At 72.6% G+C, this 225,067-nt stretch carries 215 protein-coding genes and 2 riboswitches (1 of these 217 running past the window's edge); of the genes, 149 read left to right on the top strand and 66 right to left on the bottom strand.

Annotated elements, in window-relative coordinates; genetic code table 11:
• The 7 genes from ACIP5K_RS03370 to tuf all read left to right on the top strand — a co-directional run.
• On the top strand, positions 1-841 hold the 3' portion of the coding sequence (locus ACIP5K_RS03370) for a hypothetical protein (RefSeq protein WP_401404420.1). The gene continues 149 nt to the left of window position 1, outside the view; 841 of the gene's 990 nt are visible here — the last part of the coding sequence; the start codon falls outside the window, past its left edge; the stop codon is at positions 839-841.
• Between the two features lie 67 nt (positions 842-908).
• Complete coding sequence (locus tag ACIP5K_RS03365) at positions 909-1,142, top strand: hypothetical protein (RefSeq protein ID WP_401404419.1); 234 nt, start codon at positions 909-911, stop codon at positions 1,140-1,142.
• 110 nt (positions 1,143-1,252) lie between these two features.
• On the top strand, positions 1,253-1,798 hold the full coding sequence (locus tag ACIP5K_RS03360) for a DUF1707 and DUF4190 domain-containing protein (protein ID WP_401404417.1): 546 nt from the start codon (positions 1,253-1,255) through the stop codon (positions 1,796-1,798).
• Between the two features lie 367 nt (positions 1,799-2,165).
• Entirely contained in the window at positions 2,166-2,537 is a 372-nt protein-coding gene (rpsL, locus tag ACIP5K_RS03355; protein WP_003948652.1) for a 30S ribosomal protein S12, read from the top strand.
• A 2-nt stretch (positions 2,538-2,539) separates the two neighbouring features.
• On the top strand, positions 2,540-3,010 hold the full coding sequence (gene rpsG, locus ACIP5K_RS03350) for a 30S ribosomal protein S7 (RefSeq protein ID WP_111663838.1): 471 nt from the start codon (positions 2,540-2,542) through the stop codon (positions 3,008-3,010).
• A 39-nt stretch (positions 3,011-3,049) separates the two neighbouring features.
• Entirely contained in the window at positions 3,050-5,176 is a 2,127-nt protein-coding gene (gene fusA, locus ACIP5K_RS03345) for an elongation factor G (RefSeq protein ID WP_401404415.1), read from the top strand.
• Positions 5,177-5,329: 153 nt separating this feature from the next.
• Positions 5,330-6,523, top strand: coding sequence for an elongation factor Tu (tuf, locus tag ACIP5K_RS03340; RefSeq protein WP_401404413.1), 1,194 nt, complete (start codon positions 5,330-5,332; stop codon positions 6,521-6,523).
• Positions 6,524-6,638: 115 nt separating this feature from the next.
• On the opposite strand, the gene ACIP5K_RS03335 is transcribed toward tuf, so the two are convergent.
• The 3 genes from ACIP5K_RS03335 to ACIP5K_RS03325 form a co-directional block, all read right to left on the bottom strand.
• Positions 6,639-6,953, bottom strand: a complete 315-nt coding sequence (locus ACIP5K_RS03335; RefSeq protein WP_401404411.1) for a hypothetical protein — start codon at positions 6,951-6,953, stop codon at positions 6,639-6,641.
• A 32-nt stretch (positions 6,954-6,985) separates the two neighbouring features.
• Positions 6,986-8,959 (bottom strand): PIG-L family deacetylase, encoded by a 1,974-nt coding sequence (locus ACIP5K_RS03330; RefSeq protein ID WP_401404409.1) that lies wholly within the window; start codon positions 8,957-8,959, stop codon positions 6,986-6,988.
• 261 nt (positions 8,960-9,220) lie between these two features.
• A complete protein-coding gene (locus ACIP5K_RS03325) occupies positions 9,221-10,720 on the bottom strand; it encodes an MFS transporter (protein ID WP_401404407.1) in 1,500 nt (499 codons plus the stop codon).
• A 150-nt stretch (positions 10,721-10,870) separates the two neighbouring features.
• Here ACIP5K_RS03325 and ACIP5K_RS03320 point away from each other — a divergent pair, with 150 nt between their 5' ends.
• The 35 genes from ACIP5K_RS03320 to ACIP5K_RS03150 all read left to right on the top strand — a co-directional run bounded on the left by ACIP5K_RS03320 (position 10,871) and on the right by ACIP5K_RS03150 (position 33,479).
• The gene (locus ACIP5K_RS03320) at positions 10,871-11,323 is read left to right on the top strand and encodes a MarR family winged helix-turn-helix transcriptional regulator (protein WP_401404405.1); all 453 of its coding nucleotides are present in this window, start codon (positions 10,871-10,873) and stop codon (positions 11,321-11,323) included.
• Between the two features lie 418 nt (positions 11,324-11,741).
• Positions 11,742-12,050, top strand: a complete 309-nt coding sequence (gene rpsJ, locus ACIP5K_RS03315; protein ID WP_003948644.1) for a 30S ribosomal protein S10 — start codon at positions 11,742-11,744, stop codon at positions 12,048-12,050.
• Between the two features lie 18 nt (positions 12,051-12,068).
• The gene (rplC, locus tag ACIP5K_RS03310) at positions 12,069-12,713 is read left to right on the top strand and encodes a 50S ribosomal protein L3 (protein ID WP_401404403.1); all 645 of its coding nucleotides are present in this window, start codon (positions 12,069-12,071) and stop codon (positions 12,711-12,713) included.
• 8 nt (positions 12,714-12,721) lie between these two features.
• Positions 12,722-13,375, top strand: a complete 654-nt coding sequence (gene rplD, locus ACIP5K_RS03305; RefSeq protein WP_401404402.1) for a 50S ribosomal protein L4 — start codon at positions 12,722-12,724, stop codon at positions 13,373-13,375.
• Entirely contained in the window at positions 13,375-13,794 is a 420-nt protein-coding gene (rplW, locus tag ACIP5K_RS03300; RefSeq protein WP_266713072.1) for a 50S ribosomal protein L23, read from the top strand. The genes rplD and rplW overlap by 1 nt, the downstream gene beginning before the upstream one ends.
• A 38-nt stretch (positions 13,795-13,832) precedes the next feature.
• Positions 13,833-14,669, top strand: a complete 837-nt coding sequence (rplB, locus tag ACIP5K_RS03295; RefSeq protein WP_401404399.1) for a 50S ribosomal protein L2 — start codon at positions 13,833-13,835, stop codon at positions 14,667-14,669.
• 12 nt (positions 14,670-14,681) lie between these two features.
• Complete coding sequence (gene rpsS / locus ACIP5K_RS03290) at positions 14,682-14,963, top strand: 30S ribosomal protein S19 (RefSeq protein WP_111663848.1); 282 nt, start codon at positions 14,682-14,684, stop codon at positions 14,961-14,963.
• Positions 14,964-15,005: 42 nt separating this feature from the next.
• Positions 15,006-15,353, top strand: coding sequence for a 50S ribosomal protein L22 (gene rplV, locus ACIP5K_RS03285; RefSeq protein ID WP_401405262.1), 348 nt, complete (start codon positions 15,006-15,008; stop codon positions 15,351-15,353).
• Positions 15,353-16,195: a 30S ribosomal protein S3 gene (gene rpsC, locus ACIP5K_RS03280; protein ID WP_018528355.1), complete on the top strand. Its 843-nt coding sequence runs from the start codon at positions 15,353-15,355 to the stop codon at positions 16,193-16,195. Before rplV ends, rpsC begins: the two co-directional genes overlap by 1 nt.
• Positions 16,196-16,200: 5 nt before the next feature.
• The gene (gene rplP / locus ACIP5K_RS03275) at positions 16,201-16,620 is read left to right on the top strand and encodes a 50S ribosomal protein L16 (protein WP_018528356.1); all 420 of its coding nucleotides are present in this window, start codon (positions 16,201-16,203) and stop codon (positions 16,618-16,620) included.
• Positions 16,620-16,844: a 50S ribosomal protein L29 gene (gene rpmC / locus ACIP5K_RS03270; RefSeq protein ID WP_018528357.1), complete on the top strand. Its 225-nt coding sequence runs from the start codon at positions 16,620-16,622 to the stop codon at positions 16,842-16,844. Before rplP ends, rpmC begins: the two co-directional genes overlap by 1 nt.
• On the top strand, positions 16,844-17,128 hold the full coding sequence (gene rpsQ / locus ACIP5K_RS03265) for a 30S ribosomal protein S17 (RefSeq protein ID WP_401404397.1): 285 nt from the start codon (positions 16,844-16,846) through the stop codon (positions 17,126-17,128). Before rpmC ends, rpsQ begins: the two co-directional genes overlap by 1 nt.
• A gap of 97 nt (positions 17,129-17,225) precedes the next feature.
• Entirely contained in the window at positions 17,226-17,594 is a 369-nt protein-coding gene (gene rplN / locus ACIP5K_RS03260) for a 50S ribosomal protein L14 (protein WP_003974257.1), read from the top strand.
• A 2-nt stretch (positions 17,595-17,596) separates the two neighbouring features.
• Positions 17,597-17,920 carry a 50S ribosomal protein L24 gene (gene rplX / locus ACIP5K_RS03255; protein ID WP_016645174.1) on the top strand — a complete coding sequence of 108 codons (324 nt, stop codon included), beginning with the start codon at positions 17,597-17,599 and terminating at the stop codon, positions 17,918-17,920.
• The gene (gene rplE / locus ACIP5K_RS03250) at positions 17,920-18,480 is read left to right on the top strand and encodes a 50S ribosomal protein L5 (protein WP_401404394.1); all 561 of its coding nucleotides are present in this window, start codon (positions 17,920-17,922) and stop codon (positions 18,478-18,480) included. The genes rplX and rplE overlap by 1 nt, the downstream gene beginning before the upstream one ends.
• Before the next feature lie 5 nt (positions 18,481-18,485).
• The gene (locus ACIP5K_RS03245; protein ID WP_003956452.1) at positions 18,486-18,671 is read left to right on the top strand and encodes a type Z 30S ribosomal protein S14; all 186 of its coding nucleotides are present in this window, start codon (positions 18,486-18,488) and stop codon (positions 18,669-18,671) included.
• Between the two features lie 237 nt (positions 18,672-18,908).
• A complete protein-coding gene (gene rpsH, locus ACIP5K_RS03240) occupies positions 18,909-19,307 on the top strand; it encodes a 30S ribosomal protein S8 (RefSeq protein ID WP_018528360.1) in 399 nt (132 codons plus the stop codon).
• 25 nt (positions 19,308-19,332) lie between these two features.
• Positions 19,333-19,872, top strand: a complete 540-nt coding sequence (gene rplF, locus ACIP5K_RS03235; protein WP_351458220.1) for a 50S ribosomal protein L6 — start codon at positions 19,333-19,335, stop codon at positions 19,870-19,872.
• Positions 19,873-19,875: 3 nt separating this feature from the next.
• A complete protein-coding gene (rplR, locus tag ACIP5K_RS03230; RefSeq protein WP_018528362.1) occupies positions 19,876-20,259 on the top strand; it encodes a 50S ribosomal protein L18 in 384 nt (127 codons plus the stop codon).
• 41 nt (positions 20,260-20,300) lie between these two features.
• Positions 20,301-20,906, top strand: a complete 606-nt coding sequence (gene rpsE, locus ACIP5K_RS03225; protein ID WP_016645168.1) for a 30S ribosomal protein S5 — start codon at positions 20,301-20,303, stop codon at positions 20,904-20,906.
• Positions 20,906-21,085: a 50S ribosomal protein L30 gene (rpmD, locus tag ACIP5K_RS03220; RefSeq protein WP_052580766.1), complete on the top strand. Its 180-nt coding sequence runs from the start codon at positions 20,906-20,908 to the stop codon at positions 21,083-21,085. Before rpsE ends, rpmD begins: the two co-directional genes overlap by 1 nt.
• Before the next feature lie 2 nt (positions 21,086-21,087).
• Complete coding sequence (gene rplO, locus ACIP5K_RS03215; protein WP_111663854.1) at positions 21,088-21,543, top strand: 50S ribosomal protein L15; 456 nt, start codon at positions 21,088-21,090, stop codon at positions 21,541-21,543.
• 234 nt (positions 21,544-21,777) lie between these two features.
• On the top strand, positions 21,778-23,091 hold the full coding sequence (secY, locus tag ACIP5K_RS03210; RefSeq protein WP_401404390.1) for a preprotein translocase subunit SecY: 1,314 nt from the start codon (positions 21,778-21,780) through the stop codon (positions 23,089-23,091).
• The gene (locus ACIP5K_RS03205) at positions 23,091-23,738 is read left to right on the top strand and encodes an adenylate kinase (RefSeq protein WP_401404388.1); all 648 of its coding nucleotides are present in this window, start codon (positions 23,091-23,093) and stop codon (positions 23,736-23,738) included. The genes secY and ACIP5K_RS03205 overlap by 1 nt, the downstream gene beginning before the upstream one ends.
• A 113-nt stretch (positions 23,739-23,851) precedes the next feature.
• Positions 23,852-24,688 carry a type I methionyl aminopeptidase gene (gene map, locus ACIP5K_RS03200; protein WP_401404386.1) on the top strand — a complete coding sequence of 279 codons (837 nt, stop codon included), beginning with the start codon at positions 23,852-23,854 and terminating at the stop codon, positions 24,686-24,688.
• A 169-nt stretch (positions 24,689-24,857) separates the two neighbouring features.
• Positions 24,858-25,079 (top strand): translation initiation factor IF-1, encoded by a 222-nt coding sequence (infA, locus tag ACIP5K_RS03195; RefSeq protein WP_003948620.1) that lies wholly within the window; start codon positions 24,858-24,860, stop codon positions 25,077-25,079.
• Between the two features lie 59 nt (positions 25,080-25,138).
• A complete protein-coding gene (gene rpmJ / locus ACIP5K_RS03190) occupies positions 25,139-25,252 on the top strand; it encodes a 50S ribosomal protein L36 (RefSeq protein ID WP_003974245.1) in 114 nt (37 codons plus the stop codon).
• Between the two features lie 197 nt (positions 25,253-25,449).
• Complete coding sequence (rpsM, locus tag ACIP5K_RS03185) at positions 25,450-25,830, top strand: 30S ribosomal protein S13 (protein ID WP_401404384.1); 381 nt, start codon at positions 25,450-25,452, stop codon at positions 25,828-25,830.
• Between the two features lie 64 nt (positions 25,831-25,894).
• A complete protein-coding gene (gene rpsK / locus ACIP5K_RS03180; RefSeq protein ID WP_003948617.1) occupies positions 25,895-26,299 on the top strand; it encodes a 30S ribosomal protein S11 in 405 nt (134 codons plus the stop codon).
• A gap of 150 nt (positions 26,300-26,449) precedes the next feature.
• Entirely contained in the window at positions 26,450-27,472 is a 1,023-nt protein-coding gene (locus tag ACIP5K_RS03175; RefSeq protein ID WP_003966937.1) for a DNA-directed RNA polymerase subunit alpha, read from the top strand.
• A gap of 164 nt (positions 27,473-27,636) precedes the next feature.
• Positions 27,637-28,143, top strand: a complete 507-nt coding sequence (rplQ, locus tag ACIP5K_RS03170; protein WP_111663859.1) for a 50S ribosomal protein L17 — start codon at positions 27,637-27,639, stop codon at positions 28,141-28,143.
• A gap of 80 nt (positions 28,144-28,223) precedes the next feature.
• Positions 28,224-29,078 (top strand): tRNA pseudouridine(38-40) synthase TruA, encoded by an 855-nt coding sequence (gene truA / locus ACIP5K_RS03165; protein WP_401404381.1) that lies wholly within the window; start codon positions 28,224-28,226, stop codon positions 29,076-29,078.
• A 287-nt stretch (positions 29,079-29,365) separates the two neighbouring features.
• Positions 29,366-30,781: a glycosyltransferase family 2 protein gene (locus ACIP5K_RS03160; protein WP_401405260.1), complete on the top strand. Its 1,416-nt coding sequence runs from the start codon at positions 29,366-29,368 to the stop codon at positions 30,779-30,781.
• The gene (locus tag ACIP5K_RS03155) at positions 30,778-31,821 is read left to right on the top strand and encodes a glycoside hydrolase family 26 protein (RefSeq protein ID WP_401404380.1); all 1,044 of its coding nucleotides are present in this window, start codon (positions 30,778-30,780) and stop codon (positions 31,819-31,821) included. The genes ACIP5K_RS03160 and ACIP5K_RS03155 overlap by 4 nt, the downstream gene beginning before the upstream one ends.
• 35 nt (positions 31,822-31,856) lie before the next feature.
• Positions 31,857-33,479, top strand: a complete 1,623-nt coding sequence (locus ACIP5K_RS03150; protein WP_401404378.1) for a glycosyltransferase family 39 protein — start codon at positions 31,857-31,859, stop codon at positions 33,477-33,479.
• A gap of 12 nt (positions 33,480-33,491) precedes the next feature.
• Here the strand turns inward: ACIP5K_RS03150 and ACIP5K_RS03145 are convergent, their stop codons facing one another.
• The gene (locus ACIP5K_RS03145) at positions 33,492-34,337 is read right to left on the bottom strand and encodes a hypothetical protein (RefSeq protein ID WP_401404376.1); all 846 of its coding nucleotides are present in this window, start codon (positions 34,335-34,337) and stop codon (positions 33,492-33,494) included.
• 283 nt (positions 34,338-34,620) lie between these two features.
• On the opposite strand from ACIP5K_RS03145, the gene rplM reads away from it, so the two are divergent.
• From rplM to glmM, 3 genes are all read left to right on the top strand, one after another.
• Positions 34,621-35,064, top strand: coding sequence for a 50S ribosomal protein L13 (gene rplM, locus ACIP5K_RS03140; RefSeq protein ID WP_401404374.1), 444 nt, complete (start codon positions 34,621-34,623; stop codon positions 35,062-35,064).
• 44 nt (positions 35,065-35,108) lie between these two features.
• Positions 35,109-35,630, top strand: a complete 522-nt coding sequence (gene rpsI, locus ACIP5K_RS03135) for a 30S ribosomal protein S9 (protein WP_399056889.1) — start codon at positions 35,109-35,111, stop codon at positions 35,628-35,630.
• A gap of 104 nt (positions 35,631-35,734) precedes the next feature.
• On the top strand, positions 35,735-37,093 hold the full coding sequence (glmM, locus tag ACIP5K_RS03130) for a phosphoglucosamine mutase (RefSeq protein ID WP_401404372.1): 1,359 nt from the start codon (positions 35,735-35,737) through the stop codon (positions 37,091-37,093).
• Between the two features lie 64 nt (positions 37,094-37,157).
• On the opposite strand, the gene ACIP5K_RS03125 is transcribed toward glmM, so the two are convergent.
• Positions 37,158-38,081, bottom strand: a complete 924-nt coding sequence (locus ACIP5K_RS03125; RefSeq protein WP_401404370.1) for a DUF389 domain-containing protein — start codon at positions 38,079-38,081, stop codon at positions 37,158-37,160.
• A gap of 41 nt (positions 38,082-38,122) precedes the next feature.
• Positions 38,123-39,121, bottom strand: a complete 999-nt coding sequence (gene coaA, locus ACIP5K_RS03120; protein WP_401404368.1) for a type I pantothenate kinase — start codon at positions 39,119-39,121, stop codon at positions 38,123-38,125.
• A gap of 175 nt (positions 39,122-39,296) precedes the next feature.
• Here coaA and ACIP5K_RS03115 point away from each other — a divergent pair, with 175 nt between their 5' ends.
• From ACIP5K_RS03115 to ACIP5K_RS03105, 3 genes are read left to right on the top strand one after another with little or no spacing between them, the layout of a single operon-like run.
• Positions 39,297-39,536, top strand: a complete 240-nt coding sequence (locus ACIP5K_RS03115) for a hypothetical protein (protein ID WP_401404366.1) — start codon at positions 39,297-39,299, stop codon at positions 39,534-39,536.
• Between the two features lie 31 nt (positions 39,537-39,567).
• Positions 39,568-41,409: a glutamine--fructose-6-phosphate transaminase (isomerizing) gene (glmS, locus tag ACIP5K_RS03110; RefSeq protein WP_401404364.1), complete on the top strand. Its 1,842-nt coding sequence runs from the start codon at positions 39,568-39,570 to the stop codon at positions 41,407-41,409.
• A 24-nt stretch (positions 41,410-41,433) separates the two neighbouring features.
• A complete protein-coding gene (locus ACIP5K_RS03105) occupies positions 41,434-41,805 on the top strand; it encodes a holo-ACP synthase (protein ID WP_401404363.1) in 372 nt (123 codons plus the stop codon).
• Positions 41,806-42,323: 518 nt separating this feature from the next.
• Here the strand turns inward: ACIP5K_RS03105 and ACIP5K_RS03100 are convergent.
• Positions 42,324-43,754 (bottom strand): NAD(P)H-hydrate dehydratase, encoded by a 1,431-nt coding sequence (locus ACIP5K_RS03100; protein ID WP_401404361.1) that lies wholly within the window; start codon positions 43,752-43,754, stop codon positions 42,324-42,326.
• A 1-nt stretch (position 43,755) separates the two neighbouring features.
• A complete protein-coding gene (locus ACIP5K_RS03095) occupies positions 43,756-44,337 on the bottom strand; it encodes a TetR-like C-terminal domain-containing protein (protein WP_401405258.1) in 582 nt (193 codons plus the stop codon).
• 152 nt (positions 44,338-44,489) lie between these two features.
• On the opposite strand from ACIP5K_RS03095, the gene ACIP5K_RS03090 reads away from it, so the two are divergent.
• From ACIP5K_RS03090 to ACIP5K_RS03070, 5 genes are all read left to right on the top strand, one after another.
• On the top strand, positions 44,490-45,437 hold the full coding sequence (locus tag ACIP5K_RS03090; RefSeq protein ID WP_401404359.1) for a L,D-transpeptidase family protein: 948 nt from the start codon (positions 44,490-44,492) through the stop codon (positions 45,435-45,437).
• A 44-nt stretch (positions 45,438-45,481) separates the two neighbouring features.
• Positions 45,482-46,675 (top strand): alanine racemase, encoded by a 1,194-nt coding sequence (alr, locus tag ACIP5K_RS03085; RefSeq protein ID WP_401404357.1) that lies wholly within the window; start codon positions 45,482-45,484, stop codon positions 46,673-46,675.
• An 82-nt stretch (positions 46,676-46,757) separates the two neighbouring features.
• A complete protein-coding gene (locus ACIP5K_RS03080; protein WP_401404355.1) occupies positions 46,758-48,002 on the top strand; it encodes an alpha/beta fold hydrolase in 1,245 nt (414 codons plus the stop codon).
• Entirely contained in the window at positions 47,965-48,528 is a 564-nt protein-coding gene (tsaE, locus tag ACIP5K_RS03075; protein ID WP_401404353.1) for a tRNA (adenosine(37)-N6)-threonylcarbamoyltransferase complex ATPase subunit type 1 TsaE, read from the top strand. The genes ACIP5K_RS03080 and tsaE overlap by 38 nt, the downstream gene beginning before the upstream one ends.
• Positions 48,529-48,672: 144 nt before the next feature.
• Positions 48,673-48,885 carry a hypothetical protein gene (locus tag ACIP5K_RS03070; RefSeq protein ID WP_401404351.1) on the top strand — a complete coding sequence of 71 codons (213 nt, stop codon included), beginning with the start codon at positions 48,673-48,675 and terminating at the stop codon, positions 48,883-48,885.
• Here ACIP5K_RS03070 and ACIP5K_RS03065 read toward each other — a convergent pair.
• Positions 48,866-49,423, bottom strand: coding sequence for a hypothetical protein (locus ACIP5K_RS03065; RefSeq protein WP_401404349.1), 558 nt, complete (start codon positions 49,421-49,423; stop codon positions 48,866-48,868). The genes ACIP5K_RS03070 and ACIP5K_RS03065 overlap by 20 nt on opposite strands.
• Before the next feature lie 119 nt (positions 49,424-49,542).
• Here ACIP5K_RS03065 and tsaB point away from each other — a divergent pair, with 119 nt between their 5' ends.
• The 7 genes from tsaB (at position 49,543) to ACIP5K_RS03030 (ending at position 55,072) form a co-directional block, all read left to right on the top strand.
• Complete coding sequence (gene tsaB / locus ACIP5K_RS03060) at positions 49,543-50,196, top strand: tRNA (adenosine(37)-N6)-threonylcarbamoyltransferase complex dimerization subunit type 1 TsaB (protein WP_401404347.1); 654 nt, start codon at positions 49,543-49,545, stop codon at positions 50,194-50,196.
• A 17-nt stretch (positions 50,197-50,213) separates the two neighbouring features.
• Positions 50,214-50,681, top strand: coding sequence for a ribosomal protein S18-alanine N-acetyltransferase (rimI, locus tag ACIP5K_RS03055; protein WP_401405256.1), 468 nt, complete (start codon positions 50,214-50,216; stop codon positions 50,679-50,681).
• The gene (gene tsaD / locus ACIP5K_RS03050) at positions 50,674-51,771 is read left to right on the top strand and encodes a tRNA (adenosine(37)-N6)-threonylcarbamoyltransferase complex transferase subunit TsaD (RefSeq protein ID WP_401404345.1); all 1,098 of its coding nucleotides are present in this window, start codon (positions 50,674-50,676) and stop codon (positions 51,769-51,771) included. Before rimI ends, tsaD begins: the two co-directional genes overlap by 8 nt.
• Entirely contained in the window at positions 51,768-52,022 is a 255-nt protein-coding gene (locus ACIP5K_RS03045; protein WP_401404343.1) for a hypothetical protein, read from the top strand. The genes tsaD and ACIP5K_RS03045 overlap by 4 nt, the downstream gene beginning before the upstream one ends.
• Before the next feature lie 128 nt (positions 52,023-52,150).
• On the top strand, positions 52,151-53,185 hold the full coding sequence (locus ACIP5K_RS03040; RefSeq protein WP_401404341.1) for an LCP family protein: 1,035 nt from the start codon (positions 52,151-52,153) through the stop codon (positions 53,183-53,185).
• A gap of 165 nt (positions 53,186-53,350) precedes the next feature.
• Positions 53,351-53,707, top strand: a complete 357-nt coding sequence (locus tag ACIP5K_RS03035; protein ID WP_401404339.1) for a YciI family protein — start codon at positions 53,351-53,353, stop codon at positions 53,705-53,707.
• 129 nt (positions 53,708-53,836) lie between these two features.
• Positions 53,837-55,072 (top strand): RNA polymerase sigma factor, encoded by a 1,236-nt coding sequence (locus tag ACIP5K_RS03030; RefSeq protein WP_401405254.1) that lies wholly within the window; start codon positions 53,837-53,839, stop codon positions 55,070-55,072.
• Here ACIP5K_RS03030 and ACIP5K_RS03025 read toward each other — a convergent pair.
• The gene (locus ACIP5K_RS03025) at positions 55,052-56,254 is read right to left on the bottom strand and encodes a methyltransferase domain-containing protein (RefSeq protein ID WP_401404337.1); all 1,203 of its coding nucleotides are present in this window, start codon (positions 56,252-56,254) and stop codon (positions 55,052-55,054) included. The two genes, ACIP5K_RS03030 and ACIP5K_RS03025, sit on opposite strands and share 21 nt — an antisense overlap.
• Before the next feature lie 82 nt (positions 56,255-56,336).
• Between ACIP5K_RS03025 and ACIP5K_RS03020 the strand changes: the two genes are divergently transcribed.
• Both ACIP5K_RS03020 and ACIP5K_RS03015 read left to right on the top strand, forming a co-directional pair.
• Complete coding sequence (locus ACIP5K_RS03020; RefSeq protein ID WP_401404336.1) at positions 56,337-57,266, top strand: polysaccharide deacetylase family protein; 930 nt, start codon at positions 56,337-56,339, stop codon at positions 57,264-57,266.
• Complete coding sequence (locus ACIP5K_RS03015) at positions 57,263-58,156, top strand: polysaccharide deacetylase family protein (protein WP_401404334.1); 894 nt, start codon at positions 57,263-57,265, stop codon at positions 58,154-58,156. Before ACIP5K_RS03020 ends, ACIP5K_RS03015 begins: the two co-directional genes overlap by 4 nt.
• Here ACIP5K_RS03015 and ACIP5K_RS03010 read toward each other — a convergent pair.
• Positions 58,147-58,446 (bottom strand): hypothetical protein, encoded by a 300-nt coding sequence (locus ACIP5K_RS03010; RefSeq protein ID WP_401404332.1) that lies wholly within the window; start codon positions 58,444-58,446, stop codon positions 58,147-58,149. The two genes, ACIP5K_RS03015 and ACIP5K_RS03010, sit on opposite strands and share 10 nt — an antisense overlap.
• Positions 58,447-58,807: 361 nt before the next feature.
• Between ACIP5K_RS03010 and groES the strand changes: the two genes are divergently transcribed.
• From groES to ACIP5K_RS02990, 4 genes are all read left to right on the top strand, one after another.
• Positions 58,808-59,116, top strand: a complete 309-nt coding sequence (gene groES / locus ACIP5K_RS03005) for a co-chaperone GroES (protein WP_039652762.1) — start codon at positions 58,808-58,810, stop codon at positions 59,114-59,116.
• A 153-nt stretch (positions 59,117-59,269) separates the two neighbouring features.
• The gene (gene groL / locus ACIP5K_RS03000; RefSeq protein ID WP_401404330.1) at positions 59,270-60,898 is read left to right on the top strand and encodes a chaperonin GroEL; all 1,629 of its coding nucleotides are present in this window, start codon (positions 59,270-59,272) and stop codon (positions 60,896-60,898) included.
• Positions 60,899-61,078: 180 nt separating this feature from the next.
• Positions 61,079-62,821, top strand: coding sequence for a DUF262 domain-containing protein (locus ACIP5K_RS02995; RefSeq protein ID WP_401404328.1), 1,743 nt, complete (start codon positions 61,079-61,081; stop codon positions 62,819-62,821).
• A 44-nt stretch (positions 62,822-62,865) separates the two neighbouring features.
• Complete coding sequence (locus ACIP5K_RS02990; protein WP_401404326.1) at positions 62,866-64,143, top strand: type II toxin-antitoxin system HipA family toxin; 1,278 nt, start codon at positions 62,866-62,868, stop codon at positions 64,141-64,143.
• 103 nt (positions 64,144-64,246) lie between these two features.
• Here ACIP5K_RS02990 and ACIP5K_RS02985 read toward each other — a convergent pair whose 3' ends face one another.
• Both ACIP5K_RS02985 and ACIP5K_RS02980 read right to left on the bottom strand, forming a co-directional pair.
• Complete coding sequence (locus tag ACIP5K_RS02985) at positions 64,247-65,020, bottom strand: SDR family NAD(P)-dependent oxidoreductase (protein ID WP_401404324.1); 774 nt, start codon at positions 65,018-65,020, stop codon at positions 64,247-64,249.
• Between the two features lie 48 nt (positions 65,021-65,068).
• Positions 65,069-65,737 carry an MOSC domain-containing protein gene (locus ACIP5K_RS02980; protein ID WP_401404322.1) on the bottom strand — a complete coding sequence of 223 codons (669 nt, stop codon included), beginning with the start codon at positions 65,735-65,737 and terminating at the stop codon, positions 65,069-65,071.
• Positions 65,738-65,817: 80 nt separating this feature from the next.
• Between ACIP5K_RS02980 and ACIP5K_RS02975 the strand changes: the two genes are divergently transcribed.
• Positions 65,818-66,726, top strand: coding sequence for a LysR family transcriptional regulator (locus ACIP5K_RS02975; RefSeq protein ID WP_401404321.1), 909 nt, complete (start codon positions 65,818-65,820; stop codon positions 66,724-66,726).
• 48 nt (positions 66,727-66,774) lie between these two features.
• On the opposite strand, the gene ACIP5K_RS02970 is transcribed toward ACIP5K_RS02975, so the two are convergent.
• Positions 66,775-67,116 (bottom strand): WhiB family transcriptional regulator, encoded by a 342-nt coding sequence (locus ACIP5K_RS02970; RefSeq protein ID WP_401404319.1) that lies wholly within the window; start codon positions 67,114-67,116, stop codon positions 66,775-66,777.
• Positions 67,117-67,516: 400 nt separating this feature from the next.
• Between ACIP5K_RS02970 and ACIP5K_RS02965 the strand changes: the two genes are divergently transcribed.
• The 4 genes from ACIP5K_RS02965 (at position 67,517) to ACIP5K_RS02950 (ending at position 71,917) form a co-directional block, all read left to right on the top strand.
• Positions 67,517-68,128, top strand: a complete 612-nt coding sequence (locus ACIP5K_RS02965; RefSeq protein ID WP_003948568.1) for a response regulator transcription factor — start codon at positions 67,517-67,519, stop codon at positions 68,126-68,128.
• A gap of 340 nt (positions 68,129-68,468) precedes the next feature.
• A complete protein-coding gene (locus ACIP5K_RS02960) occupies positions 68,469-69,056 on the top strand; it encodes a sigma-70 family RNA polymerase sigma factor (RefSeq protein WP_351452910.1) in 588 nt (195 codons plus the stop codon).
• 128 nt (positions 69,057-69,184) lie between these two features.
• Complete coding sequence (gene guaB / locus ACIP5K_RS02955) at positions 69,185-70,687, top strand: IMP dehydrogenase (protein ID WP_401404317.1); 1,503 nt, start codon at positions 69,185-69,187, stop codon at positions 70,685-70,687.
• Between the two features lie 105 nt (positions 70,688-70,792).
• Positions 70,793-71,917, top strand: coding sequence for a GuaB3 family IMP dehydrogenase-related protein (locus ACIP5K_RS02950; RefSeq protein ID WP_401404315.1), 1,125 nt, complete (start codon positions 70,793-70,795; stop codon positions 71,915-71,917).
• Between the two features lie 85 nt (positions 71,918-72,002).
• Here ACIP5K_RS02950 and ACIP5K_RS02945 read toward each other — a convergent pair whose 3' ends face one another.
• Positions 72,003-72,605, bottom strand: a complete 603-nt coding sequence (locus ACIP5K_RS02945) for a hypothetical protein (RefSeq protein WP_401404313.1) — start codon at positions 72,603-72,605, stop codon at positions 72,003-72,005.
• A 61-nt stretch (positions 72,606-72,666) separates the two neighbouring features.
• Positions 72,667-73,920, bottom strand: a complete 1,254-nt coding sequence (locus tag ACIP5K_RS02940; protein ID WP_401404311.1) for a nucleotide sugar dehydrogenase — start codon at positions 73,918-73,920, stop codon at positions 72,667-72,669.
• A gap of 300 nt (positions 73,921-74,220) precedes the next feature.
• Between ACIP5K_RS02940 and ACIP5K_RS02935 the strand changes: the two genes are divergently transcribed.
• From ACIP5K_RS02935 to ACIP5K_RS02895, 9 genes are all read left to right on the top strand, one after another.
• Complete coding sequence (locus ACIP5K_RS02935; protein ID WP_401404309.1) at positions 74,221-75,930, top strand: glycerol-3-phosphate dehydrogenase/oxidase; 1,710 nt, start codon at positions 74,221-74,223, stop codon at positions 75,928-75,930.
• 346 nt (positions 75,931-76,276) lie between these two features.
• Positions 76,277-78,265 (top strand): serine/threonine-protein kinase, encoded by a 1,989-nt coding sequence (locus tag ACIP5K_RS02930; RefSeq protein WP_401404307.1) that lies wholly within the window; start codon positions 76,277-76,279, stop codon positions 78,263-78,265.
• Between the two features lie 154 nt (positions 78,266-78,419).
• Positions 78,420-80,879 carry a protein kinase gene (locus ACIP5K_RS02925; protein WP_401404305.1) on the top strand — a complete coding sequence of 820 codons (2,460 nt, stop codon included), beginning with the start codon at positions 78,420-78,422 and terminating at the stop codon, positions 80,877-80,879.
• Positions 80,880-81,037: 158 nt separating this feature from the next.
• Positions 81,038-82,696 carry a serine/threonine-protein kinase gene (locus tag ACIP5K_RS02920; RefSeq protein ID WP_401404303.1) on the top strand — a complete coding sequence of 553 codons (1,659 nt, stop codon included), beginning with the start codon at positions 81,038-81,040 and terminating at the stop codon, positions 82,694-82,696.
• 64 nt (positions 82,697-82,760) lie between these two features.
• Entirely contained in the window at positions 82,761-84,377 is a 1,617-nt protein-coding gene (locus tag ACIP5K_RS02915) for a serine/threonine-protein kinase (RefSeq protein ID WP_401404302.1), read from the top strand.
• 78 nt (positions 84,378-84,455) lie between these two features.
• Positions 84,456-86,126: a serine/threonine-protein kinase gene (locus tag ACIP5K_RS02910; RefSeq protein WP_401404300.1), complete on the top strand. Its 1,671-nt coding sequence runs from the start codon at positions 84,456-84,458 to the stop codon at positions 86,124-86,126.
• 1 nt (position 86,127) lies between these two features.
• Complete coding sequence (locus tag ACIP5K_RS02905; protein ID WP_401404298.1) at positions 86,128-87,828, top strand: serine/threonine-protein kinase; 1,701 nt, start codon at positions 86,128-86,130, stop codon at positions 87,826-87,828.
• Positions 87,829-87,964: 136 nt separating this feature from the next.
• Positions 87,965-89,599, top strand: a complete 1,635-nt coding sequence (locus tag ACIP5K_RS02900; protein ID WP_401404296.1) for a succinic semialdehyde dehydrogenase — start codon at positions 87,965-87,967, stop codon at positions 89,597-89,599.
• Between the two features lie 46 nt (positions 89,600-89,645).
• On the top strand, positions 89,646-91,424 hold the full coding sequence (locus tag ACIP5K_RS02895; protein WP_401404294.1) for a GMC oxidoreductase: 1,779 nt from the start codon (positions 89,646-89,648) through the stop codon (positions 91,422-91,424).
• 72 nt (positions 91,425-91,496) lie between these two features.
• On the opposite strand, the gene ACIP5K_RS02890 is transcribed toward ACIP5K_RS02895, so the two are convergent.
• The gene (locus ACIP5K_RS02890; RefSeq protein ID WP_401404293.1) at positions 91,497-92,519 is read right to left on the bottom strand and encodes a peptidase; all 1,023 of its coding nucleotides are present in this window, start codon (positions 92,517-92,519) and stop codon (positions 91,497-91,499) included.
• Positions 92,520-93,105: 586 nt separating this feature from the next.
• Entirely contained in the window at positions 93,106-93,438 is a 333-nt protein-coding gene (locus tag ACIP5K_RS02885; RefSeq protein ID WP_401405253.1) for a chorismate mutase, read from the bottom strand.
• A gap of 227 nt (positions 93,439-93,665) precedes the next feature.
• Between ACIP5K_RS02885 and guaA the strand changes: the two genes are divergently transcribed.
• Positions 93,666-95,246 carry a glutamine-hydrolyzing GMP synthase gene (gene guaA / locus ACIP5K_RS02880; RefSeq protein WP_401404291.1) on the top strand — a complete coding sequence of 527 codons (1,581 nt, stop codon included), beginning with the start codon at positions 93,666-93,668 and terminating at the stop codon, positions 95,244-95,246.
• Between the two features lie 77 nt (positions 95,247-95,323).
• On the opposite strand, the gene ACIP5K_RS02875 is transcribed toward guaA, so the two are convergent.
• Positions 95,324-95,803 carry a pyridoxamine 5'-phosphate oxidase family protein gene (locus ACIP5K_RS02875; RefSeq protein ID WP_401404289.1) on the bottom strand — a complete coding sequence of 160 codons (480 nt, stop codon included), beginning with the start codon at positions 95,801-95,803 and terminating at the stop codon, positions 95,324-95,326.
• Between the two features lie 117 nt (positions 95,804-95,920).
• Here ACIP5K_RS02875 and ACIP5K_RS02870 point away from each other — a divergent pair, with 117 nt between their 5' ends.
• Positions 95,921-96,742 (top strand): class II aldolase/adducin family protein, encoded by an 822-nt coding sequence (locus ACIP5K_RS02870; protein ID WP_401404287.1) that lies wholly within the window; start codon positions 95,921-95,923, stop codon positions 96,740-96,742.
• A 517-nt stretch (positions 96,743-97,259) separates the two neighbouring features.
• Here ACIP5K_RS02870 and ACIP5K_RS02865 read toward each other — a convergent pair.
• Positions 97,260-98,144, bottom strand: a complete 885-nt coding sequence (locus ACIP5K_RS02865) for a DUF4429 domain-containing protein (protein WP_401404286.1) — start codon at positions 98,142-98,144, stop codon at positions 97,260-97,262.
• Positions 98,145-98,318: 174 nt separating this feature from the next.
• On the opposite strand from ACIP5K_RS02865, the gene ACIP5K_RS02860 reads away from it, so the two are divergent.
• Together ACIP5K_RS02860 and ACIP5K_RS02855 are read left to right on the top strand one after the other, a co-directional pair.
• Entirely contained in the window at positions 98,319-99,590 is a 1,272-nt protein-coding gene (locus tag ACIP5K_RS02860) for a hypothetical protein (protein WP_401404284.1), read from the top strand.
• Positions 99,591-99,665: 75 nt separating this feature from the next.
• On the top strand, positions 99,666-100,193 hold the full coding sequence (locus ACIP5K_RS02855) for a DoxX family protein (RefSeq protein ID WP_401404282.1): 528 nt from the start codon (positions 99,666-99,668) through the stop codon (positions 100,191-100,193).
• Positions 100,194-100,547: 354 nt separating this feature from the next.
• On the opposite strand, the gene ACIP5K_RS02850 is transcribed toward ACIP5K_RS02855, so the two are convergent.
• Positions 100,548-101,870, bottom strand: a complete 1,323-nt coding sequence (locus ACIP5K_RS02850) for a PspC domain-containing protein (protein ID WP_401404281.1) — start codon at positions 101,868-101,870, stop codon at positions 100,548-100,550.
• 164 nt (positions 101,871-102,034) lie between these two features.
• On the opposite strand from ACIP5K_RS02850, the gene ACIP5K_RS02845 reads away from it, so the two are divergent.
• From ACIP5K_RS02845 to ACIP5K_RS02830, 4 genes are all read left to right on the top strand, one after another.
• Positions 102,035-103,342 carry a PspC domain-containing protein gene (locus ACIP5K_RS02845; RefSeq protein WP_401404279.1) on the top strand — a complete coding sequence of 436 codons (1,308 nt, stop codon included), beginning with the start codon at positions 102,035-102,037 and terminating at the stop codon, positions 103,340-103,342.
• Entirely contained in the window at positions 103,339-104,031 is a 693-nt protein-coding gene (locus tag ACIP5K_RS02840; protein ID WP_401404277.1) for a LuxR C-terminal-related transcriptional regulator, read from the top strand. The genes ACIP5K_RS02845 and ACIP5K_RS02840 overlap by 4 nt, the downstream gene beginning before the upstream one ends.
• Before the next feature lie 67 nt (positions 104,032-104,098).
• On the top strand, positions 104,099-104,740 hold the full coding sequence (locus ACIP5K_RS02835; RefSeq protein WP_401404276.1) for a LysE family translocator: 642 nt from the start codon (positions 104,099-104,101) through the stop codon (positions 104,738-104,740).
• Positions 104,741-104,956: 216 nt separating this feature from the next.
• Entirely contained in the window at positions 104,957-106,432 is a 1,476-nt protein-coding gene (locus ACIP5K_RS02830) for an FG-GAP-like repeat-containing protein (RefSeq protein WP_401404274.1), read from the top strand.
• A 13-nt stretch (positions 106,433-106,445) separates the two neighbouring features.
• On the opposite strand, the gene ACIP5K_RS02825 is transcribed toward ACIP5K_RS02830, so the two are convergent.
• Positions 106,446-107,489 (bottom strand): NlpC/P60 family protein, encoded by a 1,044-nt coding sequence (locus ACIP5K_RS02825; RefSeq protein ID WP_401404272.1) that lies wholly within the window; start codon positions 107,487-107,489, stop codon positions 106,446-106,448.
• A gap of 311 nt (positions 107,490-107,800) precedes the next feature.
• Between ACIP5K_RS02825 and ACIP5K_RS02820 the strand changes: the two genes are divergently transcribed.
• The 3 genes from ACIP5K_RS02820 to ACIP5K_RS02810 all read left to right on the top strand — a co-directional run bounded on the left by ACIP5K_RS02820 (position 107,801) and on the right by ACIP5K_RS02810 (position 109,405).
• Positions 107,801-108,154 carry a hypothetical protein gene (locus ACIP5K_RS02820; protein ID WP_401404270.1) on the top strand — a complete coding sequence of 118 codons (354 nt, stop codon included), beginning with the start codon at positions 107,801-107,803 and terminating at the stop codon, positions 108,152-108,154.
• A gap of 173 nt (positions 108,155-108,327) precedes the next feature.
• Positions 108,328-108,561: a hypothetical protein gene (locus ACIP5K_RS02815; protein WP_401404268.1), complete on the top strand. Its 234-nt coding sequence runs from the start codon at positions 108,328-108,330 to the stop codon at positions 108,559-108,561.
• Positions 108,561-109,405 (top strand): IS5 family transposase gene (locus tag ACIP5K_RS02810; RefSeq protein WP_401405251.1). Its coding sequence is split into 2 segments (ribosomal slippage): positions 108,561-108,918 and positions 108,918-109,405, totalling 846 coding nucleotides; the frame shifts between segments, so codons are not numbered across the junction. The genes ACIP5K_RS02815 and ACIP5K_RS02810 overlap by 1 nt, the downstream gene beginning before the upstream one ends.
• On the opposite strand, the gene ACIP5K_RS02805 is transcribed toward ACIP5K_RS02810, so the two are convergent.
• Positions 109,402-109,746 (bottom strand): DUF2750 domain-containing protein, encoded by a 345-nt coding sequence (locus ACIP5K_RS02805; protein WP_401404266.1) that lies wholly within the window; start codon positions 109,744-109,746, stop codon positions 109,402-109,404. The genes ACIP5K_RS02810 and ACIP5K_RS02805 overlap by 4 nt on opposite strands.
• 260 nt (positions 109,747-110,006) lie before the next feature.
• Positions 110,007-111,461 (bottom strand): ATP-dependent nuclease, encoded by a 1,455-nt coding sequence (locus ACIP5K_RS02800; protein WP_401404264.1) that lies wholly within the window; start codon positions 111,459-111,461, stop codon positions 110,007-110,009.
• 464 nt (positions 111,462-111,925) lie between these two features.
• Here ACIP5K_RS02800 and ACIP5K_RS02795 point away from each other — a divergent pair, with 464 nt between their 5' ends.
• Positions 111,926-112,153, top strand: coding sequence for a hypothetical protein (locus ACIP5K_RS02795; protein WP_401404262.1), 228 nt, complete (start codon positions 111,926-111,928; stop codon positions 112,151-112,153).
• Between the two features lie 53 nt (positions 112,154-112,206).
• Here ACIP5K_RS02795 and ACIP5K_RS02790 read toward each other — a convergent pair whose 3' ends face one another.
• On the bottom strand, positions 112,207-112,341 hold the full coding sequence (locus ACIP5K_RS02790; RefSeq protein ID WP_401404261.1) for a hypothetical protein: 135 nt from the start codon (positions 112,339-112,341) through the stop codon (positions 112,207-112,209).
• Positions 112,342-112,948: 607 nt separating this feature from the next.
• Positions 112,949-114,151 (bottom strand): NlpC/P60 family protein, encoded by a 1,203-nt coding sequence (locus ACIP5K_RS02785; RefSeq protein ID WP_401404259.1) that lies wholly within the window; start codon positions 114,149-114,151, stop codon positions 112,949-112,951.
• Between the two features lie 7 nt (positions 114,152-114,158).
• Positions 114,159-114,328, bottom strand: a riboswitch (cyclic di-AMP (ydaO/yuaA leader).
• Between the two features lie 262 nt (positions 114,329-114,590).
• Here ACIP5K_RS02785 and ACIP5K_RS02780 point away from each other — a divergent pair.
• Complete coding sequence (locus ACIP5K_RS02780) at positions 114,591-117,140, top strand: ATP-dependent DNA helicase (protein ID WP_401404257.1); 2,550 nt, start codon at positions 114,591-114,593, stop codon at positions 117,138-117,140.
• A 70-nt stretch (positions 117,141-117,210) separates the two neighbouring features.
• Here ACIP5K_RS02780 and ACIP5K_RS02775 read toward each other — a convergent pair whose 3' ends face one another.
• Both ACIP5K_RS02775 and ACIP5K_RS02770 read right to left on the bottom strand, forming a co-directional pair.
• Positions 117,211-118,932 carry a M23 family metallopeptidase gene (locus ACIP5K_RS02775; RefSeq protein ID WP_401404256.1) on the bottom strand — a complete coding sequence of 574 codons (1,722 nt, stop codon included), beginning with the start codon at positions 118,930-118,932 and terminating at the stop codon, positions 117,211-117,213.
• Between the two features lie 183 nt (positions 118,933-119,115).
• Positions 119,116-120,048 carry an esterase/lipase family protein gene (locus ACIP5K_RS02770; RefSeq protein WP_401404254.1) on the bottom strand — a complete coding sequence of 311 codons (933 nt, stop codon included), beginning with the start codon at positions 120,046-120,048 and terminating at the stop codon, positions 119,116-119,118.
• Positions 120,049-120,417: 369 nt separating this feature from the next.
• Between ACIP5K_RS02770 and ACIP5K_RS02765 the strand changes: the two genes are divergently transcribed.
• The gene (locus ACIP5K_RS02765; protein ID WP_401404252.1) at positions 120,418-120,828 is read left to right on the top strand and encodes a cobalamin B12-binding domain-containing protein; all 411 of its coding nucleotides are present in this window, start codon (positions 120,418-120,420) and stop codon (positions 120,826-120,828) included.
• Positions 120,829-121,196: 368 nt separating this feature from the next.
• On the opposite strand, the gene ACIP5K_RS02760 is transcribed toward ACIP5K_RS02765, so the two are convergent.
• Positions 121,197-122,801: a DUF5691 domain-containing protein gene (locus ACIP5K_RS02760; RefSeq protein WP_401404250.1), complete on the bottom strand. Its 1,605-nt coding sequence runs from the start codon at positions 122,799-122,801 to the stop codon at positions 121,197-121,199.
• Between the two features lie 206 nt (positions 122,802-123,007).
• On the bottom strand, positions 123,008-124,378 hold the full coding sequence (locus ACIP5K_RS02755) for an SWIM zinc finger family protein (protein ID WP_401404248.1): 1,371 nt from the start codon (positions 124,376-124,378) through the stop codon (positions 123,008-123,010).
• A 211-nt stretch (positions 124,379-124,589) separates the two neighbouring features.
• Between ACIP5K_RS02755 and ACIP5K_RS02750 the strand changes: the two genes are divergently transcribed.
• The 5 genes from ACIP5K_RS02750 (at position 124,590) to sucD (ending at position 132,091) form a co-directional block, all read left to right on the top strand.
• Positions 124,590-125,711 (top strand): AAA family ATPase, encoded by a 1,122-nt coding sequence (locus ACIP5K_RS02750; protein ID WP_401404247.1) that lies wholly within the window; start codon positions 124,590-124,592, stop codon positions 125,709-125,711.
• The gene (locus tag ACIP5K_RS02745; RefSeq protein WP_401404245.1) at positions 125,708-128,209 is read left to right on the top strand and encodes a DUF5682 family protein; all 2,502 of its coding nucleotides are present in this window, start codon (positions 125,708-125,710) and stop codon (positions 128,207-128,209) included. Before ACIP5K_RS02750 ends, ACIP5K_RS02745 begins: the two co-directional genes overlap by 4 nt.
• Positions 128,206-129,393: a vWA domain-containing protein gene (locus tag ACIP5K_RS02740; RefSeq protein ID WP_401404243.1), complete on the top strand. Its 1,188-nt coding sequence runs from the start codon at positions 128,206-128,208 to the stop codon at positions 129,391-129,393. The genes ACIP5K_RS02745 and ACIP5K_RS02740 overlap by 4 nt, the downstream gene beginning before the upstream one ends.
• Positions 129,394-130,009: 616 nt before the next feature.
• Positions 130,010-131,188 (top strand): ADP-forming succinate--CoA ligase subunit beta, encoded by a 1,179-nt coding sequence (sucC, locus tag ACIP5K_RS02735; protein ID WP_401404242.1) that lies wholly within the window; start codon positions 130,010-130,012, stop codon positions 131,186-131,188.
• A gap of 21 nt (positions 131,189-131,209) precedes the next feature.
• Positions 131,210-132,091: a succinate--CoA ligase subunit alpha gene (sucD, locus tag ACIP5K_RS02730; protein WP_401404240.1), complete on the top strand. Its 882-nt coding sequence runs from the start codon at positions 131,210-131,212 to the stop codon at positions 132,089-132,091.
• Between the two features lie 109 nt (positions 132,092-132,200).
• On the opposite strand, the gene ACIP5K_RS02725 is transcribed toward sucD, so the two are convergent.
• A complete protein-coding gene (locus tag ACIP5K_RS02725; protein WP_401404239.1) occupies positions 132,201-133,472 on the bottom strand; it encodes a helix-turn-helix domain-containing protein in 1,272 nt (423 codons plus the stop codon).
• Between the two features lie 122 nt (positions 133,473-133,594).
• Here ACIP5K_RS02725 and ACIP5K_RS02720 point away from each other — a divergent pair, with 122 nt between their 5' ends.
• Positions 133,595-135,142 carry a DUF6350 family protein gene (locus ACIP5K_RS02720; RefSeq protein ID WP_401405249.1) on the top strand — a complete coding sequence of 516 codons (1,548 nt, stop codon included), beginning with the start codon at positions 133,595-133,597 and terminating at the stop codon, positions 135,140-135,142.
• A gap of 38 nt (positions 135,143-135,180) precedes the next feature.
• Here ACIP5K_RS02720 and ACIP5K_RS02715 read toward each other — a convergent pair whose 3' ends face one another.
• The gene (locus ACIP5K_RS02715) at positions 135,181-135,930 is read right to left on the bottom strand and encodes a hypothetical protein (protein ID WP_401404237.1); all 750 of its coding nucleotides are present in this window, start codon (positions 135,928-135,930) and stop codon (positions 135,181-135,183) included.
• 325 nt (positions 135,931-136,255) lie between these two features.
• Between ACIP5K_RS02715 and purN the strand changes: the two genes are divergently transcribed.
• On the top strand, positions 136,256-136,876 hold the full coding sequence (gene purN / locus ACIP5K_RS02710) for a phosphoribosylglycinamide formyltransferase (RefSeq protein WP_401404235.1): 621 nt from the start codon (positions 136,256-136,258) through the stop codon (positions 136,874-136,876).
• Entirely contained in the window at positions 136,873-138,435 is a 1,563-nt protein-coding gene (purH, locus tag ACIP5K_RS02705; RefSeq protein WP_401404233.1) for a bifunctional phosphoribosylaminoimidazolecarboxamide formyltransferase/IMP cyclohydrolase, read from the top strand. Before purN ends, purH begins: the two co-directional genes overlap by 4 nt.
• Before the next feature lie 61 nt (positions 138,436-138,496).
• On the opposite strand, the gene ACIP5K_RS02700 is transcribed toward purH, so the two are convergent.
• Positions 138,497-139,216 (bottom strand): RDD family protein, encoded by a 720-nt coding sequence (locus tag ACIP5K_RS02700; protein ID WP_401404232.1) that lies wholly within the window; start codon positions 139,214-139,216, stop codon positions 138,497-138,499.
• A 216-nt stretch (positions 139,217-139,432) separates the two neighbouring features.
• Here ACIP5K_RS02700 and ACIP5K_RS02695 point away from each other — a divergent pair, with 216 nt between their 5' ends.
• The 13 genes from ACIP5K_RS02695 (at position 139,433) to ACIP5K_RS02635 (ending at position 154,301) form a co-directional block, all read left to right on the top strand.
• Positions 139,433-140,296: a bifunctional methylenetetrahydrofolate dehydrogenase/methenyltetrahydrofolate cyclohydrolase gene (locus ACIP5K_RS02695; protein ID WP_401404230.1), complete on the top strand. Its 864-nt coding sequence runs from the start codon at positions 139,433-139,435 to the stop codon at positions 140,294-140,296.
• The gene (locus ACIP5K_RS02690; protein ID WP_401404228.1) at positions 140,286-140,810 is read left to right on the top strand and encodes a DUF3017 domain-containing protein; all 525 of its coding nucleotides are present in this window, start codon (positions 140,286-140,288) and stop codon (positions 140,808-140,810) included. The genes ACIP5K_RS02695 and ACIP5K_RS02690 overlap by 11 nt, the downstream gene beginning before the upstream one ends.
• A gap of 210 nt (positions 140,811-141,020) precedes the next feature.
• Complete coding sequence (locus tag ACIP5K_RS02685; protein ID WP_401404226.1) at positions 141,021-142,019, top strand: XRE family transcriptional regulator; 999 nt, start codon at positions 141,021-141,023, stop codon at positions 142,017-142,019.
• A gap of 308 nt (positions 142,020-142,327) precedes the next feature.
• A complete protein-coding gene (locus tag ACIP5K_RS02680; protein ID WP_401404225.1) occupies positions 142,328-143,320 on the top strand; it encodes a malate dehydrogenase in 993 nt (330 codons plus the stop codon).
• Positions 143,321-143,540: 220 nt separating this feature from the next.
• A complete protein-coding gene (locus ACIP5K_RS02675) occupies positions 143,541-145,295 on the top strand; it encodes a hypothetical protein (protein WP_401404223.1) in 1,755 nt (584 codons plus the stop codon).
• On the top strand, positions 145,282-145,644 hold the full coding sequence (locus ACIP5K_RS02670; protein WP_401404221.1) for a hypothetical protein: 363 nt from the start codon (positions 145,282-145,284) through the stop codon (positions 145,642-145,644). Before ACIP5K_RS02675 ends, ACIP5K_RS02670 begins: the two co-directional genes overlap by 14 nt.
• Positions 145,641-146,489: a hypothetical protein gene (locus ACIP5K_RS02665; protein ID WP_401404219.1), complete on the top strand. Its 849-nt coding sequence runs from the start codon at positions 145,641-145,643 to the stop codon at positions 146,487-146,489. The genes ACIP5K_RS02670 and ACIP5K_RS02665 overlap by 4 nt, the downstream gene beginning before the upstream one ends.
• A 62-nt stretch (positions 146,490-146,551) precedes the next feature.
• Positions 146,552-146,872: a hypothetical protein gene (locus ACIP5K_RS02660; RefSeq protein WP_401404218.1), complete on the top strand. Its 321-nt coding sequence runs from the start codon at positions 146,552-146,554 to the stop codon at positions 146,870-146,872.
• Positions 146,873-147,054: 182 nt separating this feature from the next.
• Positions 147,055-148,557: an aldehyde dehydrogenase family protein gene (locus ACIP5K_RS02655; RefSeq protein ID WP_401404216.1), complete on the top strand. Its 1,503-nt coding sequence runs from the start codon at positions 147,055-147,057 to the stop codon at positions 148,555-148,557.
• 176 nt (positions 148,558-148,733) lie between these two features.
• Entirely contained in the window at positions 148,734-150,287 is a 1,554-nt protein-coding gene (locus tag ACIP5K_RS02650) for a GMC family oxidoreductase (RefSeq protein ID WP_401404214.1), read from the top strand.
• Positions 150,284-151,360 carry a glycine betaine/L-proline ABC transporter ATP-binding protein gene (locus tag ACIP5K_RS02645; RefSeq protein ID WP_401404213.1) on the top strand — a complete coding sequence of 359 codons (1,077 nt, stop codon included), beginning with the start codon at positions 150,284-150,286 and terminating at the stop codon, positions 151,358-151,360. Before ACIP5K_RS02650 ends, ACIP5K_RS02645 begins: the two co-directional genes overlap by 4 nt.
• Positions 151,361-153,331 carry an ABC transporter permease gene (locus ACIP5K_RS02640; protein WP_401404211.1) on the top strand — a complete coding sequence of 657 codons (1,971 nt, stop codon included), beginning with the start codon at positions 151,361-151,363 and terminating at the stop codon, positions 153,329-153,331.
• A gap of 1 nt (position 153,332) precedes the next feature.
• Positions 153,333-154,301, top strand: coding sequence for an ABC transporter substrate-binding protein (locus tag ACIP5K_RS02635; protein ID WP_401404209.1), 969 nt, complete (start codon positions 153,333-153,335; stop codon positions 154,299-154,301).
• A gap of 46 nt (positions 154,302-154,347) precedes the next feature.
• Here the strand turns inward: ACIP5K_RS02635 and ACIP5K_RS02630 are convergent, their stop codons facing one another.
• Together ACIP5K_RS02630 and ACIP5K_RS02625 are read right to left on the bottom strand one after the other, a co-directional pair.
• Positions 154,348-154,593 carry a DUF397 domain-containing protein gene (locus ACIP5K_RS02630; RefSeq protein WP_401404208.1) on the bottom strand — a complete coding sequence of 82 codons (246 nt, stop codon included), beginning with the start codon at positions 154,591-154,593 and terminating at the stop codon, positions 154,348-154,350.
• On the bottom strand, positions 154,590-155,396 hold the full coding sequence (locus tag ACIP5K_RS02625) for a helix-turn-helix domain-containing protein (RefSeq protein WP_401405247.1): 807 nt from the start codon (positions 155,394-155,396) through the stop codon (positions 154,590-154,592). Before ACIP5K_RS02625 ends, ACIP5K_RS02630 begins: the two co-directional genes overlap by 4 nt.
• A 99-nt stretch (positions 155,397-155,495) precedes the next feature.
• Between ACIP5K_RS02625 and ACIP5K_RS02620 the strand changes: the two genes are divergently transcribed.
• Positions 155,496-155,978, top strand: a complete 483-nt coding sequence (locus tag ACIP5K_RS02620) for an ATP-binding protein (RefSeq protein ID WP_401404207.1) — start codon at positions 155,496-155,498, stop codon at positions 155,976-155,978.
• Between the two features lie 203 nt (positions 155,979-156,181).
• Here the strand turns inward: ACIP5K_RS02620 and ACIP5K_RS02615 are convergent, their stop codons facing one another.
• Genes ACIP5K_RS02615 through ACIP5K_RS02605 form a run of 3 tightly spaced genes read right to left on the bottom strand, consistent with a single transcriptional unit; the run spans position 156,182 to position 157,934 of the window.
• Complete coding sequence (locus ACIP5K_RS02615; RefSeq protein ID WP_401404205.1) at positions 156,182-156,934, bottom strand: isocitrate lyase/phosphoenolpyruvate mutase family protein; 753 nt, start codon at positions 156,932-156,934, stop codon at positions 156,182-156,184.
• Positions 156,928-157,377, bottom strand: a complete 450-nt coding sequence (locus tag ACIP5K_RS02610) for a carboxymuconolactone decarboxylase family protein (protein ID WP_401404204.1) — start codon at positions 157,375-157,377, stop codon at positions 156,928-156,930. The genes ACIP5K_RS02615 and ACIP5K_RS02610 overlap by 7 nt, the downstream gene beginning before the upstream one ends.
• Positions 157,374-157,934, bottom strand: a complete 561-nt coding sequence (locus tag ACIP5K_RS02605) for a carboxymuconolactone decarboxylase family protein (RefSeq protein ID WP_401404202.1) — start codon at positions 157,932-157,934, stop codon at positions 157,374-157,376. The genes ACIP5K_RS02610 and ACIP5K_RS02605 overlap by 4 nt, the downstream gene beginning before the upstream one ends.
• Positions 157,935-157,980: 46 nt before the next feature.
• On the opposite strand from ACIP5K_RS02605, the gene ACIP5K_RS02600 reads away from it, so the two are divergent.
• Positions 157,981-159,390 carry a PLP-dependent aminotransferase family protein gene (locus ACIP5K_RS02600; RefSeq protein WP_401404200.1) on the top strand — a complete coding sequence of 470 codons (1,410 nt, stop codon included), beginning with the start codon at positions 157,981-157,983 and terminating at the stop codon, positions 159,388-159,390.
• Between the two features lie 578 nt (positions 159,391-159,968).
• Here ACIP5K_RS02600 and ACIP5K_RS02595 read toward each other — a convergent pair.
• Entirely contained in the window at positions 159,969-160,805 is an 837-nt protein-coding gene (locus ACIP5K_RS02595; protein WP_401405245.1) for a hypothetical protein, read from the bottom strand.
• A gap of 119 nt (positions 160,806-160,924) precedes the next feature.
• Here ACIP5K_RS02595 and ACIP5K_RS02590 point away from each other — a divergent pair, with 119 nt between their 5' ends.
• Together ACIP5K_RS02590 and ACIP5K_RS02585 are read left to right on the top strand one after the other, a co-directional pair.
• The gene (locus ACIP5K_RS02590; protein WP_401404198.1) at positions 160,925-161,257 is read left to right on the top strand and encodes a hypothetical protein; all 333 of its coding nucleotides are present in this window, start codon (positions 160,925-160,927) and stop codon (positions 161,255-161,257) included.
• Between the two features lie 7 nt (positions 161,258-161,264).
• On the top strand, positions 161,265-162,455 hold the full coding sequence (locus tag ACIP5K_RS02585) for a glutathionylspermidine synthase family protein (RefSeq protein WP_401404196.1): 1,191 nt from the start codon (positions 161,265-161,267) through the stop codon (positions 162,453-162,455).
• Between the two features lie 25 nt (positions 162,456-162,480).
• Here ACIP5K_RS02585 and rocD read toward each other — a convergent pair whose 3' ends face one another.
• Positions 162,481-163,695: an ornithine--oxo-acid transaminase gene (gene rocD, locus ACIP5K_RS02580; protein WP_401405243.1), complete on the bottom strand. Its 1,215-nt coding sequence runs from the start codon at positions 163,693-163,695 to the stop codon at positions 162,481-162,483.
• A 127-nt stretch (positions 163,696-163,822) separates the two neighbouring features.
• Positions 163,823-163,909, top strand: a riboswitch (ZMP/ZTP riboswitch).
• Positions 163,910-163,939: 30 nt separating this feature from the next.
• Between rocD and ACIP5K_RS02575 the strand changes: the two genes are divergently transcribed.
• Positions 163,940-165,388 carry a glycine hydroxymethyltransferase gene (locus ACIP5K_RS02575; RefSeq protein ID WP_401404195.1) on the top strand — a complete coding sequence of 483 codons (1,449 nt, stop codon included), beginning with the start codon at positions 163,940-163,942 and terminating at the stop codon, positions 165,386-165,388.
• Positions 165,389-165,396: 8 nt separating this feature from the next.
• Here the strand turns inward: ACIP5K_RS02575 and ACIP5K_RS02570 are convergent, their stop codons facing one another.
• Positions 165,397-166,062 carry a hypothetical protein gene (locus ACIP5K_RS02570; RefSeq protein ID WP_401404194.1) on the bottom strand — a complete coding sequence of 222 codons (666 nt, stop codon included), beginning with the start codon at positions 166,060-166,062 and terminating at the stop codon, positions 165,397-165,399.
• A gap of 123 nt (positions 166,063-166,185) precedes the next feature.
• Here ACIP5K_RS02570 and trpS point away from each other — a divergent pair, with 123 nt between their 5' ends.
• Together trpS and ACIP5K_RS02560 are read left to right on the top strand one after the other, a co-directional pair.
• A complete protein-coding gene (trpS, locus tag ACIP5K_RS02565) occupies positions 166,186-167,199 on the top strand; it encodes a tryptophan--tRNA ligase (RefSeq protein ID WP_401404192.1) in 1,014 nt (337 codons plus the stop codon).
• 65 nt (positions 167,200-167,264) lie between these two features.
• Positions 167,265-167,858, top strand: coding sequence for a 2'-5' RNA ligase family protein (locus ACIP5K_RS02560; protein WP_401404190.1), 594 nt, complete (start codon positions 167,265-167,267; stop codon positions 167,856-167,858).
• Positions 167,859-167,945: 87 nt separating this feature from the next.
• Here ACIP5K_RS02560 and ACIP5K_RS02555 read toward each other — a convergent pair whose 3' ends face one another.
• Positions 167,946-168,302 (bottom strand): winged helix-turn-helix transcriptional regulator, encoded by a 357-nt coding sequence (locus ACIP5K_RS02555; protein WP_401404188.1) that lies wholly within the window; start codon positions 168,300-168,302, stop codon positions 167,946-167,948.
• Between the two features lie 96 nt (positions 168,303-168,398).
• Between ACIP5K_RS02555 and ACIP5K_RS02550 the strand changes: the two genes are divergently transcribed.
• Positions 168,399-169,280: an NAD(P)-dependent oxidoreductase gene (locus ACIP5K_RS02550; RefSeq protein WP_401404187.1), complete on the top strand. Its 882-nt coding sequence runs from the start codon at positions 168,399-168,401 to the stop codon at positions 169,278-169,280.
• Between the two features lie 21 nt (positions 169,281-169,301).
• On the opposite strand, the gene ACIP5K_RS02545 is transcribed toward ACIP5K_RS02550, so the two are convergent.
• Both ACIP5K_RS02545 and ACIP5K_RS02540 read right to left on the bottom strand, forming a co-directional pair.
• Positions 169,302-170,057, bottom strand: a complete 756-nt coding sequence (locus ACIP5K_RS02545; protein ID WP_401404185.1) for a decaprenylphospho-beta-D-erythro-pentofuranosid-2-ulose 2-reductase — start codon at positions 170,055-170,057, stop codon at positions 169,302-169,304.
• Between the two features lie 31 nt (positions 170,058-170,088).
• Positions 170,089-171,501 (bottom strand): FAD-binding protein, encoded by a 1,413-nt coding sequence (locus tag ACIP5K_RS02540; protein ID WP_401404183.1) that lies wholly within the window; start codon positions 171,499-171,501, stop codon positions 170,089-170,091.
• A gap of 132 nt (positions 171,502-171,633) precedes the next feature.
• Between ACIP5K_RS02540 and ACIP5K_RS02535 the strand changes: the two genes are divergently transcribed.
• Genes ACIP5K_RS02535 through ACIP5K_RS02520 form a run of 4 tightly spaced genes read left to right on the top strand, consistent with a single transcriptional unit; the run spans position 171,634 to position 174,486 of the window.
• Positions 171,634-172,155: a phosphatase PAP2 family protein gene (locus tag ACIP5K_RS02535; protein ID WP_401404181.1), complete on the top strand. Its 522-nt coding sequence runs from the start codon at positions 171,634-171,636 to the stop codon at positions 172,153-172,155.
• The gene (locus ACIP5K_RS02530; RefSeq protein WP_401404179.1) at positions 172,152-173,105 is read left to right on the top strand and encodes a decaprenyl-phosphate phosphoribosyltransferase; all 954 of its coding nucleotides are present in this window, start codon (positions 172,152-172,154) and stop codon (positions 173,103-173,105) included. Before ACIP5K_RS02535 ends, ACIP5K_RS02530 begins: the two co-directional genes overlap by 4 nt.
• The gene (locus ACIP5K_RS02525) at positions 173,102-173,578 is read left to right on the top strand and encodes a GtrA family protein (protein ID WP_401404177.1); all 477 of its coding nucleotides are present in this window, start codon (positions 173,102-173,104) and stop codon (positions 173,576-173,578) included. The genes ACIP5K_RS02530 and ACIP5K_RS02525 overlap by 4 nt, the downstream gene beginning before the upstream one ends.
• Positions 173,566-174,486: a YihY/virulence factor BrkB family protein gene (locus tag ACIP5K_RS02520; RefSeq protein WP_401404175.1), complete on the top strand. Its 921-nt coding sequence runs from the start codon at positions 173,566-173,568 to the stop codon at positions 174,484-174,486. Before ACIP5K_RS02525 ends, ACIP5K_RS02520 begins: the two co-directional genes overlap by 13 nt.
• On the opposite strand, the gene ACIP5K_RS02515 is transcribed toward ACIP5K_RS02520, so the two are convergent.
• Positions 174,407-175,633, bottom strand: coding sequence for a D-alanyl-D-alanine carboxypeptidase family protein (locus ACIP5K_RS02515; RefSeq protein WP_401405241.1), 1,227 nt, complete (start codon positions 175,631-175,633; stop codon positions 174,407-174,409). The genes ACIP5K_RS02520 and ACIP5K_RS02515 overlap by 80 nt on opposite strands.
• Positions 175,634-175,751: 118 nt before the next feature.
• Between ACIP5K_RS02515 and ACIP5K_RS02510 the strand changes: the two genes are divergently transcribed.
• Both ACIP5K_RS02510 and ACIP5K_RS02505 read left to right on the top strand, forming a co-directional pair.
• On the top strand, positions 175,752-175,994 hold the full coding sequence (locus ACIP5K_RS02510; RefSeq protein ID WP_401404173.1) for an SCO4848 family membrane protein: 243 nt from the start codon (positions 175,752-175,754) through the stop codon (positions 175,992-175,994).
• A 12-nt stretch (positions 175,995-176,006) separates the two neighbouring features.
• Positions 176,007-177,233, top strand: coding sequence for a metallophosphoesterase (locus ACIP5K_RS02505; protein ID WP_401404171.1), 1,227 nt, complete (start codon positions 176,007-176,009; stop codon positions 177,231-177,233).
• Between the two features lie 562 nt (positions 177,234-177,795).
• Here ACIP5K_RS02505 and ACIP5K_RS02500 read toward each other — a convergent pair.
• The 4 genes from ACIP5K_RS02500 to ACIP5K_RS02485 all read right to left on the bottom strand — a co-directional run bounded on the left by ACIP5K_RS02500 (position 177,796) and on the right by ACIP5K_RS02485 (position 180,526).
• The gene (locus tag ACIP5K_RS02500) at positions 177,796-178,950 is read right to left on the bottom strand and encodes a D-alanyl-D-alanine carboxypeptidase family protein (RefSeq protein ID WP_401404170.1); all 1,155 of its coding nucleotides are present in this window, start codon (positions 178,948-178,950) and stop codon (positions 177,796-177,798) included.
• A 48-nt stretch (positions 178,951-178,998) separates the two neighbouring features.
• Complete coding sequence (locus ACIP5K_RS02495; protein ID WP_401405239.1) at positions 178,999-179,709, bottom strand: TetR/AcrR family transcriptional regulator; 711 nt, start codon at positions 179,707-179,709, stop codon at positions 178,999-179,001.
• 87 nt (positions 179,710-179,796) lie between these two features.
• Positions 179,797-179,997, bottom strand: coding sequence for a hypothetical protein (locus ACIP5K_RS02490; RefSeq protein ID WP_401405310.1), 201 nt, complete (start codon positions 179,995-179,997; stop codon positions 179,797-179,799).
• Between the two features lie 121 nt (positions 179,998-180,118).
• Positions 180,119-180,526 (bottom strand): VOC family protein, encoded by a 408-nt coding sequence (locus tag ACIP5K_RS02485; protein ID WP_401404168.1) that lies wholly within the window; start codon positions 180,524-180,526, stop codon positions 180,119-180,121.
• A gap of 84 nt (positions 180,527-180,610) precedes the next feature.
• Between ACIP5K_RS02485 and ACIP5K_RS02480 the strand changes: the two genes are divergently transcribed.
• Positions 180,611-181,006: a hypothetical protein gene (locus ACIP5K_RS02480; protein WP_401404166.1), complete on the top strand. Its 396-nt coding sequence runs from the start codon at positions 180,611-180,613 to the stop codon at positions 181,004-181,006.
• An 8-nt stretch (positions 181,007-181,014) separates the two neighbouring features.
• Positions 181,015-183,489 (top strand): DUF4132 domain-containing protein, encoded by a 2,475-nt coding sequence (locus ACIP5K_RS02475; protein ID WP_401404164.1) that lies wholly within the window; start codon positions 181,015-181,017, stop codon positions 183,487-183,489.
• A gap of 73 nt (positions 183,490-183,562) precedes the next feature.
• Here the strand turns inward: ACIP5K_RS02475 and ACIP5K_RS02470 are convergent, their stop codons facing one another.
• The 5 genes from ACIP5K_RS02470 to ACIP5K_RS02450 all read right to left on the bottom strand — a co-directional run bounded on the left by ACIP5K_RS02470 (position 183,563) and on the right by ACIP5K_RS02450 (position 187,636).
• Complete coding sequence (locus tag ACIP5K_RS02470) at positions 183,563-184,327, bottom strand: succinate dehydrogenase iron-sulfur subunit (RefSeq protein WP_401404162.1); 765 nt, start codon at positions 184,325-184,327, stop codon at positions 183,563-183,565.
• Entirely contained in the window at positions 184,327-186,081 is a 1,755-nt protein-coding gene (gene sdhA, locus ACIP5K_RS02465) for a succinate dehydrogenase flavoprotein subunit (RefSeq protein ID WP_401404161.1), read from the bottom strand. The genes ACIP5K_RS02470 and sdhA overlap by 1 nt, the downstream gene beginning before the upstream one ends.
• Before the next feature lie 19 nt (positions 186,082-186,100).
• Entirely contained in the window at positions 186,101-186,577 is a 477-nt protein-coding gene (locus tag ACIP5K_RS02460; protein WP_401404159.1) for a succinate dehydrogenase hydrophobic membrane anchor subunit, read from the bottom strand.
• Positions 186,578-186,585: 8 nt separating this feature from the next.
• Positions 186,586-186,966 (bottom strand): succinate dehydrogenase, cytochrome b556 subunit, encoded by a 381-nt coding sequence (gene sdhC, locus ACIP5K_RS02455; RefSeq protein WP_111663982.1) that lies wholly within the window; start codon positions 186,964-186,966, stop codon positions 186,586-186,588.
• A gap of 151 nt (positions 186,967-187,117) precedes the next feature.
• Positions 187,118-187,636 (bottom strand): 2-oxo-4-hydroxy-4-carboxy-5-ureidoimidazoline decarboxylase, encoded by a 519-nt coding sequence (locus tag ACIP5K_RS02450; protein ID WP_401405238.1) that lies wholly within the window; start codon positions 187,634-187,636, stop codon positions 187,118-187,120.
• 384 nt (positions 187,637-188,020) lie between these two features.
• Between ACIP5K_RS02450 and ACIP5K_RS02445 the strand changes: the two genes are divergently transcribed.
• A complete protein-coding gene (locus ACIP5K_RS02445) occupies positions 188,021-189,604 on the top strand; it encodes a glycoside hydrolase family 20 protein (protein ID WP_401404157.1) in 1,584 nt (527 codons plus the stop codon).
• Positions 189,605-189,710: 106 nt separating this feature from the next.
• On the top strand, positions 189,711-190,229 hold the full coding sequence (locus ACIP5K_RS02440; protein WP_401404155.1) for a hypothetical protein: 519 nt from the start codon (positions 189,711-189,713) through the stop codon (positions 190,227-190,229).
• 193 nt (positions 190,230-190,422) lie between these two features.
• Here ACIP5K_RS02440 and ACIP5K_RS02435 read toward each other — a convergent pair whose 3' ends face one another.
• On the bottom strand, positions 190,423-193,146 hold the full coding sequence (locus tag ACIP5K_RS02435) for an FG-GAP-like repeat-containing protein (protein WP_401404154.1): 2,724 nt from the start codon (positions 193,144-193,146) through the stop codon (positions 190,423-190,425).
• Between the two features lie 289 nt (positions 193,147-193,435).
• On the opposite strand from ACIP5K_RS02435, the gene ACIP5K_RS02430 reads away from it, so the two are divergent.
• From ACIP5K_RS02430 to ACIP5K_RS02405, 6 genes are all read left to right on the top strand, one after another.
• Positions 193,436-194,800 carry a glutamate decarboxylase gene (locus ACIP5K_RS02430; RefSeq protein WP_401404152.1) on the top strand — a complete coding sequence of 455 codons (1,365 nt, stop codon included), beginning with the start codon at positions 193,436-193,438 and terminating at the stop codon, positions 194,798-194,800.
• A 211-nt stretch (positions 194,801-195,011) separates the two neighbouring features.
• Positions 195,012-195,440, top strand: a complete 429-nt coding sequence (locus tag ACIP5K_RS02425) for a hypothetical protein (RefSeq protein WP_401404150.1) — start codon at positions 195,012-195,014, stop codon at positions 195,438-195,440.
• 89 nt (positions 195,441-195,529) lie between these two features.
• Positions 195,530-196,189, top strand: a complete 660-nt coding sequence (locus tag ACIP5K_RS02420; RefSeq protein WP_401404148.1) for an RNA polymerase sigma factor — start codon at positions 195,530-195,532, stop codon at positions 196,187-196,189.
• A 44-nt stretch (positions 196,190-196,233) separates the two neighbouring features.
• Positions 196,234-196,434 carry a hypothetical protein gene (locus tag ACIP5K_RS02415; protein ID WP_401404147.1) on the top strand — a complete coding sequence of 67 codons (201 nt, stop codon included), beginning with the start codon at positions 196,234-196,236 and terminating at the stop codon, positions 196,432-196,434.
• A 258-nt stretch (positions 196,435-196,692) separates the two neighbouring features.
• A complete protein-coding gene (locus tag ACIP5K_RS02410; protein WP_401404145.1) occupies positions 196,693-197,376 on the top strand; it encodes an RNA polymerase sigma factor in 684 nt (227 codons plus the stop codon).
• A complete protein-coding gene (locus ACIP5K_RS02405) occupies positions 197,376-198,533 on the top strand; it encodes a hypothetical protein (protein WP_401404143.1) in 1,158 nt (385 codons plus the stop codon). The genes ACIP5K_RS02410 and ACIP5K_RS02405 overlap by 1 nt, the downstream gene beginning before the upstream one ends.
• Positions 198,534-198,738: 205 nt before the next feature.
• Here the strand turns inward: ACIP5K_RS02405 and ACIP5K_RS02400 are convergent, their stop codons facing one another.
• Positions 198,739-199,632 (bottom strand): L,D-transpeptidase family protein, encoded by an 894-nt coding sequence (locus ACIP5K_RS02400; protein ID WP_401404141.1) that lies wholly within the window; start codon positions 199,630-199,632, stop codon positions 198,739-198,741.
• A 134-nt stretch (positions 199,633-199,766) separates the two neighbouring features.
• On the opposite strand from ACIP5K_RS02400, the gene ACIP5K_RS02395 reads away from it, so the two are divergent.
• Positions 199,767-201,350: a methylmalonyl-CoA mutase gene (locus ACIP5K_RS02395; protein WP_401404140.1), complete on the top strand. Its 1,584-nt coding sequence runs from the start codon at positions 199,767-199,769 to the stop codon at positions 201,348-201,350.
• 122 nt (positions 201,351-201,472) lie between these two features.
• Positions 201,473-202,129 carry a leucine efflux protein LeuE gene (leuE, locus tag ACIP5K_RS02390; protein ID WP_401404138.1) on the top strand — a complete coding sequence of 219 codons (657 nt, stop codon included), beginning with the start codon at positions 201,473-201,475 and terminating at the stop codon, positions 202,127-202,129.
• A gap of 21 nt (positions 202,130-202,150) precedes the next feature.
• Here the strand turns inward: leuE and ACIP5K_RS02385 are convergent, their stop codons facing one another.
• The gene (locus ACIP5K_RS02385) at positions 202,151-203,608 is read right to left on the bottom strand and encodes an FAD-dependent monooxygenase (RefSeq protein ID WP_401404137.1); all 1,458 of its coding nucleotides are present in this window, start codon (positions 203,606-203,608) and stop codon (positions 202,151-202,153) included.
• Positions 203,609-203,787: 179 nt separating this feature from the next.
• Between ACIP5K_RS02385 and ACIP5K_RS02380 the strand changes: the two genes are divergently transcribed.
• The gene (locus tag ACIP5K_RS02380; protein ID WP_401405236.1) at positions 203,788-204,441 is read left to right on the top strand and encodes a TetR/AcrR family transcriptional regulator C-terminal domain-containing protein; all 654 of its coding nucleotides are present in this window, start codon (positions 203,788-203,790) and stop codon (positions 204,439-204,441) included.
• 24 nt (positions 204,442-204,465) lie between these two features.
• Here ACIP5K_RS02380 and ACIP5K_RS02375 read toward each other — a convergent pair whose 3' ends face one another.
• From ACIP5K_RS02375 to ACIP5K_RS02340, 8 genes are all read right to left on the bottom strand, one after another.
• The gene (locus ACIP5K_RS02375) at positions 204,466-205,617 is read right to left on the bottom strand and encodes an acyltransferase family protein (RefSeq protein WP_401404135.1); all 1,152 of its coding nucleotides are present in this window, start codon (positions 205,615-205,617) and stop codon (positions 204,466-204,468) included.
• A gap of 200 nt (positions 205,618-205,817) precedes the next feature.
• Positions 205,818-206,942, bottom strand: a complete 1,125-nt coding sequence (locus ACIP5K_RS02370; RefSeq protein ID WP_401404134.1) for an acyltransferase — start codon at positions 206,940-206,942, stop codon at positions 205,818-205,820.
• 35 nt (positions 206,943-206,977) lie between these two features.
• Positions 206,978-208,348: a polysialyltransferase family glycosyltransferase gene (locus ACIP5K_RS02365; protein WP_401404132.1), complete on the bottom strand. Its 1,371-nt coding sequence runs from the start codon at positions 208,346-208,348 to the stop codon at positions 206,978-206,980.
• A gap of 3 nt (positions 208,349-208,351) precedes the next feature.
• Positions 208,352-209,317, bottom strand: a complete 966-nt coding sequence (locus ACIP5K_RS02360; RefSeq protein ID WP_401404130.1) for a glycosyltransferase family 2 protein — start codon at positions 209,315-209,317, stop codon at positions 208,352-208,354.
• A 170-nt stretch (positions 209,318-209,487) separates the two neighbouring features.
• Positions 209,488-211,857 carry a polysaccharide pyruvyl transferase family protein gene (locus ACIP5K_RS02355; RefSeq protein WP_401404128.1) on the bottom strand — a complete coding sequence of 790 codons (2,370 nt, stop codon included), beginning with the start codon at positions 211,855-211,857 and terminating at the stop codon, positions 209,488-209,490.
• The gene (locus ACIP5K_RS02350; RefSeq protein WP_401404126.1) at positions 211,854-213,173 is read right to left on the bottom strand and encodes a hypothetical protein; all 1,320 of its coding nucleotides are present in this window, start codon (positions 213,171-213,173) and stop codon (positions 211,854-211,856) included. The genes ACIP5K_RS02355 and ACIP5K_RS02350 overlap by 4 nt, the downstream gene beginning before the upstream one ends.
• 144 nt (positions 213,174-213,317) lie before the next feature.
• A complete protein-coding gene (locus ACIP5K_RS02345) occupies positions 213,318-214,649 on the bottom strand; it encodes a polysialyltransferase family glycosyltransferase (protein WP_401404124.1) in 1,332 nt (443 codons plus the stop codon).
• The gene (locus ACIP5K_RS02340) at positions 214,649-215,626 is read right to left on the bottom strand and encodes a glycosyltransferase family 2 protein (RefSeq protein WP_401404122.1); all 978 of its coding nucleotides are present in this window, start codon (positions 215,624-215,626) and stop codon (positions 214,649-214,651) included. The genes ACIP5K_RS02345 and ACIP5K_RS02340 overlap by 1 nt, the downstream gene beginning before the upstream one ends.
• A 198-nt stretch (positions 215,627-215,824) precedes the next feature.
• Between ACIP5K_RS02340 and ACIP5K_RS02335 the strand changes: the two genes are divergently transcribed.
• The 4 genes from ACIP5K_RS02335 (at position 215,825) to ACIP5K_RS02320 (ending at position 220,571) form a co-directional block, all read left to right on the top strand.
• On the top strand, positions 215,825-217,156 hold the full coding sequence (locus ACIP5K_RS02335) for a DUF6716 putative glycosyltransferase (RefSeq protein ID WP_401404120.1): 1,332 nt from the start codon (positions 215,825-215,827) through the stop codon (positions 217,154-217,156).
• Positions 217,157-217,212: 56 nt separating this feature from the next.
• Complete coding sequence (locus tag ACIP5K_RS02330; RefSeq protein ID WP_401404118.1) at positions 217,213-218,508, top strand: cytidylyltransferase domain-containing protein; 1,296 nt, start codon at positions 217,213-217,215, stop codon at positions 218,506-218,508.
• 14 nt (positions 218,509-218,522) lie between these two features.
• Positions 218,523-219,464: an N-acetylneuraminate synthase family protein gene (locus ACIP5K_RS02325; RefSeq protein WP_401404117.1), complete on the top strand. Its 942-nt coding sequence runs from the start codon at positions 218,523-218,525 to the stop codon at positions 219,462-219,464.
• Positions 219,465-219,545: 81 nt separating this feature from the next.
• A complete protein-coding gene (locus tag ACIP5K_RS02320; RefSeq protein ID WP_401404115.1) occupies positions 219,546-220,571 on the top strand; it encodes a hypothetical protein in 1,026 nt (341 codons plus the stop codon).
• A 5-nt stretch (positions 220,572-220,576) separates the two neighbouring features.
• Here the strand turns inward: ACIP5K_RS02320 and ACIP5K_RS02315 are convergent, their stop codons facing one another.
• Entirely contained in the window at positions 220,577-221,248 is a 672-nt protein-coding gene (locus ACIP5K_RS02315) for a DUF4097 family beta strand repeat-containing protein (RefSeq protein ID WP_401404113.1), read from the bottom strand.
• Between the two features lie 233 nt (positions 221,249-221,481).
• Here ACIP5K_RS02315 and ACIP5K_RS02310 point away from each other — a divergent pair, with 233 nt between their 5' ends.
• The 3 genes from ACIP5K_RS02310 (at position 221,482) to ACIP5K_RS02300 (ending at position 224,947) form a co-directional block, all read left to right on the top strand.
• Positions 221,482-222,219 (top strand): helix-turn-helix domain-containing protein, encoded by a 738-nt coding sequence (locus ACIP5K_RS02310; protein ID WP_401404111.1) that lies wholly within the window; start codon positions 221,482-221,484, stop codon positions 222,217-222,219.
• A gap of 133 nt (positions 222,220-222,352) precedes the next feature.
• Entirely contained in the window at positions 222,353-223,615 is a 1,263-nt protein-coding gene (locus ACIP5K_RS02305) for an amidohydrolase (RefSeq protein WP_401405234.1), read from the top strand.
• 273 nt (positions 223,616-223,888) lie between these two features.
• Positions 223,889-224,947, top strand: coding sequence for a BMP family protein (locus ACIP5K_RS02300; protein ID WP_401404109.1), 1,059 nt, complete (start codon positions 223,889-223,891; stop codon positions 224,945-224,947).
• Positions 224,948-225,067 lie beyond the last annotated feature (120 nt).

Here is a 225,067-nt window from a genome sequence, read left to right as displayed (position 1 = left end):
TCCGGCTCCCGACCGTCCGGCCCCCGGCGTACCGGCTCCCGGCGTACCGGCTCCCGGCGTCCCGGCTCCCGGCCGTCCGGCTCCCGACCGTCCGGCCCCCGGCGTACCGGCTCCCGGCGTACCGGCTCCCGGCGTCCCGGCTCCCGGCGTACCGGCCCCCGGCGTCCCGGCCCCCGGCGTACCGGCCCCCGCCACCTCGACCGCCGCCACCCCACCCCCCACCGGCGACGACGCCGCGCTCTGGATCGGCACGCTGCTCCAGCAGTTTCCCGAGCTGGCCGTCGAACTCGTCCCCGGCCGCACCACCCCGGCCCCCCGCGCCGCCGCCCCGCCCCCGCCGGACCTCGCGGAGCGGATCCGTGCGGAGCATGCCGAGGCCCTGCTGCTCCAGCAGCGCCACGGCCTCACCGCGCCCGGGCCCGGCGCCGCCCCGCTGCGGCTGCACATCTCCGACACCATCCGGGACATCACCGACGGCGTGATCGAACTGGAGGAGGCGGTGCGTGAACGGCTCCGGCTGCCCCGCGCCCGCCGCGCCGACGTGCCCGCACGGCTGCGCCGCATCACCGCGCTCCTCGACGACATCGCCGCCGACCCGGTGCTCGCCGGACACGTGCGGGACGAGAGCCGCCGCATGGCCCGGCGCTGCGCCCGCGCCCTGGGCGACACCGAGACCGTCGTGCGCGTCGCCGGACGCTGCCCGTGGTGCGACTCCGTCTCGCTGCGCGCCTTCCCCGAGCGGGCCGCCGTCCTCTGCGTGAACCCGGCCTGCCGCTGCTCCGCGCCCGACTGCGGCTGCCACGACGACCCGGCCTACCGGCACGCGTGGGCCCAGGGATGACCGACCCCGCCGCGCGCCCCGCCGCCCCGCCCGCCCGTAGGGGAACACCCGTAGGAGAGAGGACCGTATGACCGATCGCAGGACGACCCCGCCGAGCTCCGTCCCCGCACCGCCCACGCTCATCCCCGGCCCCCTCGCCGCGCAGGAGGCCGGCGTCGCCCCGGCGACCATCCGCAAATGGGTCCAGACGGGACGCCTGAAGGCGGCGGGCAGGGCGGGCCGGGCCGCGCTCTTCCGCCTGGAGGACGTCTTCGCCGCCGAGCGCGCGGGGGCCCGGCGCCCCACACCCCCGGCGCGTTAGCCCGCACCCCGTGCGTCACAGGACGGTCACCCCGGGACACATCGGGGTGGCCGCCCCGCCATGGGGTGACGCATCATGGAGAGCACAACAGGTCCGGGGGAAGTGGTCTCGTGTCGAATCCGCAATGGCAGCCGGCGCCCTGGCCGCCGCAGCAGAACCAGCAGCCGTCCATGCTGGCCGCCCACGCCGACCGCGAGCGCGCGGTCGACGTGCTGCGGGCCGGGTTCGCCGAGGGCCGGCTCGCGCAGCCGGAGTACGAGAGGCGGATCGAGCGCGCCTACCAGGCCCGCACCGTGGGCGAGCTGAGCACGCTCGTCGCGGACCTGCCGCAGGGGCCCCTGGCCCAGCAGCAGATGCCCATGGCGGGCGGACCGCCCATGACGCAGGTCCCGCGGACCTTCCTGCCGGCCCCGGCGCCGCCCACGAACGGCAAGGCGATCGGCGCGCTGTCCTGCGGGCTGGGGGCCTTCTTCTGCGGAGGGGTCACCGCCGTCCCGGCCGTCATCCTCGGCCACATGGCGCGCGGTGAGATCCGTCGCACACAGCAGGGGGGCGAGGGAATGGCCGTCGCCGGGCTCGTGCTCGGCTGGCTGTGGATCGCTCTGTGGGCGTTCCTCCTGGCCATCATCATGATCGCCGCCGTCGGCTCCTCCTAGGCTTCCCCCTGGGGCCGACCCCGGCGCGGGCGCCGTCCGATCACGCTCCGGAAGGCCGCGACCACGGGGACGAATACCGCGCGCGGGGGCGAGAAGTCCGGCGTGTCGGAGTGGGCTGCATTTGTTTTGACCGAAGTCCGTGAGGTAGGTACGCTCAGACCTTGTGCCTGGGGTGTGCCTGGGCTCCTGTGCGTGTCATCTGCCGCACGGCGAGTCCGGATCAGTCCGCTCAGTCTGATCACGGCCACCGCAATCTGCCGCCTCCCGCTCCTGAGCGGGGGTCTGCAGTATTCGACACACCCGACCGCGTGGGTCGGCAAAGTTCCAGGTTAGCTTTACTACTCGGCACACAGAAACCGGAGAAGTAGTGCCTACGATCCAGCAGCTGGTCCGGAAGGGCCGGCAGGACAAGGTCGAGAAGAACAAGACGCCCGCACTCGAGGGTTCGCCCCAGCGCCGTGGCGTCTGCACGCGTGTGTTCACGACCACCCCGAAGAAGCCGAACTCGGCCCTCCGTAAGGTCGCGCGTGTGCGTCTGACCAGCGGCATCGAGGTCACGGCCTACATTCCGGGTGAGGGACACAACCTGCAGGAGCACTCCATCGTGCTCGTGCGCGGTGGCCGTGTGAAGGACCTGCCCGGTGTTCGTTACAAGATCATCCGCGGTTCCCTCGACACCCAGGGTGTCAAGAACCGCAAGCAGGCCCGCAGCCGCTACGGCGCCAAGAAGGAGAAGTAAGAATGCCTCGTAAGGGCCCCGCCCCGAAGCGCCCGGTCATCATCGACCCGGTCTACGGTTCTCCTCTGGTGACCTCCCTCATCAACAAGGTGCTGCTGAACGGCAAGCGCTCCACCGCCGAGCGCATCGTGTACGGCGCCATGGAGGGCCTGCGTGAGAAGTCGGGCAACGACCCGGTCATCACGCTGAAGCGCGCGCTCGAGAACATCAAGCCGACCCTCGAGGTCAAGTCCCGCCGTGTCGGTGGCGCGACCTACCAGGTCCCGGTCGAGGTCAAGCCCGGCCGCGCCAACACCCTCGCGCTCCGCTGGCTCGTCGGCTACTCCCGCGCCCGTCGCGAGAAGACGATGACCGAGCGTCTGATGAACGAGCTGCTCGACGCCTCCAACGGCCTCGGTGCTGCCGTCAAGAAGCGCGAGGACACGCACAAGATGGCCGAGTCCAACAAGGCCTTCGCGCACTACCGCTGGTAGTCGCTACCCACATCGAGACCGAGAGAAGACTGAAGCCTTATGGCTACCACTTCACTTGACCTTGCCAAGGTCCGCAACATCGGGATCATGGCGCACATCGACGCGGGCAAGACGACGACGACCGAGCGGATCCTGTTCTACACCGGTGTCTCGTACAAGATCGGTGAGGTCCACGACGGCGCTGCCACCATGGACTGGATGGAGCAGGAGCAGGAGCGTGGCATCACGATCACCTCTGCTGCCACCACCTGTCACTGGCCGCTCGAGAACGACGACTACACGATCAACATCATCGACACCCCCGGGCACGTCGACTTCACCGTTGAGGTGGAGCGCTCCCTGCGTGTGCTCGATGGTGCTGTGACGGTGTTCGACGGCGTCGCCGGCGTCGAGCCGCAGTCCGAGACGGTGTGGCGTCAGGCCGACCGTTACGGCGTGCCGCGCATCTGCTTCGTGAACAAGCTGGACCGTACCGGTGCCGAGTTCCACCGCTGCGTCGACATGATCGTCGACCGCCTCGGTGCGACCCCGCTGGTCATGCAGCTCCCGATCGGTGCCGAGGCCGACTTCCAGGGTGTCGTCGACCTCGTCACGATGAAGGCGTTCGTCTGGTCGGCCGAGGCCGCCAAGGGCGAGGCGTACGACATCGTCGACATCCCGGCCACGCACGTCGAGGCTGCCGAGGAGTACCGCGGCAAGCTGCTCGAGGCCGTCGCGGAGAACGACGAAGAGATGATGGAGCTGTTCCTGGAGGGCACCGAGCCCACCATCGAGCAGCTGCACGCCGCCGTGCGTCGCATCACCATCGCCTCCGGCAAGGGCGGCGACACCACCGTCACCCCCGTGTTCTGCGGCACCGCGTTCAAGAACAAGGGCGTTCAGCCCCTGCTCGACGCCGTCGTGCGCTACCTGCCGACCCCGCTCGACGTCGAGGCCATCGAGGGCCACGACGTCAAGGACCCCGAGGTCGTCGTCAAGCGCAAGCCGTCGGACGACGAGCCGCTGGCCGCCCTCGCGTTCAAGATCATGAGCGACCCGCACCTGGGCAAGCTCACCTTCGTCCGGGTCTACTCGGGCCGCCTGGAGTCCGGCACCGCGGTGCTGAACCCCGTCAAGGGCAAGAAGGAGCGCATCGGCAAGATCTACCGCATGCACGCGAACAAGCGTGAGGAGATCGAGTCGGTGGGCGCCGGTGACATCGTCGCCGTCATGGGTCTGAAGCAGACCACCACGGGCGAGACGCTCTGTGACGACAAGCAGCAGGTCATCCTGGAGTCCATGGACTTCCCGGCGCCTGTCATCCAGGTCGCCATCGAGCCGAAGTCCAAGGGTGACCAGGAGAAGCTGGGTGTCGCCATCCAGCGCCTCTCGGAGGAGGACCCCTCCTTCCAGGTGCACTCGGACGAGGAGACCGGCCAGACCATCATCGGTGGTATGGGTGAGCTCCACCTCGAGGTGCTCGTCGACCGCATGAAGCGCGAGTTCCGCGTCGAGGCGAACGTCGGCAAGCCCCAGGTCGCGTACCGCGAGACGATCCGCAAGGCCGTCGAGCGCGTGGACTACACCCACAAGAAGCAGACCGGTGGTACCGGTCAGTTCGCCAAGGTGCAGATCGCGATCGAGCCCATCGAGGGCGGCGAGTCGTCGTACGAGTTCGTGAACAAGGTCACCGGTGGCCGCATCCCGCGGGAGTACATCCCGTCGGTGGACGCCGGTGCGCAGGAGGCCATGCAGTTCGGCATCCTCGCCGGTTACGAGATGACCGGTGTGCGTGTCACGCTGCTCGACGGTGCCTACCACGAGGTCGACTCCTCCGAGCTGGCCTTCAAGATCGCCGGTTCGCAGGCCTTCAAGGAGGCCGCGCGCAAGGCGTCCCCCGTGCTGCTCGAGCCGATGATGGCCGTCGAGGTCACCACGCCCGAGGACTACATGGGCGATGTCATCGGTGACATCAACTCCCGCCGTGGCCAGATCCAGGCCATGGAGGAGCGCAGCGGCGCTCGCGTCGTGAAGGGCCTCGTGCCCCTCTCGGAGATGTTCGGCTACGTCGGAGACCTCCGCAGCAAGACGTCGGGTCGCGCGAGCTACTCGATGCAGTTCGACTCCTACGCCGAGGTTCCGCGGAACGTCGCCGAGGAGATCATCGCGAAGGCCAAGGGCGAGTAACTCACTCGAGTTCACGCTTTAGGCTTGACTCCGGAGCCCGACCGGGCATTCAGGGACGACCGTCGCTGAATGCCCCCGGGCCCTGGCTTTCCAGCAAAGATCACCTGGCGCCGATGAAGCAAGGCGTACAGAACCACTCCACAGGAGGACCCAGTGGCGAAGGCGAAGTTCGAGCGGACTAAGCCGCACGTCAACATCGGCACCATCGGTCACATCGACCACGGTAAGACGACCCTCACGGCCGCCATTACCAAGGTGCTGCACGACGCGTACCCGGACCTGAACGAGGCCTCGGCCTTCGACCAGATCGACAAGGCTCCTGAGGAGCGCCAGCGCGGTATCACGATCTCGATCGCGCACGTCGAGTACCAGACGGAGACGCGTCACTACGCGCACGTCGACTGCCCCGGTCACGCGGACTACATCAAGAACATGATCACGGGTGCCGCGCAGATGGACGGCGCCATCCTCGTGGTCGCCGCCACCGACGGCCCGATGCCGCAGACCAAGGAGCACGTGCTCCTGGCCCGCCAGGTCGGCGTTCCGTACATCGTCGTCGCCCTGAACAAGGCCGACATGGTGGACGACGAGGAGATCCTGGAGCTCGTCGAGCTCGAGGTCCGTGAGCTCCTCTCCGAGTACGAGTTCCCGGGCGACGACGTTCCGGTCGTCAAGGTCTCGGCTCTGAAGGCCCTTGAGGGCGACAAGGAGTGGGGCAACTCGATCCTCGACCTGATGAAGGCCGTCGACGAGTCCATCCCGCAGCCCGAGCGTGACGTCGACAAGCCGTTCCTCATGCCCATCGAGGACGTCTTCACGATCACCGGTCGCGGTACGGTCGTCACCGGCCGTATCGAGCGTGGTGTCCTGAAGGTCAACGAGACCGTCGACATCATCGGCATCAAGACCGAGAAGACCACCACCACGGTCACCGGCATCGAGATGTTCCGCAAGCTGCTCGACGAGGGCCAGGCCGGTGAGAACGTCGGTCTGCTCCTCCGTGGCATCAAGCGCGAGGACGTCGAGCGCGGCCAGGTCATCATCAAGCCGGGTTCGGTCACGCCGCACACCGAGTTCGAGGCGCAGGCGTACATCCTGTCGAAGGACGAGGGTGGCCGTCACACCCCCTTCTTCAACAACTACCGCCCGCAGTTCTACTTCCGTACGACGGACGTGACCGGCGTCGTGACCCTCCCCGAGGGCACCGAGATGGTCATGCCGGGTGACAACACCGAGATGAAGGTGGAGCTCATCCAGCCCGTCGCCATGGAGGAGGGCCTCAAGTTCGCCATCCGTGAGGGTGGCCGGACCGTCGGCGCCGGCCAGGTCACCAAGATCAACAAGTAAGCACCGCTTACCTGTTGGGCTTGACGCCTGGTAGCTCCAGCGAGCTCTGAAAGGGCCCGTACGACTTCGGTCGTACGGGCCCTTTCCGCATGTCGCGCCGGGTGCCGCGGCCCGGTCAGGGGGCGATCGCCCAGCGCGCCGCGGCCACGGCGGCGAGGACGGCACCCGGCGCGACCCAGGTCCAGTCGACGAGCCGGCGCAGCGGCCGCGGCAGCCACAGGCCGAGCAGGGCGACGCCGAACCCGATCGTGAGGAAGCAGGACAGCGCGACGCCCCGGTGGGCGGTCTCGTCCCAGGGGCCCGCCGGCCGGATGGTCACGGCCCACCAGCAGAAGTAGCAGGACAGCAGCGTCAGGATGACGACCGGCACGGCGAGGATCAGCCGCAGCCGGCCGCGGTCGGCCCCGGGCAGGTCGTGGTCGCGTGGCATCGGGCCAGTGTGCGGGCCCGGCCCCCGGTCCGTCAGGCCTTTGCCCGGGACGGCCGCCACAACCACGGGCGGGCGTCCGGCGAGAGCCCCGCGGCGGTCGGCCCGCGCCGGTCCGCCACCAGCGCCGGGCCGTCCAGGGTGACGGGGTCGGTGGCCGGGCGCAGCACGCGGCCGCGCTCCAGGAGCTGCACCCGGCCGTCGGTGCCGAGCCCGAGCAGGTACGGGCCCGCGGCCGCCACCGGACCGTAGCCGGGGAAGTCGACCGGCGGGCCGCCCGGGCTCAGCAGCCGCGGGGAGGCGGGCGGCCGGTAGGAGAGGCGGCCGTCCGCGAAGGCCACCGCGTCGGCCGGCACGGGCAGCCCGGCGAGCGGGGCGGGCCCGTCCGGCGTCCAGTGGTGGACCGTGTCCCGGCCGGGCGCGTAGACGTGCACCCCGCCGTCGGCGACGACCGCCGTGAGACCGTCCTGGACGGGGCCGCCGCCCAGGTCCCGCCACGGCGACCAGCTGCCCGCCGTGTCCCGTACGCGCGTGCTGATGCCCTGCGCCGCGTTGCGCACGAAGAGGTGGACCCGGCCGTCGGGCGCGGTGACCGCCACCGGGACGCCCGTGCGGCGGCCCCGGTCGGCGTCGGTGCCCTCGGGGTTGCCGAGGCTCGTCCAGGAGCCGTACCGGCCGGGCCCGCGCTGCTCCAGGGCCACGATCTCGCGGACGTCGCGCGCGCCCCGGCCCCCCATCGCGGCGAGCCGCAGGCCGAGGATCAGATGGCGGCCGTCGGGGAGCGCGGCGCCGCCGAGGACCGGGGCGAGCGGGCCGCCGCCGAGGTCGACGGGCCGGCCGAACCCGCTGCCCCCGTCGGCCTCCGTGTACCGCACCGCCCGCAGCCCGAGGACGCCGTACGCCGTCAGCGTCCCGTCGGCGCCGGGGAACAGGGCCAGGCGCGGGCCGGGGTAGCGGTGGTGGGTGGCGCGGACCCAGCCCTTGCGGTTGGTCAGCGGGCGGTCGCCGCCCACGTTGTAGTCGCCGCAGCCCGACGGGTCGCCGCAGCTCCAGTCCGGGCCCGCGCCGTAGGGGACCAGGTGGGCGGCCTTGGGGCGGAGCACCTGCGGCGGGAGGTTCTTGGGCCAGTGGTGGTTGTAGTAGCCGCGGAACGCGGTGACGGCGACCGCCGGCGGGCCGGACGCCGCGCCCTGCGTCCAGCGGATCAGCGCGGCCCAGGTGAAGCAGGCGACGGCGGTGTGGTCGGCGTGGTCGGAGTAGCCGGGCTGCTCGCTGTCGCGGATCTGGGTGGCGCGGTCGCTCACCTGGAGGTCCGGATCCGGGTCGAGGGTGTGCACCAGGGTCGGCCGGTACCGCTCGAACAGCTCGACGAGCACACCGGTCAGCGCGTCGTGGCTGTAGCTCTGGACCGTGCGCAGCGGGGAGCCGTCCGGGACGAGCGTGCGCAGCAGCAGGCCCGGCTCGCGCCACAGCGCGGGGACGCCCATGTGGCCGGCCGGGGTGTGCATCGCCAGGTCCAGATGGATCAACTCGACGCGGCGGCCCCGGTGTTCGAGGGAGTTCAGCTCCACCTGGAGGCCGCCGCGCAGGCGCAGGGCGGTGATGTCCCAGGGGGTGAAGAGGGGCAGGCCGAGCTGGGCCGCGTAGGACTGGCGCAGGCCCTGGTGGCGGGCGGCGGAGTAGGCGGCCTTGTTCGGGGCCGGGCGCCGGTCGCCGGGCGTCTTGTTGCGGCCGTCGGCCTCGCCCGCGGTGACGTAGACACAGACCAGCGGGGTCCCGGTGCCGAAGGCGTGCTGGGCGTCCGGGTTCATGAAGTACAGGTCGTCGTCGGGGTGGGCGAGGACCTGGAGGAGGAGGGCGCGCTCGGCCTGGGCGGCGGGCAGCCCGGAGGCGGGGGAGGGGGCGGTGAGGTGCGGCGGGGGAGCGGGCGCGGTGCGGGAACAGGCGGTGAGCGGGCCGGCGGCGGCGAGGGCGGCGGTCCCGCCGAGGACGAGGGAGCGGCGGGACATTCCTCGCGTAGCGGGCTTTTCGGGCCTCGGTATCGCAGGTCGATTCCGCATGGGGGCGCACTCCGTCCGCTGGGGAGGCAGCGGTCGGTGGTGCGCTCGCCTCTGTTCAGGTGTTCCGGTGGTTCACCTGGAGAGAGGGTCGCCGGGGGATGCAGGTTCCACGCATGTACCCGGTCCGTTAACCCGGAAGGGGCGGGAGAAGGCCGGTGCCCCCGTCCTCGGCGGGCGAGGACGGGGGCACCGGGGGCCGTGGCGGGGCGGTCAGTGGCGGCCCGCCTGCGGCTTGGCGTCGACCAGCAGCGCCGCGCAGACACCGGCCAGCAGCATCGAGCCGACCGCGTACCAGATCGCGTGGGTGTAGCCGTGGACGACGCCCGCGGCGACGACCTGGTCCTTCTTCGAGGGGTCGGTCATGTGCGAGGCGATGTACGTGCCCGTGGCCGACGTCGCGATCGTGTTCAGCAGCGCCGTGCCGAGCGAACCGCCGACCTGCTGCGAGGTGTTGACCATCGCGGACGTCACACCGGCGTCCTGCGGGCGGATGCCGCTGGTGGCCGTGGAGAAGACCGGCATGAACGTCAGGCCCATGCCGAGGCCGAGGATCAGCTCGGCGGGCAGCACGTGGCTGACGTACGAGGAGTCGACGCCGAGCTGGGTCAGGATCAGCAGGCCGCAGGCGGCCAGGAGCATGCCCGGGACCATGAGGGCGCGCGCCGGGACCTTCGGCAGCAGCCGGGCCGAGATCTGCGTCGAGCCGACGATGATCGCGACCGACATCGGCAGGAAGGCCAGACCGGTGCGGACCGCCGAGTAGTGCAGGATGCCCTGGAGGTAGTACGTCAGGAACAGGAACAGGCCGAACATGCCGATCGTGGCCAGACCCATGGTCAGGAAGCAGCCGGCCCGGTTGCGGTCCTTCAGGATGTGCAGCGGCAGCAGCGGCGACTTCGCGCGGGACTGCCAGAAGACGAACGCGACGAGCAGCACCGCGCCGCCGATGAGCAGCGAGACGACCATCGAGTCGCCCCAGCCGCGCGGCTGGGCCTCCGAGAAGCCGTAGACGATCGCGACGAGACCGCCGCAGCCCAGGATCACGCCGGGCACGTCGAGCCTGATGTCCTTGTGGCCCGCGCGGTCGTGCAGCAGGATCACGGCGCCGACGACGGCGACGATCGCGATCGGGATGTTGACGTACAGGCACCAGCGCCAGTTCAGGTACGAGGTGAGGACGCCGCCGAGCAGCAGGCCCACGGCGCCGCCCGCGCCCGCGAGCGCGCCGTAGATGCCGAACGCCTTGCCCCGCTCGCGCGGGTCGGTGAACGTCGTGGTCATCAGCGACAGCGCCGACGGGGCGAGGAGCGCGCCGAAGACGCCCTGCAACGCACGGGCGCCGAACAGCATGCCGGGGTTCTGCGCGGCGCCGCCGAGCGCTGAGGCCAGCGCGAAGCCGATCAGGCCGATGATGAAGGTGCGCTTGCGGCCGACGAGGTCGGCGACGCGGCCGCCGAGCAGCAGCAGGCCGCCGAAGGCCAGGGTGTAGGCCGTGATGACCCACTGGCGGTTCGCGTCGGAGATGCCGAGGGCCGTCTGGGCGGACGGCAGCGCGATGTTCACGATGGTCGCGTCGAGGACCACCATCAGCTGGGCCAGGGCGATGACGACCAGGCCCCACCAGCGGCGGGGATCGGGGGCATCGGCCGCCGGGGCGCCGGAGGAGACCGGTGCCGCTCCGGCTGCGGGCGCGGATATGGAGTCGCTCATGGGCGAGGTGTCGCTTCCTTTGGATCACGGGGGGAGAGGGGCGCCTGAGACGGCGGGGCGCTGTGCTGCATACCGAGGACTGTGGTCGTCCGGCGAGCGGGCCTGATCGTCAGTAGTGCTGACTATCAGGGTAAGGATACGCTACGAACCATGACGGACGACCTGGCGCACACGACACTCCTGACCCGGCGCCTGGGGTACCTCGTCAAGCACGCGCACCTCCAGCTCGCCGGCCGGCTCACCGAGGCGCTGGGCCCCTACGGCGTCCACCCGCGCGAACTGGGCATCCTCTCGGTGCTCGCCGCCGACACCGAGGAGCGCTCGCAGCACGAGCTGGCGCGGCTGGTCGGCCTCGACCGCACGACGATGGTCGCGGCCGTGGACGAGCTGGAGGACAAGGGTCTGGTCGAGCGGCACCGCAGCGTCCACGACCGCCGGCGCAACGTCGTGGTGCTCACCCCCGAGGGCGTCAGCTGCCAGCGCGAGGCGGACCGGGCGCGCGTCGAGGCGGAGCGGGCCTATCTGGCGCCGCTCGACGAGGAGTCGGCGCGGGCGCTGACCGAGTCGCTGCGCACGCTGTACCTGGCGCACGCGGGGAGCTAGCCGACGGGTTTGACCTTCGTCACTCTCGGGGTAGTCTCTACGGCTCGATTGGCCCCGGGCGTGCCCCGTATGGCAGACTAGCGGGGTTGCTCGGTTGAGTGCCGATGCTGCGCGCCTCCCGCCGGGGGGACCGGAAGCGAGTCCCACAGTACTCGTCGCCCCATCTGTCGCTTGCGGCAGCGCTGGAGCGGACGTACGGGAATCTTCCGGGAATGCTCAGCGCGGAGCTCCACCAGGCACCTGGTGGGTTTCTTCCCCCAGCCTCGCGGTCCTGGGCCGCGGTTCCTGTAGCAGGGAGATCCGTACGGACATCCCTGTCAGCGACACCGCGACACGCCCGACCGCGTGGGTCGGAGGAAGTGTGAAACAGGGCCCCCAGGAGCCAGAGCGTTATGAGAGACAGGACTACTAAGTAGCCATGGCGGGACAGAAGATCCGCATCCGGCTCAAGGCCTACGACCACGAGGTCATCGACTCTTCGGCCAAGAAGATCGTCGAGACGGTGACGCGCACTGGTGCGTCGGTCGCAGGCCCGGTGCCGCTGCCTACCGAGAAGAACGTGTACTGCGTCATCAAGTCGCCGCACAAGTACAAGGACTCGCGCGAGCACTTCGAGATGCGCACGCACAAGCGCCTGATCGACATCCTCGACCCGACGCCCAAGACCGTTGACTCCCTGATGCGACTCGACCTCCCGGCCGGTGTCGACATCGAGATCAAGCTCTGAGGGCCGGTGATCTGAGAGATGGCTAAGCAGATCAAGGGCATCCTGGGCGAGAAGCTCGGCATGACGCAGGTGTGGGACGAGAACAACCGTGTTGTTCCGGTCACCGTCGTCAAGGCCGGCCCGAACGTCGTGACCCAGGTCCGTACGAACGACATCGACGGCTACGAGTCGGTCCAGATCGCCTTCGGCGAGATCGACCCGCGCAAGGTGAACAAGCCCCTCAAGGGCCACTTCGCCAAGGCCGACGTCACCCCCCGTCGTCACCTCGTCGAGATCCGTACCTCGGACGCTTCCGAGTACACCCTCGGCCAGGAGATCACCGCTGAGACCTTCGAGTCCGGCGTGAAGGTCGACGTCACCGGCAAGAGCAAGGGCAAGGGCTTCGCCGGTGTCATGAAGCGCCACAACTTCGCCGGTGGCAAGGCATCGCACGGTGCCCACCGCGTGCACCGCAAGCCGGGCTCGATCGGTGGCTGCGCCACCCCCGGCCGTGTGTTCAAGGGCCTCCGCATGGCGGGCCGTATGGGCAACGAGCGGGTCACCACCCAGAACCTGACCGTCCACGCCGTTGACGCGGAGAAGGGTCTGCTGCTCATCAAGGGCGCGGTTCCCGGTCCGAACGGCGGCCTCGTCCTGGTCCGCACTGCGGCCAAGGGGGCCTGAGGTAACCGATGAGCACTGTTGACATCCTTTCGCCGGCAGGCGACAAGACCGGGACGGTCGAACTCCCCGCGGAGATCTTCGCCGTCGAGAAGATCAGCGTTCCGCTGCTTCACCAGGTCGTCGTCGCGCAGCTGGCCGCTGCCCGCCAGGGCACGCACAAGACCAAGACCCGTGGCGAAGTCCGTGGTGGTGGCAAGAAGCCTTACCGCCAGAAGGGCACCGGCCGCGCCCGTCAGGGCTCGACCCGCGCGCCGCAGTTCGCCGGTGGTGGCGTCGTGCACGGTCCCGTGCCGCGTGACTACTCGCAGCGGACCCCGAAGAAGATGAAGGCTGCCGCGCTGCGTCACGCCCTCACCGACCGGGCCCGCAACGCTCGCATCCACGTCGTCTCCGGCGTGGTCGAGGGCGAGGTCTCCACCAAGGCCGCGAAGACGCTGTTCGGCAAGATCTCGGAGCGCAAGAACCTGCTCCTGGTCGTCGACCGCGCCGACGAGGCCGCGTGGCTCTCCGCCCGCAACCTGCCCCAGGTCCACATCCTGGAGCCGGGCCAGCTGAACACGTACGACGTTCTCGTCTCGGACGACGTGGTCTTCACCAAGGCCGCTTTCGAGTCCTTCGTGTCTGGCCCCAAGGCCGCTGACACCGAAGGGAGCGAGGCCTGATGGCTACGCGTCACCCGAGCATCGCCTCGAAGGCCGCCAAGGCCGCGAAGGCCGCGCGCGTCGCCAAGGCGAAGCGCATCGCCACCGAGGGCAAGATCGCTGTCGAGCCCACGCCGCTGAGCAAGTCCTTCTCGGACCCGCGCGACGTTCTCGTCAAGCCGGTCGTCTCCGAGAAGTCGTACGCGCTCCTCGACGAGGGCAAGTACACGTTCGTCGTGGCCCCCGGCGCCAACAAGACCCAGATCAAGCAGGCCGTCGAGGCGGTCTTCTCGGTCAAGGTCACCGGCGTCAACACGATCAACCGTCAGGGCAAGCGCAAGCGCACGCGCACCGGGTTCGGCAAGCGTGCCGACACCAAGCGCGCGATCGTGACCCTTGCTGAGGGCGACCGTATCGACATCTTCGGCCAGGCCTCCTAACGGAGCGCCCGGTCCGAATATCGGACGAGGACTGAGAAATGGGAATCCGCAAGTACAAGCCGACGACGCCGGGCCGCCGTGGCTCCTCCGTCGCCGACTTCGTCGAGGTCACGCGGTCCACGCCGGAGAAGTCGCTGGTCCGCCCCCTGCACAGCAAGGGCGGTCGTAACAACTCCGGTCGCGTGACCGTTCGCCACCAGGGTGGCGGACACAAGCGCGCCTACCGCGTGATCGACTTCCGTCGTCACGACAAGGACGGCGTGCCGGCCAAGGTCGCTCACATCGAGTACGACCCCAACCGCACCGCCCGCATCGCCCTCCTGCACTACGCGGACGGCGAGAAGCGCTACATCCTGGCCCCGCGCGGTCTCGCGCAGGGTGCCGTGGTGGAGAACGGCCCGGCGGCCGACATCAAGCCCGGTAACAACCTGGCCCTCCGCAACATCCCGGTCGGTACCACGATCCACGCGATCGAGCTCCGTCCCGGTGGTGGCGCCAAGTTCGCCCGCTCCGCGGGTGCCTCCGTGCAGCTGCTGGCCAAGGAGGGCGTCATGGCGCACCTCCGTATGCCGTCCGGTGAGATCCGCCTGGTCGACGTGCGCTGCCGCGCCACCGTCGGCGAGGTCGGCAACGCCGAGCAGAGCAACATCAACTGGGGCAAGGCCGGCCGCATGCGCTGGAAGGGCGTCCGCCCGACCGTGCGTGGTGTCGTCATGAACCCGGTCGACCACCCGCACGGTGGTGGTGAAGGCAAGACCTCCGGTGGTCGTCACCCGGTCTCGCCGTGGGGCAAGAAGGAGGGTCGTACTCGTGATCGCAACAAGGCGAGCAACAAGTACATCGTCCGCCGCCGCAAGTCGAACAAGAAGCGCTAGGAGCGGGTTTAGATGCCGCGCAGTCTCAAGAAGGGACCCTTCGTCGACGGTCACCTCGTAAAGAAGGTGGACGTACAGAACGAAGCCGGTACCAAGAACGTCATCAAGACCTGGTCCCGTCGCTCGATGATCATCCCCAGCATGCTGGGCCACACGATCGCGGTGCACAACGGCAAGACCCACATCCCGGTGTTCGTCACCGAGTCGATGGTCGGCCACAAGCTCGGCGAGTTCTCGCCGACGCGCACCTTCCGGGGTCACGTCAAGGACGACCGGAAGTCGAAGCGCCGCTAAGGCGGGGTGGAATCGACTATGACTAACACCGAAGGGACAACCATGGAAGCCAGGGCCCAGGCGCGGTACATCCGCGTCACGCCCATGAAGGCCCGCCGCGTGGTGGACCTCATCCGTGGCATGGATGCCACGGAGGCTCAGGCGGTCCTGCGTTTCGCCCCGCAGGCCGCGAGCGTGCCGGTCGGCAAGGTGCTGGACAGCGCCATTGCCAACGCCGCGCACAACTACGACCACCCGGACGCCACGTCGCTGTTCATCAGCGAGGCGTTCGTCGATGAGGGCCCGACCCTGAAGCGGTTCCGTCCGCGTGCCCAGGGCCGTGCCTACCGGATCCGCAAGCGGACCTCCCACATCACCGTGGTCGTCAGCAGCAAGGAAGGAACCCGGTAATGGGCCAGAAGGTAAACCCGCACGGGTTCCGGCTCGGTGTCACGACCGACTTCAAGTCGCGTTGGTACGCCGACAAGCTGTACAAGGACTACGTCAAGGAAGACGTCGCCATCCGTCGGATGATGACGTCCGGCATGGAGCGCGCCGGCATCTCGAAGGTGGAGATCGAGCGCACCCGTGACCGCGTGCGTGTGGACATCCACACCGCTCGTCCCGGCATCGTCATCGGCCGCCGTGGCGCCGAGGCCGACCGCATCCGCGGTGACCTCGAGAAGCTCACGGGCAAGCAGGTCCAGCTGAACATCCTCGAGGTCAAGAACCCCGAGACGGACGCTCAGCTCGTGGCCCAGGCCGTCGCGGAGCAGCTGTCCTCCCGCGTCTCCTTCCGTCGCGCCATGCGTAAGAGCATGCAGTCGGCGATGAAGGCGGGCGCCAAGGGCATCAAGATCCAGTGTGGCGGTCGTCTCGGCGGTGCCGAGATGTCCCGTTCGGAGTTCTACCGCGAGGGCCGTGTGCCCCTGCACACGCTCCGCGCCAACGTGGACTACGGCTTCTTCGAGGCCAAGACGACCTTCGGCCGCATCGGCGTGAAGGTCTGGATCTACAAGGGCGACGTCAAGAACATCGCCGAGGTTCGCGCCGAGAACGCCGCGGCCCGCGCCGGCAACCGTCCGGCCCGTGGCGGCAACGACCGCCCGGCCCGTGGTGGTGGCCGTGGCGGCGAGCGTGGCGGTCGCGGTCGCAAGCCGCAGCAGCAGTCCGCGCCGGCTGCCGAGGCCCCCAAGGCCGACGCTCCCGCCGCTGCCGCTCCGGCTGCTGAGAGCACCGGAACGGAGGCCTGACCGAAATGCTGATCCCCCGTAGGGTCAAGCACCGCAAGCAGCACCACCCGAAGCGCAGCGGTATGTCCAAGGGTGGCACGCAGGTTGCGTTCGGTGAGTACGGCATTCAGGCCCTCACCCCGGCGTACGTGACGAACCGTCAGATCGAGGCCGCTCGTATCGCCATGACGCGTCACATCAAGCGTGGCGGCAAGGTCTGGATCAACATCTACCCGGACCGCCCCCTCACCAAGAAGCCTGCCGAGACCCGCATGGGTTCCGGTAAGGGTTCCCCGGAGTGGTGGGTCGCCAACGTCAAGCCCGGACGCGTGATGTTCGAGCTGTCGTACCCCAACGAGAAGACCGCGCGCGAGGCGCTGACTCGTGCGGCTCACAAGCTGCCGATGAAGTGCAAGATCGTCAAGCGCGAGGCAGGTGAAGCGTGATGTCGACCGGTACCAAGGCGTCAGAGCTGCGCGAGCTGGGCAACGAGGAGCTCCTCAACAAGCTCCGCGAGGCCAAGGAAGAGCTGTTCAACCTCCGCTTCCAGGCGGCGACCGGTCAGCTCGAGAACCACGGCCGGCTCAAGGCCGTCCGTAAGGACATCGCGCGGATCTACACCCTCATGCGCGAGCGCGAGCTGGGCATCGAGACGGTGGAGAGCGCCTGATGAGCGAGAAGACTGTGACTGAAGAGACTGCCGCCCGCGGCTTCCGCAAGACCCGTGAGGGCCTTGTTGTCAGCGACAAGATGGACAAGACCGTCGTCGTCGCTGTCGAGGACCGCGTCAAGCACGCGCTGTACGGCAAGGTCATCCGCCGTACGAACAAGCTCAAGGCGCACGACGAGCAGAACGCTGCCGGCGTCGGCGACCGCGTCCTCCTGATGGAGACGCGTCCGCTGTCGTCGACCAAGCGCTGGCGCATCGTCGAGATCCTCGAGAAGGCCAAGTAATTCTCTGAGGGGTATCCCTCAGGGTTCGTTCCGCCAGGCTCCTGGGGCAGTTCGCTGAACTGCCCCGGGGGAACCGGCAGACAAACAGGAGATAGACGTGATCCAGCAGGAGTCGCGACTTCGTGTCGCCGACAACACGGGTGCGAAGGAAATCCTCACCATCCGTGTTCTCGGTGGCTCGGGTCGCCGCTACGCGGGCATCGGTGACGTCATCGTCGCCACCGTCAAGGACGCGATCCCCGGTGGCAACGTGAAGAAGGGTGACGTCGTCAAGGCGGTCATCGTTCGCACCGTCAAGGAGCGTCGCCGTCCGGATGGCTCGTACATCCGCTTCGACGAGAACGCCGCCGTCATTCTGAAGAACGACGGCGACCCCCGCGGCACCCGTATCTTCGGCCCGGTCGGCCGTGAGCTGCGCGAGAAGAAGTTCATGAAGATCATCTCGCTCGCGCCGGAGGTGCTGTAAGCATGAAGATCAAGAAGGGCGACCTGGTCCAGGTCATCACCGGTAAGGACAAGGGCAAGCAGGGCAAGGTCATTGCCGCTTACCCGCGCGACGAGCGCGTCCTGGTCGAGGGTGTCAACCGGGTCAAGAAGCACACCAAGGCCGGCCCCACGGCCTCCGGCTCGCAGGCCGGCGGCATCGTCACGACCGAGGCCCCCGTCCACGTCTCCAACGTCCAGCTGGTCGTGGAGAAGGACGGCAACAAGGTTGTGACGCGCGTCGGTTACCGCTTCGACGACGAAGGCAACAAGATCCGCGTTGCCAAGCGGACGGGTGAGGACATCTGATGACGACCACCACCACTTCCCCGCGTCTGAAGCAGAAGTACCGCGACGAGATCAAGGGCAAGCTGCAGGACGAGTTCTCGTACGAGAACGTCATGCAGATCCCCGGTCTGGTCAAGATCGTGGTCAACATGGGTGTCGGCGACGCCGCGCGCGACTCGAAGCTCATGGACGGTGCCGTCCGCGACCTGACCACCATCACGGGTCAGAAGCCGGCCATCACCAAGGCCCGCAAGTCCATCGCGCAGTTCAAGCTGCGTGAGGGCCAGCCGATCGGTGCCCACGTCACGCTCCGTGGCGACCGCATGTGGGAGTTCCTGGACCGCACCCTGTCGCTCGCGCTCCCGCGCATCCGCGACTTCCGTGGTCTGTCCCCCAAGCAGTTCGACGGCCGTGGCAACTACACCTTCGGTCTCACCGAGCAGGTCATGTTCCACGAGATCGACCAGGACAAGATCGACCGCGTCCGGGGTATGGACATCACCGTGGTCACCACGGCGACCAACGACGCTGAGGGCCGCGCGCTCCTTCGTCACCTCGGCTTCCCGTTCAAGGAGGCGTAAGCGAGATGGCGAAGAAGGCTCTCATCGCGAAGGCTGCCCGCAAGCCCAAGTTCGGCGTGCGCGCGTACACCCGCTGCCAGCGCTGCGGTCGTCCGCACTCCGTCTACCGCAAGTTCGGCCTGTGCCGCGTGTGCCTTCGTGAGATGGCTCACCGTGGCGAGCTGCCGGGCGTGACCAAGAGCTCCTGGTAGTCCCCGCTCTTCGGGACTGCCTGGATCTCTCGGTAAGTAAAGGGTCGGCAGAGACTCCCGCTCTCATGGCTTAGGCTAGGAGGGTTGGGCGCTCTGCCGCCCGACCGCCCGCGGGCCAGGCCCGCAAATGGATGCTTACTACGCCGTAGGTCCCCGCGCCGCACCCGTCCCGCCCCTGTGTGGGGAGAGGGATGGCGCATACAGGAAACCCCGGCGAGAGAGGCCGAAGGCCAATTCATGACCATGACTGATCCGATCGCAGACATGCTTACGCGTCTGCGGAACGCGAACTCGGCGTACCACGACACCGTGGCTATGCCGCACAGCAAGATCAAGTCGCACATCGCCGAGATCCTCCAGCAGGAGGGTTTCATCACCGGCTGGAAGGTCGAGGACGCCGAAGTCGGCAAGAACCTCGTCCTGGAGCTGAAGTTCGGCCCGAACCGTGAGCGTTCGATCGCCGGCATCAAGCGCATCTCCAAGCCGGGTCTGCGCGTTTACGCGAAGTCCACCAACCTGCCGAAGGTCCTCGGTGGCCTGGGCGTGGCGATCATCTCCACGTCGCACGGTCTCCTGACCGGCCAGCAGGCAGGCAAGAAGGGCGTGGGTGGGGAAGTCCTCGCCTACGTCTGGTAGCGGAAGGGAACAGGAGGAAACAGCTATGTCGCGTATTGGCAAGCTCCCCATCACGGTTCCCGCCGGCGTGGACGTCACCATCGACGGCCAGACGGTCACGGTCAAGGGCTCCAAGGGCACCCTGACCCACACCGTCGTGGCGCCGATCGAGATCGCCAAGGGCGAGGACGGCGTCCTGAACGTCACCCGCCCCAACGACGAGCGTCAGAACAAGGCCCTGCACGGCCTGTCCCGCACGCTGGTGGCGAACATGATCACCGGCGTGACCACGGGTTACGTGAAGAAGCTCGAGATCAGCGGTGTCGGTTACCGCGTCCTGGCGAAGGGCTCCAACCTGGAGTTCTCGCTCGGCTACAGCCACTCGATCACGGTCGAGGCGCCCGAGGGCATCTCGTTCAAGGTCGAGTCGCCGACCAAGTTCTCGGTCGAGGGCATCGACAAGCAGAAGGTCGGCGAGGTTGCGGCCAACATCCGCAAGCTGCGCAAGCCCGACCCGTACAAGGCCAAGGGCGTCAAGTACGAAGGCGAAGTCATCCGCCGCAAGGTCGGAAAGGCGGGTAAGTAAGCCATGGCATACGGTCAGAAGATCGCTAAGGGCGACGCTTACAAGCGTGCGGCAATCAAGCGCCGCCACATCCGTATCCGCAAGCACATCTCGGGTACGGCCGAGCGTCCGCGCCTGGTCGTGACGCGCTCGAACCGCAACATCGTGGCCCAGGTCATCGACGACGTTAAGGGTCACACCCTCGCGTCGGCGTCGACCCTGGACACCTCGATCCGCGGTGGCGAGGGCGACAAGTCCGCCCAGGCCAAGTCGGTCGGCGCCCTGGTCGCCGAGCGTGCCAAGGCCGCCGGTGTCGAGGCTGTCGTGTTCGACCGTGGTGGTAACCAGTACGCCGGGCGCATCGCCGCCCTGGCGGACGCCGCCCGCGAAGCCGGACTGAAGTTCTGATCCGGTTCCGTAGCTAGCGGAAACAGAGAGAGGTAATTCCAATGGCTGGACCCCAGCGCCGCGGTGGCGGTGCCGGTGGCGGCGAGCGGCGGGACCGGAAGGGTCGCGACGGTGGCGCTGCTGCCGCCGAGAAGACCGCGTACGTTGAGCGCGTTGTCGCGATCAACCGCGTCGCCAAGGTTGTGAAGGGTGGTCGTCGCTTCAGCTTCACCGCGCTGGTCGTGGTGGGCGATGGTGACGGCACCGTCGGTGTCGGTTACGGCAAGGCCAAGGAGGTGCCGGCCGCCATCGCCAAGGGTGTTGAGGAGGCCAAGAAGCACTTCTTCAAGGTCCCCCGTATCCAGGGCACCATCCCGCACCCGATCCAGGGTGAGAAGGCTGCCGGCGTCGTGCTGCTCAAGCCCGCGTCCCCCGGTACCGGTGTTATCGCCGGTGGCCCGGTGCGCGCCGTGCTCGAGTGCGCCGGCGTTCACGACATCCTGTCGAAGTCCCTGGGCTCCGACAACGCGATCAACATCGTGCACGCGACCGTGGCGGCCCTCAAGGGCCTGCAGCGTCCCGAGGAGATCGCGGCCCGCCGTGGTCTGCCCCTCGAGGACGTCGCCCCCGCGGCTCTTCTCCGTGCGCGTGCCGGGGCTGGTGCGTAATGGCGCAGCTCAAGATCACGCAGGTGAAGTCGTACATCGGCAGCAAGCAGAACCACCGTGACACCCTGCGTTCCCTTGGTCTCAAGGGCATCAACACGCAGGTCGTCAAGGAGGACCGCCCCGAGTTCCGCGGCATGGTGCACACCGTCCGCCACCTCGTGACGGTTGAGGAGGTCTGATCATGGCGGAGAACAACCCGCTGAAGATCCACAACCTCCGTCCGGCCCCCGGTGCCAAGACCGCGAAGACCCGTGTCGGTCGTGGTGAGGCGTCGAAGGGTAAGACGGCCGGTCGTGGTACCAAGGGCACGAAGGCCCGTTACCAGGTTCCGGAGCGCTTCGAGGGTGGCCAGATGCCCCTCCACATGCGTCTCCCGAAGCTGAAGGGCTTCAAGAACCCCTTCAAGGTCGAGTTCCAGGTCGTGAACCTGGACAAGCTCGCCTCGCTGTACCCCGAGGGTGGCGAAGTCACCGTCGAGGGTCTGGTGGAGAAGGGTGCTGTCCGCAAGAACAGCCTCGTCAAGGTCCTGGGCCAGGGCGAGATCACCGTGGCGCTCCAGGTGACGGTGGACGCCGTCTCCGGTTCCGCCAAGGAGAAGATCACCGCCGCCGGCGGTACGGTCACCGAGCTCGTCTGAGTCCATCGGACGTCTCGATGACGTGAACGATCCCGACCGGGGATACTCCACAAAAGGGGTATCCCCGGTTGGTCGTTCCTAGGGGGGCAGGTACGCCGGTAAGGTGGCCTCCGCTGTTAATTTCTGGGATCTGTGTGCCCCCGGCACCAATCACGGACCTTGACCGTTACGTATTCGTCGAATCCTCAAGACCGTCACCTCTGACGCACGCGCGCGGGGGTCGCAGGAGGCACCGTGCTCACCGCGTTCGCCCGGGCGTTCAAGACGCCCGACCTGCGCAAGAAGCTGCTCTTCACGTTGGGCATCGTCGTGATCTACCGGCTCGGCGCGCATGTGCCGATCCCCGGGATCGACTACACGAGCGTCCAGACGTGCATGGACCAGTCCAGTTCCACCACCGGCCTGTTCGGCCTGGTGAACATGTTCAGTGGTGGCGCGCTGTTGCAGATCACGGTCTTCGCGCTCGGCATCATGCCGTACATCACCGCGAGCATCATTCTGCAACTGCTCACCGTGGTGATCCCGCGGCTGGAGGCCCTCAAGAAGGAGGGTCAGGCCGGCACGGCGAAGATCACGCAGTACACGCGCTACCTGACCGTGGCTCTCGCCATCCTCCAGGGCACCGGCCTGGTGGCCACCGCCCGCACCGGGGCGCTCTTCCAGGGCTGCTCCGTGGCGAGCCAGATCGTTCCCGACCAGTCGATCTTCATCACCGTCACCATGGTCATCGTCATGACCGCCGGCACCTGCGTGATGATGTGGCTCGGTGAGCTGATCACCGACCGCGGCATCGGCAACGGCATGTCGATCCTGATGTTCATCTCGATCGCGGCCAGCTTCCCGGCCTCGCTGTGGGCCATCAAGCAGCAGGGCTCGCTGGCCGACGGCTGGATCGAGTTCGGCACCGTCATCCTCGTCGGCCTCGTCATGGTCGGCCTGGTGGTCTTCGTCGAGCAGGCCCAGCGCCGGATCCCGGTCCAGTACGCGAAGCGCATGATCGGCCGCCGGTCCTACGGCGGTACGTCGACGTACATCCCGCTCAAGGTGAACCAGGCGGGTGTGATCCCTGTCATCTTCGCCTCGTCGCTCCTCTACATCCCGGCACTCGTCGCCCAGTTCGCGGGCGGCAACTCCAGCTGGAAGCTGTGGATCGACGACCACCTGACCAAGGGAAATCACCCGATTTACATCGTCACGTACTTCCTCCTGATCGTTTTCTTCGCGTTCTTCTACGTGGCGATCTCGTTCAACCCCGAGGAAGTCGCGGACAACATGAAGAAGTATGGTGGCTTCATCCCGGGCATCCGGGCTGGCCGACCGACCGCTGAGTACCTTTCGTACGTGCTCAACCGGATCACCTGGCCGGGTTCGCTGTACTTGGGTCTGATCGCTCTCGTACCGACGATGGCGTTGGTTGGTTTCGGGGCAAGCCAGAACTTCCCCTTCGGCGGCACCAGCATCCTCATCATCGTGGGTGTCGGTCTTGAGACGGTGAAGCAGATCGAGAGCCAGCTCCAGCAGCGCAATTACGAAGGGTTCCTCCGCTGATGCGAATCGTCCTCGTCGGGCCGCCGGGTGCTGGCAAGGGAACGCAGGCCGCGTTTCTCGCTCAGAACCTGTCGATCCCGCACATCTCCACGGGCGACCTCTTCCGTGCCAACATCAGCAAGGGCACGGATCTCGGCAAGCAGGCGAAGTCCTACATGGACGCGGGCCAGCTGGTACCGGACGAGGTCACCATCGGGATGGCCAAGGACCGCATGGAGCAGCCGGACGCCGTGAACGGCTTCCTGCTCGACGGCTTCCCCCGCAACGTCTCGCAGGCCGAGGCGCTGGACGTCGCCCTCAAGGCGGACGACGTGAAGCTGGACGCGGTCCTGGACCTGGAGGTCCCCGAGGACGAGGTGGTCAAGCGCATCGCCGGCCGCCGCATCTGCCGCAACGACTCCGCGCACGTCTTCCACGTCGCGTACAAGCAGCCCGAGGCCGAGGGTGTCTGTGACACCTGTGGCGGCGAGCTGTACCAGCGCGACGACGACAAGGAAGAGACCGTGCGCAAGCGGCTCGAGGTCTACCACACGCAGACCGAGCCGATCATCGACTACTACCGGGAGCAGGGGCTCGTCGTGACGATCTCCGCCCTCGGCAAGGTCGAGGAGGTCACGGCGCGGGCCATGGAGGCCCTGGGGCGCTAGTCGCCCCCGCACTTCCGTACGTGGCTGAGGCCGCGGTTCCCCGTCCGGGGGGCCGCGGCCTTAGTGTTGGTGTACGTACACCCCGTACCGGATGACGGAGAGCGCAGGCCCCCATGGTGCAGATCAAGACCCCCGACCAGATTCGCAAGATGCGGGAGGCGGGGCTTGTCGTCGCGGCGATCCACGCCGCGACCCGTGAGGCGGCCGTGCCCGGCGCCACCACCCGGGACCTGGACGAGGTGGCGCGCAAGGTGCTCGACGAGCACGGCGCGAAGTCGAACTTCCTGGGCTACGGCGGGTTCCCCGCCACCATCTGCACCTCGAAGAACGAGGTGGTGGTGCACGGCATCCCCAGCGAGAAGGTGGTCCTGGAGGACGGCGACATCATCTCCATCGACTGCGGCGCGATCGTGGACGGCTGGCACGGCGACGCGGCGTACACGGCGTTCGTCGGGTCCGGTCACGCCCCGGAGCTGATCGAGCTGTCCCGGGTGACCGAGGAGTCGATGTGGGCCGGGATCGCCGCCATGAAGAGCGGCAACCGGCTGGTGGACGTCTCCCGGGCCATCGAGACGTACATCCGCCGCCAGCCGAAGCCCGGCGGCGGCAAGTACGGCATCGTCGAGGACTACGGCGGCCACGGCATCGGCACCGAGATGCACATGGACCCGCACCTGCTGAACTACGTCGAGCGGCGCCGCGGCAAGGGCCCCAAGCTGGTCCCCGGCCTCTGCCTCGCCATCGAGCCGATGGTCGCCCTGGGCACGCCGCGCACCGCGGTCCTGGAGGACGACTGGACGGTCGTCTCCACGGACGGCACCTGGTCCTCGCACTGGGAGCACTCGGTGGCGGTGACGGAGGAGGGCCCGCTGGTCCTGACGGCGCCGGACGGCGGCCGGGCGAAGCTCGCCGAGATGGGGATCACGGCCGCGCCGGATCCGCTGGCCTGAGCGCGAAAGTCGCCCGGGTGGCGGGCTTAGTGATCTCTCTGGTAGGGGAGAATCCCTGGATTCGTCTTTCCGGGGGTACTGACGTAGACTGACGCGTCGGCTCTCGTGTATTGGCATGTCTGCATGCGAAGCGGGAGTCGATCAAGGTAGTCGATTCGAAGGGCGAAGCGTGGCCAAGAAGCAAGGTGCCATCGAGATCGAGGGCACTGTCGTCGAGTCTCTTCCGAACGCCATGTTCAAGGTCGAGCTCCAGAACGGCCACCAGGTCCTGGCACACATCAGCGGCAAGATGCGCATGCACTACATCCGTATCCTCCCTGACGACCGGGTCGTGGTGGAGCTGTCTCCGTACGACCTGACGCGTGGCCGGATCGTCTACCGGTACAAGTAGATCTTGCCCGAGTCCCGCTTCCTGCGGGCCGCCGGCAACTGACCCGGAGAACCTCACCCATGAAGGTCAAGCCGAGCGTCAAGAAGATCTGCGACAAGTGCAGGGTGATCCGCCGTCACGGCCGGGTCATGGTGATCTGCGACAACCCGCGCCACAAGCAGCGCCAGGGCTGACGCACGACTGACTGCAGTTCGTTCGCAGAGATTCGCGCGACGCACGCAACACATCGAGTACATGTGCAGAACCCGCCGGCGGTGGATCACTCACCGTGGCGACACCCTCAGTCGGAGGCTGAGGACCCAGGTAGTACCTCATACGGCGCCTGGGACCGGTTCTGCTGCAGACCTCCGAATATCAACAGGAGCCATGAATGGCACGCGTTGAAGGCGTTGACCTCCCGCGCGAAAAGCGCATCGAGGTCGCCCTCACCTACGTGTTCGGCATCGGGCGCACCCGCGCCCAGCTGACGCTGGACACGGTCGGTATCGACCGCAACACCCGTGTTCGCGACCTGAGCGAGGAAGACCTCGTCAAGATCCGCGAGTACGTGGACCAGAACTTCCAGACCGAGGGTGACCTCCGTCGCGAGATCCAGGCCGACATCCGCCGCAAGGTCGAGATCGGCTGCTACCAGGGTCTGCGCCACCGTCGTGGTCTGCCGGTCCGCGGCCAGCGCACCAGCACGAACGCTCGTACCCGCAAGGGCCCGCGTCGCGCCATCGCCGGCAAGAAGAAGCCGGGCAAGAAGTAGTCCTCAGCGGACGCTTTTCAGCGGTCTTCGCTGTAGGACCGACCACCTCCCGTAGGAGAACGACATGCCCCCCAAGGGACGTCAGGGCGCTGCCAAGAAGGTGCGCCGCAAGGAAAAGAAGAACGTCGCTCACGGCCACGCGCACATCAAGAGCACGTTCAACAACACGATCGTGTCCATCACGGACCCGACCGGCAACGTGATCTCGTGGGCCTCCGCCGGCCACGTGGGCTTCAAGGGCTCGCGCAAGTCGACGCCGTTCGCCGCGCAGATGGCCGCCGAGTCGGCCGCCCGTCGCGCGCAGGAGCACGGCATGCGCAAGGTCGACGTGTTCGTCAAGGGCCCGGGCTCGGGTCGTGAGACCGCCATCCGTTCGCTTCAGGCGACCGGTCTCGAGGTCGGCTCCATCCAGGACGTCACGCCCACCCCGCACAACGGCTGCCGTCCGCCCAAGCGTCGCCGCGTCTGATCTGACGTACGACTGCTTGGTCTGAGGTTTTCGGGCGGTACGGCTCCTCGGGGTCGTGCCGCCCGTACCCTTGTACTCGCAGTACATATCGGGCTCGCGCCCGGTGGCAGGGCATCAAATAGTGGGTGCCCCTGACTGAAGGATCGCAACATGCTGATTGCTCAGCGTCCCTCGTTGACCGAAGAGGTCGTCGACGAGTTCCGCTCCCGGTTCGTCATCGAGCCGCTGGAGCCGGGCTTCGGCTACACCCTCGGCAACTCCCTCCGCCGGACTCTTCTGTCCTCGATCCCGGGTGCGGCCGTCACGTCCATCCGGATCGACGGTGTCCTGCACGAGTTCACCACCGTGCCGGGCGTCAAGGAAGACGTCACCGACCTGATCCTCAACATCAAGCAGCTGGTCGTCTCCTCGGAGCACGACGAGCCGGTCGTGATGTACCTGCGCAAGCAGGGCCCGGGTCTGGTCACCGCCGCCGACATCGCGCCCCCGGCCGGTGTCGAGGTGCACAACCCCGACCTCGTCCTCGCCACGCTCAACGGCAAGGGCAAGCTGGAGATGGAGCTGACCGTCGAGCGCGGTCGCGGCTACGTCTCCGCCGTGCAGAACAAGCAGGTGGGTCAGGAGATCGGGCGCATCCCGGTCGACTCGATCTACTCGCCGGTCCTCAAGGTCACGTACAAGGTCGAGGCCACGCGTGTCGAGCAGCGCACCGACTTCGACAAGCTGATCGTCGACGTCGAGACCAAGCAGGCCATGCGTCCCCGTGACGCCATGGCGTCGGCCGGCAAGACCCTGGTCGAGCTGTTCGGTCTCGCCCGCGAGCTGAACATCGACGCCGAGGGCATCGACATGGGTCCGTCCCCGACGGATGCCGCCCTGGCCGCCGATCTGGCCCTGCCGATCGAGGAGCTGGAGCTCACCGTCCGGTCGTACAACTGCCTCAAGCGCGAGGGCATCCACTCCGTGGGTGAGCTCGTCGCCCGCTCCGAGGCCGACCTGCTCGACATCCGCAACTTCGGTGCGAAGTCGATCGACGAGGTCAAGGCCAAGCTGGCCGGCATGGGTCTCGCCCTGAAGGACTCGCCTCCCGGGTTCGACCCGACCGCCGCCGCCGACGCCTTCGGCGCCGACGACGACGCCGACGCCGGATTCGTCGAGACCGAGCAGTACTGAGCCGCTCCTCCGGGAGCCCGGCTCGACGACCGCGCGTCCGTCGCGACGGGTCGTGCGGTTCCCCGCGCCCCCTGGGGGCGCGGGTCTCCGACGGGCAATCCTGCCCGCTCGGACACTGACCCCGGTACCTGATACGGCCGGGGCAGACACCAAGGAGAAACACCATGCCGAAGCCCGCCAAGGGTGCCCGTCTGGGCGGCAGCGCCGCGCACGAGAAGCTGCTTCTCGCGAACCTCGCGAAGTCGCTCTTCGAGCACGGCAAGATCACGACGACCGAGGCCAAGGCCCGTCGTCTGCGTCCGTACGCGGAGCGTCTGGTCACCAAGGCGAAGAAGGGCGACCTTCACAACCGCCGTCAGGTGCTCACGGTCATCACGGACAAGAGCGTCGTCCACACGCTCTTCACCGAGATCGCCCCGCGCTACGAGAACCGTCCGGGTGGTTACACCCGTATCACCAAGATCGGTAACCGCCGTGGCGACAACGCGCCCATGGCCGTCATCGAGCTGGTCGAGGCCCTGACGGTCGCGCAGCAGGCCACCGGTGAGGCCGAGGCCGCCACCAAGCGTGCCGCCAAGGACGCCGAGCCGAAGACCGAGGCTCCGGCCGAGGTCGTCGAGGACGCCAAGCCGGCCGACGAGGCCGCCGCCGAGGAGTCCAAGGACGCCTGAGGCCCCGCGCCTCGAGTGCTGAGCGGGTCCGCCCTCCGGGGCGGGCCCGCTCTTCCCGTCTCTAGCGAGGGAATGTTCTGGTGAGTGATGAAGCAGCGGACGGGTTCGTGCGGGTACGGCTCGACCTGTCCTACGACGGCGCCGACTTCTCCGGGTGGGCCAAGCAGGCCGGCGGGCGGCGGACCGTGCAGGGGGAGATCGAGAGCGCGCTGCGCACCGTGACCCGCTCGGAGCGGACGTACGAGCTGACCGTGGCCGGGCGCACCGACTCCGGGGTGCACGCGCGCGGGCAGGTGGCCCACGTCGACCTGCCGCTGGACGTGTGGGCCGAGCACCGGGAGAAGCTGCTGAAGCGGCTCGCCGGGCGGCTGTCCAAGGACGTCCGGGTGTGGTCCGTGGCGCCCGCGCCGAGCGGTTTCAACGCACGGTTCTCCGCCGTGTGGCGGCGGTACGCGTACCGGGTCACCGACCACCCCGGCGGCGTCGACCCGCTGCTGCGCGGGCACGTGCTGTGGCACGACTGGCCGCTGGACGTCGCGGCGATGAACACGGCCGCGCGGGACCTGCTCGGCGAGCACGACTTCGCCGCGTACTGCAAGCGGCGCGAGGGCGCCACGACCATCCGCACGCTCCAGGAGCTGAGCCTGGTGCGCGGCGACGACGGGGTGATCACCGCGACCGTGCGGGCCGACGCCTTCTGCCACAACATGGTGCGCTCGCTGATCGGCGCCCTGCTGTTCGTCGGCGACGGGCACCGGGCGCCGGACTGGCCCGGCAAGGTGCTCGCCGCCGGGGTGCGGGACTCGGCCGTGCACGTGGTGCGGCCGCACGGGCTCACCCTGGAGGAGGTCGGCTACCCGGCCGACGAGCTGCTGGCCGCCCGCAACCGCGAGGCGCGCAACCGGCGGACCCTGCCGGGGGCGGGCTGTTGCTGAAGTAACTCGTGTACATCCCAGGCAACTTGGATATGCTTCCGCGATCCGGCCACGGGGAAACGAAAGGGGTGGCCGGGTGACCGTGTGGTTGCGCGGGACCTGGGGGGTTTCCGTCGATGGCTTCATCCGGCTCGGTGCGGTCCCGCGGGCGCCGCGCCGCACCTCGACATGACACGGAGCGGTTCGGACTGCTGCCGCCGCCGCCCTCGGACCGGGAGAAGTACTCCTACGCCCGACGGCGGCTGTGGGTCCTGACGACCGGCTCGCTCGTCAGCTTCGGCTGCCTGGTGGCCAGTCAGGTCCAACTGGCGCGGTCCGCACCGCTGTTGTGGGCGTACGCGCCGCTGCTCGCCTTCAGCGTCGTCTACTACCTCGTGTCGCTGCGGGTGAACGGCTTCTCCCGGGACTTCGACCTCAGGCGGCACCGCCGTCTGGTGCGCGGCTGGCGGCCCCGGGACCATCCGTCCGTCGACGTGTTCCTGCCGGTGTGCGGGGAGCCGATCCAGGTGCTCCACAACACCTGGCGGCACGTGCGGGCGATGGCCGACCGCTATCCGGGCGTGTGCGTGCCGTTCGTCCTGGACGACGGCGCCTCCCCGGAACTCGCCGCGATGGCGCGGGACTTCGGGTTCCGGTACGGCGCCCGGGAGAACCGCGGCTGGTTCAAGAAGGCCGGGAACCTGCACTTCGGGTTCGGCCGGTCCGACGGCACCTACATCCTGATCCTGGACGCCGACTTCACCCCGCGCGCCGACCTGCTCCAGGAGCTGCTGCCCTACCTGGAGTCCGACGAGCGGGTCGGCATCGTGCAGTCGCCGCAGTACTTCCGGGTGCTCGACTCGCAGAACTGGATAGAGCGCGGCGCCGGCGCCGTGCAGGAGCTGTTCTACCGGTCCGTGCAGGTGTCCCGGCAGGGCAGCGACGGCGCCATCTGCGTCGGCAGCTGCGCCGTGTACCGGCGGACCGCGCTGGAGGCCAACGGCGGGAGCACCCTCATCGAGCACTCCGAGGACGTGCACACCGGGTTCGACCTCCGCGGCCTCGGCTGGGACCTGCGCTATGTGCCGGTCGCCCTGTCCACCGGGGTGTGCCCGGACACCGTCGGCGCCTTCCTCCACCAGCAGTACCGGTGGTGCGCGGGCTCCATGAGCCTGCTGGGCAGCGCCAAGTTCTGGCGGCGCAGGATCAGGCTGTCGACCCGGCTCTGCTACCTGTCCGGGTTCTTCTACTACATCCACACGGCCCTGTTCACCTTCGCCGCCCCCGTCGTGCCGCTCGTGCTGCTGCTCGTCCTGCCCGGCAAGCTGCTGGTCGAGAACCTCCAGCTGGTGCTCCCCAGCGTCCTGTACGCCACGCTCGTCTTCCCGATGTGGCACCGCACGCCGTACCGGCTGGAGGCCTGGGCCGCCCGCCTGATGTACGGCTGGGCGCACGTCTTCGCCCTCTGGGACATCCTGCGCGGGCGCCGGCTCGGCTGGCGGCCCACCGGTTCCTCCGGCGCGCGCGGCGAGGGGACGCGCAGGTTCTGGATCGGCATGTGGGCGTGGAGCGGCGGCACGGCGGCGCTGTGGGTGGGCCTTGCGGTCTGGCGGACCCTCACCATGAACGCCCCCGACTTCGCCCTGATCCTGTCCTCCGGTCTGTTCTACGCGCTCGTCGTGGGCCGGGTTCTCGTGCAGCCCCGAGCGGAGAGTGCCCCGTGACGCCCCTCATACCGACGCGGACGACGACCCGGACGGGCCTGCGCGGCACGGGCCTGCTGCTCGCCGCGGTCCTCGCGCTCGGCGGCTGCTCGCTGCCGGGCGGCGACTCCGGGGCGCGCAGCGGCGGCCCGGGCCCGCGCGGCGGCGACGGCGGCCCGGCGGCGCCGTCCGGGACGCGCCCGCCCTACGACGTGACCCCGCTGCTCAAGCCCGCCAGGAAGTACTTCGGCGCGGCCGTCGACGGCGCCCCGACCTCCATGAAGCCCGTCGAGGCGTACGCCCGGCTGACGGGCAAGCGGCCCAACCTCGTCGAGTACTACGCGGCCTGGGGCGACGGCTTCGACGCCACCGGGGTGCGCAACGCCTGGCGCGCGGGGGCGCTGACCCTGATGTCCTGGGAGCCGTTCGACGCGCCGCTCGCCGACATCGCCGCCGGCGAGCGGGACACCTACCTGAAGTCGTACGCGGCCGCCGTGAAGAAGCTGAACCTGCCCGTCGTCATCGACTTCGCCGACGAGATGAACGGCCCCTGGGAGAAGTGGGGCACCCGGCACGCCACCCCCCGGCAGTACGTCGCCGCCTGGCGGCACATCCACGACACGTTCGCCGAGGCGGGCGCCTCGAACGTGATCTGGGCCTGGGCGCCGAACGTCGTCGAACCCATGCCCGACGTGCGTCTCGCGCCCTACTACCCGGGCGACGACTACGTGGACTGGGTGGGCCTGGTCGGCTACTTCTCCGGCCCCCGGGCGACCTCGTTCGACGCCGTCTTCGGCCGGACGATCCGCGAGATCCGGCGGTTCAGCGCCAAGCCGCTGCTGCTCCTGGAGACCGCCGCGGACCCGGGGCCCCGGCGCGCCGCCGCCGTGCGCCACCTGTTCGCGGGCGTCGAGGGCGACGACGACCTGATCGGGTTCGTCTGGTTCGACTACGACAAGCGGGCCGACTGGCGGCTGGCGGCGAGCCCGTCCGGCCTCCGGCAGTTCCGCCGGCTCGCCGCAGACGACCGCTTCGGCTTCGACGTCCGGAACCCGCGGTGAACCCCGGCGGCCGCTCCGGGCCGGAGCCGTACCCCGTGCCCCTGCGCAGGCCCGACGACGAGACGTACGCGCTGCGGACCGTGACCCAGCCGGCGCCCGTCGAGCCCGAGCCGGGCTACGAGATCCCGGGGACGCCCGAGGCGGCCTGGGACATGACGGCCGGCGCCCGGCGCGCCTGGGTCAGCCGGGCCGTGCTGGTGCTGATCCTGGCGGTCCAGGCGGCGCTGTCGCTGCGCCTGTCCAACACCGCGTTCCAGGACGAGGCGCTGTATCTGACCGCCGGGCACGCCGAACTCGCCCACCTGCTCCACGGCACCCCGCTGCCGAAGGACTACGCGGCCTACTTCTCGGGTGCCCCGCAGCTGTACCCCGTGCTCGCCGCCCTGGTCGACGGGCGGTTCGGGCTGTCCGGGGCGCGCGCCCTGAGCCTCGTCCTCATGCTGGGCACCACCGGCCTGCTCTACACGATCACCCGGCGCCTGTTCAGCGAGCGGGCGGCGCTCGCCGCGGCCGGGCTGTTCGCCGTCATGCAGTCGACGACCGTCATGGGGCACTTCGCGACGTACGACGCGACGGCGCTGTTCCTGCTCGCGCTGGCCACCTGGATCGTGGTGCGCACCGACCGGCTGCCCGCCGTCGCCGGGCTGCTCGCCGTGCCCGTCGCCGTGCTCGCCGTCGGCGTGAAGTACGCGTCCGCCCTGTACCTGCCGACGATCGTGCTGCTGGCGCTGATCACGGCGTGGCCGGGGCGCGGCGCCGGGTCCGCCGTCCTGCGGGCGGTGCTGCTGGTGCTGGGCACCGGCGGGCTGCTCGCCGCGGGCGCCCACGCCACCGACCTGCTCGCCGGTGTGCGGCAGACCACCACCGACCGCGCCCACGGCGGCGACAGCACCCGCTACCTGCTGGAACAGTCCGTCCAGTGGGGTGGCCTGATGTTCCTCACGGCGGTCGGCGGCGCGCTCTCGTACGGGTGGCGCGGCCGGCTCAACGAGTCACCGCTCGCCCGGGGGCTGGCCGGTCCCGGCCGGGGGCGGCGGCTGCTGCTCGGGCTGCTGCTGTGCGGCACCGCGCTGCTCGCGCCCGCGTACCAGATCCATCTGGCGACGGTGGTCTCGCTGTTCAAGCACATCGGCTTCGGCCTGTTCTTCGCCGCGCCGATGGCGGGCGTCGGCGTGACCCGGCTGGTCGGCGCGCACTTCCGGCACCCGCAGCTCGGCATCCTGCTGTGGACGACCGCGCTGTGCCTGGGCATCCAGCAGGCGGACTGGCGGTTCGGCCTGTGGCCCGACTCCTCGCGGATGATCCGGACGATCGCCCCGCGCGTGGACTCCACCGGGTACTACCTCGGCTCGACGCCCGAGGTGCCCGCCTACTACCTGCGCCGCCGGGCCGGGCACGAGCAGTGGCAGAGCGTCTTCGGGATGGAGTACGAGGACCGCCGGGGCGGCTACCACGCGGGGGACGACGCCTACCGCGCCGCGGTCCGCGACGGCGCGTTCGACCTGATCGTCCTCGACGGGCTCACCAACCCGCGGGTCGACGACCTCGTCGCCGCCGCGGTCCGGGACGGCACCCGCTACCGGCTGCTGGCCGAGCTGCCGTTCCGCAACTCCGCCGGCACCGGCCGGTACCGGATCTGGGTCAGGACCGGCGGCTGAGCCCCGCCGGCCTCAGCGGCGGGCGGCGGCCGATGCCTGGGTCTCGCCGCGCTGCTTGATCTTCTGGAACGTGTACTCCTGGAGGTCGTCGCCGAGCGCGAACAGGACGCTGTCCTTCTTGGTGGCGTCCGTGCCGTTGGTGCGGCCGCCGTTGGTGAAGTACGCGTACCGGCCCACCGAGTTCGCGGTCTGCCGGCAGACCGTCGTACGGCAGAACGTGGGGACGCCGGAGCCCGGCAGCGAGACGACGCCGCCGTCGAAGTCGTACTGCTCCTTGGCGTTCGTGGCCTGCGCCTTGCTGCCGAAGACGGCGACGCCGATGGTGACCGCCGACCCGCTCTTGTAGTACGTGGCGCGGATGACCTCGGTGCAGCCGTTGCGCTTCAGGACGCCGGCCAGGCCCTTCTGCGCGGCGGCGGTGCAGTCGGCGCTGCGGCTCGTGGCGCCCTTCGTGTACGTGTGGCCACCGAACGTGAGCGTCCGGCCCGGGAACAGCGTGTCCGGGCCGAGCGGGGCGGTGTCCTTCGCCGCGCTGTCGATGAAGTCGTTCGGGTCCAGCGGCGGCGGCGCCGACGTCGGCGCGAAGGACGGCTGCGCGCTCTTCTCCTCGCTCGGGATGTCCGCGGTGCTCGGCAGCCGGTCGGCCGGCTTGCCGTCGGCGCCGTCGCTCCCGTTCGCGGAGACGATCCCCCAGGCCACCACCGAGCCCACGGCGAGCGTGGCGACCACGGCGCCGACGATCAGCAGCCACCGACGCTTGCGAGCGCGTGCTTCCGAGGCCTCGGCGAGCGCCGCCCAGTCCGGAGCGTTTCCGTTGTCATTGGGCCCCCACGGGGGTCCCCCCTGCCCGAAGCTCATGGGGCGCATCTTAAACGGGGCACAGGAGTGCGGGGGGAGGGGTGCAGGCGGCCGGCCGCCCGGGACGCGTTTTGACCCGTGCGGGGCGCCGCGGGTAGTCTGCCTAGTCGTTATGTGTGGTGGTTCGCTCATGTTCATGTGAGAGGCCCCCGCACGGGTTCCCTGGAGCAGTTACCAGTGGGCGGCATACGGGCGCTGAACCCGGCACTGTCGTCCCCAGCTGCACGATCGCTTCAGTGATGCCATGTTTCAGCACCCATCCACTGAAGAAGAAGGCTGCTAAGTGCGTACGTACAGCCCTAAGCCCGGCGACGTGACTCGCCAGTGGCACGTCATCGACGCGCAGGACATCGTCCTGGGCCGTCTGGCCACCACTGCCGCGACCCTCCTCCGTGGCAAGCACAAGCCGACCTATGCCCCGCACATGGACATGGGCGACTTCGTCGTCATCGTCAACGCCGACAAGGTTCACCTGTCCGGCAACAAGAAGACCCAGAAGATGGCGTACCGCCACTCCGGCTACCCGGGTGGTCTGCGCTCCGTCCGTTACGACGAGCTTCTGGCGAAGAACCCCGAGAAGGCCATCGAGAAGGCCGTCAAGGGCATGCTTCCCAAGAACACGCTCGGCCGTCAGATGCTCTCGAAGCTGAAGGTCTACTCGGGCGACCAGCACCCGCACGCTGCCCAGCAGCCGGTGCCGTTCGAGATCACCCAGGTCGCGCAGTAGTTCCGGCCACACCCCCAAAGACAGAAAAGAATCTGAGGAGAATCGTGGCCGAGACCACTGCCGAGACGCCGGTCGAAGAGACCGAGATCGTCGACGTCGAGAGCTACACCACCGAGTCGGACGCGCCCGTCGAGGGCGAGTACACCTCGGAGTCCAACCCCGCCCGCTTCGGCGACCCGCAGCCGGCCGCCGGCCTGGGCCGTCGCAAGAACGCCATCGCGCGCGTCCGCATCGTGCCGGGCACGGGCAAGTGGAAGGTCAACGGGCGCACGCTCGAGGACTACTTCCCGAACAAGGTCCACCAGCAGGAAGTCAACGAGCCCTTCAAGGTGCTCGAGCTCGACGGCCGCTACGACGTCATCGCCCGCATCGCGGGTGGCGGTGTCTCCGGCCAGGCCGGTGCGCTGCGCCTCGGTGTCGCCCGCGCGCTGAACGAGGCCGACGTGGACAACAACCGTCCGGCGCTCAAGAAGGCCGGTTACCTCAAGCGTGACGACCGTGCGGTCGAGCGCAAGAAGGCCGGTCTCAAGAAGGCCCGTAAGGCCCCGCAGTACAGCAAGCGCTAAAGCTCGCTGCCTGCTTGCTCTTCCCGTTCGCCCCGGCGGCACTTCGCGTGCTGCCGGGGCGTTCGGCTTTATGGTCGACTTGTTTTCAGTTCGGAGGACACCAAGTGGGACGACTCTTCGGCACGGACGGCGTGCGCGGTGTGGCCAATGCCGATCTGACCGCCGAGATGGCGCTCGGTCTGTCGGTCGCCGCGGCGCACGTACTCGGTGAGGCCGGTTCGTTCGAGGGGCACCGGCCCGTCGCGGTCGTCGGCCGCGATCCGCGCGCCTCGGGCGAGTTCCTGGAGGCCGCGGTCGTCGCGGGCCTGGCGAGCGCGGGCGTCGACGTCCTGCGCGTCGGCGTGCTGCCCACCCCCGCGGTGGCGTATCTCACCGGCGCGCTGGGCGCCGACCTCGGCGTGATGCTCTCCGCGAGCCACAACGCCATGCCGGACAACGGCATCAAGTTCCTCGCGCGCGGCGGCCACAAGCTGGACGACGCCCTGGAGGAGCGCATCGAGACGATCTACCAGGAGCACCGCACCGGCGCCCCGTGGAGCCGGCCGACCGGCGCCGGGGTCGGCCGCGTCAAGACGTACGACGAGGGCCACGACCAGTACATCGCGCACCTGGTGGGCGTGCTGCCGAACCGGCTCGAAGGGCTGAAGATCGTCCTCGACGAGGCGCACGGCGCGGCCTCGCGGGTCTCGCCCGAGGCGTTCACCCGGGCCGGGGCCGAGATCGTCACCATCGGCGCCGAGCCCGACGGGCTCAACATCAACGACGGGTGCGGCTCGACCCACCTGGACCTGCTGAAGGCCGCCGTCGTCGAGCACGGCGCCCACTTCGGCATCGCGCACGACGGGGACGCCGACCGCTGCCTCGCCGTGGACCACACCGGCTCCGAGGTCGACGGCGACCAGATCATCGCGGTGCTGTCGCTGGCGATGAAGGAGCGCGGCGCGCTGCGGCACGACACCGTTGTCGCGACCGTCATGTCGAATCTCGGGCTGAAGCTGGCCCTGGAGCGCGCGGGCGTCACGCTCGAACAGACCGCGGTCGGCGACCGGTACGTGCTGGAGAACATGAAGGAGCACGGGTACGCGCTGGGCGGCGAGCAGTCCGGGCACGTCATCGTCCTGGACCACGCGACCACCGGGGACGGCACCCTCACCGGGCTGCTGCTCGCGGCGCGCGTCGCGCAGACCGGGCGTTCGCTCCAGGACCTCGCGTCCGTCATGGAGCGGCTGCCGCAGGTGCTCATCAACGTGCCGGACGTGGACAAGTCGCGGGTCGGGTCGGCGCCGGAGATCGCCGGTGCCGTGGCCGAGGCCGAGGCCGAACTGGGCTCCACCGGGCGGGTGCTGCTGCGGTCGTCCGGGACCGAGCCGCTGGTGCGGGTGATGGTCGAGGCCGCCGACATCGAGCAGGCGCGGGCCGTCGCCGGCCGGCTCGCCGATGTCGTGAAGTCGGCGCTGGGATAGTCCGGGCGGCGCCGCCGTCGTGCGGTGCCGCTTCGCGCGCCCCTGGGAGCGAGCCCCGCTCGCCTCAGGGGCGCGTTCTGCTCCAGGACCACTTCTGGACCAGGAGGGTCAGGGTGCCGGCCACGACGATGCCCAGGAGGTTCAGGAGCAGTTGTTCCGTCGAGCCCCAGGCCTGGCGGTACTCGGTGTAGCTGAACGCCACCGCCGCGTTCGCCGCGGCCGGGACGGTCGTCACCGAGATGGCGACGCCCACCAGCGCGCCGGACTTCGCCGAGGTGAGGGAGAGGGTGCCGGCGACGCCCGCGAGGACCGCCACCACGAACGAGAACCAGTCCGGGTTGAAGATGAAGCTCGTGTTGGGGCGGTCCGCCTCCAGCTGGGCGCGGCTGAACAGGCCGACCGCGTCCATGAAGAAGCTGAAGCCCACCGCCACCACCATCGACACCGCGAAGCCGACGAGCAGCGCGACCAGCGCCCGCAGGGCCAGCCGCGGGGCGCGTCGCACGAGGGCCGTGGACAGGCCGGCGACCGGGCCGAAGTCGGGGCCGACGGCCATGGCGCCGACGATCAGGATCGCGTTGTCGAGCACCACGCCGCAGGCCGCGATCATGGTGGCGATCAGCATGAAGGCGACGTAGGTGACGGAGAGCGTCGACTCCTCGTGGGTGGCCTCGGTCAGCTGGTCCCACAGGACCGCGTCCGCGCCCTCGCCCGGTGCGTCGGCCTCCGCCCGGTCGGCGTGCCGGGAGAGCGAGAGGTCGATGTTCTCGACGGCGATCGAGCCGGTCTCGTCGATCCCCAGATCCCTGAGCCGGGCGAGGAGTTCGTCGCCGGCCTCGCGGGCGACGTCGCACAGGACGACGTCGCCCGCGGGGTCGCGGGCCGCGCCCGGCAGCACCACGAGGTGGGTGGTGCCGACCGTCGTCTCCAGCAGACGCACCGCGTCGTCCGTCGCGTCGGCCGGGGTGATCAGGCGCAGATGCAGCATGACGCCTTTCTAACAGCCCCGGCCCGCGTGCGGGCGCGCGGTCACAGCTTGCGCAGTCGCAGCCGCTGCACCTTGTGGTCCGGGCCCTTGGTGATGACGAGGCTCGCGCGGCCGCGGGTGGGCGCCACGTTCTCCAGCAGGTTGACCCGGTTGACGGTGCGCCAGGTGGAGCGGGCGTAGTCGAGCGCCTCCTCCTCCGAGACCCGCGTGTACTTCTGGAAGTACGAGGACGGGTTCTGGAACGCCGTCGCGCGCAGCTTCTTGAAGCGGTTGAGGTACCAGCGCTGGATGTCCTCCTCGCGCGCGTCCACGTACACGCTGAAGTCGAAGAAGTCGGCGAGGCCCACCCGGGTGCGGCCGTCCTTGCCGGGCAGCGCGGGTTGCAGGACGTTGATGCCCTCGACGATGAGGATGTCCGGGCGGCGCACGACGAGCCGCTCGTCCGGCACGATGTCGTAGATCAGGTGCGAGTAGACGGGCGCCGTCACCTCGTCCTTGCCCGCCTTGATGTCGGCGACGAACCGGGTCAGCGCCCGCCGGTCGTAGGACTCGGGGAAGCCCTTGCGCGCCATCAGGCCGCGGGCCTCCAGCTCCCTGGTGGGCAGCAGGAAGCCGTCGGTGGTGACGCGCTCGACGCGCGGGTGCTCGGGCCAGCGCGACAGCAGCGCCTGGAGCAGCCGCGCGACGGTCGACTTGCCGACGGCCACCGAGCCCGCGACCCCTATGACGAACGGCGTGCCCGACTGGGAGCCCTTCTCGCCCGTGTCGCCGAGGAAGGTGTTGAGCGCGCTGCGCAGGCCGTCGGTCGCGCCGACGTACAGGTTGAGCAGGCGCGACAGCGGCAGGTAGATGTCGCGGACCTCGTCGAGGTCGATCACGTCGCCGAGGCCGCGCAGCCGCTCCAGCTCCTCGGCGGTGAGGGGCAGCGGTGTCTTGTCGCGCAGCGCGCTCCACTCGCCGCGGGTGAGGTCGACGTAGGGAGTCGCCTCCGGCCTGTGCCGGTGGGCGCTCCGCAGATTTTCGGAGACCGGAGAGATCACAGTCCATTGTTACGGCTGTGTGGCATGTCGTGGGCGTGGGCTGCGTCACGCCGGGTACCCCCGCACCGTCCCGCCGTCACAGGTCGTGCACGTCTATGGACCTCCGGTGGGTGCGGCGATACGTTCCGTGGGCCTGCGGGACGGAGCCGGTCGCGTGGGCGGGAGGTGTGACGCGATGTCCTTGCTCCGGGTGCCCGCGTTCGTCCGTACGTGGCTGGAGGCGGGCCGGGACGCGGAGGAGTGGGCGGGGCGGGTGCGCAGCGAGCTGGCCGACGAGCTGCCCGACGAGGACATCGGCGAGGACCTCGACGACTGCCTCGACCTGTACGAGATGGGGAGCAAGCCGCGCTGCGAGGAGGCCGAGTACCTGCACCTGGTGCAGGACGCGCGGGACCGGATCGCGTGGGGCCGCTGATCGCGGCGGACGCGGGCCTACCCTGCCCTGTATGTGCGGAATCGTCGGATACGTAGGTTCACAGTCGGCTCATGACGTGGTGCTGGCGGGGCTCAAGCGCCTGGAGTACCGGGGCTACGACTCGGCGGGGATCGCGGTCCTCGCCGACGGTGCGCTGTCCTCGGTGAAGAAGGCCGGCAAGCTCGCCAACCTGGAGAAGGCCCTGGTCGACCGGCCGCTGCCGGTCGGGTCCACGGGCATCGGACATACCCGCTGGGCCACCCACGGCGGGCCCACGGACGCCAACGCGCACCCGCACGCGGACGGCTCCGGCCGGATCGCGGTCGTCCACAACGGGATCATCGAGAACTTCGCGGCCCTGCGCGAGGAGCTGGCCGAGCGCGGGCACCCGCTCGTCTCCGAGACGGACACCGAGGTGGTCGCGCACCTGCTGGGCGAGGAGCGCGCCGGGGACCTGGCGGAGGCCATGCGCCGGGTGTGCCGGCGGCTGGAGGGCGCGTTCACGCTGGTCGCGGTGGACGCGGACGCGCCGGACGTGGTGGTGGGCGCGCGCCGGAACTCGCCGCTGGTGGTGGGCGTCGGGGAGGGCGAGGCGTTCCTGGCGTCGGACGTGTCGGCGTTCATCGCGCACACCCGCTCCGCGATCGAGCTGGGCCAGGACCAGGTCGTCGAGCTGCGGGCGGACGCGATCGTCGTGACGGACTTCGACGGCCGGCCCGCCGAGGTGCGCAGCTACCACATCGACTGGGACGCCTCCGCCGCCGAGAAGGGCGGCTACGACTACTTCATGCTCAAGGAGATCGCGGAGCAGCCGAAGGCCGTCGCCGACACGCTGCTGGGCCGGATCGGCGCCGAGGGGCAGCTGACGCTGGACGAGCTGCGGATCCCGGCGCAGGTGCTGCGGATGGTCGACAAGGTCGTCATCGTGGCCTGCGGGACCGCGTTCCACGCCGGGCTGATCGCCAAATACGCCATCGAGCACTGGACCCGGATCCCGTGCGAGGTGGAGCTGGCGAGCGAGTTCCGCTACCGGGACCCGATCCTCGACGCGCGGTCGCTGGTCATCGCGATCTCGCAGTCCGGCGAGACCATGGACACCCTGATGGCGCTGCGGCACGCGCGCGAGCAGGGGGCGACGGTGCTCGCCATCTGCAACACCAACGGCTCGACGATCCCGCGCGAGTCCGACGCCGTGCTGTACACGCACGCCGGCCCCGAGGTGGCCGTCGCCTCGACGAAGGCGTTCCTGACGCAGCTCGTCGCCTGCTATCTGGTCGCGCTGTACCTGGGCCAGGTGCGGGGCACCAAGTGGGGCGACGAGATCACCGCCGTCGTACGGGAGCTGGGGCGCATCGGCGACGAGGTCGAGCGGGTCCTGGAGACCATGGAGCCGGTGCGCGAGCTGGCCCGGTCGCTGGCCGGGCAGGACACCGTGCTCTTCCTCGGGCGGCACGTCGGGTACCCCGTGGCCCTGGAGGGGGCGCTGAAGCTCAAGGAGCTGGCGTACATGCACGCCGAGGGGTTCGCCGCGGGGGAGCTGAAGCACGGGCCGATCGCGCTGATCGAGGACGGGGTGCCGGTGGTCGTCGTGGTGCCGTCGCCGCGCGGGCGCTCGGTGCTGCACGACAAGATCGTCTCCAACATCCAGGAGATCCGGGCGCGCGGGGCGCTGACCATCGTCATCGCGGAGGAGGGCGACGAGGCCGTGGTGCCGTACGCCGATCACCTGGTGCGGGTGCCGGTCACGCCGACGCTGCTCCAGCCGCTGGTGGCGACGGTGCCGTTGCAGGTGTTCGCGTGCGAGCTGGCGACGGCGCGGGGGAACGAGGTGGACCAGCCGCGGAACCTGGCGAAGTCGGTGACCGTCGAGTGACGGCGCGACCTTAAAGTGCTCGGCATGAGCATCATCGGGGTCGGGATCGACGTGGCCGAGATCGAGCGGTTCGCGGCGGCGCTTGAGCGTACGCCCGGGATGGCGGCGCGGCTGTTCACGGACGGGGAGCTGGTGCTGCCGGGGGGCGGGCGGCGCGGGGTCGCCTCGCTCGCCGCCCGGTTCGCGGCCAAGGAGGCGGCGGCCAAGGCGCTGGGGGCGCCTCGGGGGCTGCGGTGGGGGGATGCCGAGGTGTATGTCGAGGAGAGCGGGCAGCCGCGGTTGCGGGTGAGCGGGACCGTGGCCGCGCGCGCCGCCGAGCTGGGGGTGCGGTCCTTCCATGTCTCGCTCAGCCATGATGCCGGGGTGGCGTCGGCCGTGGTGGTCGCCGAGGGCTGATGCCGCGCTTGAGCGGTCTTTCGGGGCGGGTGTTCGTCCGGGGGGCTGGCCGGTGGCCCCGCCCCGCCCCGGACGGATCGGCGTCTGCCCCACGGGTTGCCTTCCCGGCTGACGGCCGGTGGCCGCTTCTCGCGCAGTTCCCCGCGCCCCTGGGGGATCGGCGTCTGCCCCACGGGTTCTCTTCCCCGGGTGACGGCCGGTGGCCGCGTCTCGCGCAGTTCCCCGCGCCCCTGAGGGATCCGCGTCTGCCCCACGGGTTCTCTTCCCCGGGTGACGGCCGGTGGCCGCGTCTCGCGCAGTTCCCCGCGCCCCTGGGTGCGAGCTCCGCTCGCCCAGGGGCGGTGCACCAACCCCCACCCGTGCCCCCTGGGGGGAGGCAGCGCGCAGCGCAGCCTCAGGGGCGCGGGGAACTGCGCGACCAGCCACGACGGTGGCGCGCGTGAGAGACGGCCTAGGGGCGCGGGGAACTGCGCGAGACGCGGTCACCGGGCCGCGGGTGATGGAAGGGCCCGGTGTGGTTACGGTGTTTTGATGGAGCGCCAGGCCGTCGGGACGGCCTGGGCGATGTCCTGGGACGTGACCGGGGCGCCGTTGGCGGTGGAGCGGGCCGCCAGGCCGTGGAGGTAGGCGGCGGCGGAGGCGGCGTCCAGGGGACGCAGACCCGCCGCGAGGAGGGAGCCGGTCAGGCCCGAGAGGACGTCGCCGCTGCCCGCGGTGGCGAGCCAGGGGGTGCCGGTCGGGTTCACGCGGACCGGGCCGTCGGGCGCCGCGACCAGGGTCGTCGAGCCTTTCAGGAGCACCGTCGCCCGGAAGCGCTCCGCCAACTCCCGTACGGAGGACAGGCGCCGGCCCTCCACCTCGTCGCGGGCGACCCCCAGGAGCGCCGCCGCCTCCCCGGCGTGCGGCGTGAGCACGGTGGGCGCGGTGCGGGCCCGCACGGCCCGCGCGTCGGCCAGCCGCAGCCCGTCCGCGTCGATCAGGACCGGCACGTCGGCGTCCAGGACGTCCGGCAGCCCGGCGGTGTCGTCGCCCAGGCCGGGCCCGATCACCCAGGACTGCACGCGCCCCGCCTTCGCGGGCGGCCCCGCCGAGACCAGCGTCTCGGGGAACCGCGCGAGCACCGCGTCCGCCGCCGGCCCCACGTAGCGCACCGCGCCCGCGCCGCCGTGCAGGGCGCCCGCCACGGCCAGGACCGCCGCGCCCGGGTAGCGCGCCGAGCCGGCGACGACGCCGACCACACCGCGCCGGTACTTGTCGCTCTCGCCGGCCGGCTCCGGCAGCAGCGCCGCCACGTCCGCGTGGTGCAGCGCCTCCAGCACGGCCTGTTCGGGCGGGAGTCCGAGGCCGATGTCGACCAGGCGGAGCGCGCCCGCGTACTCGTGCGCCGGGTCGATCAGCAGCCCCGGCTTGTACGCGCCGAAGGCGACGGTCGCCGTGGCCCGGACGGCGTCGCCGTGCACCTCGCCGGTGTCCGCGTCGACGCCGCTCGGCAGGTCCACGGCCACCACGATGCCCCGGGCGGCCTCGATCAGCCGGGCCGCGCGGGGCCGCAGCCCGCCCCGGCCGCCGATGCCGACGATGCCGTCCAGGACCAGGTCCGCCCGGGAGACGGTCTCCTCGGCGGTCGCCGACCCGGCGTCCGCGACCGCGCCCCCGGCGGCGCGCAGGGCGGCGAGACCGCCCGGGTGGGCCCGGTCCGGGGCCAGCAGCAGGGCGGTGACGCCCGCGCCGCGCCGGGCCAGCCGCGCGCCCGCGAACAGCGCGTCGCCGCCGTTGTCGCCGGAGCCGGCCAGCACCGTCACCCGGGACCCGTACACCTTGCCGAGCAGGTCCGCGCAGGCGACGGCGAGACCCGCCGCGGCGCGGTGCATCAGCGTGCCGTCCGGCAGCCGGGCCATCAGCGCGCGTTCGGCGGACCGGACCGTTTCCACGTCATAGGCAGTGCGCATGTCATCGAGTGTCCCCCACCCCGGGCCAGTGGGAGAGCGCGAGGTGCAGGGCCTCCAGGGCGGCGGTCCAGGACCGCTCCACGTCCCGGCTGTGCCGGAAGCCGCCCGCCAGCTCCAGGGCGACGAAGCCGTGGAAGGTGCTGCGCAGCAGGCGCACCGCGTCGGTCAGGGCCGGTTCGGCCAGGCCGTAGCCCTGGAGCAGGGCGTAGGGGCCGGTCAGGTTGCGGCGCAGGCCCGGGTGGTCGTCGAGCGCGGAGGGGCCGAGCTCCAGCTGGGTCGCCGCGTACCGGCCGGGGTGGTCCCGGGCGAAGGCGCGGTAGGCGTGCGCGAAGGCGAACAGCGCGTCCCGCCCGGCGCGGCCCGCGAGCGCGTCCGAGATCCGGTCCGCGAGGTCGAGCCCGGAGAGCACCGCGACCCGGGTGCTCAGGTCGGAGAGGTTGCGCACGTGCGCGTACAGGCTCGCGTCCTTCACGCCGAAGCCGCGGGCGAGCGCCGCGATGGTGATGTGCTCGAAGCCGACCGTGTCCGCGAGATCGGCGGCGGCGGCCACCACCCGCTCGCCGGTCAGGCCCGCCCTGGCCATCATCATGTTCCTACGGCCCCTTTCCGTTCACCTAGGGTCCCTAGGTTTCTGCTTACGGTACGCAGGTTCCAGTAGGCCGATCAACCGCTTTTCGGGCCGCGTGCCGCGCGGCTGACCGGGAAGCGCCGCGCCGCCGGGTTTCTCTCGGGCCCATGACCAGCACCCCCGTGCGCGGCGGACTCGCCGTGCTGCTCGCCCTCGCCGCGGCGCTGCCCGCCGGCCACGCCCTCGCGGACCCCGGGCCGCCGGCGCCGGCCGCGGCGACGGCGTCCGCCCCGGCCCCCGGCGCCGGACTCGTCCCCGGCGTCCGGCCCGCCCCCCATCGCCGGTGGCCCCAGGACACCCCCGACCAGACGCTGCCCCCGCACGTCTTCCGGCCCGGCGCCGAGGACGAGGCGACCGAGCCGCCGCCCGCGCCGCCGGAGGCCGACGCGCTCATCGAGTACGTGCCGCCGGGCGAGGCGCGCCACCCGGCGGCGTCCGGCGCCGGGGCGCCCGGCCCGCTCGCGGCACCCGCCTGCACCCGGCGGGCCGGCCCCTACCAGCGCCAGGTCGAACGCTGGCTCGGGCGGCCCGTCGACGGGCGGCAGTCGCCCGCCGACTGCCGCGCCGTCCGCGCCTTCCAGACCCGGCAGGGCATCCGCCCGAACGCCGGTTTCACCGGGCCCGTCACCTGGGGCCGGATGCGCGCCATCAGCGCCCGCGAGAACCCCGACGCGGCGAAGAAGTGCCCCACGCGCGCGTACCGCCTCGCCTGTGTCGACCTGCCGCGCCAGCTCATGTGGGTCAGCAAGGGCAGGAAGATCGTCTACGGGCCGGTCCCGATCCGCACCGGACGGGCCGGCGAGCGCACCCGCACCGGCTGGCACAAGGTGTACTGGCGGCACAAGAACCACTGGTCGTCGCTGTACAACAGCCCGATGCCGTACAGCCAGTTCTTCAGCGGCGGGCAGGCGTTCCACGGCATCTACGGGAGCGTGTACAGCCCGCCCGGCTCGCGCGGGTGCGTCAATCTGCGGGTGGCCGACGCCAAGCGGCTGTGGGGCGTCCTCAAGGGCGGCGACCGGGTCTACGTGTGGGGGCGCAGGCCCGGCACCTGACTCTCCGGGGAGTTGTCGCACCGCTCTGAGACACTGGGCGCACCATGAACGAGAACGTGACTGCCCCGCTCCGCGCCCGCGCCGAGATCGACCTGGCCGCGCTCCAGGCCAATGTGCGGTCCCTGCGCGCGCACGCGCCGGGGGCCGCGTTCATGGCCGTCGTGAAGGCCGACGCGTACGGGCACGGGATGCTGCCGGTGGCCCGCGCCGCGAAGGAGGCGGGCGCCGAGTGGATCGGCACCGCCACCCCCGAGGAGGCGCTGGCCCTGCGCGCGGCCGGGATCCCGGGCCGCATCATGTGCTGGCTGTGGGTGCCCGGCGGGCCCTGGCGCGAGGGCGTCGAGGCCGACCTGGACATGTCGGTGGGCGGCCTGTGGGCGCTGCGCGAAGTGAGCGCCGCCGCACGGGAGCTGGGCCGTACCGCGCGCGTCCAGCTCAAGGCCGACACCGGGCTCGGCCGGGGCGGCTGCCTGCGCGCGGACTGGCCGGAGCTGGTGCGCGAGGCGCTGGCCGCGCAGGCCGCGGGTCTGATCACGGTCACCGGCCTGTGGTCGCACTTCGCCTGCGCCGACGAGCCCGGACACCCCTCCATCGCCGCGCAGTTGAGCGAGTTCCGCGCGATGGTCGGCCACGCGGAGGGCGAGGGCGTCACCCCCGAGGTGCGGCACATCGCCAACTCGCCGGGCACCCTGACCCTGCCCGAGACCCACTTCGACCTGGTCCGCCCGGGCATCGCCATGTACGGCATCTCGCCCAGCCCCGCGCTCGGCACCCCGGAGGACTTCGGGCTGCGCCCGGTGATGACCCTGAAGGCGTCGCTGGCGCTCGTCAAGCACGCGCCGGGCGGCCTCGGCGTCAGCTACGGACACCACTACGTCACCCCCGGCCCCACGACCCTCGGCCTGGTCCCGCTGGGCTACGCGGACGGCGTCCCGCGGCACGCCTCCGGCACCGGACCGGTGCTGATCGGCGGCAAGCGGCGCACGGTCGCGGGCCGGGTCGCGATGGACCAGTTCGTCGTCGACCTCGGGGGCGACGAGCCGGCCGCGGGCGACGAGGCGGTGCTGTTCGGCCCCGGCGACGCGGGCGAGCCGACCGCCGAGGACTGGGCGGCGGCGGCGGGCACCATCGCGTACGAGATCGTGACGCGGATCGGCGCGCGCGTCCCGCGCGTCCACCTCGGGGGGACCGCCGGCACGCCGGACGCGGAGCGGGCCGACCGGGCCCGCACCGGGTGAATCGGGAAGCGATCGGGAAATCCGGGGAACCAGGGGAAGACGGAGCGGCCCGGCAGCGGCGCGCACAGCGAGGGAGCGGCACGTGAGCGAGACCAGCGCACCGGCCACGGCGGCCGTCACCGAGGCCGCCGCGGCCGCCTCGGGGACCTGGCGGCGGGCCGGTCTCGCGGGCGCGGCGGTGGGGGTGGTCGCGGCGGGCGCGGCCGCCGGGGTCGCCGTGGAGCGGCTCACCGTGGGCCGCGGGATGCGCCGCAAGGCCCGGCTCGCGCTGGACGCGGCGGGTCCGTACGGCTCGCTGCGCGGCCTGCCCGGCAAGGCGTACGCCGCCGACGGCACGGAGCTGTACTACGAGGTCGACGACGTGGAGCGGGAGGACGCCGCCGCGGCCGGTCCCCGCGGGCGGCGCCTGTTCGGCCGCAAGGCGTCCGCGCCGGTCACCGTCGTCTTCAGCCACGGCTACTGCCTCAACCAGGACTCCTGGCACTTCCAGCGCGCGGCCCTGCGCGGTCTCGTGCGCTGCGTGTACTGGGACCAGCGCAGCCACGGCCGGTCCGGGCGCGGGGTGGAGCAGACGGAGAGCGGCCGGCCGGTCTCCATCGACACCCTCGGCGGCGATCTCGCGGCCGTCATCGAGGCGGCGGCGCCCGAGGGCCCGCTCGTCCTCGTCGGCCACTCCATGGGCGGCATGACCGTGATGGCGCTCGCGGACACGGTCCCGGAGCTGGTCCGCGACCGGGTGGTGGGCGTGGCGCTCGTGGGCACCTCGTCGGGCCGGCTCGGCGAGGTGAACTACGGGCTCCCGGTGGCCGGGATGAACGTGGTGCGCCGGATCCTGCCCGGTGTCCTCAAGGCCCTCGGGCAGCGCGCGGACCTGGTCGAGCGGGGGCGCCGGGCGACGGCCGACCTGTTCGCCGGGATCGTCAAGCGGTACTCGTTCGCGACCCGGGACGTCGACCCGGCGATCGCCCGGTTCGCCGAGCGGATGATCGAGGGCACCCCCATCGACGTGGTCGCCGAGTTCTATCCGGCGTTCCAGGACCACGACAAGACGGCCGCCCTGGGCCGCTTCGCCGGGCTGCCCGTGCTGGTCCTCGCGGGGGAGCAGGACCTGGTGACGCCGAGCGGGCACAGCGAGGCGATCGCGGAGCTGCTGCCCGGCGCCGAGTTCGTGCTCGTGCCGGACGCCGGGCACCTGGTGATGCTGGAGCACCCGGAGGTCGTCACCGACCGGCTGGCCGAGCTGCTGGCCCGTGCGGGAGCGCTGCCGGCAGCCGCTACCGTGGGGATCTATGGAGACACCGGCAGCACCGCACGACCCGGCGGCTGAACCCACCACCCCCGACAGCCCTGCCCCTTCCGGCACGCCTGTCTCTGCCGTCACGATCACGGTCGGCTCCCCGGACGCGATGCGGGAGCTGGGTCTCGCCCTCGCGAGACGGCTGCGCCCCGGCGACCTCGTGATGCTCACCGGGGAGCTGGGCGCCGGCAAGACGACCCTGACCCGCGGCCTCGGCGCGGGCCTGGGCGTGCGCGGCGCGGTGACCTCGCCGACCTTCGTGATCGCCCGCGTCCACCCGCCGCTGGGCACGGGCCCGGCGCTGGTGCACGTCGACGCCTACCGGCTCGGCGGCGGTCTCGACGAGATGGAGGACCTGGACCTCGACGTCTCGCTCCCGGACTCCGTGGTCGTCGTGGAGTGGGGCGACGGCAAGGTCGAGGAGCTCTCCGACGACCGGCTGCACGTGCTCATCGACCGGGCCACCGGCGACACCGCCGACGAGGTGCGCGAGGTGACGCTGCGCGGCATCGGGGCGCGCTGGACCGAGGCGGACCTGGCCTCCCTGGCGCGCTGAGCCCGCGCCCGGCGGCTCCCTCCCCACATCCCGACAGGGCGTCGGCAACGTGTTGCGCGACGCCCCTCCGGCGTGTTCACATGGAAGCACGTCTTGGTTAGGTCTACCTAACCTCGATCGCCGAGGCGGCCCCGGGAGGCGTCCATGACGACATCGGAACGTGACGTGGAGACGCGCGCCGCGGCGCCGCTGCCGCGCGCCGGGCGGGACGTGGTGCGCGGGGTGTCGATGGCGGACCTGCTGGCCTCCTGCGCGGCGGCCCGGCTGGTGTCGGCGCCGCCCGCGCCGGACTCCCGTCAGGACCCGGCGCGCGGGCCGGGGGACGTCCGGGTGGCCCTCAGGGCACCACGACAATGAGCCGCCCGAAGGTGGCGAACTCCCACATCGCGTCGCCGTCGGCCCGCGACTCGCGGATGCCGCCGGTCTGCTTCGTCGGGTCGGGCTCGGGCGTGGAGCCGTCGACCGCGGCGCTGAACCCGATCACCACCCCGCTCGCGCTCGCGAACCGCACCACGTGCTCGACCGGCGTGCCGTCCGTGCCGGGGATCGCGCCCGAGCGCGAGTTCACCGTGTACCTGCCGGGCGCCGGGTCGACCGTGCCGGGCGTCACCTCGTACGTGCGCTGCACCTTGCCGTTGCCGCCCACCAGCCAGACGCGGTCCGCGCCCAGCGCGTAGACGACCCGCTCGCCCTTGCCGGACTGCGCGGGCAGCGCCTTCGGGTCCGCCTTCTTCTTCGGCGCGGCGGACGACGAGGACGACGAGGACGACGAGGCGGCGGGCGACTTGCCGAGATCGGCCGGGGCGCTGGCCGAGGCCTGATAGGCGAGGAAGCCGACCACGGCGAGCGCTCCCGCGGTCAGCGCGGTCACGAATCCGGTGCTGCTCCGTGCCACCAGGTGCCTGCCTCTCGGTGTTCGACTTCTCCGGGTGACGGTAGCAGCCGGGAGCGGGCCCTCCCCGGGTTGTCGCCGGTCCGGACGTGTCCGCTCCGGTGTGGTCGTAGGCTGTTCGCGTGCTGTTGCTCGCTGTGGATACCGCCACCCCCGCCGTCACCGTCGCCCTGCACGACGGCTCCTCCGTCGTCGCGGAGTCGAGCCAGGTGGACGCCCGCAGACACGGGGAGCTGCTGCTGCCCGCCGTCGACCGGGTGCTCCAGGAGGCCGGACTGAGGCTCGACGCCGTCACCGGGATCGTCGTGGGCGTCGGCCCGGGACCGTACACCGGACTGCGCGTCGGCCTGATGACCGCCGACACCTTCGGGCTCGCGCTCGACGTGCCCGTGCACGGCGTGTGCACCCTGGACGGACTCGCGTTCGAGGCGCAGGTGGACGGCCCCTTCGTCGTCGCCACCGACGCCCGGCGCAAGGAGGTGTACTGGGCGCGCTACGACGACCCGCGCACCCGCATCACCGACGCCGCCGTCGACCGGCCCGCCGACATCGCCGAGCGGGTCGCGGGGCTGCCCGCCGTCGGCGCGGGCGCGCTGCTCTACCCCGAGGTCTTCCCGGACGCGCACGCCCCCGAGCACGTCAGCGCCGCCGCGCTCGCCGCGCTGGCCGCCGAGCGGCTGGCGGCGGGCCAGGAACTGCTCGAACCCCGGCCGCTGTACCTGCGCAGGCCCGACGCCCAGGTGCCCAAGAACTACAAGGTGGTCACTCCCCGGTGACCGCCGACCTCCGCGAGATGCGCTGGTGGGACATCGATCCCGTCCTCGCCCTGGAGAAGGACCTCTTCCCGGACGACGCCTGGTCGCGCGGCATGTTCTGGTCCGAGCTGTCGCACGCGCGCGGGGTCGGCTCGACGCGGCGCTACGTCGTCGCGTACGACGGGGACCGGCTGCTCGGCTACGGCGGGCTCGCCGCGTCCGGGGACCTGGCCGACGTCCAGACCATCGCCGTCGCCCGCGACCAGTGGGGCAGCGGGCTCGGCGCCCGGCTGCTCACCGAACTGCTGCGGCACGCCACCGCCTTCGAGGCCGCCGAGGTGATGCTCGAGGTGCGCGTCGACAACACCCGGGCGCAGAGACTCTACGAGCGCTTCGGCTTCGAGCCGATCGGCTTCCGGCGCGGCTACTACCAGCCGGGCAACGTGGACGCCCTCGTGATGCGCCTGACCACCACGCCCGAGACAGAAGAGAAGAACCATGGCTGACGAACCCCTCGTCCTCGGCATCGAGACCTCCTGCGACGAGACCGGCGTCGGCATCGTCCGCGGCACCACCCTGCTCGCCGACGCCGTCGCCTCCAGCGTCGACGAGCACGCCCGCTTCGGCGGCGTCGTCCCCGAGGTCGCCTCCCGCGCACATCTGGAGGCGATGGTCCCCACGATCCAGCGGGCCCTGAAGGACGCCGGGGTGAGCGCCAAAGACCTCGACGGCATCTCCGTCACCGCGGGCCCCGGGCTCGCGGGCGCCCTCCTCGTCGGCGTCTCGGCCGCGAAGGCGTACGCGTACGCGCTCGACAAGCCGCTCTACGGCGTCAACCACCTCGCCTCGCACATCTGCGTCGACCAGCTGGAGCACGGCAGGCTGCCCGAGCCGACGATGGCGCTGCTGGTCTCCGGCGGCCACTCGTCGCTGCTGCTGTCCACCGACATCACCTCCGACGTGCGGCCCCTCGGCGCGACCATCGACGACGCGGCGGGCGAGGCCTTCGACAAGATCGCGCGCGTGCTGAACCTCGGCTTCCCGGGCGGCCCCGTCATCGACCGGTACGCCCGGGAGGGCGACCCGGCCGCGATCGCCTTCCCGCGCGGGCTGACCGGCCCGCGCGACCCCGCGTACGACTTCTCCTTCTCCGGGCTGAAGACCGCCGTGGCCCGCTGGATCGAGGCCCGGCGGGCCGCCGGCGAGGACGTGCCGGTGCGGGACGTGTCGGCGTCCTTCCAGGAGGCCGTCGTCGACGTGCTGACCCGCAAGGCCGTCCGCGCCTGCAAGGACGAGGGCGTCGACCACCTGATGATCGGCGGCGGCGTCGCGGCCAACTCGCGGCTGCGCGCCCTCGCCCAGGAGCGCTGCGAGCGGGCCGGGATCCGGCTGCGGGTGCCGCGCCCCAAGCTGTGCACGGACAACGGCGCGATGGTCGCCGCGCTCGGCGCCGAGATGGTGGCCAGGAACCGGGCGGCCTCCTCGTGGGACCTGTCCGCGGACTCCTCGCTGCCGGTGACCGAGACACACGTGCCGGGCCACCACCACGGCCACGACCACGTGCACGAGGTCAGCAAGGAGAACCTCTACCCGTGAGCGTCGCCCTGATGTGGGAGGCCCGGGCGGTCGCCGGCCGGGGCGACGAGCTGCTCGCCTGGGCCAGGGAGCGGACCCTGGCCCTGGCGGTCGCGCCGCTGCGCCACGAGACGCTGCGCGCGCCCCAGGACCGGGTCCTCGTCATCACCTGGTGGGACGCCGCCTACGACGCCGACCTCCCCGAACTCCCCGAGCCCGACCCGGACCTGGTGACGCGCGCGGTGCACCGCTGGCGCTTCGAGACCGCCTGAACGCCCGCCCGGCCGGAGGTCCGGTACGAACCGTTTCGCGGCGGTGTGCGGCGGAGATTTTCTGAGATTTTCCGAAGAGTCCGGGCGAGAGGTTTACCGTTGTAATAATCCGGACTTACGTTCCCCGGGTGACAGAGAAGAAACGGTTCCGTGGGCGTGCGGTGAAGGCTGCCGGCGTGGTGCTCGGCTGCGCCCTCGTCCTCGGCGGCGGTGGTGCCGGCTGGGCGTACTGGCACCTGAACCGCAACATCCACAGCGTCGACATCGACGGGGCGCTCGGGGACGACCGCCCCGCCCGCGCCGACGCGGCCGACCCCTCGCCCGCGCCGTCCGCCTCGCCGGCCCCGCCGGTCGAGAAGGGCGTCCTGAACCTCCTCGTCCTCGGCTCCGACTCGCGCTCCGGCAAGGAGAACAAGAAGCTCGGCGGCGGCGACAGCGGCGGTGCCCGGTCCGACACCGCGATGGTCCTGCACCTGAACGCCGACCGCTCGGAGGCGACCGTCGTCAGCATCCCGCGCGACACCCTCGTGGAGCGTCCGTCCTGCCCGACGGAGTCCGGCGGGACCAGCGCGCCCGCGTACGGCGCCATGTTCAACAGCGCCTACGCGCTGGGCGGCCCGGTCTGCGCGGTGAAGACCGTCGAGACCCTGACCGGCGTGCGCATGGACCACTACCTGGAGGTCGACTTCGCCGGCTTCGCCCGGCTCATCGACGCGCTCGGCGGGGTCGACGTCACCACCGACGAGGACATCGACGACGAGCTGAGCCAACTCCATCTCCGGGCCGGGCCGCACCACCTCGACGGCAGGACCGCCCTCGCCTTCGCCCGCACCCGGCACGGGGTCGGCGACGGCAGCGACCTGGGCCGCATCAGGCTCCAGCAGCAGTTGGTGAAGGCGCTGGCGGACCAGGTGTCCGGCTCCGGACTGCTCACCAGCCCGGCCCGCCTCTACCGGGTCGCCGACGCGGCGACCGGCGCCCTCACCACGGACACCGGCCTCGACTCGCTGACCAAGCTGTCGGACCTGGCCCGCAGCCTCCAGGACCTGTCCGGCGACGCCGTGCGGACCGTGATGATGCCGGTGGTGCCCGCCCCGTCCGACCGCAACCGGGTGGTGGCCGACGAACCGGAGGCCGAGAAACTCTGGGAATCCCTGCGCTGACGGAGCCCGGGACAGCCCGGCCGCCCCGCCCTGGGAACCGCCCCGGGCCCGGGCCGGAGAATTCTCGCGGAAAGATCCGCGGGTGTGTCGATCCGGGCCCGGCCCGTTCGACGTACGGAGGAAGGCGCCGGTACGGACCGGCGCCACCGCACCCGAGGAGTCGTCATGCCGCGCTACATCTCACTCATCCGCGTCGACGCGAGCACCGCGCCCGCCGAGGGCCCCAGCCCCGAGCTGGAACGGCGGATGGGGGAACTGCTGGAGGAGATGACCAAGGCGGGGGTCATGCTCGACACCGCCGGCCTGCTGCCGCCCGAGCAGGGCAAGCGGGTGCACTGGGAGGGCGGCCGCTCCTCCGTCACCGACGGCCCGTTCACCGAGTCCAAGGAGGTCGTCGGCGGCTACGCCCTGATGCAGTGCAAGGACCTGGCCGAGGCGGTCGAGTGGACCAAGCGGTTCCTCCAGGTCCACGAGGACTTCTGGACCGTCACCTGCGAGGTCCGCGAGCTCGCCGAGGGCTGAGCCCCTTGGCCCGGGCCGCTCCCGGGTGTCTGATGGTGGCCCGTGACAGAGCGAAGCGACAGCACGGGGCACGGTGGCGGGGACGGCGGCGCGGGCGCCGCCGGACCCGCCCCGGCCGAGGTGGCGGCGATGGTCGAGACCGTCTTCCGGATGGAGGCGGCGCGGATCATCGCCGCGGTCACCCGGATCGTGCGCGACGTCGGGATCGCCGAGGAACTGGCGCAGGACGCGCTGGTCGCCGCGCTGGAGAGCTGGCCGCGCTCGGGGGTCCCCGACCGTCCGGGGGCCTGGCTGACCGTGGCCGCCCGGCGGCGCGCCGTCGACCTGGTGCGCCGGCGGGAGACCTACGCGCGCAAGCTGGAGGAGGTCGGGCGCGGGGCCGCGTCCGCCCACGAGCGGGAGGCGGACCCGGACCCCGACGACATCGACGACGACCTGCTGCGGCTCGTCTTCATGAGCTGTCACCCGGTGCTCTCCGCCGAGGCCCGCGTCGCGCTCACCCTGCGGCTGCTCGGCGGCCTGACCACCGCCGAGATCGCCCGCGCCGTGCTCGCCCCCGAGGCGACCGTCGCCCAGCGCGTCGTGCGCGCCAAACGCACCCTCGCCACCAGCGGCGTCGCCTTCGAGGTGCCCGGCGGACCGGACCGCGAGGCCCGCCTCGGCTCGGTCCTCGAAGTCATCTACCTGATCTTCAACGAGGGGTACGCGGCCACGGCGGGCGCCGACCACCTCCGCCCCGGGCTGTGCGAGGACGCGCTGCGCCTGGCCCGCGTCCTCCAGGCGCTGATGCCGAAGGAGCCCGAGGTGCACGGCCTGGCGGCGCTGCTCGAACTCCAGGCGTCGCGCACCGCCGCCCGCACGACCCCCGACGGCGCGCCCGTCCTGCTGAAGGACCAGCACCGCGGCCGCTGGAACCGGCTCCTGATCCGCCGCGGCTTCACCGCCCTGGCCCGCGCGGAGACGGCCCTGCCGGTGGGCGGCCCCGGCCCGTACGTCCTCCAGGCCGCGATCGCCGCCTGCCACGCCCGCGCCCACCGGTACCAGGACACCGACTGGCCGCGCATCGCCACCCTGTACGGGCTGCTCGCCGCCCGCACCCCGTCGCCGGTGATCGAACTGAACCGGGCCGTCGCCGTGTCCATGGCCGAGGGCCCGGCGGCGGGGCTCGCGCTCGTGGACGCCGTGGCGGACGCACCCGCCCTGCGCGCCTACCACCTGCTGCCGAGCGTGCGCGGGGACCTGCTGGAGCGGCTCGGCAGGACGGCGGAGGCCCGCGCGGAGTTCGCCCGGGCGGCGGACCTCACCCGCAACGAGCGCGAACGGGCCTACCTGCGCGCCCGCGCCTCAGGCCCCGGCGGGCCCTGAGCACGGCGCCCCCACCAGCATGGTCGGCGCCCCCGCCACCCGGGTCAGGAACACCGTCGCGGACGCCTTGCCGTACGGCTTCGGCATCACCTTGCGCCGCAGCTCCTCCGGCTCCACGGCCGACCCGCGCTTCTTCACGGTGAGCACCCCGACGCCGCGCTCGCGCAGCAGCGCCTTCAGCTTCTTCACGTTGAACGGCAGCCGGTCGGTGATCTCGTAGGCCGTGGCGTACGGCGTCGCCCGCAGGTCGTCCGCCGTCACGTACGCGATGGTCTCGTCGAGGAGGCCGCCGGCCACCTGTTCGGCCACCTCGGCGACCAGGTGCGCCCGGATGACGGCGCCGTCGGGCTCGTACAGATAGCGCCCTACCGGCCGCACCGCGGGGTCGGGCAGCCCGCGGCCGGTCAGCGCGCGCGGCCCCGGCAGCAGGGTGGCCCGCGTCCTGCCGGGCGCGGTGCCGAACCACAGCACGGCCTCCTTCACGTCGCCCCCGTCCGAGATCCACTCCGCGTCGGCCTCGCGCGGGATCGCCTCGTGCGGGATGCCGGGCGCGATCTTCAGTGCCGCCCGGGGCGCCTTCAGCGCGGCGGCGACGGCCCAGGACAGGGGAGGGGAGTAGGCCTCGGGGTCGAAGATCCGGCCGCGGCCGCCCCGGCGCGCGGGGTCGACGAAGACCGCGTCGTACCCCGCCGTCGCCACCTCCGTGACATCCGCCTCGCGCACCTCGATCAGCTCGGCGAGGCCCAGCGCCTCGGCGTTGGCCCGGGCGACGGCGCAGGTCAGCGGGGAGCGGTCGACGGCGAGGACGGAGATCCCGGCGCGGGCCAGCGCGATCGCGTCGCCGCCGATGCCGCAGCACAGGTCGGCGACGGAGCGCACGCCCAGGTCGGCGAGGGCCCGCGCGCGGTACTCGGCCACGCTGGTCCGGGTCGCCTGCTCGACGCCGGGCGCCGTGAAGTACATCCGGGCCGCGTCCCGCGCCCCGAACTTCGCCGCCGCCCGCTGCCGCAGCCGGGCCTGGGCGAGCGCGGCCGACACCAGGTCCGCCGGGTGCTCGCGGCGCAGCCGGGTGGCGAGGGCGAGTTCCCGGGCCGGGTCGTGGTCGCGCAGGGCGTCGAGCAGGGCCTGTCCGGCGGGGGTCAGGAGGGCGGCGAAAGAAGCGGGGTCGTTCACCCGGTCCATTGTGGGCCAGTCGGTGGATGGTGTGCGTCCGGCGGCGGTGTCGGCCCCTGACCACCGCCGTGAGCTGCAAGGATCCGGCGCCATGCAACTAGTACGACAAAAAGAAGAATACGGGGGAAGACGGACGGCGCGACGGCTCTCGGCCGCCGTCCTGGCCGCCTGCGCCCTCGTCTCCGGGTGCGCCGCCGGCGGCGGCGAGCCGGCCGTGCGCCCGGCCCCCGGCCAGCAGCCCCTCAAGGCGCCGCCGGCCCGGGCCCTCGACTCGTACGCCACCCGCCTCAAGGCCGAACGCGCCCGCGTCGTCGCGGCGGCGAAGCGCTGGCGGCTGGCCGCGCCGCCGCTCACCGCGCCGGCCCCGCCCGCGCACAAGCCGCACATCGCACCGCGCGAGGGCTTCGAGGTCGACGGCCAGCGGGAACTCGGTCTGCCGCCCGTCTTCACGACGATCCCCACCAAGAAGAAGATCGTCTTCCTCACCATCGACGACGGCGCCGAGAAGGACCCGGCCTTCGTGAAGATGATGAGCGAGCTGAGGATCCCGTACACCGCCTTCCTCAGCGACTACCTCGCCAAGGAGGACTACGGCTACTTCACGGCGATGCAGCGGGCCGGGACCGGCCTGAACAACCACACGCTGACCCACCCCTACCTGCCGGGTCTGACCTACGCGGGACAGAAGCGCGAGATCTGCGGCATGCAGGACGTCATCGAGAAGCGCTACGGAAAGCGCCCGGTCCTCTTCCGCCCGCCCTACGGCAACTACAACCAGGACACGCTGAAGGCGGCCAAGTCCTGCGGGGTGAAATACGCGCCGATCTGGAACGCCGAGGTCTTCGTGGACCGAATGGACTATCGCGAATGGGACCGCGACATCCATCCGGGCGACATCGTCCTCACGCATTTCCGGGGACGCGAGGACTGGAAGGGCACGATGCCCGACATGATCCGAATGTTCATGAAGTACGTCACCGCCAAGGGGTACGCGGTGGCACGCCTGGAGGACTACCTGTGACAGCTCCACGGGCGGGGGGCGGTCACCGGCGGCCGGCGGCGCGGGCGGCGATCGCCTGCGCGCTGGCCGCCGCGCTGCTCACCGGGTGCGCCCAGTCCGTCGACCCGATCGAGCGGATGGGCCGCAAGGCGGCGCAGAAGGTCCGCAGGCCCGATCCGCCCCCGGCGGCCGGCGCCCCCGCGGCCGCCCCCGCAGCCGCCCCCGCCCCGGTCGCGGACGCCCACCGCCGCTGGGGGCTGGCGGCCCCGCTGGCCCCGGCGCCCCGGCCGCACCGGGTGCTCGCGGCCCGCGCGCCCGGCGCGGTGCCGCCGGTCATCGACCACGTCCGCACCCGCGACAAGGTCGTCTTCCTGACCTTCGACGACGGCACCGAGCGCGACCCCCGGTTCGTCGACATGGTCCGCGACCTGCGGCTGCCGATCTCGATGTTCCTCGCCGACGGGGCCGCGGGCACCGGCCACGACCACTTCGGCCGGCTGCGGCGGCTGGGCGCCCAGGTGGAGAACCACACCCTGACCCATCCGTTCCTGCCCGGCCGGGGCTACGTCGACCAGCACGCCGAGATCTGCGGCCAGCAGGCCCGGCTGAAGTCCCGCTTCGGCGCGGCCCCGCGCCTGTTCCGCCCGCCCTACGGCGACTACGACGCGGTCACCCTGCGGGCGGCCGGCGCCTGCGGCATCGACGCGATCGTGCTGTGGCGGGCCTCGATGCGGATCGACGACCTCCGCTACGCCGACGGCGACCGGCTGCGCCCCGGCGACATCGTGCTGGCCCACTTCCGGGGGCCCGCCGAGCTGAAGGGCACGTCCCTGACGGAGATGACCTCGCGGATGCTCCGCCGCATCCAGGCGCAGGGCTTCACGGTGGCCCGCCTGGAGGACTACGTCTGACCCCGCTGCCAGGCGGCGACCGCCAGGGTCGCCGCCCCCAGCGCCGCGACCACCTGCGCGGATCCGGCCCAGGGCCGCCGCAGCCACAGGAACAACACCCCGAAGGCCAGGGCCGCCACCGCGCCGCCGCCCCAGCACCACACCTCGGTCCGGTCGGCCCCGGCCGCCGGGCCGCCCAGGCCCCGCAGCACCAGCGTGAACCCCACGAGGGCCGTGCAGGCGGCCTCCAGGGCCAGCACCAGGGCGACCAGGCAGCCCGCCGCGAACACGTCCTCGTCCGGCCGCTCCACGCCACGCGCCTCCTTCGGGCACCGGTGGACCGCCGGTGCGCAGCGGCCACGGCAGGACTCTCGTACGGAACCGTGGGCTCCGCCCGCACGTTCCCCGACCGAGACCGATCCGTGGCCCGCCGGAAGCCGCCGGAAGGCCCTCGGGGCGGGCTCGCGGCGGGGTGCGAACGGCGCCGCGCGGAGGGCGTGATTAGCAGTCCGCTTGACCGAGTGCTAATCGCGGTCATAGTCTCGCTTCTGGCACTCCCCGTAGGAGAGTGCCAATAGCGACGGGCAGGTCCGGCACCCGCGACGACGGATCCACCTGGTCGCCACCTCAGACAGTTAACCCCGTGAGATCTCCGAAGGGGGAGGTCGGATCGTGACGACCGCCAGCTCCAAGGTTGCCATCAAGCCGCTCGAGGACCGCATTGTGGTCCAGCCGCTCGACGCCGAGCAGACCACGGCCTCAGGCCTGGTCATTCCGGACACCGCGAAGGAGAAGCCCCAGGAGGGCGCCGTCCTCGCCGTGGGCCCGGGCCGTTTCGAGAACGGCGAGCGCCTGCCGCTCGACGTCAAGGTCGGCGACGTCGTTCTGTACAGCAAGTACGGCGGCACCGAGGTGAAGTACAACGGCGAGGAGTACCTCGTCCTCTCGGCCCGCGACGTGCTCGCGATCATCGAGAAGTAATCCACTCCGGATTACCTGCTTCACCGAAGCGACATCGTTCTGCTTCGACCCGCGCCCCTGGCACCCGCGATTCACATCAGCCGGGGTCAGGGGCGCGGTTCGTTTTTCACACCAAGCTTCACCCTAGTTTTCCGAGAGGGCTGAAACGCTCCCATGGCGAAGATCCTGAAGTTCGACGAGGACGCCCGTCGCGCCCTTGAGCGCGGCGTCAACAAGCTGGCCGACACGGTGAAGGTGACGATCGGCCCCCGCGGCCGCAACGTCGTCATCGACAAGAAGTTCGGCGCCCCCACCATCACCAACGACGGTGTCACGATCGCCCGTGAGGTCGAGATCGAGGACCCGTACGAGAACCTCGGCGCCCAGCTGGTGAAGGAGGTGGCGACCAAGACCAACGACATCGCGGGCGACGGCACCACCACCGCCACCGTCCTGGCCCAGGCCCTGGTCCGCGAGGGCCTGCGCAACGTCGCCGCCGGCGCCTCCCCGGCCGCCCTGAAGAAGGGCATCGACGCCGCCGTCAAGGCCGTCTCCGAGGACCTGCTCGCCACGGCGCGTCCGATCGACGAGAAGTCCGACATCGCGGCCGTCGCCGGTCTCTCCGCCCAGGACTCGCAGGTCGGCGAGCTGATCGCCGAGGCGATGGACAAGGTCGGCAAGGACGGTGTCATCACCGTCGAGGAGTCCAACACCTTCGGTCTTGAGCTGGACTTCACCGAGGGCATGGCCTTCGACAAGGGCTACCTGTCCCCGTACTTCGTCACCGACCAGGAGCGGATGGAGGCCGTCCTCGACGACCCGTACATCCTGATCCACCAGGGCAAGATCGGGTCCATCCAGGACCTGCTCCCGCTCCTGGAGAAGGTCATCCAGGCGGGCGGCTCGAAGCCCCTCCTGATCATCGCCGAGGACGTCGAGGGCGAGGCCCTGTCGACCCTGGTCGTGAACAAGATCCGCGGCACGTTCAACGCCGTCGCCGTCAAGGCCCCCGGCTTCGGCGACCGCCGCAAGGCGATGCTCCAGGACATGGCCACCCTCACCGGTGCCACCGTCATCGCCGAGGAGGTCGGCCTCAAGCTCGACCAGGCCGGTCTGGACATCCTCGGCTCCGCGCGCCGCGTGACCATCACCAAGGACGACACCACGATCGTCGACGGTGGCGGCAACAAGGCCGACGTCGACGGCCGCGTCAACCAGATCAAGGCCGAGATCGAGAACACGGACTCCGACTGGGACCGCGAGAAGCTCCAGGAGCGCCTCGCGAAGCTCGCCGGCGGCGTCTGCGTGATCAAGGTCGGTGCCGCGACCGAGGTCGAGCTCAAGGAGAAGAAGCACCGTCTGGAGGACGCCATCTCCGCGACCCGCGCCGCGGTCGAGGAGGGCATCGTCTCCGGTGGTGGCTCCGCCCTGGTGCACGCCTCCAAGGTCCTGGAGGGCTCCCTCGGCAAGGAGGGCGACGAGGCCACCGGCGTCTCCGTCGTCCGCAACGCCGTCGTCGAGCCGCTCCGCTGGATCGGTGAGAACGCCGGCCAGGAGGGCTACGTCATCGTCTCCAAGGTCAAGGAGCTCGAGAAGGGCCAGGGCTACAACGCCGCGACCGGCGAGTACGGCGACCTGGTCAAGGCCGGCGTCATCGACCCGGTCAAGGTGACGCGCTCCGCGCTGGAGAACGCCGCGTCGATCGCGTCGCTGCTGCTCACCACCGAGACGCTGGTCGTCGAGAAGCCGGCCGAGGACGAGGCCGACGCCGGCCACGGCCACAGCCACGGTCACTCGCACTGACACCGCTTCCGGTACGCGCCGTGGGCCCGGCCCCCTCTTCCGGGGGCCGGGCCCACGGCGTGTGCGCACGAGCGCGCGGAGATCGACCCGGCTGAGCATATTCCCGGCAGTGCGGATCGTTCGAATGTCACACTGGGGGAGCCGTCAGCAGAGCTGACTCTGATTCCTCTGGAGCTGCCCATGTCCGAGACCACCCCGGGACTGACCACTCAGCCGAGCGCCACCACCTATGAACTGGGTCAGATCGTTCCATGGGCGCAAGAGGGGCGGATTCGAGTTCCGCATTTCCAGCGGGACTTCCGGTGGCAGGTCAAGGACGTACTCCGGCTCTTCGACAGCATCGTCAAGGGCTACCCGATCGGCAACCTGCTGTTGTGGGTCAGGAAGTCGCCGGAAGCCACCATCACGCTCAGCAAGCTCCGTATCAATGCCCCCGCGCACGACGAGGCGCTGTGGGTGGTGGACGGCCAGCAGCGGTTGACGAGCCTTGCCAATGCGCTGAGCCCCGAGGGGAATGTGCACGACCCCTTCACGGTGGTCTTCGACCTGGCGGCCGAGAAGTTCATCGAGCGGCCGCGACAGGGAAATGAGCCGCATCACATCAATGCGTCCACCCTGTTCGACGGCCGGCGTCTGCTCACCTGGTTCCGTAAGCAGGGGCCGGATGTCGAGCAGTACTACGAGATCGCCGAGGAGATCTCGACCAAAATCCGCCAGTACAAGGTTCCCGCGTACTTGGTGAAGCAGGACGACCTGTCGATCCTGACGGACATCTTCGACCGGATGAACAATTTCGGGCGGCGCCTCAACCGTGCCGAGATCTTCTCCGCCCTCAACTCCGGAGCGGAGGAGGAGGTCGACGACCGACTGAACTTCGCGCGGATCTCCGACAATGTGGCGACGCAGACCCTGTTCGGAACGATCGACGTCAACACGGTGCTGGCCTCCTTCCTGGCGCGGCGCGGTCCGGACCCGATGCGCGACATCCGGGACGAGTTCTCCGAGACCCTGCGGCGCACCATGGACTTCCCCGGGGAGGACGAGGGGACCGCCTACCGGGAGGCCGAGGAGGCGCTGGTCAGGGCCGTCACCTTCCTCATCGAGGAGGCCGGGGTGCCGCACATCGCGCTGCTGCCCTACCGTGCCCAACTCGTCGTGCTCACCCGGTTCTTCGCTCTGTTCCCGCAGCCGGGACACAACACCCTCCGGCTGCTCCGGCGCCTCTTCTGGCGCCTTTCCATCGCCGGACCCTCGGTCTTCAAGGGAAGCTTCACCCAGTTCAGCCGCACCCTCGGCAACCGGATCCACAGCGGGGACGAGGAGGGGTCGGTCAAGGCGCTGCTCGACACCATGGAAGGTGCCGTGCGGGCCGGTCCGAACCCCGACCGGTTCCGGACCAACGAGGCCACGGCGAAGATCGTCCTGAGCGCGTGGTGGGCCCTGGGTCCGCGCTCCCTCGAGACGGGCGAGCCGGCCGACCTCCAGGACCTGTTCAGCCTGCTGGCCGACGACCAGACTCCCGCGAACGCCACGCCCTACGTCTTTCCCCGCCTGACGTCGCAGGAAGAGAAGGGGATGCGCCTGTGGGCGGCGAACCGACTGTTCCTGCCGTTCGGCGGAGACCCCATGTCGGAACTGACCGGCTCTCTGGCCAAGTTGAAGAGAGGTACGGACGAGGGCGTGTGGCAGAGTGTCCTGACGTCCCACCTGATCGACGAACGGGCTCTGGCCGCTCTCGACCAGGCGAATCGGGTGAACTTCCTCAAGGCCCGCCAGCAGCTCATCCGCACGAACCTCACGGACTTCCTCGCCCGGATGACCGAATGGGACTACGAGGACACGCCCACGCTTGATTCGCTCGACCTGGACGACGAGGAGTCGCAGGACCTGACGTTGTCCTTCGACGACGACGTGCTCCGATAGTGCTCCGATAGTCGAACCGGGAAGGTGCGGAGAACGGGGATGCCATGAGTACTCGCCTGCCTGAGGTCTACCACGCTGTGCTCCTCCACGGTGAGCGGGTGGGGACGTTGTGCCAGCGCGGGGACTACACGCGATTCGTGCTGAGTCCGTCCTACCTCGACGAGCCGCGCCGACCGGTTCTCGGACTGCGGTTCGAGGAGCGCTTGACCGCCTCGTACGCTGCCGCGCTCCGGCTGCCGCGCTGGTTCTCCAACCTGCTGCCCGAAGGCCCGCTGCGGGATTGGATCGCGCAGGACCGAGGGGTCGCGCTCGACCGGGAGATGGAACTCCTCGCACAGGTGGGGCACGATCTGCCGGGAGGCGTGCAGGTCGTGCCCGCCGCCGGACCGGACGAGGACTGGGAGTGGAGCGAGGCGAGCGCGCTCGGCACCGCACGGGCGGACGCGTCGGCACCCGCCGAGTCGCCGTGGCGGTTCTCTCTGGCGGGTGTCGCCCTGAAGTTCTCGATGCTCAGCCAGGGGGACCGCCTGACGGTTCCCGTCGGAGGTCAGCTGGGAGACTGGCTGGTCAAATTTCCCGACGTCCGCCATCCGTGCGTCCCGCAGAACGAGTACGCCATGATGCGTCTGGCAGCCGCCGCCGGAATCGAGGTCCCGGAAGTCCGCCTCGTCCACCGCGACGAACTGATCGGTCTGCCCGCGGTGATGTGGCCGAACGAGGAGGAGTGGGCCTACGCGGTGCGCCGGTTCGACCGGACGCTCGACCCGGCTCGCACTCGCATTCACATTGAGGACTTCGCGCAGGTCAGGGACATCTACCCGATCGACAAGTATCAGTCCTCGTTCGAGACGGTCGCTGCCCTCGCCTACCGCGGGCAGCACGTGGACGACCTGCGTGAGGCCGTGCGCAGGATCGTTTTCGCGGTCCTGATCGGCAATGGCGACGCACACCTCAAGAACTGGTCGCTCATCTATCCGGACAGGGTTAATCCGCGCCTCTCGCCGGCATACGACCTGGTCTCCACCGTTCCGTACGCGCCCGAGGGGCGGGGGGAGGATCTCGGCCTGAAGCTACAGGGCAGCAGGCGGTTCGAGACGGTGACGGCGCAGAGTTTCCGGCGGCTGGAGAGCAGGCTCGACCGCCGGTTCGGTGCCACCCAGGCGCGGCTGACGGACGTCGCCGCGGAGACCGTCGAAAGGACTCTGGCCGGGTGGCCCGAAGCCGAGGAACGCCTGGCCGACGTGGCCGGACTCGGACGCGATGTCGGGGTCTGGCTGAAGACGTCGAGCGGGCGCATGATGCGGACGCGCCCGGCGGGGTGACACGCCGCCTGCTCCGGCGGACGCGCCGCCCCGGCGGATCACTGGCGCCGTGCCGGGCCGCGGCCCGGGACCGCGCGGCCGCGTCCCGACCTGGCCGCCGCGCCTACTGCGGCCCGTACTTGCGTCCCGTCCGCGACGTCACCCCGCCCAGCAGGGAACGCGGGGTCACCTTCACGACCCCCATCAGCGCCTTGTACCGCGGATCCGGGATCGACAGCGACTTGCCGCGGGACAGGTCGGTCAGGGCCGCCGACACCAGCTTGTCCGCGTCGAGCCACATCCAGTTCGGGATGTTGTCGGTGCCCATCCCGGCCCGCTCGTGGAACTCGGTGCGCACGAACCCGGGGCACAGCGCCATCAGCCGCACCCCGGTGCCCGCCAGATCCTTCGCGGCGCCCTGCGTGAACTGCACGACCCACGCCTTCGACGCCCCGTACGTGCCGCGCGGCACGAACGCGGCGACCGACGCCACGTTCACCACCCCGCCGCGACCGCGCTCGCGCATCGGGGCGGCCGCCGCCGACGTCAGCCGCAGCACCGCCTCGCAGTGCACCTTCAGCATGGTCAGCTCGTCGGCCATGGGGACGTCCAGATAGCTGCCCCTGTTGCCGAACCCCGCGTTGTTCACGAGCAGGTCGACCGCGTGCTTGCGGTCGCCCAGCCGCTTCTCGACCGCGGCGATGCCCGCGTCCGTGGCGAGGTCGGCGGTCAGCACCTCGGCCTCGATGCCGTGCCGGTCGTGCAGCTCCGTCGCCTGGTCCTGGAGGCGCTCGGTGTCGCGCGCGACGAGGACCAGGTTGTGGCCGTCGGCGGCCAGGCGCCGGGCGAACGCGGCGCCGATGCCCGCGGTGGATCCGGTGATCAGTGCCGTAGTCATGGCCCCAGGTTAGTGACGCCCCGGTGGTGCCGGTGATCACCGGCCGGATCAGGAGCCGTACTTCGCCACGTACTCCCGCGCGGCCCGCAGCTCCTCCGGGTGCAGCGCCTCGCCGGCCGCCAGCACGTCCGGCAGCAGCGAGCGCTCCGTGGTCGCCGCGCGGAAGGCGAGCCGGACCGTCACGGCGTGGTCCGGGCGGTGCACGATCTCGATCGGGTCCCCGGCGCGGATCCCGCCCGGCTCGATCACCCGCAGATAGGCGCCCGCGGCCCCCTCGCGCGTGAACCGCCGGACCCAGCCCTTCTCGCCGAGATGCCCCTGGAACGTCCGGCACGGGATCCGGCTGGACGTCACTTCGAGGACCACCTCGGAGCCGATCCGCCAGCGCTCGCCGATCAGCGCGCCGGTGATGTCCAGGCCCTCGGTCGTCAGGTTCTCCCCGAAGGCGCCGCTGGGGACCGGCCGGCCCAGGGTGCGCTCCCAGGCGTCCAGGTCCTCGCGCGCGTAGGCGTACACGGCCTGGTCGTCGCCGCCGTGGTGGCGTCTGTCGCACACCGCGTCCCCGGCCAGACCGCTGCCGCCGATGCCCTTCGGCCCCGGCGCGGACACCCGCACGGGCCCCTCGACCGGCCGCTTGCCGATACCGGTGACGCCCTCGGCCTGGTCCGTGTACGCGACGGCCTCGGGGCGCCCGATGTTGAGAGACAGCAGCTTCATGGCCGCCACGCTACGGGACCCGTGCCAAAGCCGCCACGCATTATTCGGCGCATTCCCCAAGGTCGGCTTATGCTTGACGGGTGATCGAAGCCCGCCACCTCCGCGTCCTGCGTGCCGTCGCCGCCACCGGCTCCTTCTCGGCGGCCGCCCGCGAGCTGGGCTGCACCCAGCCCGCGGTCAGCCAGCAGATGAAGGCGCTGGAGACCTCCACCGGCACCCCGCTGCTGATCCGCACCGGCCGCGAGATGCGGCTGACCCAGGCGGGCGAGGCGCTGGTCCGGCACGCGGCGGGCATCCTCGCCGGGCTCACCGCCGCGGAGGAGGAGGTCGCCGCGATCGCCGGGCTGCGCGCGGGCCGGGTGCGCCTGGTCTCCTTCCCCAGCGGCAGCTCGACGCTGGTCCCGACGGCGCTCGCCGCCCTGCGCGCCGAGCACCCCGGCACCCGGGTCTCCCTGGTCGAGGCCGAGCCGCCGCGCTCGGTGGAGATGCTGCGCGAGGGCGACTGCGACGTCGCGCTCGCCTTCCGGTACGAGGGCGCCGGGGCCGCGGAGGACTGGGACGACCTCGTGGTGCGCCCGCTGCTCGCCGACCGCCTGGTGGGCCTGGTCCCCGAGGCGCACCGGCTCGCGGACGCGGGCTCGGTCACCATCGACGCGTTCGCGGACGAGTCGTGGATCGCGGGCTGCCCGCGCTGCCGCCGCCAGCTGGTGGAGGTGTGCCGGGGCGCCGGGTTCGCCCCCCGCATCGACTTCGCGACGGACGACTACCCGGCGGTGATCGGACTCGTCGGCGCCGGGCTCGGCGTCGCCGTCATGCCCGAACTGGCCATCGAATCCGTTCGGCCCAAGGGTGCACGCACAGTGACGGTCGAGCCGCCCGTGCAGCGCGAGATCGTCGCGCTCACCCTGCCCGATCTGGCCCAGGTGCCGGCCGTCGCCGCGACCCTGGACCACCTGACGCGCGCCGCCGACCGGGCCGCCGCGCGCTGAGCGGCGCGGCGCCCCGCCGGGTGCGGCCGTGTATGGAGAAACGTTCCTTCAGTGCGGGGAGACGGTGGCCGCGGACGGCGCGCCGCCCGTCGGCGACGCGGTGACGAGCCGGTTGCGGGCGCGCCCCATCAGCTCCTCGCGCTCGTCCTCGGTGAGCCCGCCCCACACGCCGTACGGCTCGCGTACCTGGAGCGCGTGAGCAGCGCACTCCGCCCGGACCGGGCACCGCATGCAGACCTCCTTGGCCGAGGTCTCACGGGCGCTGCGGGCCGCCCCGCGCTCGCCCTCGGGGTGGAAGAAGAGCGAGCTGTCGACCCCGCGGCAGGCCGCGAGGAGCTGCCAGTCCCACAGGTCTGCGTTCGGTCCGGGAAGGCGGGAGAAATCTGCCATTGGTGTGTCCCCTTGTTGCCGTTGTAGCCGTTGTGACGCGGAACGGTGCCCATGACCGTACATCTACTGTCTAAGGAGATGAAAATATGACTCATTGCGAATCTAGGCGTAGACACCAGCAAAAGGGAAGAAAAGCCGCTAAATGGGGCATTGCTTGTGAGGAAACGTCGGGGGCGCGCCGCGCTGCCCGCTTTGTGTCCGACCCCTCACGTAGAGTGCCGAACCAGGCCGTCTGACCCGTAACTCTTTCGAGTGACCATCGTTGAGAGTGCAGAGGCGGTTGAAGCAGCAAGCTCTCGGGCATCTGTCCGAATGGCTTGCCGAGTGTCGACCGCACAGGTGACGATTCGTACAAAGCCTGGAGGCTCAAGGTGACGCGCATCAGCTGCGGAGGGCGGTCATGACATCCGTCCTCGTCTGTGACGACTCCCCGCTCGCCCGAGAGGCGCTGCGCCGCGCGGTTGCGACCGTGCCCGGCGTCGAGCGCGTGACGACCGCGGCCAACGGCGAGGAAGTCCTCCGCCGCTGGGGCGCCGACCGCTCGGACCTGATTCTGATGGACGTGCGCATGCCGGGTCTCGGCGGTGTCGAGACGGTCCGCCGGCTCCTGTCCGCCGACCCCGGTGCGCGCATCATCATGCTCACCGTCGCCGAGGACCTGGACGGGGTGGCCCTCGCGGTCGCCGCCGGTGCCCGCGGCTATCTGCACAAGGACGCCTCGCGCGCCGAACTGCGGGCCACGGTGACCCAGGCCCTCGCGGACCCGACCTGGCGGCTCGCCCCGCGCCGGCTGCGCTCGGCCGAGATGGGCGCCGCGCCCACCCTCACCGCGCGCGAGATCCAGGTGCTGGAGGGCATGAGCCACGGCCGGTCCAACGCGGAGATCGGGCGCGAGCTCTTCCTCTCCGAGGACACCGTGAAGACCCACGCACGGCGGCTGTTCAAGAAGCTCGGTGCGTCCGACCGGGCGCACGCGGTGGCGCTCGGGTTCCGATGGGGCCTCGTGCGGTAACACTCCGCTCGGGGTGTCGCGGGCCGCCGCGGCCTCGTCGTGGCTGGTCGCGCTCCGCGGCGGAGCCGCTCAGGGACGCGGCTCCGCGCCTTCGGCGGGGCGCGGTGTGGGACGTCGTTCCACGTTTGACGCGCGATGCCGCATCCTTGGTGGTGTGGAGTTCCGCGGGGACGACGAATCGGGCGAGCAGGGTCAGCGAGAGGGGAGGGCGCAGGAGATGAGTTCCAGCGCACCTGCCCCGAACGCTTCGGGCGCCGCAGGCGCATCGGTCCATAACGCTTCGGTGCACAACCAGGGACGCGATGCCGCGGACCGCACCCCGACAGGGCACCATGGGTCGATGCGCGACGACGAGGGAGCGGCCCAGCAGGGGGTCATCGGCACGCTCGTCGGCCGCGCGGTCGACGGCGACGCGCAGGCCACGCACGACCTCCTCGCGCACGTCCACCCCCTCGCCATCCGGTACTGCCGCACCCGGCTGTCCCGGCTGCCCGGCGACGCCCGGCACTTCGTCGAGGACCTCGCCCAGGAAGTCTGCGTCGCGGTCCTGCTCGCGCTGCCGCGCTACAAGGACACCGGCCGGCCCTTCGAGGCCTTCGTCTTCGCCATCGCCGCCCACAAGGTCGCCGACCTCCAGCGCGCGGCGATGCGCGGCCCCGGCTCGACGGCCGTGCCGTCCGACGAGATGCCGGAGCGGCCCGACGACTCCCTCGGCCCCGAGGAGCGCGCCCTGCTCAGCAGCGACGCCGAGTGGGCCAAGAAACTCCTCGCGAACCTCCCGGAGAACCAGCGGGAGCTGCTGCTCCTGCGCATCGCCGTCGGCCTCACCGCCGAGGAGACCGGGCAGATGTTGGGCATGTCACCCGGGGCCGTGCGCGTCGCGCAGCACCGGGCGCTGAGCCGCCTGCGCGCGCTCGCCGAGCAGTAGCACACCACCCGGGCCCGGTACGTGGGAACGTACAAAGAAGTCCGATGATCTTGCTCGTGGAATGAGACACGTCCGTAGGCCGTTAGCATGGACACCCGCACCGATCAAGGCCATTTGGAGAAGGTGTCATGACTGCGAACGTCGAAGGCGTGCCCGGTAAATTCGCGACTCTCGGGCTGACCTACGACGACGTGCTGCTGCTGCCCGGCGCGTCGGAGGTCCTCCCGAACGCGGTCGACACCTCGTCCCGCATCTCGCGCAACGTGCGGGTGAACATCCCGCTGCTGTCCGCCGCGATGGACAAGGTGACCGAGGCCCGCATGGCGATCGCCATGGCCCGCCAGGGCGGCGTCGGCGTGCTGCACCGCAACCTCTCGGTCGAGGACCAGGTCAACCAGGTCGACCTCGTGAAGCGCTCCGAGTCCGGCATGGTCACCGACCCGATCACCGTGCACCCCGACGCGACGCTGGCCGAGGCCGACGCGCTGTGCGCGAAGTTCCGCATCTCCGGCGTCCCGGTGACCGACCCGGCGGGCAAGCTGCTCGGCATCGTCACCAACCGCGACATGGCGTTCGAGAACGACCGCGGCCGCCAGGTCCGCGAGGTCATGACGCCGATGCCGCTGGTCACCGGCAAGGTCGGCATCTCCGGCGTCGACGCCATGGAGCTGCTGCGCCGCCACAAGATCGAGAAGCTGCCGCTGGTCGACGACGCGGGCGTGCTCAAGGGCCTCATCACCGTCAAGGACTTCAAGAAGGCCGAGCAGTACCCGAACGCGGCGAAGGACGCCGAGGGCCGCCTCCTCGTCGGCGCCGCCGTGGGCGCGAGCCCCGAGGCGCTGGAGCGGGCCCAGGCGCTGGCCGCCGCCGGTGCCGACTTCCTCATCGTCGACACCTCGCACGGCCACAACAGCAACGCGCTGAGCTGGATGTCCAAGATCAAGTCCGCGGTGGACGTGGACGTGATCGGCGGCAACGTGGCGACCCGCGACGGCGCCCAGGCGCTCATCGACGCCGGTGTCGACGGCGTCAAGGTGGGCGTCGGCCCGGGCTCCATCTGCACCACCCGCGTCGTCGCCGGCATCGGCGTCCCGCAGGTCACGGCGATCTACGAGGCGGCGGTCGCGGCCCGCGCGGCCGGTGTCCCGGTCATCGGCGACGGCGGCCTCCAGTACTCCGGCGACATCGGCAAGGCGCTCGCCGCCGGCGCCGACACGGTGATGCTCGGCTCGCTGCTCGCGGGCTGCGAGGAGTCGCCGGGCGAGCTGATGTTCATCAACGGCAAGCAGTTCAAGTCGTACCGCGGCATGGGCTCGCTGGGCGCCATGCAGTCCCGCGGCCAGGGCCGGTCCTACTCCAAGGACCGCTACTTCCAGGCCGAGGTCGCCTCCGACGACAAGCTCGTGCCCGAGGGCATCGAGGGCCAGGTGCCCTACCGCGGTCCGCTGGCCAACGTGCTGCACCAGCTCGTCGGCGGTCTGCGCCAGACCATGGGCTACGTCGGCGCCGCCACCATCGACGAGATGGAGTCCAAGGGCCGCTTCGTGCGCATCACGTCCGCGGGCCTCAAGGAGAGCCACCCGCACGACATCCAGATGACGGTCGAGGCACCGAACTACAGCCGGAAGTAATCGCAGGTCATCGCAGGAGGGGCCGCCCCGAGATCACCAGGGCGGCCCCTCTCACGCGTGTCGGGGATACTGGACACGCAGACCAAGAGGGAAAGGCCCCACATCGTGACTGAGATCGAGATCGGGCGCGGCAAGCGCGGCCGCCGTGCGTACGCGTTCGACGACATCGCCGTCGTGCCGAGCCGGCGCACCCGCGACCCGAAGGAGGTCTCGATCGCCTGGCAGATCGACGCCTACCGCTTCGAGCTGCCGTTCCTGGCAGCGCCCATGGACTCCGTCGTCTCCCCGGCGACCGCGATCCGCATCGGTGAGCTGGGCGGCCTCGGCGTGCTCAACCTCGAAGGACTGTGGACCCGGTACGAGGACCCGCAGCCGCTGCTCGACGAGATCGCCGAGCTTCAGCCGGAGGCCGCCACGGCCCGCCTCCAGGAGATCTACGCGGCGCCGATCCAGGCCGAGCTGATCAAGCAGCGGATCAAGGAGGTGCGCGACTCCGGCGTCGTCACCGCCGCCGCGCTTTCCCCGCAGCGCACCGCCGAGTTCTCCAAGGCCGTGGTGGACGCGGGCGTCGACATCTTCGTGATCCGCGGGACCACGGTCTCCGCCGAGCACGTGTCCGGCGCCGCCGAGCCGCTGAACCTGAAGCAGTTCATCTACGAGCTGGACGTCCCGGTGATCGTCGGCGGCTGCGCCACGTACACCGCCGCGCTGCACCTGATGCGGACCGGCGCGGCCGGTGTGCTGGTCGGCTTCGGCGGCGGCGCCGCCCACACCACGCGCAACGTGCTGGGCATCCAGGTCCCGATGGCGACCGCCGTCGCCGACGTCGCCGCGGCCCGCCGCGACTACATGGACGAGTCCGGCGGCCGCTACGTGCACGTCATCGCCGACGGCGGCGTCGGCTGGTCCGGCGACCTGCCGAAGGCCATCGCCTGCGGTGCCGACTCCGTGATGATGGGGTCGCCGCTGGCCCGCGCCACGGACGCGCCCGGCCGCGGTCACCACTGGGGCATGGAGGCCGTCCACGAGGACGTGCCGCGCGGCAAGAAGGTCGACCTCGGCACGGTCGGCACGACGGAGGAGATCCTCACCGGTCCCTCGCACATCCCCGACGGGTCGATGAACTTCTTCGGCGCCCTGAAGCGGGCCATGGCGACCACCGGCTACAGCGAGCTCAAGGAGTTCCAGCGGGTCGAGGTCACGGTCGCGGACTCGCAGCACCGCCGCTGACCCGCGCGCACGACACGCACGAAGGGCCGGGCCCCGCCGATCGGACGGCGGGGCCCGGCCCTTCGCGCACGCGGTGGCGGATGCGTCAGGAAGCGGCCTTCCGGGCCGACCCGAACGCGGCGAAGGCGCCGACCAGTATGAACGCGTACTCCTTGAAGTCCGCGGCTTCCTTCCAGGCGCTGTTGATGTCACCGAAGTGGTCGGTGAGCGCCGTGAGGAACGAGATGTGCGCCATGTCGCCGAGGTACATCGCGATGCCGGTGATCTGGCCCAGGTACACGGCGACGAGCGAGATCGCGGCGCACAGGACGGGCACCAGCGGGTTGCGCCCGCCGACCTTGCCGCCGACGAGGCCGACGACGAAGCCGACCCCGATGGCCGCGTAACCGATCTCGTGGTCGGTGGCCTTCATGATCGCGCCGTAGGCCCAGGCCAGGACGAGGCCGGCGACCACGGCGGCGACGATGCCGAGCGCCACGTTGCCGCCGCCGCCCACCGGCCGGGCCGGCGGGAAGCCGCCCGAACCGGCCTGCTGCTGCGGGAACGGCGCGTACTGCTGCTGCGGCTGGCCGGGCTGCTGCGGGTAGCCGTGACCCGGCTGCTTCGCCTGGCCGGCGGCGGGCGCCGACTGCGCGTACGGATTCCCGTCCTGCGGCTGTGGCTGCGGTGGCTGCTGCGGCTGGGTCATGCGGTCCCCCTGGAGTGTGAACGTGGGCACGTATGTGCCCGGAGGGGCCGCACAGTAGCAGTCAGAGGCGATGGGCCGCTCCGGCCGGGGTCGCACCCCTGGTGTCCAGCAGCAACTGGGCTTTCACGGACAGGCCCTGGAGGTCGTACGTGCGGTGGTGCTGGAGCAGGATCGTCAGGTCGGCGTCGGCCGCGGCCTCGTAGAGGGAGTCGGCGCGCGGCACCGGCCGGTCCAGGACGTTCCAGGACGGGACGAAGGGGTCGTGGTAGCTGACGGCGGCGCCGAGCTGCATCAGCCGGGTCGCGATCTCCTCGGCCGGTGCGCCCTGCCGGTCGGCGAGGTCCGGCTTGTAGGTGACGCCGAGCAGCAGGACGCGGGCGCCGCGGGCCGACTTGCCGTGCTCGTTGAGGAGGGCGGCGGCGCGCTGGACCACGTATCCCGGCATGTGGTGGTTGACCTGGCGGGCCAGTTCGACCAGGCGCAGCGGGCGGGTGGGCAGGTGGGGCGAGGTGAGGTCCTGGGCGAGCGCGTGGCCGCCGACGCCGGGGCCGGGGCGGAACGCCTGGAAGCCGAAGGGCTTGGTCTCCGCGCAGCGGATGACGTCCCACAGGTCGACGCCGAGGTCGTGGCAGAGCACCGCCATCTCGTTGACCAGGGCGATGTTGACGTGCCGGTAGTTGGTCTCCAGGAGGTGGACCGTCTCCGCCTCGCGCAGCCCGCGCGCGCGGACCACCTTGTCGGTGAGGCGGCTGTAGAAGGTGGCCGCCGACTCCGTGCAGGCCGGGGTGTGGCCGCCGATCACCCGGGGGGTGGCGGAGTAGGGGCGGGCGCGCTGGCCGGCGTCGATCCGGCCCGGCGCGTGGGCCAGGTGGAAGTCGCGGCCCGCGCGCAGCCCGGAACCCTCCTCCAGCAGCGGCAGCAGCGTGTTCTCCGTGGTGCCCGGCGGCACCGGGGACTCGACGACCACCGTGGTGTGCGGGCGCAGGTGCGCGGCGAGGGTGCGGGTCGCCTCGATCACCGGGGCGAGGGAGGGGCTGCCGTCCGCGCCGGGCGGGGTAGGGGCGCAGACGACCGCGGTGCGGACGCGGGCCAGTTCGGCGGGGTTCGCGGTGGGGCGGAAGCCCGCGGCGAGCATCCGGCGGACGTCGGCGGCGGTCAGGGCCGCGGCGTCGCCGTCGCAGGGGAGCCGGCCGGCGGCCAGGTCCCGGGCGCGGGCGGGGTCGTGGCCGACGGTCGCGATCCTGGCGGCGACGGCGGCCTGGGCGAGCGGCAGGCCGAGGTGGCCGAGGCCGACGACGGCGAGGTCAGCGGGCATGGCGGTGGCCGTCCTTCCCGGGAGGCGGACCGGCGTTAGCCGGAGCGGGACGTGAGCGCAAGCCCTGTGGACAGAACGGGCGAGCGCACAGTCAGACTAGGAGTAAATATGACCGATATGCCTCATTGCGCCGCCGCGAGTCGAGGCATGTCGCGGGCCCCGCGGAAGGTTGTCCACAGGCTGAGGTCTGCTGGTGGCCGTAATCGGGCAGGAGGGTCAGAATCGGGAACGGGCCGGTATCTCCCGGGACCACGCAGCACCAGCCGGTGAGGCCGGCGCCGACGACAGCGGGAGGCAGCAGTGAAGGCAGCGACACTGGGACCCGAGCAGCGCGCGCAGGCTCTGGCGGCGATGGCCGAACGGGAGCTGGACATCCTCGTGGTGGGCGCGGGAGTGGTCGGCGCGGGCACCGCGCTCGACGCCGTGACCCGCGGCCTGTCCACCGGGCTCGTGGAGGCCCGGGACTGGGCGTCCGGCACGTCGAGCCGGTCGAGCAAGCTGATCCACGGCGGGCTCAGGTACCTGGAGATGCTGGACTTCACCCTCGTCCGGGAGGCGCTCAAGGAGCGCGGGCTGCTCCTGGAGCGGCTCGCGCCGCACCTCGTGAAGCCGGTGCCGTTCCTGTACCCGCTCCAGCACAAGGGCTGGGAGCGGCTCTACGCCGGATCGGGCGTCGCCCTGTACGACGCGATGTCCATGGCGCGGGGGCACGGGCGCGGGCTGCCCACGCACCGGCACCTGTCGCGCAAGCACGCGCTGCGCGTCGCGCCGGCCCTGAAGAAGGACGCCCTGGTCGGGGCGTTGCAGTACTACGACGCGCAGATGGACGACGCCCGCTATGTCGCCACGCTGGTGCGCACCGCCGCCATGTACGGCGCCCAGGCCGCGAACCGGGCGCGGGTCACCGGGTTCCTGCGCGAGGGCGAGCGGGTCGTCGGCGCGCGCGTGCAGGACGTGGAGGGCGGCGGCGAGTACGAGATCCGCGCCCGCCAGATCGTCAACGCCACGGGCGTGTGGACCGACGACACCCAGGCCCTGGTCGGGGAGCGCGGGCAGTTCCACGTGCGGGCGTCCAAGGGCATCCACCTCGTCGTGCCGAAGGACCGGATCAACTCGTCGACCGGGCTGATCCTGCGTACCGAGAAGAGCGTGCTGTTCGTCATCCCCTGGGGGCGGCACTGGATCGTGGGCACCACGGACACCGACTGGGACCTCGACAAGGCCCACCCGGCGGCGTCCAGCGCCGACATCGACTACCTGCTGGAGCATGTGAACTCGGTGCTGGGCGTGCCGCTCACCCGCGACGACGTGCAGGGGGTGTACGCGGGGCTGCGGCCCCTGCTCGCCGGGGAGTCCGACGCCACCAGCAAGCTGTCCCGCGAGCACACCGTGGCGCACCCCGTGCCCGGGCTCGTCGTCGTCGCGGGCGGCAAGTACACGACGTACCGGGTGATGGCCAAGGACGCGGTCGACGAGGCGGTGCGCGCCCTCGACCAGCGGGTCGCCGAGTGCGTCACCGAGGACGTGCCGCTGATCGGGGCGGAGGGCTACCGGGCGCTGTGGAACGCGCGGGCGCGGATCGCCGCCCGCACCGGACTGCACGTGGTGCGCGTCGAGCACCTGCTCAACCGGTACGGGGCGCTGGCCGAGGAGGTCCTCGACCTCGTCGCGGGCGACCCCGGGCTCGGCGCGCCGCTGGGCGGGGCCGACGACTACCTGCGGGCCGAGGTCGTCTACGCCGCCTCGCACGAGGGCGCCCGGCACCTCGACGACGTGCTGACGCGGCGGACCCGCATCTCCATCGAGACCTTCGACCGGGGCACCCGCTCCGCACGGGAGGCCGCCGAGCTGATGGCGCCGGTGCTCGGCTGGGACAAGGACCAGGTGGAGCGGGAGGTCGAGCACTACGAGAAGCGGGTGCAGGCCGAGCGGGAGTCGCAGTTGCAGCCCGACGACCTGACCGCCGACGCGGCCCGGCTGGGGGCGCCGGACATCGCGCCGCTGGCGTAGAGGGCACCGCGGGGCCGCCCCCCGGCGCGGGGTGCGGCCGTAACGGCCCTGGGTGGATGCCGTGTTGAGCTCCCCGGGGCCTTGCCCTCGCCGACGCGCGGGGGAAGAGTGGGCGTGCGGCGGGGCGGCGAACTGCGGTGAGCTGGCCGGATTCAGGCACAGAAGGGGCGTGGCCACGGGTATGGCCAGGAGTGTCCAGAGTGCGCGCGTGACGGTCCGTCCGCTCCCGCGGCCCCGTGGGCGGGGCGGTCCCGAGCAGGTGGTCCGAGGGGTGACCCTGGGCGTCAAGTGGTCCCGGTGTGAGGGACAATGAAGGTTCTGTCAGGGCGGGTTGCAGAGGGGACGCATGTCGGACGCGGAGCGGGCGGGCGAAACCCGTCAGGACAAGAGCACTCGTCAGGACTCTCCCGTGTCGGACGGGGTCGGGACCGGTGCCGAGTCCGCAGCGGGCGCCGAGGCCGCGAGTGCGTCGCGGGGCGCCGAGGGCCGGCTGCTCGCCGGCCGCTACCGGCTGGGCGCGGTACTCGGCCGCGGCGGCATGGGCACGGTGTGGCGGGCCAAGGACGAGACCCTGGGCCGCACGGTCGCGGTCAAGGAACTGCGCTTCCCGACCAGCATCGACGACGAGGAGAAGCGCCGGCTCGTCACGCGGACGCTGCGCGAGGCGAAGGCGATCGCCCGGATCCGCAACAGCGGCGCGGTGACGGTCTACGACGTCGTCGACGAGGACGACCGGCCCTGGATCGTGATGGAGCTGGTCGAGGGCAAGTCCCTCGCCGAGGCCGTCCGTGAGGACGGTCTGCTCGAACCGAAGCGGGCGGCCGAGGTCGGTCTCGCCATCCTCGACGTGCTGCGCTCCGCGCACCGCGAGGGCATCCTGCACCGCGACGTGAAGCCCTCGAACGTGCTGATCGCCGAGGACGGCCGGGTCGTGCTCACCGACTTCGGCATCGCGCAGGTGGAGGGCGACCCCTCGATCACGTCCACCGGCATGCTGGTCGGCGCCCCCTCGTACATCTCTCCGGAGCGCGCCCGCGGCCACAAGCCCGGACCCGCCGCCGACCTGTGGTCCCTCGGCGGCCTGCTCTACGCCTCGGTCGAGGGCGTGCCCCCGTACGACAAGGGGTCGGCGATCGCGACCCTGACCGCCGTGATGACCGAGCCGGTCGACCCGCCGACCAACGCGGGACCGCTCGCCCCGGTGATCTACGGACTGCTCGCCAAGGACCCCGCGCAGCGGCTCGACGACGCGGGCGCCCGGGCGCTGCTCAACGACGTGATCCACGCGCCGGAGCCGAAGGCCGTCCCCGCGCCGGAGCCGGTCGAGGCGACCAAGGTCGTCCCGCTGCCGCCGCTGCCGCCCGAGGACAAGAAGCGCTCGGGGGCGGCGGGTCCGGCTGCCGCCGGGGCCGCCGCGGGGGCCGTCGCCGCCAGGAGCGGGGAGGCAGCCGAGCGGCTGCGCGGCGCGCTCACCTCGGTGCGCAAGGCCGCCGCCACGGCCGTCACGGAGCGGTCGGCCGGCGCGTCGCCGGGCGCCCCGGCGAAGCGGGCCGCGATCACGGACGTCGTGCCGCGCCGCACCCTGCTGATCGCCGCGGTGGTGGCCGCGCTCCTCGTGGTCGGCACCGTGCTGGCCCTCACGCTGGGCGGCGGGGACGACGGGGGCGGCAAGGCGGGCGGCGACAGCGGCACGTCCTCCGCCGGTACCGGCGGCACCGACAGCGACAAGAGCGGCAAGAGCGGCAAGGACGACAAGAGCGGTACGGACGGCAAGGGCGACGACAGCGGCAAGAGCGACGACAAGGACGGCAAGGGCGCCGGTGGCGGCCCGAGTTCGTCCGCGTCGCGGAGCGCGTCGGAGTCGGCGGACGACGACTCCTCCTCCGGCAAGGGCTCCGGCACGGCCGCCGCGACGACGTACCGGCACAGCCAGGGCTTCAAGATCGGCCTGCCCACGGGCTGGAAGTACACGTCCACCAGCGCCGCGGGCGCCCGCTTCACCGGCCCCAAGGGGCAGAAGCTGCTGGTCGGCTGGACCAGCACGCCCAAGTCCGACCCGGTGGCCGACTGGCGCGCCCAGGAGCGGTACATGCGCCGCTCGGAGTACCACCGCATACGCATAGCCGCGGTGGACTACCGGGGCTGGAACACGGCCGACTGGGAGTTCACCTATTCCGACGGGGGCACGAAGTACCGGTCCGTGGACCGCGGGTTCGTGGTGAGCGGCTCGCAGGGGTACGGGCTGATGTACACCGCGAAGGACGCCGACTGGGACGGTGCGCTGCGCAAGTCCACCTGGAAGACCTTTACCCAGAGCTTTACGCCCAGGTCCTGAGCCGCCCGCAAGTCCTGAACCCTCTCCCTCGACGCCGTTCGGCACGTATCGTGAGTGCTTGCGAACCGTACGCAGCCGTATGTCGGCGCATCAGTACGGGTAACAGGTCGCAAAGCGAACGGATTTGACCGGCGGGCGGAGCGCGGGAGGCATCGTGGACGAGTACGCGGGACGGGTGCTCGCCGACCGGTACCGCCTGCCGCTGCCAGCCGCCGACGCCTACGACACCACGCGGTCGTGGGCCTCCCGCGCCTTCGACACGTACAGCGGGCAGGAAGTCCTGGTCCGGCAGGTCCCGTTGCCCGAGGTCGTCGAGGCCGAGGTGCTCGACGCGGACGGACTGCCGGAGGGGTTTCGGCCCGGAGCACCGCCGGCGCGCCCGTCGGCCGAGCCGTCCGTGGCCCGCGCCATCGAGGCCGCGCAGGCCGCCGCCCAGATACCCGACCACCCCCGGCTCGACCAGGTCTTCGACGTGTTCGCCGAGGGCGGGTCGCTGTGGGTCGTGAGCGAGGTCGTCGCGGCCCGGCCGCTCGCCGCGCTGCTCGCCCAGGGGCCGCTGAGCCCCTACCGCGCCGCCGAGCTGGCCGCCGACGTCCTGACCGCCCTGCGGGCGCTGCACGCGCACGGCTGGGTGCACCGGAACATCACCGCGCGCACCGTGCTCGTCTGTGACGACGGGCGGGTGGTCCTCACCGGGCTCGCGGCCGGCGCCGCGGAGGAGGCCCTGTGCGGCTACGACCCGCGCCCGGCCCCGGAGCCCGAGGCGGACCCGGAGCCGGACCCGGAGCCCGCCCCCGCGCCGGAGCCCGCGCGGCCCGTCCTGACCAAGCCGCCCGCGCCCGCCGCCGCCCCCGCGATCGAGTCCGGTGACTTCCGGGCCGCCCGCGCCGGGGCGATCGCCGCCTACCGGGCCGGGGCGCGGGCCGCCGCGGGCCGGACCACGCGCCAGATCGCCGGCCCGGCCGCGGACCCGGCGACCGGCCCCGCCGCGGGCCGGGAGGCCGGACCGGCCGCCGGGAGCCCCCCGGGCCAGGTCGACGATCCCTACGGCGTACGGGACTCCTGGCACGGCGCCACCCGGCGGCCCGTCACCGAGGGCCCGGCCGAGCCCGCCCCGCCCGTGCAGCCCACGCGGTGGAACGAGCTGATACCCGGCGCCGAGCCCGCCCCCGGCACGGATGCCCCCGGCACGGACGCCCCAGGCACGGACGGACCCGAACCGGCCGCGGGCGCCGTCCGCAGGCCCGCAGGGCGCCCCGCGCTCACCACCCTCGACGCCGAGCGCGCCCGGCAGGTCCGCATGACCGTCGTCGGGCCCGTCACCGAACGCTGGGCGCCCGAGCAGGCCTACCCGGTGCAGGAGAGCTGGCAGCTCGCCGCGCCCGTCGGGCCCGCCACCGACCTCTGGGCCCTCGGGGCGCTGCTCTTCCGCGCCGTGCAGGGGCACGCTCCCTACCCGGAGGAGTCCACGGCCGAGCTGGTGCAGATGGTGTGCGCCGAACCGCCCGCGTTCGCCGAGGAGTGCGGGCCGCTGCGGCCCGTCGTGGAGTCCCTGCTGCGCCAGGACCCCACCGAGCGGCTCGACTTCGAGGACCTGCGGGGCTGGCTGCGGTCCCTGGTGCGCTCCGCGCCCGAACCGGAGGCCGGGACCCAGGTCGTGCCCGCGCCCGCCTACGACGCGACCCGGCTGCCGATCAAGCGCCGCCGCGGCGAACTGGTGCGCAGGCGGCGCGGGGCGCGGACGGCCGGCCGCCACGGGGCCCGGCACAAGCGCGGCCGCGACGACCGGATGCCCCGGCCCGTCGAGGAGACCCGCGCGCCCAAGGCCCCCCGCGCGCCGAAACCGCCCCGCCCGGCCCGGGTCGCCGCGCCGCCGCCCCGGGCCGCCCGCGAGTCCGCGCCCCGGCGGCCCCGCTCGCTCGGCAGGCTCCTCGTCACCCTCGTGCTGCTCGGGCTCGCCGGCGCGCTCACGTACGCCATGGTGTTCATGCCGAAGTCCGGCACCGGCGACGGCAGCGGCACCCGGGAGAACGCCAACTCGGTGGGCGGCGCGCCCCGCCCCTCCGAGAAGAGCCGCGAGCCGTCGACCCCCGCACTCTCGAAGTCGCCCAAGGGCCACAGCAGTTCCAAGCCGTCCTCGACCCAGCCGCAGTCCGACGTCGCCGCCGGGTTCACCCTGCGCAAGGACGCCGAGGGCTTCGAGGTCGCCGTCGCCAAGGGCTGGCAGCGCGCGGGGAAGAACGGGCGGGGCCAGGTCGTCTACGCGCAGGGCGACTTCGAGCTGCTCGTCGTCCCCGGGCGCGACTCCACGGCCACGTACGGCCGCGACCCGATGAAGTACCAGCGCGAGGACGAGCGCGAGCTCCAGCCGTTCCGCGACTCGACCTGGGCCACCTCCAGCGGCATGAAGACCATCGACGTGGGCGGGCGGACCATGGCCGAGGGGCAGTTCACCTGGCAGGGCGGCGACGGCCGGCAGGTGTACGTGCGCAATCTCGCCATGGTCGTCGGCGGCAAGTACCACGTCGTGCAGGTGCGCGGACCCGAGGCCGAGCGCGACGAGGTGTCGCGCCTGTTCGACCAGGCGTCCTCCACGTACCAGTACGGGGGTTGAGCACCCCCCGCGGGTATCCGGCGGGTACGCCGGGGCGACGGGAAGGTGAACGCGACACGCGTCACAGTGCGGTCTCCATGGGCCCCCGCCTGTTCCTTGGGCGCCCCCTCCTCCCTAGGGTGGCCCCGTCAAGACCTTTGCGGGGGAACGTGAATCAGATGCAGGGCCAGCTCCTCGCGGGCCGCTACCGGCTCGGAGAATCGATAGGCCGCGGTGGCATGGGCCGCGTCTGGCGGGCGCACGACGAGGTCCTGCACCGCTCGGTCGCCGTGAAGGAACTGACGGCCGCTCAATGGGTGTCCGAGGCCGACCGCGCCCCGCTCCTGGCCCGCACGCAGACGGAGGCGCGGGCCGCCGCCCGCATCAACCACCCGGCGGTCGTGACCGTGCACGACGTGCTGGAGCACGACGACCGGCCGTGGATCGTCATGGAGCTGGTCGAGGGCCCCTCGCTCGCCGACGCCGTCAAGGAGCACGGACGGATCGTCCCCGCGGAAGCGGCCCGGATCGGCCTGTGGACGCTGCGGGCCCTGCGCGCCGCGCACCGGGCCGGAGTGCTGCACCGCGACGTGAAGCCCGGAAACGTCCTGCTCGCGCACGACGGCAGCGTCAAGCTCACCGACTTCGGCATCGCGCAGGTCGAGGGCGACTCCACCCTCACCCGCACCGGCGAGATCGTCGGCTCCGTGGACTACCTGGCGCCGGAGCGGGTCAGCGGCTCCGCGCCGGGCCCCGCCTCCGACCTGTGGGCGCTGGGCGCCACCCTGTACACGGCCGTGGAGGGACGCTCGCCGTTCCGCCGCACCTCGCCGCTGAGCACCATGCAGGCCGTGGTCGAGGACGAGCCCGAGACCCCCGGGCACGCGGGCGAGCTGGGGCCGGTCATCGCCGCGCTGCTGCGCAAGGAACCGGCGGCGCGGCCCGGCCCCGACGAGGCCGAGATGATGCTCGCCGAGGTCGCCGAGGGGCGCCGCACCAGCGGGGCCCAGGCGTACGTACCGACGCAGGTGCACCCGTCGGCGCCGACGCACGCCACCGCAGTGCCCACCGCGGCGCCCACCGCGCCGACGCACGCGGCGGCGCCCCTGCCTCGGCCGCCCGTCCAGCACACCACGACGTCGACGGCCACCGGCGCCCGGCAGCGGCACTGGCCGCAGTGGGTCGCGGGCGTGGTCGCCGCGCTGCTCGTCGGGGGCGGCGGCGCGTTCGGCGTGATCACCTACCTGGACCACCGGGACTCCGGCACGTCCTCGCGGCAGGACGCGGGCGGCGACGGCGGCACCGGCGCCACCGCGTCGCAGAGCCCGACGCCCTCCGGATCCGCGACGGGGTCCGCGCGGCCCGGCACCGGCGGCATCCCGGCGGACTGGAAGCAGGTGGACGACCCCGCCGGGTTCAGCCTGATGCTGCCGCCCGGCTGGCACCGCCTCGACTCCAGCAAGGAGACCCAGATCGACTACGGGCCCGGCGACGGGCAGCGCTTCGTGCGCGTCGGCATCGAGACGGACTCCGACTGGCCGGACGCCTACCAGCACCAGCTGGACCTGGAGAAGGTCCTCCAGAAGTCGCTGCCCGACTACCGCCGGGTGTCCTTGCAGGAGAACACCTTCCGGGACCGGCCCGGCGCCCTGTGGGACTTCACCTGGACCGGCGGCTCCCACGACACGGCGAGCGGACCGCGCCGGGCCATCGAGGAGACGTACACGGCCGACAGCGGCACCGAGTACGCCCTCTACCTGTCCGCCCCGGCGGGCGAGTGGCCGAGCGCCCGCGAGCAGTTCGACAACATCCGCAAGGGCTGGCGGCCCGCCGGATAGCGCCCCCGCCCCCTGACCGGAACCTTCCCCTCAATCCGGACACCCGTGCGGCATGATGGGGCGCATGGGGACCGAGGGGGTCAACGCCCGTGTGATCGGCGGGCGTTACCGGTTTGAGGCCAGGATCGGCCGTGGCGGCATGGGCGTCGTGTGGCGGGCGACCGACACCCTGCTCGGACGGGAGGTCGCCGTCAAGGAACTCGGCCTCGACGAGAACCTGCCGGCGGACGACGCGCGCCAGCAGCGCGAGCGGATGCTGCGCGAGGCGCGGGCCGTCGCCCAGCTGCGGCACCCCAACATCATCGTCGTCCACGACGTCGTCCTGCACGACGAACACCCCTACATCGTCATGGAGTTGATCGAGGGCGGCTCGCTCGCCGACCGGATCGCCCGGCAGGGCCCGGTGGAGGCCACCGAGGCCGCCCGGATCGGGCTCGCGCTCCTCGGCGCGCTGCGCGTCGCCCACGCCGCCGGAGTGCTGCACCGCGACCTCAAACCGGCGAACGTCCTCCTGGAGGCCGGCCGCGTCGTCCTCACCGACTTCGGGATCGCGCAGGTCGAGGGGGCCGCCACCCTCACCGAGACCGGCGGCTTCGTCGGCTCGCCCGAGTACACCGCGCCCGAGCGGATGGCGGGCGAGCGGGCCGGCACGGGCGCCGACCTGTGGTCGCTCGGCGTGCTGCTCCTCGCCGTCCTCACCGGCGAATCACCGTTCCGCCGCGACTCCCTGGGCGGCATCCTGCACGCGGTCGTCTACGAGGACATCCGGCCGCCCGCCGCGGCCGAACCGCTGCTCCCGGTGATCCAGGGCCTGCTCCAGCGCGAACCGCACCGGCGCCTGGGCCTCGACGAGGCCGAGCGGCTGCTGCGCGCGTTCGTCGCCACCGGCGCCACCCCGCAGCCCGCCGTGCCCCACGGGTTCCAGCCGTCCCGCGCCCTGTACACGCCGACCCGGCTCGACCGGCCCCCGGCGACCGCCCGGCGCGGGCCCTCGACCCGGGTGCTGCTCGTCGCGGCGGCGCTCGTCGCGGCCGTCGCGGGCGCCGGGATCGCGGTCGCCGTGCTGCTGCCCCGGCAGGACACGGGCGACAACGCGCCACCGGAGGGCACCGCCTCGGCGTCGCCCCGGCCGTCCGCGTCCGGGCCGGGGTCCGCGGCGGGGTCCGGCGCGCCCACGCCGACCGTCACCGTCACCCGCCGGGAGACCCGCACCGCGACCCCGCGCGCCTCCGCCCCCGCCGGATACCGCATCGTCGAGGACGGCCGGGGGTTCCGGCTCGCCGTGCCCGACGGCTTCGTCCGGCAGCTCCAGGGGCCGCGGACCTTCTACATGTCACCGGACAAGACCTTCCGCATCGGCATCAAGGTGGCGGACACCGAGAGCGGCGGGCCGGGCGCGGTGCAGCGCCGGTCGGCCGCCGACGGGCCGAGGAACAACCCCGGCTACCGGGCGGGGAAGGTCACCGACACCACCCACGACGGGCGCGCCGCGGCGCTGTGGGAGTTCACCTGGAACGGCTTCAGCACGGCCGAGGGCCCCCGGCACACCGTCGACCTGTGCTGGGAACAGGGCGGCCGGATGTACGACGTGTGGGTCTCGGCGCCGGTCGCCGAGGCCGGCCAGGGACGGGCCCACTTCGACGCGGCGGTCGACACGTTCGTGCCCACCGCGGGGGACTGACCCGCGGGGTGCATCAGCGCGGTCACAACTCCGTGACCCCGGTGGATCCGGGGCGGCCCGCACGGTAGGGATAGGGCCATGAGTGACAACGGGGGAGTACCCACCGGGCCGGGCCGGGGCGCGGACGAGCCCACCAGCTTCGCGCTGCGGCCGCCGCAGCCGCAGCCGTCGTACGTGCCGCACCCGGACAACCCGTACGCGCGGCCCGCCGCCGCTGCCGCGCCGCAGGCCGAGCCGGCGCCGCCGCGGCAGCCCGACCCGGGCGCGGGCCGGGTCGTCGCCGGGCGCTACCGGCTGCTGAGCAAGCTGGGCAACGGCGGGATGGGCACCGTGTGGCGGGCCGAGGACGTGACGGTGGACCGGGAGGTCGCCGTCAAGGAGCCCCGGCTGCCGGACCAGCTGCCCGAGCGGGAGCGGTCCAACGCCTTCGAGCGGATGCGCCGCGAGGCGCGCGCCGCGGCCCGGCTCGACCACCCGGCGGTGGTGAACGTCCACGACGTGGCCGTCGAGGACGGACAGCCGTGGATCGTCATGGAGTTCGTGCGGGGCCGCTCCCTCGGCGAGGCGCTCCAGGAGGGCACCCTCGGGGTGCGCGAGGCCGCCCGGATCGGCCTCCAGGTGCTCGGCGCGCTGGAGGCCGCCCACGCGGCCGGGATCCTGCACCGCGACGTCAAGCCGGACAATGTGCTGCTGGGCCGCCACGACCGGGTGGTCCTCACCGACTTCGGCATCGCCCAGATCGAGGGCGAGACCAGTCTGACCGACACCGGCGGCTTCGTCGGCTCGCCGGAGTTCATCGCGCCCGAGCGCGTCCTGGGCCAGCGGCCCGGCCCCGCCTCCGACCTGTGGTCGCTGGGGGTCGTGCTGTACGCGGCCACCGAGGGCGTCTCGCCGTTCCGCCGCAGCAACACCCCGGCCACCCTCCAGTCGGTGCTGAACGCGACACCGGCCGCGCCCGCCTCGGCGCGCGGCCCGCTCGCCGACTGCATCAACGGGCTGCTCCAGAAGGACCCGGCGCACCGGCCGGGCGCCCCGCGGGTCCGCGCCCTCCTCGAACGGGCCGCGCAGCCGCCGGCCCCGCCGCCCACCCAGGTGGTGCGGATCGGCTCCGGGCAGGGCGGGATCCGGCTCGGCCGCAAGGCGCTGACCGGGATCGCGGCGGGCGTCGTCGTCCTGGCGGCCGTGGCCTACCTGGTCCTGGCCGAGCCGTTCGCGGGCCCGCTGCCCGACGGCTGGACGTGGCACGGCGTGCCGGAGCTGAAGGCGACGGTCGCCGCGCCCGCCGGGTACACCGAGTCGAAGCCCGCCGCGGACGCGCCCGCGGACGAGCACTGGGTGCGGTACACCGACGCGAGCGGCGCGGTGTGGGTGAGCCTGTCGGTGCGGCGCAAGGCGGACGACAGCCTCGACGAGATCGCCAAGGACGGCGTCGCCCAGGCCTTCGCCGACAACAAGGACTTCGAGGCGAGCGGCGACCCGGACATCGGGATGGCCGCCGCCCCGGCACCCAAGGGCGCGCCCAAGGACACCTCGTTCCACGGCGACGACACGGCGGGCACCAACACCGTCACGTACCGGACCTCCGAGAGCACCGGCTCGCTCAAGCGCGAGATCCGCATCCTCTACGTCAAGGCCGGCGGCGACATGTACGAGCTGAGGGCCGACTACCCGCGGGAGGGCGACTTCGCCGACCGCGGCCGCGAGGTGGCCGACGCCGCCGTCGCCAACCTGGAGATCGAGAACTCCTGACGTGGACGGGTACGGGGAACAGGAGGGCCGGCTCGTCGGCGGCCGCTACCGGCTCGCCGAGCGGATCGGCGCGGGCGGCATGGGCACCGTGTGGCGCGCGGTCGACGAACTCGTCGGCCGCGACGTCGCCGTGAAGCAGCCGCGGCTGCCCGGCGACCCGCACGGCGAGGCGCAGCAGCGCGCCTACGCCCGCCTCCAGCGCGAGGCGCGGGCCGCCGCGGGCGTCGACCACCCGTCGGCGGTCACCGTGCACGACGTCGTCGTCGAGGACCGGCTGCCGTGGATCGTCATGGAGCTGGTGCGCGGCGAGTCGCTGCACGAACTGCTGGCCCGCGGCCCGCTCGACCCGCCCGAGGCGGCGCGGATCGGGCTCGCGGTGCTCGGCGCCCTGCGCGCCGCGCACGCCAGAGGCATCCTGCACCGGGACGTGAAACCGGCGAACGTGCTGCTCGGCCCGCACGGCCGCGTCGTCCTCACCGACTTCGGCATCGCGCACATCCAGGGCGAGGAGTCGCTGACGGTCAGCGGCGAGTTCGTCGGCTCGCTGGAGTCCATCGCGCCGGAGCGCATGTCGGGCGACGGCGCGGGCCCGGCGAGCGACCTGTGGTCGCTGGGCGTCCTGCTGTACGCGGCCGTGGAGGGCTGGTCGCCGTTCCGCCGCACGACGCTGGAGTCGACGCTCGCCGCGATCCTCTCCTTCGACCCGCCCGAGCCCGAACGGGCCGGTGCGCTCGGGCCGTTGATCGCCCGGCTGCTCGCCAAGGACCCGGCGCGGCGGCCGGACGCGGACGAGGTGGCCGGGGAGCTGACGGCGGCCCTCGCCGCGACCCCGCCGACCCCGCCGACCACTCAGTCCGCGCCGACCCCGCCGTCGCCGACCGCGCCGTCCGTGCCCCGGCCGGGCGGGGCGGCCGGGGCGGTCGAGGAGGAACCGGCGGCGCCCGCGCCCGGTGCCACCCGGGAAGGGGCGCGGGCCGGCGGATCCCGCCGCACCCCCGCCCTGCTGGCGGCCGCGCTGGCGGGTGCGCTGCTGGTCGGCGGCGGGGTCTGGCTCGGCACCTCGCTCGGCGCGGACTCCGGCGGCAGCGGCACCGGGTACAGCGAGGGAGCGGCGTCCGGGCCGCACCGGTCGCCGTCCGGGACGCGGGCGACGGCGTCGCGGTCGCCGTCGGGCCCCGCGTCGTCGCAGGCCCCGGCGTCGGCCCCGTCGTCGGCCCCGTCGTCGGCCACCGCCCGCTCCGACAAGGGCTGGACGGTGCGCGAGGAACCCGGTCTGCGGGCGGTGGTCTCGGTCCCCGACCGGCTCACCGACGTCTACCACGACCCCTCCGACGACGGCGTGCAGTACACCGACCCCAAGAGCGACGTGACGCTGAGCCTGAAGCGCTGGGCGACCGGCACCTCCTCGGCGGCCGACTGGGCGACCGGCGTCGGCGACTCCTACCCGGACAAGGGCCTCGGCGACGTCCGCAGGACGGTCACCAGGACGGACTTCCACGGCATGGACGCCGCCCGGCTCGACATCACGTACACGAGCGCGGGCAGCGACGACGCCGTGCGGGAGATCCGCCTCTACATCGTCGGCGACCAGGGCCGCTACGACCTCGGGGTGAGCATGCCGAAGGACGGCGGGGAGCACGAGAAGCAGGGCACCGACCTCTTCACGGAGGCCCGCGCGAGGCTTCGGCTGGGAAAGAGTTGAGGGCCGGCCCCGGGCACCGGCAAAGGCGCTGATCAGCAGCTTTGCTGCCAGTGATCGCTGGCGCGGTGTGTGAACGCCGTGAAGGGAGATTACCGACGGGTACCCAAAGTGTGCGCCGAGGCTTACGCTCCCCTTCATGACGGAGTCGCAGGCCACCCCAGAGCAGACCGAGAAGCCCGGGACGACCGGGACGAACCCGATCGCCGCCGCACCCGCAGGGGCGCGCACGGTCACCGACGTGGTCACCCCCGAGCTGATCGCCCAGCTCACCCGTGACGTGGTCGGCTCCGGCCGCACGGCGAACCACACGCCGTTCACCGGGGAGAAGCTCGCCGACCTGCCCGAGTCGACGCCCGACGACGTGGCGCTGGCCTTCGAGCGGGCCCGCGCGGCGCAGGCCGTCTGGGCACGGACCCCGGTCCGCCGCCGCGCCGCCGTCCTGCTGCGCTTCCACGACCTGGTGCTGGCCCGCCAGGCCGAGGTGCTCGACCTGATCCAGCTGGAGACCGGCAAGGCCCGGCTGCACGCGCACGAAGAGGTGCAGGCCGTCGCGGTGGCCGCCCGGCACTACGGCCGCAGGGCCCCGGCCTATCTGAAGCCCAAGCGGCACACCGGCGCCGTCCCGACGCTCACCAAGGTGACCGAGCTGCGCCAGCCGCGCGGCGTCGTCGGCCAGATCGCCCCCTGGAACTACCCGCTGGAGCTGTCGGTCGGCGACGCGCTCCCCGCCTTCGCCGCGGGCAACGCGGTCGTGATGAAGCCGGACACGGAGACCTGCCTCACCGCGCTGTGGGCCCGCGACCTCCTCATCGAGGCCGGACTGCCCGCCGAGGTCTTCCAGGTCGTCCTCGGCGAGGGCCCGGTGGTCGGCCCCGAGCTGGTCAAGCACGCCGACTACGTCTCGTTCACCGGCTCCACCCGCACCGGCCGCGAGGTCGCGCAGGGCGCCGCCGCCCGGCTGGTCGGCGTCTCCCTCGAACTCGGCGGCAAGAACGCCATGCTGGTGCTCGCCGACGCCGACGTGGAGAAGGCCGCCGCGGGCGCGGTGCGCGCCTGCTTCTCGTCCGCGGGCCAGCTGTGCATCTCCATCGAGCGCCTGTACGTGCACGAGTCGGTCGCCGACGCGTTCGTCGCCCGGTTCGCCGCCCGCACCAAGGCGATGCGGCTCGGCACGTCCCTCGCGTACGGCGCCGACATGGGCTCGCTGGTCGGCGAGCGCCAGCTGGAGACGGTGTCCCGGCACGTCGAGGAGGCCGTCGCCAAGGGCGCCACCCTCGTCGCGGGCGGTGTCGCGCGCCCGGACATCGGCCCGTACTTCTTCGAGCCGACCATCCTCGACGGCGTCGAGGCGCCGATGGCGGTCTGCACCGAGGAGACCTTCGGCCCGGTCGTCTCCCTCTACCGCTTCACCGACGAGGACGAGGCGATCGCGGAGGCCAACGGCACCGCGTACGGCCTGAACGCCTCGGTGTGGACGAAGGACGCCAGGCGCGGCCACGAGGTCGCGGCCCGGCTGCGCACCGGCACCGTGAACATCAACGAGGGCTACGCGCCCGCCTACGGCTCCGTGCAGTCCCCGATGGGCGGCATGAAGGACTCCGGTCTCGGCCGCCGGCACGGCTCCGAGGGCATCCTCAAGTACACCGAGGCGCAGACCGTCGCCCACCAGCGCGTGATGCCGATGGCGCCGTCGTTCGGGATGAGCGACGAGAAGTACGCGGACTTCATGACGCGCAGCCTGGGCCTGATGAAGAAGTTCCACCTCAAGTAAGACTCCAGCCAGCAGCCACAGCGGTCGTTCGAAGGAGAACGTGTACGTGACTGAGGACGCCTACGACTACGACGTCGTGGTCATCGGCTCCGGTTTCGGCGGCTCGGTGTCGGCCCTGCGGCTGACCGAGAAGGGCTACCGGGTCGGAGTGCTAGAGGCGGGTCGCCGGTTCACCCCCGGCACCCTTCCGAAGAACTCCTGGGACATCAAGAACTACCTCTGGGCGCCCAGGCTCGGCATGTACGGCATCCAGCGCATCCATCTGCTCGGCAACGTCATGGTGCTGGCGGGCGCGGGTGTCGGCGGCGGTTCGCTGAACTACGCCAACACCCTCTACGTCCCCCCGAAGCCGTTCTTCGAGGACCCGCAGTGGAAGGACATCACCGACTGGGAGGCGGAGCTGAAGCCGTACTACGAGCAGGCGCAGCGCATGCTCGGGGTCCGGCTCAACCCGACGATGACCCCGGCCGACGTGCACCTGAAGGCGGCGGCCCGGTCGATGGGCATCGGCGACACCTTCCACATGGCGCCGGTCGGCGTCTTCTTCGGCGACGGCGACGACGCCGAGGGGGTGCGGGCCGAGCCCGGCCGGCAGGTCCCGGACCCGTACTTCGGCGGCGCCGGCCCGGCCCGCAAGGCGTGCACCGAGTGCGGCGAGTGCATGACGGGCTGCCGCCACGGCGCGAAGAACACCCTCAACGAGAACTACCTGTACCTCGCCGAGAAGGCGGGCGCGGTGGTCCACCCGATGACGACGGTGGTCTCGGTGACGGACGACTCCCGGGGCGGCTACGCCGTCGCGACGCTGCCCACGGACGCGAGGAAGAAGGCCCGGGGCCGCACCTTCACGGCCCGCAGGGTCGTCGTCGCGGCCGGCACGTACGGCACGCAGACCCTGCTGCACCGGATGAGGGCGAGCGGCCACCTCCCGCACCTGTCGGCGCGGCTGGGCGAGCTGACGCGCACGAACTCCGAGGCGCTGGTCGGCGCGCAGACCACCGACCGCCGCTACCGCCGCAAGCACGGCGCGGACCGCGCGGACTTCACCCGCGGCGTCGCGATCACGTCCTCGATCCACCCGGACGCCAACACCCACATCGAGCCGGTCCGCTACGGCAGGGGCTCGAACGCGATGGGCGGCATGTCGATCCTCCAGGTGCCGTACGTGGAGGGCTCCTCGCGGGTCGCGGGCTGGCTGGCGAACGTGGCCAAGCACCCGAGCCTGGCCGTGCGGTCGCTGTCCAACCGCAAGTGGTCGGAGCGCACCATCATCGGCCTGGTGATGCAGTCGCTGGACAACTCCCTGACGACGCACCTCAAGGCGGACGGCGTCGGCAAGGGCCTGCTCACCGCGCGCCAGGGCCATGGCGCTCCCAACCCCAAGCAGATCAGGGCGGCGTCCGAGGGCGCGGCGGCGATCGCCGCGGAGATCAACGGCTTCGCCGGGTCGAACGTCGGCGAGCTGATGGGCACCCCGCTGACCGCGCACTTCCTCGGCGGCTGCCCCATCGGCGACAGCGCCGGGACCGGGGTGATCGACCCCTATCACCGGCTCTACGGCCACCCCGGCATCTCGGTGGTGGACGGCGCCGCGGTCACCGCGAACCTGGGCGTGAACCCGTCGCTGACCATCACGGCGCAGGCCGAGCGCGCGATGTCGTACTGGCCCAACAAGGGCGAGGAGGACCCGCGTCCGGAGTCCGGCGCGGCCTATGTCCGGCTGTCCGCCGTCGAGCCGAAGAACCCGGCGGTCCCGGCGGACGCGTTCGGCGCGCTGCGGCTGCCGTTCCTCGGGATGCCCGCGGTGCCGCCCAAGGAGGCGTAGCCGCCGACCGAAAGGACCCGCACCCCCCTCCGAGTGCGGGTCCTTCCCGAGGTCGCGGGTCGTGCGCGGCGCCTACGCCTCGTCGCTCACCCTGCGGCGGCGCACCGAGTAGACGACACCGGCGCCGGCGAGGACGGCGACACCGCCGACGACGCCCATGGTGGGCAGCGCGCTGCTGGAGCCGGTCGCGGCGAGCGAACCGGCCAGCGGGGTGCTGCTGGCCTGCGGGGCCGGGGTGTTGCTCGGCTTCGCCGACGGCGTCGCCGACGGCTTCGGCTCGGCCGTGGCCGGCGGGACCCCGCCGCCCGGCTTGGTGGCCGCGGGCAGGATCTCGAAGCGGTACTCCTGGTCCTCGGGCACGCTGTAACCGCAGACGCCCTCGGTGTTGACGCTGGTGGCGAAGGCCACCGAGCCGCCGATCCCGGCCGGGGCCTTCGCGTCGACCTTGATGCGCAGCCGGATGTCGGCGTGGTCGCCCGGGGCGAGCGGCCCGCCCTCGCCGAAGTTCTCGTGGTCGGACTCGATCCGGGTGTCGAGGTCCTGCCACGCGGTGCCGTCGTACCACTGGACGTGCAGGTACCGGCTCGTCTCGGTGGTGTTCGTGTCGTACGCGTACGAGAAGGCGTACAGGTCGGCGGAGAACGACTCGAAGGCCGTGCCGGTGTAGTTCGAGACGCGGAACGTGAAGCCCTGCCAGCCGGAGCCCGCCACGATCTCGGAGGGCAGTCCGCGCAGCTCGGCGAGGGTGCCGGGGCTGTCCTCGTGGTCCGTGCACTCGTCGGCCGGGTCGGTCGGCGTCTCCTCGTCGTCGCCGGGCGTCTTCTCCGGGTCCTCGGTGGGCACGACGTCGTCGGCCGGGGCGAGCGGCTTCTCGGTGGCCTGGGCCGTGTCCTCGGCGGCCGGGGTGGTCGCGGTGTCCGACGGGGTCGTCTCCGCGGCGGGCGTCGACTCCGGGGCCTGCGGCGACGGCGTCGCGGCGCTCTCGCCGACGGTGCCGGGCGTCTCGTCCGCGAAGGCGCCCGGAGCGGAAAGGAGCGCGATCGGCGCTATGGCGGCCGTCGCGGCCGCCGTCACCAGTGCGCGGCGTAGCTTCATGAGGACCTCGATGGTTCGGACCGTTGGTTCGGCATGTGTGACCGGTGATCCCTGTGAATGGTTGTCCCGAATCTCACAGAATCTTTACGAGGGCCGCCGCCGGACCGCGCGCACGCAGCAGTGCGGGGCCCGCAGCACAGGTCTGCGGGCCCCGCACGGTCGGCTCCGACGTCAGGGCGGCGCCGGTGCCGGGAAGCGGCGCCGGGGGGTCGCGCCGCTGGTCTCGGAAGGGTGGGTCGTACTGCGGGCCGGGCAGGGGACGGACGCGCGGGCCTGGGGTGTCCCGCGTGTCGTGCTCGGCCGAGGTCTGGAGGGGGGAGGTGAAGGAGGCCGACCGGCCCCGGGCGTCCCCGGGGCCGGCCGTTCTCTTCGGTGACCGGGCTGCTGTCCCCTGCCGTCCGGTCACTTCACTGGAGCGAGGTCCCACGACGTACGGCGTGGCCGTGACGTCTCATCGCTCCAGCGGAGCCACGCGTGGTTCGATCGGCCCGCGCCTGGCTGGCACGGACATCGGGACCAACGAAGCCCGCGGGCCCGGGGTCACGCGCCGTACGGGTGAGTGCGGAACCGAACTGGGATACGGGCGTCAGACCTTGCCGCGACTCAGCTCCAGCAGGGTCATGGCGAGCGCGGTGCCGGGCCGGCCCAGCGCCTCCCGGTAGCGGCCGAGGATCTCCATCTCGCGGGAGAGGTTCACCCGCCGGCCGCCCGAGGTGATCCGGGCCTCCTGGACGACGGCGGACACGGCCATCCGTTCCTGGACGAGCCCGATGATCCGGTCGTCGAGGGCGTCGATGCGCTCGCGGGCGCCGGCGATCAGGCCGGCGGTGGCGGTGTCGTGCGTGGCGGTCATGGGCGGGACTCCGGTCTCTGTGCGGGGCGGCGACGTCCCCGGACCGACAGTCCCCGTACACGCCAGGCGCCCCGGGCCTTGTCGGCCCGGGGCGCCTGGGAAGTGGCTTGTCAGTGGCTCAAGCAGCACGACCATGGCATCCGGCGGGCCGGCTGCCATAGGTAAAGACGAAGGTCGTCGTGAGCGTGAACACGCGGCCACTATAACGCCACCCATCGCGCCCGAGGGCCGTCCCCCGCGAACCGGTAGAATCGCCGGTACCGACCCCCCGTAAAGCCGCCGGAAGGCAACCCGTGTCATCAGCGTCCACCGCTGCCGCCGCTCCCGACACCGTCCTGGTCGTCGACTTCGGCGCGCAGTACGCCCAGCTCATCGCCCGCCGCGTCCGTGAGGCCCGGGTCTACAGCGAGATCGTCCCGTCGACCATGCCGGTCGAGGAGATCCTCGCCAAGAACCCGGCGGCGATCATCCTCTCCGGCGGCCCCTCGTCGGTCTACGCGGAGGGCGCCCCCAGCCTGGACCGCGCGATCTTCGAGGCGGGCGTCCCCGTCTTCGGCATGTGCTACGGCTTCCAGCTGATGGCGACGGCCCTCGGCGGCACCGTCGACGACAACGGCGCCCGTGAGTACGGCCGCACCCCGCTGACCGTCTCCAGGGCCGACTCGACGCTCTTCGAGGGCACCCCGGCCGAGCAGCCCGTGTGGATGTCGCACGGCGACGCCTGCTCCGCCGCCCCCGAGGGCTTCACCGTCACCGCGTCCACCGACGTCGTCCCGGTCGCGGCCTTCGAGAACGACGAGAAGAAGCTGTACGGGGTCCAGTACCACCCCGAGGTCATGCACTCCACGCACGGCCAGCAGGTCCTGGAGCACTTCCTGTACCGGGGCGCGGGCATCGAGCCCACCTGGACCACGGGCAACGTGATCGAGGAGCAGGTCGAGGCGATCCGCGCCCAGGTCGGCGACAAGCGCGCCATCTGCGGCCTGTCCGGCGGCGTCGACTCCGCGGTCGCCGCGGCCCTCGTCCAGAAGGCCGTCGGCTCCCAGCTGACCTGCGTCTACGTCGACCACGGGCTGATGCGCAAGGGCGAGACCGAGCAGGTCGAGAAGGACTTCGTCGCGGCCACCGGCGCGAACCTGAAGGTCGTCGACGCCAGCGAGCGCTTCCTCAAGGCCCTCGCCGGGGTCTCCGACCCGGAGACCAAGCGCAAGATCATCGGCCGGGAGTTCATCCGCGTCTTCGAGCAGGCCCAGCTGGAGATCCTCCAGGAGGACGGCCCCGAGGTCGCCTTCCTCGTGCAGGGCACCCTCTACCCGGACGTCGTCGAGTCCGGCGGCGGCACCGGCACGGCGAACATCAAGTCGCACCACAACGTCGGCGGGCTCCCCGACGACATCGAGTTCGAACTCGTCGAGCCGCTGCGCCAGCTGTTCAAGGACGAGGTCCGCATGGTCGGCGCCCAGCTGGGCCTGCCGGACGAGATCGTCCAGCGCCAGCCGTTCCCCGGCCCGGGCCTGGGCATCCGGATCGTCGGCGAGGTCACCGAGGAGCGCCTGGACCTGCTGCGCGAGGCCGACGCCATCGCCCGCGAGGAGCTGACCGCGGCCGGCCTCGACCGCGACATCTGGCAGTGCCCGGTCGTCCTGCTCGCGGACGTCCGCAGCGTGGGCGTCCAGGGCGACGGCCGCACCTACGGCCACCCGATCGTGCTGCGCCCGGTCTCGTCCGAGGACGCCATGACGGCGGACTGGACGCGGATGCCGTACGAGACGCTCGCGAAGATCTCGACGCGCATCACCAACGAGGTCTCGGACGTCAACCGCGTCGTGCTCGACGTGACGTCGAAGCCGCCGGGCACCATCGAGTGGGAGTAGTCCCCACGCCCGCACGCCGAGTGCCGTCCGCCTCCGGGTGGGCGGCACTCTCGCGTGCGGGGCCCCGCGGGCACCCCTCAGGTGCGCCGCACCGACCGCAGCCCGCCGTCCGGCGTCCACACCTCCACCAGCAGGTACGCGTCGTCCCGCACCGACGTCCGGGTCACCTCGGTCACCTCGACGCGGAACAGGTGGAAGGACGACGGGTCGGGGACCGCGACCTGCCCCGTGTACCGGCCGACCGTCGGCTCGTCCTCGACGAGCAGCGCACGACCCGAGACCCGCACGTCCCCGCCGCCCATGGACGTGCCCTCACCCGGGTTCGCCTGGAGCGCGCACCGCGGGTCGCGCAGCAGGTCCAGCGCCTTGAGCGAGCCCGCCATCATGCCGAGCCACAGCTCGCCGTCCAGGAAGCGGACCTCCAGCCCGCAGGTGCGCGGGGAGCCGTCCTTGCGCAGGGTCGCCAGGACGTGGTGCGTGAAGGCGCCGAAACGGTCCTCGACCGTCGTGGCGAGATCCGGTTCGGCGGCGCGGAAGGCTGACCAGTTCGACGTCATGCGGCGAGTCTGCCGCCCCTACCCGACAACTCCTGTCGGTTTTTCCCGGAGACCCGGCGCATTCTCTTCACCGCCCGGCCCTGTCGCCTTCGAGGTCACAGAGGTACCTTCCGCTGCATGTCGACGCAGAACCCCGGACCCGTGCCCGCGCCCGCGCCCGCCCCGATACCGACGGACCAGCTGCACTTCGCCATGCCGCCGGTCCACACCAGCGCCGCCGCCGAGCGACGGCACCGCAAGGAGCGGCTCGCGGGCGCGCTGCGCATCTTCGGGCGGCTCGGGTACGAGGACGGGGTGTCGGGGCACATCACCGCCCGCGACCCGGAGTACGACGACTGCTACTGGGTCAACCCGTTCGGGGTGCCGCTGCGGCACGTCACCGTCGGCGACCTCGTCCTCGCCAACGGCGAGGGGCAGGTCCTGGAGGGCCGCCACCACGTCAACCAGGCCGCCTTCACCGTCCACGCCGAGGTGCACCGGGCCCGGCCCGAACTGGTCGCCGTCGCGCACTGCCACTCCACGTACGGCCGCGCCCTGTCCGCGCTCGGCGAGCTCATCGAACCGATCACCCAGGAGGCGTGCGCCTTCTACGAGGACCATGTGCTGCTCGACGAGTACACCGGGGTGTCCGTGGACGCCGGGGAGGGCAAGCGGATCGCCGTCGCGCTCGGCGGTTTCAAGGCGCTGGTGCTGCGCAATCACGGGCTGCTGACCGTGGGCGACTCCGTGGACGCGGCGGCCTGGTGGTTCATCGCGCTCGAACGGTGCTGCGAGGTGCAGTTGGCCGCGCGGGCGGCCGGGCGGCCCGTGCTCATCGATCGCCGCCAGGCCGTGGAGACCCGGGACCGTACCGGGGGCGATCTCGTGGCCTGGATCAATTACCAGAGCCTGTGGCAGGACCTCACAAAAAGCGACCCGGACTTCCTACCCGCCCCCTGACCGAACCCCTGCCCGCTCGTCATCCGTCCGCGCCCCGGTGGTGGCCGCTCGCGCAGTTCCCCGCGCCCCTGGGTGGTCTTTCGGGTGCGGCTCTCGTCGTGGCTGGTCGCGCAGTTCCCCGCGCCCCTGAGATGCGCACTGCGTGCGCCATCTCATCAGGAGAGGCGCGCCATCGTCCCGCTTCTCAGGAGAGGCGCGCCATCGTCCCGCTTCTCAGGAGAGGCGCGCCATCGTCCCGCTTCTCAGGAGAGGCGCGCCACCGTCCGGCCTCTCGGGAGAGGCGCGCGAAGCGCAGCCTCTGGGAAAGGCTGCGCGCAGCGCATGCCTCAGGGGCGCGGGGAACTGCGCGAGACGCCGGGCACCGGGCCGCGGACGAAGGACTGCCCAGGGGCGCGGGGAACTGCGCGAGAAGCCCCACCGGCCCGCGGACGACGTACGACCCAGGGGCGCGGGGAACTGCGCGAGCAGGCGCGACGCGAGCCGCAGCCGCAAGACCGGAGCCGGGTAAGGCGTGGGGTCATCGGAAGTCGTCGAGTACCACGGTCTTGGTCCGGGTGAACTCGTCGTCGGTGAGGACACCTTGCCGGTGCAGCTCACCCAACTCCCGTAACCGCCGCAACAGCACATCATGATCGGCCCGCACCGACCCCCCGGCCACCCCCGCCGGCCCCCCACGCGGAGCCGAAGGATGCGGGAGCCGGGCGGTGACGGCCGCCGCGACCAGCGCCGTCAGCAGGTCCTTGCGGGCGTTGCCCCACAGATCGAGGGCGTAGGGATCCTTCTCCGGCGCAAGCCGCACGTGCCCGGCGACGGCGTCCACCGCCCCCTTGGTGACGAAGCGCAGGAACCCGTCCCCGTCCCCGGAGTTGGGCAGCCAGTCGACCCCGTCCAGGTCGTCGAGGGCGATGACGCGCGGGCCCGTCGCCCGCTTCACCCGGTCCGAGGTGTCGCTCCAGTCGATGCGGACCCGGCCGCCGTCGAAGGAGACCGTGCCGTCGCTGGAGCGGACCGAGACCGGCACGGCCGGGCCCGGCACGAGGTACGAGTCGGCGGGCCCGTCCGGGAGTTGTTCGAGCAGCAGCGCCTGCCGGATCTCCTCGGCCAGATACTCGGCGACGCCCGACCGGTCCGTGTCGACCGCGAGCCGGTAGGGGTCCGCTGTCCGCGGAAGCCGGCCACCGGTGGCCTGGAGCAGCGGATCGGCGGCCTCGCGCAGGGTGAGCCGGAGCCGGCCGCGATGCCGCTCCGGCTCGTAGGCGACCCCCGCGACGGCCGCCAGCGGCACCTCGATCTCGCCGTAGGCCTGCCGCAGCAGCGCCACGCTGCGGTGCAGACCTGGGGTGATGCGGACCGTGGTTCCGTCGAAGGCCCAGGCCCCGTCACGCTGGATGATCTCGGCCATGGAGAAATTCTCGCAGCACCGTCAACACTCCGGTCAATGCGGACGAAAGCCGTTCAGCCTCCAGCGGTGGACCTGCGCGCCGGAGCACGCGCCGGGTACGGCACAATTCCCTCTCATCACACGGAAGTTGACGACGACCACGGGGTCCATGATCCCGAAGGCGGGGGCACGACGGTGGCGGTGCAGGAAGCGCGGCAGGGGCAGGACTCGCACGGGGGCGGGTGCACGTGCGGCGACTGTCCGCACGGCGCACGCCAGGGGCACCGCAGGGCGGTCGCCGCGTTCGTGGCCAGGCGGGACGAACTGGCGGCCGGCACCGGTCTGCCGGCCGCCGTCGCCCACTCGGCCGGGGCGTCCCGGCAGTGGATCTCCGACGAACTGACCCAGTCCGCCCAGACGGTCGCCGACCGAGGCCGCGAGGAGGGCGCCGCCTGGCTGGCCGGGCTGTGGCCGCGGACCCTGTCCGTGGTGTGGGGGGCGACCGGGGTGCTCCTCCTCGTCCAGCTGCTCACGGCGCTCGGCACGGGCTGGACGGCCGCCCGCACGGCCGGACTCGCCGCCGCCGTGCTGCTCGGCGCGCTGCTGACCGGCGCCGCCTACGGGCACCGGGCGCGTGGCGGGGTGCTCGCGCCGATGATCGGCGAGGACAACCGGCTGTCGACATCGCGGGCGGTCGCGGGCGGGGTGGTGCTGCTGTCGGTGTACGCCGTCCTGGTCCTCGCCGGTGAACTCGCGGCGGCCTCCGGTCCGGCCCACCGCGACGCGCTCATCGACGGCCTCGAACTCGCCGCCGGGGCGGGCCTGCTGACCGTGCTCGCCGTGGTCTGCGCGGTCGCCGTGCTGGTGCGGCGGGTCGTCGGGCTGCGGGTCACCGGTCAGCGCCTCCAGAAGGTGCGGGCCGCCCGGCCGCGCGCCGCCGACCTGCTCACCGACGACTCGGGGCGCGGCAGCTTCACCGACACGCAGTACGTCGCCGTGTGCGCCGCCGCCGTGCTCTGGGCCGGGGCGCGCCTGGCCCGCCGCCCCGACCAGCTTCCCGACCTGCCCTGGGGCCTGGCCGTCCTCGTCGTCGTCTCGGCGGCGACCTATCTGGCCGGCAAGTACGCCGAGGGCGGCCGGCCGGTCATCCTCTCCGTGGTGCGGGCCCGGGAGGCCGGTGACCTCGACGCGCCCATCCGCACCGGTGACGACATCGAGATCCGCGGCGCCGGGTTCGTGCCGCCGGGCGCGGGCGGCGCCGACCAGCTGGCGCGGGTGGCGGTGCGCATCGGGCCCGTCCAGGTGCACGTGCCGCTGGTTCCGGTCGCGGGCGGGTTCACCAACCCGGCGGACGCGCTGCTCACCGTGCCGGTGCCGGTGGACGTCGAGCCCGGCCGGGTGGAGGTGCAGGTCGTCACGGCCACCGGGGTCGAGACCAACCGGTGCACGATCGACGTCACGGACTGAGCCGAACCCGTCTCTCGTACGTATGGTCGGGTAAAGGCGTGTGGAGCGCCCAGCGCGAGAGGCGGCGGAGCGGTGATGGCACACGGCATGCGGACCGATTCGTACACCGGGTATGTCGACAGAGGGCGCGGCGGCTGGCGGGAGACCGCGCAGCGGTACGCGCTGGTGCCGTTGCGGGTCTTTCTCGGCATCACGTTCATCTACGCGGCGTACGACAAACTGAGCGACAGCGCGTTCTTCAAGGCGTCCGGGGCCGGGTCCATCGGGGATCAGATGCGCGGGGTGCGGGACAGCTCCGCGATCCCGGCGCTCGTCGATCTGGCGCTGAGGTCCCCTTCGGGGTTCGGCTACGCGATCGCGCTCGGGGAGCTGGCCGTCGGGATCGGCACGCTGCTGGGGGTGCTGGCGCGGATCGCCGCGCTGGGCGGTGTGCTGATCTCGCTGAGTCTGTGGCTGACGGTGAGCTGGCAGACGGAGCCGTACTACCTCGGCAACGATCTGGCGTATCTGATGGCGTGGCTGCCGTTGGTTCTGGGTGGGGCGGCGGTGTGGTCGGTCGACGCGTGGTGGCGCTCCCGCACCCGGTCCATCTCCCTACGCTGACCCCACCCCACCACCTCGCACAGTTTCGTGGCCTGCGGCCCGGCGGGGAACTGCGCGGGAAGAGGCCACCGGCCCGCAGGCGACGTGCGACCCAGGGGCGCGGGGAACTGCGCGACCAGCCACGACGGGAGCCGCGGGCGACGAGCCGGGCCGGGGGGTCAGTCGGGGTGAGGGGGGTGGCGGTGGCGGAGGGTGTGGGTCGTCAGGCCCACGATCCCGGCCAGCACCAACCCCCCGGCCACCAACGGAATCGCCACGAACCACGGAGTGACCCACGCCCCGCCGGCATCCCCGAGATACACCCCCGAGGTCACCATCAGCACGACCCCGGCCAGCAACCGCCCCGGACGGAATTCACGACGCACGGGAGACCTCCACCTGTCCGACCCCGACCTCGACATGCAGCTCGACCGTGCCGGAGGCCTTCGTCCCGGACGGCGGTTCGAGCGTCGTACGTTGCTCGACGCCCGGCTGGACGTCGACGTCGTCGGAGGCGTCCCCGGGCAACTGGACGTCCCCGACCCCCACCTCGGCACGCAGCTCCACCGTCGCCGCCGCGGGCACGACGACCCTGGCCCGCCCGGCGCCCACCTCGACGTGCACGGCCAGCGACTTCCCGGCCCCGAGCCGCACCCGGGACAGATCGAGCGTGCCGATCCCGGACCCCAGCTCGTACGAGGGCGAGACGGCGGCGGCGCTCGCCGGTGCCCACTGCGTGCGCATCCACCGCGTACTGATGTTGCCGGGCAGCGCGGCGGACGCCGTGAGCAGCCCGGCCGTGACGACGGCGAGCACGATCGAGCCGACGCCGGTGCGCCCGCAGAAGGAGCTGACCGCGATGCCGAGCCCGAAGACCCCCAGCGCGCAGGCGAGCCCGGTCTGGAGGCTGTGCCCGAGCGACCGGTCGTCCCAGGTGACCCCGGCGCCGACGAGCCCGGCGACGAGCGCCCCCAGGAAGGTGAGCGCCCCGATCCCGCGCGGCGGGCGCGGCCCGCGCGGCTGTCCGGGTCCCACGGGCCGCCCCCGCCCGCCCGGCCAGCCCCCGGCGGGCCGGGCGGCGGCGGCCGGTGCCATGTCCGGCGGCCCCCAGAAGTATCCGGTGCCCCCGACGTGCGTACCGTCCTTGACGATCGGGTCGCGCCACCACGACGGCGCCCCGGTCACCGGCGGGGCCTGCGCCTCGGGCGGCGCGTCGGCGACGGCCTGCGCGGCGACCGGATCGGCGTCGGCGGTCGTGGTGCGCCGCTGCGACCAGTACCCGGCACCGGCCAGCAGCAGGGCGAGCACGGCGGCGAAGGACAGCGCCCCGCCGTTGTTCAGCATGGACAGGAAGACCCCGCAGCCGACCAGCGCGGTGACGATCGCGGCGAGCCCGGGCCCGTCGACCCGCCCGGTGAGCAGCTTGCGGAACTCGGTCTCGTCCTCGTCGTCGTACGCCACGAACAGCCATGCGAAGCCGTAGAAGATCAGCCCCAGGCCGCCGGTCACGGCGAGCACCGCCAGGCCGATCCGGTAGATCACCGGGTCCATGTCGCTGTGCCGGCCCAGCCCCGCGCACACCCCGCCCAGCGTCTTGTGCCGCCGGTCGCGGCGGAACCGGCGCGGCGGGGCGGGCTCCGGCTCCCCGCCGGGGGCCGTGGCGGTGGCCGCGCCGGCCGGGGCATCCTCGTGCGTCATACGTCCATGGTGGCGTCCCGGGGCCGCCGGCGGGAGCCGGGACAACCCTGGCCGGACCCTGAGATCGTCCCTGAGCCGCGGCGCGCGCCGGGCGCGAAGATCAGGGACGTGTCCGGGCCCGACCCTGATGCCGGGCACCGTCCCGGCGTGTGACGATCGGGGGCATGCCGGAAGCAGCGACCGCCTCTCTCGTGGAAGACCCGCGGCCGCCGCGCAAGCTCTACCGAAGCAGCGACGGACGCTGGCTGGGCGGAGTCGCGCGGGGCCTGGCGGGCCATCTCGGCCTGCCCGTCGTCTGGGTGCGGCTGGTCTTCGTCGGCCTGTTCATGGCCGACGGCCTGGGCGCCCTGCTGTACGCGGCGTTCTGGTTCTTCGTGCCGCTCGGCGTCGGCGGTGTCGGCACCGACCGGCCGCTGCCCTCGACGGTCCTGACCATCGAGGTCTCCGCCGACGGCCGCCGCAGGCTGGTGGCGCGGCGCCCCGACAAGGGGCAGATCGTCGCCCTCGCCCTGATGGTCGTCGTCGCGATCGCCTTCGTACAGAACGTGCGGCTGTCCGGCAACACCAAGGCGTACCTCGTCCCCGCCGTGCTGGTCGGCGCGGGCGTCGCCCTGGTGTGGCGCCAGGCGGACAACGCGCGCCGGGCCCGCTGGGCCGAGGTCGGCCGCCGCAGGCGCACCCTGAACCTGGCCCGCGCCGCCGCCGGGGTCGTCCTGGTCGGCGCGGGCGTGACCGGCATCTTCGTCACCCAGGGCGCCACCGAACACCTCGGCTCGATCCTCCAGGCGGCGCTCGCCGTGCTGGTCGGCATCGCGCTGCTCGCGGGCCCCTACCTCATCCGCATGACGCAGGACCTCTCCGAGGAACGCCTGATGCGCATCCGCGCGCAGGAGCGGGCCGAGGTCGCGGCCCACGTCCACGACTCGGTCCTGCACACCCTGACCCTGATCCAGCGCAACGCTGACAACGGCGCGGAGGTGCGCCGCCTCGCCCGCGCCCAGGAACGCGACCTGCGGGCCTGGCTCTACAAGCCGGCCGCCGCCGAGGACCCGCAGGAGCCCACGACGGTCGCCGAGGCCGTCAAGCGGGGCGCGGCGGAGGTCGAGGACAAGCACGGCGTCCCGCTGGAGGTCGTCGTCGTCGGCGACTGCCCGCTCGACGACGCCCTCACGGCACAGATGCAGGCCGCGAGGGAGGCGATGGTGAACGCCGCCAAGTACGGTGGCGAGGGCGGCGCGGTGCAGGTCTACGCGGAGATCGAGACGACGTCCGAGGGGGTCGAGGTGTTCGTGTCCGTACGCGACCGCGGACCGGGCTTCGACATGGACGCCGTGCCCGCCGACCGCATGGGCGTAAGAGAATCCATCATCGGCCGGATGGAACGCAACGGCGGCACGGCCCGTCTGCGGGCGGTGCCCGACGGCGGCACGGAGGTCGAACTGACCATGAAGAGGGCGGAGAGGACGTCATGACCGACGCAGCGGCGGAGCAGGGCCCCGGACGGCACGTGCGGGTGGTCCTGGTCGACGACCACAGGATGTTCCGTACGGGGGTCCAGGCGGAGATCGGCCGCACCGAGACGACGGGCGTCGAGGTCGTCGGCGAGGCGGCCGACGTCGACCAGGCGGTCACCGTCATCACGGCGACCCGCCCCGAGGTCGTCCTCCTCGACGTCCACCTCCCGGGCGGCGGCGGCGTCGAAGTGCTGCGCCGCAGCGCGGCGTTGATGGCCGACGCCGAGCACCCGGTGCGCTTCCTCGCGCTGTCCGTGTCGGACGCGGCGGAGGACGTCATCGGCGTGATCCGCGGCGGCGCCCGCGGCTACGTCACCAAGACCATCACCGGCACCGACCTGGTCGACTCCGTCTTCCGCGTCCAGGACGGCGACGCCGTGTTCTCCCCGCGGCTCGCGGGCTTCGTGCTCGACGCGTTCGCCTCGACGGACGCGCCGCCGGTCGACGAGGACCTGGACCGGCTCACCCAGCGCGAGCGCGAGGTGCTGCGCCTGATCGCCCGGGGCTACGCCTACAAGGAGATCGCCAAGCAGCTCTTCATCTCGGTGAAGACGGTCGAGTCGCACGTGTCGGCGGTCCTCAGGAAGCTCCAGCTGTCCAACCGGCACGAGCTGACCCGGTGGGCGACGGCGCGCCGGCTGGTCTGAGCGGCGGCCCGCACCCCGGCGTTCCACCGGTTTACGCGGCGGGCACCGCTGTGTCTTCATGGTGCCCATGATGTCCATCGACCGCCTGCTCGCGTTCGCCGCGATGTCCCTCCTCCTCATCGTCGTCCCCGGCCCGAGCGTCCTGTTCGTCGTCGGCCGGGCGCTGTCCCAGGGCCGCCGGGCGGCGCTGACCACCGTCGCCGGGAACACGGCCGGGTCGTACGTCCTCGTCGCCGCCGTCGCGCTCGGCGTCGGCGCGGTCGTGGAACGCTCGATCGCCGTGTTCACCGTCCTGAAGCTGGCGGGCGCGGCCTACCTCGTCTACCTGGGGGTGCAGGCGATCCGCCGGCGCCGGGCGCTGACGACGGTGTTCGCCGGCCCGGACGGGCGGACCGCGACGGGCTCGCGCACCTTCTGGGAGGGGTTCGCGGTCGGCGTCGCGAACCCCAAGACGATCGTCTTCTTCGCGGCGGTCCTGCCCCAGTTCGTCGACCGGGAGGCGGGCCACACCGCGCTCCAGATGCTGCTGCTCGGACTGGTGTTCAACGTCATCGCGGTGGCGTCGGACAGCATCTGGGGCCTGGCGGCGGCCACGGCCCGCGGCTGGTTCGCCCGCTCGCCGCGCCGGCTCGCCGCGGTCGGCGGCGCCGGCGGCCTCGCGATGGTCGGCCTCGGCGTCACCGTGGCGGTGACGGGCCGCAAAGACTGACGGGGCCTGATGGGGCCTGATGGGGCCTGACGGGTCCTGACGGGGACTGCCGGGGCCTGACGGGCCGTCACCGGCCGCGTTCCGCGGCCGAACGGGTTCACCCAGGGGTCGGTGCGCAACCATCCGGCGTTCACGCGCGTCTCGCAGACGACTCACATTCACGTTCACGCGTCCGTGTCGCCGTCCCGCGCCGCCCGCGCGCCCCAAGGAGGAACCGTGTCCATCCGCAGACCCGTCCTGTCGACCGCCATAGCCGCCGCGATGATCGGCTCGCTGGGCGTGCCGCTCCTCGCCGGGACCGCGTCCGCGCAGACCCGGGCCACCACCGTGCGCGAGGACTTCGACGGCGACGGCTTCCAGGACGTCGCCGTCGCCGCCCCGCAGGCCAAGATCGGCGGCCACACCTGGGCCGGGTACATCACGGTCAGCTACGGCTCGGCGCACGGCATCGACGCCGCGCGCACCAAGGTCATCAGCCAGGACACCGCGGGCGTGCCCGGCGTCTCCGGCGACGACCACAAGTTCGGGTACGCGCTGGTCTCCCGCGACCTGGACGGCGACGGCCTGACCGACCTCGCCGTGCTCTCCAGCGAGTACGACGAGACCGCCGGGGTCAACGGCGCGGTGACCGTCCTGTGGGGCCGCAAGGGCGGCATGACCGGCGCCGAGTCGGTCCGTCTCGCCGCGCCCGCCGGCACCTCGATCGGCGAGGACCTGACCGCGGGCGACTTCGACGGCGACGGCCACACCGACCTGTTCCTGAAGCACGGCGACGACTACGACTACCACGCCGTCCTCTACGGGCCCATCGGCCGCGACGGCGCCGCCGCCCGCGAGCAGCAGGTGAAGGTGTACAGCACCGACAACTTCATCAACACCACCACCGCGGGCGACTTCAACGGCGACGGCATCGAGGACCTCGCGACCTTCTACGTCTACGAGAACCACGCCGAGGGCGGCAAGCTCTGGCTAGGCACCAAGAACGGCCTGTCCAGCACCTATACGGCGCTGCCCTCCGCGGCCACCGCGGCCGTCGGCGACTTCGACAAGGACGGCTACGCCGACCTCGCCACCCGGGTCTGGCCGGGCGAGCTGACCGAGGGCACCGAGACCGACCCCGGCACCGTCAAGGTGTTCTACGGCTCGCCGACCGGCCCCAGCAGGACCCGGACGAAGACGATCACGCAGAACACGGCGGGCGTCCCCGGCGCGAGCGAGAAGGCCGACCAGTTCGGCTCGCGCCTGAGTGCCGCCGACGTGACCGGCGACGGCTACGCGGACCTGGCCGTCGGCGTCCCCGGCGAGGCCATCGGCACGAAGGCGAAGGCCGGCGCCGTGGTGCTGCTCAAGGGCGGCAGTGGCGGGCTCACCGGTACCGGCGCGCAGGCGTTCCACCAGGACACGGCGGGCGTACCGGGGGCCGCGGAGGCCGGTGACGCGTTCGGTGGCGCGGTGCGGCTGCTCGACGTGACGGGCGACGGCAGGGCGGACCTGGTCGCCGGTGCGCCCGGCGAGGACCTGGGCAGCGTCGTCAACAGCGGCGCGGTGTGGAACCTGCGCGGCGCCACCGCCGGACTGACGGCGACGAACTCGGTCGCGGTCAACCCGACGGACATCGGCGCGCCGTCCGCGAAGGCGCTGTTCGGCGAGAACCTGAGCGGCGACAACGGCCCCACCGTCCCGATCCCGTAGGGCCGCCGGCCCTTCACACCACCCGGGCCGCCCCGGCGAACGGCATCTGGTCGATCGGGGCGATGCGCACCGGCGCGCTCGGGTTCGGGGCGTGGATCATCTCGCCGTTGCCGATGTAGAGGCCGACGTGACTGATCCCGGAGTAGAAGAACACCAGGTCGCCGGGTTGCAGTGCGGAGCGGGACACGCGCCGGCCCGCGTTGATCTGCGCGTAGGTGGTGCGCGGCAGGGAGACGCCCGCCGCGCGGTAGGCGGCCTGCGTCAGCCCCGAGCAGTCGAAGGCGTCCGGGCCCGTCGCCCCCCAGACGTAGGGGCTGCCGAGGGCCCGGCGCGCGTACGCGATGGCCGCGGCGGCGCGGGGGCCGGGGGCCTCGGACGCCGGCGCGGTGCGGTCGGCCCCGGACCGGGAGGCGCGGCCCGCGTCCGGGGCGGCGGCGCGCTCGGCCGGGGTGAGCCGGCGCAGCAGGTCGCGGGCCTCGCCCAGCTTGCGCGTGACCGTCTTCTTCTGCCGGGTCAGCTCCCGCTGCCGCGACCGGAGTTCGGAGACCTGGCCGGCGGCCCGGGCGCGCAACTGCTCGACGTCGCGCAACCGGGCGCGGACGCGGCTGACGGTGGCCGCCTGCCGGGTGCCGGCCCGGTCCGCGAAGGACGCCTCGTCGAGATAGCGGTCCGGGGTGGCGGAGAGCAGGAGTTGCAGGGACGGGTCGACGCCGCCCGTGCGGTACTGGGCGGCCGCCGTCGAACCGAGGCGCTGCCGCTCGGAGTTCAGGGCGTCCTCGCGCCGGGCCGCCTCGTCCTGGAGCGCCCGCACCTTCTGGCGGGCCTCGGCCGCGTCCTCCCGCGCCCCGTTGTACCGGTCGGTGGCGACCTCCGCCTCCCGGTAGAGCCGGTCGACCTTCGCGCGGACCTGGGCGGGGCCGAGGTCCGGCTCCGCGTGCGCCGGGCCGCCGTCGAGAGCGGTGACGCCCGCCGCGGAGGCGAGGGCGAGGGTGGCCGCGGTGCGGGCCGTATGGCCGCTGAGCGAGCGCGGCCTGGGCTTGCGATGCGCTGCCGGCACGAAGCGCCACGTCCTTCCGGGTCGTACGCCCGCCTCGGCGTGTTCCCGGCGACGGCCCGCCACAGGGGGAGCGGGCCGCCGCCGGATCCTCCTCGGCGGTGGTGTCCGACTGCCGCCCCTGGTCCGGGCGGCGGTGGGGAGCCGGTCACCTGAGGAAGGACGCTAAACCTCGGCGTCACGGGTTGCTGCCGGATTGTTCGCAACTGCCCACTCATGGTCGGTGACGTCGGAGAGTGACCGTTCAGCGACCGGGAGTGCGCGCGGGGGATCGGTGGCGGGGCGTCCCGTCCGTCCCGTTAGGCTCCGGAACCATGGACGTACTCATCCATCTCTTCGTCGGCCTGCACATCATCGGCATCGCCTCGCTGCTCGGCGGCTTCCTCACGCAGATGTCGGCGATCGGCAAGGGCACCGCCCGCTTCAACAAGGCGATGCTGCACGGCGCCCTGACCATGCTGGTGACCGGTGTCGCCCTGGTCGGCCTCAACCAGGCCGACGACCACACCGTCAACAACATCAAGATCGGTGTGAAGCTCGCGATCCTGATCGTGATCCTCGGCATCGTCTACGTGAAGCGGGACGAGGAGAGGGCCGAGAAGGGGCTGTTCGCGACGGTCGGCGCGCTCACCGTCGCGAACATCTTCATCGCGGTGCTGTGGACCTGACCGCCCGGCCCTGAGCGGTGTAGGTTCCCATCACATTTGTCGGAGTGGGTGTCGCTGGGCTGCGGTTTGGGGTGCATTCTCATTGGTCTGTCCGTTTCTTCGCGGGCTGGGGTAGCGGCATCTCCTGCGCGCGGCCATGGGCTGGTCAGGAGTCGAGGAGGGCGTGGACACCCTTGGCGACGGCGATGGTCCGAGAGCTGGGTGGTGATCTGCTCGGCCAGTTCGGCCTCAGGGCCGCACTCGTGGAGCGCTGGTACGGCGGCGTAGAAAGCGGTTCGGGAGACCCCGAGCAGCTCACACGCCTGTTCGGCTTTGCGGGCGCCCTGTTTCCCCGCATCGCTGTACTGGCGCTTAGAACTCCTAACGAAATGATCTTCGAGATGGTTGGATCACTCCAGGACCGGTGATCCGGCGGCGCGGGGGAGCGCGGCCGAAGCCGTGGGAAGTCGATGACGAGTTGTGGGCGGTGATCGAGCCGCTGCTTCCTAAGGTTGAGCGTCGGCCCCGGCATCCGGGGCGCAAGCGGCATCCGGACCGGCTGGTGCTTCAGGGCATCCTGTTCGTCCTGCACACCGGGATCGCTTGGGAACACCTGCCGCAGGAACTCGGCTTCGGTTCCGGCATGACCTGCTGGCGCCGCCTGGCCGAGTGGACCGACGCCGGCGTGTGGCCCCGGCTGCATGAGGCCCTCCTGGCCAAGCTTCGCAGCGCGAACGCCCTGGACTTCTCCAGGGCGGCGGTCGACGGCTCCCACATCCGCGCGGTAAAGGGGGAGTCATGGCCGGACGAAGCCCTGTCGACCGGGGCAGGACGGGCAGCAAACACCACCTGATCACCGACGCCACCGGCATCCCGCTCGCCGCCATCCTCACCGGCGGCAACCGCAACGACGTCACCCGGCTGATCCCACTCCTGCGGGCCGTGCCGCCGGTGCGGGGCAAGCGCGGCCGGCCCCGGCGCCGCCCGGACGTGGTGCTGGGCGACCGCGGCTGCGACCACGACAAGTACCGCCGCCAGGTCTGGGACCTCGGAGTGAAGCCGCTGATCGCCCGTCGTGGCACCGAGCACGGCTCCGGGCTCGGCAGTCAACGCTTGGTCGTGGAGCGCGCGTTCGCTCATCTGCACTGGTTCCGCCGTCTGCGGATCCGTTGGGAGATCCGCGACGACATCCACGAAGCCTTCCTCACCCTCGGATGCCCGCTCATCTGCTGGCGGCGGCTGCGCTCCGTGTTGAGCGGCGCCGTGGGCTAGTCACCCGGCGTCAGTCGGTTGAGAACTTCCATCGGGGTGAAGCTCCAGCCGACGAGGCGCGGTCCGCTCCAGTTGATGCCGATCATGTATCCCTCTCGGGCGGCATCAGCCAGATCGCGATCGCGCCAGACGTTCAGGGACATGGATTCAACACGTAGCCCATGCCCCCAGATCGTCGCCGCCCTCTGGGCGCGAGCTGAGGTCGACCAGTAGGGAAGACTTCTCGTGCCGTCCGAGGAGCGGGGAGCCGGGCTTCCCTCGTCATCCCGAACAAACCAGACCACTCCGCTCTGACGGGCATCTCGGAAGAATGCTGCCGCTTGCGAACCGCTCTGACTCATGCCACGTGAGCCTAGCGTTCCCTGTCACTCATTTCGTTAGCGGTTCTTAGTCACTGGGTCTCCTTCGCGAAGCGTCTGGCCGCGCGGGCAGTCAACGCGCTGTATGAGACGCTGCGTCCGCATCAGCATGGCGCATTCGGCGTGGCCCCTTCCGAAGCTACGGGCAGGCTGGCGCAGCGTTCACCGAGGCCGGCAGTAGGCACCTCGAGCCAAGGCGAATCCGTCAAGCTCGGCCTTCTGCTCGTGGCGGCCGCCGGGGGTCACGGTTGGTTGCTGTCCCGGCGAGGGAGCTTGTCACCGATCGCGTCGACCAGAGCCTTGACTTCTTCGGGGAACTTCTGGGCCCAGGTCGTCAGAAACGCGCTCTTCACGATGTGGCCCGAGGTGAAGTCCAGGTCGCCACCGATCTGTTCCCAGATCGTGTGCCGGTCCCAGTTGGTGAGTGCGCGCTCCGTCACCACCTTCTTCACTCGTTCCTGTGCGTGCAGGCCGAGGTGGAGGGCCACCGCGAGCCGCCCCGCCTCCTCGCTGAGACAGTCCAAAACCCGCTCCAGCAAATGGGCTTCGGGATAGCCGGCTCCAGGGAGTGTGAAGATGCCCTTGTCCGGATTGGCGCGTTCGGCCTGGTCGCCGTCGAGGATGCAGATCGACGGATAGGTTGCGGTGGGGTCGACATTGTGATGGGTGTTGACCTTGATCGCAGGGTCGTGGCCACCCATCGCGTGCACCTTGACCTCGTCCAGTTCGATGCCGCCATGGCTGCGCAGGGCCGTGAGAACCATGAGCTCGGCGAAGTCGTCTTCGACGAAGATCGCGAGCTTGGCCTGGATCTGTCCGGTGATGGTCCGCAGAGCTTTGACGTCCAGCTTGCCCTGGATCACGTTGCCTTGCAGAGCCGCCCAGACGGCCTTGGAAGGCAACGGGGCGAGCGCGTCGTTGGAGTGCGTGGTGAAGATGACCTGACAGGACTTGCGATGGGCGACACCGATCAAGTATTCGACCATGCGCTGAGTGGCCACCGGGTGCAGGCCGTTCTCGATCTCTTCGATGAGGATCATCGCCCCCGGCGAGGCCGCTTCGACCTCTGCGACGATTCGGATGACGCTCGCCTCGCCGGCACCGAAGTGAAACTCGGAGTACCCGTCCCCCCGAGGAGTGAGGCCGGAGAAGAGAGACACTCTTTCCGCAGCGTCCACATAGAGCTGCTGGAACCCTTCGATTGGTTTGGCCAGGATCCTTGCCGCTTGATGCGTGACCTCGGGGGCAAGGGTCACCTCGCGGACAGCGGCGAAAGATCCACCAATGGCGGCCTTGAGCTTGGCGCGCTCCGTGGCGGGCAGGGTCCGCTCGACTCCGAACACCAGAACTTCGCGTTCAAGAGCGGTGCGGTTCCACTTCAGTTGCTTAAAGCTGGCTGTGCGCGAGACCGAGAGACGCGGTGTGTGCTCCTTGTCGATAATTTCGTACTCGATTGACCAGTTCTGCATGCTGGAGTCGTACTTGCCGCTCTTGGCGAAGAATCGTCCTGGCGAGACACTCTTGTAGGCCAGGGCCGCCGCCCCCAGAACGGTTGTCTTCCCTCCGCCGTTCGGTCCGACTAGGGCAGTGACGGGAAAGTCGAAGGTGACTTCTCGGTCCGTGAAGCCCCGGAGCTTCCGCAGAGTCAACCGCTTGAGGTACTTGCCGTAGTTCTCCTTGGCGACCTTCGTCTCCAAGTCGGTGATCACACTCGGTCGGACTTCGCTCCTGTAGTCAGTCACCACTGCCCCGTCTGCCTTTCGACTGTTGTTGGTTCATCGTCGCAGATCCGAAAACATGACTCGCCGAGTATGACGAAGGGCTCATCGTATGTGCGACGGCATGGTTTGTGGTGCTGGACTTCGTGGACGGCTGCGCGGAGCCCATCGGATGTGAGCGCGTAGTAGGTGCGTTGGCAATCGGGGCCACAGCCGACCGGGGCTCGCGCAGGCCAGGACTCTTCGGCTTCGGGTGACTGGTGAACCAGCCCTCTCGTTCCATCCTCTTGAGCCACGGATGGAGGCTGCCGTTGTCGATGCCGCGTCTCGCATGGACCTGGGCGCCGTGGAACTCTTCGTTCTGGTGGTCGATCAGGTCGCGCGGCTCTGGCCGGCCTGGCCATGCCCAGCACGCGCGTGATCTGGTCGGAGCCGAGTGCGGAGTGCATCGTCGCCTGGATCTCACCCGCGCCAAAGGAGCGCAGAAGGGCGTTGCCGTGTCTGGTCGGACGGTGCGGTTTTCCGAAGGCAGCGCGATGGAACAGCGCATGCCCGAGATCGCGTTCCAGGCGCTGGAATTGGTGGCCCCGGGCACCTCAGTGCATGCCGAGGTAGTCAGCGGCGGTTCCGACATTCGGCAGGGCCATGGCAATTTGGAAGCGGTGAAGTGAAGCCAGCCGTGCAGCATGCCTTCGACTGCCGGGCGGTTATTGCGCGGGACGCTCTAGTCGACCTTGGTGGTCATGATGGTGTGGCTGTGAACGCCCAGCGGGCGCAGGGGGATGCCGAGTTGCAGGAATCGGCGGGCGACTAGTCCATCTTCGATGGCGAGTTGGGCGGCGAGGCCGCGTGTGCACATCGAAAGCCCGGTCCCGCAGCTAGGACAGCTTCCGTGTCCAGTTGAACTGGGCCACTTCCTCCGGTAGGTCCACACGCTACGGAGCGTTCACGTCCACCACCGCGACCAGTCCGTCCACATGCGTCAGCAGCAGATCCGGCACGTGCCGACAGACGCGGACCCGTCGTCCCCGCACCCCTGGAACGGCTGAGCGGCAGTGCCGACCACACCCCTGGCGGATTCCGCCAGCAAGATCCGGCGAGCTCCGAACGACTCTCGTAGGCCAGCAGGCGATCGCCCCGTCGCCGCGTGGTACCAGCCCGAGGAGTGCCGACGCCCTTACACGAGCGAAACCCCGCCCCGCCAGCCCGGCCGCTACCTGTTCACTCATCAGCAGGTCTCACGGGTCTCCGCGACGACCCCGTCTGCCTGGCGATAGCGGACCTCTTCAGTTCTGGGCGGCGAAGACTGCCCATGTGCTGAGGCGTCCCATGTGCCCGGAGATCGCACGGATGCCGTGAGTGACCGAGGGTCACTCTAAGGAGTGACCCTCGGCGATCTGTCGCAGACGACAAGTTGGCGACAGAACGCTGAGAATCCGATAGGTCTACAGCGAATTTGCAAGCGGTCAGGCCGGGCGCACCACGCTGTGGATCGACGAGGTGCCGTCGTAGTAGATGGACTCCTCGCGCACGTACGCGCCCGGCTTCGGGGCGTGGATCATCATGCCGTCGCCGAGGTAGAGGCCGACGTGGCTGATGTCGTCGTAGAAGAACACCAGGTCGCCCGGCTGGATGGCGGAGAGCGGCACCGTCGTGCCGGTCTCCACCTGGTCCCAGGTGGTGCGGGGCAGGGAGATCCCGGCGGCCTTCCAGGCGGCCTGGGTCAGGCCCGAGCAGTCGTAGGAGCCGGGGCCGCTGGCGCCCCACACGTACGGCTTGCCCTCCTGGGCCCGGGCGAAGGCGAGGGCCCGGGCCGCCTTGGCGGCGTAGCCGGACGACGGCGCCGACGCGCCGGACCCGCCCGTCGCCGACCCGCCCGAGCCGCCCGTCCCGGAGGCGGGAGCCCCGTCGTCGGCCGCCTCCTGCGCGGCCCGCTCGCGCCGGGCCTCCTCCGCCTTCTTCTGCTTCGCGGCCAGCTCGGCGGCCTTCTCGCGGGCCGCCTCCTCCTTGGCCCGCGCGATCCGCGCGAGCCGCGCCTTCTCCTCGGCGGTCAGCTCGGAGAGCAGGCGGCGCGCGTCCGACAGCTTCGTCTGCACGTCCTCCTTGGAGCTCTGCAACTCGTCCTGCGAGCCGGAGAGCTGCCGCAGGCTCTCCTGCGCCTCGGTGCGCTTCTTCGCGGTCCTGCGCTGCTCGTCCTGGAAGTCGTCGACGGCCTTCTTCTGCTCGTCCGTCACCCGGCTGAGCAGCCGGTCCTGCGCGAAGTAGTCCTCGGGGTCGTCGGCGAGGAACATCGTCGCGGTGTCGCTCATCCCGCCCGAGCGGTACTGCTCGGCGGCGAACCGGCCCAGCTTCTGGCGGGCCTCGTTCATCTTCTCGGTGCGCCGCGCGATGTCGTCGAGGAGCCGGTCGATCTGCTGCTTCTTGCCGGCGGTCCGCTCCTTGGCCGCGTTGTACTTCTGCGTGGCGACCTCGGCCTGGCGGTAGAGGCTGTCGACTTTCTGCTGGACCTCCTCCAGGCTCGGCCGGTCCGGCTGCGCGGGCACGGCCTGCGCCGTCTGCGAGAGCAGGGCGACCGAGGTGAGCGCGGCGGTCGTGATGCCGATCGCCGGGGTGGTGCGAAGACCGCCGCTGAGTCGGGAGCGGTTGCGCGGCTTGCGGTGCGACGCCAAGGCTGGCGACTCCTTCCGTCATCCGCCTACCGGGTTAGCTGTCGGGTTCGGGCGTACGGAAGGTTGCCCTACGGTCCGCCGCCCGGCGCTGCCGGGACATCGGGCCGATTCACCCCAAAGGTCGGTGGGTCCCCGGCTCCCTGCCTCACGGCGTGCGGAACTCGGCGGGGGCCGACCGCTCGCCGCGACGCTCGCGGACGGGGGGACGGGCGGCCCGCGCAGCACCGTAGCCAACCGGTGTCGCCGCTGTGAAGGTTGATGTGCGATATGCCCGATACATTTTCGTGACCTTGCTGCGGGTGGGGGATCGGCACGGGCCCCGGGGGGGTGATCTGCGTCATGCGGAGCCCGCCGTGCCGGGCTCCCGCGGGGCGGCGGCGGCCCGGTATCGCAAAGGCGGCGGCGGTGTGTCAGTGGGGCGGCCTAGACTCGGAGGGCGATGAGCAGCCTCTTTGACGACAGTTTCCTGGCCAGCCTCCAGAGCGGCGCGGAGCAGCCCCCGCCGCCCGAGGATCCCGCCCACGACAGCGCGCCGGAGCCGATCCCCGACGATCTGTTCGGCGGGAAGTTCGACGTGCCCCCGGCCAGGGACGCGTACTACCGGGACGGCGCCCCGCGCCCGGCGGTCGATCCGGAATCCCTCCTGGAGGGGTTGAACGAGCACCAGAGGGCCGCCGTGGTGCACGGCGGCTCACCCCTGCTCATCGTCGCGGGCGCCGGCTCCGGCAAGACCCGCGTGCTGACGCACCGCATCGCGTACCTGCTGGCGGAGCGCGGCGCCCACCCGGGCCAGATCCTCGCGATCACCTTCACGAACAAGGCCGCGGGCGAGATGAAGGAGCGCGTCGAGGCCCTGGTCGGCCCGCGGGCGCACGCGATGTGGGTGTCGACCTTCCACAGCGCGTGCGTGCGCATCCTGCGCCGGGAGAGCAAGAAGCTGGGCTTCACGTCCTCCTTCTCGATCTACGACGCGGCCGACAGCAAGCGCCTCATGGCCCTGGTCTGCCGCGACCTGGACCTGGACCCGAAGAAGTTCCCGCCGAAGTCCTTCAGCGCCAAGATCAGCAACCTGAAGAACGAGCTGATCGACGAGGAGGACTTCGCCGGCCAGGCCGCCGACGGCTTCGAGAAGACCCTCGCCCAGGCCTACGTGATGTACCAGTCCCGCCTCCGCGAGGCGAACGCGCTGGACTTCGACGACCTGATCATGACGACGGTGAACCTGCTGCGCGCGTTCCCCGACGTCGCGGAGCACTACCGCCGCCGCTTCCGGCACGTCATGGTCGACGAGTACCAGGACACGAACCACGCGCAGTACGCGCTGGTCAAGGAGCTGGTGGGCCCGGCGGACGGCGAGGGAGCGGACCCGGCCGAGCTGTGCGTCGTCGGTGACGCCGACCAGTCGATCTACGCCTTCCGCGGCGCCACGATCCGGAACATCCTCGACTTCGAGGAGGACTATCCGAACGCGACGACGATCATGCTGGAGCAGAACTACCGCTCCACGCAGACGATCCTCTCGGCGGCCAACGCGGTGATCGAGCGCAACGAGTCGCGCCGCCCCAAGAACCTGTGGACGAACGCGGGAGCGGGCGCCCAGATCACCGGATACGTCGCGGACACCGAGCACGACGAGGCCCAGTTCATCGCCGACGAGATCGACCGCCTCACGGACGCGGGCGACGCGCAGGCCGGTGACGTCGCCGTCTTCTACCGGACGAACGCGCAGTCCCGTGTCTTCGAAGAGGTCTTCATCCGCGTCGGCCTGCCGTACAAGGTCGTCGGCGGCGTCCGCTTCTACGAGCGCAAGGAGGTCAGGGACATCCTTGCCTACCTGCGGGTCCTCTCGAACCCGGAGGACTCCGTCCCGCTCCGCCGGATCCTGAACGTGCCGAAGCGCGGCATCGGCGACCGCGCCGAGGCGATGATCGACGCCCTGTCGCTGCGCGAGAAGATCAGCTTCGCGCAGGCGCTGCGCCGCGTCGACGAGGCGTACGGCATGGCGGCCCGCTCCACGAACGCGGTGAAGCGGTTCAACACGCTCATGGAGGACCTGCGCACGATCGTCGAGTCCGGCGCGGGCCCGGCGACGGTCCTGGAAGCGGTCCTGGAGCGCACCGGCTACCTCGCGGAGCTCCAGGCCTCCACCGACCCGCAGGACGAGACCCGCATCGAGAACCTTCAGGAACTCGCCGCCGTGGCACTGGAGTTCGAGCAGGAGTCGGCCGCCGCCACGGACGCGCAGCCGGACGGCGCGCAGGAGGACGGCGCGCAGGGCGGTGGCGCGCAGGGCGGTGGCGCCGAGGCGGACGGCGCGGATGCCCCGGTCTCCGGCGGGACGCTCTCCGACTTCCTGGAGCGGGTCGCGCTCGTGGCCGACTCGGACCAGATCCCCGACGAGGACGAGGACGGCAGCGGCGTCATCACCCTGATGACCCTGCACACCGCCAAGGGCCTGGAGTTCCCGGTGGTCTTCCTGACCGGCCTGGAGGACGGCGTCTTCCCGCACATGCGCTCCCTCGGCCAGGCCAAGGAGCTGGAGGAGGAGCGCCGGCTCGCCTATGTCGGCATCACCCGCGCGCGGGAGCGGCTGTACCTGACCCGGTCCACCATGCGCAGCGCCTGGGGCCAGCCCTCGTACAATCCGCCGTCCCGGTTCCTGGAGGAGATCCCGGCCGCGCACCTGGACTGGAAGCGCACCGGCCCCTCCACCCCGGCGGCCTCGACGAAGAGCATCGGAGGCGGTATCGCGGCCTCGCTGTCCTCGTCGCGCTCCCGCTCGTCGACCCCGGCGTTCGCCACGCGCCGCGCGAGCGAGAAGCCGGTGGTGTCCCTGACGGTCGGCGACCGCGTCACGCACGACCAGTTCGGTCTCGGCACGGTGGTCGGGGTGACCGGCTCGGGGTCGAACGCGGAGGCGACGATCGACTTCGGGGACCCGAAGCCGAAGCGGCTGCTGCTGCGGTACGCGCCGGTGGAGAAGCTGTAGCCGGGCGCCGGGCGGGATGCCGGGCGCCCGGGGTCGGCCAGGCCCTAGGTCGAGGCCCTGGGTCGAGGATCTAGGTCGGGTCGAGGCCGTGGCTGCGCAGCCACGGCAGCGGGTCGATCGCGGAGCCGCCCCCGGGGCGCACCTCGAAGTGCAGGTGCGGTCCGGTCGAGTTCCCGGAGTTGCCCGACCGTGCGATGACGTCTCCGGCCTTGACCGGGCCGCTCATCACGGTGTGCGCGGACAGATGGCAGTACCAGGTCTCGGTGCCGTCCTTGGCGGTCACTATCGCCATGTTCCCGTACGCGCTGTTCCACTGCGTGCGCACGGTGCCGTCGGTCGCGGACATCACCGGGGTCCCGTAGCTCACGGGGAAGTCGATGCCGGAGTGCACGGACATCCAGTTGATGCCGGCCTGCCCGTAATAGGCGCTCAGCCCGTGCTGCTTCACCGGCAGCGCGAACTTCGGACGGGCCGCTTCCTTGCGGGCGGCCTCCTCGGCGGCCTTCTTGCGGTCCGCCTCCTGCTTGGCCTTCAGATCGATGCGTTCCTGGGTGCGGCTCGCCCGGTCGGCGAAGTCACCGGCGTCCTGGGAGAGATCGGCGAGCTGGGTGTCCAGCTTGTTGTTGGCCGTGGACGGCTTCACGGCCGTGGCGTCGGACGCCGTCATGGCCTGCGTCTCCGTGTCACCGCTGCCGCCCGAGCCGACCCCGACCGAGGCCGCCGCGATCCCGGCGATGCCGACCACGCACACCGACGGCACGGCGACCGTCAGCAGCGCGGAGCGCTTGGCGGGGGAGCGGCGCCGGGCGCGGCCGCGGGCCGCGGCGCGCGGCGTGAATTCCCGCCCCGCCGCGCGGGGTTCGGCGTCCGGATCGGGGTGCGTCGCGGCCGGCTCGGCGTCGTCGTGGTGCTCCGGCGCAGGCGCCTGCTCGTGCACCGCTTCCATCCGGCCCGTGTCGCCGAGGGCGGCGGGGGCGGGGGCGGTGGGGGCGCCGGCGGAGTTCCACTGCGTGGCGTCGTAGGCGCCGGTGTCGTACGCGGTGGTGCCGAAGACCGGCGACTCGAAGGTCTGCGTGTCGTAGGTCTGCGCGGCGAGCTGCTGCGCGTCGAAGACCGGCGCCTGGAAGGCCCGGGTGTCGAAGCCTTGCGTATCGAAGCTCTGTGTATCGAAGCCCTGCGTACCGAAGCTCTGCGTCCCGGAGTTCGGGGCGGTGAACGTCTGGGTCTCGTACGGCTGGGTCCCGAACGACGAGGTCTCGAAGAGATGGGTCCCGGTGTGCTGCGCACCCGGGTACTCCGCGGTGTCCCACTGCCCGGTGTGCTGCCCGCCGTGCTGTCCGGCCGTGCCGGACTGCGCGGGGATGGTGGTGGTGTGCTCGTACCCGGGTGTGGGCCAGACACCGCTCGTGCCGTGGCCGCCGGTGTCGTACGAGGACGCGTACGGGTCGGCGTACTGCTGCTGGTGGCCGGGGTCGGCGTACCAGTGTCCGCTGGTGTGGGAGCCCGTGTCGTCAGCGGGTCCGACGGCGGTCGCGGTGGCCGCGGCCGGGTAGGAACCCGTGTCGTAGGAGCCGTCGCCCGGCAGGTCACCGAAGAGTGGATCGGTGGCGAAGCTGGTCGTGGAGTAACCGTCGTGTGCCGCGTAGTGCGCGGTCCCCGACGGATGACGGTCGTTCACCCACTTCTCTTTCGCCTCGACAACAGGGGCTGCCAGAGCAGTGCGGCGACTGTACCCGGCGGTACGAGGGCGCGACAATCTTCCGCAGGTTTCCGATCCCGGGGAAACGGGCAATCGCCCGTCTTTCGGTGGACTGCGGGCAGAGCTTTGGCGCTGAGTTCGAGAAACGTTCGATCCCGGCGCCGCGCCGAGCGTTCCCACGGCCCGTGGTGAGACACCGTCAAACCGCCGGTGAGCGGGTGCGCGGCCGGCCCGGGGCCGCCGTGGGGCGGCCGGGTGCCGACCGCCGGGCCGTTGTCAGGCCACCGTCAGGCCGCCGACCGAGGGGGCGGCGTGCGCCGCTTCCGCCGTCGGCGCGGCGTCGAGGGCCTGGCGGACACCGGTCGCGACCGCCGGGTGGACCGGCAGCGCCAGGTGCCCGATGCCGGTCACCCGCACGTTCTCCACGAGCAGGTCCGGGTGGTCCACGCCGGCCGTCTCCAGCGGATCCATCAGATGGTCGAGGTCGCTCCAGAAGCTCACGAAGCGCGTCCGGCAGCCGGGCGCCGGCTCCTTCAACTCCTCGATCACCGACGAGCCGGGCCGCATCTGCCGCACGATCGGGTGCGCGTCCGCGAACGGCACGACCCGGGTGCCCGCGTGCGGGGTGCCGAGCGTGACGAGGGTGCGGACGTGCGCGTCGCCGCCGAGCCGCTGCACGTAGTAGCGGGCGATGAGGCCGCCCAGGCTGTGCCCCACGATGTCGATCCGCTGCTGCCCGGAATGCTCGCACAACTGCGTCACGTGCCGCCCGAGCAACCGGGCGGCGGCCCGGATGTCGCAGGTCAGCGGCGAGTAGTTGAGCGATTCGACCGGCTGCCCGCCGTGCTGGGCCAGCGTGCGGCGCAGCAGGACGAAGACGGAACGGTTGTCGATGAAACCGTGCAGCAGCAGTACCGGGGGCTTCTGCGAGGTCGGCAGCCGGGGCGCGGACGCCGTCACCGGCGGCGCCGGGTCCGCGTCGTCCAGGAAGCCCTCGGGCGGCGGATCGGTGTCGAGCGGCGGAACGTGCGGCAGGGCCGCCGGCCGTGGTCGTTCGGGGAGGATGCCCGAGGGGTAGAGCAGCAGATGCCCGGCCAGGATGGCCAGCTCCAGCGCGGCCGCCTTCAGCAGCGCGGCCGACAGACCGGCCGGCCTCGCGGGCAGCAGGTGGCGGAGCGGGCGAAAGGGCAGAGCCCTCGTGACCTCCATCGGTCGACCTCCCGTCGGCGTGCGGGGGACCTCGCTGTCCCCCGGACGCACTTCTGGAGAGCCTGCCGGGCGGGCGGACGCGCGGTGGGCTGCTGCGCCGACTCATCGGCCCCCGCGAGTCGGTCCGCGCCGGCGACGTGAACACCGGGCCACCGTGCCGTGCGGCTGACGGCGCGGTGGCGCGGCGATCCCGAAGCGGCTCCCCTCGCGCCCGTCCCGTACGTGGCGCGCAGCGAACGTGTCCCACCGTGTGATTTCCCCCTCGCTGCGCACCGTGAAACGGGCGCGTGCGGGATGCTGTCGATAACGTTCGTTCACTTCGGTCATCCACGATGGGGTTTCCGGGGCAGTCGCTTCAGGGAGGCAGTGATGGGTGTGGCAGCCGGTCCGATCCGCGTGGTCGTCGCGAAGCCTGGGCTCGACGGCCACGATCGCGGGGCCAAGGTGATCGCGCGTGCGCTGCGCGACGCCGGTATGGAGGTCATCTACACGGGGCTGCACCAGACTCCCGAGCAGATCGTGGACACCGCCATCCAGGAGGACGCCGACGCGATCGGTCTGTCCATCCTCTCCGGCGCGCACAACACCCTCTTCGCGCGCGTCATCGAGCTGCTGGCCGAGCGGGACGCCGCCGACATCAAGGTCTTCGGCGGCGGCATCATCCCCGAGGCCGACATCGCGCCTCTGAAGGAGAAGGGCGTCGCGGAGATCTTCACCCCCGGCGCCACCACGGCCTCCATCGTCGACTGGGTCCGGGCCAACGTCCACCAGCCCGCCTGAACCTGACCGACCACCAGGCGCCCACCCGGACCTGAACCAGGAGCGCGGACCCGGCCCGGGGGCGGCCCGGGACTGGTCCGGGACTAGTCCGGGGGCTGCTCGGAATGCCCCAGGGGCGCGGGTGACCGCTCGGGCGGGGTCGTGAGCGGCCATGCCGAGAGCCGCGCCGTCTGGCCGGTATCTCTCGCGGCCATGCCGAGAGCCGCGCCGTCGGACCGGCGCCTCTCCCGGCCGCGACGAAGACCGCGCCGTTGGACCGGACATGGCGACCGGCCATGCCGAGAGCCGCGCCGTCGGACCGGCGCCTCTCCGGGCCGCGACGAAAGCCGCGCCGTCGGCCCGGACATGGCGACCGGCCCCGCCGCACCTCATCGGACGTCGGGACCGGGCTCGCCCGGCGTCAGTTCGTCCCGCATGGCACGGCGCAGCCGCAGCGTGCCGGCCAGCCGCTGGAAGGCCTCGGCCCAGTACCCGCCCGCCCCGGGCGCCGACCCCTCCGGTTCCTCGACGGCGGCCGTCAGCGCTTCGAGCCGGACGACCTCCGCGGGGTCGAGGCAGCGCTCGGCCAGCCCCATCACCCCGCTGAAGCTCCACGGATAACTCCCCGCGTCCCGCGCGATGTTCAGCGCGTCGACGACGGCCCGCCCGAGCGGCACCGCCCACGGCGTGGCGCACACCCCGAGCAGCTGGAACGCCTCGGAGAGCCCGTGCGCCGCGATGAACTCGCCGACCCACTCGGCCCGTTCGTCCTGCGGCAGCGCCGTGAGCAGCTTCGCCCGCTCGGCCAGCGACACCGCGCCGGGCCCCGCCGCCCCGGCCGCCGTGGCGGGTCCGAGCAGCGCGCGCGACCACCCGATGTCCCGCTGGCGCACCGCCGCCCGGCACCACGCCGCGTGCAGCTCGCCCTGCCAGTCGTCGGCCACCGCGAGCGCCACGATCTCCTGCGCGCCGCGCCCGCCGAACCGGTCCGGCCAGCGGTCCAGCGGAGCGGCCTCGACCAGCTGGCCCAGCCACCACGACCGCTCGCCCCGGCCCGCGGGCGGCTTGGCGACGACTCCGTCCCGCTCCATCGCCGGGTCGCACTCGTGCGGCGCCTCGACGGCGACCGTCGCCGTCGTCCGGTCCAGCGCCACGCACGACAGGGCCCGGTCCGCCATCCGCCCGGCGAGCGCGGAGCCCGGCAGCGCGGACAGCAGCTCGGCCGCCGTCGCCCGCACGTTCCTGCTGCGGTCGCTGAGGGCCTGCTCTAGGAACGGCTCGTCGGCGGCGCCGAGTCCGGTGCGCAGGGAGTCGAGGAACATCAGCCGGTCCTCGGCGCGCTCCGTGCTCCAGGTCCCCGCGAGGAGTGCGCGGGCCGCCTCCGGGTCGTGCGCGCGGACGGCGGCGAGCAACGCCACCCGCTCCGCGAACAGGCCCTCCTCCCAGAGCTGCCGGACCCGCTCGGCGTCCTCGGGCGCCGGCAGCGCCGCGCTCGCGCCGGGAGTGGCGCGCAGCGCGAACTTCCAGTCCGGGTTGAGCCGACCCAGCCACAGCGCGCGCGGCCCGGCGAAGGCGAGGGCCTGGGGCCGCAGATCGGTGCGGCCGCGCGCCGCGTCGAGCAGGGCGGGCAGCAGCTCGGGGGGCGGCCCGTACCCGTGCTCGTTGGCCGCCGCCAGCCACTGCGGGAGCAGTTCGAGCAGGTCGGGCGCGGAGCCGCGGCGGGTGGTGCCGGTGCCGGGGCGGTCGGTGAGCAGCATCGCCAGGCGCCGGCGTGCGGCCGTGGGCAGCGGCGGGCGCGGGTCGTCGGCGGTGGGCTCGGGCAGCGCCACGGCCGGGGCGGGGCGCAGGCCCGCGCGGCGCCGCGCGGTCTGGGCGGCCGCCTCGTCGAGCAGCGTGCGCGGGCCGGTGCCCGACCGCCGCTCCGTACCGAGCAGGGCCGCCGTGACGAGACCGTCCCAGGTGGTGGCAGCGGGAGCGGGGGACGGGGCCGGCATGCTCGGTGTGCTCGGTGTGCTCGGTGTGCTCGGTGTGCCGGATGTGGTTGATGTGCCGGGTGTGGTCGTGGGCGTCATACGGGGCCTCTTCCTCTCTGTGGAGGCGCTCGACCAGGGGCTAGGCCGAGCGCTCTGTCGAGCGCGCTGTCAGGAGCGTGGACGGGGTGGCGATCGGTCGCCGTCGAGGGCGCCGACGTACCGCGCGCTCAGCACAGCGATATGACCTCACCGGCGGCCCCCGTCCAGGCGGCCAGCGGGCGGAAGCCCCGGTGCCCGCACTCGCCGAACACCGTCACCGGCGCCCCGCCGGACACCGCGGTGAGCCGCCACAGCCCGGACGGCGAGGTCTGCGGGGCCAGCGGGAGCGCCGACTTGCCGTCCGCGTCCGCCAGTTGCCAGCTCCCGCCGTCCGGGTCCCGCGCCGGCACCACGTCCGCGAGCGTCACCGGCCACGACTCCAGCCACGGGTCGGCCGTGAGCGCTTCGCTGTACGCCGCGAGCGCGTCGCCGACCGCGGTCCCCGGCGGCCGGACGTCCTTGGGCCGCGCCGTCCCGAACTGCTCGCCGAGCTCCACCCGCAACGCCCCCGCGCCGGGATACCCCGACACGGCGGCGTCCAGGGTCAGCCCGGCCGGCAGGGCCAGGGCGGGGGCGCGGCCCACGGCGCCGTAGGAGAGGAGGAGCGCGGTGCGGTGCGTCGCCGTGCCGTACAGCCATATGCGGCGCGTGGTCAGGTGGCCGTCCGCCGCGTCGTACTGGGCCAGGACCAGCCAGTCGTCCCGCTGCGGGGGCCCCTCGGCCGACGCCGGCAGGCCGACCCGGGAGCGGACCGTGGCCGCCAGCTCCTCGGGCAGCCCGGCGCGGTGCAGCCAGCCCTGGACGAGGAGGTGGAGCAGCGCGCACTCCTCCAGGAGCCGCACCGGCCAGCCGGGACCCGAGCCCGGCACGGCCCCCAATTCCCGTACGCGCGAGGCCAGTCCGGGGGCCTGCGCGTCGACCATGCGCGCCGCCGTCTCCTCCCACAGCCCGTATCCCGCCCGCTCCGCCTGCGCCAGACCGCCGCGCAGCAGATCGGTCAGGCGCTGCTCAAGCTCGGCGGCGCCCGCGGTGATCCGCTGCGCGCGCCGCTCGGCCCGGCGCCGGGCCGCTTCCGGATCGGCCGGCGCGCTCCCCGCGTCCCCGTCCCGCGCCGTGCGCCGCTCCGTCGCCCGCTGTCTGCGGCCGGCCAGCCACTGCGCGGTCCACTCCGGCGGCGCCTGCCCGCCCGGCACCTGCTGGTCGCCGCCCGCCCAGAGCAGCAGCAGCCCCAGCGCGTGCTTGCACGGGAACTTCCGGCTCGGGCAACTGCACTTGTACGCCGGGCCGGTGCCGCCGCCGTCCCCGCCGCTGTCGACGATCGTCTGATACGGCTTGCTGCCGCTGCCCTTGCACAGTCCCCATATCGCCCCCTCGTCCGAACTCCCGGTCTGCGACCAGGGTCCCGCCGTCCCGAGCTTGCTTCCCGCCTTGCGTGACGCGGCGTCAGGCGCCAGTGCAAGCACCTGGTCCGCTGTCCAGCGCACCCCCTGCTGAGTCATGTCCCCGACGGTAGGTCCCGCCACTGACAATCTCTCAGAAAACCGCTCTGACCTGCGGTGATCGAATGGGCGGGGTCGATTGTCAGTGGCGTGGTGCACCGTGGGAACCAACGCGCGGCGAAGGCGGTCGACCCGTCCTGCCGCGCTGGTTCGAGCTGGGCGATTCGAAGTGATGCGACGCGCGCTGGACGCGAGTTGGAGGGGGACAGCCATGACCGTTTCTGTCGAGGAACAGGCCGGGTCCGACACCGGGGGCCAGGCGCTGCGGCCGCACGCCGAGCACGCGTTCGCGGCCGAGCTCGCCGCGCTGGCCGCGCAGGACGACCGGCCGCGGCCGGCCCGCTGGCGGATGTCGCCGTGGGCCGTCGCCACGTACCTGCTGGGCGGCACGCTGCCGGACGGCACGGTGATCTCGCCGAAGTACGTGGGCCCGCGGCGCATCGTCGAGGTGGCGGTGACGACCCTGGCGACCGACCGGGCGCTGCTGCTGCTCGGCGTCCCGGGCACCGCGAAGACATGGGTGTCCGAGCACCTCGCCGCGGCCGTGAGCGGCGATTCGACCCTGCTGGTGCAGGGCACGGCCGGCACCCCGGAGGAGGCCATCCGCTACGGGTGGAACTACGCGCAGCTCCTGGCCCACGGCCCCAGCCGGGACGCCCTGGTGCCCAGTCCGGTCATGCGGGCGATGGCGGAGGGCATGACGGCGCGGGTGGAGGAGCTGACCCGCATCCCCGCCGACGTGCAGGACACCCTGATCACGATCCTGTCCGAGAAGACCCTGCCGATACCGGAGCTGGGGCAGGAGGTGCAGGCGGTCCGCGGCTTCAACCTGATCGCGACGGCCAACGACCGGGACCGCGGGGTCAACGACCTGTCGAGCGCGCTGCGCCGCCGGTTCAACACGGTGGTGCTGCCGCTGCCCGCGACGGTGGAGGCGGAGGTCGACATCGTCTCCCGCCGGGTCGAGCAGGTCGGCCGCTCCCTGGAGCTGCCCGCGGCGCCCGACGGCATGGACGAGATCCGGCGCGTCGTCACCGTCTTCCGCGAGCTGCGCGACGGCGTGACCTCCGACGGCCGTACGAAGATCAAGTCGCCGAGCGGCACCCTGTCGACGGCGGAGGCGATCTCCGTCGTCACCAGCGGCCTCGCCCTGTCCGCCCACTTCGGGGACGGCGTGCTGCGCTCCTCCGACGTCGCCGCCGGCATCCTCGGCGCCGTCGTCCGCGACCCGGCCGCGGACCGCGTGGTCTGGCAGGAGTACCTGGAGGCCGTGGTGCGCGAGCGGGACGGCTGGAAGGACTTCTACCGGGCCTGCCGCGAGGTCAGCGCATGACGGGCCCGCTGCTGCTCGGCGTACGGCACCACGGGCCGGGGTCGGCGCGCGCCGTGCGCCGCGCGCTGGACGAGGCGGGTCCGGTGGCCGTCCTGATCGAGGGACCGCCCGAGGCGGACGCCCTGGTGCCGCTCGCCGCCGAGCCGGACATGCGGCCGCCGGTCGCGCTGCTCGCCCACGTCGTGGACGAGCCGGGGAAGTCGGCGTTCTGGCCGTTCGCCGAGTTCTCGCCCGAATGGGTCGCGATCCGCTGGGCGCTGGAGCACGGGGCGCAGGTCCGCTTCATCGACCTCCCGGCGGCGCACAGCCTGGCGCTGCGCGACGAGGAGGCACCGGACGGGCGGACACCGGACGGGCGAGTACCGGACGGGCGGACACCGGACGTGCGAGTGCCGGACGGGCGTTCACCTGACGGGCAGGCACCCGACGGGCGGACACCGGACGAGCGTTCACCTGATGGGGGAGTGCCGGACGGGCGAGTGCCTGACGGGGAGGCGGGGGAGGGCGCGGTGCGGGCGGGGGACGCCGTTCGCGTCGACCCGCTGGGTGTGCTCGCCGAGACCGCCGGCTACGACGACGCGGAGCGCTGGTGGGAGGACGTCGTCGAGCACCGCGAGGGGGACGCGTTCGGCGCACTCGGCGAGGCGATGGGCGCCCTGCGGGAGGCGTACGGGGACGGCGGACACCGCCGCGACCCGGTGCGGGAGGCGTACATGCGGCTCCAGATCCGCACGGCGCTGCGCGAGTTCGGCTCCGGCGACGAGGTCGCGGTGGTGTGTGGGGCGTGGCACGTCCCCGCCCTGCGCCGCAAGACACCCGTCGCCGCCGACCGCGCGCTGCTCAAGGGCCTGCCGAAGGCGAAGGTCGACATGACGTGGGTGCCGTGGACCCACCGGCGCCTCGCCCGCGCCAGTGGCTACGGCGCGGGCATCGAGTCCCCGGGGTGGTACGGGCACCTGTTCGCCGCGCCCGACCGCCCGGTGGAGCGCTGGCTGACCAAGGTCGCGGGGCTGCTCCGCGCCGAGGACCGCATCGTGTCGTCCGCCCACGTCATCGAGGCCGTCCGGCTCGCCGAGACCCTCGCCGTGATGCGGGGCAGGCCGCTGGCGGGCCTGACCGAGACCATCGACGCGGTGCGGGCGGTGTTCTGCGAGGGCTCCGACGTCCCGCTGGCGCTGATCCACGACCGGCTCGTGGTCGGGGACGACCTCGGCGAGGTGCCGTCGAGCGCGCCGGCCGTGCCGTTGCAGCGCGACCTCACCAAGCTCCAGCGCTCCCTGCGTCTCAAGCCGGCCGCGCTGGAGAAGGACCTGGACCTCGACCTGCGCGGGGACACCGACGCCGCGCGCAGCCGCCTGCTGCACCGGCTGCGGCTGCTCGGCGTCGCCTGGGGCGAGCCGGCCCGGTTCGCGCGCGGCTCCACCGGCACCTTCCGCGAGAGCTGGCGGCTGCGCTGGGAGCCGGAGCTGTCGGTGCGGGTCGCCGAGGCCGGGGTGTGGGGCACGACCGTGCTCGCCGCCGCGACCGCCAAGGCGGAGGCCGACGCGATCGGCGCGTCCGCCCTCGCCGACGTCACCGCGCTCGCCGAGCAGTGCCTGCTCGCCGGACTCGGGGACGCGCTGCCCGTCGTCATGCGGGTGCTCGCCGACCGCGCCGCCCTGGACGCCGACGTCGGCCACCTCGCCCAGGCGCTGCCCGCCCTGGCCCGCGCGCTGCGCTACGGCGACGTGCGCGGCACCGACACCGGCGCGCTCGCCGGGGTCGCGGCCGGACTCGCCGAGCGGGTCTTCGTCGGACTGCCCCCGGCGTGCGCGGGCCTCGACGCGGACGCCGCCGCCGCGGTGCGCGCCCAGGTCGACGGGGTGCACGGGGCGATCGCCCTGCTGGAGGACGCCGGGCTGCGGGACCGGTGGCGGGCCGTGCTGCGCACCCTCGCCGGGCGGGACAGCGTGGCCGCGGTGATCCGGGGCCGGTGCGCGCGGATCCTGCTCGACGAGGGGGAGCTGACCGACGACGACACGGCCCTGCTGATGGGCCTCGCCCTGTCCCCGGGCACGCCGCCCGGAGAGGCCGCCGCCTGGATCGAGGGGTTCGTCGGGGGAGGCTCGGGGGGCGGGCTGCTCCTGGTGCACGACGAGCGGCTGCTGGCGCTGGTGGACGGGTGGCTCACCGGGGTGCCGGGCGACGCGTTCACCGATGTGCTGCCGTTGCTGCGGCGCACGTTCTCGGCCTACGAGCCCGGTGTGCGCAGATCCCTGGGCGAGCTGGTCCGGCGCGGGCCGGGCGGCACCGCCTCGGCGCCCACGGGGGCCGGCCTTCCCCCCGGTTTCGCCGACGACCTCGACCCCGACCGGGCCGACGCCGTGCTCCCCGTCGTCCACCTGCTGCTCGGAGCCGGAGCCGGAGCCGGAGCCGCAGGCCCAGGCACACCGGCGCCCGGACACCCGGGCACACCGGCACACAGGCGTTCCACCACACCAGCGGAGGCGGGGACATGACGGAGACGCAAGAGCGGCTGCGGCGCTGGCGACTGGTGCTCGGCGGTGACAGCGCCGACGGCACCGGCTGCGCACTCGAAGGACAGGACGCCGCGATGGACAGCGCCCTGTCCGCGCTCTACGGCTCGGGGCAGGGGAAGGACCGCCCCACCGGCGGCAGCCGCGGCGCGGGGCTCGGTGCCTCGGCGCCGTCGGTGGCCCGCTGGCTGGGCGACATCCGCACCTACTTCCCCTCCTCGGTGGTCCAGGTCATGCAGCGCGACGCGATCGACCGCCTGGGCCTGTCCACGCTGCTCCTGGAGCCCGAGATGCTGGAAGCGGTCGACGCGGACGTGCACCTCGTGGGCACGCTGCTCTCCCTGAGCAAGGCGATGCCGGAGACCACCAAGGAGACGGCGCGGGCGGTCGTCCGCAAGGTCGTCGACGACCTGGAGAAGAAGCTCGCCACCCGCACCCGCGCCACCCTCACCGGCGCCCTCGACCGCAGCGCCCGCATCAGCCGGCCCCGCCACCACGACATCGACTGGAACCGCACCATCGCGGCCAACCTCAAGCACTACCTGCCCGAATACCGCACGATCGTGCCCGAGCGGCTCATCGGCTACGGCAGGGCCGCGCAGTCGGTGAAGAAGGACGTCATCCTCTGCATCGACCAGTCGGGCTCGATGGCGGCCTCCGTCGTCTACGCGTCGGTCTTCGGCGCGGTGCTCGCCTCCATGCACTCGATCTCGACCCGGCTGGTCGTCTTCGACACCGCCGTCGTCGACCTCACCGACCAGCTCGACGACCCCGTCGACGTGCTGTTCGGCACGCAGCTCGGCGGCGGCACCGACATCAACCGGGCGCTCGCCTACTGCCAGTCGCAGATCACCCGCCCCGCCGAGACGGTCGTCGTCCTCATCTCCGACCTCTACGAAGGCGGCATCCGCGACGAGATGCTGAAGCGGGTCGCGGCGATGAAGGCGTCCGGGGTCCAGTTCGTGACGCTGCTCGCGCTCTCCGACGAGGGCGCGCCCGCCTACGACCGGGAGCACGCGGCGGCCCTCGCCGCCCTCGGCGCCCCCGCCTTCGCCTGCACCCCCGACCTCTTCCCCGACATCATGGCCGCGGCCATCGAGAAGCGGCCGCTGCCGATACCGGACGCGGCCGCGGACACCGGGGGAGCGGCCCCGAACCGCTGGTGAGCCCCTCGGCCCCCTCGGCCCACTCGGCCCCCTCGGGGACCGACAGCGGGTTTTCGGGAAAACCGGGCAGGAGGTCCTGAGAGACCGACGCCCAGGACCCGGCCGGGCCGCATCCACCGGCCGGCCGGATCCGCGACAGGCGTGCGGACGGGCGCCCCGTGGGGACGGGGCCCACCGTCGCGGGCCCACCGGCGTACCACCGGGCCCCTCGGGTGGCCTCACCGTGCGAACCCCCCGCACGGTGAGGCCGCGGACGCCGCCCCGCAGCCGCCCTGAGGCCATCCCTGAAGCCATCCCGAAGCCCTCCCCAAGCCCTCCCGAAGGCATCCCGAAGCCGTCCCGCACCCGGCCGGGGTCCTGGCCGACAACGGGCAAAAGGGGCGCTCTGTGACCGGTATCACCGCTCAGGTGTGATCTGCGATTTAGAAGGCATCGCCGCACGGCGATAACCTGCGAGACGGACATGCCGCGTACCCGGTCACCGTGTACGCCTCCCTTGTGACGGCAAGCGACAGCGGTCGTCACGTGTGACAGCGGAGTCACGTTGCCCCTCGCGGCACGCCCACGCAGACAGCAGACCGCAGAACCGCGAGATCACTGATAGGGACGGACGCGCGTGGACCTGTTCGAGTACCAGGCGAGGGACCTCTTCGCCAAGCACGGTGTACCGGTGCTGGCCGGTGAAGTCATCGACACGCCTGAGGCGGCGCGCGAGGCCACCGAGAAGCTGGGCGGCAAGTCGGTCGTCAAGGCACAGGTGAAGGTCGGTGGCCGCGGCAAGGCCGGCGGCGTGAAGCTGGCCGCCTCCGCCGACGAGGCCGTCGAGCACGCGACCAACATTCTCGGAATGGACATCAAGGGCCACACGGTCCACAAGGTGATGATCGCCGAGACGGCCCCGGAGATCGTGGAGGAGTACTACGTCTCCTTCCTCCTGGACCGCACCAACCGCACCTTCCTCTCCATCGCGTCCGTCGAGGGCGGCATGGAGATCGAGGAGGTGGCGGCCACCCGTCCGGAGGCCGTCGCCAAGACGCCGATCGACGCCAACGAGGGCGTGACCCCCGAGGTCGCCCGCAAGATCGTCGAGGACGCGAAGTTCCCGGCCGAGGTCGCCGGCCAGGTCGCCGACATCCTCCAGACGCTGTGGAAGACCTTCGTCGAGGAGGACGCCCTCCTGGTCGAGGTCAACCCGCTGGCCAAGGTCGCCTCCGGTGACGTCCTCGCCCTCGACGGCAAGGTGTCGCTCGACGAGAACGCCGAGTTCCGGCACGCCGACCACGAGGCCCTCCAGGACAAGGCGGCGGCCAACCCGCTCGAGGCCGCTGCCAAGGAGAAGGGCCTCAACTACGTCAAGCTCGACGGCGAGGTCGGCATCATCGGCAACGGCGCCGGCCTGGTCATGTCGACCCTGGACGTCGTCGCGTACGCCGGTGAGAACCACGGCAACGTGAAGCCGGCCAACTTCCTCGACATCGGCGGTGGCGCCTCCGCCGCCGTCATGGCGAACGGCCTGGAGATCATCCTCGGCGACCCGGACGTCAAGTCCGTGTTCGTCAACGTCTTCGGTGGCATCACCGCCTGTGACGAGGTCGCCAACGGCATCGTCCAGGCGCTCGCGCTCCTGGAGGAGAAGGGCGAGAAGGTCGAGAAGCCCCTCGTCGTCCGCCTCGACGGCAACAACGCCGAGCTGGGTCGCAAGATCCTCTCCGACGCCAACCACCCGCTGGTGCAGCGCGTGGACACCATGGACGGCGCGGCCGACAAGGCCGCCGAGCTCGCGGCTGCGAAGTAAGGGACGAGGGACTAAACAGCCATGGCTATTTTCCTCAACAAGGACTCCAAGGTCATCGTCCAGGGCATGACCGGTGCCACGGGCATGAAGCACACCAAGCTCATGCTCGGCGACGGCACCAACATCGTCGGCGGCGTGAACCCGCGCAAGGCCGGCACCGAGGTCGACTTCGACGGCACGTCGATCCCCGTCTTCGGCTCGGTCGCCGAGGCGATCGAGAAGACGGGCGCCAACGTGTCCGTGCTCTTCGTCCCGCCGGCCTTCTCCAAGGCCGCCGTGGTCGAGGCCATCGACGCCGAGATCCCGCTCGCCGTGGTGATCACCGAGGGCATCGCCGTCCACGACTCCGCCGCGTTCTACGCGTACGCGAAGTCCAAGGGCGACAAGACCCGCATCATCGGCCCGAACTGCCCCGGTCTCATCACCCCGGGCCAGTCGAACGCCGGCATCATCCCGGGCGACATCACGAAGCCGGGCCGCATCGGCCTGGTCTCGAAGTCCGGCACGCTGACGTACCAGATGATGTACGAGCTGCGCGACATCGGCTTCTCGTCGGCCGTCGGCATCGGTGGCGACCCGGTCATCGGCACCACGCACATCGACGCCCTGGAGGCGTTCGAGGCGGACCCCGACACCGACCTGATCGTCATGATCGGTGAGATCGGCGGCGACGCCGAGGAGCGTGCGGCGGACTACATCGCCAAGCACGTCACCAAGCCGGTCGTCGGCTACGTCGCGGGCTTCACCGCCCCCGAGGGCAAGACCATGGGCCACGCGGGCGCCATCGTCTCCGGTTCGTCGGGCACCGCCCAGGCGAAGAAGGAGGCCCTGGAGGCCGCCGGCGTCAAGGTCGGCAAGACGCCGACCGAGACCGCCAAGCTGGCGCGCGAGCTGCTCTCGTAGTTCGCCGATCCCGGCCCGCAGTTCGTCGTACGACGTCGAAGAGGCCCGCACCGGTCACGGTGCGGGCCTCTTCGCGTGGCCGCGCGGAGGAGCTGCCCGGCTGCCCCGGCTACTCGGCCAGCGGTGCCAGCCGCTCGGGGCCGCCGCTCATCCGCTGCCGCAGCGCCTCGCGCAGCGCCAGGTCCCGGTCCGTGAGGTGGCCGGGCCCGGTCAGCGGCGGCACCCCGCTGATGGGCGCCCCCGGCGCGGGCGTCGGATCGTAGTGCGTGGGCGCCACCCGCAGCGTAAGGACCGTCATGCCGACGATCAGGGCGGTGACGGCGATCGCGGTCCTGGTCCAGAAGCGGACCCGCTTCTCCCCGGCGCCACGCACCAGCGTCGACCCCGGCGCGTCGAGCTTCTCCGCGCCCGCCAGCTCGGTCAGCCTGCGGTGCAGCTGCTCGGGCACGGCGAGGTCGGGCAGCTGTTCGGCGACGGCCTCGCGGGCGTGCAGGATGCGGTTCGCGGCGGCCGGGGTGCTGGCCTCCGTCTCGGCCGCGGTCTCCGGCAGGTCGAGGCCCACGCCGTCGTAGAGCAGCAGGGTGCGCCGGTAGGCGGGCGGCAGGCTCTGGAGGACGTCCATGAGCCTGCGGTCGTCGGCGTCGGCGGGCGGCGCGTCCGGCTGCCGGTGCGCGGGGCGCAGCCGGTGCCACGGCGACATCGCGTACTCGTAGGCGGCGGCCCGCACCCAGCTCTCGGGGTCCGGGTCGACCGCCACCTCGGGCCAGCGCTGCCACGCCAGCTGGAAAGCCCGCTCGACGGACTCGCGGGCGAGCGTGCGGCGGCCGGTGAGCAGGTAGGTCTGGCGGACGAGGTGCGGGGCGCTGTGCGCGTACAGGGCGTCGAACGCCTCGGTGGCGCTCCGCGGCCGCCCCCGGCCCGGCCTCGGGTCCGGCCCGGCCCCCGCCCCGTCGCCGGAGCCCGCCGCCTCCCGGGTCTCCTCCCGCACGGCGGCGACGGCGCCGCGCGCGGACCCCGTGCTCCGCGCCGCGGTCCTTCCCCGCACGTCAGCCTTCGTACGCGTATCCGTTTCCGCCTCCTCGCGGCCCTTGGCGGGTGCCGGTGCACCGGAGCGCGCGGGACCGGCCGCCTCCGTCAGGGCGGCGGCCCCGGTGCTCGCCGGGGCGGTCTCCGTCTCCGTCCGCCCGAGTTCGGCCAGGAGCCTGGCGTACGCCTCCCGCTTGCGGCCTCTCGGGGCCGTGCGGCCCGTCTCCCAGGAGCGGACCGTTTCGCGGGTCACGCCGATGCGCTCGGCGACCTGTGTCTGGGTCAACGACCTCGCCACGCGAAGCCTGCGGCGCTCGGTGGGCGTCGGCAGCGGTGTCGCAGGGCTCTGCGTCATGGGGAACTCCACACACCCTTTCGCGCGAAAAAGTACATAAGCGTATCTTCAGCGACACATCCACAGTTCGCCTGTTACGCGAGGAAAGCGCGTGTCGTTGGGAGCATGGGCCGGTGACCCAGATGACCGGCCGTGGACCGTCCTTGCCCCTGCTCCTGAACCGGGCGCGGGAACGAGCGCCCGGCCCGGCCGCCGGGGCCCTCGGCGGGGTCGTGGCGGCCGGGCTCGGACTCGGGGTGTGCGCCGTCGTGGTGATGGTGCTGTGGATCAGCTCGCCCTACCCCGACAGCGGACCCGGCGCCGCGCTGCACACCGCCGCCGCGCTGTGGCTGATCGCGCACGGCGCCGAGATCGTCCGCACGGACACCCTGTCCGGGACGCCCGCCCCGATGGGGCTCACGCCCCTGCTGCTGCTCGCCCTGCCCGCGTGGCTGGTGCACCGCGCCGCGCGCGACGCCGCCGAGGACACCGAGGGCGCCGAGGGGAGGGGCGTCTGGGGCGGCGCCGTCTTCGGGTACCTGCTGGTGGGGACCGCTGCCGCCGGCTACGCGGGGGGCGGCGAGATGCGACCCTCCTGGGTGAGCTGCGGGGCGCATCTGGCGCTGGTCGCGGGCGTGGCGGCCGGGACCGGGGTGTGGGCCGCGCACGGCAGGCCGCGCGGTCCGCTGCCCGGGGCGCTGCGCAGCTGCGTGGACGTGCTGCCGCGGGTCTTCGTGACGGAGGTGCTGCCGGTCGCGGCGCGGGCTGCGGCGGCGGGGCTCCTGGTGCTCGTCGCGGGCGGCGCGCTCGTGATGGCCGTGGGACTGGTGTGGCACGGGGGAGAGGTCCGGGAGTCGTTCGTCCGGGTGACGGGCGCCTGGTCGGGACGGTTCGCGGTGCTGCTGCTCTGTGTCGCGCTGGTGCCGAACGCCGTGCTGTGGGGCGCCGCGTACGCGCTCGGGCCGGGGGTGGTGCTCGGCGGCGGCATGACGTCGGGCCCGCTGGGCGGTTCCGGCAGCGGCCTGCTGCCCGCCTTCCCGCTGCTCGCGGCGGTGCCGTCCGGGCCCGGGACGCCGTTCACCTGGGCGGTGGCGCTGGTGCCGCTGGTGGCGGCGGTGACCGTGGCGTGGTTCGTGACCGGGGCGGGGGACGCGGCCGGCTGGACGCGTGGCCGGGTCGCCTGCGCGGTGCTGGCGGCGGCCGGGCTGTGCGGGGTGGCGATGGCGTGCCTGGCGGTGGCGTCCGGCGGGGCGCTCGGGGTGGCGGCGCTCTCCGCGTTCGGCCCCGAGGGCCGGCCGACCGGGGCGGCCGCGGCGGCCTGGGTGCTCGCGGTGGGGCTGCCGACGGCGTTGGTGATGCGCTGGTGGCGGGGCCGGGACGCGGCGCCGGGCGGTCCGCGCAGGCCGGTCTGGGCGATGTCCCTGAGGCTGCGCCGCCGCGATCGCGACGACGGGCCGGACGAGGCGCAGGCCCCGGCACCGGCCCGCGCGACCGTCCCCGGCACCCCTGGCACCCCCGCCGCGCACACGGTCCCCGGCGCCTACGCCGCCACCGACGGCGACGCCGGGTCCGAGCCGTTCGACCAGTACTTCGACGAGACGTCCCGGGGCGAGCGCTGGGCCTTTCTGCGCGACGCCGCGTCCCCCGGGGCCACCGAACCGCCCCACCGCCCGGACGAGCAGGCCGACTAGTACGGGCCGACCGGGCCGGGCCGACCGGTCCGGGCCGGCTAGTCCGAGCCGAGCAGCGGCCTGAGCTGCTTGGGGAGTTCGTCGTCGCAGGCCTTCTGGGCCTGGTTGGTCAGGGCGTCCGTGCGGCACTCGTAGAAGTCGCTGTAGACCATCCGGGCCGTGAAGACCGACGCCACCAGGGCCAGCGCGAGACCGCCCGTGACCAGGCCGCTGACCGCGGCCGTCGTCTGCGGGCGCGTGCTGTCGGGCACCGGCGGGGTGGGCTTGTCCGGGTCCGGGGTGCGCGGCTTGGCGCGCAGGGAGCTGCTGCCCCAGTACACGGCGAGCGCGCCCAGCAGCAGTGCCACGTACGGCCAGTTGAACAGGGCGAAGAAGAAGCCCCACATGCCGGACAGCAGTGCGTAGCGCGCGCGGCGCTGGGCCGGGTCCGTCGGGTCCCAGCGCATGCCGCCGGGGCCGCCGCCGGGCCCCTGGCCCTCGGGTCCGCCCTGGCCGCCGCCCGGGCGGGGGCGGTCGCCGAAGCGGCCGCCCTGCGCGCGGCCCGGCTGCTGGTCGCTCCACTGGCTGCCCCACGGCGAGCGGTCGCCGTCGCCGCCCTCGGCGGGGTCGGAGCCCTCCGGACGGCGCGGCTGCCACGGGCGGTCCGGCGCGTCCTCGGGCGGCGGGGCGAAGGGGTTGTCGGCCTTGGGCCCGTCCGTCTCCTTGGACGGCGACGGCGGCGTGGGTCGGCCTTCGCGCGGCAGGACGGCGCCGACGGGCAGCGTGTGGCGAAGGCTTCGGTCCGGCATCAGGAGTGCGTCTTCCCCTAGGTCGTCGTGAAGAACGTCATGGAGTTCCACGGTGCGGCTTGGTGCGTTCTTTACGTCAACGTTCCGTGACCGCTCCGCGTTCCGTGGTGGGCGCGGGACTTGTCGAATCTTCCCGCCCACCGTGGATCCTCCTGTGCGCTGACGCTACCCCCCGTGCCCGCCCCCGTCCCGTGGGGGCCGTCGGACGTGCCGGTATCGTTGCTGGCGGTCGGCCGCTTCGTAGGGTTCCCCGTATCGGGGACCCCGAAGCCTTCGTACGACCGTACAAAGACACGCAGGTCGTTCTCCCAGAAAGGGCCCCGCCGTGGCCAAGGCCAAGCGCCTCGTCGTGCTGGTCTCCGGATCAGGCACGAACCTTCAGGCACTGCTCGACGCCGTCGCGGCGCAGGGAGTGGCCGCCTACGGAGCGGAGGTCGTCGCCGTCGGGGCCGACCGCGAGGGCATCGCGGGTCTGGAGCGCGCCGAGGCCGCCGGACTGCCCACCTTCGTCTGCCGGGTCGAGGACCACGCCTCGCGCGCGGACTGGGACCGGGCGCTCGCCGGGGCCACGGCCGCGTACGAGCCGGACCTGGTGGTCTCCGCGGGCTTCATGAAGATCGTGGGCAAGGAGTTCCTGGCCCGCTTCGGCGGCCGGTGCGTGAACACGCACCCGGCCCTGCTGCCCAGTTTTCCCGGTGCGCACGGCGTGCGCGACGCCCTCGCGTACGGCGCCAAGGTCACCGGATGCACCGTCCACTTCGTCGACGACGGCGTCGACACCGGACCGATCATCGCCCAGGGCGTGGTCGAGATCCGCGATGAGGACGACGAGAGCGCTCTGCACGAGCGCATCAAGGAAATCGAGCGCACGCTGCTCGTCGATGTCGTGGGGCGTCTGGCCCGCAACGGCTTCAGCATTGAGGGACGAAAGGTAGTTATCCCGTGACCGCCGAGAGCAACAAGCGGCCCATTCGCCGGGCGCTGGTCAGCGTCTACGACAAGACCGGTCTGGAGGAGCTGGCGCGCGGGCTCCACGCGGCGGGCGTCGAGCTGGTCTCCACCGGCTCCACCGCCGGGAAGATCGCCGGGGCCGGGGTGCCGGTCACCAAGGTCGAGGAGGTCACCGGGTTCCCCGAGTGCCTCGACGGGCGCGTGAAGACCCTGCACCCGAAGGTGCACGCGGGCATCCTCGCCGACCTGCGCCTTGAGGACCACCGCACGCAGCTCGCCGACCTCGGGGTGCGGCCGTTCGACCTCGTGATCGTGAACCTGTACCCGTTCAAGGAGACCGTCGCCTCCGGCGCGACCCCCGACGAGTGCGTGGAGCAGATCGACATCGGCGGCCCGTCCATGGTGCGCGCCGCCGCCAAGAACCACCCGTCGGTCGCGGTCGTCGTGAACCCGGCCGCGTACGCCGACGTGCTGAAGGCCGTCGCCGACGGCGGGTTCGACCTGACCGCCCGCAAGCGGCTGGCCGCCGAGGCGTTCCAGCACACCGCCGCGTACGACGTGGCCGTCGCCTCCTGGTTCGCCGCCGACTACGCGGCCGCCGACGACAGCGGCCACCCCGACTTCCTCGGTGCCACCTACGCGCGCAAGAACGTGCTGCGCTACGGCGAGAACCCGCACCAGGGCGCGGCCCTCTACGTCGACGGCACCGGCGGCCTCGCCGAGGCCGAGCAGCTGCACGGCAAGGAGATGTCGTACAACAACTTCACGGACACGGACGCCGCGCGCCGTGCCGCGTACGACCACGAGGACCCCTGCGTCGCGATCATCAAGCACGCCAACCCCTGCGGCATCGCCGTCGCCGCGAACGTCGCGGAGGCGCACCGCAAGGCGCACGCCTGTGACCCGGTGTCGGCCTACGGCGGCGTCATCGCCGTGAACCGTCCGGTCACCAAGGAGATGGCGGAGCAGGTCGCCGACATCTTCACCGAGGTCATCGTCGCGCCCGACTACGAGGACGGCGCCCTCGAAGCCCTCACCAAGAAGAAGAACATCCGCGTGCTGCGCGCCCCGCACGGGCCGTCCGCGGCCGTCGAGACCCGGCAGATCGACGGCGGCGCGCTCCTCCAGGTCACCGACCGCCTCCAGGCCGCCGGCGACGACCCCACGTCGTGGACCCTGGCCACCGGCGACGCGCTGTCCCCGGGCGAGCTGGACGAGCTGGCGTTCGCCTGGAAGGCGTGCCGGGCCGTGAAGTCCAACGCGATCCTGCTCGCCAAGGACGGCGCCTCGGTCGGCGTCGGCATGGGCCAGGTCAACCGCGTCGACTCCTGCAAGCTCGCCGTCGAGCGGGCCGGCGAGGAGCGGGCGCGCGGCGCGTACGCCGCGTCGGACGCGTTCTTCCCGTTCCCCGACGGGCCGCAGATCCTGATCGACGCCGGTGTGCGGGCGATCGTCCAGCCCGGCGGCTCGATCCGTGACGAGCAGGTCGTCGAGGCCGCCAAGAAGGCGGGCGTGACCATGTACTTCACGGGGACGCGGCACTTCTTCCACTGATCCCCGCGCCGGTACGCGCAAGGGCCCGCCGGTCGTCGACCGGCGGGCCCTCGCCGTGGGTTCAGCCCTTGACGTGGACGGCGATGGTGCCCGCCGCCTTGTCGTGCCAGCCCTGCTGCCGCCCGGAGTTGTCGAAGAACGGCGACAGGTAGACCAGGAGCATGCCGATGCCGCAGACGATGTAGCCGGCGAACGGGACCAGCCAGCGCAGCAGGCCCTTGCCGAGGCCGGGCTTCTGGCCGTTCTCCAGACGCAGCACGCGGATGCCGACGGCCAGCTTGCCGAGCGTGGCGCCCACGAACGAGACCATCAGGACCTCGTAGACCAGCATCACGCCCATCATGCCGAGGGCTATCGGGAGGATCTTGCCGAACATGCCCGAGCTCGCGTTGTCCACGCAGGTGTTGTACGTGCTCGACATGGGGTCGCAGTCCGTGGCGGACTTGACGCTGTCCACCAGCAGCGGGCCGACGAGCGCGAAGTAGATGATCGAATACAGGACACCGTCGATGGCGCGGGCGCCGAGGCGGCGGCCCATGCCCGCGACCGGCGGCATGCCGGGCTGTCCGCCCTGCGGGTACGGCGCCATGCCGCCCTGCTGCGGGTAGGCGCCGGGCGCCTGCGGATAGCCGTACCCCTGCGGGGGGACGCCCTGCGGGGCCTGCTGCGGGTAGCCGTATCCGGGCTGGCCCTGGGGTGGGCCCTGCGGCGGCTGGCCGTACGGGTTGCCGCCCTGCGGGGGCTGCTGGCCGTACGGGTTGTTGGGGTCGCCGTAACTCATGGCGGGATCCTCCGGTGACGGGAACGGGGACGTCGCGGACCTGCGGAGGATCACCACGGCGTGGTGGTCGCGTGAGCGGCAGCCCCCCTTGCCGCTGATCCGCGGCACTGCTGGGATCATGGTCGTGAACCGGCCACCGTGTTGTCCAGCGGTGGACGGGGCTGTTGTGCAAGTGCAACTTGGGTGATCGAGGCCCGCCCTGAAAGAATGGACGGCATGACCGCCCAGATTCTCGATGGCAAGGCCACCGCAGCCGCGATCAAGTCCGAACTGACCGCCCGCGTGGCGGCCCTGAAGGAGAAGGGGGTCACGCCCGGTCTCGGCACCGTCCTGGTCGGCGAGGATCCCGGCAGCCAGAAGTACGTCGCGGGCAAGCACCGCGACTGCGCGCAGGTCGGCATCGCCTCCATCCAGCGCGAACTGCCCGCCACGGCCACGCAGGAGGAGATCGAGGCCGTCGTCCGCGAGCTGAACGACGACCCGGCCTGCACCGGCTACATCGTCCAGCTGCCGCTGCCCAAGGGCATCGACGAGAACCGCGTCCTCGAACTGATGGACCCGGACAAGGACGCCGACGGCCTGCACCCCATGAACCTGGGGCGCCTGGTGCTCAACGAGCCGGCGCCGCTGCCCTGCACCCCGTTCGGCATCATCACGCTGCTGCGCAAGCACGGCGTCGAGATCAAGGGCGCCGAGGTCGTCGTCGTCGGCCGCGGGGTCACCATCGGCCGCCCGATGCCGCTGCTGCTCACCCGCAAGTCGGAGAACGCGACGGTCACCCAGTGCCACACCGGCACCCGTGACCTCGCCTCGCACCTGCGCCGCGCCGACATCATCGTGGCCGCGGCCGGTGTGCCGCACCTGATCCGGCCCGAGGACGTCAAGCCGGGCGCCGCCGTGCTCGACGTCGGTGTCTCGCGCGACGCGAACGGCAAGATCGTCGGCGATGTGCACCCGGGCGTCGCCGAGGTCGCCGGCTGGATCTCCCCGAACCCCGGCGGAGTCGGCCCGATGACGCGCGCCCAGCTGCTGGTGAACGTCGTGGAGGCCGCCGAGCGGGACGCCGACGGTGTCCGCTGAGGCCGCCGGGGGCACGCCGGTGAACGCCTCGCAGGACCCCGCGCGGGACACGTCCGGCGCGACCGGCGCGACCGGCGCGACCGGCGGGACGGAGCGCCCGTCGTCCGGCGCGCGGCGCGGGACGAAGCGCGGCACGCGCCGGTTCCCGCTGTGGACCCGCGACACCGCGCGCCCCGAGGGCGGTGGCCGGGCCGCCCCCGGCGACGCCCCGGCGCCCGCCCGCCAGTGGCCGCTGATCTCCGTGCTCACGGTGGCCGGTCTCGGCCTGCTGCTCACGGCGTTCGACCTGTTCCGGGTCGGCACGATGCTGGTGGGCCTGGCCCTGATCGGCGGCGCCGTGCTGCGCTGGGCGCTGCCCGGCGTCGGCATGCTCGCCGTGCGCTCCCGCTTCACGGACATGCTCACGTACGGGCTTCTCGGCCTCGTCATCGTGCTGCTCGCGATGATGGCGCAGCCCCAGCCGTGGCTGCGCATCCCGTTCCTCCAGGACACCCTGCACTTCACCGTGCGCTGAGGGAACGGACGGGCAAAGCGGGCATCACGTCCTGGTGGTGTGCGCGAGGGGCGCACCCTGGTGTCGAATGTGGCGAATGCCTCCGTGCGCCCCCGTCCGGGGAACTGACATCCTGGCTCCTCACATCCCACCGGGTACCCGGTGGGACGCCGACGGGCAGGCGCGGCGCGGGTGATTCGGACACGCATGGGGGGAAGAGGGGGAGGGGCAATGCCTCGTTGGAAGCCGCTACCGGACGAACTCGACCCGCAGATCAAGGAGTTCGCCGGCCAATTGCGCCGGCTGGTGGACCGCAGCGGGCTCGGGATCGCCGCGCTCGCGGACCGCACCGGGTACAGCAAGACGTCGTGGGAGCGTTATCTGAACGGACGGCTGCTCGCCCCCAAGGGCGCGATCGTCGCGCTCGCCGAGGTCACCGGCACCAACCCCGTCCACCTCAACACCATGTGGGAGCTGGCGGAGCGGTCCTGGAGCCGTTCCGAGATGCGGCACGACATGACCATGGAGGCGATACGGATCTCCCAGGCGCGCGCCGCGCTGGGGGAGTTCGCGGGGCCCGCGGCCCGGCCGGGGAACGGCGGCGGCGCCGCGCCCGCCCGGTCCACCGGGGTGGCGGAGCCCGCCGGGGCGCCGGCCGCGTCGCGCGGGCCGGCGCCGGCCCCCGGCGGTGGCGGGTTCGGCCCGCCGCCCGTGGTGTCCTCGCCGCAGCGGGGCAGGTCCGGCGGCAGGCGCTCGCTGTTCCTGCTCGTCGCGGGGGTCGTCGGCCTCGTCGTCGTCGGGCTCGTCGGCTACGTCCTGCTCAGGGGTGGCGACGACAAGGGGACCGCGGCCGAGCCGTCGAAGTCGCCGACGACCAGCGCCCCCGCGCTGCCCCCCGGCGTGAAGTGCGTCGGCGACGCCTGCACCGGCAAGGACCCCGAGGCCATGGGCTGCGGCGGCGAACTGGTCGAGAGCGCGGCGAAGGTCACGGTCGGCGCGGCGAACGTCGAGGTCCGTTACAGCAAGACGTGCAAGGCGGCCTGGGCGCGGATCCAGCTCGCGGCGCCCGGCGACGGGGTGACGCTGTCCGCGGGCTCCGCGACGGCGCAGAAGAGCCGGGTCGGCGACGGGGACACCGGCACGTACACCCCGATGATCGGGGTCGGCTCGGCCGCCGAGGCGAAGGCCTGCGGGACGCTGGCGGCGGGCCAGAAGGGCTGCACCCCGTAGCCCCACCCCGTAGCCCCGGACGCGGCAGGAAAGACCGGCCCGGAAAAGCAGGCATGAGGGCGTGGGGACGGGGAAGGCGATCGGTACCCCCACGGGATGGCCACACGGTGGCACCCTTGGCGGCCGCCCGCCCCTCTCCCCCCCCTGGGGCGGCGGCCGCCGCCGTGTCCGGGGCCCCGCGACCCCGCTCTGTGGGGTGAGCCACACGGACCCGGGGGTCGCGTACGGCCCAGAGGCGATAGCCTGACGAGCGGATCTCTTGGTATCAAGAGATCGATCAAAAGCCTCGCTGTCATACGGAGAACGCCATGACCCGCACTCCCGTGAACGTCACCGTCACCGGCGCCGCCGGCCAGATCGGCTACGCACTGCTCTTCCGCATCGCCTCCGGCCAGCTGCTCGGCGCGGACGTGCCGGTCAAGCTGCGCCTCCTGGAGATCACCCCGGCGCTCAAGGCCGCCGAGGGCACCGCGATGGAGCTCGACGACTGCGCGTTCCCGCTCCTCCAGGGCATCGACATCACCGACGACCCGAACGTCGCCTTCGACGGCACCAACGTGGGCCTGCTCGTCGGCGCCCGCCCCCGCACCAAGGGCATGGAGCGCGGTGACCTCCTGGAGGCCAACGGCGGCATCTTCAAGCCGCAGGGCAGGGCCATCAACGACAACGCCGCGGACGACGTCAAGATCCTCGTCGTCGGCAACCCGGCGAACACCAACGCCCTCATCGCCCAGGCCGCCGCGCCGGACGTGCCGGCCGAGCGCTTCACCGCCATGACGCGCCTCGACCACAACCGCGCGCTGACCCAGCTCGCGAAGAAGACCGGCTCGACCGTCGCCGACATCCAGCGCCTGACGATCTGGGGCAACCACTCGGCCACCCAGTACCCGGACATCTTCCAGGCGTCCGTCGCGGGCAAGCCGGCCATCGAGGCCATCGGCAACGACGAGAAGTGGCTCGCCGAGGACTTCATCCCGACCGTCGCCAAGCGCGGCGCCGCGATCATCGAGGCCCGGGGCGCGTCCTCCGCCGCCTCGGCCGCCAACGCCGCCATCGACCACGTGTACACCTGGGTCAACGGCACGGCCGAGGGCGACTGGACCTCCATGGGCATCCCGTCGGACGGCTCCTACGGCGTCCCGGAGGGCCTGATCTCCTCCTTCCCCGTCACCACCAAGGACGGCGCGTACGAGATCGTCCAGGGCCTGGAGATCAACGAGTTCTCGCGTACGCGCATCGACGCGTCCGTCCAGGAGCTGACCGAGGAGCGCGAGGCCGTGCGCGGTCTCGGCCTCATCTGAGTCCGCCCCGCACGCACTCCTTCGCAGGATTCCGCGCGGGGTCTCCCCGCGCCGGCCGCCCGTGGCCGGGTCGTTCGCGACCCGGCCACGGGCGGTTCGCGTGGTGCGGGCGCGTGACGCACGCGGCCGCCCCGGGGGACTATGCTGCCTCTTTCGCAACTGCCTTCCCGCTGAAGGCAGTTCGGATCAGCGGCATCATCGGTCACCTCGGGGGAGTGGTGTGGGCACCGCCTATGTACCGCAGCAGTCGGCACCGGACACCGGCGGACCGGGAGCGGTGGGGCCGCTGCCGCCGGCGAAGCCGCCGTACGCCAGCGAGGCCACCCGGCTGCTGTGCGCCGGCGTCTATCTCGACCAGGACTACCGGGACCGGGTCATCGAACAGCTGCACCTGCACGAGCAGCGCGTCGTGGCCCCCTCGCTCGGCTTCGACGCCGCCCGGGTCCTCGCGCACGCGCTGCGCGCCCGGCGCTTCGAAGTGGCGTGGGCCGGGGCCGTGCTCGGCCTGTGGGTGGTGGCCCTGCCGCTGACCGGCTACTGGATCCTCACCTTCCTGCTGCCCTCCGCCCTGCTCGCGCTCGGCGTCTGGATCCGCGGACCGCGGCGGCGGCCGCCGGTCTACCGCCGGGTCATCGCCTGGTACGTGCGCTGGTGGGGGCGGGGCCTGCTGACCCTCCTGCTGATCACCACCGTGGTCATGGCGACCGGCGACGCCGACGGGGAGTTCTCCCGCGAGGTCAGGACGGGCCTGCACGACAGCCTGCCGGGCGCCCTGAACTGGCTGGTCCCCGAGGCGAGCGGGTCCGGCGAGACCCTGCACGGCTGGCTCACCCTGCTGCTGCTCGCCCTCATCGCCCTGTGCGCGGGGGCCCAGCGCGGCCAGCTCGGCCGCGTCCTCGGGTCCGACCTCTGCGAGACGCGGTTCGCGGACGCCTCCGCCGACCCGGCCGAGAGCGCCGAGGGCGCCCGCTTCGCGCGGGTGATGCGGCGGATCAGGACCGAGCAGCACGCGCCGCTGATCATGTACCACGCGGTCCGACCGTTCTGCGGCGCCGGTGAACCGGTCGACACCTGGACGCTCGCCGTCGAACTGCGCCCCGACCCCGCGAAGCAGCGGCAGCCGCTCAACAACCGCGGCATCCTGGAGAAGATCAGGCCGCTGCTCGAACAGCTGCGGCTGCCCGCCGAGTTCGCGAGCACCACCGTGCGCGACCGGCTGCGCTGGCTGGAGATCGACGAGTGCGTCTTCCTGCCCGCCGAGGGCCTCGCCGCCCGCGAGGACGCCCCCTACCGCCCCGAGGCGTTCGAGGAGCACCGGGAGCGGTCCGTCGAGGAGGGCGCCGAGAAGCGGCGGCACTTCCTGCGGATCCGGGTCGGCGGCTGGGAGGAGGAGCTGGTCGTCACCGTCTTCGTCCGGGTGCACACCCAGGGCCGGATGCTGATGCTGGAGATCGCGCCGCACGTCCTCGCCCCGGTCCGCGAACCCTTCCGCACCGCGGACCGCACCGCCCACCAGTTCCGCCACAACAACCCGCTCGGCAAGGCCGTCTGGGCGCTCGCCCGGGTGCCGGGCTCCCCGGCGCGCTCCGCCGTCACCGTCGGCCGCTGGTTCGGCTACGGCTGGCAGGTGCTCACCGGCGGGCACAGCGGCGCGCTGCCCGACGGCCCGGCCCTGTCGGTGCGGGAGCTGGGCTCGGAGGGGCCCGGTTCGCTGTTCCAGCGGATGGACGTGGAGCGGTACCTCAAGTCCGTCCAGGACCGCGTCGCGGGCGGGGTGCGCCAGGCGCTCGCCGAATCCGGCTACCTGACCGGCGAGTTCGTCCAGAAGATCGTCAACATCAGCAGCGGCGGTGTGCACATCGACCGCGTCGAGGACTCCACCTTCGCCGTCGGCAGCCACGCCCGCGCGACGACGTCGGCGGCGGCCGGCGCCACCCCCGCCCCGAAGGGATCCGACCACGATGACAGCGAATGACGAGCCCTCCGTCACCCTCGGCGACGTCCACGGCAGCACCTTCGCCATCGGCAGCCACGCCCGCGCGGAGAGCCACACGCACGGCGCCCCGCAGCGCGACGAGGCGATGCGCGAACTGCTCGACGCGGTCCGCGAACTGCGCGCCGACCTGACCCGCCTGCGCGCCGACGAACCCCTGCGCGTCCTCGACGCCGAACTCGCCGGTGCCGAGGGCGAACTGGTGCGCACCGGCAGCGCCCCGGCGACCCGGCTGGAGCGGTTGCGGGCGCTCCTCGGCGACTCGCAGGCGGTCCTGTCGATGCTCACGTCGGCGGGCACGGTGGCCGGGATGCTGGGGAACCTGAGATGACCGGGCGGCAGTGGAACGAGGAGAGCCAACGCTGGGAGGAGGCGGGCTCGGGCCCGGCGACGCTGTCGTCGCCGCCCCCGCCGCGGCCGGACTTCGCGCCGCCGCCGACGTCCTGGCCCGAGCCGGAACTGAGCGGCCCGGCCGCCCCGCCGGCCGGGCGCAACCGGCGGTACGCGCTCGTGCTGGCCGGTGCCGCCGTGGTCGGCGCGGCCGTCGCGGCCACCGTGGTGCTGGCCGGCCGCGACGGCGGCGCGGGCCCCGACCGGGAGCCGACCCGGGCCGCCTCCGCCGCGGCCTCGGCCACCCCGTCGCCGGGCGCGTCCGCGAGTGCCTCCGCGAGCGTCTCCGCGAGCGGTTCGGCAAGCGGTTCGGCGCGGGGTGCGCTGCCGTCCGGATACCGGGAGGTGACGGACGCCTCGGGGTTCACGCTCGCGGTGCCCGACGGCTGGCGGCGCAGCGAGAGCGAGGACGGCGTGTTCTACAAGTCCGCCGACAAGGCGTCCCTCGTCCAGGTCTTCACCGTCACCGAGGCCGACGCGACCCCGCTCGCCTCGCTCCGGGCCGCGTCCGAGGCCCTGGCGACGTCCCACCGCGGCTACGAGGAGGTCTCGCTGGCGGAGACCGCCGCGCCCGAGGGCGCCTCCGACGAGGTCACCGACGACGCGGCCGAGCTCGTCTACGCGTACGACAGCGACGAGCTGGACGCCCGGCGGAAGGTGATCGACTTCTCGTTCACCGCGCGGGACGGGACGCAGTACGCGGTGCTCGTCGCGGGGCCGGACGACGAGTGGCCCGTCCAGCGCGACCGGCTCGCCACGGCGCTGTCCCGGTTCGGGGTGGTGTAGCCGAGGCTCTGAGGTTGCTCAAGTGGTGTTTGGGCGGGTACGGGCGTGTGCAGCATTCGGGGATGATCTTCTCGTCGAAATCGACATCGGAACCCGAGCTGAACGTCCTCGTCCTGCGGGACGCCGAGCGCATCGCGGAGGCCGTGGACGCGGCCCTGGCGCAGGCGGGCGAGGCCGACCGGCCCGGGCTTGAGCGGGCCGCCGCGGTGGTCGCCGGGTTCGTGGCGGAGGGGGCGGTCGGGGTGTGGGTGCGGGAGCGGCTCGCCGCCGCCGGGTACGAGGGGCCCGTCGATGCGGTGCGGGCCGTCAGGATCCTCCGCGAGGCCGAGCCGTCCCTCTCCCTCCTGACGGCGACCCGCCTGGCCCGACAGGCCGCCCGCTGACCGGTTGCGGTCCCGTCGGCCCGTCGGCCCGCCCCGGGCGCGGGTGATGCAGCACACTTCTGGCCACCGTTCACGCATGTTCTCGGCACCCCCGGGCAGGGCCATCGACGCCACCCCTGAACAGGCCGACCGGCCGTTCGCGGTGCACGGGGGCAGCTCATGAACGGAAGGCGAAACAGGACGTGTCAGCACAAGAGACCATCCATGTCGACGGAGAGTGGCGGGGTGCCGCCTCGGGGGCGACCCGCGAGATCCTCGACCCGGCGGACGCCACCGCGTTCGCCGTGATCGCCGAAGGCGGCGCCGAGGACGCGGACGCCGCGATCGCCGCGGCCCGCCGCGCCTTCGACGAGGGCCCGTGGCCGCACACCCCCGTCGCCGAGCGCGCCGCCCTGCTGCGCCGGGTCGCCGACCTCCTCGTGCGCGACCGGGAGAAGATCGGCCTGCTGGAGAGCCGGGACGCCGGGAAGACCGTCGAGGAGGGCCGCGTCGACGTCGACTGCGTCGCCGACGCCTTCCGCTACTTCGCCGACCTCGTCGTCGGCGAGGGCGCCGGCCGCGTCGTCGACGCCGGGTCCGACGAGATCCACAGCGTCGTCGTGCACGAGCCCGTCGGCGTCTGCACGATGATCACGCCCTGGAACTACCCGCTGCTCCAGGCCAGTTGGAAGATCGCCCCGGCGCTCGCCGCGGGCAACACCTTCGTGATCAAGCCGAGCGAGATCACCCCGCTGACCACGGTCGTGCTCGTCGAGCTGCTGGCCGAGGCCGGGCTCCCGGCCGGCGTCGCCAACCTGGTGACCGGCCCCGGCGCCTCGGTCGGCGCCCGGCTCGCCGACCACCCCGACGTCGACCTGGTCTCCTTCACCGGTGGCCTGGTCAGCGGCACGAAGGTGGCCCAGGCCGCCGCCGCGTCGGTGAAGAAGGTCGCCCTCGAACTCGGCGGCAAGAACCCCAACGTCGTCTTCGCCGACGCCTGCGAGACCGAGGACGGCTTCGACACGGCCGTCGACCAGGCCCTCAACGCCGCGTTCATCCACAGCGGCCAGGTCTGCTCCGCCGGGTCCCGGCTCATCATCGAGGAGTCGGTGCGCGAGCGCTTCGTCGCCGAGCTCGCCCGCCGCGCCGAGCGGATCCGGCTCGGCCGCGGCACCGAGAAGGGCGTCGAGTGCGGGCCGCTCGTCAGCGAGCAGCAGCGCGACAAGACCGAGTCGTTCGTCGCCTCCGCGCTCGCCGAGGGCGCCGTGCCGCGCTGCGGCGGCAAGCGGCCCGAGCCCAGCGACGTGCGCCCGGCCACCGGCTGGTTCTACGAGCCGACCGTCCTCGACCAGTGCCACCGCGAGATGCGGGTCGTGCGCGAGGAGACCTTCGGGCCGATCCTCACCGTCGAGACCTTCCGCACCGAGGACGAGGCCGTCGCCCTCGCCAACGACACCGAGTACGGGCTCGCGGGCGCCGTCTGGACCACCGACGCGGGCCGCGCCCGCCGGGTCGCCGCCCGGCTGCGGCACGGCACCGTCTGGATCAACGACTTCCACCCCTACCTGCCGCAGGCGGAGTGGGGCGGGTTCGGCAAGAGCGGGGTCGGGCGCGAGCTGGGGCCCGCCGGCCTCGCCGAGTACCGCGAGACGAAGCACATCTACCAGAACCTGGCGCCGAAGCCCGTGCGCTGGTTCGCCGGCTGACCCCACCGGGCCGCCCGCAGGCCCCCCGCCGGCTGCCCCCACCGCGCTTCCCCGCGCCCCCCGAACCGGGCGCGGGGAACCGCGCGCCCGGCCCCGACGCGAGCCGCCCCCGGCCGACCGGGGCCGGCCCGCCCCCCCATCACGCGAAGTACCTTGCGACATTGAGGAGTTGACGCATGCCGCTACACCCCGAATCGCTTGAGCACACGTACGACTACGTCATCGTCGGCGGCGGCACCGCCGGATCGGTGATCGCCTCCCGCCTCACCGAGGACCCGGACGTCACCGTCGCCGTCATCGAGGGCGGCCCCAGCGACGTCGGCCGCGACGACGTGCTGACGCTGCGCCGCTGGCTCGGCCTGCTCGGCGGCGACCTCGACTACGGCTACACCACCACCGAACAGCCGCGCGGCAACTCGCACATCCTGCACAGCCGCGCCAAGGTCCTCGGCGGCTGCTCCTCGCACAACACCCTCATCTCGTTCAAGCCGCTGCCCGGCGACTGGGACGAATGGGCGGCGGCCGGCGCCGAGGGCTGGGACCACCGGTCGATGGACCCCTACTTCGGCAGGCTGCGCAACAACATCGTGCCCGTCGACGAGAAGGACCGGAACGCCATCGCCCGCGACTTCGTCGAGGCCGCGCGGACCGCGACCGGCGTGCCGCGCGTCGAGGGCTTCAACAGGGCGCCGTTCAAGGACGGCGTCGGCTTCTTCGACCTGGCCTACCACCCGGAGGACAACAAGCGGTCGTCCGCCTCGGTGGCGTACCTGCACCCGCACCTGGAGTCCGGCGACCGCCCCAACCTCACCCTCCTGCTGGAGACGTGGGCGTACCGGCTGGAGTTCGCCGACGGCACCCGGGCCGAGGGCGTGCGCGTGCGGACCGAGGACGGCGAGGAGCGGCTGATCAGCGCGCGGCGCGAGGTCGTCGTCTGCGCGGGCGCCGTCGACACGCCCCGGCTGCTCCTGCACTCCGGCATCGGCCCGAAGGCCGACCTGGAGAAGCTCGGCATCCCCGTCCTGCACGACCTGCCCGGTGTCGGCGAGAACCTGCTCGACCACCCGGAGTCGGTCATCGTCTGGGAGACCGACGGGCCGATCCCCGACAACAGCGCCATGGACAGCGACGCGGGCCTCTTCGTCCAGCGCGACCCCGAGGCCGCCGGACCCGACCTGATGTTCCACTTCTACCAGATCCCGTTCACCGACAACCCCGAGCGGCTGGGCTACGACAGGCCCGCGCACGGGGTGTCCATGACGCCGAACATCCCCAAGCCGAAGAGCCGCGGCCGCCTGTACCTGACCAGCGCGGACCCCGAGGTCCAGCCCGCCCTCGACTTCCGGTACTTCACCGACGAGGACGACTACGACGGCAGGACCCTCGTCGACGGCATCCGCATCGCCCGCGAGATCGCCCGCACCGAACCGCTGGCCGGCTGGCTGGGCCGCGAGGTGTGCCCCGGCCCCGACATCACGGGCGACGAGGAGCTGAGCGAGTACGCCCGCAAGGTCGCCCACACCGTCTACCATCCCGCGGGTACCTGCCGAATAGGCGCCGCCGACGACGAACTCGCGGTGGTCGACCCCGAGTTGAGGGTACGAGGGCTGGAGTCCATCCGTATCGCCGACGCGTCCGTCTTCCCGACGATGCCCGCGGTGAACCCGATGATCGGAGTGCTCATGGTCGGGGAGAAGTGCGCCGAGCTGATGGGTGGTGACGCGCGATGAGTACCGCCACCGACACCCGTACGCAGCCGCCCGCGGAGACCGTCTTCTCCGTCCGCAACCTGTGGAAGGTCTTCGGACCGAAGGCCGACCGGATCCCGGGCCAGGAGGAGCTGGCCGGCCTCGACGCCGTCGAGCTGCGCGCCCGCACCGGCTGCACCGCCGCCGTCCGCGACGTCTCCTTCGACGTGCGGCGCGGCGAGGTGTTCGTCGTCATGGGCCTGTCCGGCTCCGGCAAGTCCACGCTGGTGCGCTGCCTGACCCGGCTCATCGAACCCACCGCGGGCGGGCTGGAGATGGACGGCGAGGACGTCCGCGCCATGGACCGCTCCCGGCTGCGCACCCTGCGCAGACGCCGCGCCGCCATGGTCTTCCAGCACTTCGGGCTGCTGCCGCACCGCACCGTCCTCGACAACGTCGCCTACGGCCTGGAGATCCAGGGCGTCGGCCGCGCCGAGCGGCGCGCGCGGGCCGCCGAGGTCGTCGCCAAGGTCGGCCTCGAAGGACTTGAGGACCGCCGCCCCGGCCAGCTCTCCGGCGGCCAGCAGCAGCGCGTCGGCCTGGCGCGGGCACTCGCCGTCGACCCGGAGGTCCTCCTCTTCGACGAGCCGTTCAGCGCGCTCGACCCGCTGATCCGGCGCGACATGCAGGAGGAGGTCGTGCGGCTGCACCGCGAGGAGGGCCGCACGATGGTCTTCATCACCCACGACCTGACCGAGGCGCTGCGCCTGGGCGACCGCATCGCCCTGATGCGCGACGGCCGGATCGTGCAGCTCGGCACGCCCGAGGAGATCGTGGGCGCGCCCGCCGACGACTACGTGCGGGAGTTCGTCCGCGACGTGCCCCGCGAGCAGGTCATGACGGTGCGCCGCGTGATGCGCCCCGCCGACAACGACGAGGCCGAGCGCGGCGCGGCCGTCGCCCCGGACGCCACGGTCTCGGAGGCCATCGAGGCCGTCGCGCGGACCGGGTTCGCCGTCCGGGTCATGGACGGGGGCCGCTGCCTGGGCATCGTCGACCACGAACGGCTCATCGCGGCCGTGGGCGGCGCCACCGCGAGCGGGGAGGCGGTATAGATGACCGCCGCCGTCACCGCCGCCCCGCCGTCGAAGAACGGCGCGGGCGGCCTCAGGAACCTCGGCGCGCGCCACCGCGCCCTCGGCAAGCTCCTGCTGCTCGCCGTCGCCGCGGCGGTCCTCGTGCCGCTCGCCACCGCCCACTGGCCGGGGGCCGCCTGGCCGCACGCCCTCACCGTCGACGTCTCGGGACCGCTCGGCAGGGCCAGCGACTGGATCATCGACAACCGGGACAGCTCCCCGCTGTTCCTGTACTTCCTCGGCCACATCAGCAACGCGCTGATCGTCGCCATCCACGCCGTCTACGTCGTGCTGCTCGCCGCCGGCTGGGCGGGCGTCACCGCCGCCGCGGGCCTGATCGCCTGGCGCGTCGCGGGCTGGCGGCTCGCCGCGTCCGCCGTCGTCGCCTTCCTGGCGTGCGGCGCCCTCGGCATGTGGGTCCCGACCATGCAGACGCTGGCGCTGATGGTCGTCGCCGTGCTCGCCTCGGTCGTGCTCGGCGCCGTGCTGGGCCTCGCCGCCGGACTGAGCGAGCGCATGTACCGCGTGCTGCGCCCGGTCCTCGACACCATGCAGGTGCTGCCCGCGTACGCCTACCTGCTGCCCGTCGTGCTGATCTTCGGCATGGGCGTACCGGCGGCGGTCCTCGCCACGGTCGTCTACGCCGCGCCGCCCATGGCCCGGCTCACCGCGCTCGGCCTGCGCGCCGCCGACGGCGGGGTCATGGAGGCCGTCACCTCGCTCGGCGCGACGTTCCGCCAGCGCCTGTTCTCGGCCCGCCTCCCGCTGGCCCGCAGGGAACTCCTCCTCGGCCTCAACCAGACGATCATGATGGCGCTGTCCATGGCCGTCATCGCCTCCGTCATCGGCGCCGCCGGTCTCGGCGACCGCGTCTACCAGGCCCTCGCCTCGGTCGACGTCGGCGCCGCGCTCGCCGCGGGCATCCCCATCGTGCTGCTCGCCGTGATCCTCGACCGGGTCACCGGCGCCGCGGGCGAGCGGCTCGGCTCCCACGAGGCGCCCGCCCGCTGGAAGTGGGGGGTCGTCGCGGCGGGCACCGTCGCCGCCGCGCTCGCCGCCCGCTTCGCCGACCGCCTCGACTGGCCGGACAGCTGGGTCGTCCACATCGCGGCGACCGTGAACGACGCCGTCGACTGGATGACCGACCACCTCTACACCGGCGTCCCCTACGTGGGCGGCACCGCCGACTGGGCCGCGCACTTCACCACCTGGGTCCTCGACCCGGTCCGCTCCGGCCTGACCTGGCTGCCCTGGTGGTCGGTGCTGCTGATCGTCGCCGCGCTCGCCTGGCTGATCGGCACCTGGCGCACCGCGCTGACCGCCGTCCTCGCCATGGCCGCGATCGGCTGGCTCGGCGTGTGGAAGGCGTCCCTCGACACGCTCTCCCAGGTGCTCGCGGCGGTGGCGGTGACGCTGGTCATCGGATTCGCGACCGGCATCGCGGCGGCCCGCAGCGACCGCTTCGAACGGCTGCTCCGCCCGGTCCTCGACGTCTTCCAGACGATGCCGCAGTTCGTGTACCTGATCCCGGTCGTCGCCCTCTTCGGCGTCGGCCGCGCCCCGGCCGTCGCAGCCGCCGTCGTCTACGCGCTGCCGGCCGTCGTCCGCATCACCACGCAGGGCCTGCGCCAGGTCGACCCGGCCGCGCTCGAAGCGTCCCGCTCGATGGGCGCGACGGCGGCGCAGCAGCTGCGCCAGGTGCAACTCCCGCTCGCCCGGCCCGCGTTGCTGCTCGCCGTGAACCAGGGCGTCGTCCTGACCCTCGCCGTCGTCATCATCGGCGGCCTGGTCGGCGGCGGCGCGCTCGGCTACGACGTCGTGTTCGGCCTCGCCCAGGGCGACCTGGCCACCGGACTCGTCGCGGGCGCCGCGATCGTCTGCCTCGGCCTGATGCTGGACCGGGTGACCCAGCCGACGGGCCGCCGCACCACCGACGGAAAGGGGGCCTGAGATGACCTCAAGGATCCGCAGGCCGTACGCGGCCGTGGCGGCGGCCGGGGCCCTGCTCCTGGTGACCGGCTGCGGCGCGGCGGACATGACGAAGCAGTCGTCGCCGTTCGCCAACGCCAAGGGCGCCCGGACGGTGACCCTCTCGGTCCAGTCCTGGGTCGGCGCGCAGGCCAACGTGGCCGTCGCCCAGTACCTCCTGGAGCACGAACTGGGCTACCGCGTCGACACGGTCCAGGTCGACGAGGTCCCCGCCTGGGACGCCCTCAGCCAGGGCCGCGTGGACGCGATCCTGGAGGACTGGGGCCACCCCGAGCAGGAGCAGCGCTACGTCAAGGACAAGAGGACCATCGTCGCGGGCGGCGGCCTCGGCGTCACCGGCCACATCGGCTGGTTCGTCCCGACGTACTTCGCCAAGCAGCACCCGGACGTCACGAACTGGAAGAACCTCGACAAGTACGCGGATCAACTCAGGACCGCCGAGAGCGGCGGCAAGGGCCAGCTCCTCGACGGCTCACCCTCGTACGTCACGAACGACAAGGCGCTGGTCCAGAACCTGAAGCTGGACTACCAGGTCGTCTTCTCGGGCTCGGAAGCCGCGCAGATCACCCAGATCAAGCAGTTCGCGAAGCAGAAGAAGCCGTTCCTGTCGTACTGGTACCAGCCGCAGTGGCTGTTCAACAAGGTCCCGATGACGGAGGTGAAGCTGCCCGCCTACAAGGAGGGCTGCGACGCCGACGCCGAGAAGGTCGCCTGCGCGTACCCCAGGACGCCGTTGCAGAAGTACCTCAACGCGGACTTCGTGAAGAGCGGCGGCCGGGCCGCGGCCTTCCTGAAGAAGTTCCGCTGGACGACGGACGACCAGAACGAGGTCTCGCTCCTGATCGCCGACCAGAAGCTGACGCCGGAGGCGGCGGCGAAGAAGTGGGTCGACGCCCACCGCTCCGAGTGGAAGGCGTGGCTGGCCGGATAGCCGGCGTGACCGCTGATCCGGGCCCGTCGGCCCGGATCGGCGGTGCTCAGACGGTGCGGGCGTGCGCGACGAAGGCGTTCCAGGCGGGCGCGGCGGCACTGAAGGCGGGGCCTTCGGGGCCGAGCTTGGAGTCGCGGACGTGGACGCGGGTGGGGCAGGTGGCGGCTTCGAGGCAGTTGCCGCCTTGATCATCGCTGTAGCTGGACTTCCGCCAGTCCAGGGCGGCTTCGAGGCAGTTGCTGCCCTCGCTGTCGCTGTAGCTGGACTTGAACCACGTCAGGCTGGGGTTCACAGTGCCTGCGCCACCTCTCTGATGAACTCGGCCGAATCCTCGGGGCTGAGGGCGTGCATGCGGATCATGTCATGGGTCCGGGTGAGCTGACTGACCTTGTCGGCGTCGGCATAAAGGGCGCTGGTCTTCTGCCCTTCTGCGAAGGCGTAGTACTCGTGATCAGCGGTCTCCAGAAGCGCGATGGGGCCGTTGAGCGCGACCCCGTAGGCCCGCCCGAAGGGCAGCACCTGGATCAAAACGTTCCGCAACTCGCCCACGCTCAGCAGGTGTTGGAGCTGCTGCCGCATCACCTCGCGCCCGCCCACCTTCGACCGCAGCGCCGCCTCGAACATCACGAAGCTGAACATGACGCCCGTGCGCGCGCTCAACGCCTCCTGCCGCTTCAGCCGCCCCGCGACGCGCTCCTGGACGGTCTCGTCGTCGAGCGGCGGCGAGCTGGCGCTGATCAGGGCGGTCGCGTACTCCGCGGCCTGGAGCAGTCCGGGCACGAGCAGGGGCTCGTACGAACTGACGGCGATGGCGTCCTTCTCCAGCGCCATGAACTCCTGCGACCGCTGCGGATGCGGCTCGGGCTTCAGGTACTCCTGCGCGGCGACGATCTTCCCGCCGGCGCCGCAGAGCTGGTCGGCGATCTGGAGGAGCCGGAGGGTGGGTTTGCGCCGCCCGTTCTCCATGGACTTCACGTACTCGCAGCCGTACCCCGCCTCCTTGGCCAGTATCTCGCGGTCGACGCCGGCCTCGGTGCGCCACAGCTTGATCTGGCTACCGCAGTAGCGCCACGCGAGGTTCATCTCGGACGACATCGGCACGCACACCTCCACCAGGGGTCACGACAGGTACAACTACCCGAAGTACACGCATCGTTACTCCCGAGCGTACGCGCGAGCCGGGACGGTGGACGCATGCAGACCGAACCGCCGACGCGGCCTCCCCAGGACATCGAGTGGCGCCTGCCGCGGCACGCCCGTAGCGTGCGCCGGGCACGCCTGCTCTTTCGCGGACAGGCAGCTTCCTGGGGCCTGTCCGCCGACGTGACGGACACGGCGGAACTGTTGCTGAGCGAGCTGATGACGAACGCGTACCGCCACGCGAAGGCCCCGGCCGACCGGCAGATCCGGGCCCGCGCGACCCTGACGGCGAACCGCCTCACGGTCCGGGTGACGGACGCAGGCGACACCCTCCCGCAGCCGCGCCGGGCGTCACCGGACGACGAGTCGGGGCGCGGCCTGGCGCTGGTGGCGATGCTGGCGGGGGAGTGGGGCGCGCAGGCCAGGGAGGAGGGGGTGGGCAAGGTGGTGTGGTTCGAGCTGGACACCGGCGCGGGGACGGCCGCGACCGGCGGCGCCGACGCCGCTCAGCAGGAGAACACCTCGCCCGCCAGATAGCGGGTGGCATGCGTGGCCGCCGCCGCCAGCCGCCGGCGCAGGGTCCGGTCGAAGACCTGGTGCGGAGGCATGTCCGCGACCTCGACCCTCCGGGACGGCCCCCGCGATGGCGGGAAAACGGCGCTGTTCCTCAAGTGGGGCGCGAGGTGGTTTCGAGGGGGAGGCCCCGGCCCGCCGGAGCGGGGCGGGGCCTCGGGGGTGGGTCAGGCGTCGCGCAGCAGGGTCGACGCCATCTCCTTGGCGGCCGCCGCGGCCCGCAGCTGCATGCCGGGGCCGAAGGTGATCCGGGTCGCGCCCGCCTCGCCCCACTCGCGCAGGATCGTCGGGTCCACCGGGGTGCCCACGTTGATCGGGCCCTCGATGGCGGCGCGCAGGCGGGGCAGGGTGGTCAGCGGGGCGCCGATCGGGTAGACGCAGTCGGCGCCCGCCGCGATGTAGAGGCGGGCCCGCTCGATCGTGTCCGCCTCCGTCTCGGGGGTGGGGGCGACACCGTGGAACGCGCCGATGAGCGTGTCGATACGCGCGTTCAGCACGAGGCCGTCGCCCGCCGCCGCCCGCACCTCGGCCAGCCAGTCCGCCTGCGCACGCGGGTCCTTGAGGCCGCCCGCGCGGGTCGAGTCCTCCAGGTTGCAGCCCACCGCGCCGGTCTCCAGGAGCCGCTCCACCAGCTCCTTCGGGGCCAGCCCGTACCCGTCCTCGATGTCCGCGCTGACCGGCACCGACACCGAACGCGCGATGCGCCGCACCGCCGTGAACATCTCCTCGGCGGGCGTGGACCCGTCCTCGTGGCCGAGCGACGCCGCGATCCCCGCGCTCGGCGTCGCGAGCGCCGGGAAGCCCGCCTCCTCGAAGGCGCGGGCGCTCGCCACGTCCCAGGGGCCGGGCAGGACCAGCGGGTCACCGGGCGAGCGGTCGTGGTGCAGGGCGCGGAACAGGGTGGCGCTGGGGGTCACCATGCGGGTCCTCCGGGTTCGATGCGGCGGGCGACCATCAGCCGGTTCCAGCTGTTGATCACCGTGATCACGCCGATCAGATGGGCGAGTCGGACGTCGTCGAAGTGCCCGGCCGCGGCCGCGTGGACCTCGTCCGGAACAGCTTCGTCCGTCAGTATGGTCATGGCTTCCGTGAGGGCCAGCGCCGCTCTTTCCCGCTCGCTGTACAGACCATCGGCTTCACGCCACGCGCCGAGCAGCGCGATCCGCTCGACGCTCTCGCCGTTCTTCTCCACCGCGACGGCCACGTGCATGTCCAGGCAGAACGCGCACGCGTTGATCTGCGAGGCCCGGATCATCACCAGTTCGGCGAGGACCGGATCGTCGAGGCCGCGCTTGGCCGCCGCGCCCGCCGCTTGCAGGGCGCGGCGGACCTGCGGGTCCAGGTGCCGGGTGCGCGTGGTCACTTCGCGGACTGTGGTGTGTAGTGCCCGGCGACCATGCGGGTGCTCACGCCGAAGCGGTTCCACGCGTTGATCGTCGTGATCGCCGCGATGAGTCCGCTCAGCTCGGTCTCGTCGTAGAGGCGGGCCGCCTCCTCGTACACGGCGTCCGGGACGAAACCGTCCGTCAGCACGGTGATCGCCTCGGTCAGCGCGAGCGCCGCGGCCTCCCGCTCCGTGTAGAAGTGCCGGGCCTCCTCCCACGCGCTGAGCATCACGACGCGCTCGACGCTCTCGCCCGCCGCCAGGGCGTCCTTGGTGTGCATGTCGAGGCAGAACGCGCAGTGGTTGAGCTGCGACGCGCGGATCTTGACCAGCTCGAACGTCACCGGGTCCACGCCCTTACGGGCGGCGGTGTCCAGCTGGATCATCGCCTTGTAGACCTCGGGGGCGTGCTTGGCCCAGGCCAGGCGCGGGGTGTGCTCGTGCGCGTACTCGGCGCCGCCGTCGCTCGTGGTGGTGCTGTGGGTGGTGGTGCTGTTCGGGGTGCTGTTGTTCGGGGTGCTGCTGTTCGTGGTCATGAGTCGAGCCTACGAAGCCAGTAGCCCACGTGTATGGTCCATTTCCATGGCAAACGAGTGGGCCACTTCGGCGTCCGGACAGGCCCTCGGGATCGACCTGCACATCGCGCCCTCCGGTGGGCTCGGGCTGCGGCGCGGGCTGACCGACGCGCTGCGCGAGGCCGTACGCGGCGGGCGCCTCGCCCCCGGGACCCGGCTGCCCTCCTCGCGCACCCTCGCCGCCGACCTGGGCATGGCCCGCAACACCGTCGCCGACGCCTACGCCGACCTCGTCGCCGAGGGGTGGCTCACCGCCCGGCAGGGATCCGGCACCCGGGTCGCCGAACGGCCCGTCGACGCGCCCCGGCCCCCCGCCTCCGTCGCCCGCCGGGCCACCGGGCCACTGGTCCACAACCTCCAGCCCGGCAGCCCCGACCTCGCCTCCTTCCCGCGCGCCGCCTGGCTCAAGGCCGCCCGGCGCGCCCTGACCGCCGCGCCGAACGACGCCCTCGGCTACGGCGACCCGCGCGGGCGGCCCGAACTGCGGGCCGCGCTCGCCGGATACCTCGCGCGGGCCCGCGGGGTGCACGCCGACCCCGAGCGCATCGTGATCTGCTCCGGGTTCGCGCACGGGCTGATGCTGCTGGGGGAGGTGCTGCGCGGGCGCGGGGTCGGGGAGATCGCCGTCGAGTCGTACGGGCTGCCGCCGCACTGGGAGATCCTGCACCGGGCCGGGCTGCGCACGCGGCCGCTGCCGGTCGACGGACTCGGCACCGCGGTACGGGAGTCGGGGGCGGCCGGGGCCGTGCTGCTCACGCCCGCCCACCAGTTCCCCATGGGGGTGCCGCTCCACCCGGACCGGCGGGCCGCCGTCGTCGACTGGGCGCGGCGCACCGGCGGTCTCGTCATCGAGGACGACTACGACGGGGAGTTCCGCTACGACCGGCAGCCCGTCGGCGCGCTCCAAGGGCTCGATCCGCACCGGGTCGTCTATCTCGGCACCACCAGCAAGTCGCTCGTGCCGGGGCTGCGGCTGGGGTGGATGGTGCTGCCGCCCGGGCTCGTCGGGGAGGTGGCCGCCGCCAAGGGGATCAGTGACTGGTCGTGCGGGGTGCTCGATCAGCTGACGCTCGCCGAGTTCCTGGCGTCGGGGGCGTACGACCGTCATCTGCGGGGGGCCCGGTTGCGGTACCGCAGGCGGCGGGACCAGTTGGTCGCCGCGCTGGCGGAGCGGGCGCCTTCTGTCCGGGTCACCGGGATCGCGGCCGGGCTGCATGCCGTGCTGCCGCTGGCCGCCGGTACCGAGGGGTCCGTGGTGCGGGCCGCCGCCTGGCAGGGGCTCGGCGTCGTGGGCCTCTCCAGTTACCGGCACGCCGATGCCGGTGAGCTGTTGGACGCCCTGGTCGTCGGATACGGGACACCTCCGGATCACGGCTGGACCGGGGCGCTGGACGCCCTGTGCCGGGTCCTGCCCTAGCCCTGCCCTACGCGAGCCGCCCACCCGGCCCCCTGGGTCGGTTTTTGACGCGCGCCGCCGTGGGGGCTGGTCGCGCAGTTCCCCGCGCCCCTGGGCGGTTCTCGGTCTGCGGGCCGGTGGCCGCGTCTCGCGCAGTTCCCCGCGCCCCTGGGTCGGTTTTTGACGCGCGCCGCCGTGGGGGCTGGTCGCGCAGTTCCTCGCGCCCCTGGGTGGTTCTTCGTCCGCGGGCCGGTGGCCGCTTCTCGCGCAGTTCCCCGCGCCCCTGAGGCATGCGCTGACGCGCAGCCTCCCCCTGAGGCTGCGCTTCGCGCGCCTCTCCTGGGGGGCGGGGCGTGCGCCTCTCCTGCGGGCGGGACCGCGGTGGCCTCTCCGATGAGATGGCGCACGCAGTGCGCATCTCAGGGGCGCGGGGAACTGCGCGACCAGCCACGACGAGAGCCGCACCCGAAAGACCACCCAGGGGCGCGGGGAACTGCGCGAGAAGCCCCACCGGGCCCGCACCCGGAAGGTCACCCAGGGGCGCGGGGAACTGCGCGACCGGCCCCGCGGCGGGAGGCGCGTTCGGCTCCGCCGGCCGGTCATGAAGGGGTGGGAGGAGGGGGTTCGGGGGCGGCGAAGCGGGTCAGGGACAAGGCGGCTGTCACGGCCACCGCGAACCCCAGAACCCCGAGCCAGCCGAGACCGGGCCGGGCGCGGTCGCCGAGAAAGGCCACGCCCACCAGCGCCGGGCCCACGGTCTCCCCGAGCACCATCCCGGCCGTCGCCACGGTCACGGACCCCCGCTGCACCGCGGAGGTCAGCAACAAGAACGCCGCACCACCCCCCACCAGCAGCGCATACACGGCCGGATCAGTGAGCAGCCCCCCGGGCGACACATCGTCGATCAGCCGGACGCTCACCTCCACCACCCCGAACCCGAACCCCGAGCACAGGCCCAGCGCGAGCGCCCGCCCCCGCCCGGACAACCGCCCCGCCACACCCCCCACCCCGAGCACCCCGACGGCCACCCCGAGCATGGCGTACCGCAGCGCGTCCGACCCGGCCCCCGCCCCCTCCGCGCCGGAGGCCAGCGCCAGCAGCGCGAGCCCGGCGCACACCGCCCCCACGGCACCCCACTCGGCCCCGCTCAACCGCACCCGCAACAGCCGCGCCGCGACCACCGCGGTGACGGCCAGGCTCGCGGCCAGCGCCGCCCCCACCGCGTAGATCGGAACGCTGCGCAGCGCCACGACCTGGAACACGAACCCGACCCCGTCGAGCCCGAGCCCCGCCGCGTACCGCCACTGCCGCAACGCCCGTACGAGCAGCGCCGGATCGACCCCCGCCCCGGTCCCCGGCGAAGCCGCCCGCGCGGCCATGGCCTGGAGCACGGAGGCCGTTCCGAAGCAGACGGCCGCCGCCAGCGCGCAGAGCATTCCCGGAGTCACACGGGGAATCTAGGGGTACTCGGGTGCGCGGCCGGTGCAGGCGCTCCCCAACCCGGGCGCCGGACACTAAGGTGCCCGATACACCAACCACGTCCACGGGGGCCCGTATGACAGACAGCACCACCCGACGCCGCCTGCGCTCCGGCACCGTCGTGCTCGGCGGCGTGGGGCTGCTCGCCGCCACCCTCAGCGCCTGCGACTCCGACCCGGACAAGCGCTGCGTCGACCGCGACAGCTACACCGCGGGCAAGGGGTACAAGGTCGTCGACGACAAGTACTGCAAGGACGGTTCGTCGGGCGGCCACGGCTGGTACTACGGCGGTTCGCGCAGCGGCAGCCGCATCAAGAGCGGGTCGTTCCACAAGTCCTCCGGCGGTTCGGGAGGCGGCTCGGGCGTCTCGCGCGGCGGGTTCGGCGGCAAGGGCGGATCGGGCGGCTGAGCCGATCATGCGCAGACATCTCATCACCCCGCGTCCCGGCTGGCAGCGGACGGTGGAGGAGCAGGGGCTCATCTACCCGCTGACCCGCTACCCGGACGACTCCCTGCGCCCGTACTGGGACGAGAGCGCCTACTACGCGTTCTCGCTGCCCGAGGTCGAGGCGCTGGAGGAGGTCGTCGAGGAACTGCACGCCATGTGCCTGGCCGCCGCCGGCCACATCGTCGAGCACGACCGCTTCGCCGACCTCGCCCTGACCGACCCGCGCGTCGTGCGCGCCGTCACCGACTCCTGGCGGCGGCGCGACGAACTCCCCTCCCTGTACGGGCGGTTCGACCTCCGTTACGACGGCACCGGCCCGGCCAAGCTGCTGGAGTACAACGCCGACACCCCCACCTCCCTCGTCGAGGCGGCGAGCCCCCAGTGGTTCTGGATGGAGGAACGATTCCCCGGCGCCGACCAGTGGAACTCCCTCCACGAACGGCTCGTCGACGCCTGGAAGCGGCAGGCGGCCCTGCTGCCGCCCGGCAGCCCGCTGCACTTCGCGCACTCCGCCGCCGACGAGCTCGGCGAGGACCTGATGACCGTCGGCTACCTGAAGGAGACCGCGGAGCAGGCGGGCCTGGCCACCGACTGGATCTCGATGGAGGAGATCGGCTGGGACGACCTGTCGGGCCGCTTCGTCGACAACCGGCTCCGCTTCATCCGCAGCTGCTTCAAGCTGTACCCGTGGGAGTGGCTGACCACGGACGCGTTCGCCGGACACGTCCTGGACACCCTCGACAACGGCGGCGGCACCGGCAGCACCCTGTGGATCGAGCCCGCCTGGAAGATGCTGCTCAGCAACAAGGCGCTGCTCGCCGTGGTGTGGGAGCTGTACCCGGGCCACCCGAACCTGCTGCCCGCCTTCGTCGACGGCCCCCGCGACCTCGCCACCACCACGGGCTACGTCGCCAAGCCGCTGCTGGGCCGCGAGGGCGAGGGCGTCACCCTGCACCCGCCCGGCTCCGCCCCCGTCGCCCACGACCCCGAAGAGCCCTGCTGCTACCAGGAGCTGGCGCCGCTGCCGGACTTCGACGGCAACCGCACCGTGCTCGGCGCCTGGGTGGTCGACGGCGAGGCCGCCGGGCTCGGCATCAGGGAGTCGGCGGGCCCCGTCACCGACGGATACGCCCGCTTCCTCCCGCACGTCATCCGGTGACGGCCACCGGCGCGGGGCCGGGGGGTCAGACCCCCAGCACCGCCCGCAGCTGATCGAGGCCCCAGTCCAGGTCCTCCTTGTCGACGACCAGCGGCGGCGCGATCCGGATGGTCGACCCGTGGGTGTCCTTCACCAGGACCCCGCGGGCCATCAGCTTCTCCGAGATCTCCCGGCCCGTGCCGTACGCGGGGTCCACGTCGACCCCCGCCCACAGGCCCCGGCCGCGCACCTCGCCGACCCGGCCGGTCCCGGCCAGCAGCCCCAGCTCGGCGTGCAGATGCGCGCCCAGCTCGGTGGCCCGCTGCTGGAACTCGCCGCCGCGCAGCATCGCGATCACTTCGAGCCCCACCGCGCACGCCAGCGGGTTCCCGCCGAACGTCGAGCCGTGCTCGCCCGGCCGGAACACCCCGAGGACGTCGCGGTCGGCGACCACCGCCGACACCGGCACGACCCCGCCGCCGAGCGCCTTCCCCAGCACGTACACGTCCGGCACCACGCCCTCGTGCTCGCACGCGAACGTCCGGCCGGTGCGCCCGAGCCCCGACTGGATCTCGTCCGCGACGAACAGCACCCCGCGCTCGCGCGTCAGCTCCCGTACGCCCGCGAGGTACCCGGCGGGCGGCACCAGCACCCCCGCCTCGCCCTGGATGGGTTCGAGGAGCACGGCCACCGTCTCGTCCGTGACCGCGGCCCGCAGCGCCGGCAGGTCCCCGTACGGGACGATGTCGAAGCCGGGCGTGTACGGGCCGAAGTCGGCGCGCGCCTCCGGGTCGGTGGAGAAGCTGACGATCGTCGTCGTGCGGCCGTGGAAGTTGTCGCCCGCCACGACGATCCGGGCGCGGCCCTCGGGCACGCCCTTGACCCGGTAGCCCCACTTGCGGGCGGTCTTCACGGCGGTCTCCACCGCCTCCGCGCCCGTGTTCATCGGCAGCACCATGTCCTTGCCGCACAGCTCGGCGAGCTGCGTGCAGAAGTCGGCGAACCGGTCGTGGTGGAAGGCGCGCGACGTCAGCGTCACCCGCTCCAGCTGCGCCTTGGCGGCGTCGATCAGCCGCCGGTTGCCGTGCCCGAAGTTGAGCGCGGAGTAGCCGGCGAGCAGGTCCAGGTAGCGGCGCCCCTCGACGTCGGTCAGCCAGGCGCCCTCGGCCGTGGCGACGACGACCGGCAGCGGGTGGTAGTTGTGCGCGCTGTGCGCGTCGGACGCGGTGATGAAGTCCTGCGTGGCGTGGGCGGGAGTCACAGAAGTCACGGGATCTCCGTTCGTACGGCACTGTACGGGCGGTGCGGGACGGGCTTGTGGCCCGTTCCTATCGTGGCTCGCATGCCGGACGCGGAAACCTCGCGGGACGGCGCGCCCGGTAATGTGAGGACGGAGCCGTGACTGGCGCGCTGGGATGGGACCGACCATCGGGGAGCGGCTCGTGACCTGTGTGCCGTGCGCCTGGGCCGACCGCGAACCGACCGTGTCCGGAGGCAGCCCTCTCATGAGCAAGACCGACCTCACCCCCGAGTCCACCGCGTACCGCGCCGCGCTCGACGTCGTACGCGCCGTCGAGCCGCGCATCGCGGACGCCATCGGCCGGGAACTCACCGACCAGCGCGAGATGCTCAAGCTGATCGCGTCCGAGAACTACGCCTCCCCGGCGACGCTCCTGGCCATGGGCAACTGGCTCAGCGACAAGTACGCCGAGGGCACCGTCGGCCGCCGCTTCTACGCCGGCTGCCGCAACGTCGACACCGTCGAGTCGATCGCCGCCGAGCACGCCCGCGAACTGTTCGGCGCCCGGCACGCCTACGTCCAGCCGCACTCCGGCATCGACGCCAACCTGGTCGCCTTCTGGGCCGTGCTCGCCGACCGCGTCGAGGTGCCGTTCCTCGCGAAGACCGGCGTGCGGCAGATGAACGACCTGACCGACGCCGACTGGGCCGAGCTGCGCCGGGCCTTCGGCAACCAGCGGATGCTCGGCATGTCGCTCGACGCGGGCGGCCACCTCACGCACGGCTTCCGCCCCAACATCTCCGGCAAGATGTTCGACCAGCAGTCGTACGGCACCGACCCGGCCACCGGCCTCATCGACTACGAGGCGCTGCGCGCGCAGGCCCGCGCCTTCAAGCCGCTGATCCTCGTCGCCGGCTACTCCGCCTATCCGCGCCTGGTGAACTTCCGCGTCATGCGCGAGATCGCCGACGAGGTCGGGGCGACGCTCATGGTCGACATGGCGCACTTCGCCGGGCTCGTCGCGGGCAAGGTCCTCACCGGCGACTTCGACCCGGTGCCGCACGCGCAGATCGTGACGACCACCACCCACAAGTCGCTGCGCGGACCGCGCGGCGGCATGGTGCTGTGCGACGACTCGCTCAAGGACCAGGTCGACCGCGGCTGCCCGATGGTGCTCGGCGGCCCGCTGCCGCACGTCATGGCCGCCAAGGCCGTCGCCCTCGCCGAGGCCCGGCAGCCCGCCTTCCAGGACTACGCGCGGCGCATCGTCGACAACGCCAGGGCGCTCGCCGAGGGCCTGACCCGGCGCGGCGCCACCCTCGTCACCGGCGGCACCGACAACCACCTCAACCTCATCGACGTCGCCACCTCCTACGGGCTCACCGGCCGCCAGGCCGAGTCCGCGCTGCTCGACTCCGGCGTCGTCACCAACCGCAACGCCATCCCCGCCGACCCGAACGGCGCCTGGTACACCTCCGGCATCCGCATCGGCACCCCCGCGCTGACCACGCGCGGCCTCGGCACCGCCGAGATGGACGAGATCGCCGCCCTCATCGACCGGGTCCTGACCTCCGCCGAGCCGGGCACCACCAAGTCCGGCCAGCCCTCAAGGGCGAGCCACGTCCTGGAGCCGAAGACCGCCGACGAGGTGGCCCGGCGCGCCACCGACCTGCTGTCCGGCTTCCCGCTGTACGGGCGGATCGACCTGGGCTGAGCCCCGGCTCAGCCGACGAGCTGCTGCCGCGGACCCCGGGGCTCCCGCCCCGCCCGCGGCAGCCGCGCCCGCAGCCACCACACGCCCGCGGCGGCGGCCAGCCCGGCGCCGAGCCCGCCCAGCCCCCACCGCACCTTGTCCGCCGTCGGTACGCCCGCGTGCGCACCGGCGCGCACCGGTGGGAACACCCCGGCGCGCCGCAGCTCGGCGACGAGGCCGGGGGAGGCGCGGTGCCAGCGCAGGTCGTCGTCGTCCACGTCGATCGCGGGGTCGGTCCGGATCCACGGCGTGCCGTCGTCCGCGACGACCAGCTGGTCCTGCCGGTCGACGGCCGTGTCCCCGCCGGGCGCCCGCCGGGTTTTGGGCCAGCCGCCCACGCCGGTCGTGCCCCACACGATCGTCGCCTCCACCGGCGGGAACCGGCCGTCGTCCCAGGCGCGCGGCACCCGCTCGGTCACCGCGGCGAACTCCCCGGTCAGCCGCTCCAGCCGGGCGAAGTCCGGGTCCGCGTCGTCGAGGGACACCGACGGCCCCGCCGCCGCGCCCGGCGCGATCACCACGGCCAGATCGGGCCGGTCCGCACCGCCCGGCCCCTCCGGGCGCGCCCGGGCCGGACCGGCGCCCACCAGCACCAGGAGCACCGCCGCCGCCACGGCGCGTCGGCCCGTCCGCATCCCGCGCATCGCCCACCCCCGGTGCCGCGCCCGGCGTGATCCGGGTCACGGGGACACCGTAGTGGCAGAGACCTGTCGTGCACCTGCCCCCATTCCAGGAGGGACACCTGAGACAATGGGCCCATGGCCACTGATCGTCCTCGCGTGCTTTCCGGAATCCAGCCCACCGCAGGCTCGTTCCACCTCGGCAACTACCTCGGCGCGGTCCGCCAGTGGGTCGCGCTCCAGGAGTCCCACGACGCCTTCTACATGGTGGTGGACCTGCACGCGATCACCGTCCCGCAGGAGCCGGAGGTGCTGCGGCAGAACACCCGGCTCGCCGTCGCGCAGCTGCTGGCCGCGGGGCTCGACCCGGACCGGTGCACGCTGTTCGTGCAGAGCCACGTGCCCGAGCACGCGCAGCTCGCCTGGGTGATGAACTGCCTGACCGGCTTCGGCGAGGCCAGCCGGATGACGCAGTTCAAGGACAAGTCGGCCAAGCAGGGCGCCGACCGCGCGAGCGTCGGCCTGTTCACGTACCCGGTCCTCCAGGTCGCGGACATCCTGCTCTACCAGGCCAACGAGGTGCCGGTGGGCGAGGACCAGCGCCAGCACATCGAGCTGACCCGCGACCTCGCGGAGCGGTTCAACGGGCGGTTCGGCGACACGTTCACGATCCCGAAGCCGTACATCCTCAAGGAGACGGCGAAGATCTTCGACCTCCAGGACCCGTCGATCAAGATGAGCAAGTCGGCGTCCACGCCGAAGGGCCTCATCAACCTGCTCGACGAGCCGAAGGCCACCGCGAAGAAGGTCAAGAGCGCGGTCACCGACACCGACACCGTCATCCGCTACGACGCCGAGAAGAAGCCGGGCGTCAGCAACCTCCTCACGATCTACTCCACCCTCACCGGCATCGGTATCCCGGAACTGGAGCAGAAGTACAAGGGCAAGATGTACGGTGCGCTCAAGACGGACCTGGCCGAGGTCATGGTCGACTTCGTGACCCCGTTCCGGACCCGCACCCAGGAGTACCTGGACGACCCGGAGACCCTCGACCCGATCCTGGCCAAGGGGGCGGAGAAGGCGCGGGCCGTCGCCGCCGAGACCCTGGCCCAGGCGTACGAGAAGGTCGGCTTCCTGCCCGCCAAGCACTGAGGCCCGTACGCCACGCGCAGCAGCAGTACCACCGCCCGCCCGCCACTCGACGACAGGAGCACGACGTGGGGACCGTAACGATCGGCGTCTCGATCGCGGTCCCGGAGCCTCACGGCAGCCTGCTCCAGGAGCGGCGCACGGGCTTCGGCGACGCCGCTGCGCACGGTATCCCCACGCACATCACGCTGCTCCCGCCGACCGAGGTGGACGGCGGGCAGCTGCCGGCGATCGAGGCGCACCTCGCGGAAGTCGCCGCCACCGGGCGGCCGTTCCCGATGCGGCTGTCCGGGACCGGCACCTTCCGGCCGCTGTCGCCGGTGGTGTTCGTCCAGGTCGTGGAGGGCGCCGAGGCCTGCACCTGGCTCCAGAAGCAGGTGCGGGACGCCTCCGGGCCGGTCGCCCGCGAGTTGCAGTTCCCGTACCACCCGCACGTGACCGTCGCGCACGGGATCGCCGAGGAGGCGATGGACCGGGCCTTCGCGGCGCTCGCCGACTACGAGGCGGCCTGGCCGTGCACCGGGTTCGCCCTGTACGAGCAGGGCGCCGACGGCGTGTGGCGCCGCCTGCGCGACTTCACGTTCGGCACCGCTTCCCTGCCGTCCCAGACGACCCGCCGGGCCTCCGGCAACTCCGCCCGGTCCGACCACCGGGCCCCGTAGGGGCGCGGGCCGGGACGGGACGAAGGCGGGGAGGCCGCCCGTCCGGTCCCGGCGGCGACCGACCGACGGCGACGAACGCGCCGTCCGCTACGAGGCCACCGTGCTGGTCGCGGTCGGCCGCTCGCGGCCCCAGGCGGCCAGTGGCTGGAGCGCGTCGTTGAGGCGCATGCCGTCCTCGGTGAGCGAGTACTCGACGCGGGGCGGCACCTCGTCGAAGGAGACGCGGTGCACGACGCCGTCCGCTTCCAGCTCGCGCAAGTGGGAGGCCAGCACCTTCTCGGTGACGCCGGGAAGCAGTCGACGTAGTTCGCCGAAGCGGCGGTCGGGGTGCTCGTGGAGCGCCCAGAGGATCAGCACCTTCCACTTGCCGCCGATCACCTCCATCGCGGCGTCGATCCCGCAGACGTGTCCGTCCGGTGCACCTGGCCGGTTCAGCGTCGTCATGCCCCACCCCTCTGACCTGCTCGCTCACCCCGGGGTAACCACCCACTACCAAGTGGGTACTTGATCACCTCCGAGTCTGCGACCAGCCTAATCGGCATGGCACAGAACACTGTTGAGAAGACTCCCGTCACGCTGCTGGGCCTCGGCGCGATGGGCACCGCACTGGCCCGCACCTGGCTCGCCGCCGGACACCCGCTCACTGTCTGGAACCGCACCCCGGCCCGCGCCGCGGCACTCACCGCAGCGGGGGCACGGGCCGCGGACAGCGCCGCTGAGGCGGTCGCGGCGAACACCCTGGTCGTCGTCTGCCTGCTGGACGACACGTCGGTCGACGAGGCGCTGGCCGGCACCGACCTGTCCGACAGGGACCTGGTCAACCTGACCACCGGCACACCCGCCCAGGCCCGCGCCCGCGCCCAGTGGGCCCGCGAGCGCGGCGCCCGCTACCTGGACGGCGGGATCATGGCCGTCCCTCCGATGATCGGCGTCCCGGAAGCCGGCGGCTACGTCTTCTACAGCGGCTCGCGGGAGCTGTTCGAGCGGCACCAGCAGACCCTGGCCGTCCCGGCCGGCACCACCTACGTCGGCGAGGACGCGGGCTTCGCGGCCCTGCACGACGTGGCCCTGCTCAGCGCCATGTACGGGATGTTCGCCGGGGCCGCGCACGCCTTCGCCCTGATCCGCAAGGAGGACATCGACCCCGCCGCGCTCGCCCCGCTGCTCGCCGACTGGCTCGTCGCGATGGCCCCGGCGGTTCACCGGACCGCCGACCAGCTACGCACCGGCGACTACACCGAGGGCGTCGTCTCCACCCTCGCCATGCAGGTGGCCGGCACGCCGACCTTCCTGAGCACCGCCGAGCAGCAGGGAGTCAGCCCGGAACTGCTCAACCCCTACTTCGCGCTGATGCGCCGCCGCCTGGCCGAGGCCAGCGGCGAAGAGGACCTGACGGGCGTGATCGACCTGCTCGTGCACTGACCGGTCCTCTCGCAGCGGGCCCTAGACCGGGAGGCGGCGGAAGACGGCGCGGGGAGCGTGGCGCAGGCCCGCCATCACCCAGCGGAGCGCCCCCGGCACCCACACCGTCTCGGAGCGCCGCCGCAACCCCAGCTCGATGGCGGACGCCACGGCGTCCGGCGTCGTCGCGAGCGGCGCCTCGGCGAGCCCGGCGGTCATCTTCGAACGCACGAACCCGGGCCGGACGACCATGACGTGCACCCCGGTGCCGTGCAGCGCGTCGCCGAGGCCCTGCGCGAACGCGTCGAGGCCCGCCTTGCTCGACCCGTAGATGAAGTTGGAGCGCCGGGCCCGCTCGCCCGCGACCGACGACAGCACCACCAGCGAGCCGTGCCCCTGCGCCTGGAGCGCCCCCGCGCACACCAGCCCGGCCGAGACGGCGCCCGTGTAGTTGGTCTGCGCGACGCGCACGGCGGCCGACGGGTCGCCCTCGTCGCTGGCCTGGTCGCCGAGGACGCCGAAGGCCAGCAGCACCATGTCGATGTCGCCCTCGGCGAACACCTTGCCCAGCGTCTCCTCGTGGGCCCCGGGGTCCAGGGCGTCGAAGGCGACGGTCCGCACCTCGGCGCCCGAGCCGCGCAGCTGGGCCGCGGCCGCGTCGAGCGCCGGCGACGGGCGGCCCGCCAGCCACACCGTGCGGGTGCGCCGGGTGATCAGCCGGCGGGCCGTCGCCAGCCCGATCTCGGACGTGCCGCCGAGGACGAGCAGGGACTGGGGGAGGCCGAAGGCGTCCTTCATGAGAGGCGAACTCCTGTGGGGGTCGGGGGCGTCAGAGGGAGAGGCGGCGCGACAGGTCGGAGCGGAACACGCCGGTGGGGTCGAGCCGCGCCCGCAGCGCGCGGAAGTCGGCGAGCCGCGGATACATCGCGTCGAGCAGTTCGGGGCGCAGCCGGGAGTCCTTGGCGAGGTAGACGCGGCCGTCGGCGGCGGCGACCTCCTCGTCCAGCTCGTCGAGGAAGGCGCCCAGGCCCGGCAGGTTCGCGGGGATGTCGAGCGCGAGGGTCCATCCCGGCATCGGGAAGGACAGCCAGCCCGGGTCGCCGTCGCCGAACCGCTTCAGCACGGCGAGGAAGGACGGGCAGCGGCGCGCGGAGACCCGCCGCACGATCCGGCGCAGCGCCTCCTCCCGCCCGTGCCCGACGACGAACTGGTACTGCACGAAGCCGCCGCGCCCGTAGACCCGGTTCCAGTGCGGCACGCCGTCCAGGGGGTGGAAGAAGGTGGCGAGCTTCTGGATCTCGCCGGTGCGCAGGCGGGGCGCCCTGCGGTACCAGAGCTCGTTGAAGACGCCGACCGTGGTGCGGCCCAGCAGGCCCTCCGGGACGAAGGCGGGCGGCGCCGGCAGCCGGCCGGGGCGGAAGTCGAGCGGGGCGCGGCGGGCGCGGGCGGGCAGCGCGTCCAGCGGGGCGTGGTCGCCGCGGGTGAGGACGGCGCGGCCCAGGGCGGCGCCGCGCGCGAGCAGGTCGATCCAGGCGACGGAGTAGCGGTAGCGGTGGTCCGTGGCGGTCAGCCGGGCCATCAGGTCGTCGAGGTCGGTGGCCCGCTCGGTGTCGACCGTCATCAGCGAGGTCTCCACGCGCTGGAGCCGCACCGTCGCCGTCAGGATGACGCCGGTCAGGCCCATGCCCCCGGCGGTCGCGTCGAACAGCTCGGTGCCGCGCTCCACCATCCGCACCTCGCCGTCGGCGGTGAGCAGTTCGAGGGCGAGGACATGCCGGGAGAAGGAGCCGCGGACGTGGTGGTTCTTGCCGTGGATGTCGGCGCCGATCGCACCGCCGACCGTCACGTAGCGGGTGCCGGGGGTGACCGGCACGAACCAGCCGAGCGGCAGCAGGACCTCCATCAGCCGGTGCAGCGAGACGCCCGCGTCGCACAGGACGGTGCCGCCCGCGGCGTCGATGGCGTGGACGCGGTCCAGGCCGGTCATGTCGAGGACCGCGCCGCCCGCGTTCTGCGCCGCGTCGCCGTAGGCCCGGCCCAGGCCGCGGGCGATCCCGCCGCGCCGCCCGGTGAGCGCGCACTCCCGGACGGCGGCCACCGTCTCCTCGTAGCTGCGGGGGCGCACCAGGTGCGCGGAGGTGGGGGCGGTGCGGCCCCAGCCGGTGACCGGCACGGCGTCGTAACCGGCGGCGGTGGGCGCGGACGGGGCGCGCGGGACGGTCGGTGAAGGGGCGGCAGCCATGACGGTGACCGTATCGTCCAGGGAAGCGAGCTTTGCCCCAAATCTCATATTCTCTCACCGAAATGGGTGATTGATGGGGTGTCATGGGGCTGGGTGCGGTCTGCGGAGGGGTCGGCCTCCACAGTGAGCCACATGGACGACATCGACCGCCGATTGCTGTCAGCGCTGCGCGACTGCGGCTCGGACCGGCGCGTGGCAGCGGCCGCGCGGGCGCTGTCCTGGGCCGGGGAGCACGGCGCGCTCTGGCTCGCGGCCGGGCTCGTGGGCGCCGCCGCGGACCGGGAGCGCCGCCCGGCCTGGCTGCGCGCCACCGCGCTGACCGCGGGCGCGCACCTGGCCAGCATGGGCGTGAAGCGCGTGGTGCGCAGGCCGCGGCCCGAGGCGGGCGCCGGGATCGAACCCCTGGTGCGCACCGCGGGCCGGCACTCCTTCCCCAGCTCGCACGCGACCGCGGCCGCCGCCGCGGCCGTCGCCTACGGCGCGGTGCGGCCGGTCGGCGCGCACCTGGCGCCGCCGATCGCCGCCGCCGTGTGCGTCTCGCGGCTCGTCGTCGGCGTGCACTACCCGTCCGACGTCGCGGCGGGCGCGGCGCTGGGCGCGCTGACCGCGCGGCTCGGCGCGCGCTGGGCGGCGGCCGGAGGTGCGCCCCGATGACGGACGGCGCCAAGGGCGCGGCGGTCCTGGAACGGCCGGGCGAGGAGCCGCTGGGCCGGGTCACCCCGCTCGCACTGCCCGCGGGACTGCTGCGGACCGCGCGGCCCCGGCAGTGGGTGAAGAACGTGCTCGTCGTCGCGGCCCCCGCCGCCGCGGGCCAGCTCTTCTCCCGGCACGCGCTGACCCAGGTGGTCCTGGTCTGCTGCCTGTTCACCCTCGCCTCGGCGGCCGTGTACCTGATCAACGACGCGCGGGACGCCGAGGCCGACCGCGCGCACCCCGTGAAGCGGCACCGGCCGGTCGCCGCGGGCCGGGTCCCGGTGCCCGCCGCCTACGCCGCGGGCGCGCTCCTCGCCGCCCTCGCGCCGACCGTCGCCGCCGCGCTGTGCAACCCGATGACCGCCGCGCTGCTCACCGCGTACGTCGTCATGCAGCTCGCCTACTGCGTCAGCCTCAAGCACGTGCTCGTCGTCGACCTGACCGTCGTCACCACCGGGTTCCTCATGCGGGCGATGATCGGCGGAGTCGCGCTCGGCATCCCGCTGTCCCGCTGGTTCCTGATCACCACCGGCTTCGGCGCGCTGTTCATGGTCTCCGCGAAGCGGTACTCCGAGGCCGTGCAGATGGTCGGCAAGGACGGCGCGACCCGCGCCCTGCTGAACCAGTACACGACCGGCTACCTGCGCTTCGTCTGGCAGCTCGCGGCCGGGGTCGCCGTGCTCGCCTACTGCCTGTGGGCGATGGAGGAGGGCGGCGTCGCGCGCACCAGCCTGCTGCCCTGGCGCCAGCTGTCGATGGTGGCGTTCATCCTCGCCGTGCTGCGCTACGCCGTCTTCGCCGACCGGGGCACCGCGGGCGAGCCGGAGGACGTCGTGCTGCGCGACCGGGCCCTCGCCGTCATCGGCCTGGTGTGGCTGGCCATGTACGGACTCGCGGTCGTCGACTGGTGAGCCGGCTGCGCGCGCTGGGACCGGAGCTGGCCGCCTTCGCGGGGGTGGGGCTGTGCGCGTACGCGGCCGACCTCGGCCTGTTCGTGTGGCTGCGCGGCCCGGCCGGCCTCGACCCGCTCACCGCCAAGGCGCTCTCCTTCGTGGCGGGCTGCTCGGTGGCGTACGCGGGCAACGCCCTCGGCACCTACCGGAGCGCGGCGGGGGACGTCCCGCGGCTGCGGCGGTACGGCGTCTTCCTCGCGGTCAACGTCGCGGGCGCGCTGGTGCAGCTGCTGTGCCTCGCGGTGTCGCACTACGGACTCGGACTGACCTCGCGGCGGGCCGACACCGTGTCCGGCGCGGGCATCGGGATGGCCCTCGCCACTGTCGTGCGGTTCTGGGGCACCCGCACCCTGGTCTTCGGCGCGGACGCCCGCCGCCCGGGACCGGTGGAAACGGCCGATCGGGGCAGGGTTGGATCATGGACTGGCTGAAGAAGCTCCCCGTCGTCGGCCCGCTGGTGAGCCGGCTGATGCTGACGCACGCCTGGCGCGCCTACGAGCGGCTGGACGCGGTGCACTGGACGCGGCTCGCCGCGGCGATGACGTTCATCAGTTTCCTCGCGCTGTTCCCGCTGCTCACCGTGGCCGCCGCGGTCGCGGCGAGCACGCTGTCCACCGCGCAGCAGCACGAGTTGCAGGACAAGATCAGCGACCAGGTGCCGGGCATCTCCGACCAGCTCGACCTCCAGGCGCTGGTCGACAACGCGGGCACCGTCGGGATCGTCGCGGGCGCGCTGCTGCTGTTCACCGGTATCGGCTGGGTCGGCTCGATGCGGGAGTGCCTGCGCGCCGTGTGGGAGCTGCCCGACCCCGAGGAGAACCCGGTCGTGCGCAAGCTGAAGGACGCCGGGGTGCTGGTGGGGCTCGGCGGCGCGGGCCTCGCCTCGCTCGTCGCGTCCACGGTCGCCTCCTCCGCCGTGGACGCCACCGCGGAGGGGCTCGGCCTGGACAAGGACGGCTGGGGCGGCCTCGTGCTCCAGGTCGTCGCGTTCGCGATCGCCGTGCTCGCGGACTTCCTGCTGCTGCTCTACATCCTGACCCTGCTGCCCGGGGTGAAGCCCGAGCGCCGCGACCTGGTGATCGCGGCGCTGATCGGCGCCGCCGGGTTCGAGCTGCTGAAGCTGCTGCTCGGCGGCTACATCAAGGGCGTCGCCGCGAAGAGCATGTACGGGGCGTTCGGCACCCCGGTCGCCCTGCTGCTGTGGATCAACTTCACGGCGAAACTGGTGCTGTTCTGCTCGGCCTGGTCGGCGACCGGACTCACATCCGCCGCTGGACCGGCCACTTCCTCCGCACCAGGAACACCACGGCGGCCAGCACCACCAGAACCCCGCCCGTGACCGCCAGCGCGATGCCGACCCCGCTGGAACCGCCCGGCGCGGCCACCTTCGCGTGCGCCGCGGGCCGGGCGGGACCCGCGTCGCCCTTCGGCACGGCCTCGCCCGACGGCGCCGCCGTCCTGGCCTGCACCAGATGGCCGACCGGGGTGACCCTGCCGTCGGCGGCGAAGCCCCAGTCGAGCAGCCGGGCGGCCTCCTTGTAGACCGCGAAGGACTCCGTGGAGCGCGGGTTCATCACGGTGACGAGGAGCTTCCTGCCGCCGCGCTCGGCGACGCCGGTGAAGGTCGCGCCCGCGTGCGTGGTGTTGCCGTTCTTCACCCCGGCGATGCCCTTGTAGGGCGAGATGCCGTAGTCCCCGGTGAGCAGCCGGTTGGTGTTCTGGATCTCGAACCGCTCGGTGGTCCGGCCCTTCTTCTGCTCCTTGGGGAACTTGGCGCGGGCCGTCGCCGCGTACTCGCGGAAGTCCGGGTCGTGCAGCCCCGCGCGCGCGAACAGCGTCAGGTCGTACGCGGACGAGGTCTGGCCCGGCATGTCGTACCCGTCGGGGCTGACCACGTGCGTGTCGTGGGCCTGCAACCGGTCCGCGTGGTCCTGCATGTCCCGCACGGTCTGCGGCACGCCGCCGTTCATGGCGGACAGCACGTGCACCGCGTCGTTGCCCGACTTCAGGAAGACGCCGAGCCACAGGTCGTGGACGGTGTACGTGAAGCCCTCCTTGACGCCGACGAGGCTGGAGCCCGCGCCCATTCCCGCCAGGTCGGAGGGGACGACCTTGTGGGTCGTCGACTTCAGGAACCGGGGCAGCACCGCGTCCGCGAAGAGCATCTTCAGGGTGCTCGCGGGCGGCAGCTTCCAGTGCGCGTTGTGCGAGGCCAGCACGTCGCCCGACTCGGCGTCGCTGACGATCCAGGACTTCGCCGTCAGATCCTTCGGCAGCTTCGGGGCGCCGCCGCCCGGCCGCACCTGGGTGCCCGCCTTCGCCAGCCGGGCCCCGCCGACGTCCGACATGACCGCCGGGGGCTTGTCGTCCCGGTCGGCCCCGCCGGCGGCGGACGCCGCGGGGACCGTCCCGGCCAGCGTCAGGCCACAGGCCGTCAGGACGAGCGCGGACTTCTTCAGGTACGAGGTGACGTACGACTCATGCATGGCAGACACGGACGAGAACGTACAGGTACCCGGCCGGTGAGTCGCCGCCGAGGTGTTCTGTGTCTCTCCCGTCCCACCCCGGCGGCGGTGCGCGACGCGCGCTGGCGATACTGAACGCATGAAGCTCAGTCGCCCCGTCTCCTGGTTCCTGCTCGCCTTCGGGGTGTGGTCATGGATCATCTGGATCACTTTCGCCAAGAACTTGTGGAAGGACGGCAGCGGCCTCGCCTTCGACGACGCCGGGGACCCGACCGCGTACTTCTGGGTGCACCTGACCCTCGCGGTCGTCTCCTTTGTCTTGGGGACGGTGGTCGGGGCGATCGGGTTCCGCGGCGTGCGCTCGCTGCGCAGCGCGCCGTAGCGGGGGCCGGGCATGGTCGTCGTCCTCGTTCTCGTCGTCGTCGCCGTGCTCGCGGCGTTCGCCGGGCTGCACTACTACGCGTACCGCCGTCTCGTGCGGGCCACGACGGCCGGCCCCGGATGGCCCCGGCGCCTGGGCGCCGCCGTGTTCGTGGCGGGCCCGGTCCTGATGTTCGCGGCGCTCGCCGCCGAGCGGGCCGGCGCGCCGTTCCTCCTGCAACGGGTGCTGGCCTGGCCGGGCTTCCTGTGGATGGCGTTCGCCCTCTACCTGCTGCTCGCCCTGCTGGTGGGGGAGGCCGTGCGGCCGCTTCTGCGCCGGGTGCTCGACCGGCGCGCGAGGGGTGCCGCCGGGGCCGACGCCGCGCCGGAGCCGGATGCGGAACCGGGGCCGCCGGTCGCCGCGCCGGCCGTCGCTCCCACCCGGCGGCTGGTCCTCGCCCGCACCGTGGGCGCGGCGTCCGCCGTCGCCGCCGCGGGGATCGTGGGCAACGGCGCGTACGGGGTGCTGCGCGGGCCGAAGGTGAAGCGGGTCACCGTGCCGCTGGCCAAACTGCCGCGCTCCGCCCACGGGTTCCGGATCGCCGTCGTCAGCGACGTGCACCTCGGTCCCGTGCTGGGCCGGGGCTTCGCCGAACGCGTCGTCGACATCGTCAACGGCACCCAGCCCGACCTCATCGCGATCGTCGGCGACCTGGTCGACGGCAGCGTGACGGACCTGGCCCCGGCCGTCGCGCCCCTGGCCCGGCTGCGCTCGCGGCACGGCACGTACTTCGTCACCGGCAACCACGAGTACTTCTCCGGCGCCGATCCGTGGGTGGCGCACGTCCGCGAGATCGGGATGCGGCCGCTGGCCAACGCGCGGGTCGAGCTGGGTGCCTTCGATCTCGCCGGGGTCAACGACATCAGCGGCGAGAGCCACGGCGAGGGCCCCGACTACGGCAGGGCGCTCGGTGACCGGGACACCTCCCGCGCCGCCGTGCTTCTCGCCCACCAGCCCGTGATGATCCACGAGGCCGTCGCGCACGGCGTCGACCTCCAGCTCTCCGGCCACACCCACGGCGGTCAGCTGTGGCCCGGCAACTTCGTCGCGGACGCCGCCAATCCGACTCTCGCGGGCCTGGAGTCCTACGGCGACACCCAGCTGTACGTCAGTCGGGGGGCGGGGGCGTGGGGGCCACCGGTACGGGTCGGGGCCCCGTCCGACATCACCGTGATCGAACTGGCCTCCCCCCACTCCTGACCTCCCCATCTGCGGGTGGTTCGTCGGGCGCGGGCGGGCGATGGCTGGTCGCGCAGTTCCCCGCGCCCCTGGGTGGTCTTTCGGGTGCGGCTCTCGTCGTGGCTGGTCGCGCAGTTCCCCGCGCCCCTGAGATGCGCACTGCGTGCGCCATCTCATCAGAGAGGCGCGCCACCGTCCCGTTTCCCGGGGGAGGCGCGCGACTGTCCGGCCTTTCGGGGGATGCGCGCTACCGTCCCGCCTCTCGGGAGAGGTGCGCCACTGTCCGGCCTCTCGGGAGAGGCGCGCCACCGGCTCGCCTCTCTGTGGAGGCGCGCGAAGCGCAGCCTCAAGGGGAGGCTGCGCGCAGCGCATGCCTCAGGGGCGCGGGGAACTGCGCGAGAAGAGGCCACCGGCCCGCAGACGACGGACTACCCAGGGGCGCGGGGAACTGCGCGATCAGCCACGACGGTGGCGCGCGTGACGACCTGCCCAGGGGCGCGGGGAACTGCGCGGGAAGCCTCACCGGGGCGCGCGGTAACGGCGACCTGGACAGGCACCGCCGGGGCGTCGCCCGGGGCCGGGGCTAGGTGTGGCGGCGGCGCAGGGCCATCAGGCCGCCGCCCGCCACGGCGGCCACCACGGCGGACCCCCCGAGCGCCCACTCCTCCCGATGCGCGGCCCCGGGCCCCCTGGAGGACGAGGACGAGGCCGCCCCCGGCACGGGCGAAGCCGACCGCTCAGGCCGCTCGCTCAGCGGCAGGACCAGCTCCCCGACGGCGTCGACCCGGTCCCCGGCCCGGAACCCCCAGTCGAGCAGCGCCGCCGTCTCCTCGTACACCTCGGCCCCGGACCCGGGATGCATCACGGTGACCAGAAGGGTGCGCCCGTCACGGGTGGCGGCGCCCGTGAACGTGTTCCCGGCGTGCGTCGTGTAGCCGTTCTTGACGCCGATCAGCCCCGGGTACGGCGCGACCCCCTGCCCGGTCAGCAGGCGGTCGGTGTTCTGGATCTGGAAGGTCTTGGCGCCGCCCGCGGGGAAGTCGGCGACGCGCGTGGCGCAGTACCCGCGGAAGTCGTCGTTCTTCAGCCCCGCGCGGGCGAAGAGCGTCAGGTCGTAGGCGGACGAGAGCTGCCCCTTGTGGTCGAAGCCGTCGGGGCTGACGACATGGGTGTCGCCGGCCCCGAGCTCGACGGCGCGGGCCTGCATCTGCGCGACGGTGCGGGCGACGCCGCCGTTCATGTGGGCGAGGACGTGCACGGCGTCGTTCCCGGAGCGCAGGAAGACGCCCTGCCACAGCTGGTGGACGGTGTACGTGGTGCCGGCCTGGACGCCGACGAGGCTGGACCCGTACGGGATGCCGGCCAGGTCCTCGACGGTCACCTTGTGCCGGTCGGTGCTGTGGAACTTCGGCAGGACGGTGTCCGCGAAGAGCATCTTCAGGGTGGAGGCGGGCGCCAGCGCCCGGTGCGCGCGGTACGCGGCCAGCACCTCGCCGCTGTCGTTGTCGGCGACGAGCCACGCGCGGGCCTTGAGCCCGGGCGGCTTCGGCGCACCGGCGCGCCGCCGCACCTGCACCCCGGGCGCGGCGAGCCGCGCACCGCCCACGGCCTGCGCGGCGGACGCCCGCGGCGCGGGGAGGGAGAGAGCGGCGGCCGCCCCGATTCCGAGGCCGAGCGCGGCGCGACGGCTGAACCGGGAGGACGACGGTTGCTGCGGGGACGAGGCTGTGCCGGGCATCCCGCGAAGGTACAGCTCAAAGCTGAGGCAAAGGCAGGAGGGGTCGCCCTACGGCGCCGGCCGCGGCCGGGTCATCCCCGGCAGGAAGTCGGTGAACAGCTCGTGCACCTCGTGGACGAGCGGCCGCAGCACCCGGAACCGGGCCAGCGCCACCCCGCGCCCCGTCAGCCGCGCCCCCCGGACCGCGAGCCGGCGGCTGCGCTCGCGGCCCTCGGAGGAGTCGAAGACCCAGTACAGGACGAGCCCCATCTGCGACAGCCACATCAACTCGGGCAGGATCTCGGCGAGTTCGGCCGGGACCTTCGCCTTCGAGCCGGCCAGCACCTCGCGGTGCACGGAGATCGCCGCCTGGCGGGCGGGCTCCGACTCGGGCGAGAACGGGCTGAGCGGCGACTCCGGATCGGCCGCGTTCTTGAAGAACTGCGCCGCGAACTCGTGGTACGGCTCGGCGATCTCCAGCCAGACGCCCAGCACCCCGGCGATCCGTGCCTCCAGGTCGGTCTCCGTGTCGAGCACGGGCCGGACCGCCGCCTGGTGCTCGGCGGCGATCCGGTCGTAGAACCCCTGGACGAGGTGTTCCTTGCCCGCGAAGTAGTAGTACGCGTTGCCGACCGAGACCCCCGCCTCCTGGGCGATGGCCCGCATGGTGGTCCTGTCGTAGCCCCGCTCCCGGAACAGCCGCATCGCGGTCTCCAGGATCAGCGCCCGCGTCTGCTCGCTCTTCACGGTCTTCTCTGCTGCCACGCCGTCGAGCCTAATCGGCCGTGCGCCAGCCGCTGTCGCACCCGGTCGCCCACCGGGCCTCGCGGTACCTGGCGGCCCCTAGCACCACCGGCCCGGCGACCTTCATCCCGGTGGGCGTCGCCATCCGGTGGGCGTCGCCGCGTGCTCGAGGTCCGGGAAGAGCCGCCGGGCCCGGGAGCGGCCGGCCGGGACCAGGCCCAGCGGCACCGGCGGCCGCTGCTCGCGCGCCCTGAGCCCGCGCCGCCGGATCCGGTTGAGGACGAAGACGTTCCCCAGGTGCATCACCCCGAGTGCGAGCAGCACCACGCCGAGCTTGCTCGACAGGGTCTCGAAGATGACGCGGGTGGTTGACGGCTCGCGCCGGCTTCTCGTCGCCGTGCAGCACGTCGGCCGGGAAGAGTCGTCCTTCAGGCCCGCACGTGCCTCAACTGCGGGCCAGCTCCGGGCGCTTGAGGTAGTCGGTGAACCCGATGACGTTGCCCCACGGATCGGCGAACTCCACGACGTACCCGGTGGACGTGGAGAAGGGCGGGTCCAGGAGGTCGATGCCGGCCGCCGTCAGCCGCTCGCCCGCGGCCCGCGCGTCCCGCACCTCAAGCCACAGCCGCGCCGCGGGCCACGCGGGGGAGCGCCGCCCGAACTCCTCCTCGGCGCGCAGCAGCAGCCCGGGAGTCTCCTTGCCGGCGCCGAGCAGGGCGATCCCCGCCTCGTCGAACCGCACCTTCACGGGGAACCCGGCGCGCTCGTAGAAGGCGACGGCCTCGGGCAGGTCGCCGACGGGCAGCAGGGCGTTGTCGAAGCCGAGGACGTCCAGTCGATCATCATGTGACATTCCGTCAGATTAACGGTCGGACCGGGCGAAAGCCGTGCAGCGGGGAGGGGGTGATTGTCAGTGACGACCCGTACGGTCCTGGACATGGGGACAGTGACGTTCGTCGACGAGACGACAGCGGGACACAGGGACACGGCCTTCGGCCTGGAGACGGCCGAGGAGCGGCTCACCGTACGGGAGCTGATCCGGCGGCGGGTCTTCCAGGAGGTCGCGGAGTTCAACGCGAGCCCGGCGACCGGGGTCTTCCGGGGCCTGGTCCAGCCGGAGCACACGGAGCGCGTGCTGAACGGGTACGCGCTGCGCACCCCCCGCCGGATCGACGCCGAGACCCAGACGGAGCGCGCCCTGACCGCCTTCCGGGGCAACGGCTTCCTGGTGCTGGTCGGCGACCGTCAGTTCACGGACCCCGACGAGGAGATCGAGCTGGGCCGCGACGCCGAGGTCACCTTCCTCAAGCTCGTCGCGCTGGTCGGTGGCTGAGCGTGGACATGCGGATCAGGCTGGACAGGGTCCAGGACCACGCGGCCCGGGAGAACGCCGCACTGCTCGCCCGCGAGGCGCTGGACGCGATGACGACGAGACAGGGGTACGGGGGAGCGATGGTCGACCGGATCGTCGCGCTGATCGGCGCGCTCGACACCCGCTTGCGGACCCGCGCCGCGCAGGAGCTGCGCCGCATCCTCCCCGGCGCCACCCGCCCCGGCGAGCCCGCCCGGGGCTCGGTGCTGCGACTGCTGACCGCCGTCGGCGCCGGCCTGCCGGGCGACCCGCTCGCGGCCGAGCGGAGCGCCGAGCTGGAGCGCTTCGGCCTGGAGCACGCGGTGGCGTACGGCAGCGGCGTGGCCGCGGCCGCCGAGGCCGAGCTGGCCGCGGGCCGCACCCTGTCCCCGCCCGTCGTGGCCCACCTGCGCCGCTGCGCCCTGGAGACCTACCACCAGCGGGAGATGACAGCCGTGGCCCGCAAGCTGACCGACCCGGTGCTGAACGTGGGGGAGCCGTGGGCCGAGCGCGCCCTGGCCCACGCCGCCGCGGCCGACGACACCGCCGCCTGGCGGGCCCTGCTCGCCCACGCGGCGACCGCCACCTCGGCGAAGCCCACCGCCGCCTGGGACACGGCCGCCCTGGCCGCCGTCGCACCGCTCGGCGCCGACGCCGTGCGGGTGGCCGTGCTCGACTGGCTGCCGCTCGCCGGCCGCCCCCGCACCTTCGCGCTGACAGCCGCCCGCCACGGACCGGACGCGAACCTGACCTTCGACGCCTTCAACGCCAACGCGCTGCGCGGGCTCACCTGGATCCTCGCCCTGCTCCCCGCCCACCCGGACTCCGCCCGGGCGCTCGGCGCGCTCGTCGAGACCTCGCTCAAGAAGGTGCCGGGCCTCGGCCCGGTCAACCCGAAGGTGGCGAACGCGGGGGTCAACGCGCTGGCGCGGACCGACGGCGCGCCCGCCCTCGCCGAGCTGGCCCGGCTGACCGCCCGCGTCACCTACAAGGCGACCCGCAAGCTCCTGGAGGCCGCCCTCGACAACCGCGCGAACGCCCTGGGCCTGTCCCGCGACGAGGTCGAGGAGCTGGCCGTCCCGGCCTACGGGCTCACCGGCGTCGGCCACGCCGAGATCCGGCTCGGCGACGCCACCGCCCACCTGACGGTGCACGGCACCAGGGCCGTCCTCGGCTGGACCGCGGCCGGCGGCCGGACGGTGAAGTCCGTGCCCGCCGCCGTCCGCCGCGACCACGCCGAGGAGCTGAAGGAGCTCAAGGCGGCCGTCAAGGACATCGACAAGATGCTCGGCGCCCAGGCCGAGCGCCTCGACCGGCAGTTCCTCGCCCGCCGCAGCTGGTCCTACCCGGCGTGGCGCGCGCGCCTCCTCGACCACCCGCTGGTCGGCACCCTCGCCCGCCGCCTGCTGTGGAGCGTCGACGGCACCGCGGTCGGCTTCGCCGCCGGCGAGCTGCGCACCCTCACCGACGACCCCGTCACCACCGGCACCGAGGTCACCCTCTGGCACCCCGTCGACCGCGACCCCGCCGAGGTCGTCGCCTGGCGGGACTGGCTGGAGCGGCACGCGGTCACCCAGCCGTTCAAGCAGGCCCACCGCGAGGTGTACCTGCTCACCGACGCCGAGCGCGCCACGGGCACGTACTCGAACCGGTTCGCCGCGCACATCGTCCGCCAGCACCAGTTCCACTCCCTCGCCGCGGTCCGCGGCTGGCGCGACCAGCTGCGGCTGTGCGTGGACGACGAGGCGCCGCCCGCCACCCGCGAGCTGCCGCGGTGGGGCCTGCGCGCCGAGTACTGGGTCGAGGGCGAGGGACAGGAGTACGGCGTCGACACCACCGAGTCCGGCAGCTATCTGCGGCTGCGCACCGACCAGGTCCGCTTCTACCCGATCGACGCCCCGCAGAACACGGCGCACTGCTACGGCGGCGGGTACCGGATGGGGACGCACGGCGGCCGCGCCCCCGTCGAACCGCTGCCGCTGAGCGCGATACCGCCGCTGGTCCTGTCCGAAGTGCTGCGCGACGTCGACCTGTTCGTCGGCGTGGCCAGCGTCGGGAACGACCCGACGTGGCAGGACGGCGGCCCCGACGGCCGGTTCCGCGCCTACTGGACCTCGTACGGCTTCGGCGAGCTGAACCAGAGCGCCGAGACCCGCCGCGCCCTCCTGGAGCGGCTGGTGCCGCGCCTGGCGATCGCCGGCCGCTGCCACCTCGAAGGGCGCTTCCTGCACGTCAAGGGCGAGCTGCACACGTACAAGATCCATCTGGGCTCGGGCAACATCCTGATGACGCCGGGCGACCAGTATCTGTGCATCGTGCCGAAGTCCGGCGGCGCCGCCGCCGACCCCGGCTACGTGCCCTTCGAGGGCGACCGGGTGCTGGCCGTCGTCCTCAGCAAGGCGCTGCTGCTGGCCGAGGACACGAAGATCACCGACCCGACGATCGTCAGCCAGATCCGCCGCTGACCCGCCCGGCCGAACGGCCGAGGGCCCCGCTCCGGGAAGGAGCGGGGCCCACGGCACGGCGGGACGGGGAAGGTCAGAAGCGACGCGTGATCAGCGCGCGCTTCACTTCCTGGATCGCCTTGGTGACCTCGATGCCACGCGGGCAGGCGTCCGTGCAGTTGAAGGTGGTGCGGCAGCGCCACACCCCGTCACGGTCGTTGAGGATCTCCAGCCGCTGCTCCCCGGCCTCGTCGCGCGAGTCGAAGATGAAGCGGTGGGCGTTCACGATGGCGGCCGGACCGAAGTACTGGCCGTCGTTCCAGAACACCGGGCAGGACGACGTGCACGCGGCGCACAGGATGCACTTGGTGGTGTCGTCGAAGCGCTCGCGGTCCTCGGCGGACTGGAGGCGCTCGCGCGTCGGCTCGTTGCCCTTGGTGACCAGGAACGGCATGACGTCGCGGTACGCCTGGAAGAACGGGTCCATGTCGACCACGAGGTCCTTCAGCACGGTGAGGCCCTTGATGGCCTCGACCGTGATCGGCTTCGCGGGGTTGATGTCCTTGATGAGCGTCTTGCAGGCAAGGCGGTTCTTGCCGTTGATGCGCATCGCGTCGGACCCGCAGATGCCGTGCGCGCAGGAGCGACGGAAGGTCAGCGACCCGTCCAGGTCCCACTTGATCTTGTGGAGGGCGTCGAGGACGCGCTCCTTGGGGTCGATGTCCAGCTGGAAATCTTCCCAGGTCGACTCGGCCGAGACCTCCGGGTTGAACCGGCGGATCCGGAAGGTGACCGTGATGAGGTGCGAGCCGTTGTCCGCCTCGAGCGCCTCGAGCTTGTCCATGGTCGGAGTAGCCATCAGTACTTACGCTCCATCGGCTGGTAGCGGGTCTGGACGACCGGCTTGTAGTCGAGACGGATCGTCTCCGTGCCGTCGTCGCCGACCTCGCGGTACGCCATGGTGTGGCGCATGAAGTTGACGTCGTCGCGGTTCGGGAAGTCCTCGCGGTAGTGACCGCCGCGGGACTCCTTGCGCGCGAGTGCGCTGGTCGCCATGACCTCGGCCAGGTCGAGCAGGTTGCCCAGCTCGATGGCCTCCAGCAGGTCGGTGTTGAACCGCCGGCCCTTGTCCTGGATCGACACGTTGCGGTAGCGCTCGCGCAGCTCGGCGATCTTCTCGACGGCCGTCTTGATCGTCTGCTCGGTGCGGAACACCATCACGTTGGCGTCCATGCACTCCTGCAACTCGTTGCGCAGGACCGCGACCCGCTCGGTGCCCGTGGAGTCGCGCAGGTGCTCGACCAGCTCCTGCACCAGCGACGCCGGGTTCTCCGGCAGCTCGACGAAGTCGGCCGTGTGGGAGTACTCGGCGGCCGCGATGCCCGCACGACGCCCGAAGACGTTGATGTCGAGCAGCGAGTTGGTGCCCAGGCGGTTGGCGCCGTGCACCGACACGCAGGCGACCTCACCGGCGGCGTACAGGCCGGGGACGACGGTGGTGTTGTCCGCCAGGACCTCACCCTCGACGTTCGTCGGGATGCCGCCCATGGCGTAGTGCGCGGTCGGCTGGATCGGGATCGGGTCCGTGTAGGGCTCGATACCGAGGTACGTGCGCGCGAACTCGGTGATGTCGGGCAGCTTGGCGTCCAGCTGCTCCGGCGGGAGGTGCGTGAGGTCGAGGTAGACGTGGTCGCCCTCAGGACCGCAGCCGCGGCCCTCACGGATCTCCGTGTAGATGGAGCGGGACACGACGTCACGGGACGCGAGGTCCTTCATGACCGGCGCGTACTTCTCCATGAAGCGCTCGCCGTCCTTGTTGCGGAGGATGCCGCCCTCACCGCGGGCGCCCTCCGTCAGGAGGATGCCCATGCGCCAGATGCCGGTCGGGTGGAACTGGAAGAACTCCATGTCCTCCAGCGGGATCCCGCGCCGGTAGCAGGCGGCCTGGCCGTCGCCGGTCAGCGTGTGCGCGTTCGACGTCACCTTGAAGAACTTGCCGGTGCCGCCGGAGGCGTAGATGACCGCCTTCGCCTGGAAGACGTGGATCTCACCGGTGGCCAGCTCGTAGGCGACGACGCCGGCGGACTTCTTGACGCCGTCGACCTCGACGATCAGCTGGTCCAGGACGTAGAACTCGTTGAAGAACTCCACGCCCTCCTTGACGCAGTTCTGGTACAGCGTCTGGAGGATCATGTGGCCGGTGCGGTCCGCGGCGTAGCAGGACCGGCGCACCGGCGCCTCGCCGTGGTTGCGGCTGTGCCCGCCGAAGCGGCGCTGGTCGATGGTGCCGTCCGGCGTGCGGTTGAACGGCAGGCCCATCTTCTCCAGGTCGAGGACCGAGTCGATGGCCTCCTTCGCCAGGATCTCGGCGGCGTCCTGGTCGACCAGGTAGTCGCCGCCCTTGATCGTGTCGAAGGTGTGCCACTCCCAGTTGTCCTCCTCCACGTTGGCCAGCGCGGCGGCCATGCCGCCCTGCGCGGCGCCCGTGTGGGAGCGGGTGGGGTACAGCTTGGTCAGCACGGCGGTGCGGCTGCGCTTCGTCGACTCGATGGCCGCACGCATGCCCGCGCCGCCGGCGCCGACGATGACGGTGTCGTACTTGTGAATCTTCACGGTTTCGCTCGCCTCGGCTTTAACGGATGTTGGGGTCGAAGGTGAAGATCACCAGCGTGCCCAGCAGGACGGTGAAGACCGTCGCGGCGTACAGCAGGCCCTTCAGCCACATGCGGGTGGTGGGGCGCTCGGCGTAGTCGTTGATGACGGTACGCAGGCCGTTGGCGCCGTGCAGCATCGCGAGCCACAGCATCAGCAGGTCCCAGCCCTGCCAGAACGGGGACGCCCAGCGGCCCGCGACGAACGCGAAGCCGATCTTGGAGACGCCGCCGTCGAGCACGAGCTGGATCAGCAGGTGGCCGAGGACCAGGACGACCAGGACGACACCCGAAAGGCGCATGAACAGCCAGGCGGCCATCTCGAAGTTGCCGCGCGTGGAGCGCGGGGTCTTCGAGGTGCGCTTGCGGGGGGCCTCGATGAACGGCGCGGGGTTGTCGACGTCGTAGCGCGAGACGCCCTCGACGGGGCCGACGCCGGCGGTGGTGTCAGTGGACATGTCTGGCCTCAGCTCCCGAAGAGTTCACGGACGGCGTGGCCGAGGACGGGGTACAGGGCCCCGACCATCAGGACGACCCAGATGCCCACGACGGTCCAGAGCATCTGCTTCTGGTAGCGCGGGCCCTTCGACCAGAAGTCGACGGCGATGACACGCAGGCCGTTGAGCGCGTGGAAGAGGATGGCGGCGACGAGGCCGTACTCCAGCAGCGCGACGATCGGCGTCTTGTAGGTGGAGACAACATCGTCGTACGCCTCGGGGGAGACGCGGACGAGAGCGGTGTCCAGGACGTGTACGAACAGGAAGAAGAAAATGAGGACACCGGTGACTCGATGAGCCACCCACGACCACATGCCTTCCCGGCCGCGGTACAGCGTTCCAGCCGGCACGGAAGAACCCTCCGGGAGCGGGGACTGAGGGCCGCGCCGGCTTCGGTGTCGGTCGGGCCCGGCCGGGTACGGTCCACCGGCCGCTCGTCATCGTATCGACGAGTTGTCGGCTCGTTCGCGCGGGGGCCCTGCGGTGTGATCAAACAGGCAATCAAACAGGCACGTACGGGCTATTGCCGACGCTTTCCCGCTCCGCCTCCGCCGGGCCCGGGCGCAGGGGCGCCGCGTGCTCCGGGCGCTCGGGGCGCTCCAGGAGGTCCGGGAAGTTGCGGACCAGCCGGCCGATGCGGCCCCGGGCGAGTCGCCGCAGCTCGTCGGCGGCCAGCACCCGCTCCTCCTCCCGGTCGTTGCCCAGGCGGGCGCGCAGGGCGCTGAGCAGGTGGTCCAGGGCCTCGTCGGGGGCGGTGTCGTCCAGGCAGACGACGAAGGCGTGCCCGAAGCGGTCCTGGTAGGCGGCGTGCGCGGCGGCCAGCGCGGTGTGCGCGGCCGAGTAGACGGCGGCGACCGGCGGCAGCGGCAGGCTCTCCCGGGACAGCGCCTCGGCGATGTCGGCCGGCCGCAGGTCGTACGACGCCTCGTCGGCCGCGGCGAGCAGCGCCTCCAGGTCCGGGTACGGGCGGTGGGCGGCGAGCCGGTGCGCCCAGGCGCGGCTGGCGCAGCAGGTGCTCAGGGCCTGTTCGGCGGCGTGCCGCGGCAGCGCGTTGAGCCGGGTGAGTCCCTCGTGCGGTGTGACCTGGGCCGGTATGGGCAGGCGGTCGGGACCGGGAGGGGGGCGGTGCGCGGACAGCGGGTGCCTCCGGCGGCTGGGATCGGCGGTGCGGGTGTGGTTTGTGGCGTAACGCTAGCGAGGGCTGATTGCGAGTGTCCGACGGATGCGCGAATTTCACCCGGACGGGGAGTTTGGCTGACGCGGGTGGACAGGTGTGGGTGGGTGTCGTTTGCGGTGTGCGCCTTTTCGCCGTAGCGATGAGGTGCGGCCGCGGGTGCGGTTTCCGCCGTGGTTGGTCGCGCAGTTCCCCGTGCCCCCTCGGGGCGCAGATCGGAGCCGGGTCGTATGGGTGTGGAGCGGAAGGTCCTCGTGGGGGCGGCCGTGGTGGTCGCCGGCGGGGTCGTCGCCGGGGCCGTGGTGCTGTGGCCGGACCACGACGGCGGTGCGGGCGGGACGGCGTCGTCGCCCCGCACCTCGGCCTCCCCCTCGCCCAGCCGGTCCTACCCAATGTCCACGCCCCCGCGCACGATCCCCGCGGTCCGGGACTTCACCCCGGCGCGCGGGCCGGGCTGGAAGCCGGACGGCGGCCGGGTCGTGGTGGGCGACGCGCGGCTGGCCGACGAGGGCCGGCTGCTCGCCCGTGAACTGGACCTGACGTACGCGGGCGAGGGGAGCGGGGCGGGCCCCGGCGACGTGGAGCTGGCGCTCGGCGGGGCGTCCGGCGCGGGCGCCGAGTCGTACCGGATGACGGTCGCGGACGGGCGGGTGCGGATCGTCGCCCCGGACGACACCGGCGTCTTCTACGGCACGCGCACCCTCAAGCAGGAGGTGCACGGCGGCGGCACCGCGCCCGAGGGGGTCGTCGCGGACGAGCCGGCCAAGCCGCAGCGCGGGTTCAGCCTCGACATCGCGCGCAAGCACTTCACGGCCGGCTGGATCGAGGACCGGATCCGCGAGCTGGGCGACCTGAAGTTCAACCAGCTCGGGCTGCACTTCTCCGACGACCAGTCCTTCAGCATCGCCTCCGACTCGCACCCCGAGATCGTCTCCGCCGAGCACCTGACCAAGGCGCAGGTGCGCAGGATCCTGGCGCTCGCCGCCGAGCGGCACGTCACGGTCGTGCCGGAGATCGACTCGCCCGGCCACCTGGGCGCCGTCATCCGGGCCCACCCCGGCCTCCAGCTGCGCGACGCGGGCGGGGTGCCGGTGCGCGGCGCCGTCGACATCTCCCAGCCGGCCGCGGCGGACCTCGTCGACGACCTCCTGAAGGAGTACGCGGGCCTGTTCAAGGGCGCCTACTGGCACCTGGGCGGCGACGAGTACCAGGCGCTGACCCGCAAGGACCCGCAGGCGTCCTTCCCGCGGCTGGCGCGCGCCGCACGGCAGAAGTACGGGGCGGACGCGCGCGTGCAGGACCTCGCCCAGGGCTGGCTGAACGACCGCGCCGCCACCCTGAAGCCCTTCGACCGCCGCCTGAAGGCGTGGAACGACGGCTTCTTCACCGGCGGGGTCGTCGAGGCCGACCCGAAGCTGGAGGTCGCCTACTGGACGGGCAAGGAGATCGGGGCGCGCGACCCCGTCTCCTTCCTCGCCGCCGGACGGAAGCTGACCAACTACAACGACGAGTACCTGTACTACGTCCTCGGTCAGCCCAACACCTTCGTCTACCCGACGGGGGAGCGGATCTACGAGAGCTGGACCCCGCTGGTGGTGCGCGGCACGCGGCCGGTCCCCGAGAAGTACGACAGCCAGATCCTCGGCGGCTCCTTCGCCGTGTGGTGCGACCTCGCCGGGGCGCAGACGCAGGAGCAGGTCGCGCGGGGGATCCGGATGCCGCTGCGGGCGACCGTGCAGAAGCTGTGGGGCGCGGGGAGGCCGGAGCTGAGCTGGACGCGGTTCAAGGAGCTGGCCGACCGGCTGGACGGCTGAGGGGCGCCCGCGCGAGTTTGCCCATCCGGTGGCGAAGTCGCGCGGCGCTGTGGTCTATTCGGCCGGAGCCGCGAGGAACGGAAGAACACGGGGACGGGGGCACGGGATGGGCTACTGGGGCTATTACGTGGTGGCCAGAAGCGCGGGGCCGCTCAGCGGGCTGGCCGCGCTGAGCGGCGTACGGGACACGCTGACGCTCCTGGAGGAGCGGGCCGGGGGCTGGCAGGTGTGGGAGTGCCCGGGCGGCGGGGCCGACGGGGAGCAGGCGCCGGACCCCGGCAGCATGAACGCGCTGGCGGCCGAGACGGACGCGCCCGCGCTGTTCGCCTACGTGATGGACAGCCGGTGCGCCGTGGTGGAGGCCGCCGCGCCGCGCAGCGGGGCCTGGACGACCTGTCTGGGCCGGGCCGCGATGGCCCGCTACATCGGCGGCGACGAGCGCGCCCTGGAGGACTACTTCCTGCCGCCCGACGACGCGGCCGAGCACGCCGTCGCCTGGGCCGCCGAGGGGGAGCGGACCGTCGAGGCCGGGCCGCTGCTCGACGTGCTGCGGGCCCGCGCCGAGCCGTCGGCGGAGGAGCTGTTCTTCCGGTTCCTGGACCGGATCGGCGTCGTCTCCCTGTGACGTCCGGCCCCGCGCACGGCCCGGACCCGGCCGCCCCCTGTGCCGGCCGGGGCCGCGCCCGTGGGAGGTAGTGAGTAACCCATCGGCCGCGCGCGGCGCAAGCGCGGGCACAATCCGGGCACGCGCCGGGGGCGCGCGCCCCGGGAACGCGGTGCCGCGCGGCGTCCGCGTTCCCGAGTGCGCGCGGTGCCGGTCACGGCGCCAGGTTGGTGCCCAGGCGGGCGCCGGCCGGGGAGCCGATCTGGGTCACGCCGTAGTACGCGGCCGTCGACAGGCCCAGGCCGCCGCTGTTGCTCGGCACGTACAGCAGCGTGCCGTTGCCCGCGTCCTCGCCCGCCACGCCGACGACCAGGTCGGCCCGGCCGTAGCCGGACAGGTCGGCGAGCGCCGCGGACGAGCCGAGGTTGTCCTTCGTCTCGGTCGAGCCGGGGACGCCGGCCTCGTCCTGCGAGACGGCGATCGCGCCGGTGCCGGTCAGCCCGGCCGAGGAGCCCTTCAGGAGCAGCGACGTGCCGGCGTCGGCCTGGTTCTTGCCGCTGCGGGTGATGTCCTCGTTCGGGGCGCCGGTGAGGACGTCCGCGTAGCCGTCGTTGTTGTAGTCGCCGACCGCGACGGAGGCGCCCATCGCGTCACCGGCCTCGGCGGCGCCGGGGACGCCGCTGGTGGACTGGTGGACGGTCCGCGCGCCGGTGGCCGTCAGGCCGGTGCCGGCGACGCCCTTGACCGCGGTGACCTGGCCGCCGGAGTGGGCGGCCGACTCGGAGGTGTACGGCTGGCCGATGACGATGTCGTCGACGCCGTCGCCGTTGAGGTCGCCGGAGGCTATGGAGCGGCCGCCCTTGACCGTGAGGGTCGCGGCCTTGCGCAGGCCGCCCGCGCCGCCCTTGTACCAGACGACCTTGCCGAGGCCCGCGCCGTCGCGGTAGTTGAGCGCGACGTCCGCGTAGCCGTCCCGGTTGAAGTCGCCGGAGGTGGCGTCCGCGTAGGTCAGGGTGTCCTCGCCGGTGGTGACCATGGAGTCGCTGTCCCAGCCGTCGCCGTAGCGGGCCGACCAGGTGCCGCCGTGGCCGGTGGAGGCGGCGAAGACGTCGGCCGTGCCGTCCGCGTTGAAGTCGCCGACCGCGACCGCCGAGCCGAACCGGGCGCCCGACAGGTCGTAGCTCGCGTCGAGGTTCACGCCGGTGCCGGTGGTGAAGCCCGGCCCGTACACGATGGTGTAGGCGCCGCGGTCCTTGTGGCCGGTGGTGTCGTCCTCGCCGGGCTGGCCGACGACGAGGTCGGTGTGGCCGTCGCCGTCGACGTCGCCGGTCGCGGTGGACGCGCCGAACTCGTCGCCGCTCTCGCCCGCGCCCGGGATGTCCCCGGTGGACTGCGAGATCAGCTTGCGGCCGGTGGTCGTCGGGCCGTTGACGGAGCCCGGGACGACGGCGACCTGGCCGCCGCTCGAACCCTTCGGGACGCCCGCGACGAGGTCGGTGGTGGCGTCCCCGGTCAGGTTCTGCGAGGGCAGCGCGTGCGAGACGCCGGGGGCGGCGGCCTGCGTGGCGACGCGGCTCAGCTTCGGGTACAGGTTCGCGCCCGGGCAGAGCGTGGCGTTGGTGTCCCGGTGGCCGAAGACGCGGGGCAGGGTGATGGTCTTGCCGAGCGCCACCTTGTTGCCGTCGGTGCCGAGGTCGCCGTTGGACGTCAGCGTCACCTTGTCGGTCGGCACGATCCCGTACTGGCCGAACTTCCAGGCGACGACCCGGGAGATCGCGTCGAGGGCGGCCTTGCTGGGCTTGGCCGACTCGAAGTTGCCGAGGTAGGAGATGCCGACGGTGTCGGTGTTGAAGCCGTAGTCGTGGGCGCCGTGCACCGGCAGGTCCATGCCGCCGCTGCGGCCCTCGAAGATCTGCCCGCAGCGGTCCACGACGAAGTTGTAGCCGATGTCGTAGTAGCCCTTGGCGATGTGCTCCTGCTGGATCTCGCGCAGCCGCTTGGCGGACTGGGCGCAGGGCACCTTGTTGTCGGAGTCGACGCCGGTGTGGTGCACGACGGCGGCCTTGATCTCCGTGTCGTACGTGGGCGTGCCGTCGTAGTTGGTGCCGGCGCCCCACTGGGCCTGCGTGAGGATGTGCGGCTTGACGACCGTCGACGGCCGCGGCGCCGGCGGCGTCTGCGGGGCGCTGGTGGTGGGCGACGCGGCGGCGGTCGCGGTGTCCGCGGCGCCCGCCGTGGCCCCGGCCGGGGAGGAGGCGGGGGCCGAGCTCTCCGGCGCGGTGGACCCGGCGGCCGTGGTGACCGCGGCGTCAGGGGTGCCGGCCGGGGCGGTCGACTCCTCGGCGTACCCGGCCGGTTCGATCCCGGTGCGGCGCTCCGCTGCGGAGCCGGTGCCCGGGTCGATCAGCTTGACGTCCATGCCCGGGGGCAGGCCGGCGGCGTCGCCGTCGGCGTCGACCACCCGGACCTCGACACCGTCCGCGTCGGACGTCGTCGGCACGGACGCGGTGCCGCCGCGCAGGGCCGCCCGCTCGCGCTCGGCGCCGTCCGCGTCGATGGTCTCCGCCGGCAGCGTCGTCCACGCGCTCCAGTCGCCCGAGCGCGCGTCGCGGGAGCGGAACTGGGCCGAGCCGTCGAGCTTGTCCCCGGGGTCCTTCCAGGTCACCGTCACCGCGCTGAACGGCTGCGTCGTCTTCTGCGGCACGACCTTGCGGTCGTCCTCGGTCCGCATGGCCACGGAGTGCACGGCCGCCGCCCTGTGCGGCGGCGCGCCGTCGGCCCCGGTCCCCGGATCGGCCATCGCGTACGTCACCACGCCGGCGCCGCCGAGGGCGACCGCGCCGACGGTGATCCAGGCCCTGCGCTTGAGACCGAGCGGCTTGTACGCGTGCGCGGCGCGCGTCTGCTGCGCCTTCCCTCGCGAATGTCGCGGGCTCACTTGCCCCACCCCTTGAAAAAGTCCACAGAAGAAGTTCCCACATGCCCCGCGCGTCCCGCGGGTGGTTGTCCCGATCAGCGAAAGACCGCTCAGCGGCGGCACGGGTTGTGCCGATGTGCCGTACGTCACGTAGGGCGTCCGGGCATAAGAGCGGTGTAGGCATATGCCTAAGGCGGGGTAAAGGTCGCCAATCAGGCAGCCAAAGAATGTGTCTAACCTCGGTTTCCCCTCCCTCGCGTGGGTGAATTCCCGCAGGTCGCAGCGGCGGTGAGCGTTCTAGGTTCGGCTCATGTCCTCCACTTCAGCGCCCGTCCCCGCTCCACTCGCCGCCCCCACCGCCACGCCGGTCGAGACCCTGTTCCCCCTGGAGGAGTCCCAGCCGCGCGCCGTCTACGACGCCATCCGCGACGAACTCCTCCTCGACGGCCGCAGCCGCCTCAACCTCGCCACCTTCGGCACCACCTGGATGGAGGACGAGGCCCGGCTGCTGATGACCGAGACGGCCGACAAGAACCTCGTCGACACCGACGAGTACCCGCAGGTCGCCGACATGGAGGCGCGCTGCGTGCGGATGCTCGCCGACCTGTGGCACGCCCCCGACGCGGCCCGCGCCACGGGCTGTTCGACCACCGGGTCCAGCGAGGCCGCCATGCTCGCCGGGCTCGCCCTCAAGCGGCGCTGGGAGCACCGCCGCCGGGAGGCGGGGCGCGACACCGAGCGGCCCAACATCGTCGCCGGGGCCAACGTCCAGGTCTGCTGGAAGAAGTTCTGCTCCTACTTCGACGTCGAGGCGCGGCTCGTCCCGCTCGCGCCCGGCCGGCTGCACCTCACCCCGGAGATGCTCGGCGAGTACTGCGACGAGCGCACCGTCGGCGTGGTCGGCATCCTCGGCTCGACCTTCGACGGGTCGTACGAGCCGATCGCCGACCTGTGCCTCGCGCTCGACGGCATCCAGGCCGCCACCGGGCACGACATCCCCGTCCACGTCGACGGCGCGTCCGGCGCCCTGGTCGCCCCCTTCCTCGACCCCGACCTGCTGTGGGACTTCCAGCTCCCGCGCGTCGCCTCCATCAACACCTCCGGCCACAAGTACGGGCAGGTCTTCCCCGGGCTCGGCTGGGCGCTGTGGCGGGACGCGGCGGCGCTGCCCGCCGAACTCGTCCACCACGTCGACTACCTGGGCGGCGAGATGAACACCTTCTCGCTCACCTTCACCCGGCCCGCCTCGCACGTCGCCGCGCAGTACTACACCTTCCACCGGTACGGGCACGCCGGGCTGCGCCGGCTGCACCTGGAGTCCCGGCGCACCGCGCGCGGCCTGGCCGCCGGGATCGCCGACCTCGACCTCTTCGAACTCCTCAGCGACGGCGACGAGTTGCCCGCCTTCGCGTTCCGCCTCACCGACCGCGCCCACGCGCTCGGGCTGCACGAGCGCGGCATCGCGCTGGCGATGCGCGCCCGCGGCTGGCAGGTCCCGGCGTACCCGCTGCCGACCGGCCTCACCGACACCTGGGTGCTGCGGGTGGTCGTGCGCACCGGGTTCACGCCCCGGCTGGCCGCGCTCTTCCTCGACGACCTGCGCAACGCCGCGCGCACGGTGATGCGGGCCACCGTGGGCGTGCCGCAGGAGCGGGGGGCGCTCGCCCTCGGCTGAGCGCCGCCCCTGCGCCGCGGGGCCGGGGCGGGGCGGGAGGGGCGCGAGCCCGGGGCACGCCCCTCCCGCCCCGCCCCCGACGGACGAGCCTCGCGGACGGTTGTACGGCACCAGCGCCCCGCGGTGTGAGAAGCGACATGCGGGCCACCCGTGACGCCCGGGGCGGTTCATCCGCTTGAGGAGTACGGAGCGAGAACCAGGGGGGCTCACCATGTCCGAGGGTTTCAAGCCGACGGCGGCCGACATGCGGCGGCACGCGACGGCGTTCGTCGCGCGCGTCGCCTCGTCCCGACTGCCGCTGGACACGTCCGTCGCCAGCCTGCGCGTCGTCGACTTCCTCATCGACGGACTGCGCAAGGGAGCCCCCGGGCGGGACCGCCCGGACGCCGTCCTGTTCGGGCTCGGCGCCTACGTGGGCGAGGTGCTCGTGCGGTGCGCCGGCGCCGTGTGGGTGGACCTGGACGCCGACCAGCGCGCCTACTTCGGGCAGCAGGTGGGCGTGCGGATGCCCGACGGCCGGGTGTGGAACCCGCTGGGCAAGGTCGTCAACCGCTACGAGGTCGGCGCCGAGGAGTCGCTGCGCACCTTCTACCTGACCCTGCCCGGCCGGGCAGGGGGCCGCGAGTGCGCCGCCCTGTGACACTTCCGCGCGGGGGGACGCTGATCAACTCGGGGAACGTGGACGGCTGAGGCGCCGCCGTCCTGAGTGACGTACGAGAAGGAAAGCGGTTGGGGCAGGGCGGGGAGCCTCGTGGGGCGCGCGCGGACGACGCGGAGCTGGGCGCCGCCGTCGCGCGGGCCCAGGAGGGCGACGAGGGCGCGTTCGCCACTGCCTACCGGCTGGTCCAGCCCGGCCTGCTCGGCTACCTGCGCGGGCTCGTCGGCGACGAGGCGGAGGACGTCGCCGCCGACGCCTGGCTGGAGATAGCCCGCGACCTCGGGCGCTTCCGCGGCGACGGTGCCGGGTTCCGCGGCTGGACCGCGACCATCGCCCGGTACCGCGCCCTGGACCTGCTGCGCCGGCAGAAGGTGCGGCCCCGCCCGGCCGGCACCGAGCTGGACGCGCTCGATCTGCCGGGCACCCACAACACCGCCGAGCAGGCCATCGAGATCCTCTCCACCGAGCGCGCCCTCGCCCTCATCGCCCGGCTGCCCCGGGACCAGGCCGAGGCGGTGCTGCTGCGCGTCGTCGTCGGCCTCGACGGGCCCGCCGCCGCGCGCGTCCTCGGCAAGCGGCCCGGCGCCGTGCGCACGGCCGCGCACCGCGGTCTGCGACGGCTCGCGCGGCAGCTCGCGACCGGGGACGGCCCGCCCGGGCAGCCGGAACCGGACACATCGAAGGACGCATCGAAGGACGCATCGAGGGACGCATCGAAGGACAAAGGGTGATGAGGTGTGACGGTCGGCGGGGTCCGCACGCTGAGTGAGTCGAGATGACTGACGAACACGCCCACCTCCTGGGTGCCGCGCTGGCCGCCGCGGTCGGACCGCCGCAGCCGTCCGAGACGGCCGGGGAACGGCGGGCGCTCGCCGCGTTCCGCGCCGCGCGCGACGCGGGCGCCCTCGCGGCTGCGCCCCGCCGCCGTGACGACTGGCGGCTCCCGTACGACGCGGATCCGGCGCGGACCGGCTGACCGGAGACCCGGCTGACCGGAGGCCCGGCAGACGGACGGCCGAGGTCGCCACCCCCCACAGGAGAGACCCCGGCCGCCGCGCGTTACGGGTCGCGAGCGGCCCGTACCCCCTTCAGCGCCGCCCGTGCGTTTTCTGTCACACCCCGCTGTGTAGGCCGTTCGTTGCACGTTGTACAAACATGGACGCGGCGGCGTTTCGGCCGTAGCGTGCTGATTCGCGCTGGGGGCGCGCACGAGACCATTGGGCAGGGACTGGGAGTGCTGGGGGACGACGCGGAGCTGACCGCCGCGGTACGTGCGGCACAGGACGGGGACGAGGCGGCGTTCCGGACCGTGTACCGCGCCGTGCATCCGAGGCTGCTCGGATACCTGCGCATGCTCGTCGGCGAGCCGGACGCCGAGGACGTCGCGTCGGAGTCGTGGCTCCAGATCGCCAGGGATCTGGAGCGGTTCGAGGGCGACGCCGACCGGTTCCGCGGCTGGGCCGCCCGGATCGCGCGCAACCGCGCCCTGGACCACATACGCATGCGGGGACGCCGGCCCGCCATAGGCGGTGACGAGACAGAACTCACCGGCAGACCCGCTTCCAGCGACACCGCCGACGAGGCGATGGAGTCCCTCGCGACCGGTGACGCCATGGCGCTGATCGCCCAACTGCCCCAGGACCAGGCCGAGGCCGTCGTGCTGCGGGTCGTCGTCGGGCTCGACGCGAAGACCGCCGCGCAGACCCTCGGCAAGCGGCCCGGAGCCGTCCGCACGGCCGCCCACCGCGGTCTGAAGCGGCTCGCGGAGCTCCTCGGCGCGGAGCCGCCGCCGGCCCCGCCGGCCCCCGGCGACCCCGGGGCCCTGGTCACACTGCCGCATCCGAGGCAACCGAGAACACGCACGGTGACGTCCGCCGGTGTGACGCAATCGCGTACGCGGACGCAGAAGGACATGTGATGGCCGACGAGCACTACAGGTGGCTGGACCGCGACGCGGCGGAGCGCGTGCTGCGCGGGGAGCCACTGGAGTCCGTCGACGACTCCGACGCCCTCCGGGCCGGACGGCTGACCGGCGCGCTGGACGCGCTGAGCGCCCTCCCGTCCGGCCCCGACGGTGAACTCCCGGGCGAGGAAGCCGCGTTGAAGGCGTTCCGGGAGGTCCGTGCCGAGTCCGCACCGGGCGCGGCCGCGGCCTCGGCGGGCGGCGCCGCGCACCCGGGCGGCAGCGCCGGACGGCAGCGCGTGGCCGTCGCCGCCCGCCCGGCACCGGCCCGCCGCTGGGGCCGCCCGGTGCGCTTCGGGCTCGCCGCGGCGGTCGCCGTCTGCATGGTCGGCGGTGTCGCCGTCGCCGCCGGGACCGGGGTGCTGCCCTCGCCGTTCGGTGACCGCGACGCACCGGTGCCCGCCTCCTCGGTCTCCGCCGCCGACTCCGGGCAGCCGCTCGCCACCGGCTCGCCGCGCGCCACGGGCGGCGGCGACGAGGCGCAGACGGGCGGCTCGTCGCGCTCCGACGACGCCACGGAACCGGACCGCACGGAGCGGGCCCCGAAGGACGGTAAGGACGGGAAGGGCGGTAAGGGCGAGAAGGACAGGGGCGAGGACAAGGGGAAGGGCACCTCGCACCCGCCCCGCCCGGGGGCGACCGGCCGCGGCAAGGGCGCCGAGACGCTGCGCCGCGAGATCGCCAAGGGGTGCGTCGAGTACCGCGGCGGGCGGCTGTCCGCCGCGGAGAAGCAGCGGTTGCGGGAGTCGGCGGAGCGGTACGGGCGGGGGCCCGCCGACATCGCCCGTCTCTGCGACCGGGTGCTCGGCGGCGCCGACCACCGCCCGGACGCCGCGGGTCACGGGGGCGGCCGGGACGGCGACGCGGACGGCGGGGCCGAGGGATCCGGCGACGGCGGCGGACCCGGGAACGGCGGCGGCAACGGATTCGGCAACAGCAACACCGCCATCGACAACGTCGGCACCATCGACAACGTCGGCAGCATCGGTAGCGTCGGCACGACGGGCGGCGGCTTCGGCTCGCTCGGCGTCAAGCCCCGGCCGAGACCCGGCCAGTCCTACAGCGCCGCCCCGCAACTCCCCGCCGCCGCACCCTCCCCGTCCGCCTCATAAGGCGCTGACCTGCACAAACGCGGCTGCGGCGGTGTCCCGTAGAAAAATCTACGCAACAGGTGTGACGTTTTTGGAGCCTGTGACGCAGTACTGAGTGAGCCGACTGGTCATCGGCCGCGCACGAGCCGGGGTTCCCCCCGTACCTTCGGCTCAGTGCCACTGGCGTGGGTGGGACACGTTCCCCCGGTCCCACCCACGCCGCTCATCACCAGTAGACGACGACCTTGTCCCCGGTGCGGACCTGGTCGAAGAGGCGCGCGATCTTCGCCTCGTCCCGGACGTTCACACAGCCGTGCGAGGCGCCCGCGTAGCCGCGGGCCGCGAAGTCCGAGGAGTAGTGCACCGCCTGCCCGCCGCTGAAGAACATCGCGTACGGCATGGGCGTGTGATAGATCGTCGACACGTGGTGCCGGGACTTGAAGTCCACGTGGAACACGCCCTCGCGGGTGGGCGTGTACTGGGAGCCGAACCGCACGTCCGTCGTCATCAGCCGCTTGCCGTCGACCATCCACGACAGCGTCCGGCTGGTCTTGCTGACGCACAGCACCCGGCCCGTCAGGCAGCGCGGGTCCGGCTTCGCCGCGGGCCGGCCGCCGGAGGCGTACAGCTCGTCCCGGCTCGGCGCGTGGGTCATCCGCAGCAGCCGCTGCCAGGTCACGGTGTCGGTGGTCCCGGTGCGCGCCAGTCCGCGCTTGCCCTGGAAGCCCTCGACCGCCGCGGCCGTCGAGGCGCCGTACGTGCCCGTCGGCCCGTCGAACAGCCACGCCACCTGCCGCAGCCGCGCCTGCAACTCCCGCACCCGCGGGCCCTCGTCCCCGCGCGCCCACAGCGTCCGGCCCGGCTTCGGCGGCGCGGTGGCGGACGGTTTGGCGTCGTCGCGCGCCGCGGACGCGGGTGCGGAGGCGGGTGGTGCGGAGGGGGTGGGGGACGCGGGGGCCGAGGACGCCGCCGCGGAAGGGGAGTGCGTGGCCGGGGCGGACGACGCCGGTCCGGCCGACGGGCTCGACGCGGCGCCCCCGACCGCCTGGGCCGTGCAGCCGCCGACCAGGGCCAGTACCCCGGTGGCGGCCAGTGCGCTCCGCAGGACCGATGTCCGCATGATGTCCCCCACCTGTCGCGTCGTTCTCCTGTGTATCCAGTGATGCTGCCCGCCGCCGAAACGTTGCGAACTGCCACTACAGTCCGTCCCGAGGGTCGACGACTACTGGTAAGTAACCCGCTGGAGGCACCACCATGGCGCGCGCATCCGAGTCCGGACTGCCCATCGAGCCGGTCTACGGCCCGTCGGATCTCGACGGCTGGGACCCCGGGCGGCAGCTCGGCGAACCGGGCGGGTACCCCTTCACCCGCGGTGTCTACCCCACCATGTACACCGGCCGCCCCTGGACCATGCGCCAGTACGCCGGATTCGGCACGGCCACCGAGTCCAACGCCCGCTACCGGCAGCTCATCGCCCACGGCACCACGGGCCTCTCCGTCGCCTTCGACCTGCCGACGCAGATGGGCCACGACTCGGACGCACCGCTCGCCTCCGGCGAGGTCGGCAAGGTCGGCGTCGCCATCGACTCGGTGGACGACATGCGGGTGCTCCTCGACGGCATCCCGCTGGACCGGGTGTCGACGTCCATGACCATCAACGCCCCCGCCGCCCTCCTGCTGCTGATGTACCAACTGGTCGGCGAGGAGCAGGGCGTGAGCGCCGACCGGCTGACCGGCACGATCCAGAACGACGTGCTCAAGGAGTACATCGCCCGCGGCACCTACATCTTCCCGCCCAAGCCCTCCCTCCGGCTGATCGCGGACATCTTCCAGTACTGCCGGGCCGAGATCCCGAAGTGGAACACCATCTCGATCTCCGGCTACCACATGGCCGAGGCGGGCGCCTCGCCCGCGCAGGAGATCGCCTTCACCCTCGCCGACGGCATCGAGTACGTGCGCACCGCCGTCGCCGCCGGCATGGACGTCGACGACTTCGCCCCGCGCCTGTCCTTCTTCTTCGTGGCCCGGACGACGATCCTGGAGGAGGTCGCCAAGTTCCGTGCCGCGCGCCGCATCTGGGCGCGGGTGATGAAGGAGGAGTTCGGCGCCCGGAACCTCAAGTCGCTGATGCTCCGCTTCCACACCCAGACGGCCGGGGTCCAGCTGACCGCCCAGCAGCCGGAGGTGAACCTGGTCCGCGTCGCCGTCCAGGGCCTCGGCGCCGTCCTCGGCGGCACCCAGTCGCTGCACACCAACTCCTTCGACGAGGCCATCGCGCTGCCGACCGACAAGTCCGCCCGGCTCGCCCTGCGCACCCAGCAGGTCCTCGCCTACGAGACCGATGTGACCGCCACCGTCGACCCCTTCGCCGGGTCCTACGTCGTCGAGCGGATGACCGACGACGTGGAGGCCGCCGCCCTCGCGCTCATGGCGCGGGTGGAGGACCTGGGCGGCGCGGTCAGCGCGATCGAGCACGGCTTCCAGAAGTCCGAGATCGAGCGCTCCGCCTACCGCATCGCGCAGGAGACCGACTCCGGCGAGCGCGTCGTGGTCGGCGTCAACCGCTACCGGCTCGACGAGGAGGAGCCCTACGAACCGCTCCGCGTCGACCCCGCCATCGAGGCCCAGCAGGCCGAGCGCCTGGACCGGCTGCGCGCCGAGCGCGACCAGGAGGCGGTGGACACCGCGCTGGCCGCCCTGAAGGAGGCCGCCGCCGACGACACCAGCAACGTCCTGTACCCGATGAAGGACGCCCTGCGCGCCCGCGCCACCGTCGGCGAGGTCTGCGACGCGCTGCGCGAGGTGTGGGGCACCTACGTCCCCGCCGACACCTTCTGACCGGACCACCGGACCACCGGCCCGGGCGCCCGTCCGGCCGCCGCCCCGACCCCTCCGGCCTGCGCTTTTCACGACGTGAAACCCCGGCGCGGAGTGTCGTACTCATGTGCGACACTCCGGGCATGCTGGGTGTCATCGATCTTCCGACCTATCTCGCGGGCCTCGTCCTCATCGTCCTCCTCCCGGGGCCGAACTCGCTGTACGTGCTCTCCGTCGCCGCCCGTCGCGGCATCCGCACCGGCTACCGGGCCGCCGCCGGTGTCTGGTGCGGGGACACGGTCCTGATGACCCTGTCCGCCGCCGGGGTCGCCTCCCTGCTCCAGGCCAACGACGTGGTCTTCGGCATCGTGAAGTACGCGGGCGCCGGCTATCTCACCTGGCTCGCGGTCGGCATGCTGCGCGCCGCCTGGTCGATGTGGCGCACCCGGCGCGAGCGGCTCGCCGCCGAGGTGTCCGGGGAGCCGGCCGCGGAGGGCCAGGAGCGGCCGTTCCGCCGCGCTTTCGTGATCAGCCTCCTCAACCCCAAGGCGATCCTGTTCTTCATCGCCTTCTTCGTGCAGTTCGTCGACCCCTCGTACGCCTATCCGGCGGTCTCCTTCGTGGTCCTCGGCGCCTTCGCGCAGCTCGCCAGCGTGCTGTACCTCTCGGCGCTGATCTTCAGCGGCACCCGGCTCGCCGCCGCCTTCCGCCGCCGCAAGCGGCTCTCGGCCGGGGCCACCTCGGCGGCCGGCGTGCTCTTCCTCGGGTTCGCCGTGAAGCTGTCGCTGGCCAGCGTCTAGCCGGTGTGCCCCCGGGGCGCCTCACGCCCCGGCGCCGAGGCCCAGCCCCGCCAGATACTCCGCCGCCCCCTGCGCCGAATCCCCGGCCCATCCCACGTGGCCGTCCGGCCGCACCAGGAAGACGCCGGTGCCGTACGCCGCGTACGGCGGGACCGTGACCGCGCGGACCGACGGGTGGCCGGCGGGCGGCAGCGCCGCGCCCGCGGTGCCCACCGAGAGCAGCGTCCAGTGCGGGCCCCGGAAGGCGTCGAAGAGGCGGATGCCGCCGGGGCGGCCGTCCGGAGCCCGGTCGCCGGCCCGCAGCGCGTCCTCGGCCGGCTCCGCGCGGGTCTCCACGCTCAGCGCCGACTCCCGGTACCCGATGCCCAGTTGGCGCAGCTCGCCGCCGCGGCGCACCGGGGTCGCCGAGCGGTGGATGCGGGTGCTGACCCCGAGGATGCCCGCCGCGACCGGTATCCGCTCCTCCTCATAGGTGTCCAGCAGGGACCCGGGGGCCCCGGCGAGGACCGCCGCCAGCTTCCACGACAGGTTGTACGCGTCCTGCACGCTCGTGTTCAGCCCCTGGCCGCCCGCCGGGGAGTGGACGTGCGCGGCGTCGCCGGCCAGGAAGACGCGGCCCTCGCGGAAGCGGTCGGCCAGGGCCGCCCGCGCCCGGAAGTCCGAGGCCCAGAGCACCTCGGCGACGTGCTCCTCGGAGAGCGCCGTGCGCGCGGCGAGGAGCTCGGTCACGCCCGCCGGTGAGGTGTCGGGGCGGGCCGTCTCGTCCGCGTACTGCGCGAGCAGCTGGAAGACCCGGCCGGACTCCGGCGCCGACGGCAGCGGGCAGAACGCCACCGTGCCCCCCGGGGCCTTCGGCCACACGTGCCAGTGGGTGTCGGGGACCGGGGCGTCGTCCGTGACCCGCACGTCCGCGACCAGCATCGGCTTCGGGTCCACCGTCTCCCCGGTCATGCCGATGCCGAGCAGCCCGCGGACCGTGGAGCGGCCGCCGTCCGCCGCCACCGCGTACCGCGCGCCGACCGTCGTGCCGTCCGCGAACGTCGCCGTCACCCCGTCCGCGTCCTGCGCGAGGCCCGTCAGCTCCGTCCCGAAGCGGACCTCGCCGCCCAGCTCGCGCAGTCGCGCGTACAGCACCTCCTGCGTGCGGGCCTGCGGTATCAGCCAGCCATTGGCGAACGGGACCTGCTCGGAGGGCTCGGCGCGCTCCATCATGTCCCACTCCTCGCCCGGCTCGGCGCCCTCCCACATCCGCATCGTGGGGTACTCCGAGCCCGCCGCGCGGATCGCGTCCAGCACCCCCAGGTCGTACAGCACCTCCTGCGTGCGCGGCTGGAGGCCCTTGCCGCGCGACCCGGGGAACAGGCCGTCCGCCCGCTCCACCAGCAGCGCGTCCACCCCGCGCCGCGCCAGATCCGCCGCCAGCACCAGGCCCGTCGGGCCCGCGCCCACGATCAGGACGTCCGTCGTCGCCACCGTCATCGCCCTCGCCACCCTCTCCTTAACGCCGTTAAGTCCGATGGATCGAGCATCGCCTTAACGGCGTTAAACTGTCAAGCGTGGCCGACGAGAAGAACCCGAAAGACGCGAAGAAGCCCGAGCCGGACAGGTCCAAGCCCGACAAGCCCAGGCTCGACAAGGCGTACGTCGCCGACACCGCCCTGGACCTGCTGAACGACGTGGGTCTTGAGGGCCTCACGCTGCGCGCCATCGCCAAGGAGCTGAACGTCCAGGCGCCCGCCCTGTACTGGCACTTCAAGAACAAGCAGGCGCTGCTCGACGAGATGGCGACCGTGATGTTCCGCCGCATGATCGGCACGGCCGGGCCCGACGTCGCCCACGAAGCGACCCGGCCCCAAGAACCGCACCAGCCCCACGAGCCGACCCGGCCCCACGGCACCTGGCAGGAGTGGCTCACGCTCGGCAACCGCCGACTGCGCGCCACGCTCCTGCGCTACCGCGACGGCGCGAAGGTCTTCAGCGGCTCACGGTTCACCGGGGCCGACCACGGACCCGGGATGGAGGCGAGCCTGCGGTTCCTCACGGACGCCGGGTTCACCGCCGACCAGGCGGCCTGGGCGACCTCCACCGCGTACATGTACACCCTCGGGTTCGTCACCGAGGAGCAGGGCATGCAGCAGCCCGCCCCGGGCGCCGCGCCGCCCGTCGACCTCGCGGAGCGCGCCGAGACGCTGGCCGGCTACCCGCTGGCCGTCGCCGCGGGGGAGCGGCTGTTCACGGGCTACGACGAGCGGTTCGAGGAGGGGCTGCACCTGATCGTGGCGGGGATCGAGGCGCGGTACGGGGTGCGCTGACCCGGACCGCGGCGGCGGCCCGCCCTAGCGGGGGCCGGTGGTCAGCGCCCCGCGCAGCCGGGGCGTCGCCCACCGCTCCACGTACCGGTTCACCAGCCACGCGAACACCAGCATCGACGCGACCGTCGCCGCGAACGTGACGGACGACGGCAGCCCCACCCGCCGGTGCAGGAAGCCGATCACCACCCAGCCCAGATGCTCGTGGACCAGGTAGAAGGGGTAGGTCAGGGCGCCCGCGGTGGTCAGCCAGCGCCAGTTCACCCGGCTCAGCCGGCCCGCGGCGATCGCCGCGACCGCCGCGAAGCCCAGCGTGACCACCACCACGATGCCGGCCGACGAGCGCTGCGAGAAGGCGTGCGGATCGGGCGCGTGCCACAGCCCGGCCACCGCGTAGTGCTGCCCGATCGCCCAGCCGACGGCGGCGATGCCCCAGCCGAGGACGTCGCGCCGGTCGCGGTGGACCAGGTACAGGCCGATGCCGCCGATGAAGAACGGCGCGTATTCGGGCATCAGCAGCACGCCGAGGAACGGCTCGCCCGACGCCTGCGCCAGCGCCGCCGCCAGGGTCCACACCGCGCAGAACAGCACCACCCGCCGCCGCGTCGCGCCGGGCAGCACCACGCACAGGGCGAACAGGGCGTAGAAGCGCAGCTCCGCCCAGAGCGTCCAGCACACGCCGAGCACCCGGTCGGCGCCCAGCGGCTGCTGGAGCATCGTCAGGTTCAGCAGCGCGTCGCTGGGCGAGACCGTCGCGTAGGCGACCGTCGGCAGCGCGAAGACGGCCGTCACCAGGACGACCGCCACCCAGTACGCGGGGAAGAGCCGCGCCACCCGGGACGCGAAGAAGGACCGCAGCGGCCGGCCCCAGCCGCTGCGGCAGATCACGAAGCCGCTGATGACGAAGAAGATCTGCACGCCCAGGCAGCCGTACGCGAACAGGCCGTGCAGGGAGGGGAACTGCTCGCGCGGCGAGGTGCCCCAGGCGGTGGCGACGTCACCGCCCCGGCCGCCGTAGTGGTAGGCCGCGACCATCAGCGCGGCGACCAGCCGCAGCCCGTCCAGGGCGCGCAGCCGCCCGTCGCCGCCCGCGCCGCGCGACCGGGACGGCCCCGGGAGCGGACCCGGCGTGGCGTCGGCCGGCGCGGTGGCCGGCCTGCTGACGGCCGTCTCGGTCACGGGTGCCACTCCCTGCTGTGTCGCGGTCGGTGTCGCGGTCGGTTTCGCGGTGCAGCGCGGCGCGGTGCGGTGCGGCACGGTGCGGTGCAGCGCGGCGGCGGTGCACCGGCCACACTAGGCAGCGCCGCGGCGGGTGCCGAGGCGTCGCGGGCCCGGTTCGCCGAGTGCTCGCGAGAACGTCATCCGCCGGTCACCCGCCGTCAGCCGAGATAGCGGCGCAGGTTCAGCCGCCCCCACAGCAGGCTGGTGGCGAACGACAGCGCCAGGACCGCGGCGAGCAGCCCGACCAGGAGCAGCCCCGCCAGCGGACCGCTCAGGTCCGGCGAGACCAGCGGCCGCACGAGCTCCTCGACGAACAGCACGTGCACCATGTACGCGCCCAGCGCGGCACCGGCGAGCCTGCGCAGCAGCGGCCGCCACCTCTCGGGCACGTCGACCCGGCTGACCAGGAGCAGCACGCAGATGAACATGGCGGCCACGAACAGGTGGGCGTTGGGGATCACGTAGTGGACCTGCGTGTTGTACCAGAGGCACGCCGCGATGGTGACCGGCAGCAGCACCAGCAGCGCCTTGCGCCCCCGCACGACACCGGCCGGGAGGGCGAAGAGCATCGCGCCGCCGACCGCGTACACCAGCGAGTACGTGCTGAACCCCCAGGCCACCGCGGGCATGTCGTGCCCGGTGACCGAGGTGACGGTGCTCATCACGCTGGGCAGCACGGCGATGCCGAGGAGCGCCGCGCCCAGGCCCCACGGGCGCTTGCCCGCCCGGATCAGCATGGCGAACGCGAGGAGCACGATGATCGGAATGTAGGTGTACATGAACCACAGGTGGTAGGCGGGCTGCACGGAACCGAAGAGGGAGTCCGCCGCCAGCTCGGTCATGGGCCGCTCGTTGCGGTCGCGCAGCCAGGCCCACAGCAGGTACACCGCGGTCCAGGCGAACAGCGGGATCGTGTTGCGCACGATCCGCTTCCACATGCGGGCGCTGTCCTTGGGCGGCGCGCCCACGAGCACCGCCCACCCGGCTATCGCGAAGTACATGGGGACGGCGAACGGGTTGATCGCCTCGGCGACGTGTCCCGCCCAGTAGGTGCCGGAGCCGTTCGCCGGGTCGTTGCCGGTGGAGCGGATGAACTGGGAGCCGACGTGCCCCAGCATGACGATGGCGGAGCACAGCAGCCGCATCAGGTCGACGTCGAAGCGGTGCTCGCGCGCCGCGGCCGGCTGCACCACGACGGTCGGGGCGGCCGCATCGGCGGCGCTGTGCGCGGTCGCCGCGGACGCCGCGGTCTCGGCCGGGCTGAGGGTCGTCTCGGGTTGCACGGCACGCCTTTCGGGGGCGGGAGGGAGGGGGACGGTCATCGCCCGGTGCGCCGGACGGTCTGGCCGACGACGCGCCGGGCACGGCGCGCGCGGAGCTTCGCGCGGGCCTGCGGTCCGGCGCCGGGCAGGTCGAGTTCGGCCAGGCGCGGCTCGGGGAAGTAGCGGGCGGGCAGCCCGGCGAGATGCGCGCGCAGGTACGCCTCGGCGTGCTCGCGCGACGACTCCTGGAGGGCGGGCTGCATGCAGAAGCCGATCGTGCGCACCAGCGGCGCCAGGGTGTCCGGGGCGGCGCCGACGAGGGCGGCGGACGCGCCCTCGGCCAGGTCGGGCAGCACATGGTCGATGATCGCCAGCGGGACGCGGTTGCTGTTCTGGTACGGCTTCAGCCGCTCCATCACCAGCGCGGTGCCGATCCGGCCGACGGGAATGCCGTAGTACGCGGACGCCGTCACCATCGCCGTGGAGAAGCAGCCGACGACCAGCTCGGGCCGGGCGTGCGCGTACAGCGTCTCGGCGAGCAGCGGCGCGTCGAGCACGGTGAGCCGCACGCCCGCGTCGGCGGCGGCCTTGTCCAGCGCCGCCGAGTAGCTGGGCGGCGCCGTCGGGTGCGGCTTGAAGACGACGGAGGTGTGCCCGGCCCGCGCGGCGGCGGTGAGCATCCGCACGTGCAGGGCCTCCTCCTCGGCCGCGCTCAGGATGTTGATGGCCGCGAGGTACTGCCCCAACAGGACCGCGGTGGGCGCCTGTTCGCGTACGGGCGTCAGCAGCGGGTCGCCGGCGGCCTCGGCCGCGATCTCGTCGAGCACCGCGCGGAACGCCGCGTCGGGCACGATCTCGGGTTCCACGTCGAACTCGGAGAGCAGCAGCGGGCGCAGGCCCGGCACCAGGTCGAGGTGGAGCAGCCGCTGGATGCGCGAGCCGATGGACAGCGGCAGCCGCTCGCGGGTCGGGCCGTAACTCATCAGGCCGTCCGCGTACACGTGCACGGCGCTCTCCGAGAAGATCGCGGCCAGCGCGCGCCCGGGGTTGACCTGGATCGACTCGACGGCGAGCTCGACCCGCTCGCGCGGGTCGATGTCCCAGGCGAGCCGGAACGCCCGCTGCCACAGCGTCACGTCGTCGCCGCGCGGGCCCCAGACGCTGGGGTGGTGCGGGCGGATCGCGTCGTTCCAGCCGACCACGCGGTCGAAGCGGCGCGCGATCGACGCGTAGCCGTGCATCTCGTCGAGGCGCAGCGCGGTCTCGGGCACCGTCGCGTTCTGGGAGACCAGGAGGATGCGGCGGATGCGGCGGGCCTCCTCGGGCGCGCCGAAGCGGCCCGCGTCGAGCGCGGCGGCCAGCGTGGCCGCTCCGTAGAGCGTCGAGACCTGGAAGATCTGGGTGGTGCGGTGGGTGCTGTACGGCATGGGTCAGGCAGCCTTCCGCCCGTCACGCAGGCGGCTGAGAACGCGGCTCCGCTTGCTGTCGATCGATCTGAGGGTCTCCTCCAGCACCTGCTCGGGCATCCGGTGGAGGGCGGCGCGGGCCTCGCGGCGCAGTCGCCGGGCCGCCGCGGGGTCGTACGTGTCGGCCTTGGCCAGGTGGAAGGCGATCATCGCGCAGTACGTACGGACGGCCTTGGGGAGGAAGCGGTCGGCCTCGGGGTCGTTCCGCACGTCCTCCAGCAGGAGGTCGTAGGCCGGGATGAAGTCCAGCTGGCGGTCGTCCTTGACCTGGGTCAGGGAGGTCGCCACGCCCCGCCGGTAGAAGATCCCGTGCAGGCCCACGGCCGCGTACGTCCGTGCCTTCAGGTGCAGCCGCCAGATCCACAGGCGGTCCTCGGCGGTGCGCAGCCGGGTCGCGAAGCGCATCCCGCCGTCGGCGAAGAGGTGCCCGCCGTAGATGCCCGCCCAGACGAAGGGGTAGTCGACCATCGTCTCCCGGTGGGCCGGGGCGATGCCGTCGCGGGCCGCGAACACCGTGTCGCGGGCGCCGGCCGGCGGGCGCCGCACGACCCGGTCGCGGCCGGTGGCCTGGACGTGGTCGGTGCGGGCGAAGTCGCAGCCCAACCGCTGTATTCGGTCGACGAGTTCCGGGAGGTGGCCGGGCGCGTACCAGTCGTCGCCGTCGAGGAAGGTGAGGTAGTCGCCGTCCGCCGCGTCGATGCCGGTGTTGCGGGCCTGGGCTATGCCCCGGTTCTCCTCGTGGCGCAGCACGCGCGCGTTGGGGAGTTTCGGCGCCCAGCGGTCGATGATCCGCGCGGTGGCGTCCGTGGAGCAGTCGTCGACGATCAGGAACTCGAAGTCGGGGTGCACGTTGCCGACGAGGCTCCGCAGGGTGCTCTCGGCGAAGGCCCCCACATTGTGCATGGGGACGATGACGGAAAGTATCGGCACGCGTGCCACTCCAAAAATGTTCGAGCCTGGGGCGGGTCGTGCACAGGTTATGGATGTTCCCGTGGAGAACGGTGACCGGAAAAGCGCCGTTGGGTGAACTCTGATTCCGTGCCAGGTGAATTGTCGGAACGTGCCGTGTGCCGGCCGCTTTTCCGGGGAGAGCCGGAGGATCACATGCGGAAGGTCCCGCGCAGTTCGGCGATGTTCGCCCGCGTCGTCCGCCACAGCGGCGCCTGCGCGGCGCGCACGTCCGCCACGGCCGCGTCGTGGTCGTCGAGGATCGCCGCCGCCCGCTCCGCGAGGCGCGCCCCCAGCTCCCGGTCGTGCACCGACAGACCCCAGTCCGGGCGGTCGATGTCCGACAGGAAGTACGCGAGCTTGGGATGGGAGACGAGGCTGAGGATCGGCGTGCCGCAGCCGAACGGGATCATGCCCGCGTGCCCGCGCATCCCGATGACCAGGCGGGCCCGCCGGTACAGGTCGCGGATCGCGTCGTTCGACAGCGCGTACAGCCGCTCCACGGGCAGGCTCAGGCCGTGCTCGCGGCGCAGGTCGTGCACGAACTTCTCGTCGGCCGGCATGTGGGCCGCGTACCGCACGTCGGCCCGCCCGCGCACGCTCCGCAGCGCGCCCGCCAGCTGGGCCAGGAAGTGCCCGTAGTCGTGGCCGAAGCGCAGCCCGGACCGGTCGTACGCGCAGTTGACGAGGACGGTGTCGGAGCGCGGGACCCGCTCGGCGGGCGGCACCAGCAGGTCGGCCACCGTCGTCGGGCACGGCTGGTGCCGCACCCGCTCGCGCAGCTCCTCGGGCAGCAGCTCGCGCACCCGGTCGATCGAGCCGTGGTTGCGCAGCCCGAAGAACGCCGACCGCTCGACCAGCACCCGCAGGCTCTCGGCGAACCGGGCCCTGCGGTACTTCTGCCCGTCGAAGACGTTGTAGCCGACGGCGAACACCGCGAGCGGCGCCGTCAGCCGCCGCAGCAGGGCGTCCGGCACGTTCCACTGCCAGTGGCTGTTGCTGTTGGGCGAGGTGTCCGGCAGGAAGAGGCCGCCGCCGCCCACGACCACGCCGCGCCGCGCGTTGAGCCGGTCCAGCGCCTCGTCGTCCACCAGCAGGTGGGCGTGCCGCTCGTGCCAGCGGCCGGGCCCGGTGTCCGGACCGAAGCACTGGCGCACCGCCTCGGGCAGCACCTTGTCGCCCGCGTTCTCGTGGCCCTCCGCGAACAGCGCGACGTGCGCGAGCTGTTCGTCGGCCGGTCCGGCCGCCGCCGCTCCCGCTTCCGGCCGCGCGTCGACGCCCGTACGGATGTACCAGCTGTGGCACCCGGCGTCGGTCGGGTCGGCGGACAGGCCCTGCCGGGCGTAGGCGTGCGCGTCCGCGTCCCGGCCGCACAGCCAGGCGAGCCGGGCCAGTTGGGCGAAGGCGCGGGGCGCGGTGTCGGGGGCGGCGGCGGCCAGCAGCAGATGGGTCTCCGCCTCGGCGTAGCGGGACAGCGCCATCAGGCACAGGCCCAGCGTCTCGTGGCAGCGCGGCGCGTCCGCCCGGTCGTCGAGGACCGGGGCGAGCACGGCGACGGCCTCGTCGTAGCGGCCCTGCTGGCGGTACCCGTCGGCGACCGTGCGGGCCAGGTCGAGGGAGGGCCGGGCCGCCAGGAGCGGCGGCGCGAGGTGTGCGACCAGTTCGGGGTGCTTGCCGCCGGGCAGCGCCCGGTACGCGGCCCGGAACGCGTCGTCGTCCAGCTCGAAGCGGCGCCGCGCCTCGGCGGCCGGGTCGTGGCCGGGCGCGTCCGGGGCGTGGTCGAAGTGCAGCACCGCCACCCCCGACGGCACCGGCAGGCCGCCGTGCAGCCGCCGGGTGCGGAAGTCGTAGCGCGCGTCGACCGGCACCAGCAGGTCACCGAGCACGTCGTCGAGGCCGCCCGGCGCGGCCGACGCGAGCCGGCCCGCGAGCGCACCGGCCACATCAGTCGCACCGAGCACCTCGGTACCACCGGCCACCCTGGTCGCCCCGGTCGCCCCGGTCACTCTGCCTGGATCTCCTGGATCTGCTGGATCTGCGGTATCCGCTGCATCTACTGCATCTACTGTGTCCACCGCCCCCTTCACGTCCACCCGCTGCACCACGAGCAGCCCGTCGGGCAGCACCGCGCGCCGCTCGGCGCCCGTCGCGTCGCCCCACACCTGCGGGACGGCGGCCACCCCGTGCCGCAGGCGCAGCAGTTCGCCGAGGCCGCCCAGGACGACCATCGACGGGTCCAGGACGATCACCGTGTCGTGGTCCCGCAGGCCGAGCACCCCGGCCCGCGTCGACGCCCGGCGGGTGAGCACCCGGGGATGCAGCCGCCGCAGCCCGTCGAACGCGGCGTCCGGCAGCCCGGGATGGAGGACCACCACGTCCTCGCAGACGGCCGGGTTGGTGAGCACCAGGCTGCGCAGCAGCGTGGCCAGGGCGGGCAGCGTGCCGGCGTCGGTGTGCACGGCGAACGCGATCCGCCGCCTGCCGGTGACGGCCGAGCGGTCGTCGGCGCGGGAGTGGCTCATCGCAGACTGGTCCTCATCGTGCTGTCGTCGACATGCGTCGAGTGGTCCGCGACCCACGCGGCCTCCGCGGGGCGCAGCGCACCCGCGCCGCCCGGCCGGAGGCCGACGAGGTCGAGGCGGGGGCTGACGTCCAGGAAGTCCAGGAGCCGCAGGACGGTGAAGGCGGTGGAGGCGGCGGCGCCGTCGGACCCGCCGGCTCCATCGGACCCGCCCAGCAGCGCCGGGTCGGTCAGCGGGCGGCGCAGCGACACGTCGCCGACGTACTGCTGGGCGCCCGGCACGAGCCGCCCGCGCACGACGCGGCGCCAGCGCGGCGCGTCCTCGGCGAACACCAGCCGGATCGCGGCCGGCGCGGTCCACGGGGGGCCGTCCCAGGGAGTGGCGCCGCCCGGCGTCACGGCGTGCAGGTCGGTGCGGACGCCGGTGCCGGACGCGTCGGGGCGGAACGCGTCGCAGCGCACCACCAGGTCGTAGCCGTCGGTCCCGGCGCCGAGCGCGCCGCGGGCACCCTCCTCGGCGCCCGCGACCACGCAGACGCTCTTGCCGGTGAGCAGCGCCCGCAGCCCGGCGACGCCGACGGGGACGGTGGTGTCGGACAGGCCGGCGGGCACGGCGTCCCGCTCGACGAGCCGCCGGTAGGTGCCGTACAGCTCCGCGAGGCGGCGCACCGCGGGATCGCCCGCGCCGTCCCGGGCCAGCCGTCCCCTGACCAGGGCCGCCAGCCGCGCGGTGACCTCGGCGGGCGGCGCGGCGGGCCGGCCCGGGGCGGCCCGCAGCCCGGCGCTGTGCGCGTCGTCGCCGGGGACCAGGGCGGCCACCTCGTCGAGGACCGCGCGCCGTTGCCGCAGGGTGTCGATCCGGCGGGCGGTGCCCGGGGCGCCCTCGCCGCCCGGCACCAGCGCCAGATAGCGCTCGTAGGACTCCAGCGCCTCGTCGTCGCGGCCCAGCCCGTCCAGGGCCGCGCCGTGCAGCCGCCAGGCCGCCCGGGAGCGCCGGCGCAGCAGCGTCGCGGTCCCGGCGACGCTCAGCGCCAGCTCGGCCGACGCCTGCCCGCCCGCCTCCAGCGCCCGCTCCCCGACGCCGAGCAGCGCGTCGAAGGGGTCGGCGGCCGGACCGCCGACCGACGCCGTCAGGGTGCCGATCGCCTGGGTGAGCCGGGTCTGCCGGGGGACTGCCGGACCCGGGGCGTCCGGCGCGGCCGGGGCGCCCTGAGCGGCGAGGTAGGCGCCGCACCGGTGGACGCTGCCCGCGTACAGGGCCGACCTGGCGGCGTCCCGCTGCCGCGCCTTGAAGAGTCCCGCCAGGGGGTTCGTCATGCGCTCACCGTTCTTGTGGTCTCCCAGTCGTTCCCCCGCCCCGCGCCGCGCGCGGCCGGAGGCCTGAATGTGCCCCACCGCACGGCGCCCCGGGCGGCTTCCCGGTGGACGGTGGGTGAACTCTCCCGGCGCGTACGGCGGTCCTCAGCTCCTGACGGCCCGCCACGTCCGGCGGGCGCGCCGGGCCACCCGGCGGGCGGTGGAGTTGCGCGGCAGGAACCCCAGCCGCTGCGGGAGCCCGCCCGGCAGGGCCAGCACGGTCAGCCGGCGCCGCTTGAAGTACCGCTGGACCCGCTCGTCGAAGTGCTCGGAGAGGAACCGCTCGGCCGCCGGCCGCAGCGCGGGCAGCACCTGCGGCTGCATCGCGAAGCTCACCGCGTCGACCAGCCCCGCGAGCCGCTCGGGCGGCAGCGGGTCGGCCGGGTGCGCCGCCTCCAGGTCCGGCAGCAGGGCGTCGGCGAGGACGAGCGGGATCCGGTTGCTGTTCTGGAACGGCGCGAGGCGGTCCAGGAGCGTCCCGGTCCCGATCCGGGCGACGGGCAGCCCGTAGAACGCGGACGCCGTGAACAGCGCCGTCGAGAAGCAGCCGACGACCAGGGCGGGCCGGGCCCGGTCGAACAGCACCTCCGCGAGCACCGGCTCGCCGACGACGGTGAGGTCGACGCCGAGCCGCTCCGCCTCGGCCGCCAGGGCCGGTTCGTCGTCGGCCGGGGCCATCGGGTGCGGCTTGAAGACGAGCGTGCGGTGGCCGCGCGCGACGGCCCCGCGCATCATCCGCACGTGCAGCCGCGTCTCCTCGTCGGGTGTGAGGATGCCCAGGGCGGACAGGTACTGGCCGAGCAGCAGCGCGGCCCCTTCGGGCACGGCCGGCACCTCGCCGCTCGCACCCGCCAGGGCGCCCAGCACCTTCAGGAAGTTCTCGGCGGGCACGATCTCCGGCGGGACGTCGAACTCGCCGAGCAGCACCGGCCGCAGCCCCGGGACCAGGTCCAGGTGGAGCAGCCGGCGCACGCGCGTGCCGATCAGCGGGTCGATCTTGTTGCGGGTGGGGCCGTAGCTCATCAGTCCGTCGGCGTACGCGTGGATGGGCGCCCCGGTGAAGAGGGAGGCGAACGCCAGCGCCGGGTTGACCTGGAGCGACTCCAGGACCAGCTCGACCCGGTCGTCGCCGAGCCGCCACAGGGTGCGCAGATAGCGCTCCAGGAGCGGGATGTCGTCCTGGCGCGGGCTCCAGGCCGCCGGGTGCAGCGGGCTGATGGCGTCGTTGAAGGACAGCACCTCGTCGAAGTGCCGGCGCAGCGCGGCGAACCCGGGCATCTCGTGCACGCCCGGCGTGGTCTCGGGCACCGCCGCGTTGTTGAACACGAGCAGGACGCGCCGGTCCGGTTCGCTGAAGCGGCCCGCCTCGACGGCCGCGGCGAGCGTGGCCGCGCCGTACAGCGTGGAGGCGCAGAAGATCTGGGTGGTACGGGGCATCAGGCGGCCGCCTTCGCTGAGGTGACCCGTCGCCGGAGCCTGCGCAGGCGCAGGGCGCGGTCCAGGTCCATGGTGTCGAGGACGCCGGTGAGCAGCGGCTGGGGCATCCGCTCCAGCGCCGCCGCGCTCATCACGCGCAGCCGCTTGGCGACGGCCGGCTCGAACTTCTCGATCTCCGTCAGGTGGTGGGCGATGATCGCGCAGTAGGTGCGCGCCGCCTTGGGGAGCAGCCGGTCGGCGTCCGGGTCGGCGGCCGTCTGCGCGAGGACCTCGTCGAAGGCGCGGATGAAGTCGAGCTGGCGCACGTCGCCGATCTGCGTCAGCGACGTCGTCACCCCGCGCCGGTAGAACACGCCCAGCAGGCCCACGGCGGCGAACGAACCGGCCTCGCGGTGCAGCCGCCAGATCCACGGCCGGTCCTCGGCGGTGCGCAGCCCGTCCGTGAAGTGCAGCAGCCCGCGCTCCAGCAGCCGCCGGTGGTAGACACCGGCCCAGGCGTACGCGTAGTCGACCGACGTGGTGCGGTCGGCGGGCAGGATCGCCTCGCGCGGGACGAGGACCTCGTCGCGCCGGCCCACCGGCACCCGGGACACCGACCGGGCCCGGCCCCGGGTCTGCACATGGTCGGTGCGGACGAAGTCGACGCCCAGCCCCTCGATGGCGGCCACCAGTTCGGACAGGTACCCCGGGGCGAGCCAGTCGTCGCCGTCGAGGAACGTCAGGTACGCGCCGCGCGCCGCGTCCAGGCCCGTGTTCCGGGCCGTGGCCAGACCGCCGTTCCGCTCGTGCCGGACCAGGACGGCACCGGGCAGCTCGCGTGCCGCACGCGCGAGTATCGCGGGGGTCTCGTCCGTGGAGCAGTCGTCGACGAGAATGAATTCGAAATCGTCGCGTGTGTTTGTGCGAAGGCTCCTGAGGGTGTCGGGCGCGTATTGCTGCACGTTGTAGAACGGCACGATGACGGAGAGCTTGACCACCCGTCGGACGCTAGATGACGGCCTGACATGCGGATTGGCCGACGCCTTGATGGGCGATGAACGACATGTGTCGGAACGGTGAACCGCCGCCGCCGCGGCCGAATTCCCGGGCCGATTCGCCATTCGGCGATCTGTTGTTAACCGTTTGTTGCGTTCGGGTTGGGCCGCGGCTCGGAATCACTTCCTACGTTCTTCCACGTGCCAGCAAGTAGCAATACGAGGACCGAAAAGGCGCCCGAGGGCGCGCTCAGGGCCGCCGTGCTCGCCGACTCCGACACCCGATGGAAGTGGGGCTCGCTCACCGCCGCCCGCCTGCTGGGCGACGCCGCCCGGCTCGACGGATACCTGCTCCGCGGCCGCGCCACCCCGACGCCCCGCCAGCTCGGCGAGGTGGGCGTGCGCGCCGACCGGATGAGCGAGGTCACCGCCGTCGAGTTCCTGCGCGAGATGCGCCGCGCGCCCCAGCAGTACGACGTGGTCGTCCTCGCCCTCGTCGGCGGAGCCGTCCAGGCCGTACTGCACGGACTCGGGCACGCCTGGCGCGAGGTCGCCGACCGCCCGGTGGTCGTCACCGGCTACGTCGGCGTCGTCTACGAGAAGCTCGCCGACGGGCTGCTCCTGCGCCACGGCGCCGACGTCGTCCTCGCCAACTCGGCCTACGACGCGGACCGGTTCCGCGCCGTGTACGAGGGCGTGGGCGCCGACGCCTCGGCGGTCACCGAATGCGCGCTGCCGTTCCTCGGGGGCGCGCCCCACACGGCGGACCACGACCCGTACACGGTGGTCTTCGCGGCGCAGCCGTCCGTGCCGGACACCCCGGCCGACCGGATGTACCTCCTCGAACGCCTGGTGCGGCACGCCCGGCAGCACCCCGAGCGCGAGGTCCTGCTCAAACTGCGCAGCAGGCCCGGCGAACACACCACGCACCTGGAGGAGACCCCCTACCAGAAGCTCGCGCAGCGCATCGAGACCCCCGCCAACTTCCGTCTGGTGTACGGGAACATGGGCGAGGTCCTGGACCGCACCGATCTGCTCGTCACGGTCAGCTCCACCGCCGCCCTCGAAGCCCTGCACCGGCGCATCCCCACCGCCCTCCTCACCGACCTCGGCGTCCGCGAGGCCCTGGGCAACCACCACTTCACCGGCTCCGGCTGCCTGGTCTCCTGGGACCGGCTCGACGCGGGCCTGCGCCCCGAGCCGGACCCCGCCTGGCTCGCCCGGCAGGGCGTCGCCGCCGACGGCACCTACGCGCGGGCCTTCGACGGCGCGCGCGCCCGGGTCACCGCCCTGCTCGGCCGGGACCGGCCGGCCCTCGCGCCGTACTACTCCCGCACCACCGCCCCCGGCTACCTGCCGCGCATCCTCGCCCGCCACCACCTCGCGCCCGACGGCAGCCCGCTGCCCGGCGCCCCGGCCGCCGACAAGGACCCCGGCGCCGTCCGCCAGATCGTGCGCAGGGCCGCCCGCGGCGCCTACCGCCACGGCGTGCAGCGCGTCGCCCCCGTCATCCGGCGGATGGGCGAGCTGTGAGCCCCCGCACCCCCGCCGCCCCCGAACGCCCCGAACGCCCCGAAGGAGCACCGCACATGACCGACCCGGAAGCGGTCAAGGCCGCCCCCGTACGCCGCGTCCTCGCCGTCGTCCCGGCGCGCGGCGGCTCCAAGGGCGTACCGGCCAAGAACCTCGCCCCGGTCGGCGGCGTGCCCCTGGTGGCCCGCGCCGTGCGCGAGTGCCTGGCCACCCGGCACGTCACCGACGTCGTGGTCTCCACGGACGACGCGGCCATCGCCGCCGCCGCCCGCGAGGCGGGCGCCGAGGTCGTCACCCGGCCCGCCGCCATCGCCGGCGACAAGGCCACCTCCGAGGCGGCCGTGCTGCACGCCCTGGACGCCCACGAGGCCCTACAGGGCGCGGCCGTCGACGTGGTGCTGCTCGTGCAGTGCACCAGCCCCTTCCTCGTCCGCGAGGACGTCGACGCGGTGGTCGCCGCGATCGTCGAGGGCGGCGCCGACAGCGCCCTGACCGTCGCGCCGTTCCACGGCTTCGTGTGGCGCGACGCCGCGGACGAGCCGCAGGGCATCGCCGGCGAGCGGGCCGCCGCCGTGGCCGGCTCCGCCACCCTGGTCGCCGAGACGGCCACGGCGGGCGGCGGCTACGGCGTCAACCACGACAAGTCCTTCCGGCCGCGCCGCCAGGACCGCCCCCAGGACCTCCTGGAGACCGGCGCCGTGTACGCGATGGAGGCCACCGGCTTCCGCCGCCACGAGCACCGCTTCTTCGGCCGTACGGAACTGGTGCGCACCGACCCCGCGCGCGTCCTGGAGATCGACGACCCGCACGACCTGGCCCGCGCCCGCGCGCTGGCCCCCCTCTTCGACCAGCGCACCCTCCCCACCCGGGAGGACATCGACGCGGTCGTCCTCGACTTCGACGGCACCCAGACCGACGACAAGGTGCTGATCGACTCCGACGGACGGGAGTTCGTCACCGTGCACCGCGGTGACGGCCTCGGCATCGCGGCCCTTCGCAGGAGCGGCCTGACGATGCTCGTCCTGTCCACGGAGGTGAACCCGGTGGTCGCCGCCCGGGCCCGGAAGCTCAAGATCCCGGTCCTGCACGGCATCGACCGCAAGGACCTCGCACTGAAGCAGTGGTGCGAGGAGCAGGGCATCGCGCCGGAGCGCGTGCTCTACGTCGGCAACGACGTGAACGACCTCCCGTGCTTCGCCGCGATCGGCTGGCCCGTGGCGGTCGCGAGCGCCCACGACGTCGTACGCGACGCCGCCCGCGCGGTCACCACCGTCCCCGGTGGCGAAGGCGCGATCCGGGAGATCGCCAGCTGGATCCTCGGCCCCTCTCTCGACACCCTCGAAACCACGTAAGGAACGCATCTCTCATGTCTGTTCTCAACTCCCGCCTCCGCACCTTCGGTTCGCGCACCGCGGGCCCCGGTCAGCCCGTGTACATCACCGGCGAGATCGGCATCAACCACAACGGCGACCTGGAGAACGCGTTCAAGCTGATCGACGTCGCCGCCGAGGCCGGCTGCGACGCCGTCAAGTTCCAGAAGCGCACCCCCGAGATCTGCACCCCGCGCGACCAGTGGGACATCGAGCGCGACACCCCCTGGGGCCGGATGACGTACATCGACTACCGCCACCGCGTCGAGTTCGGCGAGGACGAATACCGCCGGATCGACGAGCACTGCAAGAAGCGCGGCATCGACTGGTTCGCCTCCCCGTGGGACACCGAGGCCGTCGCCTTCCTGGAGAAGTTCGACGTCCCCGCCCACAAGGTCGCCTCCGCCTCGCTCACCGACGACGAGCTGCTGCGCGCCCTGCGCGCCACCGGCCGCACCGTCATCCTCTCCACCGGCATGTCGACGCCGAAGCAGATCCGGCACGCGGTCGAGGTCCTCGGCAGCGACAACATCCTGATGTGCCACGCCACGTCGACGTACCCGGCGCAGGCGGAGGAGCTGAACCTCCGCGTCATCAACACCCTCCAGGCCGAGTACCCGAACGTCCCGATCGGCTACTCCGGCCACGAGACCGGCCTTCAGACGACCCTCGCGGCCGTCGCCCTCGGCGCCGCCTTCGTCGAGCGCCACATCACCCTCGACCGCGCCATGTGGGGCTCCGACCAGGCCGCCTCGGTGGAGCCGCAGGGCCTGACCCGCCTGGTCCGCGACATCCGCACCATCGAGGCCTCCCTCGGTGACGGCGTCAAGAAGGTCTACGAGTCCGAGCTCGGCCCGATGAAGAAGCTCCGCCGGGTCGCGGGCGTCGTCGCCGAGTCGGAGATCGCCGTCGCCGCCGGCGAGCCCGTCGGCGTCTGATCCACCGGTTCATCGAGCCACGGTCGGTCCGGCGCGCCCGACGCGCCGGACCGACCCGGCGTCCCCCGGGAGGGCCGCAGCATGTCCGGCAGTACGCTGTGCTTCGTCGAGAGCCCGGTACAGCTCCTCAACGTTCTCGAATGGGCCCACCTCGACGGCGGCCACGCCACCGTCGTCGTCCTCTCGCCCACCGACCCGATGACCCGCGGCCAGCTCCGCCGCGTCGCCGAACTCGCCCGCGAGGAAGGCCACGTGGTGCGCTGGGAGGAGGCCCGCGGCGGCGCCACCGCGCCGTTCCAGACCATCGGCGGCCTCGCCGGGCCGCTGCGCGCCGCGGACCGGATCGTGCTCGGCGACCCGTTCTCCCGCTACGTGCAGCTGCTGCTCACCATCACCCGCGCCCGCGAACTGGTCGTCGTCGACGACGGCACCGCCACCATGGAGTTCGTCAGCCAGCTCGCCGGCGGCGGGCGGCTGGTGCGCTGGCACCGGCGCGGGGGCCGCCCCGGGCCCCGCGACCTCGTCTTCGGCCCCGTCGCCTCGGCCGCCCGCCGCCGGCTCACCCCGCGCGAGGGGGGCCGCCACGCGGTCTCCCTGTTCACCTCCATGCCGGTCGAGGGCGTGCCGCGGGGGGTGACGGTCACCGAGAACACCTATGCCTGGACGCGGGCCCGGTTCGGCCCGCCGCGCCTGACCCGCGGCGCCGACCTCGTGGGGACCTCGCTGGTGGAGACCGGGGTCGTCGACCTCGACCGCTATCTCGTCGCGGTGCGCGAACTCGCCGCCGCGCACGGCGCCACCCGCTACTTCGCGCACCGCCGCGAGAGCTCCGACAAACTCCACCGGCTGGCCACCGAGACCGGCCTCGAAGTCGTCCGCCCCGACCTGCCGCTCGAACTCATCGCCCGCCGCGGCCCCATCGGCCGCACCATCCTCAGCTTCCCGTCGACCGTCGTGCACACCCTGCCCATCGCGCTGGAGGGCACCGGGGTGAAGGTCGCCGTCTGCGAGATCGACCCGGCCTGGCTGCGGGAGGGCGTCTCCGCCCACGCGCAGGGCTTCCTGGCGGGCATCGCGGACTCCGCCCGCGGGGTCCGCACCGTCTAGGGCCCTCAGAGGCTGCGGGCGGTGATGTCGCCGTAGCCGGTGGTCGCGTGGACGGCGAGCCCGGCGCCGGCGCCGTCGGCGTTCCTCAGGGTGTTGTGCACCCGGCCGAAGGCGGTCCCGGCGTCGAGCGTGGCCGAGACGCCGCGGGCGGCGCCGACCGTCACGTCGCCGGCCTCGGTGCGCAGGGTGACCGTGCCCCGGGTGGCCTCGGCGACGCTCAGGTCGCCCTTCATGGTGGTGATCGTCGCGTCCCCGGTCAGCCGGCCGACGGTGACGTCGCCCTCCTTGAGGCCGAGGCGGACGCTCGCGGCCTCGTCGAGCTTGACCGGGCCGCGGGCGCCGTCGAAGGCGACGTCGCCGAGGCGTCCGACACCCCGCAGCTCGGCGGCGGCGGCCGTCGCCGCCACGTGCGAGCCGGCCGGGAGCTGCACCGTCACCTCGACGGTGCCGGAGGGGCCGACGAGCCTGTTCGACGCGGCCGGGGCGGCGATCCGCAGCCGCCCGTCGGCGTAGGAGACCTCGATCTGCTCGGCGGCCCGCACGTCGCGGCCCCGGCCGGGGTCGGCGGGCCGGACCTCGACCACGGTGTCGGCCCGGTCGGCGGCGATGAGCCGGATGCGTCCCGCGGGGATGTCGAGGACGGCGGAGATGGTGGCGGGGGTGGCGAAGGTCTGCATCGCTGGCTCCTCAAGTCGCGCTCTCGTTGTTTCCGATGAATGAAACGCTACGTTGCATTCACGATATAGGCAACGCATTCGTCGCACTGGAAACAGGTAGATGCAGCTCAGAGCCGTAATTTCATTGCAACGGTCTCCCTGTTAACGCAACAGACGGCAGGCCGGTCGTTGCAACAGAATGGACGTGAACGCTATGGTCGCGGGGAAACGGCCACGGATGTGAGGAGACGGCGATGCCGGGAGGCAGGCTCACCCAGCAGGAACGGCAGCAGATCGGGCTGGGACTGGCCGACGGCCTCGCCTACGCCGAGATCGCCCGGCGCCTGGACCGCCCCACCTCGACCGTCACCCGCGAGGTGATGCGCAACGGCGGCCCGACCTCCTACCGCGCCGACCTCGCCCACCGCGCCACCGAGCAGCGCGCCCACCGGCGCCGGCAGGCCGCGCCCCGGGGCGCCCAGCCGGCCGCGCGGCCCGGCGGGCGCGACGACGCGGCGGTACGGGAGTTCGAGGAGACGTTCACCACCGTCATGATGGCGTCGGGCATGCCCAGGATGATGGCCCGCGTGCTCTCCAGCATCTGCCTCAGCGACTCGGGCAGCCTCACCGCGGCCGAACTCGTCCAGCGGCTCCAGGTCAGCCCGGCCTCCGTCTCCAAGGCGGTCGCCTTCATCGAGGGGCTCGGCATGGTGCGCCGCGAGCGCGACGAGCGGCGCCGCGAGCGGTACGTGGTCGACGACGACATCTGGTACCAGTCGATGGTCGCCAGCGCGCAGGCCACCGCCCGCATCGTGGGGATCGCCCGCGAGGGCTCCGGACTCCTCGGCCCGGCCACACCGGTCGGCGTCCGCCTGGAGAACATCGCCCGCTTCCTCGACTTCGTCTCCGAGAACACCGCTCGCGCCGCGGAGCAGGCCCGCTCGATCCTCCATGCGAAGCCGGTGGAGGCCGACTCGGGGGAGGAGGAATAAAGAGCCGTCATACCCTCCTCGGGCGATCGACATGCGCGGCCCGGCCGGATTTCTTACGTCAATCTGGCTGAAGTTTTGTTGATCGAGCGTGAGTTGACCCCCGTGTCGCCCTACCCTTCAGAGGGTGAACCAGATGAAGTCCCGAGAGTCCGAGGCCGACCAGCCGGGTGGAGCCGCCGGGGATCCCGCCCCTGGCGCCGCGCTCCCCGGCACGCTGTCCGAAGCCCTGCGCGCCGAACTCATCGCCTTCCGGCGCGACTTGCACATGCACCCCGAGCTGGGCAACCAGGAGTTCCGCACCACCGCCGCGCTCAAGGCACGCCTGGAGCGGGCCGGGCTCGTACCGCGCGTGCTCGGCATGGGCACCGGACTCATCTGCGACATCGGCACCGAGGACGGCGAGTGGCGCGGCGGGCGCGGCATGTTCGCCCTGCGCGCCGACATCGACGCCCTGCCCATCCCGGACACCAAGGTCACCTGCGCCTACCGGTCCACCGTCCCCGACCGCGCGCACGCCTGCGGGCACGACGTGCACACCACCGTCGTGCTCGGCGCCGGCCTCGTCCTGGCCGACCTGCACCGCCAGGGCCGGCTGCCGCACCCGGTGCGGCTGATCTTCCAGCCCGCCGAGGAGGTGCTGCCCGGCGGCGCCCCCGACGCCATCGAGTGCGGGGTCCTGGACGGCGTACGGAAGATCGTCGGGGTGCACTGCGACCCGAAGGTCGAGGCCGGGCGGCTCGGGCTGCGGTCCGGGCCCATCACCTCCGCGTGCGACCGGCTGGAGGTCACCCTCGACGGGCCCGGCGGGCACACCGCGCGCCCGCACCTGACCACCGACCTCGTCGTCGCCGCCGCCAAGCTCGCCACCGAGGTGCCCGCGCTGGTCGGCCGCCGGGTCGACGCGCGCTCCGGGCTCTCCGTCACCTGGGGGCGCCTGGAGACCGGCCACGCCTGCAATGTGATCCCGCAGCACGCCGAGCTGTCCGGCACCGTGCGCTGCCTGGACCTGGACGCGTGGCGGCAGGCGCCCGACCTGGTGCACGCGGCGATCCAGGAGATCGCCGACCTCTACCGGGCCAAGCCGGTCGTGAACTACGTGCGCGGCGTGCCGCCCGTCGTCAACGACCCGGCGGTGACCGAGCTGCTGCGCGAGGCCATGACCGCCCGGCTCGGCGCCGAGTCCGTCGAGGACACCCAGCAGAGCCTGGGCGGCGAGGACTTCTCCTGGTACCTGGAGCACGTCCCCGGTGCGATGGCCCGGCTCGGGGTGAAGGCGCCGGGGGACCGGGTCAGCCGCGATCTCCACCAGGGGGACTTCGACGCCGACGAGTACGCGATCACGGTGGGCGTGGAGCTCTTCACCGCGGCGGCCCTGCTGGACGCCGACCTGCCCTGACCGGTGACGCCCGGCCCACCGGCCGGTGCACACCTCCCGCGCCGCCGCCCGCGGCGCGGGATCGGGCCCGCCGCAGCAGGCCGCCGCGCCCCCCGCGCCCCGCGATTTACCCCCCTTCGCCCCCGGCGTCACCCCACGACACCCAGATGTAACCCACCCCCGCCACGATCCGGTAACGGCGGGGCCCAACCGGGTTCCGTGGCCCTTCTACGCGCGTTACGCTCCGCCGAACTCAACGCCCTTCGCGGCGTGTTGACGAAGGAGCAGCCCATCATGCGTCGTACTCGTACGTCCCGGCTCACGCGGACCGCCGTGGTCGTCACCGGCCTCGCCCTCGCCGCCACCGCCTGCGGCGGCACCAGCGGGGACAAGGCGGCCTCCGAGGGGAAGAGCAAGAACCTCGGCATCGGTCTCGCCTATGACGTCGGCGGCCGCGGTGACCAGTCCTTCAACGACGCCGCGTACGCGGGCATGAAGAAGGCCACCGACGAGTTCGGCTACAAGAGCAAGGACCTGGAGCCGAGCGACGGCGAGTCCGACGCCGACAAGACCGCCCGGCTGGAGTCGATGGCCAAGCAGGGCTACAACCCGGTCATCGGCGTCGGCTTCGCCTACGCGCCCGCCGTGAAGGCCGCCGCCGCCAAATACCCCAAGATCTCCTTCGGCATCGTCGACGACTCCACGATCACCGCGAAGAACGTCGCGGACCTGGTCTTCAGCGAGGAGCAGGCCTCCTACCTGGCGGGCGTCGCCGCCGCCAAGGCCACCAAGTCGAACGTCGTCGGCTTCGTCGGCGGTGTGGACGTGCCGCTGATCCACAAGTTCGGCGCGGGCTTCCAGCAGGGCGTCAAGGACACCAACAGCAAGATCAAGGTGATCCCGCAATACCTGACCGAGACCCCGGCCGAGGGCGGCTTCTCCAGCCCCGACAAGGGCAAGACCGCCGCCGAGGGCCAGATCGAGAAGGGCGCCGACGTGGTCTACCACGCGGCCGGCCTGTCCGGCCAGGGCGTCATCCAGGCCGCCGCCGCGCACAAGGTGTGGGCGATCGGCGTGGACAGCGACCAGTACCAGCAGGAAGCCCTCGCCAAGTACAAGGACTACATCCTCACCTCGGCCACCAAGGACGTCGGCGGCGCGGTCTACCAGCTCGCCAAGTCGGTGAAGGACGGCAAGCCGCTGTCCGGCGTGACCCGGTTCGACCTGAAGGCGGGCGGCGTCGGCATCACCGACACCAACCCCAAGTTCAAGTCGATCGCCGGTCTCGCGGACGCGGTCGCCAAGGCCAAGCAGGACATCATCGACGGCAAGATCACCGTCGCGACGAAGTAGCCCCCGGGCACCTCGGGCACCGAGCGGGGGGGGGGGCCGGGGCCCCCCCCCCCCCCCCCCCCGGGGGGGGGGCCGGCCCCCCCCCCCCCCCCCCCCCCCCCCCCCGCCCCCCCCCCCCCG

Source organism: Streptomyces sp. NPDC088785, from assembly GCF_044750685.1.
Lineage (GTDB): Bacteria > Actinomycetota > Actinomycetes > Streptomycetales > Streptomycetaceae > Streptomyces.
This window is presented reverse-complemented; position numbering and strand designations above follow the sequence as displayed.

Bases quoted from the DNA above. Each gene is read 5' to 3' on its own strand.
- ACIP5K_RS03365 (WP_401404419.1), top strand. From the start codon at position 909: ATGACCGATCGCAGGACGACCCCGCCGAGCTCCGTCCCCGCACCGCCC.
- rpsG (WP_111663838.1), top strand. From the start codon at position 2,540: ATGCCTCGTAAGGGCCCCGCCCCGAAGCGCCCGGTCATCATCGACCCG.
- fusA (WP_401404415.1), top strand. From the start codon at position 3,050: ATGGCTACCACTTCACTTGACCTTGCCAAGGTCCGCAACATCGGGATC.
- ACIP5K_RS03335 (WP_401404411.1), bottom strand. From the start codon at position 6,953: ATGCCACGCGACCACGACCTGCCCGGGGCCGACCGCGGCCGGCTGCGG.
- ACIP5K_RS03330 (WP_401404409.1), bottom strand. From the start codon at position 8,959: ATGTCCCGCCGCTCCCTCGTCCTCGGCGGGACCGCCGCCCTCGCCGCC.
- ACIP5K_RS03325 (WP_401404407.1), bottom strand. From the start codon at position 10,720: ATGAGCGACTCCATATCCGCGCCCGCAGCCGGAGCGGCACCGGTCTCC.
- ACIP5K_RS03320 (WP_401404405.1), top strand. From the start codon at position 10,871: ATGACGGACGACCTGGCGCACACGACACTCCTGACCCGGCGCCTGGGG.
- rpsJ (WP_003948644.1), top strand. From the start codon at position 11,742: ATGGCGGGACAGAAGATCCGCATCCGGCTCAAGGCCTACGACCACGAG.
- rplC (WP_401404403.1), top strand. From the start codon at position 12,069: ATGGCTAAGCAGATCAAGGGCATCCTGGGCGAGAAGCTCGGCATGACG.
- rplD (WP_401404402.1), top strand. From the start codon at position 12,722: ATGAGCACTGTTGACATCCTTTCGCCGGCAGGCGACAAGACCGGGACG.
- rplW (WP_266713072.1), top strand. From the start codon at position 13,375: ATGGCTACGCGTCACCCGAGCATCGCCTCGAAGGCCGCCAAGGCCGCG.
- rplB (WP_401404399.1), top strand. From the start codon at position 13,833: ATGGGAATCCGCAAGTACAAGCCGACGACGCCGGGCCGCCGTGGCTCC.
- rpsS (WP_111663848.1), top strand. From the start codon at position 14,682: ATGCCGCGCAGTCTCAAGAAGGGACCCTTCGTCGACGGTCACCTCGTA.
- rplV (WP_401405262.1), top strand. From the start codon at position 15,006: ATGGAAGCCAGGGCCCAGGCGCGGTACATCCGCGTCACGCCCATGAAG.
- rpsC (WP_018528355.1), top strand. From the start codon at position 15,353: ATGGGCCAGAAGGTAAACCCGCACGGGTTCCGGCTCGGTGTCACGACC.
- rplP (WP_018528356.1), top strand. From the start codon at position 16,201: ATGCTGATCCCCCGTAGGGTCAAGCACCGCAAGCAGCACCACCCGAAG.
- rpmC (WP_018528357.1), top strand. From the start codon at position 16,620: ATGTCGACCGGTACCAAGGCGTCAGAGCTGCGCGAGCTGGGCAACGAG.
- rpsQ (WP_401404397.1), top strand. From the start codon at position 16,844: ATGAGCGAGAAGACTGTGACTGAAGAGACTGCCGCCCGCGGCTTCCGC.
- rplX (WP_016645174.1), top strand. From the start codon at position 17,597: ATGAAGATCAAGAAGGGCGACCTGGTCCAGGTCATCACCGGTAAGGAC.
- rplE (WP_401404394.1), top strand. From the start codon at position 17,920: ATGACGACCACCACCACTTCCCCGCGTCTGAAGCAGAAGTACCGCGAC.
- ACIP5K_RS03245 (WP_003956452.1), top strand. From the start codon at position 18,486: ATGGCGAAGAAGGCTCTCATCGCGAAGGCTGCCCGCAAGCCCAAGTTC.
- rpsH (WP_018528360.1), top strand. From the start codon at position 18,909: ATGACCATGACTGATCCGATCGCAGACATGCTTACGCGTCTGCGGAAC.
- rplF (WP_351458220.1), top strand. From the start codon at position 19,333: ATGTCGCGTATTGGCAAGCTCCCCATCACGGTTCCCGCCGGCGTGGAC.
- rplR (WP_018528362.1), top strand. From the start codon at position 19,876: ATGGCATACGGTCAGAAGATCGCTAAGGGCGACGCTTACAAGCGTGCG.
- rpsE (WP_016645168.1), top strand. From the start codon at position 20,301: ATGGCTGGACCCCAGCGCCGCGGTGGCGGTGCCGGTGGCGGCGAGCGG.
- rpmD (WP_052580766.1), top strand. From the start codon at position 20,906: ATGGCGCAGCTCAAGATCACGCAGGTGAAGTCGTACATCGGCAGCAAG.
- rplO (WP_111663854.1), top strand. From the start codon at position 21,088: ATGGCGGAGAACAACCCGCTGAAGATCCACAACCTCCGTCCGGCCCCC.
- ACIP5K_RS03205 (WP_401404388.1), top strand. From the start codon at position 23,091: ATGCGAATCGTCCTCGTCGGGCCGCCGGGTGCTGGCAAGGGAACGCAG.
- map (WP_401404386.1), top strand. From the start codon at position 23,852: ATGGTGCAGATCAAGACCCCCGACCAGATTCGCAAGATGCGGGAGGCG.
- rpmJ (WP_003974245.1), top strand. From the start codon at position 25,139: ATGAAGGTCAAGCCGAGCGTCAAGAAGATCTGCGACAAGTGCAGGGTG.
- rpsM (WP_401404384.1), top strand. From the start codon at position 25,450: ATGGCACGCGTTGAAGGCGTTGACCTCCCGCGCGAAAAGCGCATCGAG.
- rpsK (WP_003948617.1), top strand. From the start codon at position 25,895: ATGCCCCCCAAGGGACGTCAGGGCGCTGCCAAGAAGGTGCGCCGCAAG.
- ACIP5K_RS03175 (WP_003966937.1), top strand. From the start codon at position 26,450: ATGCTGATTGCTCAGCGTCCCTCGTTGACCGAAGAGGTCGTCGACGAG.
- rplQ (WP_111663859.1), top strand. From the start codon at position 27,637: ATGCCGAAGCCCGCCAAGGGTGCCCGTCTGGGCGGCAGCGCCGCGCAC.
- ACIP5K_RS03145 (WP_401404376.1), bottom strand. From the start codon at position 34,337: ATGAGCTTCGGGCAGGGGGGACCCCCGTGGGGGCCCAATGACAACGGA.
- ACIP5K_RS03125 (WP_401404370.1), bottom strand. From the start codon at position 38,081: ATGCTGCATCTGCGCCTGATCACCCCGGCCGACGCGACGGACGACGCG.
- ACIP5K_RS03115 (WP_401404366.1), top strand. From the start codon at position 39,297: ATGTCCTTGCTCCGGGTGCCCGCGTTCGTCCGTACGTGGCTGGAGGCG.
- glmS (WP_401404364.1), top strand. From the start codon at position 39,568: ATGTGCGGAATCGTCGGATACGTAGGTTCACAGTCGGCTCATGACGTG.
- ACIP5K_RS03105 (WP_401404363.1), top strand. From the start codon at position 41,434: ATGAGCATCATCGGGGTCGGGATCGACGTGGCCGAGATCGAGCGGTTC.
- ACIP5K_RS03100 (WP_401404361.1), bottom strand. From the start codon at position 43,754: ATGCGCACTGCCTATGACGTGGAAACGGTCCGGTCCGCCGAACGCGCG.
- ACIP5K_RS03095 (WP_401405258.1), bottom strand. From the start codon at position 44,337: ATGGCCAGGGCGGGCCTGACCGGCGAGCGGGTGGTGGCCGCCGCCGCC.
- ACIP5K_RS03090 (WP_401404359.1), top strand. From the start codon at position 44,490: ATGACCAGCACCCCCGTGCGCGGCGGACTCGCCGTGCTGCTCGCCCTC.
- alr (WP_401404357.1), top strand. From the start codon at position 45,482: ATGAACGAGAACGTGACTGCCCCGCTCCGCGCCCGCGCCGAGATCGAC.
- tsaE (WP_401404353.1), top strand. From the start codon at position 47,965: ATGGAGACACCGGCAGCACCGCACGACCCGGCGGCTGAACCCACCACC.
- ACIP5K_RS03070 (WP_401404351.1), top strand. From the start codon at position 48,673: ATGACGACATCGGAACGTGACGTGGAGACGCGCGCCGCGGCGCCGCTG.
- rimI (WP_401405256.1), top strand. From the start codon at position 50,214: ATGCGCTGGTGGGACATCGATCCCGTCCTCGCCCTGGAGAAGGACCTC.
- tsaD (WP_401404345.1), top strand. From the start codon at position 50,674: ATGGCTGACGAACCCCTCGTCCTCGGCATCGAGACCTCCTGCGACGAG.
- ACIP5K_RS03035 (WP_401404339.1), top strand. From the start codon at position 53,351: ATGCCGCGCTACATCTCACTCATCCGCGTCGACGCGAGCACCGCGCCC.
- ACIP5K_RS03030 (WP_401405254.1), top strand. From the start codon at position 53,837: ATGGTCGAGACCGTCTTCCGGATGGAGGCGGCGCGGATCATCGCCGCG.
- ACIP5K_RS03025 (WP_401404337.1), bottom strand. From the start codon at position 56,254: ATGGACCGGGTGAACGACCCCGCTTCTTTCGCCGCCCTCCTGACCCCC.
- ACIP5K_RS03020 (WP_401404336.1), top strand. From the start codon at position 56,337: ATGCAACTAGTACGACAAAAAGAAGAATACGGGGGAAGACGGACGGCG.
- groL (WP_401404330.1), top strand. From the start codon at position 59,270: ATGGCGAAGATCCTGAAGTTCGACGAGGACGCCCGTCGCGCCCTTGAG.
- ACIP5K_RS02995 (WP_401404328.1), top strand. From the start codon at position 61,079: ATGTCCGAGACCACCCCGGGACTGACCACTCAGCCGAGCGCCACCACC.
- ACIP5K_RS02990 (WP_401404326.1), top strand. From the start codon at position 62,866: ATGAGTACTCGCCTGCCTGAGGTCTACCACGCTGTGCTCCTCCACGGT.
- ACIP5K_RS02985 (WP_401404324.1), bottom strand. From the start codon at position 65,020: ATGACTACGGCACTGATCACCGGATCCACCGCGGGCATCGGCGCCGCG.
- ACIP5K_RS02980 (WP_401404322.1), bottom strand. From the start codon at position 65,737: ATGAAGCTGCTGTCTCTCAACATCGGGCGCCCCGAGGCCGTCGCGTAC.
- ACIP5K_RS02970 (WP_401404319.1), bottom strand. From the start codon at position 67,116: ATGGCAGATTTCTCCCGCCTTCCCGGACCGAACGCAGACCTGTGGGAC.
- ACIP5K_RS02965 (WP_003948568.1), top strand. From the start codon at position 67,517: ATGACATCCGTCCTCGTCTGTGACGACTCCCCGCTCGCCCGAGAGGCG.
- ACIP5K_RS02960 (WP_351452910.1), top strand. From the start codon at position 68,469: ATGCGCGACGACGAGGGAGCGGCCCAGCAGGGGGTCATCGGCACGCTC.
- guaB (WP_401404317.1), top strand. From the start codon at position 69,185: ATGACTGCGAACGTCGAAGGCGTGCCCGGTAAATTCGCGACTCTCGGG.
- ACIP5K_RS02945 (WP_401404313.1), bottom strand. From the start codon at position 72,605: ATGACCCAGCCGCAGCAGCCACCGCAGCCACAGCCGCAGGACGGGAAT.
- ACIP5K_RS02940 (WP_401404311.1), bottom strand. From the start codon at position 73,920: ATGCCCGCTGACCTCGCCGTCGTCGGCCTCGGCCACCTCGGCCTGCCG.
- ACIP5K_RS02930 (WP_401404307.1), top strand. From the start codon at position 76,277: ATGTCGGACGCGGAGCGGGCGGGCGAAACCCGTCAGGACAAGAGCACT.
- ACIP5K_RS02920 (WP_401404303.1), top strand. From the start codon at position 81,038: ATGCAGGGCCAGCTCCTCGCGGGCCGCTACCGGCTCGGAGAATCGATA.
- ACIP5K_RS02915 (WP_401404302.1), top strand. From the start codon at position 82,761: ATGGGGACCGAGGGGGTCAACGCCCGTGTGATCGGCGGGCGTTACCGG.
- ACIP5K_RS02910 (WP_401404300.1), top strand. From the start codon at position 84,456: ATGAGTGACAACGGGGGAGTACCCACCGGGCCGGGCCGGGGCGCGGAC.
- ACIP5K_RS02900 (WP_401404296.1), top strand. From the start codon at position 87,965: ATGACGGAGTCGCAGGCCACCCCAGAGCAGACCGAGAAGCCCGGGACG.
- ACIP5K_RS02890 (WP_401404293.1), bottom strand. From the start codon at position 92,519: ATGAAGCTACGCCGCGCACTGGTGACGGCGGCCGCGACGGCCGCCATA.
- ACIP5K_RS02875 (WP_401404289.1), bottom strand. From the start codon at position 95,803: ATGACGTCGAACTGGTCAGCCTTCCGCGCCGCCGAACCGGATCTCGCC.
- ACIP5K_RS02870 (WP_401404287.1), top strand. From the start codon at position 95,921: ATGTCGACGCAGAACCCCGGACCCGTGCCCGCGCCCGCGCCCGCCCCG.
- ACIP5K_RS02865 (WP_401404286.1), bottom strand. From the start codon at position 98,144: ATGGCCGAGATCATCCAGCGTGACGGGGCCTGGGCCTTCGACGGAACC.
- ACIP5K_RS02855 (WP_401404282.1), top strand. From the start codon at position 99,666: ATGGCACACGGCATGCGGACCGATTCGTACACCGGGTATGTCGACAGA.
- ACIP5K_RS02850 (WP_401404281.1), bottom strand. From the start codon at position 101,870: ATGACGCACGAGGATGCCCCGGCCGGCGCGGCCACCGCCACGGCCCCC.
- ACIP5K_RS02845 (WP_401404279.1), top strand. From the start codon at position 102,035: ATGCCGGAAGCAGCGACCGCCTCTCTCGTGGAAGACCCGCGGCCGCCG.
- ACIP5K_RS02840 (WP_401404277.1), top strand. From the start codon at position 103,339: ATGACCGACGCAGCGGCGGAGCAGGGCCCCGGACGGCACGTGCGGGTG.
- ACIP5K_RS02835 (WP_401404276.1), top strand. From the start codon at position 104,099: ATGATGTCCATCGACCGCCTGCTCGCGTTCGCCGCGATGTCCCTCCTC.
- ACIP5K_RS02820 (WP_401404270.1), top strand. From the start codon at position 107,801: ATGGACGTACTCATCCATCTCTTCGTCGGCCTGCACATCATCGGCATC.
- ACIP5K_RS02805 (WP_401404266.1), bottom strand. From the start codon at position 109,746: ATGAGTCAGAGCGGTTCGCAAGCGGCAGCATTCTTCCGAGATGCCCGT.
- ACIP5K_RS02790 (WP_401404261.1), bottom strand. From the start codon at position 112,341: ATGTGCACACGCGGCCTCGCCGCCCAACTCGCCATCGAAGATGGACTA.
- ACIP5K_RS02780 (WP_401404257.1), top strand. From the start codon at position 114,591: ATGAGCAGCCTCTTTGACGACAGTTTCCTGGCCAGCCTCCAGAGCGGC.
- ACIP5K_RS02770 (WP_401404254.1), bottom strand. From the start codon at position 120,048: ATGGAGGTCACGAGGGCTCTGCCCTTTCGCCCGCTCCGCCACCTGCTG.
- ACIP5K_RS02765 (WP_401404252.1), top strand. From the start codon at position 120,418: ATGGGTGTGGCAGCCGGTCCGATCCGCGTGGTCGTCGCGAAGCCTGGG.
- ACIP5K_RS02760 (WP_401404250.1), bottom strand. From the start codon at position 122,801: ATGCCGGCCCCGTCCCCCGCTCCCGCTGCCACCACCTGGGACGGTCTC.
- ACIP5K_RS02755 (WP_401404248.1), bottom strand. From the start codon at position 124,378: ATGACTCAGCAGGGGGTGCGCTGGACAGCGGACCAGGTGCTTGCACTG.
- ACIP5K_RS02750 (WP_401404247.1), top strand. From the start codon at position 124,590: ATGACCGTTTCTGTCGAGGAACAGGCCGGGTCCGACACCGGGGGCCAG.
- ACIP5K_RS02745 (WP_401404245.1), top strand. From the start codon at position 125,708: ATGACGGGCCCGCTGCTGCTCGGCGTACGGCACCACGGGCCGGGGTCG.
- ACIP5K_RS02740 (WP_401404243.1), top strand. From the start codon at position 128,206: ATGACGGAGACGCAAGAGCGGCTGCGGCGCTGGCGACTGGTGCTCGGC.
- sucD (WP_401404240.1), top strand. From the start codon at position 131,210: ATGGCTATTTTCCTCAACAAGGACTCCAAGGTCATCGTCCAGGGCATG.
- ACIP5K_RS02725 (WP_401404239.1), bottom strand. From the start codon at position 133,472: ATGACGCAGAGCCCTGCGACACCGCTGCCGACGCCCACCGAGCGCCGC.
- ACIP5K_RS02720 (WP_401405249.1), top strand. From the start codon at position 133,595: ATGACCGGCCGTGGACCGTCCTTGCCCCTGCTCCTGAACCGGGCGCGG.
- ACIP5K_RS02715 (WP_401404237.1), bottom strand. From the start codon at position 135,930: ATGCCGGACCGAAGCCTTCGCCACACGCTGCCCGTCGGCGCCGTCCTG.
- ACIP5K_RS02700 (WP_401404232.1), bottom strand. From the start codon at position 139,216: ATGAGTTACGGCGACCCCAACAACCCGTACGGCCAGCAGCCCCCGCAG.
- ACIP5K_RS02695 (WP_401404230.1), top strand. From the start codon at position 139,433: ATGACCGCCCAGATTCTCGATGGCAAGGCCACCGCAGCCGCGATCAAG.
- ACIP5K_RS02685 (WP_401404226.1), top strand. From the start codon at position 141,021: ATGCCTCGTTGGAAGCCGCTACCGGACGAACTCGACCCGCAGATCAAG.
- ACIP5K_RS02680 (WP_401404225.1), top strand. From the start codon at position 142,328: ATGACCCGCACTCCCGTGAACGTCACCGTCACCGGCGCCGCCGGCCAG.
- ACIP5K_RS02670 (WP_401404221.1), top strand. From the start codon at position 145,282: ATGACAGCGAATGACGAGCCCTCCGTCACCCTCGGCGACGTCCACGGC.
- ACIP5K_RS02665 (WP_401404219.1), top strand. From the start codon at position 145,641: ATGACCGGGCGGCAGTGGAACGAGGAGAGCCAACGCTGGGAGGAGGCG.
- ACIP5K_RS02660 (WP_401404218.1), top strand. From the start codon at position 146,552: ATGATCTTCTCGTCGAAATCGACATCGGAACCCGAGCTGAACGTCCTC.
- ACIP5K_RS02650 (WP_401404214.1), top strand. From the start codon at position 148,734: ATGCCGCTACACCCCGAATCGCTTGAGCACACGTACGACTACGTCATC.
- ACIP5K_RS02645 (WP_401404213.1), top strand. From the start codon at position 150,284: ATGAGTACCGCCACCGACACCCGTACGCAGCCGCCCGCGGAGACCGTC.
- ACIP5K_RS02640 (WP_401404211.1), top strand. From the start codon at position 151,361: ATGACCGCCGCCGTCACCGCCGCCCCGCCGTCGAAGAACGGCGCGGGC.
- ACIP5K_RS02635 (WP_401404209.1), top strand. From the start codon at position 153,333: ATGACCTCAAGGATCCGCAGGCCGTACGCGGCCGTGGCGGCGGCCGGG.
- ACIP5K_RS02625 (WP_401405247.1), bottom strand. From the start codon at position 155,396: ATGTCGTCCGAGATGAACCTCGCGTGGCGCTACTGCGGTAGCCAGATC.
- ACIP5K_RS02620 (WP_401404207.1), top strand. From the start codon at position 155,496: ATGCAGACCGAACCGCCGACGCGGCCTCCCCAGGACATCGAGTGGCGC.
- ACIP5K_RS02615 (WP_401404205.1), bottom strand. From the start codon at position 156,934: ATGGTGACCCCCAGCGCCACCCTGTTCCGCGCCCTGCACCACGACCGC.
- ACIP5K_RS02605 (WP_401404202.1), bottom strand. From the start codon at position 157,934: ATGACCACGAACAGCAGCACCCCGAACAACAGCACCCCGAACAGCACC.
- ACIP5K_RS02600 (WP_401404200.1), top strand. From the start codon at position 157,981: ATGGCAAACGAGTGGGCCACTTCGGCGTCCGGACAGGCCCTCGGGATC.
- ACIP5K_RS02595 (WP_401405245.1), bottom strand. From the start codon at position 160,805: ATGCTCTGCGCGCTGGCGGCGGCCGTCTGCTTCGGAACGGCCTCCGTG.
- ACIP5K_RS02590 (WP_401404198.1), top strand. From the start codon at position 160,925: ATGACAGACAGCACCACCCGACGCCGCCTGCGCTCCGGCACCGTCGTG.
- ACIP5K_RS02585 (WP_401404196.1), top strand. From the start codon at position 161,265: ATGCGCAGACATCTCATCACCCCGCGTCCCGGCTGGCAGCGGACGGTG.
- ACIP5K_RS02575 (WP_401404195.1), top strand. From the start codon at position 163,940: ATGAGCAAGACCGACCTCACCCCCGAGTCCACCGCGTACCGCGCCGCG.
- ACIP5K_RS02570 (WP_401404194.1), bottom strand. From the start codon at position 166,062: ATGCGGACGGGCCGACGCGCCGTGGCGGCGGCGGTGCTCCTGGTGCTG.
- trpS (WP_401404192.1), top strand. From the start codon at position 166,186: ATGGCCACTGATCGTCCTCGCGTGCTTTCCGGAATCCAGCCCACCGCA.
- ACIP5K_RS02555 (WP_401404188.1), bottom strand. From the start codon at position 168,302: ATGACGACGCTGAACCGGCCAGGTGCACCGGACGGACACGTCTGCGGG.
- ACIP5K_RS02550 (WP_401404187.1), top strand. From the start codon at position 168,399: ATGGCACAGAACACTGTTGAGAAGACTCCCGTCACGCTGCTGGGCCTC.
- ACIP5K_RS02545 (WP_401404185.1), bottom strand. From the start codon at position 170,057: ATGAAGGACGCCTTCGGCCTCCCCCAGTCCCTGCTCGTCCTCGGCGGC.
- ACIP5K_RS02540 (WP_401404183.1), bottom strand. From the start codon at position 171,501: ATGGCTGCCGCCCCTTCACCGACCGTCCCGCGCGCCCCGTCCGCGCCC.
- ACIP5K_RS02535 (WP_401404181.1), top strand. From the start codon at position 171,634: ATGGACGACATCGACCGCCGATTGCTGTCAGCGCTGCGCGACTGCGGC.
- ACIP5K_RS02530 (WP_401404179.1), top strand. From the start codon at position 172,152: ATGACGGACGGCGCCAAGGGCGCGGCGGTCCTGGAACGGCCGGGCGAG.
- ACIP5K_RS02520 (WP_401404175.1), top strand. From the start codon at position 173,566: ATGGACTGGCTGAAGAAGCTCCCCGTCGTCGGCCCGCTGGTGAGCCGG.
- ACIP5K_RS02515 (WP_401405241.1), bottom strand. From the start codon at position 175,633: ATGCATGAGTCGTACGTCACCTCGTACCTGAAGAAGTCCGCGCTCGTC.
- ACIP5K_RS02510 (WP_401404173.1), top strand. From the start codon at position 175,752: ATGAAGCTCAGTCGCCCCGTCTCCTGGTTCCTGCTCGCCTTCGGGGTG.
- ACIP5K_RS02505 (WP_401404171.1), top strand. From the start codon at position 176,007: ATGGTCGTCGTCCTCGTTCTCGTCGTCGTCGCCGTGCTCGCGGCGTTC.
- ACIP5K_RS02500 (WP_401404170.1), bottom strand. From the start codon at position 178,950: ATGCCCGGCACAGCCTCGTCCCCGCAGCAACCGTCGTCCTCCCGGTTC.
- ACIP5K_RS02485 (WP_401404168.1), bottom strand. From the start codon at position 180,526: ATGTCACATGATGATCGACTGGACGTCCTCGGCTTCGACAACGCCCTG.
- ACIP5K_RS02480 (WP_401404166.1), top strand. From the start codon at position 180,611: ATGGGGACAGTGACGTTCGTCGACGAGACGACAGCGGGACACAGGGAC.
- ACIP5K_RS02475 (WP_401404164.1), top strand. From the start codon at position 181,015: ATGCGGATCAGGCTGGACAGGGTCCAGGACCACGCGGCCCGGGAGAAC.
- ACIP5K_RS02470 (WP_401404162.1), bottom strand. From the start codon at position 184,327: ATGGCTACTCCGACCATGGACAAGCTCGAGGCGCTCGAGGCGGACAAC.
- ACIP5K_RS02460 (WP_401404159.1), bottom strand. From the start codon at position 186,577: ATGTCCACTGACACCACCGCCGGCGTCGGCCCCGTCGAGGGCGTCTCG.
- ACIP5K_RS02445 (WP_401404157.1), top strand. From the start codon at position 188,021: ATGGGTGTGGAGCGGAAGGTCCTCGTGGGGGCGGCCGTGGTGGTCGCC.
- ACIP5K_RS02440 (WP_401404155.1), top strand. From the start codon at position 189,711: ATGGGCTACTGGGGCTATTACGTGGTGGCCAGAAGCGCGGGGCCGCTC.
- ACIP5K_RS02430 (WP_401404152.1), top strand. From the start codon at position 193,436: ATGTCCTCCACTTCAGCGCCCGTCCCCGCTCCACTCGCCGCCCCCACC.
- ACIP5K_RS02425 (WP_401404150.1), top strand. From the start codon at position 195,012: ATGTCCGAGGGTTTCAAGCCGACGGCGGCCGACATGCGGCGGCACGCG.
- ACIP5K_RS02415 (WP_401404147.1), top strand. From the start codon at position 196,234: ATGACTGACGAACACGCCCACCTCCTGGGTGCCGCGCTGGCCGCCGCG.
- ACIP5K_RS02405 (WP_401404143.1), top strand. From the start codon at position 197,376: ATGGCCGACGAGCACTACAGGTGGCTGGACCGCGACGCGGCGGAGCGC.
- ACIP5K_RS02400 (WP_401404141.1), bottom strand. From the start codon at position 199,632: ATGCGGACATCGGTCCTGCGGAGCGCACTGGCCGCCACCGGGGTACTG.
- ACIP5K_RS02395 (WP_401404140.1), top strand. From the start codon at position 199,767: ATGGCGCGCGCATCCGAGTCCGGACTGCCCATCGAGCCGGTCTACGGC.
- leuE (WP_401404138.1), top strand. From the start codon at position 201,473: ATGCTGGGTGTCATCGATCTTCCGACCTATCTCGCGGGCCTCGTCCTC.
- ACIP5K_RS02385 (WP_401404137.1), bottom strand. From the start codon at position 203,608: ATGACGGTGGCGACGACGGACGTCCTGATCGTGGGCGCGGGCCCGACG.
- ACIP5K_RS02365 (WP_401404132.1), bottom strand. From the start codon at position 208,348: ATGCCGTACAGCACCCACCGCACCACCCAGATCTTCCAGGTCTCGACG.
- ACIP5K_RS02355 (WP_401404128.1), bottom strand. From the start codon at position 211,857: ATGAGCCACTCCCGCGCCGACGACCGCTCGGCCGTCACCGGCAGGCGG.
- ACIP5K_RS02350 (WP_401404126.1), bottom strand. From the start codon at position 213,173: ATGACGAACCCCCTGGCGGGACTCTTCAAGGCGCGGCAGCGGGACGCC.
- ACIP5K_RS02345 (WP_401404124.1), bottom strand. From the start codon at position 214,649: ATGCCCCGTACCACCCAGATCTTCTGCGCCTCCACGCTGTACGGCGCG.
- ACIP5K_RS02330 (WP_401404118.1), top strand. From the start codon at position 217,213: ATGACCGACCCGGAAGCGGTCAAGGCCGCCCCCGTACGCCGCGTCCTC.
- ACIP5K_RS02325 (WP_401404117.1), top strand. From the start codon at position 218,523: ATGTCTGTTCTCAACTCCCGCCTCCGCACCTTCGGTTCGCGCACCGCG.
- ACIP5K_RS02320 (WP_401404115.1), top strand. From the start codon at position 219,546: ATGTCCGGCAGTACGCTGTGCTTCGTCGAGAGCCCGGTACAGCTCCTC.
- ACIP5K_RS02315 (WP_401404113.1), bottom strand. From the start codon at position 221,248: ATGCAGACCTTCGCCACCCCCGCCACCATCTCCGCCGTCCTCGACATC.
- ACIP5K_RS02310 (WP_401404111.1), top strand. From the start codon at position 221,482: ATGCCGGGAGGCAGGCTCACCCAGCAGGAACGGCAGCAGATCGGGCTG.
- ACIP5K_RS02305 (WP_401405234.1), top strand. From the start codon at position 222,353: ATGAAGTCCCGAGAGTCCGAGGCCGACCAGCCGGGTGGAGCCGCCGGG.
- ACIP5K_RS02300 (WP_401404109.1), top strand. From the start codon at position 223,889: ATGCGTCGTACTCGTACGTCCCGGCTCACGCGGACCGCCGTGGTCGTC.